This is a genomic window from Xenophilus sp. Marseille-Q4582 (assembly GCF_916700565.1).
Lineage (GTDB): Bacteria > Pseudomonadota > Gammaproteobacteria > Burkholderiales > Burkholderiaceae_C > Xenophilus.
In genome coordinates, this window is record NZ_CAKAKO010000001.1 from 731889 (window position 1) to 957673 (window position 225785).

The 225785-nt window shown below is 70.3% G+C and carries 199 protein-coding genes, 2 tRNA genes, 1 pseudogene, 1 riboswitch and 1 other annotated feature (2 of these 204 cut by a window edge); of the genes and pseudogenes, 100 read left to right on the forward strand and 102 right to left on the reverse strand.

Features of this window, described 5'->3' with window-relative positions; genetic code table 11:
* The 13 genes from LG388_RS03420 to LG388_RS03480 form a co-directional block, all read left to right on the forward strand.
* Positions 1 to 326 carry the 3' portion of a glycerate kinase gene (locus tag LG388_RS03420; RefSeq protein ID WP_225781426.1) on the forward strand. Its footprint begins 1012 nt before the window's first position, so the window shows 326 of its 1338 coding nt (coding positions 1013-1338); its start codon lies beyond the left edge, outside the window; the stop codon is at positions 324 to 326.
* On the forward strand, positions 323 to 820 hold the full coding sequence (locus tag LG388_RS03425; protein WP_225781427.1) for a low molecular weight protein-tyrosine-phosphatase: 498 nt from the start codon (positions 323 to 325) through the stop codon (positions 818 to 820). The genes LG388_RS03420 and LG388_RS03425 overlap by 4 nt, the downstream gene beginning before the upstream one ends.
* A 232-nt stretch (positions 821 to 1052) precedes the next feature.
* Positions 1053 to 2681, forward strand: coding sequence for a xanthine dehydrogenase small subunit (xdhA, locus tag LG388_RS03430; RefSeq protein WP_225781428.1), 1629 nt, complete (start codon positions 1053 to 1055; stop codon positions 2679 to 2681).
* Between the two features lie 21 nt (positions 2682 to 2702).
* A complete protein-coding gene (gene xdhB, locus LG388_RS03435; protein ID WP_225781429.1) occupies positions 2703 to 5210 on the forward strand; it encodes a xanthine dehydrogenase molybdopterin binding subunit in 2508 nt (835 codons plus the stop codon).
* A gap of 43 nt (positions 5211 to 5253) precedes the next feature.
* Positions 5254 to 6216, forward strand: a complete 963-nt coding sequence (locus tag LG388_RS03440; RefSeq protein WP_370630104.1) for a LysR family transcriptional regulator — start codon at positions 5254 to 5256, stop codon at positions 6214 to 6216.
* Between the two features lie 65 nt (positions 6217 to 6281).
* Complete coding sequence (locus LG388_RS03445; protein WP_225781430.1) at positions 6282 to 7583, forward strand: NCS2 family permease; 1302 nt, start codon at positions 6282 to 6284, stop codon at positions 7581 to 7583.
* Positions 7584 to 7901: 318 nt separating this feature from the next.
* Positions 7902 to 9458, forward strand: a complete 1557-nt coding sequence (locus tag LG388_RS03450) for an ABC transporter ATP-binding protein (protein WP_225781431.1) — start codon at positions 7902 to 7904, stop codon at positions 9456 to 9458.
* The gene (locus tag LG388_RS03455; protein ID WP_225781432.1) at positions 9445 to 10590 is read left to right on the forward strand and encodes an ABC transporter permease; all 1146 of its coding nucleotides are present in this window, start codon (positions 9445 to 9447) and stop codon (positions 10588 to 10590) included. Before LG388_RS03450 ends, LG388_RS03455 begins: the two co-directional genes overlap by 14 nt.
* A gap of 85 nt (positions 10591 to 10675) precedes the next feature.
* A complete protein-coding gene (locus tag LG388_RS03460) occupies positions 10676 to 11596 on the forward strand; it encodes an ABC transporter permease (RefSeq protein ID WP_225781433.1) in 921 nt (306 codons plus the stop codon).
* Between the two features lie 50 nt (positions 11597 to 11646).
* Positions 11647 to 12810 carry a BMP family ABC transporter substrate-binding protein gene (locus LG388_RS03465; protein ID WP_225781434.1) on the forward strand — a complete coding sequence of 388 codons (1164 nt, stop codon included), beginning with the start codon at positions 11647 to 11649 and terminating at the stop codon, positions 12808 to 12810.
* 387 nt (positions 12811 to 13197) lie between these two features.
* On the forward strand, positions 13198 to 13545 hold the full coding sequence (locus LG388_RS03470; protein ID WP_225781435.1) for a DUF4375 domain-containing protein: 348 nt from the start codon (positions 13198 to 13200) through the stop codon (positions 13543 to 13545).
* 70 nt (positions 13546 to 13615) lie between these two features.
* The gene (locus LG388_RS03475) at positions 13616 to 14665 is read left to right on the forward strand and encodes an adenosine deaminase (RefSeq protein WP_225781436.1); all 1050 of its coding nucleotides are present in this window, start codon (positions 13616 to 13618) and stop codon (positions 14663 to 14665) included.
* A 93-nt stretch (positions 14666 to 14758) separates the two neighbouring features.
* A complete protein-coding gene (locus LG388_RS03480) occupies positions 14759 to 15055 on the forward strand; it encodes a hypothetical protein (protein ID WP_225781437.1) in 297 nt (98 codons plus the stop codon).
* Positions 15056 to 15100: 45 nt separating this feature from the next.
* On the opposite strand, the gene LG388_RS03485 is transcribed toward LG388_RS03480, so the two are convergent.
* Positions 15101 to 16351, reverse strand: a complete 1251-nt coding sequence (locus LG388_RS03485; RefSeq protein WP_225781438.1) for an MFS transporter — start codon at positions 16349 to 16351, stop codon at positions 15101 to 15103.
* A 189-nt stretch (positions 16352 to 16540) separates the two neighbouring features.
* Between LG388_RS03485 and LG388_RS03490 the strand changes: the two genes are divergently transcribed.
* From LG388_RS03490 to LG388_RS03510, 5 genes are all read left to right on the forward strand, one after another.
* Positions 16541 to 17641 carry a BMP family ABC transporter substrate-binding protein gene (locus LG388_RS03490; RefSeq protein ID WP_225781439.1) on the forward strand — a complete coding sequence of 367 codons (1101 nt, stop codon included), beginning with the start codon at positions 16541 to 16543 and terminating at the stop codon, positions 17639 to 17641.
* A gap of 131 nt (positions 17642 to 17772) precedes the next feature.
* Entirely contained in the window at positions 17773 to 19071 is a 1299-nt protein-coding gene (gene guaD, locus LG388_RS03495) for a guanine deaminase (protein ID WP_225781440.1), read from the forward strand.
* A 101-nt stretch (positions 19072 to 19172) separates the two neighbouring features.
* Entirely contained in the window at positions 19173 to 19742 is a 570-nt protein-coding gene (gene dcd, locus LG388_RS03500) for a dCTP deaminase (protein ID WP_225781441.1), read from the forward strand.
* A 143-nt stretch (positions 19743 to 19885) separates the two neighbouring features.
* On the forward strand, positions 19886 to 20761 hold the full coding sequence (locus LG388_RS03505; RefSeq protein ID WP_225781442.1) for a neutral zinc metallopeptidase: 876 nt from the start codon (positions 19886 to 19888) through the stop codon (positions 20759 to 20761).
* Positions 20762 to 20885: 124 nt separating this feature from the next.
* A complete protein-coding gene (locus LG388_RS03510) occupies positions 20886 to 22361 on the forward strand; it encodes a DEAD/DEAH box helicase (protein ID WP_225781443.1) in 1476 nt (491 codons plus the stop codon).
* A gap of 84 nt (positions 22362 to 22445) precedes the next feature.
* Here LG388_RS03510 and LG388_RS03515 read toward each other — a convergent pair whose 3' ends face one another.
* The gene (locus LG388_RS03515; RefSeq protein ID WP_225781444.1) at positions 22446 to 23288 is read right to left on the reverse strand and encodes a symmetrical bis(5'-nucleosyl)-tetraphosphatase; all 843 of its coding nucleotides are present in this window, start codon (positions 23286 to 23288) and stop codon (positions 22446 to 22448) included.
* 46 nt (positions 23289 to 23334) lie between these two features.
* On the opposite strand from LG388_RS03515, the gene LG388_RS03520 reads away from it, so the two are divergent.
* A complete protein-coding gene (locus LG388_RS03520) occupies positions 23335 to 24657 on the forward strand; it encodes a hemolysin family protein (protein ID WP_225781445.1) in 1323 nt (440 codons plus the stop codon).
* Here the strand turns inward: LG388_RS03520 and LG388_RS03525 are convergent.
* Positions 24649 to 25161, reverse strand: coding sequence for a thermonuclease family protein (locus LG388_RS03525; protein WP_225781446.1), 513 nt, complete (start codon positions 25159 to 25161; stop codon positions 24649 to 24651). The two genes, LG388_RS03520 and LG388_RS03525, sit on opposite strands and share 9 nt — an antisense overlap.
* A 158-nt stretch (positions 25162 to 25319) precedes the next feature.
* Here LG388_RS03525 and LG388_RS03530 point away from each other — a divergent pair, with 158 nt between their 5' ends.
* A complete protein-coding gene (locus tag LG388_RS03530; protein ID WP_225781447.1) occupies positions 25320 to 26537 on the forward strand; it encodes an aminotransferase class V-fold PLP-dependent enzyme in 1218 nt (405 codons plus the stop codon).
* Positions 26538 to 26586: 49 nt separating this feature from the next.
* A complete protein-coding gene (locus tag LG388_RS03535) occupies positions 26587 to 26934 on the forward strand; it encodes an antibiotic biosynthesis monooxygenase (RefSeq protein ID WP_225781448.1) in 348 nt (115 codons plus the stop codon).
* Here LG388_RS03535 and LG388_RS03540 read toward each other — a convergent pair whose 3' ends face one another.
* Positions 26935 to 27603 (reverse strand): Smr/MutS family protein, encoded by a 669-nt coding sequence (locus LG388_RS03540; RefSeq protein ID WP_225781449.1) that lies wholly within the window; start codon positions 27601 to 27603, stop codon positions 26935 to 26937.
* Positions 27604 to 27651: 48 nt separating this feature from the next.
* Positions 27652 to 28329 carry a DNA repair protein RadC gene (gene radC, locus LG388_RS03545; protein ID WP_225781450.1) on the reverse strand — a complete coding sequence of 226 codons (678 nt, stop codon included), beginning with the start codon at positions 28327 to 28329 and terminating at the stop codon, positions 27652 to 27654.
* A 96-nt stretch (positions 28330 to 28425) separates the two neighbouring features.
* On the opposite strand from radC, the gene LG388_RS03550 reads away from it, so the two are divergent.
* The 5 genes from LG388_RS03550 (at position 28426) to LG388_RS03570 (ending at position 32730) form a co-directional block, all read left to right on the forward strand.
* A complete protein-coding gene (locus LG388_RS03550) occupies positions 28426 to 28884 on the forward strand; it encodes a peptidylprolyl isomerase (protein ID WP_225781451.1) in 459 nt (152 codons plus the stop codon).
* 181 nt (positions 28885 to 29065) lie between these two features.
* Positions 29066 to 30031 (forward strand): 4-hydroxy-3-methylbut-2-enyl diphosphate reductase, encoded by a 966-nt coding sequence (ispH, locus tag LG388_RS03555; protein WP_225781452.1) that lies wholly within the window; start codon positions 29066 to 29068, stop codon positions 30029 to 30031.
* 136 nt (positions 30032 to 30167) lie between these two features.
* Positions 30168 to 31130 (forward strand): threonine/serine dehydratase, encoded by a 963-nt coding sequence (locus tag LG388_RS03560; protein ID WP_225781453.1) that lies wholly within the window; start codon positions 30168 to 30170, stop codon positions 31128 to 31130.
* Positions 31131 to 31176: 46 nt separating this feature from the next.
* Positions 31177 to 32508, forward strand: a complete 1332-nt coding sequence (serS, locus tag LG388_RS03565) for a serine--tRNA ligase (RefSeq protein WP_225781454.1) — start codon at positions 31177 to 31179, stop codon at positions 32506 to 32508.
* Between the two features lie 131 nt (positions 32509 to 32639).
* A tRNA-Ser gene (locus LG388_RS03570) sits at positions 32640 to 32730 on the forward strand.
* Between the two features lie 336 nt (positions 32731 to 33066).
* Here the strand turns inward: LG388_RS03570 and LG388_RS03575 are convergent.
* From LG388_RS03575 to LG388_RS03630, 12 genes are all read right to left on the reverse strand, one after another.
* On the reverse strand, positions 33067 to 34041 hold the full coding sequence (locus tag LG388_RS03575; RefSeq protein WP_225781455.1) for a tripartite tricarboxylate transporter substrate binding protein: 975 nt from the start codon (positions 34039 to 34041) through the stop codon (positions 33067 to 33069).
* A gap of 76 nt (positions 34042 to 34117) precedes the next feature.
* Positions 34118 to 35563: an MmgE/PrpD family protein gene (locus tag LG388_RS03580; RefSeq protein ID WP_225781456.1), complete on the reverse strand. Its 1446-nt coding sequence runs from the start codon at positions 35561 to 35563 to the stop codon at positions 34118 to 34120.
* The gene (locus tag LG388_RS03585) at positions 35560 to 37212 is read right to left on the reverse strand and encodes a 3-(methylthio)propionyl-CoA ligase (protein WP_225781811.1); all 1653 of its coding nucleotides are present in this window, start codon (positions 37210 to 37212) and stop codon (positions 35560 to 35562) included. Before LG388_RS03585 ends, LG388_RS03580 begins: the two co-directional genes overlap by 4 nt.
* 40 nt (positions 37213 to 37252) lie before the next feature.
* Positions 37253 to 38245 (reverse strand): tripartite tricarboxylate transporter substrate binding protein, encoded by a 993-nt coding sequence (locus tag LG388_RS03590; RefSeq protein WP_225781457.1) that lies wholly within the window; start codon positions 38243 to 38245, stop codon positions 37253 to 37255.
* 40 nt (positions 38246 to 38285) lie between these two features.
* Positions 38286 to 39647, reverse strand: coding sequence for an MmgE/PrpD family protein (locus tag LG388_RS03595; protein WP_225781458.1), 1362 nt, complete (start codon positions 39645 to 39647; stop codon positions 38286 to 38288).
* 11 nt (positions 39648 to 39658) lie between these two features.
* On the reverse strand, positions 39659 to 40654 hold the full coding sequence (locus LG388_RS03600) for a tripartite tricarboxylate transporter substrate binding protein (RefSeq protein ID WP_225781459.1): 996 nt from the start codon (positions 40652 to 40654) through the stop codon (positions 39659 to 39661).
* 43 nt (positions 40655 to 40697) lie between these two features.
* A complete protein-coding gene (locus tag LG388_RS03605; RefSeq protein ID WP_225781460.1) occupies positions 40698 to 41864 on the reverse strand; it encodes a 2-methylaconitate cis-trans isomerase PrpF family protein in 1167 nt (388 codons plus the stop codon).
* 28 nt (positions 41865 to 41892) lie between these two features.
* On the reverse strand, positions 41893 to 42762 hold the full coding sequence (locus LG388_RS03610) for a tripartite tricarboxylate transporter substrate binding protein (RefSeq protein WP_225781461.1): 870 nt from the start codon (positions 42760 to 42762) through the stop codon (positions 41893 to 41895).
* Between the two features lie 177 nt (positions 42763 to 42939).
* A complete protein-coding gene (locus LG388_RS03615; protein WP_225781462.1) occupies positions 42940 to 43557 on the reverse strand; it encodes a YbhB/YbcL family Raf kinase inhibitor-like protein in 618 nt (205 codons plus the stop codon).
* Positions 43554 to 44192, reverse strand: a complete 639-nt coding sequence (gene leuD, locus LG388_RS03620) for a 3-isopropylmalate dehydratase small subunit (RefSeq protein WP_225781463.1) — start codon at positions 44190 to 44192, stop codon at positions 43554 to 43556. The genes LG388_RS03615 and leuD overlap by 4 nt, the downstream gene beginning before the upstream one ends.
* Positions 44189 to 45592, reverse strand: a complete 1404-nt coding sequence (gene leuC / locus LG388_RS03625; protein ID WP_225781464.1) for a 3-isopropylmalate dehydratase large subunit — start codon at positions 45590 to 45592, stop codon at positions 44189 to 44191. The genes leuD and leuC overlap by 4 nt, the downstream gene beginning before the upstream one ends.
* Position 45593: 1 nt before the next feature.
* A complete protein-coding gene (locus tag LG388_RS03630) occupies positions 45594 to 46484 on the reverse strand; it encodes an oxaloacetate decarboxylase (protein ID WP_225781465.1) in 891 nt (296 codons plus the stop codon).
* A 135-nt stretch (positions 46485 to 46619) separates the two neighbouring features.
* Here LG388_RS03630 and LG388_RS03635 point away from each other — a divergent pair, with 135 nt between their 5' ends.
* The gene (locus LG388_RS03635) at positions 46620 to 47438 is read left to right on the forward strand and encodes a GntR family transcriptional regulator (RefSeq protein ID WP_225781466.1); all 819 of its coding nucleotides are present in this window, start codon (positions 46620 to 46622) and stop codon (positions 47436 to 47438) included.
* A gap of 14 nt (positions 47439 to 47452) precedes the next feature.
* On the opposite strand, the gene LG388_RS26625 is transcribed toward LG388_RS03635, so the two are convergent.
* Entirely contained in the window at positions 47453 to 47638 is a 186-nt protein-coding gene (locus tag LG388_RS26625; protein WP_255632134.1) for a 5'-nucleotidase, read from the reverse strand.
* Between the two features lie 274 nt (positions 47639 to 47912).
* On the opposite strand from LG388_RS26625, the pseudogene LG388_RS03645 reads away from it, so the two are divergent.
* A pseudogene (locus LG388_RS03645) lies at positions 47913 to 48524 on the forward strand (acetoacetate--CoA ligase); the annotation flags it as partial.
* Between the two features lie 34 nt (positions 48525 to 48558).
* Here the strand turns inward: LG388_RS03645 and LG388_RS03650 are convergent.
* The 3 genes from LG388_RS03650 to LG388_RS03660 all read right to left on the reverse strand — a co-directional run bounded on the left by LG388_RS03650 (position 48559) and on the right by LG388_RS03660 (position 51926).
* The gene (locus tag LG388_RS03650) at positions 48559 to 49002 is read right to left on the reverse strand and encodes a lysozyme inhibitor LprI family protein (RefSeq protein ID WP_225781467.1); all 444 of its coding nucleotides are present in this window, start codon (positions 49000 to 49002) and stop codon (positions 48559 to 48561) included.
* 70 nt (positions 49003 to 49072) lie between these two features.
* Complete coding sequence (locus tag LG388_RS03655; RefSeq protein ID WP_225781468.1) at positions 49073 to 50602, reverse strand: CYTH and CHAD domain-containing protein; 1530 nt, start codon at positions 50600 to 50602, stop codon at positions 49073 to 49075.
* Positions 50603 to 50726: 124 nt separating this feature from the next.
* Complete coding sequence (locus LG388_RS03660) at positions 50727 to 51926, reverse strand: Rieske 2Fe-2S domain-containing protein (RefSeq protein ID WP_225781469.1); 1200 nt, start codon at positions 51924 to 51926, stop codon at positions 50727 to 50729.
* Between the two features lie 245 nt (positions 51927 to 52171).
* On the opposite strand from LG388_RS03660, the gene LG388_RS03665 reads away from it, so the two are divergent.
* From LG388_RS03665 to LG388_RS03700, 8 genes are all read left to right on the forward strand, one after another.
* Positions 52172 to 53182 (forward strand): ABC transporter substrate-binding protein, encoded by a 1011-nt coding sequence (locus LG388_RS03665; RefSeq protein WP_225781470.1) that lies wholly within the window; start codon positions 52172 to 52174, stop codon positions 53180 to 53182.
* Between the two features lie 22 nt (positions 53183 to 53204).
* On the forward strand, positions 53205 to 54863 hold the full coding sequence (locus tag LG388_RS03670; RefSeq protein WP_225781471.1) for a carboxylesterase family protein: 1659 nt from the start codon (positions 53205 to 53207) through the stop codon (positions 54861 to 54863).
* A gap of 193 nt (positions 54864 to 55056) precedes the next feature.
* The gene (locus LG388_RS03675) at positions 55057 to 55869 is read left to right on the forward strand and encodes an ABC transporter ATP-binding protein (RefSeq protein WP_225781472.1); all 813 of its coding nucleotides are present in this window, start codon (positions 55057 to 55059) and stop codon (positions 55867 to 55869) included.
* Between the two features lie 13 nt (positions 55870 to 55882).
* Complete coding sequence (locus tag LG388_RS03680) at positions 55883 to 56704, forward strand: ABC transporter permease (protein WP_225781473.1); 822 nt, start codon at positions 55883 to 55885, stop codon at positions 56702 to 56704.
* A gap of 54 nt (positions 56705 to 56758) precedes the next feature.
* Complete coding sequence (locus LG388_RS03685; RefSeq protein ID WP_370630105.1) at positions 56759 to 58156, forward strand: FAD-binding oxidoreductase; 1398 nt, start codon at positions 56759 to 56761, stop codon at positions 58154 to 58156.
* Between the two features lie 54 nt (positions 58157 to 58210).
* The gene (locus tag LG388_RS03690) at positions 58211 to 59230 is read left to right on the forward strand and encodes an ABC transporter substrate-binding protein (RefSeq protein ID WP_225781475.1); all 1020 of its coding nucleotides are present in this window, start codon (positions 58211 to 58213) and stop codon (positions 59228 to 59230) included.
* A gap of 56 nt (positions 59231 to 59286) precedes the next feature.
* Complete coding sequence (locus LG388_RS03695) at positions 59287 to 60252, forward strand: PDR/VanB family oxidoreductase (protein WP_225781476.1); 966 nt, start codon at positions 59287 to 59289, stop codon at positions 60250 to 60252.
* Positions 60253 to 60339: 87 nt separating this feature from the next.
* Complete coding sequence (locus LG388_RS03700; RefSeq protein WP_225781477.1) at positions 60340 to 61062, forward strand: TetR family transcriptional regulator C-terminal domain-containing protein; 723 nt, start codon at positions 60340 to 60342, stop codon at positions 61060 to 61062.
* Between the two features lie 27 nt (positions 61063 to 61089).
* On the opposite strand, the gene LG388_RS03705 is transcribed toward LG388_RS03700, so the two are convergent.
* From LG388_RS03705 to LG388_RS03715, 3 genes are read right to left on the reverse strand one after another with little or no spacing between them, the layout of a single operon-like run.
* Positions 61090 to 61548 carry a RidA family protein gene (locus LG388_RS03705; protein WP_225781478.1) on the reverse strand — a complete coding sequence of 153 codons (459 nt, stop codon included), beginning with the start codon at positions 61546 to 61548 and terminating at the stop codon, positions 61090 to 61092.
* On the reverse strand, positions 61545 to 62738 hold the full coding sequence (locus tag LG388_RS03710) for an amidohydrolase family protein (RefSeq protein WP_225781479.1): 1194 nt from the start codon (positions 62736 to 62738) through the stop codon (positions 61545 to 61547). The genes LG388_RS03705 and LG388_RS03710 overlap by 4 nt, the downstream gene beginning before the upstream one ends.
* A 31-nt stretch (positions 62739 to 62769) precedes the next feature.
* Positions 62770 to 63591 carry a creatininase family protein gene (locus tag LG388_RS03715; protein ID WP_225781813.1) on the reverse strand — a complete coding sequence of 274 codons (822 nt, stop codon included), beginning with the start codon at positions 63589 to 63591 and terminating at the stop codon, positions 62770 to 62772.
* Between the two features lie 220 nt (positions 63592 to 63811).
* Between LG388_RS03715 and LG388_RS03720 the strand changes: the two genes are divergently transcribed.
* Positions 63812 to 64084, forward strand: a complete 273-nt coding sequence (locus tag LG388_RS03720) for a hypothetical protein (RefSeq protein ID WP_225781480.1) — start codon at positions 63812 to 63814, stop codon at positions 64082 to 64084.
* Between the two features lie 41 nt (positions 64085 to 64125).
* On the opposite strand, the gene LG388_RS03725 is transcribed toward LG388_RS03720, so the two are convergent.
* Entirely contained in the window at positions 64126 to 64959 is an 834-nt protein-coding gene (locus LG388_RS03725) for a metallophosphoesterase (protein WP_225781481.1), read from the reverse strand.
* Between the two features lie 164 nt (positions 64960 to 65123).
* Here LG388_RS03725 and LG388_RS03730 point away from each other — a divergent pair, with 164 nt between their 5' ends.
* Complete coding sequence (locus LG388_RS03730; RefSeq protein ID WP_225781482.1) at positions 65124 to 66074, forward strand: nucleotidyltransferase; 951 nt, start codon at positions 65124 to 65126, stop codon at positions 66072 to 66074.
* 69 nt (positions 66075 to 66143) lie between these two features.
* Here the strand turns inward: LG388_RS03730 and LG388_RS03735 are convergent, their stop codons facing one another.
* Positions 66144 to 67055 carry a LysR family transcriptional regulator gene (locus LG388_RS03735; protein WP_225781483.1) on the reverse strand — a complete coding sequence of 304 codons (912 nt, stop codon included), beginning with the start codon at positions 67053 to 67055 and terminating at the stop codon, positions 66144 to 66146.
* Positions 67056 to 67156: 101 nt separating this feature from the next.
* Here LG388_RS03735 and LG388_RS03740 point away from each other — a divergent pair, with 101 nt between their 5' ends.
* Positions 67157 to 68707, forward strand: a complete 1551-nt coding sequence (locus tag LG388_RS03740) for an MFS transporter (RefSeq protein WP_225781814.1) — start codon at positions 67157 to 67159, stop codon at positions 68705 to 68707.
* 182 nt (positions 68708 to 68889) lie between these two features.
* Positions 68890 to 69147, forward strand: coding sequence for a DUF2789 domain-containing protein (locus LG388_RS03745; protein WP_225781484.1), 258 nt, complete (start codon positions 68890 to 68892; stop codon positions 69145 to 69147).
* A 127-nt stretch (positions 69148 to 69274) separates the two neighbouring features.
* Here LG388_RS03745 and LG388_RS03750 read toward each other — a convergent pair whose 3' ends face one another.
* Together LG388_RS03750 and pobA are read right to left on the reverse strand one after the other, a co-directional pair.
* Complete coding sequence (locus LG388_RS03750) at positions 69275 to 69625, reverse strand: alpha/beta hydrolase (RefSeq protein WP_225781485.1); 351 nt, start codon at positions 69623 to 69625, stop codon at positions 69275 to 69277.
* A gap of 268 nt (positions 69626 to 69893) precedes the next feature.
* On the reverse strand, positions 69894 to 71072 hold the full coding sequence (gene pobA / locus LG388_RS03755; protein WP_225781486.1) for a 4-hydroxybenzoate 3-monooxygenase: 1179 nt from the start codon (positions 71070 to 71072) through the stop codon (positions 69894 to 69896).
* 202 nt (positions 71073 to 71274) lie between these two features.
* Between pobA and LG388_RS03760 the strand changes: the two genes are divergently transcribed.
* A complete protein-coding gene (locus tag LG388_RS03760; protein ID WP_225781487.1) occupies positions 71275 to 72033 on the forward strand; it encodes an IclR family transcriptional regulator C-terminal domain-containing protein in 759 nt (252 codons plus the stop codon).
* 1 nt (position 72034) lies between these two features.
* Here LG388_RS03760 and pbpC read toward each other — a convergent pair whose 3' ends face one another.
* Positions 72035 to 74380 carry a penicillin-binding protein 1C gene (gene pbpC / locus LG388_RS03765; RefSeq protein ID WP_370630093.1) on the reverse strand — a complete coding sequence of 782 codons (2346 nt, stop codon included), beginning with the start codon at positions 74378 to 74380 and terminating at the stop codon, positions 72035 to 72037.
* 147 nt (positions 74381 to 74527) lie between these two features.
* Entirely contained in the window at positions 74528 to 75370 is an 843-nt protein-coding gene (locus tag LG388_RS03770; protein WP_225781816.1) for a TonB-dependent receptor domain-containing protein, read from the reverse strand.
* Between the two features lie 65 nt (positions 75371 to 75435).
* On the opposite strand from LG388_RS03770, the gene LG388_RS03775 reads away from it, so the two are divergent.
* A protein-coding gene (locus LG388_RS03775) for an IS5 family transposase (protein WP_225781488.1) occupies positions 75436 to 76247 on the forward strand; the annotation gives its coding sequence in 2 pieces (ribosomal slippage) (positions 75436 to 75772 and positions 75772 to 76247; 813 coding nt in all).
* Positions 76248 to 76310: 63 nt separating this feature from the next.
* Entirely contained in the window at positions 76311 to 77345 is a 1035-nt protein-coding gene (locus LG388_RS03780) for an IS630 family transposase (protein WP_225781489.1), read from the forward strand.
* Here LG388_RS03780 and LG388_RS03785 read toward each other — a convergent pair.
* Positions 77333 to 79024, reverse strand: coding sequence for a TonB-dependent receptor (locus LG388_RS03785; protein WP_225781490.1), 1692 nt, complete (start codon positions 79022 to 79024; stop codon positions 77333 to 77335). The genes LG388_RS03780 and LG388_RS03785 overlap by 13 nt on opposite strands.
* 291 nt (positions 79025 to 79315) lie before the next feature.
* Between LG388_RS03785 and LG388_RS03790 the strand changes: the two genes are divergently transcribed.
* Complete coding sequence (locus LG388_RS03790) at positions 79316 to 79564, forward strand: hypothetical protein (RefSeq protein WP_225781491.1); 249 nt, start codon at positions 79316 to 79318, stop codon at positions 79562 to 79564.
* Positions 79565 to 79625: 61 nt separating this feature from the next.
* On the opposite strand, the gene LG388_RS03795 is transcribed toward LG388_RS03790, so the two are convergent.
* Entirely contained in the window at positions 79626 to 80309 is a 684-nt protein-coding gene (locus tag LG388_RS03795; RefSeq protein ID WP_225781492.1) for an HAD family phosphatase, read from the reverse strand.
* 158 nt (positions 80310 to 80467) lie between these two features.
* Positions 80468 to 86497, reverse strand: a complete 6030-nt coding sequence (locus tag LG388_RS03800; protein WP_225781493.1) for an alpha-2-macroglobulin — start codon at positions 86495 to 86497, stop codon at positions 80468 to 80470.
* A gap of 260 nt (positions 86498 to 86757) precedes the next feature.
* On the opposite strand from LG388_RS03800, the gene opgC reads away from it, so the two are divergent.
* Complete coding sequence (opgC, locus tag LG388_RS03805; RefSeq protein WP_225781494.1) at positions 86758 to 87942, forward strand: OpgC domain-containing protein; 1185 nt, start codon at positions 86758 to 86760, stop codon at positions 87940 to 87942.
* A gap of 54 nt (positions 87943 to 87996) precedes the next feature.
* On the opposite strand, the gene LG388_RS03810 is transcribed toward opgC, so the two are convergent.
* The 11 genes from LG388_RS03810 to LG388_RS03865 all read right to left on the reverse strand — a co-directional run bounded on the left by LG388_RS03810 (position 87997) and on the right by LG388_RS03865 (position 99823).
* Positions 87997 to 88872 (reverse strand): SGNH/GDSL hydrolase family protein, encoded by an 876-nt coding sequence (locus LG388_RS03810; RefSeq protein WP_225781495.1) that lies wholly within the window; start codon positions 88870 to 88872, stop codon positions 87997 to 87999.
* Positions 88873 to 89107: 235 nt separating this feature from the next.
* Entirely contained in the window at positions 89108 to 90241 is a 1134-nt protein-coding gene (gene ribD / locus LG388_RS03815; RefSeq protein WP_225781496.1) for a bifunctional diaminohydroxyphosphoribosylaminopyrimidine deaminase/5-amino-6-(5-phosphoribosylamino)uracil reductase RibD, read from the reverse strand.
* Between the two features lie 22 nt (positions 90242 to 90263).
* Positions 90264 to 90716, reverse strand: a complete 453-nt coding sequence (locus tag LG388_RS03820) for a type IV pilin protein (RefSeq protein WP_225781497.1) — start codon at positions 90714 to 90716, stop codon at positions 90264 to 90266.
* Positions 90717 to 90726: 10 nt separating this feature from the next.
* Positions 90727 to 94041 (reverse strand): pilus assembly protein, encoded by a 3315-nt coding sequence (locus LG388_RS03825; RefSeq protein ID WP_225781498.1) that lies wholly within the window; start codon positions 94039 to 94041, stop codon positions 90727 to 90729.
* Between the two features lie 3 nt (positions 94042 to 94044).
* The gene (locus LG388_RS03830) at positions 94045 to 94800 is read right to left on the reverse strand and encodes a PilX N-terminal domain-containing pilus assembly protein (protein WP_225781499.1); all 756 of its coding nucleotides are present in this window, start codon (positions 94798 to 94800) and stop codon (positions 94045 to 94047) included.
* Entirely contained in the window at positions 94797 to 95660 is an 864-nt protein-coding gene (locus tag LG388_RS03835; RefSeq protein WP_225781500.1) for a prepilin-type N-terminal cleavage/methylation domain-containing protein, read from the reverse strand. Before LG388_RS03835 ends, LG388_RS03830 begins: the two co-directional genes overlap by 4 nt.
* The gene (gene pilV / locus LG388_RS03840; protein ID WP_225781501.1) at positions 95657 to 96304 is read right to left on the reverse strand and encodes a type IV pilus modification protein PilV; all 648 of its coding nucleotides are present in this window, start codon (positions 96302 to 96304) and stop codon (positions 95657 to 95659) included. The genes LG388_RS03835 and pilV overlap by 4 nt, the downstream gene beginning before the upstream one ends.
* Entirely contained in the window at positions 96298 to 96858 is a 561-nt protein-coding gene (locus tag LG388_RS03845; protein WP_304956838.1) for a GspH/FimT family pseudopilin, read from the reverse strand. The genes pilV and LG388_RS03845 overlap by 7 nt, the downstream gene beginning before the upstream one ends.
* 171 nt (positions 96859 to 97029) lie before the next feature.
* Positions 97030 to 97473: a transcriptional regulator NrdR gene (nrdR, locus tag LG388_RS03855; protein WP_225781502.1), complete on the reverse strand. Its 444-nt coding sequence runs from the start codon at positions 97471 to 97473 to the stop codon at positions 97030 to 97032.
* A 43-nt stretch (positions 97474 to 97516) separates the two neighbouring features.
* Complete coding sequence (gene glyA, locus LG388_RS03860; RefSeq protein ID WP_225781503.1) at positions 97517 to 98761, reverse strand: serine hydroxymethyltransferase; 1245 nt, start codon at positions 98759 to 98761, stop codon at positions 97517 to 97519.
* Between the two features lie 43 nt (positions 98762 to 98804).
* Positions 98805 to 98960: riboswitch (ZMP/ZTP riboswitch) on the reverse strand.
* Positions 98961 to 98992: 32 nt separating this feature from the next.
* Positions 98993 to 99823 (reverse strand): lytic transglycosylase domain-containing protein, encoded by an 831-nt coding sequence (locus LG388_RS03865; protein WP_225781504.1) that lies wholly within the window; start codon positions 99821 to 99823, stop codon positions 98993 to 98995.
* Positions 99824 to 100492: 669 nt separating this feature from the next.
* Here LG388_RS03865 and LG388_RS03870 point away from each other — a divergent pair.
* Together LG388_RS03870 and LG388_RS03875 are read left to right on the forward strand one after the other, a co-directional pair.
* The gene (locus LG388_RS03870; protein WP_225781505.1) at positions 100493 to 104182 is read left to right on the forward strand and encodes a DUF748 domain-containing protein; all 3690 of its coding nucleotides are present in this window, start codon (positions 100493 to 100495) and stop codon (positions 104180 to 104182) included.
* Between the two features lie 161 nt (positions 104183 to 104343).
* Positions 104344 to 107034, forward strand: a complete 2691-nt coding sequence (locus LG388_RS03875; RefSeq protein WP_225781506.1) for a DUF349 domain-containing protein — start codon at positions 104344 to 104346, stop codon at positions 107032 to 107034.
* 202 nt (positions 107035 to 107236) lie between these two features.
* On the opposite strand, the gene LG388_RS03880 is transcribed toward LG388_RS03875, so the two are convergent.
* The 5 genes from LG388_RS03880 to LG388_RS03900 form a co-directional block, all read right to left on the reverse strand.
* Positions 107237 to 108037, reverse strand: coding sequence for a zinc-dependent peptidase (locus tag LG388_RS03880; RefSeq protein WP_225781507.1), 801 nt, complete (start codon positions 108035 to 108037; stop codon positions 107237 to 107239).
* 4 nt (positions 108038 to 108041) lie between these two features.
* Positions 108042 to 108863 carry a UDP-2,3-diacylglucosamine diphosphatase gene (locus tag LG388_RS03885; protein WP_225781508.1) on the reverse strand — a complete coding sequence of 274 codons (822 nt, stop codon included), beginning with the start codon at positions 108861 to 108863 and terminating at the stop codon, positions 108042 to 108044.
* A gap of 38 nt (positions 108864 to 108901) precedes the next feature.
* Positions 108902 to 109414, reverse strand: coding sequence for a peptidylprolyl isomerase (locus LG388_RS03890; protein WP_225781509.1), 513 nt, complete (start codon positions 109412 to 109414; stop codon positions 108902 to 108904).
* 39 nt (positions 109415 to 109453) lie between these two features.
* A complete protein-coding gene (locus tag LG388_RS03895; RefSeq protein ID WP_370630106.1) occupies positions 109454 to 109990 on the reverse strand; it encodes a peptidylprolyl isomerase in 537 nt (178 codons plus the stop codon).
* Between the two features lie 105 nt (positions 109991 to 110095).
* Positions 110096 to 110731, reverse strand: a complete 636-nt coding sequence (locus LG388_RS03900) for a tetratricopeptide repeat protein (protein WP_225781510.1) — start codon at positions 110729 to 110731, stop codon at positions 110096 to 110098.
* A 247-nt stretch (positions 110732 to 110978) separates the two neighbouring features.
* On the opposite strand from LG388_RS03900, the gene cysS reads away from it, so the two are divergent.
* Genes cysS through LG388_RS03915 form a run of 3 tightly spaced genes read left to right on the forward strand, consistent with a single transcriptional unit; the run spans position 110979 to position 114060 of the window.
* On the forward strand, positions 110979 to 112361 hold the full coding sequence (cysS, locus tag LG388_RS03905; RefSeq protein WP_225781511.1) for a cysteine--tRNA ligase: 1383 nt from the start codon (positions 110979 to 110981) through the stop codon (positions 112359 to 112361).
* A gap of 47 nt (positions 112362 to 112408) precedes the next feature.
* Positions 112409 to 113059, forward strand: coding sequence for a DNA-3-methyladenine glycosylase (locus LG388_RS03910; RefSeq protein ID WP_225781512.1), 651 nt, complete (start codon positions 112409 to 112411; stop codon positions 113057 to 113059).
* 23 nt (positions 113060 to 113082) lie between these two features.
* Entirely contained in the window at positions 113083 to 114060 is a 978-nt protein-coding gene (locus LG388_RS03915) for an acetyl-CoA carboxylase carboxyltransferase subunit alpha (RefSeq protein WP_225781513.1), read from the forward strand.
* Between the two features lie 52 nt (positions 114061 to 114112).
* On the opposite strand, the gene LG388_RS03920 is transcribed toward LG388_RS03915, so the two are convergent.
* Positions 114113 to 114403 (reverse strand): YkvA family protein, encoded by a 291-nt coding sequence (locus tag LG388_RS03920; protein WP_225781514.1) that lies wholly within the window; start codon positions 114401 to 114403, stop codon positions 114113 to 114115.
* Positions 114404 to 114549: 146 nt separating this feature from the next.
* Between LG388_RS03920 and tilS the strand changes: the two genes are divergently transcribed.
* The 3 genes from tilS (at position 114550) to LG388_RS03935 (ending at position 117011) form a co-directional block, all read left to right on the forward strand.
* On the forward strand, positions 114550 to 115551 hold the full coding sequence (tilS, locus tag LG388_RS03925; protein WP_225781515.1) for a tRNA lysidine(34) synthetase TilS: 1002 nt from the start codon (positions 114550 to 114552) through the stop codon (positions 115549 to 115551).
* 50 nt (positions 115552 to 115601) lie between these two features.
* The gene (locus LG388_RS03930) at positions 115602 to 116870 is read left to right on the forward strand and encodes an aspartate kinase (RefSeq protein ID WP_225781516.1); all 1269 of its coding nucleotides are present in this window, start codon (positions 115602 to 115604) and stop codon (positions 116868 to 116870) included.
* 48 nt (positions 116871 to 116918) lie between these two features.
* A tRNA-Ser gene (locus LG388_RS03935) sits at positions 116919 to 117011 on the forward strand.
* A 425-nt stretch (positions 117012 to 117436) separates the two neighbouring features.
* On the opposite strand, the gene argH is transcribed toward LG388_RS03935, so the two are convergent.
* Complete coding sequence (gene argH / locus LG388_RS03940; protein WP_225781517.1) at positions 117437 to 118834, reverse strand: argininosuccinate lyase; 1398 nt, start codon at positions 118832 to 118834, stop codon at positions 117437 to 117439.
* Between the two features lie 103 nt (positions 118835 to 118937).
* Here argH and LG388_RS03945 point away from each other — a divergent pair, with 103 nt between their 5' ends.
* From LG388_RS03945 to LG388_RS03955, 3 genes are all read left to right on the forward strand, one after another.
* A complete protein-coding gene (locus LG388_RS03945; RefSeq protein WP_225781518.1) occupies positions 118938 to 120065 on the forward strand; it encodes a sensor histidine kinase in 1128 nt (375 codons plus the stop codon).
* Positions 120066 to 120145: 80 nt separating this feature from the next.
* A complete protein-coding gene (locus LG388_RS03950) occupies positions 120146 to 120937 on the forward strand; it encodes a LytTR family DNA-binding domain-containing protein (protein WP_225781519.1) in 792 nt (263 codons plus the stop codon).
* A gap of 73 nt (positions 120938 to 121010) precedes the next feature.
* On the forward strand, positions 121011 to 122300 hold the full coding sequence (locus LG388_RS03955; protein ID WP_225781520.1) for an AI-2E family transporter: 1290 nt from the start codon (positions 121011 to 121013) through the stop codon (positions 122298 to 122300).
* A gap of 19 nt (positions 122301 to 122319) precedes the next feature.
* Here the strand turns inward: LG388_RS03955 and LG388_RS03960 are convergent, their stop codons facing one another.
* A complete protein-coding gene (locus tag LG388_RS03960) occupies positions 122320 to 123732 on the reverse strand; it encodes a PLP-dependent aminotransferase family protein (RefSeq protein WP_225781521.1) in 1413 nt (470 codons plus the stop codon).
* 138 nt (positions 123733 to 123870) lie between these two features.
* Here LG388_RS03960 and LG388_RS03965 point away from each other — a divergent pair, with 138 nt between their 5' ends.
* The 4 genes from LG388_RS03965 to LG388_RS03980 all read left to right on the forward strand — a co-directional run bounded on the left by LG388_RS03965 (position 123871) and on the right by LG388_RS03980 (position 128003).
* Entirely contained in the window at positions 123871 to 125154 is a 1284-nt protein-coding gene (locus tag LG388_RS03965; protein WP_225781522.1) for a hydroxymethylglutaryl-CoA reductase, degradative, read from the forward strand.
* Positions 125155 to 125257: 103 nt separating this feature from the next.
* Entirely contained in the window at positions 125258 to 125707 is a 450-nt protein-coding gene (locus LG388_RS03970; RefSeq protein ID WP_225781523.1) for a hypothetical protein, read from the forward strand.
* Positions 125704 to 127089, forward strand: coding sequence for a tripartite tricarboxylate transporter permease (locus LG388_RS03975; protein WP_225781524.1), 1386 nt, complete (start codon positions 125704 to 125706; stop codon positions 127087 to 127089). The genes LG388_RS03970 and LG388_RS03975 overlap by 4 nt, the downstream gene beginning before the upstream one ends.
* Positions 127086 to 128003, forward strand: a complete 918-nt coding sequence (locus LG388_RS03980; RefSeq protein WP_225781525.1) for a hydroxymethylglutaryl-CoA lyase — start codon at positions 127086 to 127088, stop codon at positions 128001 to 128003. The genes LG388_RS03975 and LG388_RS03980 overlap by 4 nt, the downstream gene beginning before the upstream one ends.
* Before the next feature lie 130 nt (positions 128004 to 128133).
* Here the strand turns inward: LG388_RS03980 and ppc are convergent, their stop codons facing one another.
* Positions 128134 to 130998, reverse strand: coding sequence for a phosphoenolpyruvate carboxylase (ppc, locus tag LG388_RS03985; protein WP_225781526.1), 2865 nt, complete (start codon positions 130996 to 130998; stop codon positions 128134 to 128136).
* A 117-nt stretch (positions 130999 to 131115) separates the two neighbouring features.
* On the opposite strand from ppc, the gene hemC reads away from it, so the two are divergent.
* The 4 genes from hemC to LG388_RS04005 all read left to right on the forward strand — a co-directional run bounded on the left by hemC (position 131116) and on the right by LG388_RS04005 (position 135566).
* Positions 131116 to 132072, forward strand: coding sequence for a hydroxymethylbilane synthase (gene hemC / locus LG388_RS03990; protein ID WP_225781527.1), 957 nt, complete (start codon positions 131116 to 131118; stop codon positions 132070 to 132072).
* 37 nt (positions 132073 to 132109) lie between these two features.
* The gene (locus LG388_RS03995) at positions 132110 to 132889 is read left to right on the forward strand and encodes a uroporphyrinogen-III synthase (protein WP_225781528.1); all 780 of its coding nucleotides are present in this window, start codon (positions 132110 to 132112) and stop codon (positions 132887 to 132889) included.
* 43 nt (positions 132890 to 132932) lie between these two features.
* Positions 132933 to 134006, forward strand: a complete 1074-nt coding sequence (locus LG388_RS04000; protein ID WP_225781529.1) for a uroporphyrinogen-III C-methyltransferase — start codon at positions 132933 to 132935, stop codon at positions 134004 to 134006.
* Between the two features lie 276 nt (positions 134007 to 134282).
* On the forward strand, positions 134283 to 135566 hold the full coding sequence (locus LG388_RS04005) for a heme biosynthesis HemY N-terminal domain-containing protein (RefSeq protein ID WP_225781530.1): 1284 nt from the start codon (positions 134283 to 134285) through the stop codon (positions 135564 to 135566).
* Here the strand turns inward: LG388_RS04005 and LG388_RS04010 are convergent, their stop codons facing one another.
* From LG388_RS04010 to metG, 6 genes are all read right to left on the reverse strand, one after another.
* Positions 135567 to 136424 (reverse strand): transporter substrate-binding domain-containing protein, encoded by an 858-nt coding sequence (locus tag LG388_RS04010; protein WP_225781531.1) that lies wholly within the window; start codon positions 136422 to 136424, stop codon positions 135567 to 135569.
* Positions 136425 to 136677: 253 nt separating this feature from the next.
* Positions 136678 to 137736, reverse strand: a complete 1059-nt coding sequence (mnmH, locus tag LG388_RS04015; protein WP_225781532.1) for a tRNA 2-selenouridine(34) synthase MnmH — start codon at positions 137734 to 137736, stop codon at positions 136678 to 136680.
* A gap of 31 nt (positions 137737 to 137767) precedes the next feature.
* A complete protein-coding gene (locus LG388_RS04020) occupies positions 137768 to 138130 on the reverse strand; it encodes a 5-carboxymethyl-2-hydroxymuconate Delta-isomerase (RefSeq protein WP_225781533.1) in 363 nt (120 codons plus the stop codon).
* Between the two features lie 55 nt (positions 138131 to 138185).
* Positions 138186 to 138605, reverse strand: a complete 420-nt coding sequence (locus LG388_RS04025; RefSeq protein ID WP_225781534.1) for a hypothetical protein — start codon at positions 138603 to 138605, stop codon at positions 138186 to 138188.
* On the reverse strand, positions 138602 to 138895 hold the full coding sequence (locus tag LG388_RS04030) for a hypothetical protein (protein WP_225781535.1): 294 nt from the start codon (positions 138893 to 138895) through the stop codon (positions 138602 to 138604). The genes LG388_RS04025 and LG388_RS04030 overlap by 4 nt, the downstream gene beginning before the upstream one ends.
* Positions 138895 to 141090, reverse strand: coding sequence for a methionine--tRNA ligase (metG, locus tag LG388_RS04035; protein WP_225781536.1), 2196 nt, complete (start codon positions 141088 to 141090; stop codon positions 138895 to 138897). The genes LG388_RS04030 and metG overlap by 1 nt, the downstream gene beginning before the upstream one ends.
* Before the next feature lie 216 nt (positions 141091 to 141306).
* Here metG and LG388_RS04040 point away from each other — a divergent pair, with 216 nt between their 5' ends.
* The gene (locus LG388_RS04040) at positions 141307 to 142350 is read left to right on the forward strand and encodes an isocitrate/isopropylmalate dehydrogenase family protein (RefSeq protein WP_225781537.1); all 1044 of its coding nucleotides are present in this window, start codon (positions 141307 to 141309) and stop codon (positions 142348 to 142350) included.
* Positions 142351 to 142357: 7 nt separating this feature from the next.
* Positions 142358 to 143050, forward strand: a complete 693-nt coding sequence (locus LG388_RS04045; RefSeq protein ID WP_225781538.1) for a YceH family protein — start codon at positions 142358 to 142360, stop codon at positions 143048 to 143050.
* Positions 143051 to 143702: 652 nt separating this feature from the next.
* Here the strand turns inward: LG388_RS04045 and LG388_RS04050 are convergent.
* The 3 genes from LG388_RS04050 to LG388_RS04060 form a co-directional block, all read right to left on the reverse strand.
* A protein-coding gene (locus LG388_RS04050) for an IS3 family transposase (protein ID WP_225781539.1) occupies positions 143703 to 144928 on the reverse strand; the annotation gives its coding sequence in 2 pieces (ribosomal slippage) (positions 143703 to 144640 and positions 144640 to 144928; 1227 coding nt in all).
* Positions 144534 to 144650: a sequence feature (AL1L pseudoknot), on the reverse strand. It overlaps the preceding gene by 117 nt.
* A gap of 351 nt (positions 144929 to 145279) precedes the next feature.
* The gene (locus LG388_RS04055; protein ID WP_370630095.1) at positions 145280 to 145711 is read right to left on the reverse strand and encodes a DUF934 domain-containing protein; all 432 of its coding nucleotides are present in this window, start codon (positions 145709 to 145711) and stop codon (positions 145280 to 145282) included.
* Positions 145708 to 147504: a nitrite/sulfite reductase gene (locus tag LG388_RS04060; RefSeq protein ID WP_225781540.1), complete on the reverse strand. Its 1797-nt coding sequence runs from the start codon at positions 147502 to 147504 to the stop codon at positions 145708 to 145710. The genes LG388_RS04055 and LG388_RS04060 overlap by 4 nt, the downstream gene beginning before the upstream one ends.
* A 490-nt stretch (positions 147505 to 147994) precedes the next feature.
* Between LG388_RS04060 and LG388_RS04065 the strand changes: the two genes are divergently transcribed.
* The 3 genes from LG388_RS04065 (at position 147995) to LG388_RS04075 (ending at position 152396) form a co-directional block, all read left to right on the forward strand.
* The gene (locus tag LG388_RS04065; protein WP_225781541.1) at positions 147995 to 149356 is read left to right on the forward strand and encodes an IS5 family transposase; all 1362 of its coding nucleotides are present in this window, start codon (positions 147995 to 147997) and stop codon (positions 149354 to 149356) included.
* Between the two features lie 70 nt (positions 149357 to 149426).
* Positions 149427 to 150848 carry a glycerophosphodiester phosphodiesterase family protein gene (locus LG388_RS04070; RefSeq protein WP_225781542.1) on the forward strand — a complete coding sequence of 474 codons (1422 nt, stop codon included), beginning with the start codon at positions 149427 to 149429 and terminating at the stop codon, positions 150846 to 150848.
* A gap of 192 nt (positions 150849 to 151040) precedes the next feature.
* Positions 151041 to 152396, forward strand: a complete 1356-nt coding sequence (locus tag LG388_RS04075) for a lytic murein transglycosylase (protein ID WP_225781543.1) — start codon at positions 151041 to 151043, stop codon at positions 152394 to 152396.
* 60 nt (positions 152397 to 152456) lie between these two features.
* Here the strand turns inward: LG388_RS04075 and glgX are convergent, their stop codons facing one another.
* The 3 genes from glgX to LG388_RS04090 form a co-directional block, all read right to left on the reverse strand.
* Positions 152457 to 154586, reverse strand: coding sequence for a glycogen debranching protein GlgX (gene glgX / locus LG388_RS04080; protein ID WP_225781544.1), 2130 nt, complete (start codon positions 154584 to 154586; stop codon positions 152457 to 152459).
* Positions 154587 to 154781: 195 nt separating this feature from the next.
* The gene (locus LG388_RS04085) at positions 154782 to 155075 is read right to left on the reverse strand and encodes a hypothetical protein (RefSeq protein ID WP_225781545.1); all 294 of its coding nucleotides are present in this window, start codon (positions 155073 to 155075) and stop codon (positions 154782 to 154784) included.
* A gap of 69 nt (positions 155076 to 155144) precedes the next feature.
* Positions 155145 to 157598: a catalase gene (locus LG388_RS04090; protein WP_225781546.1), complete on the reverse strand. Its 2454-nt coding sequence runs from the start codon at positions 157596 to 157598 to the stop codon at positions 155145 to 155147.
* Between the two features lie 248 nt (positions 157599 to 157846).
* Here LG388_RS04090 and LG388_RS04095 point away from each other — a divergent pair, with 248 nt between their 5' ends.
* The 3 genes from LG388_RS04095 (at position 157847) to LG388_RS04105 (ending at position 160291) form a co-directional block, all read left to right on the forward strand.
* On the forward strand, positions 157847 to 158443 hold the full coding sequence (locus LG388_RS04095) for a CinA family protein (protein ID WP_225781547.1): 597 nt from the start codon (positions 157847 to 157849) through the stop codon (positions 158441 to 158443).
* Positions 158440 to 159264, forward strand: coding sequence for an ammonia-dependent NAD(+) synthetase (nadE, locus tag LG388_RS04100; RefSeq protein ID WP_225781548.1), 825 nt, complete (start codon positions 158440 to 158442; stop codon positions 159262 to 159264). Before LG388_RS04095 ends, nadE begins: the two co-directional genes overlap by 4 nt.
* A gap of 91 nt (positions 159265 to 159355) precedes the next feature.
* Positions 159356 to 160291 (forward strand): MBL fold metallo-hydrolase, encoded by a 936-nt coding sequence (locus tag LG388_RS04105; RefSeq protein WP_225781549.1) that lies wholly within the window; start codon positions 159356 to 159358, stop codon positions 160289 to 160291.
* Between the two features lie 36 nt (positions 160292 to 160327).
* On the opposite strand, the gene LG388_RS04110 is transcribed toward LG388_RS04105, so the two are convergent.
* The gene (locus LG388_RS04110) at positions 160328 to 160525 is read right to left on the reverse strand and encodes a hypothetical protein (RefSeq protein ID WP_225781550.1); all 198 of its coding nucleotides are present in this window, start codon (positions 160523 to 160525) and stop codon (positions 160328 to 160330) included.
* Positions 160522 to 160713, reverse strand: coding sequence for a hypothetical protein (locus LG388_RS04115; protein WP_225781551.1), 192 nt, complete (start codon positions 160711 to 160713; stop codon positions 160522 to 160524). The genes LG388_RS04110 and LG388_RS04115 overlap by 4 nt, the downstream gene beginning before the upstream one ends.
* A 196-nt stretch (positions 160714 to 160909) precedes the next feature.
* Here LG388_RS04115 and LG388_RS04120 point away from each other — a divergent pair, with 196 nt between their 5' ends.
* Positions 160910 to 161401, forward strand: coding sequence for a BLUF domain-containing protein (locus LG388_RS04120; RefSeq protein ID WP_225781552.1), 492 nt, complete (start codon positions 160910 to 160912; stop codon positions 161399 to 161401).
* 110 nt (positions 161402 to 161511) lie between these two features.
* On the opposite strand, the gene LG388_RS04125 is transcribed toward LG388_RS04120, so the two are convergent.
* Positions 161512 to 162282: a helix-turn-helix transcriptional regulator gene (locus LG388_RS04125; protein WP_225781553.1), complete on the reverse strand. Its 771-nt coding sequence runs from the start codon at positions 162280 to 162282 to the stop codon at positions 161512 to 161514.
* On the opposite strand from LG388_RS04125, the gene LG388_RS04130 reads away from it, so the two are divergent.
* On the forward strand, positions 162281 to 163459 hold the full coding sequence (locus LG388_RS04130) for an MFS transporter (protein ID WP_225781554.1): 1179 nt from the start codon (positions 162281 to 162283) through the stop codon (positions 163457 to 163459). The two genes, LG388_RS04125 and LG388_RS04130, sit on opposite strands and share 2 nt — an antisense overlap.
* Positions 163460 to 163552: 93 nt before the next feature.
* Here the strand turns inward: LG388_RS04130 and LG388_RS04135 are convergent, their stop codons facing one another.
* On the reverse strand, positions 163553 to 165145 hold the full coding sequence (locus tag LG388_RS04135) for a glucan biosynthesis protein G (protein ID WP_225781555.1): 1593 nt from the start codon (positions 165143 to 165145) through the stop codon (positions 163553 to 163555).
* 224 nt (positions 165146 to 165369) lie between these two features.
* On the opposite strand from LG388_RS04135, the gene bglX reads away from it, so the two are divergent.
* Complete coding sequence (bglX, locus tag LG388_RS04140) at positions 165370 to 167691, forward strand: beta-glucosidase BglX (RefSeq protein ID WP_225781556.1); 2322 nt, start codon at positions 165370 to 165372, stop codon at positions 167689 to 167691.
* A 105-nt stretch (positions 167692 to 167796) separates the two neighbouring features.
* On the opposite strand, the gene LG388_RS04145 is transcribed toward bglX, so the two are convergent.
* The 5 genes from LG388_RS04145 to LG388_RS04160 form a co-directional block, all read right to left on the reverse strand.
* Positions 167797 to 168117, reverse strand: a complete 321-nt coding sequence (locus LG388_RS04145) for a chaperone modulator CbpM (RefSeq protein WP_225781557.1) — start codon at positions 168115 to 168117, stop codon at positions 167797 to 167799.
* A complete protein-coding gene (locus LG388_RS04150; protein WP_225781558.1) occupies positions 168114 to 169103 on the reverse strand; it encodes a DnaJ C-terminal domain-containing protein in 990 nt (329 codons plus the stop codon). The genes LG388_RS04145 and LG388_RS04150 overlap by 4 nt, the downstream gene beginning before the upstream one ends.
* Positions 169104 to 169217: 114 nt before the next feature.
* Complete coding sequence (locus LG388_RS04155; protein ID WP_225781559.1) at positions 169218 to 169991, reverse strand: extensin family protein; 774 nt, start codon at positions 169989 to 169991, stop codon at positions 169218 to 169220.
* Positions 169978 to 170103, reverse strand: a complete 126-nt coding sequence (locus LG388_RS26630; RefSeq protein ID WP_255632135.1) for a hypothetical protein — start codon at positions 170101 to 170103, stop codon at positions 169978 to 169980. Before LG388_RS26630 ends, LG388_RS04155 begins: the two co-directional genes overlap by 14 nt.
* A gap of 84 nt (positions 170104 to 170187) precedes the next feature.
* Positions 170188 to 170658: a winged helix-turn-helix transcriptional regulator gene (locus LG388_RS04160; RefSeq protein WP_225781560.1), complete on the reverse strand. Its 471-nt coding sequence runs from the start codon at positions 170656 to 170658 to the stop codon at positions 170188 to 170190.
* Between the two features lie 150 nt (positions 170659 to 170808).
* Between LG388_RS04160 and LG388_RS04165 the strand changes: the two genes are divergently transcribed.
* Complete coding sequence (locus tag LG388_RS04165; protein ID WP_370630096.1) at positions 170809 to 172116, forward strand: D-amino acid dehydrogenase; 1308 nt, start codon at positions 170809 to 170811, stop codon at positions 172114 to 172116.
* Between the two features lie 129 nt (positions 172117 to 172245).
* Here the strand turns inward: LG388_RS04165 and LG388_RS04170 are convergent, their stop codons facing one another.
* From LG388_RS04170 to LG388_RS04190, 5 genes are all read right to left on the reverse strand, one after another.
* Positions 172246 to 173517 (reverse strand): acyl-CoA dehydrogenase family protein, encoded by a 1272-nt coding sequence (locus LG388_RS04170; RefSeq protein WP_225781561.1) that lies wholly within the window; start codon positions 173515 to 173517, stop codon positions 172246 to 172248.
* A 33-nt stretch (positions 173518 to 173550) separates the two neighbouring features.
* A complete protein-coding gene (locus LG388_RS04175; RefSeq protein ID WP_225781562.1) occupies positions 173551 to 174657 on the reverse strand; it encodes a phosphotransferase in 1107 nt (368 codons plus the stop codon).
* 141 nt (positions 174658 to 174798) lie between these two features.
* Complete coding sequence (locus LG388_RS04180; protein WP_225781563.1) at positions 174799 to 175518, reverse strand: Crp/Fnr family transcriptional regulator; 720 nt, start codon at positions 175516 to 175518, stop codon at positions 174799 to 174801.
* An 87-nt stretch (positions 175519 to 175605) separates the two neighbouring features.
* Positions 175606 to 176385, reverse strand: a complete 780-nt coding sequence (locus tag LG388_RS04185; protein ID WP_225781564.1) for an oxepin-CoA hydrolase, alternative type — start codon at positions 176383 to 176385, stop codon at positions 175606 to 175608.
* A gap of 125 nt (positions 176386 to 176510) precedes the next feature.
* Positions 176511 to 178034, reverse strand: a complete 1524-nt coding sequence (locus LG388_RS04190) for a 3-hydroxyacyl-CoA dehydrogenase (RefSeq protein WP_225781565.1) — start codon at positions 178032 to 178034, stop codon at positions 176511 to 176513.
* A 79-nt stretch (positions 178035 to 178113) separates the two neighbouring features.
* On the opposite strand from LG388_RS04190, the gene LG388_RS04195 reads away from it, so the two are divergent.
* The gene (locus LG388_RS04195) at positions 178114 to 180174 is read left to right on the forward strand and encodes a FimV family protein (protein ID WP_225781566.1); all 2061 of its coding nucleotides are present in this window, start codon (positions 178114 to 178116) and stop codon (positions 180172 to 180174) included.
* On the opposite strand, the gene LG388_RS04200 is transcribed toward LG388_RS04195, so the two are convergent.
* The 4 genes from LG388_RS04200 to lexA form a co-directional block, all read right to left on the reverse strand.
* Entirely contained in the window at positions 180171 to 181373 is a 1203-nt protein-coding gene (locus LG388_RS04200) for an MFS transporter (protein WP_225781567.1), read from the reverse strand. The two genes, LG388_RS04195 and LG388_RS04200, sit on opposite strands and share 4 nt — an antisense overlap.
* Positions 181370 to 182377: a D-2-hydroxyacid dehydrogenase family protein gene (locus tag LG388_RS04205; RefSeq protein ID WP_225781568.1), complete on the reverse strand. Its 1008-nt coding sequence runs from the start codon at positions 182375 to 182377 to the stop codon at positions 181370 to 181372. The genes LG388_RS04200 and LG388_RS04205 overlap by 4 nt, the downstream gene beginning before the upstream one ends.
* 308 nt (positions 182378 to 182685) lie before the next feature.
* Entirely contained in the window at positions 182686 to 183060 is a 375-nt protein-coding gene (locus LG388_RS04210; RefSeq protein WP_225781569.1) for a hypothetical protein, read from the reverse strand.
* A gap of 114 nt (positions 183061 to 183174) precedes the next feature.
* Complete coding sequence (gene lexA / locus LG388_RS04215; RefSeq protein WP_225781570.1) at positions 183175 to 183855, reverse strand: transcriptional repressor LexA; 681 nt, start codon at positions 183853 to 183855, stop codon at positions 183175 to 183177.
* 178 nt (positions 183856 to 184033) lie between these two features.
* Between lexA and LG388_RS04220 the strand changes: the two genes are divergently transcribed.
* Complete coding sequence (locus LG388_RS04220; protein ID WP_225781821.1) at positions 184034 to 185017, forward strand: asparaginase; 984 nt, start codon at positions 184034 to 184036, stop codon at positions 185015 to 185017.
* A 112-nt stretch (positions 185018 to 185129) separates the two neighbouring features.
* Here the strand turns inward: LG388_RS04220 and adk are convergent, their stop codons facing one another.
* From adk to LG388_RS04250, 6 genes are all read right to left on the reverse strand, one after another.
* A complete protein-coding gene (gene adk, locus LG388_RS04225; RefSeq protein WP_225781571.1) occupies positions 185130 to 185786 on the reverse strand; it encodes an adenylate kinase in 657 nt (218 codons plus the stop codon).
* 175 nt (positions 185787 to 185961) lie between these two features.
* A complete protein-coding gene (gene kdsB / locus LG388_RS04230; RefSeq protein WP_225781572.1) occupies positions 185962 to 186723 on the reverse strand; it encodes a 3-deoxy-manno-octulosonate cytidylyltransferase in 762 nt (253 codons plus the stop codon).
* A 79-nt stretch (positions 186724 to 186802) separates the two neighbouring features.
* Positions 186803 to 186985, reverse strand: coding sequence for a Trm112 family protein (locus LG388_RS04235; protein WP_225781573.1), 183 nt, complete (start codon positions 186983 to 186985; stop codon positions 186803 to 186805).
* Entirely contained in the window at positions 186966 to 187991 is a 1026-nt protein-coding gene (gene lpxK / locus LG388_RS04240; RefSeq protein ID WP_225781574.1) for a tetraacyldisaccharide 4'-kinase, read from the reverse strand. Before lpxK ends, LG388_RS04235 begins: the two co-directional genes overlap by 20 nt.
* 76 nt (positions 187992 to 188067) lie before the next feature.
* On the reverse strand, positions 188068 to 188493 hold the full coding sequence (locus LG388_RS04245; protein ID WP_225781822.1) for a biopolymer transporter ExbD: 426 nt from the start codon (positions 188491 to 188493) through the stop codon (positions 188068 to 188070).
* A gap of 22 nt (positions 188494 to 188515) precedes the next feature.
* Positions 188516 to 189148, reverse strand: a complete 633-nt coding sequence (locus LG388_RS04250) for a MotA/TolQ/ExbB proton channel family protein (RefSeq protein WP_225781575.1) — start codon at positions 189146 to 189148, stop codon at positions 188516 to 188518.
* A 327-nt stretch (positions 189149 to 189475) separates the two neighbouring features.
* Here LG388_RS04250 and xseA point away from each other — a divergent pair, with 327 nt between their 5' ends.
* The 3 genes from xseA (at position 189476) to LG388_RS04265 (ending at position 193959) form a co-directional block, all read left to right on the forward strand.
* Positions 189476 to 190798 (forward strand): exodeoxyribonuclease VII large subunit, encoded by a 1323-nt coding sequence (gene xseA, locus LG388_RS04255; protein ID WP_225781576.1) that lies wholly within the window; start codon positions 189476 to 189478, stop codon positions 190796 to 190798.
* Between the two features lie 43 nt (positions 190799 to 190841).
* Positions 190842 to 191423 (forward strand): superoxide dismutase, encoded by a 582-nt coding sequence (locus LG388_RS04260; RefSeq protein WP_225781577.1) that lies wholly within the window; start codon positions 190842 to 190844, stop codon positions 191421 to 191423.
* 298 nt (positions 191424 to 191721) lie between these two features.
* On the forward strand, positions 191722 to 193959 hold the full coding sequence (locus tag LG388_RS04265; protein WP_225781578.1) for an NADP-dependent isocitrate dehydrogenase: 2238 nt from the start codon (positions 191722 to 191724) through the stop codon (positions 193957 to 193959).
* A gap of 98 nt (positions 193960 to 194057) precedes the next feature.
* Here the strand turns inward: LG388_RS04265 and LG388_RS04270 are convergent, their stop codons facing one another.
* On the reverse strand, positions 194058 to 194519 hold the full coding sequence (locus LG388_RS04270) for a DUF192 domain-containing protein (RefSeq protein WP_225781579.1): 462 nt from the start codon (positions 194517 to 194519) through the stop codon (positions 194058 to 194060).
* Between the two features lie 209 nt (positions 194520 to 194728).
* Here LG388_RS04270 and icd point away from each other — a divergent pair, with 209 nt between their 5' ends.
* The 4 genes from icd (at position 194729) to cls (ending at position 200604) form a co-directional block, all read left to right on the forward strand.
* Positions 194729 to 195991 carry an NADP-dependent isocitrate dehydrogenase gene (gene icd / locus LG388_RS04275; protein ID WP_225781580.1) on the forward strand — a complete coding sequence of 421 codons (1263 nt, stop codon included), beginning with the start codon at positions 194729 to 194731 and terminating at the stop codon, positions 195989 to 195991.
* 285 nt (positions 195992 to 196276) lie between these two features.
* A complete protein-coding gene (gene clpS, locus LG388_RS04280; RefSeq protein ID WP_225781581.1) occupies positions 196277 to 196633 on the forward strand; it encodes an ATP-dependent Clp protease adapter ClpS in 357 nt (118 codons plus the stop codon).
* Between the two features lie 60 nt (positions 196634 to 196693).
* Positions 196694 to 199015: an ATP-dependent Clp protease ATP-binding subunit ClpA gene (clpA, locus tag LG388_RS04285; protein ID WP_225781582.1), complete on the forward strand. Its 2322-nt coding sequence runs from the start codon at positions 196694 to 196696 to the stop codon at positions 199013 to 199015.
* Between the two features lie 143 nt (positions 199016 to 199158).
* Positions 199159 to 200604 carry a cardiolipin synthase gene (cls, locus tag LG388_RS04290; RefSeq protein ID WP_225781583.1) on the forward strand — a complete coding sequence of 482 codons (1446 nt, stop codon included), beginning with the start codon at positions 199159 to 199161 and terminating at the stop codon, positions 200602 to 200604.
* Positions 200605 to 200620: 16 nt separating this feature from the next.
* Here the strand turns inward: cls and LG388_RS04295 are convergent, their stop codons facing one another.
* From LG388_RS04295 to LG388_RS04330, 8 genes are all read right to left on the reverse strand, one after another.
* Positions 200621 to 202288, reverse strand: coding sequence for a Na/Pi cotransporter family protein (locus LG388_RS04295; protein WP_225781584.1), 1668 nt, complete (start codon positions 202286 to 202288; stop codon positions 200621 to 200623).
* Between the two features lie 144 nt (positions 202289 to 202432).
* Positions 202433 to 203257, reverse strand: coding sequence for a phosphodiesterase (locus LG388_RS04300; protein WP_225781585.1), 825 nt, complete (start codon positions 203255 to 203257; stop codon positions 202433 to 202435).
* Positions 203254 to 204321 (reverse strand): ABC transporter ATP-binding protein, encoded by a 1068-nt coding sequence (locus tag LG388_RS04305; RefSeq protein WP_225781586.1) that lies wholly within the window; start codon positions 204319 to 204321, stop codon positions 203254 to 203256. The genes LG388_RS04300 and LG388_RS04305 overlap by 4 nt, the downstream gene beginning before the upstream one ends.
* Positions 204311 to 205108 (reverse strand): ABC transporter permease, encoded by a 798-nt coding sequence (locus tag LG388_RS04310; protein ID WP_225781587.1) that lies wholly within the window; start codon positions 205106 to 205108, stop codon positions 204311 to 204313. Before LG388_RS04310 ends, LG388_RS04305 begins: the two co-directional genes overlap by 11 nt.
* Positions 205109 to 205121: 13 nt before the next feature.
* Entirely contained in the window at positions 205122 to 205931 is an 810-nt protein-coding gene (locus LG388_RS04315) for an ABC transporter permease (RefSeq protein WP_225781588.1), read from the reverse strand.
* Complete coding sequence (locus LG388_RS04320; RefSeq protein ID WP_225781589.1) at positions 205928 to 206938, reverse strand: ABC transporter substrate-binding protein; 1011 nt, start codon at positions 206936 to 206938, stop codon at positions 205928 to 205930. The genes LG388_RS04315 and LG388_RS04320 overlap by 4 nt, the downstream gene beginning before the upstream one ends.
* A 41-nt stretch (positions 206939 to 206979) precedes the next feature.
* Complete coding sequence (locus tag LG388_RS04325; RefSeq protein ID WP_225781590.1) at positions 206980 to 207987, reverse strand: LacI family DNA-binding transcriptional regulator; 1008 nt, start codon at positions 207985 to 207987, stop codon at positions 206980 to 206982.
* Positions 207988 to 208126: 139 nt separating this feature from the next.
* Positions 208127 to 208483, reverse strand: a complete 357-nt coding sequence (locus LG388_RS04330; protein WP_225781591.1) for a DUF962 domain-containing protein — start codon at positions 208481 to 208483, stop codon at positions 208127 to 208129.
* A 91-nt stretch (positions 208484 to 208574) separates the two neighbouring features.
* On the opposite strand from LG388_RS04330, the gene LG388_RS04335 reads away from it, so the two are divergent.
* From LG388_RS04335 to LG388_RS04350, 4 genes are all read left to right on the forward strand, one after another.
* Positions 208575 to 208946, forward strand: a complete 372-nt coding sequence (locus LG388_RS04335) for a thioredoxin family protein (protein ID WP_225781592.1) — start codon at positions 208575 to 208577, stop codon at positions 208944 to 208946.
* Positions 208947 to 208989: 43 nt separating this feature from the next.
* A complete protein-coding gene (locus LG388_RS04340; RefSeq protein ID WP_225781593.1) occupies positions 208990 to 209658 on the forward strand; it encodes a response regulator transcription factor in 669 nt (222 codons plus the stop codon).
* Positions 209655 to 211046: an ATP-binding protein gene (locus LG388_RS04345; protein WP_225781594.1), complete on the forward strand. Its 1392-nt coding sequence runs from the start codon at positions 209655 to 209657 to the stop codon at positions 211044 to 211046. Before LG388_RS04340 ends, LG388_RS04345 begins: the two co-directional genes overlap by 4 nt.
* Positions 211047 to 211208: 162 nt before the next feature.
* On the forward strand, positions 211209 to 211631 hold the full coding sequence (locus LG388_RS04350) for a NirD/YgiW/YdeI family stress tolerance protein (RefSeq protein ID WP_225781595.1): 423 nt from the start codon (positions 211209 to 211211) through the stop codon (positions 211629 to 211631).
* A 70-nt stretch (positions 211632 to 211701) separates the two neighbouring features.
* Here LG388_RS04350 and LG388_RS04355 read toward each other — a convergent pair whose 3' ends face one another.
* On the reverse strand, positions 211702 to 212514 hold the full coding sequence (locus LG388_RS04355) for an alpha/beta fold hydrolase (RefSeq protein ID WP_225781596.1): 813 nt from the start codon (positions 212512 to 212514) through the stop codon (positions 211702 to 211704).
* Between the two features lie 5 nt (positions 212515 to 212519).
* The gene (locus LG388_RS04360; RefSeq protein WP_225781597.1) at positions 212520 to 213839 is read right to left on the reverse strand and encodes an O-acetylhomoserine aminocarboxypropyltransferase; all 1320 of its coding nucleotides are present in this window, start codon (positions 213837 to 213839) and stop codon (positions 212520 to 212522) included.
* A 221-nt stretch (positions 213840 to 214060) separates the two neighbouring features.
* On the opposite strand from LG388_RS04360, the gene LG388_RS04365 reads away from it, so the two are divergent.
* The gene (locus tag LG388_RS04365) at positions 214061 to 214513 is read left to right on the forward strand and encodes a CBS domain-containing protein (RefSeq protein ID WP_225781598.1); all 453 of its coding nucleotides are present in this window, start codon (positions 214061 to 214063) and stop codon (positions 214511 to 214513) included.
* Positions 214514 to 214612: 99 nt separating this feature from the next.
* Here the strand turns inward: LG388_RS04365 and mog are convergent, their stop codons facing one another.
* Complete coding sequence (mog, locus tag LG388_RS04370) at positions 214613 to 215221, reverse strand: molybdopterin adenylyltransferase (protein ID WP_225781599.1); 609 nt, start codon at positions 215219 to 215221, stop codon at positions 214613 to 214615.
* A gap of 94 nt (positions 215222 to 215315) precedes the next feature.
* Positions 215316 to 215972: a ribosome biogenesis factor YjgA gene (gene yjgA, locus LG388_RS04375; protein WP_225781600.1), complete on the reverse strand. Its 657-nt coding sequence runs from the start codon at positions 215970 to 215972 to the stop codon at positions 215316 to 215318.
* 132 nt (positions 215973 to 216104) lie between these two features.
* On the opposite strand from yjgA, the gene pmbA reads away from it, so the two are divergent.
* From pmbA to LG388_RS04425, 10 genes are all read left to right on the forward strand, one after another.
* Complete coding sequence (gene pmbA / locus LG388_RS04380) at positions 216105 to 217487, forward strand: metalloprotease PmbA (RefSeq protein ID WP_225781601.1); 1383 nt, start codon at positions 216105 to 216107, stop codon at positions 217485 to 217487.
* A 31-nt stretch (positions 217488 to 217518) separates the two neighbouring features.
* A complete protein-coding gene (locus tag LG388_RS04385) occupies positions 217519 to 218286 on the forward strand; it encodes an AraC family transcriptional regulator (protein WP_225781602.1) in 768 nt (255 codons plus the stop codon).
* A gap of 58 nt (positions 218287 to 218344) precedes the next feature.
* Entirely contained in the window at positions 218345 to 220021 is a 1677-nt protein-coding gene (locus LG388_RS04390; RefSeq protein WP_225781603.1) for an FAD-dependent oxidoreductase, read from the forward strand.
* A 79-nt stretch (positions 220022 to 220100) separates the two neighbouring features.
* Positions 220101 to 221057 (forward strand): tripartite tricarboxylate transporter substrate binding protein, encoded by a 957-nt coding sequence (locus tag LG388_RS04395; protein WP_225781604.1) that lies wholly within the window; start codon positions 220101 to 220103, stop codon positions 221055 to 221057.
* A 9-nt stretch (positions 221058 to 221066) separates the two neighbouring features.
* Complete coding sequence (locus LG388_RS04400) at positions 221067 to 221597, forward strand: carboxymuconolactone decarboxylase family protein (protein ID WP_225781605.1); 531 nt, start codon at positions 221067 to 221069, stop codon at positions 221595 to 221597.
* Entirely contained in the window at positions 221594 to 222313 is a 720-nt protein-coding gene (locus LG388_RS04405) for an EthD domain-containing protein (protein WP_225781606.1), read from the forward strand. The genes LG388_RS04400 and LG388_RS04405 overlap by 4 nt, the downstream gene beginning before the upstream one ends.
* 104 nt (positions 222314 to 222417) lie before the next feature.
* Positions 222418 to 223278, forward strand: coding sequence for an SDR family oxidoreductase (locus tag LG388_RS04410; RefSeq protein WP_225781607.1), 861 nt, complete (start codon positions 222418 to 222420; stop codon positions 223276 to 223278).
* Positions 223256 to 224575: an NAD(P)/FAD-dependent oxidoreductase gene (locus LG388_RS04415; protein ID WP_225781608.1), complete on the forward strand. Its 1320-nt coding sequence runs from the start codon at positions 223256 to 223258 to the stop codon at positions 224573 to 224575. Before LG388_RS04410 ends, LG388_RS04415 begins: the two co-directional genes overlap by 23 nt.
* Before the next feature lie 15 nt (positions 224576 to 224590).
* The gene (locus tag LG388_RS04420) at positions 224591 to 225508 is read left to right on the forward strand and encodes a bile acid:sodium symporter family protein (RefSeq protein WP_225781609.1); all 918 of its coding nucleotides are present in this window, start codon (positions 224591 to 224593) and stop codon (positions 225506 to 225508) included.
* On the forward strand, positions 225505 to 225785 hold the beginning of the coding sequence (locus LG388_RS04425) for an SDR family oxidoreductase (protein ID WP_225781610.1). It continues 739 nt past the right edge of the window; the window shows 281 of its 1020 coding nt (coding positions 1-281); it begins with the start codon at positions 225505 to 225507; its stop codon lies beyond the right edge, outside the window. The genes LG388_RS04420 and LG388_RS04425 overlap by 4 nt, the downstream gene beginning before the upstream one ends.

Below are 225785 nucleotides of genomic sequence, written 5' to 3' on the forward strand. Positions count from 1 at the left end.
CGGTGCGCCCGCGTCCCGTGGGCTCGCCCAAGGGGCGGGGCGGCCGCGCGGGCGAGTTCTGCCTGGGCCTGGCCGGTGCGCTGGCGGGCCAGCCCAACGTGTGGGCGCTGGCCGCCGACACCGACGGCATCGACGGCGTGGAGGACAACGCGGGCGCGCGCGTCGCGCCCGACACGCTGGCACGCGCCGAGGCGGCCGGCCGCAAGCTCGCCGACCACCTGGACCGCAACGACGCCTACGGCTACTTCGAGGCCCTCGGTGATCTGGTGGTCACGGGCCCCACGCATACCAACGTCAACGACTTCCGGGCGTTGCTGATCCTGTGACTGCAGCGAGTGCGGGCAGCGGCCCGGTGCCGCGCGTCCTGTTCATCTGCACGGGGAATATTTGCCGTTCTCCGACCGCGCATGCGCTGCTGGTGCACCGCGCGGCCGAAGCCGGCCTGGCGGTGCAGGTGGACAGCGCCGCCATCTCCGACGAGGAGCGCGGCAATCCCTTCGACACGCGCGCGGCGGCGGAGCTGCGACGGCGCGGCGTGCCCCTGCATGCCCACTGCGCGAGGCAGGTGACGCGAGCGGACTTCGGCCAGTTCGACTGGGTCCTCGGCATGACGCGCGCGCACGAGGCCGCCTTGCACCGGCTCGCACCCGCGGGCCATGCGGCGCGCATCGCCTTGCTGCTCGACCTGGTGCCCGGCCGCGAAGGCCAGGACGTGCCCGACCCCTGGTACGGCGACGCGCGCGCCTTCGTGCAGGCCTTCGACCTGATCGAGGGGGGCGTGCAGGGCCTGCTGGCGCAGCTGCGCGGCACTGGCCGCTGAGCACGCAGCGGTTGCGCATGCGCGGGGGCCGCGGCTGGCGCAACAATTGCTCGACGCCAGGGCCTGGCAGGCGCGAACGCCGGTTTCCCGGGAAAACCCGGGGCATCCATACCCGGGCCTGCATAGGCACTATGACGGCGGCGGTATGCCGGGCCCGGCCAAAGCCTGGACCATCGCTGAATGGCCGGCCGGCCCGCGAGGCCGCCGGCGTCACCCACGAGCCCCGCAGAACATGACGAGCCCCGTTTCTTCCCAGTCCCGCCCCGACGCCGAACCGACGGCCTCGCAACCGGTGCGCTTCTTCCACCGTGGCCAGGTGGTCGAAGTGCGCGACGTGCATCCCACGCGTTCCGTGCTGGACTGGCTGCGCGAAGACGCGCGCTGCGCCGGCACCAAGGAAGGCTGCAACGAAGGCGACTGCGGGGCCTGCACCGTGGTGATCGGCACGCTGGACGGCGAGGGCGCGGCGCCCGGCCTGTCGCTGCAGACGGTCAATGCCTGCATCCAGTTCCTGCCCACGCTGCAGGGCAAGGCACTGTTCACGGTCGAGGACCTGCAGCCGCTGGCGAACGCCGCCCCGGCACCGGCGTGCGCCGGGGCCTGCCGTGCGGGCGACGCGGCCGCCGCGCCCGCGCTGCACCCGGTGCAGCAGGCGCTGGTGGAGTGCCACGGCTCGCAATGCGGCTTTTGCACGCCGGGCTTCGCCATGTCGCTGTGGTCCACCTACGAGCGGCACCAGGCGGCCGGCACGCAGCCCACGCGCCAGCAGCTGGCCGACGACCTGTCGGGCAACCTGTGCCGCTGCACGGGCTACCGTCCCATCCTCGACGCGGGCCAGCGCATGTTCGACCTGCCGGCCGCGCGTCTGGACACGCGGCCGGTGATCGCCGCGCTGCAGGGCCTGCGCCAGACCGGCACCTTCGGCTACGCGGCCAGCACACGCGGCACCGGGGCCGCGGCGCGCACCGACCGCTTCTGGGCCCCGACCACCCTCGACGAGCTGGCCGCGCTGCGCGAGCAGCACCCGCAGGCGCGTCTGCTGGCCGGCTCCACCGACATCGGCCTGTGGGTCACCAAGCAGTTCCGCGACGTGGGCGACCTGATCCACGTGGGCGAGGTGGCCGAACTGCGCCGCATCGAGGACGCAGGCGAGTTCCTGCGCATCGGCGCCGGCGCTTCGCTCGAGGACGCCTGGCGCGCCCTGGTGCGGCGCGCGCCCAGCCTCACCGACGTGTGGCTGCGTTTCGCCTCGCCGCCGATCCGCAACGCGGGCACCATGGGCGGCAACGTGGCCAATGGCTCGCCCATCGGCGATTCGCCCCCGATCCTGATGGCGCTGGACGCGCAGATCGAACTGCGCCGCGGCCGCGCCGTGCGCCGCCTGCCGCTGACCGAGTTCTACCTGGACTACATGAAGAACGCGCTGCAGCCCGGCGAGTTCGTGCAGGCCCTGCTGGTGCCGCGGGCGGCCTTCGCGCGCCAGGTGCGCGGCTACAAGATCAGCAAGCGCTTCGACTGCGACATTTCGGCCCTGTGCGCGGGCCTGGCCATCGAACTGGACGGCGACACCGTGACGAGCGTGCGCCTGGCCTACGGCGGCATGGCCGCGATCGTGAAGCGCGCGGCGCAGGCCGAAGCCGCCGTGCGGGGAAAGCCCTGGACCGAGGCCACCGTGCGTGCCGCCCAGCAGGCGCTGGCGCAGGACTTCAAGCCCCTGAGCGACATGCGCGCCTCGGCCGCCTACCGCCTGCAGGTGGCGCAGAACCTGCTGCAGCGTTTCTGGCTGGAAACGCGCCCCGCCGACGCCCTGGATGCACAGCGCACCAGCGTGTTCAGCGTGATGCCGCACGAAGCCCTCTGAAGCCGCCTGAAGGAGCGCCCCATGAACAAGCCCCTGTCCCCGACGCTGCTGCAGCCCGAACAGCCCTTCGCCGGCTACCGCGAGAACCAGGCGCGCCGCGTGAATGATGCCGCCGAAGCGCAGGCCCATGCGGGCGGCGCGCGCGTGGGCATCAGCCGTGCGCATGAATCGGCCGCGCTGCACGTGGCCGGGGCCGCGCCGTACATCGACGACCTGCCCGAGCTGGCCGGCACGCTGCATGCGGCGCTGGGCCTCTCGCCCGCCGCCGCCGGCCGCCTGCTGGCGGTGGACGTGGCGGCGCTGCGCGCGCTGCCCGAAGTCGTGGACGTCCTCGTGGCCGGCGACGTGCCGGGCGCCAACGATTGCGGCTCCATCGTCCATGACGATCCGTTGCTGTGCCCCGTCGGCCCCCAGGCCGACGGATCGGCAGGCGGCGAGATCCGCTTCCTGGGCCAGCCGCTGTTCGCCGTGATCGCGCGCACCCGGCAGGCCGCGCGCCGCGCCGCCGCCCGCGCGAAGGAGTTCGTGCGCATCGAAGCCGGCACGCCGGTGCTCACGCAGCGCGAGGCGCATGCCAAGGGCCAGTACGTGGTGCCGCCCATGCACCTGGTGCGCAGTGCCGGCACCGGCACGCACGGGCCTGCGGCCGAGCCGGCCGTGGAGGCGGCGATCGCGGCCGCGCCGCACCGGCTCAAGGGCCGTTTCGAAGTCGGCGGCCAGGAGCAGTTCTACCTGGAAGGGCAGATCAGCTACGCCATCCCGCGCGAAGGCGGCGGCATGCAGGTGCATTGCTCCACGCAGCACCCCAGCGAGATGCAACACCTGGTGGCGCATGCGCTGGGCGTGCGTTCGCACGCGGTGCAGGTCGAATGTCGGCGCATGGGCGGCGGCTTCGGCGGCAAGGAATCTCAGTCGGCGCTCTTCGCCTGCGTGGCCGCTATCGCCGCGCGGCGGCTGAACCGGCCCGTCAAGCTGCGGCTGGACCGCGACGACGACTTCATGATCACGGGCCGGCGCCACTGCTTCAGCTACGACTACGAAGTCGGCTACGACGACGCCGGCCGCGTGCTGGGCGCGAAGATCGACATGATCTCGCGCGCCGGCCACTCGGCCGACCTGTCGGGGCCGGTGATGACGCGCGCGCTGTGCCACTTCGACAACGCCTACTGGCTGCCCGAGGTGGCCATGCACGGCTACTCCGGCCGCACGAACACGCAGAGCAACACGGCCTTCCGCGGCTTCGGAGGCCCGCAGGGTGCGATCGCCATCGAGAACATCATGGACAGCATCGCGCGCGAGCGCGGGCTGGACGCGCTGGACGTGCGCACGGCCAACTTCTACGGCGTGGACACGCGCAACGTCACGCCCTACCTGCAGACCGTGCAGGACAACATCGCCGCGCCGCTGGTCGAGCAGCTGGCCGCCAGCAGCGGCTACCGCGCGCGCCGCGAAGCCGTGGCGGCCTTCAACGCCGGCAGCCCGGTGCTCAAGCGCGGCATCGCGCTCACGCCGGTCAAGTTCGGCATCAGCTTCAACGTCAAGCATTTCAACCAGGCGGGTGCGCTGGTGCACGTGTACACCGACGGCTCCATCCTCGTGAACCACGGCGGCACGGAGATGGGGCAGGGCCTGAACACCAAGGTGGCGCAGGTGGTGGCGCACGAACTGGGCGTGGCCTTCGACCGCGTGCGCGTGACGGCCACCGACACCACCAAGGTGGCCAACACCTCGGCCACCGCGGCGTCCACGGGCGCCGACCTCAACGGCAAGGCCGCGCAGGACGCCGCCCGTCAGATCAAGGAGCGGCTGGCCGCCTGCGCGGCCGCGCGCCATGGCGGCACGGCCGACCAGGTGCGCTTCGCCAACGACAAGGTGTTCGTCAACGGCCGCGAACTGGGCTTCGACGTGGTGGTGGGCGAGGCCTACCTGGACCGCGTGCAGCTGTGGTCCGACGGTTTCTACGCCACGCCGGGCCTGTCGTGGGACCGCGAGACCATGACCGGCCGGCCCTTCTACTACTTCGCCTATGGCGCCGCCGTGAGCGAGGTGGTCATCGACACCCTGACCGGCGAATGGAAGCTGCTGCGCGCCGACGTGCTGCATGACGTGGGCCGCTCGCTGAATCCGGCGGTGGACATCGGCCAGGTGGAGGGCGCCTTCATCCAGGGCATGGGCTGGCTCACGACCGAGGAGCTGGTGTGGCACCCGCAAAGCGGCAAGCTCATGACGCACGCGCCCAGCACCTACAAGATCCCGACGGCCAACGACTGCCCGCCGGTCTTCCACGTGCGGCTGTACGAAGGCGAGAACGTCGAGGATTCCATCCACCGCAGCAAGGCCGTGGGCGAGCCGCCGCTGCTGCTGCCTTTCTCGGTCTTCTTCGCGATCCGCGATGCCGTATCGGCGGCGGGCGGGCACCGCGTCGATCCGCCGCTGTCGGCGCCGGCGACCAGCGAATCCATCCTGCGCGCGCTCAACGCGGTGCAGGCCGGCGTGGCCGGGCAGGGCGCGGGGGCGCGCGGTGCCTGATCCGGTGGGGGCGCAGCCGCCCAGGGCCGAGGGGGCGGCGCGGCTGCCGTCGCGCGGGCCGGCGCCGCTGGAGCGCATCGACCTGCACCTCATCCGCGTGCTGCACACCGTGCTCACCGAGCGCAGCGTCTCGCGCGCGGCCATCCGCCTGGGCACGCACCAGCCGGCGGTGTCGGCCGCGCTCAAGCGCCTGCGCACGCTCACGGGCGATGCGCTGCTGGTGCGATCGGGCGCCGGCATGGTCCCCACCGAGGTGGCGCTGGCCATGGTCGAGCCGGCGGCCAGCATCCTGCGCGCGGCGCAGATGCTGTTCACCGACGCGCGCGGCTTCGACCCACAGACCGCCGAGCACACCTTCCGCATCGCCGCCAGCGACTACCTGGACCCGCTCTTCCTGCCCACGCTGGTGGCCGAGATCAAGCGGCAGGCGCCGCTGTCGCGCATCGAGATCCACCCGCTGTCGGCGGAATCGGACTACCACGCGCACCTGGCGCAGGGCCAGGTCGACCTGGTGATTGGCAACTGGCTGCAGCCGCCGGGCGACCTGCACATGGCGCGCCTGTTCGGCGACGAGGTGGTTTCGCTGGTCAGCCGCGACCACCCCGCCGTGCGCCGCGGCTGGGACGTGCCCACCTGGCTGGCGTCCGAGCACATCGCGCCCATGCCCACGCACCCGGGCGCGCGCGGCGTGATCGAACAGATGCTCGATGCGCAGGGTCTGCAGCGCAACGTGACGGCGCGCTGCGCGCATTTCGGCCTGATCCCGGGCATGGTCGCCTCCAGCCTGCTGGTGCTGACCACCGGCCGCCAGTACTGCGAGCGCGTGGCGCAGCACCTGCCGCTGATGATCCTGGACTGCCCGGTGGAGCTGCCGCGGCTCATGTACTACCAGCTGTGGCATGCGCGCAGCCATGCCTCCAGCGCGGCGCAGTGGCTGCGCGCGCGCACCAAGGACGTGGCCGCCTCGCTGCGGCCGCCGCCGCGCGAGCCACCGAGCCCGGGCTGAGGCCCGCCCCCCGCGCCGGCCTTGACTTTCCCTTCCCGACAACAACAGCAGAGAGAGACAAACCCATGAACTGGACCGAACGCGTGTTCAAGCTGCAGGAACACGGCACCACGGTGCGCACCGAACTGGTGGCCGGGCTCACCACCTTCCTGACGATGGCCTACATCATCTTCGTCAACCCCTCGATTCTGGGCGACGCGGGGATGCCGAAGGACGCTGTCTTCGTCGCCACCTGCCTGATCGCGGCGCTGGGCACCACCATCATGGGCCTGTACGCCAACTACCCGATCGCGCTGGCGCCGGGCATGGGGCTGAACGCCTACTTCGCCTACGTGGTGGTGCTGCAGATGGGCTTCACCTGGCAGGCCGCGCTGGGCGCCGTGTTCGTCTCCGGCTGCCTGTTCCTGCTGGTCACGGTGTTCGGGCTGCGCGGGCTCATCATCCGCGGCATTCCGCATTCGCTGCGCTATGCGATCACGGTGGGCATCGGGCTTTTCCTGGCGCTGATCGCGCTCAAGAGCGCGGGCATCGTCGCCGCCTCGCCCGCCACCTACGTCACCCTGGGCGACCTGCACACGCCACCCGTGGTGCTGGCCGTGCTGGGCTTCGTGCTGATCGTGGTGCTGGACAAGCTCAAGGTGCCGGGCGCGATCCTGATCGGCATCGTGGCCGTCACGGTGGCTTCCTTCTTCTTCGCGGGCAACGAATTCCGCGGCGTGTTCTCGGCGCCGCCGTCCATCGCGCCCACCTTCCTGCAACTGGACATCCAGACCGCCCTGTCGCGGGGCCTCTTGAGCGTGATCCTGGTCTTCTTCCTGGTCGAACTCTTCGACGCCACCGGCACGCTGATGGGCGTGGCCAAGCGCGCGGGGCTGCTGGTGCCGGGCAAGATGGACCGGCTCAACAAGTCGCTGATGGCCGATTCGGGCGCCATCTTCGCGGGTGCGCTGCTGGGCACCTCGAGCACCACGGCCTACGTGGAAAGCGCGGCGGGCGTGCAGGCCGGCGGCCGCACGGGCCTGACGGCCATCACCGTGGCCGTGCTGTTCCTGGCCTGCCTGTTCATCGCGCCGCTGGCCGGCGTGGTGCCGGCCTATGCGACGGCGCCGGCGCTGCTCTTCGTGGCCTGCCTGATGCTGCGCGACCTGACCGAGCTGGACTGGGACGACACGACCGAAGTGATCCCGGCCGCCGTGACGGCGCTGACCATGCCCTTCACCTATTCGATCGCCAACGGCCTGGCCTTCGGCTTCATCACCTACGCAGTGCTCAAGCTGCTGACCGGCAAGGCCAAGGAGGTGCACTGGATGGTGTGGTTCATCGGCGGCCTGTTCCTGTTCAAGTTCATCTACATCGGCGGGCACTGAAAGAGGCACCCCCCAGGCCGCTTCGCGGCTCCCCCCTCTCTCGCCTTCGGCGGGAGGGGGGCTGAGCCCGTACAGGGAAGGTCCAGTGGACCTTCCGTGACTGGCGAAGGGCGAGGCCACTGGCCTCGCGCGGTCTGCAAGACCTCCCCAGCGGCCGGGCAGAGCCCGTTCCGCGGGTGCCCTGAGGGCTTCGCTGCGCTCCCCGGCAGCGAGGGGAACTGGCCCGGTGATTGCTTGGTGTTTCACATGAGGGAGGGCGGCGAGAATGCCGCCCCAGAAATCAACCAGAACCAGAGCGACGACCGAAGGCCACCATTCATGTCACACCCCCGACTCCAGCTCACGGGCATCACCAAGCGCTACCCCTCCGTGGTGGCCAACAGCGGCGTGTCGCTGGCGGTGCAGCCCGGCGAGGCCCATGCCGTGCTCGGCGAGAACGGCGCCGGCAAGTCCACGCTGATGAAGATCATCTACGGCTCGGTCAAGCCCGATGAAGGCAGCGTGCAGGTCGATGGCCGCGCCGTGACCATCCGCAACCCGCAGGAGGCGCGGGCACTGGGCATCGCGATGGTGTTCCAGCATTTCAGCCTGTTCGACACCCTCACGGTGGCCGAGAACGTGTGGCTGGGCCTGGAAAAGAGCCTCTCCCTGGCCGAAGTGACACGCCGCATCACGGTCAAGGCGGAGGAATACGGCCTGCCCATCGACCCCGCGCGGCCCGTGCACACGCTGTCGGTGGGCGAGATGCAGCGCGTGGAGATCATCCGTGCGCTGCTGACCGACCCCAAGCTGCTGATCCTGGACGAACCCACCTCGGTGCTCACGCCGCAGGCGGTGGACAAGCTCTTCGTCGTGCTGCGCAAGCTGGTGGCCGAAGGCTGCTCCATCCTCTACATCAGCCACAAGCTGCACGAGATCCGCGCCCTGTGCTCGGCCTGCACCGTGCTGCGCGGCGGCAAGGTGACGGGCGTGTGCGACCCGCGCCAGGAGAGCAATGAATCGCTGTCGCGCCTGATGATCGGCGCCGAGCCGCCGCCGCTCACGCACCGGCCGCAGCGGCTGGGTGCCGTGGCGCTGCAGGTGCAGGGCCTGTCGCTGACGCGCGAAGACCAGTTCGGGGTCGACCTGGAGGACCTGGCGCTGAATGTGCAGGCCGGCGAGGTGGTGGGCATTGCCGGCGTGTCGGGCAATGGCCAGAAGGAGCTGATGCTGGCCCTGTCGGGCGAAGACGTGCGGGCCGCGGCCACCAGCATCCGCATCTTCGACCAGCCCGCGGGCCGGCTGCGACCGCGCGCGCGGCGCCGGCTGGGCCTGCACTTCGTGCCCGAAGAGCGGCTGGGCCGCGGGGCCGTGCCCACGCTGGGCCTGGCGCACAACCTGCTGCTCACGCGCGACGACGCGGTGGGCCGCGGCGGCTGGCTGCGCATGGGCGCGCTCGAAAGGCAGGCGGCTGCCATCATCGAGCGCTTCAAGGTCAAGGCCGGCGGGCCGATGGCCGCGGCCAAGTCGCTGTCGGGCGGCAACCTGCAGAAGTTCATCGTCGGGCGCGAGATCGACGCCAAGCCCAAGCTCTTCATCGTCGCGCAGCCGACCTGGGGCGTGGACGTGGGCGCGGCGGCGCTGATCCGCGCCGAGATCCTCGCGCTGCGCGACGCCGGGTGCGCGGTGCTGGTCGTGAGCGAGGAGCTGGACGAACTGTTCGAGATCAGCGACCGGCTGCATGTGCTGGCCAAGGGCCGCCTGTCGCCTTCCATCGCCCGTGCAGATGCCACGGTGCCCTTGATCGGCGAATGGATGAGCGGGCTGTGGCCCGGCTCGGAGGCCGGCGCGGCGGCCGGCACGCCGCACCTGGAGGTCGCCCATGCTGCGGCTTGAACCCCGTCCCCAGCTCTCGCGTTTCTGGAGCTACGCCTCGCCCCTCCTGGCGCTGCTGATCACGGTGGTGATCGGCGTGATCCTGTTCGCCGCGCTGGGCAAGGACCCGGTGCGCGGCCTGCAGGTCTTCTTCTGGGAGCCGATCAAGAGCGGCTATGCGATTGGCGAACTGCTGGTCAAGGCCACGCCGCTGCTCATCATCGCGCTGGGGCTGGCCGTGTGCTTCCGCTCCAACGTGTGGAACATCGGCGCCGAAGGGCAGTTCGTGGTCGGCGCCATCGCGGCGGGCAGCGTGGCGCTGCTGGCCGACAAGAGCACCGGGCCGTGGATCGTGCCCGTGATCCTGATGGCCGGCGTGCTGGGCGGCATGGTGTGGGCGGGCCTCGTGGCCTGGCTGCGCGATGTGTGCAACGCCAACGAGATTCTGGTGAGCCTGATGCTGGTCTACGTGGCCACGCTCACGCTGGTCTACCTGGTCACCGGGCCGCTCAAGGACCCGATGGGCTACAACTTCCCGCAGAGCAAGACCTTCGAGGCCGTGACGCAGATCCCGCGGCTGATGAAGGGCTCGCGCGTCACGATCGGCGCGCTCATCGCGCTGGTAGGCGTGGCGGCGCTGTGGGTCTTCCTGTTCCGCACGCGCGCGGGCTTCGCGCAGCAGGTGGGCGGCTTGGCACCGGCCGCGGCGCGCTATGCGGGCTTCTCGGCCCGGCGCGCGCTGTGGACGGCGCTGCTGGTCTCGGGCGGCGCGGCCGGCCTGGCCGGTGCGCTGGAAGTGGCCGGCCCCATCGGCCAGCTCACGCCCTACGTGCCGGCCGGCTACGGCTTCGCGGCCATCATCGTGGCCTTCGTGGGCCGCCTGCATCCGGTGGGCATGGTGTTCTCGGCCCTGCTCATGAGCATGTTCTACATCGGCGGCGAACTCGCGCAGTCGCGCCTGGGCCTGCCCAAGTCGCTCACGGCCGTGTTCCAGGGCCTGCTGCTGTTCTCGCTGCTGGCCTGCGACACGCTGGTGGCCTACCGCGTGCGGCGCCAGGCGGCGCGCGCGCAGGCGGCGGCGCCAGCTTCGCGCGCGGCCCTGCAAACCTCCACCCCCGACGTGGCCGGCAGCACCGGCCAGGGAGCCGCATAAATGAAACCCCCTCGCTCATCGCTTCGCGTATCGCTGCCCCCCAAGGGGGCGCGTCAATGCCTTCGGGCGGCCGGGCGGCACTGACATGGATCAATACGCGCTCTTGCTGGCTTCCATGCTCAGCGCCGGCACCGTGCTGGCCATTGCCGCGCTGGGCCTGCTGATCAACGAGAAGGCCGGCATCGTGAACCTGGGGGCCGAGGGCATGATGCTGTGCGCCGCCATCGCGGGCTTTGCGGCCTACGTGCACACGCACAACCCCTGGCTCGGCTTCCTGGCCGGGGCCGTGGCGGGCGCGGTGCTGGCGGCACTCTTCGGCGTGCTGGTGATCTGGCTCAACACCAACCAGTACGCGACCGGGCTCGCGCTGTCGCTGTTCGGCGTCGGCTTCTCGGCGTTCGTGGGCATCAATTACGTGCAGGCCAAGGTGCCCGGCGGCTTCAGCTATGCGCTGCCGGTGTTGGGCGACATCCCCTGGCTGGGCGTGGCGCTGTTCCGCCACCACCCGCTCGTGTATGGCGCCATGGCGCTCACCGTGGGGCTGATCTGGTTCCTCTACCGCACGCGCACCGGCCTGGTGCTGCGCTCGGTGGGCGAATCGCCCGAGTCGGCCCATGCGCTGGGCTACCCGGTGCGGCGCATCCGCCTGCTGGCCGTGGTGGCCGGCGGCGCGCTGTGCGGCGTGGCCGGCGCCTTCCTGTCGGTGAGCTACACCGGCCTGTGGGTGGAGAACATGGTCGCCGGCCGCGGCTGGATCGCGCTGGCGCTGACCACCTTCGCCACCTGGCGGCCGGCGCGCGTGCTGCTGGGCGCCTACCTGTTCGGCGGCGTCACGCAACTGGCCTTCCACCTGCAGAGCGTGGGCGTGCACGTGCCCAGCCAGGTGCTGGCCATGATGCCCTATCTGGCCACGATCGTGGTGCTCGCGCTCATTTCGCGCAATCCGGCCTTCATTCGCGTCAACATGCCGGCGTCCATCGGGAAGCCGTTCTACCCCGGCTCATAATTGCGGTCGTTTTTTCTGCCCACCTTCACCGTCCTTCAAGGAATTCGCCGATGACCGAATTGAACAAGCGCTCCCTGCTCAAGCTCGCCGCCCTGACCGCGGTAGCCTCTGCCGCCCTGATCGGCTGCGGCAAGAAGGAAGAGGTGGCCGCGCCCGCCGCCGCGCCGGCCCCGGCGCCCACGGCCGCCGCGCCGGCACCCGCGGCCGCCCCGCTGGAAATCGCCTTCGCCTACGTCGGCCCGGTGGGCGACGGCGGCTGGACCTTCGCGCACGACAACGGCCGCAAGGCGCTGGAGGCCGAGTTCGGCGACAAGATCAAGACCACCTTCGTGGAAAGCGTGCCCGAGTCCGCCGACGCCGAGCGCGTGTTCCGCGACTTCGCCAGCCAGGGCAAGAAGCTGATCTTCGGCACCACCTTCGGCTACATGGAGCCCATGCTGAAAGTGGCCGGCGACCACAAGGACATCAAGTTCGAGCATGCCACCGGCTACAAGACGGCCGAGAACATGCGCACCTACGACAGCCGCACCTACGAAGGCGCGTACATGGCCGGCATCATCGCGGGTGCGATGACCAAGTCCAACAAGCTGGGCGTGGTCGGCTCGGTGCCGATCCCCGAAGTGCTGCGCAACATCAACAGCTTCACGCTGGGCGCGCAGTCGGTGAACCCCAAGATCACGACCAACGTGGTGTGGGTCAACGAATGGTTCAGCCCGCCCAAGGAAACCGAAGCCGCCACCGCGCTGCTCAACGGCGGCGCCGACGTGCTGTTCCAGAACACCGATTCGCCGGCCGTGCTCAAGACCGCCCAGGAGCGCGGCGCGCGCGCCTTCGGCTGGGACAGCGACATGACCGCCTACGGCCCCAAGGCCCACCTGGGTTCGGCCATCATCAACTGGGGCCCGTACTACATCAAGGCCACCAAGGAAGCCCTGGACGGCACCTGGACCACGGGCCAGACCTGGTGGGGCGTGAAGGAAGGCGCGATCGACATCGTCTCCATCGCCGAAGACGTGCCGGCCGACATCAAGGCCAAGGTGGAAGAGGTGAAGGCCGGCCTGAAGGCCGGTACCTACCACATCTGGAAGGGCCCGCTGGTCGGCCAGGACGGCAAGGAGATCCTGGCCGCCGGCGCCGTGGCCGACGACAAGTTCCTGTCGGGCGTGAACTTCTACGTCAAGGGCGTGGAAGGCAAGGTGCCGGGCAAGAACTGATCGTTGCCCTGCATCGCTGAAAAGGCCGCGCAAGCGGCCTTTTTCCATGGCGCCAGCCTGTTGCCGGCCGAGCGCCAGGCATGATCGGCGCATGGACCTGGATCGTTTGCGCATCCGCGCGGTGTCTTTCACCGACACCGACCTCGAACTGCATCTGGCCGGTGGCCGCACCGTGCGCGGCGGCCTGCGGCGCCACAACCTGCTCGACGCGAGCGCCGAGCAGCGCGCCGCCTGGCGCCTGGTCGACGACGGCCTGCAACTGAACTGGCCCGCGCTGGGCCGGGCGGGTGGTGCGGGCATCACCGTGGCCGCCGCCGATCTGGCCTGGAGCAGACCTGCGAAGCCGCGCTGGCGCGACTGGCGCAGGCCGACTGGAAGCTGGATGCCGTGCCCGCGCGCCTGCAGCAAATCGTGGCGCTGTGGCGGCTGGAGGCCGACGGCTACAACGGCGGCTTCCTGCAGTTCTTCTGCAACTGGGGCGAGGCCAACTGCGCGATCGCTTTGCAGGCGCTGCAGGCCATCGGCGCCGAGGCCACGCATGCGGTGGTGAGTGAGCAGCGCGCGATGCTCGACCGCCTGGAAGACCACCCGGAACTGAAGTCCTACGGCGACATTCCGCGCCTGCTCAGCGAGGCCGAGCGCACGCGCATCGGTGACGAGCTCGACCCCGCCTTCTGGGAGGCCGCCGAAGAGCTGCCCTTGCGCGCGGCCTGCCACTATTTCGACGAAAGCTGATGCCGCGCGCGGACGTGCATGCGCACCCATCGCCTTATGCTTGTGCCCCAGTATCCCCACGCCTGACACCATGAGCCTGCCTTTCAACCCCGCCGCCATTTCCGCCGACCGCCTGCCCGAACTGCTGCGCAGCATGCCCAAGGCCGAGCTGCACATGCACATCGAAGGCTCGCTGGAGCCCGAGCTGATCTTCGCGCTCGCGCAGCGCAACGGCGTCGCCATTCCCTACGCCAACGTCGAAGCGCTGCGCCAGGCCTACGCCTTCACCAACCTGCAGAGCTTCCTCGACATCTACTACGCGGGCGCCAGTGTGCTGCTCAAGGAGCAGGACTTCTACGACATGGCCTGGGCCTACCTGCAGCGCGCCGCCGCCGACCAGGTGCTGCGCACCGAGATGTTCTTCGACCCGCAGACGCACACCGAGCGCGGCGTGGCCATGGAGACCGTCGTGAACGGCCTGCACCGCGCCTGCGTGGATGCGAAGGCGAAGCTGGGCGTGGATGCGCAGCTGATCCTGTGCTTCCTGCGCCACCTGAGCGAGGCATCGGCCTTCGAGACGCTGGAGCAGGCACTGCCGTTTCGCGACAAGTTCATCGGCGTGGGCCTGGACTCCAGCGAACTGGGCCATCCGCCCGAGAAGTTCGCGCGCGTGTTCGCCCGCTGCCGCGAGCTGGGCTTCCACCTGGTCGCGCACGCGGGCGAGGAGGGGCCGCCGGCCTATGTGTGGAGCGCGCTCGACGTGCTCAAGGTCGAGCGCATCGACCACGGTGTGCAGTCCGCCAAGGACCCGGCGCTCATGAAGCGCCTGGCGGCCGACCGCATTCCGCTCACCGTGTGCCCGCTGTCGAACCTGAAGCTGTGCGTGTTCCCCGATCTGCGCCAGCACAACCTGGGCGCGCTGCTGGACGCCGGCCTGGTCGCCACCGTGAACTCGGACGATCCGGCCTACTTCGGCGGGTACCTCAACACCAACTTCACCGAAACCTTCGCCGCCACCGGCCTCACGGCCCGGCACGCGTGGCAGCTGGCGCGCAACGGCTTCGAAGGCAGCTTTGCGGGCGCCGAGGCCAAACGCGCCTGGCTGGACCGGGTGGATGCGCATTTCGCAGCTTTTGCCTGACGGGCGCGGGGCTGTGCCTGGGGTGGCGTGGCTCAGGCCCGAAGCGATGGGCTTGACGGGCAACAGGCGGCCCCTCTATGGAGTGGGGCCGTTTTGGATGGCAGCCAGGCCATGCGCGCGTTAAAAGTACTCGGCTGGATTGCCCTGAACCTCATCAGTTTTGTCGTGCCGATCTGGGTGGCGTCGCAAGTCGTCAAGGAGGAGCAGGCGTGGTTTGCCGCCCAGCCATACTTCCCTGATCTTCACGATACGCCTCCGGGACTGTTCTTCGGCGCCGCGCTCATCGCTTGGCTGGCCGTGCTGCTTGTCGTGAATTTGGTGCTGCTGGCTGTGTGCTGGTGGCGTCGCAAACGGGCCAAAGCGCTGCAGATTGTTGGCGGCGGCGCCTAGTCTGCTCCTCCTCCTGCTGGCAGGCGCCGGATCGGCTGCCCGTCGTCATGACGCTGCGATGGCCCTGAACCTGCGCCGCCGCTGCACCCAGGCATTGCCCAGCGCCCCCGCCGCCATGAGCACGCAGGTGCCGACGAACACGGCCCGCATGCCGATGTGCCCGCCCACGTAGCCGCCCAGCAGCGGCCCCGCCACCTGGCCCACGTACTGGGCCGACACCGAGTAGCCGAGCATCTGGCCGGCCGCGTTCTCGGGCACGCTGTGGCGGATCACGGCCGCGATGCAGGGCAGCAGCCCGCCCAGCGACAGGCCCATGAGGAAGCGCAGCAGCACCAACTGCCAGCCGGCAGTCACAAAGGCCTGCGGCACCAGCAGCAGGGTCGACACGGCGAGGCAGGCGACGATGACGTTCCAGTGCCCGATGCGGTCGGCCAGTTTGCCGAGCTGCGCGGCTGACAGGATACTGCCGAGGGCCGCCGCCGACATCACGAGGCCCGCGACCCAGGTGACCTGCGCGGCGTCGCGCACCAGCGTGGCGACATACACGGTGATGATGGGTTCGATGGACATGTTGGCCAGCATCAGCAGCATGCCGGTGGCGAACATGGCCGTGACCGGGCCCTTGTCGGGAATGCTGGCCCAGCCCGCACCCACGGGCTTGCCCTGGGCATTGCGCGGCCGGGGCGCCTCGCGGATGAGGAAGGTGGTGGCCAGGAAGGCGACGAAGATCACCGCCCCGGCCGCAAAGAAGGTGGCGCGGATGCCGATCAGCGGCGGCAGCGCGCCGCCCACCAGGGGCCCCACGAGGTTGCCTGCCATGATGGCCGAGGACATCGTGCCGAGCGCCCAGCCCGAGCGCGCCTTGGGCGTCTGCGTGGCGACCAGCAGCATCGAGCCGGAGGCATAGCCGCCCAGAAAGCCCGCGAGCAGCCGCAGGCCGACGAGCTGGTAAACGTCCTGCGCCACGCCGATCAGCGCCATCGCCACGGCCATGCCGAGGCTGGCGCGGATCAGCATCAGCTTGCGGCCGTACCGATCGGCCAGGCGCCCCCACAGTGGCGCGACCAGCGCGGCCGTGAGGAAGGTGGCGCCGTAGGCCGCGCCCGACCACTGCACGATGGCCGCGTGCTCGGACACGCCCAACTGCTCCACGTACAGCGGCAGGAAGGGCAGCAGCAGCGTCATCGCCACGATGGTGGTGAAGGCGCCGAACATGCACACCGCGAGGTTGCGGCGCCAGGGCCCTTCGTCGGGGGAGGGGGTCGAGATGGGGGCTTCGGTGGCCGCGAGAGTCATGCAGGGCATTCTGCGGCGATCCGCGCCATCGTGCCCCTGCCGATGTGCGGCGGCGGGCATCGCGGAGCCCGAAGCCCGGAGATCGGCTTGGGCGTGGGCTTTCAAGGCCTTCTACAATTGCGGCCTCGCGCTGCAGGCGTCCCGGCTGCAGCGCATTTCTTTTTCACCGGGGCCATGTAGAGGAACACCATGTACAAAAACCTCGCCGCCGCATTCGCGGCCGCTTGTTTTTTCTCCCCCGTTTTTTCACAACAGCCCGCGCCGGCAGCCGCTGTGGCGGCGCCACCGCTGAAGGTCGGCTTCGTCCAGGTGGCGCCGGTCGGCGATGCGGGCTGGGTGCGCCAGCATGACGAGGGCCGCAAGGCCATGGAGGCCGCGCTCGGCGCGCGCGTGCGCACCACCACGGTCGAGAACGTGCCCGAAGGCGCGGATGCCGAACGCGTGATCCGCGACCTGGCCCAGCAGGGGCATGGCCTGATCTTCACGCCCAGCTTCGGCTACATGGAGCCCACGCTGCGCGTGGCCCAGGACTTCCCGAATGTGAAGTTCGAGTCGGTCACGGGTCTGAAGACGGCGCCCAACGTGGCGACGGCCAATGCGCGCTATTACGAAGGCCGCTACCTGGCCGGCATCGCGGCCGGGCGCATGACGAAGACGAACGTGGCCGGCTATGTGGCCGGCTTCCCGATCCCCGAGGTGCTGCAGGGCATCAACGCCTTCACATTGGGCATGCGCTCGGTGAACCCGAAGGCGCAGGTCAAGGTGATCTGGCTCGACGTCTGGTTCGACCCGCCCAAGGAGCGCGACGCGGCCATGACGCTGTTCAACCAGGACGCGGACGTGATCGCCTTCCACACCGGCTCCACGGCCGTGATGCAGGCGGCGCAGGAGCGCGGCAAGCTGGCCATCGCCTACCACTCCGACATGCGCAAGGTGGCGCCGCAGGCGCAGGTGCTCGCCGTCACGCACCAGTGGGGCGGCTATTACACGCAGCGCGCGCGCGAGGTGCTGGCCGGTCAATGGAAGCCGGGCAATGTCTGGGGCGGCGTGCGCGAGGGCATGATCCGCGTCGGCGATTTTGGCCCGCAGGTGCCCGAAGCGGTGCAGCGCGAGGTGCTGGCACGCCAGAAAGAGATCGGCGAAGGCAAGCTGCAACCCTTCCGTGCCGCGGCCGACGTGCGCGACAACGAAGGCAAGGTGGTGATCCCCAAGGGGCAGGCCTTGAGCGACGCACAGATCCTGCAGATGAACTGGCTGGCCGAAGGCGTGCAGGGCCGCATCCACCGGTGAGCGCCGACGGGGGGCCCCTGACATCCGGCGCGCAGGGCGCCGTCCATATGAACCCCATACGCAGGTCGGCATGGCGCAGACCTCCGGCCTGCGTCAAGATCGCATGACGTTCTCCTGACTTCCTTTCCATGATGAAAAAAGCCTACCGTGCGGCCCTGCTGCGCTTCGACGACGCCGGCGCGCCCCAGTTCGACCAGGACGGCCTGCTCGTCACCGGCGCGGATGCGCAGGGCCGCGTGCGTGTGCTCGATGCTGGCAGCCATGCGGCGGTGGCGCCGCGGCACCCCGATGCCGAAATCACGCACTGGCCCGGTCGCATCCTGGCGCCCGGCTTCGTGGACATGCACATCCACTTCCCGCAGCTGGACATCATCGGCGCACCGGCCGACGGCCTGCTGCCTTGGCTGGAGAACTACACCTTCCCCGAGGAATCCCGCTTCGCCGACGCCGCGCATGCGCAGGCGGCGGCCAGCTTCTTCTTCGACGAACTGCTGCGCCAGGGCGTGACCACGGCGCTGACCTTCTGCACCTCGCACCCGGCCTCGGTCGAGGCCTTCTTCGGCGAGGCGCAGCGCCGCCAGCTGCGCATGATCGGCGGCAAGGTGCTGCAGGACCGCCATTCGCCCGACGGCGTGCGCGACCAGACCGAGCAGAGCCTGATCGACACCGAAGCGCTGATCCGGCGCTGGCACGGCACCGACCGGCTGGGCTATGCGATCACGCCGCGCTTCGCGCCCACCAGCACCGACGCCCAGCTGCGCGGCGCGGGCGAACTGGCCGCGAAGTACGCCGACACCTGGATCCATTCGCACGTGGCCGAGAACAAGGACGAGGTGCAGTGGGCGCGCGAGCTGTTCCCCCGGGCGCGCTCCTACCTGGACGTCTACACCGGCTTCGGTCTGATGCGCGAACGCGCGGTGTACGCGCACTGCATCCATTTCGACGATGCCGATCGGCAGCTGATGCACGAGACCAGGACCGCCGCCGCGGTGAGCCCGACCAGCAACCTGTTCCTGGGCAGCGGCTTCTTCGACTTCGAGGGCGCGCAGCGCACGCACATGCTGCACGGCCTGGCCAGCGACGTGGGGGGTGGCACCAGCTTCAGCCCCTTCCACACCATGCTGGCGGCCTACTACATCGGCCGTGAAGGGCAGACCAAGCCGGGTCTGAGCCTGAAGCCTTCGCGCCTGTGGTGGCTGCACACGGCTGGCGCGGCGCAGGCGCTGGGCCTGGCCGGCACCCTCGGCAACCTGCAGCCAGGCTGCGAGGCGGACTTCCTGGTGCTCAACCCCGTCGCCACGCCGCTGCTGGCGCGCAAGACCGCGCGTTCGGAATCGCTGGAAGAGCTGCTGTTCGCGCTGATCGTGCTGGGCGACGACCGGCTGATCGAGCGCACGGTCATCGGTCAGCAGGGCGCTGCGGCCGCCTGAGTTCGCGAGCGGGCCGGGGCGCCGGGCGTGCGGCTGGGGCGCCGTGCCAAAATCCTGGCCCTTTTCCGATTCCGGAAGCGAACCCCCTTGAGCGAGCGGCGATGACCATCAAGAGCGACAAATGGATCCGGCGCATGGCCGAGCAGCACGGCATGATCGAGCCCTTCGAGCCGGGCCAGGTGCGCCATGCCGCCAACGGCAACAAGATCGTGAGCTACGGCACCAGCAGCTACGGCTACGACATCCGCTGCGCGCCGGAATTCAAGGTCTTCACCAACATCCACAGCACGGTGGTGGACCCGAAGAACTTCGACGAGAAGAGCTTCGTGGACATCAATGCCGACGTCTGCATCATCCCGCCCAACAGCTTCGCGCTGGCGCGCACGGTGGAGTACTTTCGCATCCCGCGCAATGTGCTGACCATCTGCCTGGGCAAGAGCACCTACGCGCGCTGCGGCATCATCGTCAACGTCACGCCCTTCGAGCCCGAATGGGAAGGCTACGTGACGCTGGAGTTCTCCAACACCACGCCGCTGCCGGCCAAGATCTACGCGGGCGAGGGTTGCGCCCAGGTGCTGTTCTTCGAGAGCGACGAGGTCTGCGAGACCAGCTACAAGGACCGCGGGGGCAAGTACCAGGGCCAGCACGGCGTGACGCTGCCCAAGACCTGAGCCATCCGCTGGTGCGATGCGGCCGGCGCTGTAGGCGGGACGCCAAATCGTTCACGGCCGCCCCGTTCCGTCTGCCAGAAGCCCTTCGGCGCAGCGTACCATTCGCGGGCGAAGGCGCAGGCACGCGCCCATGGAGCAAAAGCATGCGCTGGGAAGGCAACGATCAATCGGACAACGTCGAAGACCGCCGCAGCAGCGGCGGGGGCGGTGGTTTTCCCATCGGCGGGCGCGGCATCGGGCTGGGCACGGTGGCCATCGCGGTGGTGGCCGGCCTGATCTTCGGCGTCAACCCGCTCACGATCCTCGGCCTGCTCAGCGGCGGCGCCCCCACCGAGGTGGTGCAGCAGCAGGGCCCGGCGCAGGCGCCGCCCGCCGACGACCGCGAGGCGGCCTTCGTCTCCACCGTGCTGCGCAACACGGAAGAGGTCTGGGGCAAGGTGTTCCAGGCCAACCGCGCCACCTACCAGCAGCCGCGCCTGGTGCTCTACCGGGGTGTCACGCCCACGGCCTGCGGCACCGGCCAGAGCGCGATGGGCCCGTTCTACTGCCCCGGCGACAAGAAGATCTACATCGATCTGGGCTTCTTCGACACGCTCAAGCAGCAGCTGGGCGCGCCGGGCGAGTTCGCGCGCGCCTACGTGATCGCGCACGAGGTGGCGCACCACGTGCAGGACCAGCTGGGCGTGACCGGCCGCGTGGACGCCATGCGCGGGCGCATCAGCCAGAGCCAGCAGAACGAGCTGAGCGTGCGCGTGGAACTGCAGGCCGATTGCTTCTCGGGCGTGTGGGCGCACCATTCGCAGCAGTCCAAGCAGTGGCTGGAGCCGGGCGACATCGAGTCGGCGATGAACGCTGCCGCCAAGATCGGCGATGACGCGCTGCAGCGCTCGGCCGGCCGCGCCGTGGTGCCCGACAGCTTCACCCACGGCAGCAGCGCGCAGCGCCAGCGCTGGTTCGCCACCGGCTACAAGACCGGCAGTGTGCAGGCCTGCGACACCTTCTCGGCCGACCGGCTCTGAGGCACCGCCGGTGGCTGTCCGGCGGCGTTCCCCTGCTGAGAGTGGGGTTTTGTGACAGGCGGGTGAAAGCCTGTGGCCCTGCCGCCACTGCCGCTTTTTGCGGCAGTGCGACAATGGCGGGTTCATGAGCACTCTCTATTCCGACCTCGCGCTGGCGGACACCCTCAAGCGCGCCGTGGCCGACATGGGCTACGAGAACATGACGCCGATCCAGGCGCAGGCCATTCCGGTGGTGTTGACGGGCCAGGACGTGATGGGCGCCGCACAGACCGGTACGGGCAAGACGGCGGCCTTCTCGCTGCCGCTGCTGCAGCGCCTGCTCAAGCACGAGAACGCCTCGACTTCGCCGGCCCGCCACCCCGTGCGCGCGCTGGTGCTGCTGCCCACGCGCGAACTGGCCGACCAGGTGGCCCAGCAGATCAAGGCCTACGCCAAATACACGCAATTGCGCAGCACGGTGGTCTTCGGCGGCATCGACATGAAGCCGCAGACGGCCGAGCTCAAGAAGGGCGTCGAGGTGCTGGTGGCCACGCCCGGGCGCCTGCTGGACCACATCGAAGCCAAGAACGCGGTGCTGAACCAGGTCGAGTACGTGGTGCTGGACGAGGCCGACCGCATGCTGGACATCGGCTTCCTGCCCGACCTGCAGCGCATCCTCTCCTACCTGCCCAAGCAGCGCACCACGCTGCTGTTTTCCGCCACCTTCTCGCCCGAGATCAAGCGCCTGGCCGGCAGCTACCTGCAGAACCCGATCACCATCGAGGTCGCGCGGCCCAACGAGACGGCTTCCACGGTGGAGCAGCGCTTCTACCGCGTGGCCGACGACGACAAGCGCCGCGCGCTCAAGCAGATCGTGCGCCAGCGCGGCATCACGCAGGCTTTCGTCTTCGTCAACAGCAAGCTGGGCTGCGCGCGGCTGGCGCGTTCGCTGGAGCGCGAAGGCCTTCGCTGCACGGCGCTGCACGGTGACAAGAGCCAGGACGAGCGCCTGAAGGCCTTGGCCGCTTTCAAGGCCGGCGAGGTGGACCTGCTGGTGTGCACCGACGTGGCCGCGCGCGGCCTGGACATCAAGGACGTGCCCGCGGTGTTCAATTTCGACATCCCGTTCAATGCCGAGGATTACGTGCACCGCATCGGCCGCACGGGCCGCGCCGGGGCCTCGGGCCTGGCGGTGAGCTTCTCGGCCGGCGGCAACGATGCCCGGCTGGTGGCCGACATCGAGAAGCTGATCAAGAAGCCGATCGAGCTGGAGGCGCTGGAGTACGAGGAAGACCGGCCCAACTTCCGCCGGGATGGCCGCATCAACGACGGCCGCCGCCACTGGCGCGAGGAAGGCGAGACCGGCGATGCGCGCGACGCGCTGGACCGCCCGCGCGACAGCCGCGAGGCCTACCGCTCGCCGCGCCCGCAACGCGCCCCGGCCGCGCCGCGGGATCCGTTCTTCGACCGCCCTTACGAGCCGAGCGAACGCGACGCGGCCCCCGCCTGGGAATCGGCGTCCGCCAAGGCCGTGCCGGTCAGCCGCTCGCCGGCCAGCCACATCCGCAGCAAGCGCAAGGTGCCGGCGCTGTTCAAGGCCGCCGAGCCGTCCGGCAGCTGAGGCGGGCGCGGCGCAGCCGCTGGCGCTGCTGTGCAAGGCGCCCGCGTGGCGCCTTTTCTTCTTCTTCTTCTTCTTCTTCTCGCGTCAGCCCGGCTTTTGCGCCTGTTCGCAGCGCACCTCGATGCGCTCGCGCTCGTCCAGGGTGGCGCCGATGCGCACGGCCGTGAGGCAGCCGCCCCAGACGCAGCCGGTGTCGGTGGCCAGCAGGTCGGGCCGCGACACATAGCCCAGCGTGGACCAGTGGCCGAAGGCGACCGTGGCCTCGGCCGTGCGCCGGCCCGGCACGTCGAACCAGGGCAGGAAGCCGGGCGGGGCGTCCTCCAGCCCTTCCTTGGCGTCGAAGTCCATCACGCCCTCGGCGGTGCAAAAGCGCAAACGCGTGAGCGCGTTGACGATCACGCGCAGGCGCGCCGTGCCCTGCAGGCCGGCGTCCCAGCGGTCGGGCTCGTTGCCGTACATGGCGTGCAGGAAGTCGCCCAGACCGGGCCCGCGCAGCACCGCTTGCAGCTCGGCCGCGCAGGCCAGGCTGGTGGCCACGTCCCATTGCGGCAGCACGCCCGCATGCACCATCAGCAGGTCGCGCCCGGCGATGCGCCGGTGCAGCGCCATGGCTTGCTGGCGCAGCCAGTCCAGCAGGGCGTCACGGTCGGGCGCGGCCAGCAGCTCGGCCAGGGTGTCGCGCCGGCCCGCCTTGCGCACGCCGTGCGCCACGCCCAGCAGGTGCAGGTCGTGGTTGCCCAGCAGGCTCTGCGCGGCGCCGCCCAGGCGCTGCAGGCGCCGCAGCACGGCGGCCGACGCGGGGCCGCGGTTGACCAGGTCGCCCAGCAGCACGAGCTGGTCGCGGCTGGGCGAGAAGTCCAGGGTGTCGAGCAGGCGGCCCAGCGCCGCATCGCAGCCCTGCACGTCGCCGATGAGATAGAGTGCCATCTCCGCATTCTCCCCAGAAGGCGCGCCTGCGCCTTCGCTCCCTTCGATGGACGTTTTCCTGCTGGCGTTGCTGACCACCTGCAACGCGATCTTCGCCATGTCCGAAATGGCCCTGGCGACCAGCCGCCGCGCGCGCCTGGCGGCCCTGGCCGAAACCGGCGATGCCGGCGCCGCGACGGCGCTCAAGCTCATGGACGAGCCCACGCAGTTCCTGTCCACCGTGCAGATCGGCATCACCTCCATCGGCATGCTCAGCGGCATCGTGGGCGAAGCGGCTTTCGCCGGTCCGCTGGCCGTGTGGATGGAAGGCATGGGCATGGGCGCCGGCGTGGCCAGCGTGGTGTCCACGGCGGTGGTGGTCACGGGCATCACCTTCTTCACCATCATCTTCGGCGAGCTGGTGCCCAAGCGCATCGGCCAGCTGTACCCCGAGGTGGTGGCGCGCTGGATCTCGCGCCCCATGCGCGGGCTGGCCAAGGGCGCCAAGCCCTTCGTGGTGCTGCTGTCGGGCGCGACGGCGGGTGTGCTCAAGCTGCTGCGCATCGACGCCACGGGCGCGCGCGCCGTGACCGAGGAAGAGATCTCGGCCAGCCTGGAAGAGGGCGTGGACGCGGGGGTGATCGAGCAGCACGAACACCAGATGGTGCGCAACGTGTTCCACCTCGACGACCGCCGCCTGTCGTCGCTGATGATCCCGCGCTCGGACATCGAATGGATGGACGCCGGCCTGGACGTGGCGCAGGCGTTGCAGCAGGTGGCCGACGCGGCCAAGCTCAACCTCGTGCATTCCTGGTACCCGGTCTGCCGCGGCTCGCTCGACGACGTGGTGGGCGTGGTCAGCGTGGCGCAGCTGCTGCAGCTGGGCCGCGACCATGCGGGCACCCTGGGCGAGATGGCGCAGGCTGCCTCCTTCGTGCCCGAGACGCTGTCGGGCATGGAACTGCTGGAGCAGTTCCGCGCGCGCGCCGGCCGCATGGTCTTCGTGGTGGACGAATACGGCGTGGTGCAGGGCCTGATGACACCGCGCGACCTGCTGGAAGCCATCACGGGCGAGCTGCAGCCCGGCGTGCCGGCCGACGCCTGGGCCACGCCGCACGAGGACGGCAGCTGGGACCTGGACGGCCTGATGCCGGTGTCGGAGCTGCGCGCGCGGCTCGCGATCCGCGAGCTGCCCGACGAGGACCGCGGCCTCTACAACACGGTGGCCGGCCTGCTCATGGCCGTGTCGGGCCAGTTGCCCGCCGTGGGCCAGCGCGTGGAGTGCGCGGGCTGGCAGTTCGAGGTGCTGGCGCTGGAAGGCCGCCGCATCGACCGCGTGCGCGCCCGGCCCGAGGCCGTGGCGGCCGAGGCCTTCGACCCTTCACTCTGACGCGGCGCGGGGGGCGCTGGCGGCATCCCGCGGCTGCGCATGCCGCCAGCGCCAGGGCGGCACGGCGCGCTCGCCCTCGCGCCACAGGCCGAGGCGCGCGTGGCGTGCGGCAGCTTCCGCGGCTTCGTAACGTGCCCGGTCTCCGGGGCTCTGCGCTGCGCTGAAGGCGCGGTACCACCAGGCCAGGCCGCTTTCGACCAGGGCCAGGCCCACGTCCTGCGGCGGCTCACCGGCGCCCGCGGGCTTGAAGACCTGGCACACGCGGCGGCCGTAGGGATCGCGGTCCACGCAATGCAGCGCGACGGTCTGCCGGTCCACCAGCTTGCGCAGCGCCTGCCGCGCACGCCGGCCGTAGGCCTGGCCGTACTCGGGCGCGTCGATGGCGTGGATGCGCACCGTGACGGGCGCGCCGCGCGGTGGGGTGTCCTCGCAGCGCACCTGCAGGCTGTCGCCGTCCTGCACGGCGAGCACCAGACAGACAAGGGCGGCGGCGGTGGCGGGCATGGGAAGAAGGGCCAGGGCGGAAGGGACGGTGACGGCCGGCGGCGCGGGCGCTGGCTACACTTTCGCGATTGTTCGCGAAGCGGCCGCCGAGCCGTTGTGCGAAAAGGCGCGGATTCCGATCTGCCCATCCTCCCCCATTCTTGCTCCTGGAGACCTCCATGCCCGGCCTGCTTCCCGACATCGATCCCGATGGCCTGCTCGAATTCTCGGTGGTCTACACCGACCGTGCGCTCAACCACATGTCCAAGCGCTTCACGGGCGTGATGCAGGACATCCTTTCCATGCTCAAGGAGGTGTACCACGCCCATACCGCCGTGCTGGTGCCGGGCAGCGGCACCTTCGGCATGGAAGCGGTGGCGCGCCAGTTCGCCAACCGCGAGAAGGTGCTGATCGTGCGCAACGGCTGGTTCAGCTACCGCTGGAGCCAGATCTTCGACGCCGGCGGACTCGGTCTGCCCCCAGGGCAGGGCGACGCCCTGCCCGGCCCCCAAGGGGATCAAGGAAGCCCGGGGCGGCCCAGCGCTTCCTTGGGCGGCGGCGCCGTGGTCTGCAAGGCGCGCAAGCAGGGCGACGGGCCGCAGGCCCCCTGGGCCCCGTGCCCGGCCCAAGAGGTGGCCGCCACCATTCGCGCCGAGAAGCCCAAGGTGGTGTTCGCGCCGCACGTGGAAACGGCCAGCGGCATCATCCTGCCCGACGACTACCTGCGCACCGTGGCCGACGCGGCGCATGAGGTGGGCGCACTCTTCGTGCTCGACTGCGTGGCCTCCGGCGCCATGTGGGTGGACATGCAGGCCACCGGCGTCGACGTGCTCATCAGCGCGCCGCAGAAGGGCTGGAGCGGTTCGCCCTGCTGCGCCATGGTGATGCTGAGCGAGCGCGCGCGCCAGGCCATCGAGGGCACCACCAGCAGCAGCTTCTCGTGCGACCTCAAGAAGTGGATGCAGATCGCCGAAGGCTACGAGAAGGGCCAGCATGCGTACCACACCACCATGCCCACCGACGCGCTGGTGCGCCTGCGCGACGTGATGCGCGAGACGCGCGAATGGGGCTTCGCGCCCGTGAAGGCGGCGCAGGTGGAACTGGGCGCCAAGGTGCGGGCCCTGCTCGAGTCGCGCGGCTTTCCCAGCGTGGCGGCGGCGGGCTTCCAGGCCCCGGGCGTGGTGGTCAGCTACACCACCGACCCCGGCATCCAGAGCGCCAAGAAATTCATCGAGGCCGGCCTGCAGACCGCTTCGGGCGTGCCGCTGCAATGCGACGAAGGCCCGGACTTCATGAGTTTCCGCATCGGCCTGTTCGGCCTGGAGAAGTGGCGCAACGTGGACCGCAGCGTGGGCCACCTGGCGGCGGCGCTGGACCAGGTGGCGCCGCGCGGCTGAGGCCTCCCAACGCCGCGTCGATCAGCCCTCGGCACGGACCCGGAAGCCCATGGCCCGCATCCTGCGAACCTGGACCTTCTGGATCCGCACCGTCTGCGAGGACGAATGCCGGGCCTACCTGGAGCTGCACAACCTGCCGCTGATCCGCGCGCAACCCGGCTGCATCCACGCGCGCGCCATCTTCCGGCCTTTCGGCGACAGCGCCACCGAGGTGGTCGTGGCATCGGTGTGGCGCTCGATGGCGGACATCCGGGCCTACACGGGGCTGGGCGACCCGATGCGGCCGCGCGGCGATCCGCTGGCCGTGCTGCGCACCATGGACCGGGAGCCCTTCGTGCGGCACAGCCTCATCCGCGCGGACGAGGAGACCGACGCGTGGCTCGGCAGCCTGCGCTGATCAGCTGCCGGCCGGCGCCAGCAGCACCACCAGCGCGCCCGCGCCGCCGTCCGAGGGGCGGGCCTGCACGAAGGCCAGCACCTCCTTCTTCTGGATCAGCCAGCGCTGCGCCTTGAGCTTGAGCACCGGCTGCTTGCCGGGCGAGCCCAGCCCCTTGCCGTGCACCACGCGCACGCAGCGCAGGCCCTGCCTGTGTGCCTGGCGCACGAACTGCGCCAGCGCCTCGCGCGCCTCGTCGCTGCGCAGGCCGTGCAGGTCCACCTGGCCCTGAAGCGACCAGTGGCCCGAGCGCAGCTTGCGCGTCACCTCGGTGCTCACGCCGGGGCGGCGGAAGCTCATCTGGTCGTCGGCGTCGAGCAGGGTCGTGACGTCGAATTCGTCGCTCAGCGCCTCGCGCAACGCTTCGGCCTCGTCGCGCAGGTGCTGGCGCGCGATGGGTTCGGGCGGTGTGGGCGCGAGCACCACCACCGGCTTGTGGCGCAGCGGGCGCGTGGCGCCCGTGTCGGCGCCGATGGCGCGGGCAAAGAGGTCCTGGTCGGCCTGGCGCTTCTTCTGTTGGGCCGCAGCCGCCGCGGCGGCCGCGGCCTCGCGTGCGCGCCGCTCGGCCAGCTCCTTCTGCACTTGCTTGAGGTCGGCCAGGGTCTTCAGGGGCGGTTTGGAGGCAGGCATGGCCGAACGAGCATACCCCGTGCGTTCCACCCCCGCGGCCCAGCGGGTTCAGATCAATCCGCGTTCCGCCATCGACAGCGCACGCCCGGGCCCGACCACGACATGGTCCAGCACGCGCACGTCGACCAGCGCGAGCGCGGCCTTCAGGTTCTGCGTCAGCGCCTCGTCGGCGCGCGAGGGCTCGACCTCGCCGCTGGGATGGTTGTGGGCCAGCACGACGGCGGCGGCATGGTGGTGCAGGGCACGCTGCACCACTTCGCGCGGGTACACGCTGGTCTGGTTCAGCGTGCCGCGGAACAGCTCCTCCAGCGCCAGCAGGCGGTGCTGGCTGTCCAGGAAGAGCACGGCGAACACCTCGTGCGCATGCCCTGCCAGGTGCAGTTGCAGGTAGTCCTTGACGGCCTGGGGCGCATCGAAGACCGGGCGCTGCGCCAGTTGCTGGGCCAGGGCGCGGCGCGAAAGCTCCAGCACGGCCAGCAGTTCGGCGCGCTTGGCGGTGCCGCCCAGGCCCTTGATGCGCTTCAGGTCTTCGGCGCTGGCCTGCAGCAGGCCGGCGATGCCGCCGAACTGCTGGAGCAGCTGCTGCGCCAGTTGCAGCACGTGCGTGCCGGCCACGCCCGTGCGCAGCAGCAGCGCCAGCAATTCGCTGTCGCTGAGCGCCGCGGCCCCGCGCGCGATCAGCTTCTCGCGCGGGCGCGCGTCGGCCGGCAGATCCTTCAAGCCCATGACTTGTCCCTCCTGGCGGGGGCGCTGTCCTGGCCTTCGCGGCCGGCGGCACGGGCCCCTCTTCTAAAATCCGGCTCCAGTTTATCGGGGCCCGACTTGTCCTTGCCTAATCCTGCGGCCGTGGTTCAGCCCGGCTCCTTCCTCACGCTGCACTACCGCCTGGCCGGCCCGGCCGGCGACATCATCAACACCTTCGCCGACAAGCCCGCCACGCTGTCGCTGGGCACGGGCGAGCTGTCGCCGGCCATGGAGCAGCGCCTGCTGGGCCTGGAAGAGGGCACGCACACCACTTTCGAGCTGCCTGCGGGCGAGGCTTTCGGCGAGCGCAACCCCGAGATGCAGCAGTGGGTGGCGCGTGCGCTGCTGCGCCAGCTGGGCGATCCCGACGAGCAGTACAGCGTGGGCGACGTGGTGCAGTTCCCCACGCCCGACGGCGCGGGCAGCTACGCCGGCGCGGTGATCGCGCTCGGCGACACGGCCGTGCAGTTCGACTTCAACCATCCGCTGGCCGGTCAGCCCGTCACCTTCGAGGTGAAGCTCATCGGCGTGCTCTGAGAAGGTGTGAACGAACCCGCCATGTCCGCTCATCCCACCAGAACGGTGCAACTCCGGCGCGCCCTCATCGTTGCAGATGCTCGCCATCGCCCGGGCTATGGCTGCGCTTTGCACCTCGATGGCGCACCTTTCGGCGGGCTGCTCGGCCACGCCGGATTCATTCACACCTGCTGAGGCAAGCATGGCCGTCAACGAAATCCTGCTGGCCGAACCGCGCGGCTTCTGCGCGGGGGTGGACCGCGCCATCGAGATCGTGGAACGCGCCATCGCCAAGTTCGGCGCACCCATCTACGTGCGCCACGAGATCGTGCACAACACCTATGTGGTGGAAACGCTCAAGGCCAAGGGGGCGGTCTTCATCGAGGAGCTGTCCGAGGTGCCGCCCGGCGCCACGCTGGTCTTCAGCGCCCACGGCGTGAGCAAGGCGGTGGAAAAGGAAGCGCACGACCGAGGTTTCTCGGTCTTCGACGCCACCTGCCCGCTGGTGACCAAGGTGCACGTGGAAGTCGCCAAGCTGGCCAAGGCGGGCTATGAGTTCATCATGATCGGCCACAAGGGGCATCCCGAGGTCGAGGGCACGATGGGCCAGCTCTCGAGCGGCATTCATCTGGTCGAGGACGTGGAGGACGTGCACAGGGTGCAGCCCGCGCAGACCGAGAAGCTGGCCGTGGTCACGCAGACCACGCTTTCCGTGGACGACGCGGCCGAGATCGCCGCCGCGGTGCGCGCGCGCTTCCCGGCCGTGCGCGAGCCCAAGCAGCAGGACATCTGCTACGCCACGCAGAACCGCCAGGACGCCGTGAAGCTCATGAGCCCGCAGGTGGACCTCGTGATCGTGGTGGGCAGCCCCACCAGTTCCAACAGCAACCGCCTGCGCGAGTTGGCCGAGCGCCTGGGCACCCCGGCCTACATGGTCGATTCGGCCGCCGAGCTGCGGTCCGAATGGTTCACGGGCAAGACGCGCGTGGGCCTGACGGCTGGTGCCTCGGCCCCCGAGGTGCTGGTGCGCGAGGTGATCGAGCGCATCAAGGCCCTGGGCGCGGTGGCCGTGCGCACCATGCCGGGCATCGAGGAAACCATCAAGTTCCCGCTGCCCAAGGGCCTCAAGCTGCCCGACGCGGCCGCCACGCCGCCGCACATTTCCTGAACCTCACTCCCCGTGCGGCCCTGCGGCCGTGGCGCGCGGCAGAGCTGGGCGCACGCACCCCGCCACAGGCGGCGCGGCGTCCCGGATCGAAACCCGGCGCAGGGCGAGCCGGCACACACCTGCAAGAAGACCTTCCATGACCGCTGCACTTGCTCCCTGGCGCGAAGCCGTCGAATCCGCCGCCCGGCGCCTGGCGCCCCACACGGGCCCCTTCCTGCGGCAGACGCCGCTGTGGAAACTGCCGGCCACGCAGCTCGGGCTGGACCTGGACGGCGTGGAATGCTGGCTCAAGCTGGAGCACCTGCAGGTCAGCGGCAGCTTCAAGGCGCGCGGCATGATGAACCGGCTGCTGGCGCATCCCATCCCCGAAAGCGGCGTCGTGGTGGCCTCCGGCGGCAATGCCGGCATTGCCACCGCGGCGGCGGCGCGCGCGCTCGGCGTGCGCTGCGAGGTCTACCTGCCCGGCGTCTCGCCCGAGGCCAAGCGTGCCAAGCTGCGCGCGCTGGGCGCCGACGTGCGCGTGGTGGGCGAGCTGTACGTCGATGCGCTGAACGCCTGCCTGGAACGCCAGCGCGAGACCGGCGCGCTGCTGACCCATGCCTACGACCAGCCCGAAGTGGTGGCCGGCGCCGGCACGCTGGGCCGCGAAATCGAAGCGCAAGGGGGCCTGCCCGACCACGTGCTGGTCAGCGTGGGCGGCGGCGGGCTGATCGGTGGCCTGGCCGCCTGGTTCGGCACGCGCAGCAACGTCGTGGCGCTGGAGCCCGAGGCCGCGCCCACGCTGTTCCGCGCCCGCGAGGCCGGCGCGCCGGTGGACGTGCCGGTGGGCGGCATCGCGGCCGATTCGCTGGGCGCCAGGCGCATCGGCGAACTGGCCTGGGAAGTGACCCAGCTGGCCGTGCGCGAGGCCCGCCTGCTGGGGGACGACGCCATCCGCCGCGCGCAGCAGTGGCTGTGGTCGCAGATGCGCCTGGCGGTCGAGCCTGCGGCCGCGCTGCCGCTGGCTGCGCTGCAAAGCGGCGCCTGGCGGCCCGCCGCGGGCCAGAAGGTCTGCCTGGTCATTTGCGGCGCCAACGTGGACGCGGCCATGCTGGCCTGATCGGCGGCGCGGCCTGCGTGCCGGCAGCGGCTTCTAGAATCGGCCGATGCTCGACATCAACCTGCTTCGCAAGGACCTGCCTTCGGTCGTTGCCCGTCTCGAAACCCGCAAGAAGAACCAGCCTTACCTGGACGTGGAGCGCTTCACGTCCCTGGAAGCCGAGCGCAAGAAGCTGCAGACGCGCAGCGAAGAGATCCAGGCCCGCCGCAACGCGCTGAACAAGCAGATCGGTCCGCTGAAGGCCAAGGGCGAATCGGTGGACGAGCTGATGGCCGAAGTGGGCGCGCTCAAGGCCGAGCAGGAAAGCTCCGCCACGCGGCTGCAGGCGCTGCAGCCCGAGCTGCAGGCGCTGCTGCTGGGCGTGCCCAACCTGCCGCATGCCAGCGTGCCCGTGGGCGACAGCGAGGACCACAACGTCGAAGTGCGCCGCTGGGCGCCCGTGGGCGGCGAGGGCGCCGACGCCCCCGCGCTGGCCTTCGAGCCGCGTGACCATGTGACGCTGGGCGAACCCCTGGGCCTGGACTTCGAGATGGGCGTCAAGCTCGCGGGTTCGCGCTTCACCGTCATGAAAGGCACCATCGCGCGCCTGCACCGCGCGCTGGCGCAGTTCATGATCGACCTGCAGACGCAGCAGCACGGCTACACCGAATGCTACGTGCCCTACATTGTCAATGCCGACTCGCTGCGCGGCACGGGCCAGCTGCCCAAGTTCGAGGGCGACATGTTCGCCGCCAAGAAGGGCGGGCAGGACGCGGAGCCGGTACCGGACAACGCGGCGCTCTACCTCATTTCGACCAGCGAGATCCCGCTCACGAACTTCATGCGCGACGAGGTCGTCGCCGAGGCGCAGCTGCCGATTCGCCTGACGGCCCACACGCCCTGCTTCCGTTCCGAAGCGGGCAGCGCCGGCCGCGACACGCGCGGCATGATCCGCCAGCACCAGTTCGACAAGGTGGAGATGGTGCAGATCACGCACCCGGACCGCAGCTACGAGGCGCTCGACCAGATGGTGGGCCATGCCGAGGCCGTGCTGCGGGCGCTCGAACTGCCTTACCGCGTGGTGCTGCTGTGCACCGGCGACATGGGCGCCGGCGCGGCCAAGACCTTCGACCTGGAAGTGTGGCTGCCGGCGCAGAACACGTACCGTGAAATCAGCTCCGTCAGCAACTGCGAGGCCTTCCAGGCGCGCCGCATGCAGGCGCGCTTCAAGAACGCGCAGGGCAAGAACGAACTGGTCCACACCCTCAACGGTTCCGGCCTGGCCGTGGGCCGCACGCTGGTCGCCCTGCTGGAGAACCACCAGCGCGCCGACGGCTCCATCGGCATCCCGGCCGCGCTGCAGCCCTACCTGGGCGGCGTGACCGAGCTGCGTGCCTGAGGACGGAAGCGGGCCCGGCGGCCGGTCCGCCGCCAGCCCGCACGCGGCGGAGGCGCCGCTTTTTGCGCATGGCGCGAGAAAACCCGCCGAAGTCCGCTATACTCTAGGGCTTCGACAAATTTGCGTCTTGTGGAGAGGTGGCAGAGTGGTCGAATGTACCTGACTCGAAATCAGGCGTACGGTTTCCCCGTACCGTGGGTTCGAATCCCACCCTCTCCGCCAGCATTTCAACCTAACGTGTTGATTTCAATGAAAAAAGCCACCCATGAGGTGGCTTTTTCTCGTCTATTCATGATCTGGCCCAGACTCGCGCTTGCGCTGTGGCGAGTACGGTTACGACCAGTTGAGACTATATGTTGATCGCAGGCTCTTCCGGTCAGCGGCGTCGGTGGAGCTATCTCGCCTTGGGTCGTGCCTTGCGACAGCGGTGCACCCCGATCGAGGTGATGAAGCACGACGGCACTTCAAGACCGTTGACGTGAGATAGCCCCCTGATTCTCCGGCCCCGTCCTCTCGCCTATCGGGTGGCAGCGGGCGCTCGCGGGCAGATCGTGGCTGTCATTCGGCCACGATCTTCAGCTCCTGCGCCAGCTTGCCCAGGCGCCGGTTCTCGTCGTCGATGAAGCGCGTGAAGGCGGCGCGGTCGCCCAGCATCGGCTCGCTGTTGCGCTGCGCGATGAACTGCCGCTGCGCGGGCGTGGAGATGAACTTCTGCACCGCGGCGTTGATGCGGTCCAGCACCGCCGGCGGCGTGCCCTTGGGGGCCATCAGGCCGAGCCAGTGCGTCATGCGGATGGTGGGAAAGCCCGCCTCCACCGTCGTCGGCACCTCGGGCAGGGCGGCCAGGCGGTGGTCCGACGCCACAGCCAGCGCGCGCATCTTGCCGGCCTTGACCAGCGCGATGAGCGAGGCCGAGGGCACTTCCGACAGCATCTGCACCTGGCCAGAATGCAGCGCGGCGCTGCTCTCGCCCCCGCTTTTGTACTGCACGAAGGTCAAGGGAACGCCGAGCGCCGCCTTGATCAGCTCGCCCGAGAAATGGCTGGTGCTGCCGATGCCGGTGGTCGCGAAGAAGATGCCACGCGGCTCGGCGCGTGCCAGGGCCTGCAGGCCCGCGAGGTCCCTGGGCGGCAGGGCTGGATCGACCACCAGCAGCGAGGGCGACGCCGACACGCCGGTCACGGGCACCAGGTCGCCGGCGGCGTACGGCATCTTGCTGCGGATCAGGCTGTTGATCAGCGTGCCGTTGGCGGCCGCCAGCAAGGTGTAGCCGTCGGCCGGCGCCTTGGCCACCAGGTCGGCACCGATGATGCCGCCCGCGCCGGGCTTGTTGTCCACGATGACCGGCTGGCCCAGCGCCTTGGCCAGGCCATCGGCCACCATGCGGGCCGTGTCGTCGCCCGGGCCGCCGGCGGCGTAGGGCGTGACGATGCGGATCGGCTTGGTGGGCCAGGCGGGCGATTGGGCCCGGGCGGTGCCGGCGCCCAGCGCCACGGCGAGTGCGAGCAGTGCCGTGCGTACAAGCGGCTTCATGGGGATCTCCTTGCGGTTCAATGCAGCTGCGCGCGCCGTGTGGGGGTGCTGCAGCCCGGTCTGGCTCGGCGCGATCTCAGTCGAAGGCGGCGCGTGCGGGCGGCGCCAGCAACGTGAGCAGCGCGCGCATGTCCTGCACCGCGTCCAGCCCGCGCACCAGGCGCTCGATCGCCTGCTGGCGCGGCGCGTCGATCAGCGCGTCGGTCAGGGTGCGGTACTTGGCGGCGATCTCCTCGCTCGTCTGCGGCGATTCGATGGCGCGCGAGGCGTTGCGCTCCACCACCAGCCGCTGCCCGTCGGTGAAGCGCACGGCCACGCGCGTGCGGCCGCGGCGCGCCATGCCGCCGGCGTCGAAATCCGGGTCGTGCCGCACGGCGATGCGCGGCAGCAGCGCCCACACGTCGTCGGCATCGATGCGCGCGGGCGCGAACTGCGCCACCATCGCCGCGCCGTCGAGCACCGCCACCGCCAGCGCGTAGCCGATGTGCATCTGCGCGCCAATCGGCGTCAGCGGCCGCTCGAGTGTCCACCAGCCGTGGTGGTAGACCGCGTGCGACACGTCGCATTCGATGCGCGCGATCTCGGCGGCGCGCAGCGGGCGCTGGCGGCCGATGTCGAACAGCGCGTCCAGCGGCGAATGGATGCCGCCCATCGCCGCGTAGGGCTTGATGACGATGCGCTCCACCTCCCAGCGCGTGCCCAGGCCGTCGGTGATCTGCGAGGCGTCGGGGTCGTGGCCTTCGCCGAAGGTGGACAGGAAGCCACCGTACTCGCGCTCGAACACGCGCTTGATGCCGGTGTAGCCGCCCTCGGCCAGCACGGCGGCGTACAGGCCGTTGCGTGCCGAAAAACCGTGGTGCATGCGCTTGCACATGGCCTCGTACTGCGCTGCCATGAGTCCGGCGGACTGCGTGCCGGCCAGGCCCAGCGCGTCCTCGAAGCGCCCGGCATCCAGGCCCAGCAGCTTGCCCACGGCGGCCGCGGCCGCATGCGTGCCGAAGACCGAGCCCGAATGCCAACCGCGCGAGAGCATTTGCGCGCCGTGCAGCGCCATGCCCACACGCGGGCCGACCTCGTAGCCCACCAGCGCCGCCTCGAGGAAGCGGCGCCCCGAGACCGGGGCCGGCGCACGCTCCACGGCCGCCCACAGCGCGGGCAGCACGATGGAGGCGCTGTGCAGCGGTCCGAGCGGGTGGTAGTCGTCCAGCTCGAAACCCTGGATGAAGCTGCCATTGAGCAGCGCCGCCCCCGGCGCACTGGTCGCCGCGCCCCAGCCGACGATGGTGTGCGCGCCGGCGCCTTCGAGGCGCCGCACGATGTCCACCGCCGTGCGCGACCACGGCAGTTGCGCGCCCACGATCGCGCAGGCGATGCCATCGAGCGTGAGCATGCGGGCGCGCTCGCGGGCCGCTTCGGGTGCATCGTCGAGCGAGAAGCCGGCGAGCCAGTCGCACAGCAGGCCCGTGGGTGCGGCCGGGTCGGTGGGGCGTGCCGGGTCGGCAGCGGGTCGTGAACCGGTCATGCGTTGTCTCCTCGGGCCCGCGCCGTCTCGGGCAATTGGTGGCCACGCAGGTCCTCCCGCAGACGGGTCTTGAGGATCTTGCCGGTGGCGCCGAGCGGAATGCTGTCCACGAAGACGACGTCGTCGGGCACCTGCCACCGCGCCGTCTTGCCTTCGTAGAAGGCCAGCAGCTCCTCGCGTTCGAGCCGGGCGCCGGGCTTGCGCGCGACGACGACGATCGGCCGCTCGTCCCATTTCGGATGCGGGACGCCGATGCAGGCCGCCATCGCCACCGCGGGATGCGACATGGCGATGTTCTCGATGTCGATCGAGCTGATCCATTCGCCGCCGGACTTGATGACGTCCTTGCTGCGGTCGGTGATCTGCAGGTAGCCCTCGGTGTCGATGGTGGCCACGTCGCCGGTGGGGAACCAGCCGTCCACCAGCGGGTCGCCGCCATCGCCCTTGAAGTAGGCCCGCACGATCCACGGGCCACGCACCAGCAGGTCGCCGGCGGCGCGGCCATCCCAGGGCAGGGCCTGGCCATTCGCGTCGACGATCTTCATGTCGACGCCGTAGACCGCGCGGCCCTGCTTCTCGAGCACGCGAAGCTGCGCCTCGCGCGGCAGCGCGTCGTGCACCTTCTTGAGCGAGCACACGGTGCCCAGCGGGCTCATCTCGGTCATGCCCCAGCCGTGCAGCACGCGCACGTCGTGCCGCTCTTCGAATTCGCGCAGCATCGCCGGCGGGCAGGCGGCGCCGCCGATCACCGTCCGTCGCAGCGTGGAGAACGTCAGGTCGCCGGCCTGCATGTGGCCCAGCAGCATCTGCCACACGGTGGGCACGCCGGCCGCGAAGCTCACCTTCTCGGCTTCGATGAGTTCGTAGACCGACTTGCCGTCCAGCGCCGGGCCGGGAAAGACCAGCTTGCAGCCCACCAGCGCCGCCGAGTACGGAATGCCCCAGGCGTTGACGTGGAACATCGGCACCACCGGCAGCACCGAATCGCGCGCCGACAGGGCCATCATGTCCGGCAGCACCGAGCCGTAGGCATGCAGCACCGTGGAGCGGTGGCTGTACAGCGCGCCCTTGGGGTTGCCGGTGGTGCCGCTCGTGTAGCACAGGCTCGAGGCCGCGTTCTCGTCGAACACCGGCCAGTCGTAGCTGTCGGACTGATCGCCGATCCACGCTTCGTAGCTCACCAGGTCGGGAATGCCGCTGTCGACCGGCAGCCGGTCGCTGTCGCACAGGGCGATCCATTTCTTGACGGTGGTGCACCGGGCGTGCACGGCCTGCACCAGCGGCAGGAAGCTCAGGTCGAAGCACAGCACCTGGTCTTCGGCATGGTTGGCGATCCAGGCGATCTGGTCCGGGTGCAGGCGCGGGTTGATGGTGTGCAGCACGCGGCCCGAGCCGCTCACGCCGTAGTACAGCTCGAGGTGGCGGTAGCCGTTCCAGGCCAGGGTGGCGACGCGGTCGGAAAAGAGGAGCTTCTCGCCGTCCAGCGCGTTGGCCACCTGGCGCGCGCGTGCGGCGCAGTCGCGCCAGGTGTAGCGGTGGATGTCGCCCTCCACGCGACGAGAGACGATCTCGGCATCGCCGTTGTGGCGCTCGACGAACTCGATCAGGTGGGAGATCAGCAGGGGGCGGTCCTGCATCAGGCCGGTCATGGGCGCAGTCATCGTGGTCGTACGAAGAAATGGAAGGAGATCAGTCGAGACGGATGTCGGCCGCCCTGACCAGCGCTTCCCATTTGACGCGGTCGTTGCGAATCTGGAGGGCCATGTCACCGACCTTTTCTGGTGGCACGAGCGCGCTGTTGCGCTTGAGCATGTCGGCGCGGAAGGCGGGTTCGGCGATCAGGTCGCGCATCGCCGCGCGCAAGGTGGCGACGGTCTCGGGCGGCGTGCCGGCCGGCGCCAGCAGCCCGGTCCAGCCGACCACGTCGAAATCTTTGAGCGCCGCGACGCCTTGCTGCGCGATCGGCATGAACTGCGGTGCAACGGCGTCAGCCTGCGCCGAACTGATGCCGAAGGCCTTCAAGCGGCCAGCCTTGACCATCTCGGCGCCGGTCGTTACCGAGTCGAACATCAGCGTCACTTGGCCTCCGATGACGTCCGTCTCGGCCTGCGCCGGGCCCTTGTAGGCGATGTGCACCAGGTCCACACCTGCCATCTGCTTGAACAGTTCCATGGCCATGTGCGAATAGCTCCCGTTGCCGTTGGACGCGAAGCTGTACTTGCCCGGGTTTTTCCTGAGCAGCGCCACGAGCTCGGGCAGCGTGTTGGCCGGCAGGTTTGGATGCGCCACCAGCAACAGGCCGCCGCTGGCGATCATCGCGACGGGCGTGAGGTCTTTCTCGACCTGGTAGTTCACTGTGCGGTCAATCAGCGGATTGATGACCAGCGGCGATGACGTGGTCAGTACCAGCGTGTAGCCGTCGGCCGGCGCATGAGCAACGGCCGAGACCCCCAACGTGCCGCCCGCACCCGCCTTGTTGTCGATCACGAAGGGTTGCTTGAAGCGCTGGCCCAGCCGGTCGGTGAAGCTGCGCGCCACGTTGTCCGCCGTGCTGGCGGCACTGAAGGGCACCACGATCTTCACGCTGCGGTTCGGATAGGCGTTGCCTTGCGCGAAGGCGCCGCCTGTGGCGAGAGAGAAGGCGAGCAGGACGCCCGCATGGCGTCGGGTCAGAAGGGTCACGGGATGTCTCCGGGTTTGTTGTGGAAGAAGGGGAAGGAGCTCAGGCATCGGTGCGCAGGCTGCGCACGAGTGCGGCGGCCGACGGCGCGTCGCGCAGGCTGAGCAGGCGCTCGGCCAGGCCATGCGCGCGCGCTTCGCCATAGACGGGTGTGGCCAGCGACAGGTACTTCTGCGTAAGCCGTGCGCGGCCCAGCGGCGTCGAAGGCTCGCCCGCAGGCACTGGCACGTCGACCTGGACGCCGGGCAGGCCGACTACGCGCAGGCGCGCCGCCGGGCCCTTGAGCTGCGCATCGGCATCGACCCGGATGCGGCGTGCCAGAGCCTCCACGGCGGGGTCGCCCAGGCGCTCGTAGCTCTGCCAGTCGGCCCGACCATCGAGCCACGCACACGCCACCTGGAAATACACGCTGAACTGGCCGTCGACGATGTTGCGTGGCGCGATCTTGGCGGCCAGCGGTTCGCCCACGATGTCGAAGCCCTTGGGGCTGAGCGTGACCGCGAGCGATACCGCCGCGCGCTCGGCATCGGGTACCTGGGCGCGCAGCGCCAGCGCGGCGTCCACCGCGCCGTGCGTGAGCCGGCACGAGGGGTAGGGCTTGATGCCGGTCTGGCGCGCCACCCAGTCGCGGCCCAGGCCGTCAGTCAGGCGTTCGGGCCGGGGCTGGTTCGAATGGCCAGCGAGCAGCCCGAAGCGGCCCGCGACTGCATCGCGCGCGCCGGCCACCCCGGCCTGCGCGAAGCCGAGCGCCATGAGCGCCGCCTGCGCCGCGAAGCCGGGGTGCAGGCGCTTGTTCCAGGCACCGTTCTCCAGGTACTGCATCGAACCGCCGGCGAGGCTGCCTGCCAAGCCGAAGGCGGCGTCGAGCCGGGTACCATCCAGTCCACGCAGTCGTCCGGCCGCCGCCACGGCGCCGAAGATGCCGGCCACGCCGGTAACGTGGAAACCGCGGTCGTAGGCACTCTCGCCGAGCGCCGCGCCGATGCGGCTCGCCACCTCGTAGCCCACCGCCACGGCCTCCAGCAGTGCGCGGCCGCGCGTGTCTACGGCTTCGGCCGCAGCGAGCGCCGCGGCGATCACCGGTGCGCCGGGATGAAGCACGCCGTAGACGTTGGTGTCGTCGAAATCCATCGTGTGCGCGAAGGCGCCGTTGAGCAGCGCGGCTTGGCCCTGCGCGTAGCTGCCGGCCTCGCCGATCACGGTGAAGCCACCGCCGGTCGGGTCGATGGCGCGCACGCCATCGCGAAAGGCCGGGCTGCTTTCGGCGAAGCGCGCGGCGAAGGCGCTGTGGCCCGCGAGGTCGAGCACGCATTCCTCGATGAGGCCGATCAGGTCGTCGGGCATCGTCAGCGGCCCGGCGGCGAAGTCCGCGAGTGCGCGGGTCGGGTCGGTGGTGTTGGTCATCGCCTGCGCCTTCAGTCGACCTGCACGCCGGCATCGTTCACCGCTTGGCCCCACTTGCGGATCTCGCTCGCCAGGAAGCGGCTGAATTCGGCCGGCGGGGTGACGGCCAGTTCGCTGCCCGTGGCGCGGATGGATTCCTGGATCTCGGGGCTGACCGACGCACGCTGGATGGCCGCATGCAGCGCGTTCACCGTCGCGGGCGGCGTGCCGGCCGGCGCCAGGAAGCCCACCCAGGAGCTGATGTCGAAGCCCTTGAGCCCCTGCTCGTCGGCGGTGGGCACCTCGGGCAGCTGCGGGTTGCGCTTGGGGCTGGAGATGGCGAGCGCCTTCAGCTTGCCGGCCTTGACCTGCGGCAGGGTGGAGGCGAGCGCGTCGAACATGATCGGCACCTGCCCGGCCATCACGTCGTTGATGGCGGCCGGCGAGCCCTTGTAGGGGATGTGGTTGAGCTGCAGGCCGGCCTGGCGCTCGAGCACCACCATCGCGAGGTGGGCCGTGATGCCGTTGCCGCCGGAGGCGAAGTCCACCTTGCCCGGCCGCTGCTTCGCATAGGCGATCAGTTCCCTGAGGTTGTTGGGCCCGAAGGAGGGCGTCGCCACCAGCAGCAGCGCGCCGGTGCTGACCTGCGCAATCGGCGCGAAGTCCTTGAGCGTGTCGTAGGGCAGCTTCTTGTACAGCGTCGGGTTGATGGTCATCTGCCCCAGCGTGCCGAGCAGGATCGTGGTGCCGTCGGGCGCGCTCTTCTTCACCTCCTGCGCGCCCAGGCTGCCGTTGGCGCCGGGGCGGTTGTCGACGATCACCGGCTGGCCGATCTCCTTGGTGAGCGCAGCGGCGAAGTTGCGCGCGACGATGTCCACCGTCTGGCCGGCCGGGTAGCCGACGACGATGCGCAGCGGCTTGGCAGGCAGGCCTTGCGCGGGTGCGGTGCCGGCGAGCGCCTGGCCGGCCAAGCCGGCCAGGCCGGCCAGGGCGGCCAGCGCGTGTCGGCGCGAAAGGGGAATCGGCATGTCTGTCTCCGTGGTTCTGAATACGGGAAAGTCGAAGCGCGCCTCAGAGCGCGTCGCGCGGCACGTACACCGTGCCGGCCATGAGGCGGCGCGCCGTGCGCTGCAGGCCCAGCGCAGCGAAGCGCGTGTCGGCCGGTGTGGCACCCGGGCGGGCGATGACCTTCAGGGTCATCACGCCCAGCGGGTGGCCGATGCGCAGGGTGTCGGTACCGGCGCGCTCACCCACCGCCGCGTTCACCAGCGAACCCTGCACGCGCGAGGCGGCGGCCGTGCACACCGAGCCGGTGCCCGCCATGCTGTCGTGGCATTTGCCCAGGAACACCAGGCGCGCGCGCAGGTCGCAGTCGGCCGCTTGCACCGTGGCATGGTTGGTGTCGATGTAGTCGGCCGGCGGCGCCACCAGCACGGCCAGCGGCAGGCCGGGCAGATGCACGTCCTTCCAGTCCTTGTAGAGCCCGATGCGTTCGCCGGCCTTGGACTGCAGTTCGCCGATGGCCTCGATCAGCGCGCGGTCGGCGCTGATGCCGGGCGGTAGTTCGCTGCCCGTGAGGCCCAGCGAACTGGCGGCGATGAACACGCAGGGTGTGGCTGCGTCCACGATCGAGACCTCGATGCGTCGGCCGTCCTCCAGCGCGATGGTGTCCACCGCTTGGCCCGTGGGCAGCAGCCGGCCGGTCTTGGCGCCCAGCGTGTCGGTGTAGTCCATCAGGATCTCGGCGCCCGTGCCGGGCACGCCGGCGATCGCGCAGTCGCCTTGTACGCGCGCCTTGCCGTTCCTCACCTGCACCTTCGACACGAACACCGTGCCGGTGTTGGTGTTGTGGATGCGCACGGTGGTGACGGGCTCCACGGCCTCGACCAGGCCCTCGTCGATCGCGAAGGGCGCCACGGCCGAGGAGATGTTGCCGCAGTTGGCGTCATAGCCGATCAGGTCGCGCTCGACGTCGGCCTGCGCGAAGGTGTAGTCCACGTCGGCGTCGAGCCGCTCGGACTTCTTGATGATCGCGATCTTGGACGTGACCAGGCGCGAGCCGCCCAGGCCATCGATCTGCAGCACGTCGGGTGTGCCCATGGCGCGCTTGAGCAGCCGGTCGCGCGCCGGGCCGGGCGGCGGCACATCGGCTTCGTGGAAGAACAACGCCTTGCTGGTGCCGCCGCGCATCAGCACGCAGCGGACTTCGACCTGTTCGTCGTCGGTGGTGGGGTTCATGCGAATCTCCGGGGTGTTCGTCGCGCCGTCACTCGAGTGGGTAGCGTTTGACCAGCGCGCCCAGGCGCTCGCTTTCCTCGCGCACCTGCGTGGCGAAGGCGGTGGGGTCGTTCACCACCGGCTCGGCGCCGGCGGCGGCGATGGTCTGGCGCACGTCGTTGTCCTTCACCGCCTCGCGCAGTGCGGCGACGATGCCCTGTTGCACCGGCGCCGGCGTGCCCTTGGGTGCGAAGAGGCCGAACCAGGTCACCGACTGGAACTGCGGAAAGCCCGCCTCGGCGGTGGTCGGCACGCCGGGCAGCGCGGCGGCGCGCGTGCGCCCCTGTGTGGCCAGGATGCGCAGCGTGCCGGCCTTGTGGTGCGGCAGCGCGGCCGTGATGCCAGTGAAGGCGAAGTTCACGTTGTTGGCGATCATGTCGGTCACGATCGCGCCCGTGCCGCGGTAGTTGACGGTGATGAGCCCCGGTAGCGGCACCTCCGCCGCGATCTGCTTGGCGCTCACCCGCGCCAGCGTCTCGCCGCTCGCGATCGAGCACGGTTGCGGCGCCTTCTGGCAGTACTGGAAGAGCTCGGGCAGGGTCTTCACCGGCAGCCTGGCGCTGGCCACGATGGCGGCCGGCGATTGCGATACCGCCGTCACCGGCGCGAGCTGCGCCAGCGGATCGATGCCCTTGAGCCCCGGCGTGTATTTGGTGAGCACGATGGCCGGCACCTGCAGCAGCAGGGTGTGGCCGTCGGGCTTGGCTTCCATCACGCGGCGCGTGCCGATCAGCCCGTCGGCGCCGGGCAGGTTCTCGACCACCACCGGCTGCTTCCACAGCACGCCGAGCTGCTTGGCCACGGCGCGTGCGGTCGCGTCGGTGCCGCCACCGGCGGCATAGGGAACGATCAGCGTCACCGGCCGCTCGGGGTGCCAGGGCGCAGGCTGCGCCGGCGCGCCAGTTGCTATCAAAAGCGTAGCTGCTACCGCAAGCAGCGCGGGCGCTGCAGGCCGATTCGGCTTGAAAAATGGGAAAGGCATCTTTTGTCTCCGTGGGCGTGGCCCGTGTTCGTTGTCGTGGCAGCGGCGCCGTGCTCAGGCCTGCCGCAGCGCCGGTGGCCGCGGCGGCACTGGGCGGGCGCGCCAGTCGCGCGCGAACAGGCCGTCGAGCCGGCCGCGCGCCAGGGCGTGGCGCTGCAGGAAGGCGGGCAGGGCGTGGCGGTCCAGGCCGGGCGCGGGCAGCGCGTCGGTCGCGAAGAGCTGGAACACATAGCGGTGCGTGCCGTGGCCTGGCAGCGGGCGTGGGCCGTCGTAGCCCGGTGTGCCCAGGCCATTGGGCGCCAGCGTCACGCCGGCCGGCGCCTGGCCGGCATCGAGCGCGCCCTCGGCCAGGCGATCGATCGATGCGTCGCCCCAGGCCAGCAGGTGGACGATGGCATGGCGCAGCGGCACGTCGGGGTCTTCCATGAGCAGCACCCAGTGGTGTGCCCCGGCGGGCAGGCCCGTCCATTGCAGCGCCGGCGAGCGGTTGTCACCCACGCCCTCGCCCGCATGGCGCAACGGCAGGGCGGCGCCGTGCGCGAAGCCGGGGCTGTGCAGGGCCAGCGTGGCGGGCAGGGTCTGCAGGCGCGGGTCGTGCCAGGCCAGGACGGCATCGCCCGCATGCCGGCCGCGCAGCAGCAGGCCGGCCCAACGGCGGACGAAAGCGTTCATGCGCGTGACGTCCCCGGGCGTTGCGCGGCAGGCCAGGCCCAGGGGCGCCGCTGCCGGTCGGCGGCCTGCCATGCGCGGATCAGCGCATCGTCCTTGAGCGTGAGGCCGATGTCGTCCAGCCCGTGCAGCAGCGCTTCGCGGCGCAGCGGGTCGATCGTGAAGGGGATCGCCTGGCCGTCGGGCGCCGCCACGGTGCAGGCCTGCAGGTCGACGGTCACGGGCGCACCGCCCTCGCATTGCGCGGCCAGCGCCTGCACCTGCGCGATCGGCAGCGTGATCGGCAGCACGCCGTTCTGGAAGCAGTTGCTCCAGAAGATGTCGCCGTAGCTCGGCGCGATCACGCAGCGCACGCCGATGCCCTGCAGCGCCCACACCGCGCCCTCGCGCGAGGAACCGCAGCCGAAGTTCTCGGCCGCCAGCAGCACCGGCGCGCCCTGAAAGCGCGGCGCGTTCAGCACGCAGTCGGCGTCCTCGCTGCCGTCGGGCCGGCGGCGCAGTGCCTCGAAGGCATAGGGGCCCAGCTCGGCCTTGCCCAGGGTGGTCAGGCGCTCGATGCGGATGATGAGGTCGGTGTCGACGTTGGGCCGCATCAGCGGCACGGCCGGGCCGGTGACGGTGGTGAAAGGCTGATTCACACCAGGCTCCTGACGTCGGTGATGCGGCCGGTGACCGCCGCGGCAGCGGCCATCGCGGGGCTGGCCAGGTGCGTGCGCGCACCCGGCCCCTGGCGGCCGACGAAATTGCGGTTGGAGGTGGAGACCGAGCGCTGCTGCGGCGGCACCTGCTCGCCATTGGCGGCCACGCACATGCTGCAGCCGGGCTCGCGCCACTCGAAGCCCGCCGCGGCGAAGACCTCGTGCAGGCCCTCGGCTTCGGCGGCGCGCTTGACGTTCTCGGAGCCCGGCACGACCCAGGCGCGCACGCCCTCGGCCACGTGGCGGCCGCGCGCCACCTCGGCGGCGGCGCGCAGGTCCGCCAGGCGCGAGTTGGCGCAGGAGCCGATGAACACCCAGTCCACCGCCGTGCCGGCGATGGGGGCATTGGCCCGCAGGCCCATGTAGTCGAGCGCCGCGCCCCAGGCCTCGCGGTCGGTGGCCGTGGCGGCACGCGCCGGGTCGGGCACGGCGCCGTCGATGGCGATCGCATGCTCGGGGCTGGTGCCCCAGGTGATCGTCGGCGCCACGGCACCCGCGTCGATGGTCTCTTCGCGGTCGAACACCGCATCGGCATCGCTGGCCAGCGTGCGCCAGTGGGCAGCTGCCGCTTCGAAGGCCTCGCCCTGCGGCGCGTACGGGCGGCCGCGCAGCCAGTCGATGGTCGTCTCGTCGGGCGCGACCATGCCGAAGCGTGCGCCCAGCTCCACGCTGAGATTGCACAGCGTCAGGCGGCCCTCGACGTCCAGCGCCTCGACGGCCGGGCCGGCGAACTCGATCGCGTAGCCCACGCCCGCGGCGGCGCCCAGGCGGCCGATGAGATGCAGCGCGAGGTCCTTGGCCGTCACACCGGCCGGCAGGCGGCCTTCGCAGCGGATGCGCATGCGCCGCGGCTTCTGCTGGCGCAGCGTCTGCGTGGTCAGCGCATGCGTGCTCTCCGACGAGCCCACGCCGAAGGCCATTGCGCCGAGGCCGCCGTTGGTGCAGGTGTGGCTGTCGCCGCAGATCACCGTGAGGCCGGGCAGCACGATGCCCATCTCGGGGCCCATCACGTGCACGATGCCCTGGCCGGGCTCGCCCAGGTCGAACAGCTGCACGCCCATCGCGCCCGTGAGCTGCTTCAGGCCCGCGTGCAGCTTGCCGCCCAGCGGGAAGGTGGTGGCCACGCGGCCGGGCTGGCTCGACACCGCGTGGTCGGGCGTGGCGAAGACGAGCTCGGGGTCGTGCAGCGCCATGCCGCGCGTGCGCACCTCGTTCAGCGCCGGCGGGCCCGACAGGTCGTGCAGCAGGTGCCGGTCGATGTGCAGCAGCGCCCAGCCGTCACCCAGCTCGCGGATGACGTGGGCGTCCCACAGCTTGTCGAAGAGGGTGCGGGCGGGCATGTCAGGCGCCCATGGTCGCGCCGGCGTTGAAGCGCGTGCGCAGCGCGTCCCACTCGTCGGCACCGAAGCGGCGGAAGGTCTGCGCCACGGTGGCGCTGGTGGTGGGCGCCTGCATCGTGGCCTGGACCTCGGCGAGCGCGGCGTCGCCGGCCTCGATGGCGGCCTTGAGCATCAGGCCGGGCAGGATCGCGAGCTTGTAGCCCATCTCCTCGGCCTGGCGCAGGTCGTGCACCGGCGTGCGGCCGCCGGGCACCACGTTGAGCAGGCAGGCGCCCTTCACGCGGCGCGGGACGAGCGCGGCCTCCTCGAGCGACTGCGTGGCCTCGACGAAGACCATGTCGGCGCCCGCATCGAGCGCGGCCTCGGCCCGCCACAAGGCTTCTTCCAGGCCCAGCATGGCGCGTGCGTCGGTGCGCGCGATGAGGAAGAAATCGGGCGTGCGACGCGCCTCCACGGCGGCGCGGATCTTCGAGACGAAGTCGTCGCGCGAGACGACCTCCTTGCCGTCGAGGTGGCCGCAGCGCTTGGGCGACACCTGGTCCTCGATGTGGATGGCGGCCACGCCGCGCGCCTCGTACTCGCGCACGGTGCGCGTCATGTTCAGCTCGTTGCCGTAGCCGGTGTCGGCGTCGGCGATCAGCGGGATCTGCACCGAGCGCGCCATCACGGCGGCGTTCTCCACCATCTCGCTCATGGTGAGCAGGCCGAAGTCGGGAAAGCCGTGCGCCGCGGAGGTGCCCGCGCCGGTCATGTAGCAGGCGCCGAAGCCGGCCTGCTCGATCAGGCGCGCGCCGATGCCGTCGTAGGCACCGGGCGCGATGCGCATGCCGGGGGCCGCGAGCTGCTGGCGCAGGCGGGCGCCAGCGGTGGCGGGAGAAGAGGGGGTGCTCATGGGGTGTCTCCAGGTGAGGCGGCGGACCCGGCCCGAACGGTCCGGCGCGGTGCAGTTGTTCTATTATTATTACAACATCAACTCAAGTCAACCGACTATGCTCGGGCGCCTGTTCTCCTCCGGTTCCCGACCTGCATGAAGCCTGCGAACGCCCTGCTCGACCCCGATGCCGCGCCCGTCGGGCGCACGCCCGGCACAGCGCTGCACCGGCAGCTCTTCGTGGTGCTGCGCGACGAGATCGTGCGCGGCGTGTACGCCTCGGGCCTGCTGCCCAAGGAAGAGGCGCTGTGCGAGCGCTTCGGCGTCTCGCGCATCACGGTGCGGCGCGCGCTGGCCGACCTGGCGGCGCAGGGCCTGGTGGAGCGACGCCACGGACGCGGCACCTTCGTGCGCGAGGACCGCCTGCCGCTGGCCCGCGCGCGGCCCAGCCTGAGCCTGATCGACAGCCTGCGCCAGGCCGCGATCGACACGCAGGTGCAGGTGTTGCGGGTGGAGCAGACCGAGCCGCCGCTGGACGTGGCCGCGATGCTGCAGCTCGCGCCCGGCGAGAAGGCCGTGCATGCGCTGCGCCTGCGCAGCATCGACGGCACGCCGGTGATGCTGACCGACGCCTGGGTGCCCGCGCGGCTGGGCAAGCAGGTGACGGCCGCCACGCTGCGCAAGCAGGCGCTCTACGAGATCCTGCTGGCGCAGGGCGTGAAGTTCGGCCGCGTGATCCAGGAGATCACGGCGGAGGTGAGCGACCCCGTGCGCGCCCGTCTCATGCAGACCGAGGTCGGCATGCCGCTGTTGAAGATCGTGCGCGTGATCCACGACCCAGAGGCGCGGCCGGTGCAGTACATCACCGTGACGATGACGCCCGAACGCAGCCGCATCCTGATGGACATCCCGGGCGAGACCGTCAACACGCTCAGCGCCGGGCACTTTGTGCACGAGGTTTTGCCGGCACGTTGAGACCGGCGCGGCCGTTACGAGATCGGCTCAGCCCGCATGCTGATCTCGCTGACCACGCGCCCGGCCGACACATGCCGCGCGGCTGAACGCACATGGTCCGTCTGGTCGTCGAAGAAGCCGGGCCCGAACTCGCGCACGAAGCCGCTTTCGTCGGGGCTGGCGAGAAACATCGCCTCGTCGACGCGGCTGTTCCAGCTCATGAGGTCTGGATCGCATGACGATGCGCTGAGGTGCCGTGCGCGGTGACCGGCGCCGTGCGGATGCGCATGTCGGTGCTGTGGCCGCTGCAGGTAGGGCAGCGCCCGTGCCCAGGCGCCCAGCGGCACCGCGGCCTTTGACGGGCTCGTGCGCTTGGAAGGCCGACAGACCCCCGAGCCTGATCGGTGTCCTCGATCTCCTCGGAAAAAAGCACTACGACGGCGTCGAAAGCCATGCCCACTTCGTCGTACGCAGACTGCTTGCAGCGCAGCTTCGATGGGTGAGTTGGTGATCACCCAGCCCATGCCTTCCATGCCGGTGCGCTTCTGGAACGACGCGGGCGACCGCCGCTACCGCGACAGCTACTTCGACACCTTCCCGGGCGTGTGGCGGCACGGCGACTGGATCCGCTTCACCGAACGCGGCACCTCGGTGATCTACGGCCGCTCCGACAGCACCATCAACCGCTTCGGCATCCGCATGGGCACGGCCGAGATCTACCGCGTGGTGGAGGAACTGCCCGAGGTGCGCGACAGCCTGGTGGTGGACCTCGAATACCTGGGCCGGCCGTCCTTCATGCCACTGTTCGTGGTGCTGCAGGAAGGCGCGACGCTGGACGACGCGCTGCGCGAGCGCATCAGCGACCAGATCCGCCAGCGGGCCTCGGCCCGCCATGTGCCCAACGAAGTGGTGCAGGTGCAGGAAGTGCCGCGCACGCTGAGCGGCAAGAAGATGGAAGTGCCGGTGCGCAAACTGCTGCTGGGCGCGGCACCCGAGAAGGTGGCCAGTCCCGACGCGATGGCGAACCCGGGCAGCTTCGACTTCTTCGTGGCCTACGCGCGGCGGCTGGCTGCGTTGCTGCAGCCGGCGCCGTCCATGGGCGCCTGAGCGCACACCCGTGGGCGCCGCCGCCGCCCGGGGCTTACGGTTCGCGCGGCACGGCGCAGCTGGCCGCTTCCTGTTCGCCGGCCTGGTGCGCGCAGTCCAGATGCGCCCGCAGCGCCTGCACGCGTGCCTGCGTCACGGCCGCCAGGCAGCTGCGCAGGTCCAGCGCATGCAGGCTGCCGCCGCTGGAGCGCATGGTCTGGAAGGCGCATTCGGCATCGCGGAAGGCCAGCCACTTGCGCTGCGCGTCCAGCAACTGTTGGCGCGCCGCGGCGTCGCCCTGCAGCCGGCCCTGCACCTGCTGGTAGACCTGGTTGAGCCGGTCGTCGGCCTGCTTCAGGTCGGCGGCGGCGCACGCGTTCATCTGCGCCTGGGTCTGGGCCTTGTCCAGGCAGGCGGTATCCGCGTGCGCGGCGGAAAGGGCCAGCAGCCCGAACCCGGCGCTGGCGGCGCGCAGGCGCATGAGGGACGACAGGGTCATGAAGTGATCTCCATATTGAAGGGGCGGTGTGCGCCGCGGCCCGCCGGGCTGTGGCGCGCGCGCCCAGGAATCAGGACTTCCAGAAGCGATCGGCCTTGCGGATGCGGCCCAGGGCTTTGCGGCATTCCGCGGCCTCGCGCGGCAGGGTGGCGCTGAGCCAGCCGACGGCGAACAGTGCCCGCGGGTCCTCGGCGGCGCGCTGGCGGTAGAGGGCCAGCGCGACCTGGTGGTCGTTGTACACGCCCAATGTGTCTTGCGCCGGCGTCAGGCCGCGGAGGTAGCGGCGCGCGGCCTTGCGCTCGAACAGCGGCGCGGCGAATTCGGCGAGGTAGCGCAGCCGCTTGAGCTGCTTGCGCACGCGGTGCTGCGCTCGGGGCGACAGCGCCGTGAAGTGCCGGCCGCCGGTGCGCACCTTCTTGTGCAGCGCGCTGAGGCGCCTGGCCAGCAGCGCGCGCGCATCCGCGGCGCCGAGCGCGGCCGGCTCGGCGCTGGCGGCCGGCGCCTCCTGCGGGGTTGCGCCGCTGCCGAAGGCGATCAGCGTGATGAGCACGGCCTGGAAGGCCGGGTCGGCCACGTGCGGCGCCAGGGCCGCGGCATCGTCGTCGGCGGCGGCCAGGGCAAGCGCCGGCGCGCCGGCGGCCTCCAGTTGCGGCTGGAGGCGGGTGCGCAGCAGTTCCTCGTCGCGCCGGTCTCCCAGCGCACGGAACACCGCCGTGAGCGGCGCTTGCCACTCATCGCGGAAGTGGCCCGGGTGCAGCGCATCCAGCATGCGCAAGGCCGTGCGCAGGCGCCGCAGTCCCACGCGCAGCTGGTGCACCACGGCCACGCCGGCGTTGCCTTGGGCGACTTCGGAAGCGTTGGGCAGGATCTGGGCGAGGCAGTTCGCGACCACGGCCCGCTGGATCGCCGTGCCGTCCGGCGCCGCTCCTGCGTCGGGGCAGGCGATGGGCTGCGCCTTGACCGCTTCACCGGCCTCCTGGCCCTTGAGCAGCCGCAAGCCGCGCTCGGCCTTGGTGATGGTGCTGAGCACCAGGCCATGGCGTTGCGCCCATCGCAGCGCCAGGTCGCGCAGGTCTTCCAGCCGGCCTTCGACCAGTTCCAGTTCCAGCTCGCACACCGGCGCGCTGCGCGCCCGGCCCTGCGCGTCGCGCGCCGTGACCTCGCCCACGTCGAGCGCGAGCTCGATGCGGCTGGCGCCCTGCGCCTGCAGGCTGCGCAGCCGCGTCATCTGCGTGCCCTGCACCGAAAGCAGCGCGGCTGCCGGGTCGGGCAGGGCGCTGCGCAGCAGCGCGAAGGCGGGCGAGCCTTCGTGGCGTTCGATCCTGGGCAAGGGGGCGGCGCCGTCTTCCGGCCTCAGTTCCACCTCGTGCTCCAGGCGCTCGATGGGGCCGCGGCCCGGTCCCTTGACGGTCTGCACCCAGCGCGCGTTCTCCTGGCGCAGGCGCAGGCCGATCCGTGCGGCCGCGAGCCGGCCATCCTCGGTGTCGTAGTAGTGGGCGCGCATCTCGATGCGCTCGGCGCCCTGGGCCTGCAGCGCGGCCTCGACGTCGGCCAGGCGCGCGCGCGGGACCAGGAACTTGTATTCGACTTCGGTGCTCATCAGCGGCTTTGCTCCAATCACCCGCCGCCGCACGGTGCCCGCAGGATGCCGCCACGGCCGGGGCGGCCATTGTCGGAGAAGCAAGCGCGCAGGGCGCCGCGGGTGCGCCGGCGCCGGCCGCGGCTCAGCCCCCGTCGCGGAACCAGTTGCCCGCCTCGACGCGGATGATCACCTTCTCGGGATCGAAGTTCACGCCGGCCGGGTCGCGCCCTTCCTGCACGGCCTTGATCTGCTGGCGCAGGCTGCGGCGCAGCATGCCCACGCCCTTGTCGCTGGTGGCCAGGTGCTCCTCGTTGTGGAAGGTGATGGGCCCCTGGCCCACCTGCGCTTCCCAGTCGCCGGGGTAGCGCTGCCGCTCCTCCTCGGTCATCTTCGACCACGGGCGCAGGTTGGGGCTGCGCGGCAGCGCGTTCTGGTCCTCGGGGATCTTCATCGCGAAGCACAGGCGGAAATGCGTGTCGTCCACCGGCACGACGAAGCCCACGCCCCCGGCCGCGCCGTGGCGCAGCTGCACGTTGGGCACCATGCGCACGTAGGGGAAGCTGGCGGCGGTGATGCGGTCCAGCTCGCGCCCGTCCTCGAGCTTGCGGTAGGCGGTGTAGCGGATGCCGTCCTCGGTGTACTCCCATTCCACCTCGGGCATCACGCCCATCTCCAGCACGAACTGCACGCCGCTGAAGGTGGTGTGCAGCACGGGGATGTGGAAGGGGTCCATCACGTTCTCCCATTCCTGCAGCCAGTTGCAGGGCACGATCTCCACGTCGTCGTCCCCGCCGGCGTAGAGGCTGGAGTGCGAGACATGCAGCTTCAGGCCGGGCTCGATGGTCTCCAGGATGTCCCAGCGCGGCAGCAGGGGCATGCGCTCGGGCGGGCCCATGTAGGCCCACAGAATGCCGTAGCGCTCCTGCACCGGGTACCAGGGCTGGCGGATGCGCTCGCGGTTCGCGCCGCCGCCTTTCTCGCAGGGCTGGTCCAGGCAGCGGCCTTCGACGCTGAACAGCCAGCCGTGGTAGCAGCAGCGGATGCCCTCGGGCTCCACGCGGCCGTAGAACAGGTCGGTGCCACGGTGCGCGCAGCGGTTGTGCAGCAGGCCGGGGCGGCCGCTGCGGTCGCGGAAGACGATCAGGTCCTCGCCCAGGATGCGGATGCGCGCCGGCGTGGCGGTCACGCGCTCGGACAGCGTGACCGGGTGCCAGTAGCGGCGCATGAATTCGCCGCAGGGCGTGCCGGGGCCGACCTCGGTCAAGAAGGCGTCGTGCCGGCCGGCCGGCCGGCCGTAGGCCACGCCGGTCAGGTCGGACGGAGGGGCGTCGTGGGATTGCATGGGCGTCTCCTGCGGGGGCGCAACTGCAGGGCAGGGCGCGCCGCCCGGATCATGGGTGTTCTATTTTTACCAATCGGTCAGAAATTATCGAGGTTCGTCGCGTGGCGCTGCAAGGGCATAGGGAGGCTTTCGCCTCGGGGTTATCTCTGATTTGACCGATTGGTTAAACATTGAAGAATCCAGGCGCCCCCTCCCGAATACAGCCGGTCCTGGCGCTCGTCCATGACCCTCGACAAGGAAAATCCATGATGAATCTGCCGCGGCTCTCCCGCTGTGTGCGCCTGCTCGCCGCCTCCGCCCTGCTGGTGGGCGGCGTGGCCCAGGCGCAGGACAAGGTGACCTTCGCGACCAACTGGCGCGCGCAGGCCACGCACGGCGGCTTCTTCCAGGCGGTGGCGGACGGCACGTACAAGAAGTACGGGCTCGAGGTCGAGATCCAGCAGGGCGGCCCGCAGGTCAACAACCGCGCCATGCTGCCGGCCGGGCGCATCGACTTCCTGATGACGGGCGGCCTGCTCACCGCGCTGGAGAACACGCGCAGCAAGGTGCCCACCGTGATCGTCGCGGCCTATTTCCAGAAGGACCCGACGGCGCTGATCGCGCACAAGGGCGCCTACAAGAACTTCGCCGACCTGAAGAACGCCAAGACGGTGTTCATCGCCAAGAGCAACCAGTTCGGCTTCTGGCAGTGGCTCAAGGCCGAGCACGGCTTCAGCGACGAGCAGCTCAAGCCCTACACCTTCAACATCGGCCCCTTCATGGCCGACAAGAAGTCCGTGCAGCAGGCCTTCGCGACCTCCGAGGTGCTCTACGCGCGCGAGCAGGGCGCCGACGTGGACGTCTTCCTGCTGGCCGACCAGGGCTACAACACCTATGGCAACCTGATCGAGACGCGCACGGACCTGGTCAAGAACAAGCCCGACCTGGTGCAGCGCTTCGTCGATGCATCCACCATCGGCTGGGTCAACTTCCTGCATGGCGATCCGAAGCCGGGCCTGGACCTGATCAAGAAGTTCAATCCCGATGTGAACGACGCCAAGCTGGCCGCCGAGCGCGAGCAGATGATCCAGCTGGACCTGGTCGATTCGGGCGATGCCAGGACCAAGGGCATCGGCGCCATCGACATGCCCCGCGTGCGCGACTTCGCCGCGCGCATGGTCAAGGCCGGCATCTACAAGCCGGGCGAGGTGGACGCCGACCTGGCCGTGACCGACCGCTTCGTCAACAAGGGCGTGGGCCTCAAGGGCGGCAAGTAAAGGGCGGCCGGGGCACGGCGCGATGTTCGCGAACGCCATCGCTGGTGTCTGCGCCGGCCGGCCGGCCGCGCGGCGCGTGGCGGCGGGCTTGCTGATGGCGCTGGGCCTGGGTGCGGCGCATGCGGCCGAGCCGCAGGCAACGCCCGCTGCCCCCGTCGTGCGGACGGCGCTGGGCGCGCTGCAGGGCGTGTCGCTCGAAGGGGGCCGTGTGGCCGCCTACCTGGGCGTGCCCTTCGCCCAGCCACCCGTGGGCGAAGGGCGCTTCGCGAAGGCTCGGCCCGCCGCCGCCTGGGCGCCGCAGACCCTGCAGGCCACTCGCTTCCAGCGCGCCTGCATGCAGCAAGGCCAGGTGCCGGCCGACATCGGCATGGGCGAAGACTGCCTGTACCTCAATCTCTATGTGCCGCAGGGCGCCGACCGCGCCGAGGCGACGGGACCACGCGCTGCGCGGCCCGTGCTGGTCTTCCTGCACGGCGGCCGCTACTGGACCGGTCGTGCCTCCGAGAACGCCGTGCAGAAGCTGGCGGCCGAGGCCGACGCCATCGTCGTCACCGTCGCCTACCGCCTCAACGCCTTCGGCTTCCTGGCCGATGCCGAGCGCGCGCGCCGTGGCGACACCAACCTGGGCCTGCAGGACCAGCAGCTCGCGCTGCGCTGGCTGCAGCGCCACATCGGCGACTTCGGCGGTGACCCGCAGCGCGTGACGCTCTTCGGCGAAAGCGCCGGTGCCGGCAGCACGCTGCTGCAACTGCTGGACCCGGCCGCCGCGGGCCTGTTCCAGCGCGCGATCCTGCAGTCGACCTGGCAATGGCGCCTGCCCACGCTGGCGCAGGCCGCGGCGGGCACGCAGGCGCTGGCGCAGCGCCTGAACTGCCCCGCCAGCCCCAGCGCCGCGATGCTGGCCTGCCTGCGGCAGCTGCCGGCCGAGAAGATCACGCCCCCCTTGGCCGACAGCCACGCCTTCCAGCCCACCGTGGACGGGCAGCGCCTGCCGGCGCAGCCGCTGGCGCTGCTGGAGGCGGGGCGCTTTCACCGCCAGGTGCCGGTGCTCATCGGCCTGAACCGGGACGAGGGTCATTTCATGGCCATGTCGCGCACCGGCTGGAAGCGGCCGGACCAGCCCGTGGACGACACCGCCTACCTGCGCGCCGCGCGCGACGCGCTCGGCCCCTTCTACGCGCCGGAACAGGTGGAAGACATCCTGTCCTGGTACGCGCCCCGGCGCACCGCGCAGGGCAACTGGCAGGCGCTGAGCGCGCTGCTCGGCGACTTCTACCTGAACTGCGGCAGCTACGCCGGCGCGCAGGCGCTCGCGGCCCACGGCCGCCGGCCCGTGCAGGCCTACTGGTTCACGCACGTGAGCCGCAACCACACCAAACCTTTCCTGGGCGCCGCCCATGGCGACGAGCTGGATTTGCTGTTCGCCGCGCCGGTCTACCCGCCCGGCTACGTGCTCACGCCCGAAGACCAGGCCCTGTCGCGCCGCATGATGCGGGCCTGGGGCCAGTTCGCGCGCACGGGGCGCGCGAGCGCATCGCCTGGCATCGCGCCCTGGCCCGCCTTCAGCGCTGCTTCGCCGCAGGCGCAGATCTGGTCCGAGCCGGGCCCGGGAGATGCCGCGCTCCACCGCTTCACCGATGCCAGCGGCACCTGCGCGCGCTGGCAGGCGCTGCTGCACTGAGAAGAACCCCACATGCCCGCTCATCCCGCCCAGGTGCACGCCCTCATCGTTGCAAATGCTCGCCATAGCCCGAGCTATGGCTGCGCTTTGCGCCTCGATGGCGCACCCCTGGACGGTCTGCTCGGCCACGCGGGATTCATTCACACCTTCTGAGCGCCTTCTTCTTTCTCTGTTTGTCCCACGCTTGCCCGCCATGTCCACGACCCTGTCGCCCCCCGCCGCCGCGTCATCGCCGCCCCTGTTCCAGATGCGCAACGTGTCCAAGCGCTTCCCGAACGGCACGCTGGCGCTGGAAGGCATGTCGCTGGACTGCGGCGACCACGAGTTCATCAGCTTCCTGGGCCCCTCGGGCTGCGGCAAGAGCACGGCGCTGCGCCTGGTGGCCGGCCTCACGCGCATCAGCAGCGGCACGCTCGACTGGCCGCAGCGCCCGCCGCCGGCGGCCGGCCAGCGCGCGCTGGGCTTCGTGTTCCAGGAGCCCACGCTGATGCCCTGGGCCAAGGTCTTCGACAACGTCTGGCTGCCGCTCAAGCTGGCCGGCGTGAGCCGCGACGCCGCCGCGCCCGTGATCCAGCAGGTGCTGGAGATGGTGGGCCTGTCGCGCTTCGCCGACGTGTACCCGCGCGAGCTCTCGGGCGGCATGAAGATGCGCGTGTCCATCGCCCGCGCGCTGGTCACGCAGCCGCGCCTGCTGCTGATGGACGAGCCCTTCGCCGCGCTCGACGAGATGACGCGCATCAAGCTCAACAACGACCTGCTGGCCATCTGGCGCGAGCACCGCTTCTCGGTGATCTTCGTCACCCACAGCGTCTACGAGTCGGTCTACCTGTCCAGTCGCATCGTCGTGATGGCCGCGCGCCCGGGCCGCGTGATCGAGCAGATCGTGGTGGACGAGCCCTATCCGCGCGGCGAGGAATTCCGCACCTCCAGCCGCTACAACCAGCACTGCATGGCTGTGCAGCAATCGCTGCACGGCGCGCTGGGCGGCCAGGACATCGACCACTGAGCGGGCCGTCATCATGAGCAACCTCGACGCCCACCAACGCAAGATGCGCAGCCGCGAGACCACGGCGCGCATCGTCATCCCTGCCCTCATCATCGGCGCCCTGCTCATCGGCTGGGAGCTGCTGGTGCGGCTGCAGGAGATTCCGCACTACATCCTGCCCGCGCCCTCGCTGATCTGGCGCACGCTGGTCGACAACTGGGCCACGCTGTGGCCCGCGCTGTGGTTCACCATCAAGCTCACCCTGCTGGCGCTGATCGCCGCCATCGTGGGCGGCGTGCTGCTGGCCATCGCCTTCGCGCTGTTCCGCTGGGTGGAGATCGGCTTCTTCCCCATCGCCGTGGTGCTGCAGGTCACGCCCATCGTGGCCATCGCGCCGCTGATCCTGATCTATGTGTCCAACACCACGGCCGCGCTGCTGCTGTGCGCCTGGCTGGTGGCCTTCTTCCCCATCCTGTCGAACACGGTGATCGGGCTCAAGAGCGCGGACAGCAACCTGCGCGACCTGTTCCAGCTCTACGAGGCTTCGCCCTGGCAACGCTTTCGCTACCTGCTGGTGCCCAGCGCCACGCCCTACTTCATGGCGGGCCTGAAGATCGCCGGCGGCCTGGCGCTGATCGGCGCGGTGGTGGCCGAGTTCACGGCCGGCACGGCGGGCCGCGAAACCGGGCTGGCTTCGCGCATCCTCGAATCGAGCTTCCGCACCGAGATCCCGATGATGTTCGCGGCCCTGTTCCTGGTGTCCATCCTGGGCGTGGTGATCTTCCTGGTGTTCGCGGTGCTCTCCAAGATGGTGCTGGGCCACTGGCACGAGAGCGAGATGCGGCGCGAGGGCTGAGCCATGAACGAGCAAGTCATTGATTCCGCCGCGGCGGGTGCCGCCATTCCCGCCATGCCGCCCACCGGCCATGCCGGCTTCGCGCATCCGCTGGCGCATGTGGACTGGGCCCAGGTGCAGGCCGAGCTGCAGGGCCTGGACGTCATCACGCGGCTGCCGCAGCGCCGGCAGCTGTCGAAGGACTTCTTCTGGTACAGCCCGGTGCTCTCGCAGTACCTGGCCGACTGCGTGGCCGACCTGGTCGTGCGCGTGGGCACCGAGGAGGACGTGCGCCAGGTGGCGCAGGTCGTGGCGCGGCACCGGCTGCCGCTCACGGTGCGCGCGGGCGGCACCGGCAACTACGGCCAGTGCGTGCCGCTCAACGGCGGCATCGTGATGGACGTGAGCGGTTTGGCGCGCGTGCTCGACATTCAGCCCGGCCGCGTGCGCGCCCAGGCCGGCGCGCGCATGTACGACATCGAGATGGCCGCGCGCGAAACGGGGCAGGGCCTGCGCATGTGGCCCTCGACCTGGCATGTCGCCTCCATCGGCGGTTTCATTTCGGGCGGCTTCGGCGGCATCGGCTCGATGCGCAACGGCATCCTGCGCGACCCCGGCAACATGCTGCGCGCGCGCGTGATGACGGTTGAAAAGGAGCCGCGCATCATCGAGCTGGTGGGCGACGAGATCCAGCAGGTGCAGCACGCCTTCGGCACCAACGGCGTGATCCTGGACGTGGAAGTGGCGCTGAACCCGCACGTGGAATGGCTGCACACCACCGTGCTCTTCCCCACCTACCGCGGCGCGCTGGACTTCGGCTGCGCGGGCAGCACGCCCGATCTGGACCTGTTCCTGCTCTCCACCGTGGAGGCGCGCTTTGCGCCCTACTACACGAGCATGGGCGACAAGTTCCCGCCGGACCGTCATGCGGTGTTCACCATGGTGGCGCCCGGGTCGATGCCGGCGCTGCGGGAACTGGCCGCGCGCATGGGCGGCGAGATCTCGGTCTGCGGCACCGAGCAGGAATTGATCGATGCTGGCCTGCCGCCGGCCTACGAGTGCGCCTACAACCACACCACGCTGCAGGCGCTGAAGGTGGACCGCAGCTGGACCTACCTGCAGGTGGCTTATGCGCAACCCTTCGACCCGGCCGTGGTGCAGCGGCACCTGGACATCTTTGGCGACGACGTGCTGCAGCACCAGGACTTCGCGCGCGCCGGGGGCGAGTTCGGCACCTTCGGTATCCTGCTGGTGCGCTGGAAAGGCATCGAGCACCAGTACGAAGTGATCCGCGAGATCGAATCGCAGGGCGGCTGCCAGATCTTCAACCCGCATGTGGTGACCATCGAAGAAGGCGGCATGAAGGCGATCGACGACCAGCAGATCGAATTCAAGAAGCGCAGCGACCCGATGGGCCTGATGAACCCGGGTAAGACGCGCGGCTGGCGGCCCGAGATGGCGCGCCTCGATTGAGAGAGGAACCTCCTCTTTTTCTGTTTCCTCACCCCTTGATCAACTGGAGTGGACATGAGCAAGAAGCTGTTTCTGGGCCTGGGCATCGGTGTTGCCATGGCCGCGCTCGCGGGCCTCGCGTCGGCGCAGGACAAGGTGACTTTCGCCACCAACTGGCGGGCGCAGCCGGGCCACGGCGGCTTCTACCAGGCGCTGGCCGACGGCACCTACAAGAAGTACGGGCTGGACGTCACCATCCAGCAGGGCGGCCCGCAGGTCAACAACCGGCCCATGCTGCCGGCCGGCCGCGTGGACTTCCTCATGAGCGGCAACCTGCTGCTGCCCTTCGACAACCTGAAGGCCGGCGTGCCCACGGTGGTGGTGGCGGCCTACTTCCAGAAAGACCCGCAGATCCTGATCGCGCATCCGGGGCAGGGCTACGAGAAGTTCTCCGACCTGACCAAGGCACCGACCATCCTGATGGCCAAGGACGGCCAGATCAGCTACTTCCAGTGGATGAAGAAGGCGCACGGCTTCCGCGACGAGCAGGTGCGGCCCTACAACTTCAGCCTGTCGCAGTTCCTGGCCGACAAGAAGGCGGTGCAGCAGGGCTACGCGACCTCGGAGCCGATCTCGGTCGAGGCGCAGGCCGGCTTCAAGCCGCTGAGCTTCTCGCTGGCCGATGCGGGCTGGTCCACCTACGGCATGCTGATCGAGACCCGCAAGGACCTGGTGGAAAAGAAGCCCGAGGTCGTTCGCCGCTTCATCGAGGCCAGCAACATCGGCTGGTACAACTACCTGTACGGCGACCGCTCGGCGGCCGACAAGCTGATCCGCGAGGCCAACCCCGACATCACGCCCGAGTACACGGCCAAGTCCATCCCCATCCTGCGCGAGCACATCGACAGCGGCGATGCGCTCACCCAGGGCATCGGCGCACTCAATGCCGAGCGCATCAAGGACTTCCACAGGAAGACCGTGGACGCCGGCCTGTTCACGGCCGGCCAGATCAACCCCGAGGCGAGCTTCACGACGCAGTTCGTCAACAAGGGCGCCGGCCTGGACCTGCGCAAGCAGCTGACCGGCGGCAAGTGAAAGAGTGAGAGTGACGCAGGGCCCGCGCCCTGCGATGACGTAGCGGTGAAGAGCCCATGACCCAGACGCGCATCCTGACCCTGCGCGTCTCGCGCCTCACGCGCGAGACGCCCGAAATCCTCGGCGTGGAGCTGACCCACCCCTGGGGCCGCGCGCTGCCGGCCTACGAAGCCGGCGCGCACATCGACCTGCACCTGCCGGGGGGCTTTTCGCGCCAGTACTCGCTGGCACAGGCGCCGCACGTGGCGGGCAATCGCTATGTGATCGGCGTCAAGCGCGAGAGCGCGAGCCGCGGCGGCTCGGCCTCCGTGCACGGCCGCCTGCGCGAAGGCGACCTGCTGCCCGTGGGCGAGCCGCGCAACACCTTCGCGCTGGCCGAAGGCGCGGCGCATCACCTGCTGCTGGCAGGCGGCATCGGCATGACGCCGCTGCTGGCCATGGCCCAGACCCTGGCCGCGCGCGGCGAGCGCTTCACGCTGTGCGTGTTCGCGCGCAGTCCCGAGCACCTGGCCTTCGCCGGATCGCTGCGCGACAGCGCGCTGGCGCCGCATGTGCGCCTGCATTTCGACGAGGGCGGCACGCCCGCGCAGAAACTGTCGCTGCCCGAACTGCTGGCCGCGCCCGCCCCGGGCACGCACCTGTACCTGTGCGGTCCGGCCGGCTTCATGCAGGCCGTGCGCGACGCGGCCAAGGGCTGGCCGGAAGACAACATCCATGCCGAGTACTTCGCCGCGCCCGACGGTGGGGTGGCCACCTCCGGCAAGCCTTTCATGCTGAACCTGCTGCAGCGGGGCATCCGCGTGCCGGTGGCGGGCGAGCAGACGGCCGTGGAGGCGTTGCACGACGTGGGCATCGACATTCCTGTGTCCTGCCAGCAGGGCCTGTGCGGCACCTGCGTGGTGCCGGCAGAAGGCGAAACGGCCGAGCACCGCGATTTCTGCCTGAGCGGCAGCGAGCGCCGGCACAAGGTGGCGCTGTGCTGCTCGCGCGCGCGGGGCGAGGAGCTGGCCCTTCACATCTAGCATGCCGGGGCTGCGGCGCCGCGGCCTTCCTTCGCCTTCCTCCTTCTTCTCCCGCCTGTTGTTCTTCCGCCTTCCGACCCACCCCGCATGACCCGCGCGAAGCGCCCACCCGCCGCCGAGGAGGCTGCGCCCTCCAGCCCCGCATTGGCCGCCGAGGCGCAGCCATCGCAGCGCGGCCGCGCGCGCAAGTACGCGCTGGTGATGGAGCAGATCCACGCGGCGGCCATCGAGGTCTTCGCGGCCGAAGGCGCGGCAGGCGCGACCACGCAGGCCATCGCCGACCGCGCCGGCCTGTCGAAGGCGCAGCTGCACTACTACATCGACACCAAGGACGCGCTGTACCGCGAGGTGCTGCAGAACATCCTCGACGACTGGGTCGCGGTCTTCGGCTACGAGGACGAGGCCCAGGGCCCGCGCAAGGTGCTGGGCGACTACATCCGGCGCAAGATGAACTTCTCCTTCGAGGAGCCGCTGCGCTCGCGCATCTTCGCGGCCGAGATGATGCGCGGCGGACCGGTGGCGCTCGCGCTCATGGGCGGCAACAGCGGCCGGCGCACCTGGCAGGCCGATTCGGTGATCCGCCACTGGATCCAGCGCGGGCTCATGGCGCCGGTGGAGCCGCTGCTCTTTCTGTTCCACCTCTGGGCCATCACCCAGTTCTATGCCGACCAGGCGCAGCAGGTGCACCTGTTCATGCCCGGCGAGCTGGACAGCGCCGAGGGCCGCGAGCGGCTGATCCAGGAAGTGACGCTGCAGATCTTCCGCGCCGCGGGCCTGGAGCCGGCCGTGCCGGTCCGCGCGCCGGACTGAACCCCGCTGCGGTCCCGGCCGCCGCCTTCAGCGCTGCGGCAGGTACATCGTGGCCTCGACCTCGACCAGCACCTCGTCGCCGGGCAGGAAGCGCGACACCTCCACCACTGTGCTCACGGGCGGCTCGCCGGGGTAGAACAGGCCGCGCACGCGGTTGTAGGGCGCGTAGTCGCGCAGGTGGCGGAAGTACTGCACCAGCTTGAACACGTCGTCCATCGTGCCGCCATGGGCGGCGGCCAGTTCGCGGATGCGCTCGAGCACGCACCAGCTCTGCGCCACGATGGCCGACTCGAACACGTCGACCGACATCTGGCCCGTGGCATAGCCCAGGCCCTGGAGGGCGCTGCGGGCGTGTTCGGGCAGCTCGTCGTAGTGGCGCACGGCGCTGCGGGTGGCCGGGTTGGTGGCGACCACGCCGCTCATGAAGACGAAATCGCCCACGCGTTTCGCGGCGGCGTAGCGGGCCATGGGGGCGCCGGTGCTCATGGGTGCATCTCCTCCAGCAGGCGCCCGGCACGGATCACCCGGCGCGCGCGGCCACGCGGGCCGATCAGTTCGTATTCGTGGCGGGCCTGCAGCCACAGCAGGTCGGCCGGCGCGCCTTCGTGCAGGCGGCCGTCCCAGTCCAGGCCCAGCGCTTGCGCGGGGCCCATGGTGACGGTGTCGATCCAGTCCAGCGCCGGCGCCAGGTGCGCGGCCTGCACGCCCAGCGCGAAGGTGTCGAGCAGGTCGTAGCCGCCGTAGGGGTAGAAGGCGTCCTGCACGTTGTCGGTGGCCAGGCTCAGGCCCAGGCCCGCGGCGCGCGCCTCGTGAAGGCGCGTGAGGCCGCGCTGCACCGGCGTGCGGTCCCAGGCGCCCTGCAGGTATAGGTTGGTGCTGGGCAGCGCGATCAGGTGCAGGCCGGCACGTGCGCAGAGCGCGAGCGTCTCCAGCGCTTCGTCGTCGGGCTGCACCGAGAGCGAGCAGGCATGGCCGCAGACCACGCGGCCCTGCAGGCCATGCTCCAGCGTCAGTTCGGCGATCTGCCGCAGGCCGCGCGCTTCCACGTCCAGGCCTTCGTCCACGTGGAAGTCCAGCCGCAGCCCGTGCTGCACGGCCAGCGCGAAGACGCGCCGCAGCTTGGGCGCCAGATCGGCATTGCGGTACACGAAGGCGCCCAGCACCCCCTGGGCGCGCTGCACCTCGCGCGCGATGCGCGCGCCCGCGTCCTCGTCGGCGTACACATCCAGCGGCGTGAGCGCGACGAACTGCAGCTCGATGCGGCCCCGCCAGGCGTCGCGCAGCGCTTCCAGCACGGCCAGCGAGGCGGGCGCCTCGGGCCGGCCCCAGTCCAGGTGCGTGCGCAGCGCGCGCGTGCCGAAACGCCAGGCTTCCTGCAGCGCACGCTCCATGCGTGGCTGCAGGGTGGCACCGTTCCAGCTTGCGCGGTGCACTTCCATGCGGCGGATGGCGCTGAACAGGTCGCCCTGTGCGCCGCCCGTCTCTTCGACTGTGTAGTTCTTGTCGATGTGCGCATGCGCCTCGACCGGCGCGCTCAGCAGCAGGCCCCGCGCGGCTTCGGCGCTGGGGCGGATGGATGCGATGCGGCCGTCCTGCAGTCGGAGGTCGAAAACCTGGTCCGCGCCCGCGTCAAAGCCGCGCAGCACGCGCGGAATGTGCAGCGCCTTCAGTTCCATGCGCGGGCCCTCTGGCGCTGGAAGCACACGCTCATTTCCACGCGGGCTCGTTGGCCAGGCGCGCGAGCGGGAAGCGGTCCACCTCCTGCAGCAGCTGCACGAAGCGGCGGCCCACATGGTCGAGCACAGCGGCCCCCTTGTCGGCGCTGGCGCGCGAGGCATCGCCGGCCGCGCCCCAGGGGTTGATGTCGTGCATCTGCCAGCCCAGCTTGCCACTGGGCGTGATCGACAGGAACTGGTTCTCGGCCGCGAGCTGCTGCGTCATCGACGGGAAGTTGCGCAGCTGGTCGCGCTGCACGTCGTCGGGCGTCACGTGCATCATGATCGAGGACTCCAGGTCGCCCGCATGGATGCCGTGGCGGCCCTCCTCCTCGGTGAACAGGCCGCTCGGCAGGCCCAGCGTGTACCAGTTGGCCGCCACCACCATCATCTGCTGCTGCTCGCGCAGGTCGCGCGCCACGATGTCCATGGGCGCCATCTGGCCGCCATGGCTGTTGTAGAGCACCAGCTTGCGCACGCCCGCGCGGGCCACGCAGGCGCCAATCTCCATCCACAGCGCGATCAGCGTGCTGGCCGACACCGTGAGCGTGCCCGGGTAGCGCGAATGCTCGTTGCTCTTGCCGTAGGGCACGGTGGGCAGGAAGAGCACAGGCAGGTCGTCGGGCAGATGCGGCAGGCTGGCCTGCACCATGGCGTCGATGGTGGCCGTGTCGGTGGACATGGGCAGGTGCGGGCCGTGCTGCTCGGTGGCGCCGACGGGCAGCACGGCGATGAGGCGTTCCCGGTCGAGCCGCGAGAACTCCTCGCTCGTCAGGTCGGACCAGTAGCGTGTGCGCAGTTTCATGGGGAACAGGGCCTTGGGGTGGGGACGGTCTAAATTTATCCAAACGGTCAAGAATTGGGATCGGGACCAACCCACATCCGACTGCGCCGCTGGGCGATCGCGTCGGGCGACCCGCCTTCCTCGGACAGTTCCGGGTGCATTCCTACACCTTGCGCGGGCCGGATGCATAGGGTGGTGTTTTCGGGCGAGCGCGCTTGCCCGGGCCGACCCTCTTTTCAAGGAGCTTTCCATGTCCGAGTCCAACATTCTGAGCAGCGGCGACGGATCCCGCCCGACCACCGACGGCACCGTGGGCAACATCGGCGCGGCCGAGAAGTTCTCGACCCAGCGCAACGCCGTGGGCGAGGAGGTGTCCGAACCGGCGAATCCCGAAGCGATGTCGCACAAGCGCCAGGATGCCGAATCGGCGCGGCACGACGACTCCGACTCGTTCAACCTGCACGAGAACCTCGACCCGGCGCCGAGCACCGACCCCACGAACCAGAGCCACCGCGACCGCTGAGCCCGCGCGCCTCAGCGCCTCGGCGGTGCCCGGCCCTCCGCTCAGTGCGGCATGTCGGGCGGGCCCGCGTGTGACGCTGAAGCAGCCGGGCGGCCACCGTCTGGCGGCCCGCCCGCCTGATCGGCCGGCGCCTCGCGCGGCACCTCGTACAGGAAAAAGGGCGGCTGCTCGGGCCGCGTGCGCTGCAGCAGTGGCTTGGCCACGTTGAAGACAGGCACGCCGTTCATCGTGCGCCCCTCGAGGGTGCCCCGATGCGCATGGCCGTGGAACACCGCGTCGATGGGGTAGCGCAGCAGCGGCTCCTCCAGCCGGCTGCTGCCCAGAAAGGGAAAGATCTCCATCGGCTCGCCTTCCACCGTGCCCACCACCGGCGCGTAATGCAGCAGCGCGATGCGCCGGCGCGTGCGCAATTTGGCCAGGGCCGATTCCAGCTTCATCGCCTCGTTGAGCGCCTCCTGCACGAAGTGCTTGATCGCCGGCTCGCCCCAGGCGCCCAGCGAGGCGCGGCCGAAGCCGCCCGCGAAGCCTTTCACGCCCGCGATGCCCACGCCCTCGATCTCGCAGGCCTCGCCGTCGAGCACCTGCACGCCCGACTGCTTCAGCGCCCGAACCACCACTTCGGGCGTGCCCGACTCGAAATCGTGGTTGCCCAGCACCGCCACCGTCGGGATGGCCTCCGTGCCCAGCTCGCCCGACAGCACCTGCGCCTCCTCGGCCGTGCCGTAATCGGTCAGGTCGCCGCACAGCAGCAGCACGTCGGCCTCGTCGGCGATCTGGGCGAAAAAGCTGCGCAAGGTGCCGGCCGAATCCTTGTGGACGTGGATGTCGCCGACCGCGGCGAAGCGCACATGGGTGGAGGACTTGGGGGCGGGCATGGAGCGAAGGCGGGCAGCCGTGGCGATGGACGATGCGGCAAGCCTGCACCGGTGCGCCGGGGCGGCTGATCGGCCCGGCCCCGCCCTGCCTGTAGGTGCCGGCCGACCGCCGGTGCAGCGCTTGACGCCGGGCCGGGCCGTGCGCCGCGCCTTAGCGTGCCGCCATGCCAGCCCTTCCCGTCCCAGCTTCCTGTCCGGCGCCCGCCTCGCTCGACGCGATGGTTGAGCCGTGGATGGCGCCCTTCTACGGCCCGGCCCTGCGCACGCTGCACGAGGCCGGCGTGCCCTTCGTGCTCGGCGGCACCTTCGCGCTGGCCTACCTCACGGGCATTTGCCGCGCCACGGCGGACCTGGACCTGTTCATCCGCCGCACCGATTTCGATCGCATCGCGCAGCTGCTGCACGAACGGCAAGGCTGGCGCTGCATGCTGACGCACCCCCACTGGCTGGCCAAGGTGCATGGCTCGGACCAGGACGGCGACGGCGCGGCCTTCATTGACCTGATTTTCAATTCCGGCAACGGCCTCGCGCCCGTGGACGAGGACTGGTTCCGCGGCAATGGCCAGGCGCAGTTGCTGGGCGTGCCGGTGCGCGTGATGAAGGCCGAGGACGCGCTCATGTCCAAGGCCTTCATCATGGAGCGCGAGCGCTACGACGGCGGCGACGTCGCGCATCTGCTGCAGGCCTGCGCCGAGCGGATGGACTGGGAGCGCGTGCTCGCGCGCTTCGGCCCGCACTGGCGCGTGCTGCTCGCGCACCTGACCCTGTTCGGCTACATCTACCCCGGCGAGCGGCACCATGTGCCGGGCTGGGTGATGGCGCAGCTGCTGGGCCGGCTGCACGAGGAGCAGGGCGCGCCGCCGCGCGCCGACATGGCAGTGTGCGCCGGCACGCTGCTGTCGCGCGAACAGTACCTGCATGACGTTTCCCAGGGTTATGTGGACGCCCGCCTGGCCTCCACCAGCACCATGACGGCGGACGACGTCCAGGCCTGGACGCAGGCCATCGGGGACAGGAAGGCCGCCGAGCCGCCGGTGCCGCCCGCCGGCGCGCCCCCCGCGCCGCAGGTGGCGCGGCTGCTGCTGGCGGACCGCCCGACAGGCCGGGGCGCGTGAAAGAGAAAAGAGAGAAAAGCCGGCGCGGGCATGCCCCGCTTTCGCCGGCCAGGGCGGCGTTCACCACGCTCAGGTGGCCGCCGCGGCCGCCGCGCGGCCAGGCGCCCGCGTCGCCTGGTGCTCCTGCGGCCAGGCCGCCTGTTCGATGAGCCGCCCCAGTTCGCGCACGGCCGGCGCCTGCCGGCCCGCGGTGTCCTCGCCGTAGACCAGCGTGAAGTCCAGGTGGGGCAGCGGCGGCATGCCGTGCTGTTCGCCCAGCACCACCATGCCCGGTCGCAGGTTGTCGCGCGTGAGCGGAGCCACCGCCAGGCCGCTCAGCGCGACTGCGCGCAGGTCGTGCAGGCTGTGCGAACTGAAGGCCGCATGCCAGGCGAGGCCGGCCTGGTGCAGCGCATCGACGGCGATCTGGCGACACACGCAGGGCGGCGGCGAATAGGCCAGCGGCAGCGAGTCCGCGCGCGACCAGGCGAAGCCCTCCGCCGCGGCCCACACCAGGGGCTGGCGCTGCAGCAGCCGGCCCGGCACGGCGCCCGGCGGCGCCACCACCACGGCCAGGTCGAGTTCGCGCTCGCGCACCAGGCTGCCCAGGTCCAGCGTGAGGCCCACGCTGACCTCCAGCCGCACCTTGGGGCAGCGGCGTGCGAACTGGCGCAGCAACTGCGGCAGGCCCTCGCGCATGAAGCTCTCGGGCACGCCGAAGCGCACGGTGCCTTCGATCGGCGAGCAGCGGAAATGCCGCGCCAGCGCCTCCTGCGCCTGCAGGATTCGCTGCGCTAGGCGCAGGAAGTCCTCGCCGTCGGCCGTCAGGCGCAGGCTGCGCGTGGTGCGCAGGAACAGCGGGCGGCCCACGAGTTCCTCCAGCCGCCGGATCTGGTGGCTCACGGCCGACTGCGTGAGGTTCAGCTGCTGCGCCGCGCGCGTGAAGCCCTGGGCCTGGTGCACGGCCATGAAGGCCTGCAGCAGGCCGGTGTCGTAGCTCATGGCCGCGAGATTAATGAACAAGGTTGCTGAATGGAAGTGAAATTCATCATTTGCATCATGGTTCAACGGTCTTGAGAATGGCCGTCCCGCTGCTGCTCCACCTGTCCATGTCCACCCGCCATCCCGCCCTCGCGCTGTCCGCCATCTGCCTCGCCGCCCTCCTGTTCGGCCTGGAGATTTCCAGCGTGCCCATCATCCTGCCGGTGCTGGAGGCGCAGCTGCAGGCCGGCTTCCAGGACCTGCAATGGACCATGAACGCCTACACCATCGCCTGCACCACGGTGCTGATGGCCACCGGCACGCTGGCCGACCGCTACGGGCGCCGGCGCGTGTTCGAGATCAGCGTGCTGGCCTTCGGCGTCGCCTCGCTGCTGTGCGGGCTGGCGCCGCAGATGCCGGCGCTGATCGTGGCGCGCTTCGCGCAAGGCATGGCCGGCGGCGCGATGTTCATCTGCTCCATCGCCATCCTGTCGCACCAGTTTCCCGAGGGCCGGGCACGGGCGCGGGCCTTCGCGGTCTGGGGCGTGGTGGCCGGCATCGGCCTGGGTTTCGGGCCCGTCGTGGGCGGCGCCATCGTGGCGCTGGCCAGCTGGCACTGGGTCTTTCTGGTGCATGCGCCGTTGGCGCTGCTGACCCTGGGGCTGATCCGCATCGGCGTGGCCGAGTCGCGCGATCCGCGGGCGCAGACGCAACGGCTGGACATGGCTGGCATCGCGACGCTGACGCTGGCCGTACTGGGCCTCAGCTGGCTCATCACGCAGGGCGAAAGCCTGGGCTGGGCGAGCCCGGCCGCGCTGGGCCTGCTCGCGCTCACGGCGCTGAGCCTGGCCGTCTTCGTCGCGGTGGAGCGCCGGCACCCGCACCCGATGTTCGATTTCTCGGTGTTCCGCATCCGCGACTTCTCGGGCGCCATCCTGGGCTGCGTGGGCATGAACTGCAGCTACTGGCCCTTCATGGTCTACCTGCCGCTGTATTTCACGGCCGGGCTGGGCTGGGACACCCCGGCCACCGGGCTGGCGCTGCTGGTCTACACCGTGCCCTTCCTCGTGATGCCGCCGATCGCGCAGTGGCTGCTGCTGCGCTGGCAGGCGCGCACCGTGATCCCGGCCGGGCTGTTCACCATCGGCCTGGGCTTCGCGCTCATGAAGGTAGGCAGCAGCTTCGCCGGGCTGGGCGGCTGGACCGTGCTGCCCGGCGCGCTGGTGGCCGGCATCGGCCTGGGCCTGACCACCACGCCGGCGACGAACATGACGACCTCGTCGGTGCCGGCCGAGCGCGCAGGCATGGCCTCGGGCATGGATGTGAGCGCGCGCCTGATCACGCTGGCGCTCCACATCGCCCTGATGGGCGGGGTGCTGGTGGCCGGCATTGCGGCGGCGCTGCAGGAAGCACTGGCCGGAGGCCTTCATGCGCCGCAGCTGCGGGCCCTGGCCGAGCGGCTGGCCAGCGGCGACCTGGCGGGCGCCCAGCCGCTGGCGCACTCGCTGAGCGGTTCGGAAGTGTCGGCGTCCGTGCTGCAAGCCGCCGTCATCGACGGCTTCGGCACCGTGATGCTGTTCGGTGCCGTCGCCGTCTGGCTGACGGCTGCCGCCAGCTGGGCGGTGCTGCGCCGGCCCCGGGGCGCGCGGGCGGCCGAGCCCTGCAAGGCCTGAGCGCCGCCGGCGCGGCGTTGGCCGACGTGCGCCCGGGATGTGCAGGCCGGCGCCGGCCAGGCGCGGGCGCGCACAATGCACAGTTGCGGTTTCCGCGCGCTGCGGCTGCGTCCTCCCCGGGTGGAACGCAGGCAGCGCCGGCCCGCTTTCCCCTTTCACGCCAATCGCAAGGATCCGATTCGATGAACACCGCCGAGCCGAGGATGAGCAACCTCTTTCTGCAACTGGGGCTGGACGCCGGAGATGCGGCCATCGCCGATTTCATCCGCACCCACCAGTTGCCGGCCGAGGTGCACATCGCCGAGGCGCCGTACTGGAACGACGCGCAGCGCCAGTTCCTGGCCGAGCAGATCAAGGCCGACGCGGCCTGGGCCATCGTGGTGGACCAGCTCAACGAATCCCTGCACGAGGACGCGGTGAAGAAGCAGACCGGCCTGTGAGCGGCGGCCTCAACCCGCCCTGAGAAAAGAAAAAGAACCCGGCCGCGCTGGTGCGCGGGCCGGGTTCTTTTCTTCCGGGCGGGCGGTCGGACGCCGCCCGGGCCCCATGGGCAGGGCGGTTGCGCGGTCAGCGCGCGGCCTGCTGGGCGGCCTGGCCCTGCGGCTGCAGGTGGGCCGGGATCTGGCTGCCGGCGAAGGATTCGCGGCGCAGGTTCTGCGTGCTGTCATGGGCGGCGGCGACGGCTTCGGCCTGCACCAGCGCACGGTCGCGCGATTGGGCCAGCGAGCCCATCGGGATGGCCGACGAGGGCACGTTCTGGTTCGCGGCATGCGCGGCCGCGACGGCCTGCTGCTGCACTTCTGCGCGGCTCAGGGCCGACACGGATTCGGTGACGCCCTGGTATTCCTCGGCTTGCGCCACGCCGGCAAAGGCGGCGAAAGAAAGGGCAGCAACGGCAAAAATCTTCGAGGTCTTCATGGTTCTACTCCTGGCTTCTTGGTCGCGGTCTGGACGGGAGCGAGGCCGGCGCCATGCCGGGTGCTTCGCTTCGGGTCGGCGTTCAAACGGATCGCTGGCCCGTGGGATGAATTGTGGGCCGAAGCGCTAGGTAGAAACCCTTGCTTTCGCAGACAGGGTGTTTCGGCGGCGTGAACAATCCGTCGGCGCCGTCCGACAAACCGCAGCGGGCCTCCAGGATTCCGCCCCGGTTCCGGCGGGGCAGGGCAGGGCCCGCCGGCGTGCCGCCCTACCACTGCACCGGCAGCCCGACGTAGTTCTCCGCCAGTGAAGTCGAAGCCGCGTGTGACTTCACGAGGTAGTCCAACTCGGCCTCCTGGATCTTCTGCCCGAAAGTCCCGGTGTCCGGGAACTTGTGCATCAGCGAGGTGAACCACCAGGAGAAGCGCTCGGCCTTCCACACGCGGCGCAGGCAGGTGGCCGAGTAGTGGTCGATGCCCGCGCTGGATTTCTCGCCGTAGTACTCGCGCAGCGCATGCCAGAGGTAGCCGACGTCGGACGCCGCCAGGTTCAGGCCCTTGGCGCCCGTGGGCGGCACGATGTGGGCCGCATCGCCGGCCAGGAACAGGCGGCCGAAGCGCATGGGCTCGGCCACGAAGCTGCGCAGCGGTGCGATGCTCTTTTCCAGCGAGGGGCCGGTCACCAGCCGCTCGGCCGCTTCCGGGTCCAGGCGCAGGCGCAACTCGTTCCAGAAGGCCTCGTCGCTCCAGTCCTCCACCTTTTCGTCGAGTCGGCACTGCACGTAGTAGCGGCTGCGCGTGGCGCTGCGCTGGCTGCACAGCGCGAAGCCGCGTTCGGTGTTCGCGTAGATCAGTTCGTGCGAAACCGGCGGCACATCGGCCAGGATGCCCAGCCAGCCGAAGGGGTAGACCTTCTCGTACTCGGTGATCGCGCCCGCGGGCACGCTCTGGCGGCTGATGCCGTGGTAGCCGTCGCAGCCGGCGATGAAGTCGCACTGGAGCGTGTGGGCCTGGCCGTCCTTCACGTAGGTCACGCGCGGCTGGCTGCCGTCGAAGTCGTGCAGCGCCACGTCCTTGGCTTCGTAGACGGTGACAAGGCCCGCGGCGGCGCGCGCTTCCATCAGGTCGCGCGTCACTTCCGTCTGGCCGTACACCGTCACGCGCTTGCCGCCCGACAGGCCGTGCAGGTCGATGCGGTGGCGCTGGCCCTTGAACAGCAGCTCGATGCCGTCGTGCGGCAGGCCCTCGGCGCGCGCGCGCTGGTCCACGCCGGCGGCGGCCAGCAGGTCCATGGTGATCTGTTCCAGCACGCCCGCGCGGATGCGGCCCAGCACGTAGTCGCCGCTCTGGCGCTCGAGGATGATGTTGTCGATGCCGGCCTGGTGCAGCAGCTGGCCGAGCAGCAGGCCCGAGGGGCCGGCGCCGATGATGGCGACTTGGGTACGCATGGGATGTCTCCGCGAGGGCGCGCCAGGGGCTGGTGCGCGGTGAACGAGTGCGATGGAAAAGCGCGACAAAAGGGGCGGTGAAGCCGTGGCGCTAGCCTACGGGCAGGGCCCCCTGCGCACATCACCCGCTGCGAGACCGTGTGCGATCATCGGCGTGACTGCGCGATGATCGCGCAATAGCTTCAATCGCCGGAGACCTCGCATGACCATCGCCAAGGCGGACCTGATCGAAGGCATGGCCAAGGGCCTGGCCGTGCTGGAGAGCTTCGACACCGAACGCCAGCGCCTGAACGCCACCCTGGCGGCGCAGCGCGCCGGCATCACGCGCGCGGCGGCGCGGCGCCATCTGCTCACGCTCGCGCACCTGGGTTACCTGGAGTCGGATGGCGGCTACTTCTGGCTGGCGCCCAAGGTGCTGCGCTTTTCGGGCAGCTACCTGGCCTCGGCGCGGCTGCCGCGCACGATCCAGCCCACCTTGAACCGGCTGGCGGCGCAGACCGGCGAGTCCTTCTCGGCCGTGGTGCGGGACCAGGACGAGGTGGTGATCGTCGCGCGCAGCGGCACCCTGCGCATGCTGGCCTACGGCCTGCACCTGGGCGCGCGGCTGCCGCTGCACGCCACCTCCACCGGCCGCGTGCTGCTGGCCAGCGAGCCGCGCGCCGCCTTCAGCGCATGGATGAAGGGCCGTGCGCTCGCGCGCCTGACCCTGCACACGATCACCGAGCCCAAGCGCTTCCGCCAGGTGATCGACGAGGTGCGTCGGCTCGATTACTGCGTGGCCATCGAGGAGCACGAGCTGGGCGTGCATGCGCTGGCCGTGCCGTTGCGCAACATGCAGGGCCGCACCGTGGCGGCGCTGAACGTGGTCGCCTCGCCCGCGCGCACCGGCCGCGAAGCGATGGAGCGCGAGCTGCTGCCCGTGATGCTGGAAGCCGCGCGCGAGCTGCGCGGGCTGCTGTAGCTCAGCCCGGTTGCTTTGCGCCGCGCGGGCTCGTCGCACCGGCCGTGCCGGGCGGCGGCGGTGCCGCCACGCCCGCGCCGCGCACCTCCAGCCGGATGCGGTGCAGCACCTGGCCGCGCGCGTCGGCCAGCTCCACCGTGTGGCGGCCCGGCCAGGGCAGCCACTGCGCCTGCGTGCCGCGCGCGAAGGTCTTGCCGTCGATGCGCCATTGCAGGCGCGCCGCTTCGGCGCCCGCGTTCACGCCGTCGGCCTCGAAGCGCACACGCTGGTGGCGCGGCGGAATGTCGGGGTCCAGCGCGAGGATGGTGCCGTCGGCGGGGGCGGCGATGCGCGCCACGGAGCCAGCGGGTGCGCCCGCGTCGTCGCTGCCTGCGGTGGCATTGGCACGCAGCCCGGCCTGCAGGCGCGAGGGCGTGAACAGCGCCTGCTCGGTTCCGCGCAGGAACCATTCCTCGCGCGCGGCTTCCAGCGGCGCTGCGCCGGCGCCGGCCGCGCCCGGCGCGGGGCCGAAGCGCACGGCCTGCCGCTGCACGCCCGCGGGCGGCGCGGGCGCGCGGCTGGGTTCGTGCGCATGCAGGAAGGCCATCAGCTCGGCCCAGACCGGCGCCGCGCCGCTGGTGCCGCTCACGTCCCACATGGGCGCGCCGCTGGCATTGCCCACCCACACGCCCACGGTGTAGCGCTCGCTCCAGCCCACGGCCCAGTTGTCGCGCATGTCCTTGCTGGTGCCGGTCTTCACGGCGGTCCAGAAGCGCGTGGCCAGCACGCTGTCGGTGCCGAAGGTGCGGGCGCGCGCGTTCGGATCCGACAGGATGTCGCCCACGATGAAGGCCGCGCCGGCATCGAGGACGGGCGTGAATGCAGGCGCCGCGGCAGTGGCGCCGGGCGCCGGCAGCAGCAGCCGCGTGTCGCTGAAGCGCCCGCCATTGGCCAGCGTGCGGAAGCTGTTGGTCAGACCCAGCAGCGTGACTTCGGCGCTGCCCAGCGCGAGGCTGAAGCCGTAGTAGTCGCCGCTTTCGCGCAGCGCGATGCCGGCATTGCGCAACTGCCGCGCGAAGGCCTCGGGCGTGACCATCACCAGCGTGCGCACCGCGGGCACGTTGAGCGAGGCGGCCAGCGCCGTGCGCACCGACACCGTGCCCTTGAAGCTGCGGTCGTAGTTCTGCGGGATGTAGAGGCCGCCCGAGGTCGGGATCTGCGCCGAGGAGTCTTCCAGCAGCGAGGCCGCCGTGAGCCGCCGCTCGGCAATCGCCTGCGCGTAGAGCAGCGGCTTGAGCGTGGAGCCGGGCTGGCGCGGCGCGAGCACCGCATCGACCTCGCGCGCACGGCTCAGCGCGCCCGAGGAGCCGACCCAGGCCAGCACCTCGCCGCTGGCGTTGTCCAGCACCACCAGCGCACCGTCTTCCACGTGGCGGTCGCGCAGTTCGCGCAGGTGGCGCTGCAGCGTCTGCACGGCCATGCGTTGCAGCGGCGCGCGCAGCGTGGTGCGGACGGTGTCGCTGGCAGGGTCGGTCCCTTGGGCTTGATGCTGGCGCAGGGCCTGGCGCGCCAGGTGCGGGGCAATGCCTTCGCTGGCGTCGAAGGCCCGGCGCGCCAGCGCGGCCTGCGTGAACAGGTCCAGCGCGGCGCAGTCGGGCCGCTCCCGGGGCTCGACCGTGCGCATCACTTCGCACGCGCGTTCGGCCACGCGCTTCGGGGAGGCATTGGGCGCGCGCACCAGCGCCGCGGCCACGGCGGCTTCGCGGTCGTCCAGCCCGTGCGCGGCCTTGCCGAAAAGGGTGCGCGACAGCGCGTCGATGCCCACCAGCTCGCCCCGGAAGGGCACGCTGTTGAGGTAGGCCTCCAGGATCTGGTCCTTGCGCCAGCGCCGCTCCAGCTGCGTGGCCGTCAGCGCCTGGCCGATCTTCTGGCCGAAGCTGCGGCCGTCGCGACCACGCCGCAGGTCTTCGTCGAGCAGGCCCGCGAGCTGCATGGTGAGGGTGGAGGCGCCGCGCGTGCGCGTGTGCCACAGGTTGCCCCAGGCGGCGGCCGAGACGGCGCGCCAGTCCACGCCGCTGTGTTCGTGGAAGCGCTTGTCCTCGCTGAGCACCAACGCCGTGCGCAGCGCGGGCGACACATCGGCCAGCGCCACCCATTCGCCGCGCCGCACGGTGGCGTCGGTGCGCACGCGCTGCAGCAGCGCGCCCTGGCGGTCGACGATGCGCACATCCGAGGGATGGTGGGCCGTGCGCACGTCGTCGAAGGCCGGCAGCGCCCCGGCCGCGGCGCATGCGGCCAGGCCCAGGGCGGCCACGGACGCACGACGCAGGAAGGGCATGCCGGGGCGGGGCAGGGCGAGGCGGAGCATGCGCGTACTTTAAGCGGGGGCCGCGCGCGGCCGGTCGCAGTGGCCGGCGCTGCATTGCAAATGGCGAAGCCGGCGCGGGCCGGCTTCGCGCTGAGCGCGGACGAACCGGGCGTGGCCTCGTTCGGTCGGACCCGGCCGCCGAACCGATCAGAAGTCCACGGTGGCCGACAGCAGGAAGGTGCGCGGCGCGCCCAGGATCGCCAGGCCGTCGCGCCAGCTGGCGTCCCAGTAGCCGCGGTTGGTGGCGTTCTGCAGCGTGGCGCGCAGCGTGAGCGGGTAGCCCGCGGCCTGCGTGGCGTAGCGCGCGCCCAGGTCAAGGCGCGTCCACGCGGGCGCGCGCTGCGTGTTGGCGCTGTTGAGCCACGCCGCGCTGTTGTAGATCACGGTGCCTGTGAGTGTCAGGCCCTGCACGGCCGGCACATCCCATTCGCCGCCGAGGTTGATCTTCCACTTGGGCGCGGCCGGGGGCGTGTTGCCCTGGTTCACGCCGCGCGCGGTGCGCGTCAGCTCGGCATCGGTGAAGGCTACGCCGCCCAGCACGCGCACGCCCTTGGCCACCTGGCCGAAGGTGCTCCATTCCACGCGGCGGTTGGTCTGCTCGCCCTCGGCATCGACGGAGTAGCGTGTGGGGGTGGTGTAGACGTTGATCGTGCTGGGCCGCTTGATCTGGTAGACCGCCAGGGTGTTCGTCCAGGTGCCCAGGTCCCACTTGGCGCCCAGTTCGATCTGCTTGGTGGGCAGCGGCGGAATGGTCTGGCCGTAGTTGGTGGCGGCGGTGTCGGTGACCTGCGAGCCGCTGGTCAGGCCTTCGATGTAGTTGCCATACACCGACAGCTGCGGCGTGATCTTGAACAGCGCGCCGACGGCGGGCGTGGTCTTGCTCGCGCGGTAGCTGCTGCTGCGGGTGACGAAGTTGCTCTGCAGGCTGGCGAGGTTGCTCGACAGCGGCGTGAAGCCTTCCAGGAACACGCGCTGTTCGCGCAGGCCCAGCGTGAGCTTAGAGCTACTAACAAAACCATGTCATCATCGAGCGCTTGATTGGTGTTTGATGAGGCATGGGTCGAAACAGGAATAGAGAAATCAGCGCCGCGCTGTTCAAGAAGGTTGCCCCGCTGTTGCCGGTAGTCGTTGCCTCGGCCAAAGGCGGTCGCCCACGAGTGAGCGACGAGATGGCCCTGAACGGCATTCTGTTCGTGCTGCGCACCGGCATTCCCTGGGAGGGGTTGCCCCAGGAACTGGGCTTTGGCAGTGGCATGACCTGTTGGCGGCGTCTGCGTGATTGGCAGGCTGCGGGCGTGTGGCATCGCCTGCATCTGTTGTTGCTCGGTGAATTGCGCGGCGCCGGCAAACTGGACTTCAGCCGTGCGAGCATGGACGCGGCCAGTGTGGCCAGCCCCCGGGGGGCCACTACACCGGCCCCAACCCCACGGACAGGGGCAAACTCGCAAGCAAGCGCCACATCATCACGGACCGCCAAGGCATCCCACTGATCTTCTGCGTCACGGGCGCCAACCGGCATGACTCGGTGGTTTTCGAGCAACTGGTCGACGCGTTGCCAGCGGTACGTGGCTGTCGCGGTCGGCCCAGGCGCTGGCCGCACAAACTGCATGCCGACAAGGGCTATGACTATGCTCGCTGCCGCTTTCACCTGCGCAAGCTGGGGATCACCGCGCGTATTGCCCGGCGCGGCATCGAACGCAACGACCGGCTCGGGCGTCATCGCTGGGTGGTCGAGCGCACGCACGCCTGGCTGGCCGCCTTCGGCAAGCTGCGTACTCGTTTCGAGCGCCGCATCGACATTCATGTCGCGTTGCTCTCGCTGGCCTGCTGCGTTATCTGCATTCGCCATCTCCCACCGTTTTGTTAGCCGCTCTTATTGATTCGGCCCTTGTGCACTTGAATTTATCTGCACCGCCCCCAACTCGGATTCATGCAAGCAACTGACATGAGATCGTTGAGCCACGAAGCGCGGCATGAGCGCCGGGTTCAGGTCATCCGGCTACGCAAGGCCGGCAACACCTACGACAAGATCGCCGCGCTCACCGGCCTGAGTCGCACAGGCGTCTTCAACATCTGCAAACGCCATGAGGCGCTCGGTGCCAAGGCGCTGCACGACGCCATTGGCGGGCGCAAGCTCGGCGAAAACCGCTTGCTCGACCCCGCCCAGGAGGCCCTGGTGCGCAAGCTCATCGCCGACAAGACGCCCGATCAGCTCAAGATGCCCTACGCGCTGTGGACCCGCGCCGCTGTGGCCCAACTCATCGAACAGCGCTTTGGGCTGCGACTGCAAGTGCGCACCATGGGCAAGTCCCTGGCGCGCTGGGGCTTCACGCCGCAAAAGCCGATGAAGAAGGCCTACGAGCAGTCACCGGCGGCGGTCAAGAAGTGGCTCGACGAGGACTACCCCGCCATTGCCGCGCGGGCCAAGGCCGAGGGAGCCGAAATTCACTGGGGCGACGAGAGTGGACTGCGCAGCGACGATGTACGCGGCCGTGGTTTTGCGCCCAAGGGCCAGACGCCGGTGGTGCGGGTCAACACCAAGCGCCACAACCTGTCGGTCATCTCCACCGTGACCAACAAAGGGCAGATGCGCTGGCGCATCTTTGACGGGGCGCTCAACACCACAATCCTGATCGACTTCCTGCGCCGGCTGATCAAGGGACAGACCAAGAAGGTGTTCCTGATCCTGGACAACCTGCGGGTGCATCATGCCAAACCGGTCAAGGCCTGGCTGGCCGAGCATGCCGATGCCATCGAGGTGTTCTACCTACCGAGCTATAGCCCGGAGTTGAACCCGGATGAGATGGCCAATGCGGATATCAAGCAGGCGGTCACGAAGCTGGCACCGGCGCGAACGAAGCTGCAACTGGCCAAAGCCACAGCCAAGCACCTTCGCAGCGTGCAACGCCAGCCCGAGCGCATCCGCAAGTACTTCGAGCACGCCACGGTACGCTATGCGGCTTGAGTCAAGTTCATTGAGGCCGGATCAATAAGCCGGTCGTCGAACATCGACAGCGTGTCGGTCAGCGCCACGCTCTGCAGCGAGGTGTGCGAACGCTGCAGCGGCGTGTAGTCGGCCGTGGTCAGCGGGATGCGCGCCGGGTTGTAGATGTTGGAACTGTAGGCCGGCGTCAGGCGCGTGGTGGACTGGCCGGCGTCGATGGTCAACTGCTGGCCGGCCAGGTTCCAGTCGTGCTTGACGGCGCCGGTGCGCAGGCTGCCGCGCAGGCCGGCTTCGGTGGCGCGCGTGTCGTTGTAGCCGGTGCCCGGCGGCAAGGTGGTGGCGTTGGTGCAAATGCCCGGGCGTACGCCGCCGCAGAAGTTGCCCAGTGCGTCGACGTTGCGCGCCGCGGTGGACAGGTAGCCCGTGTAGTAGTGGTGGCGCTGGCCGTAGCCCAGGTAGGCGGTCAGGTTGTCGAGGAGGTCCACCTCGCCGCGGAACATGGCGCCGCTGTCCGAGGCGTCCATGTAGGTGCCGGGGAAGAGGTTGGTGCTGGCCTTCGGCGCCTTGGGCACGGTGGTGCCGCTGAACTGGGCGAAGGCGCCGATGCCGTCGTCGGTGCGGTAGCGCTGGTCGTACAGGTCCAGCGAGAAGCGCGCGCGGTCGCTACGGTAGTCCAGGCCCACGCCGGCCACGCGCCGGCGGGTGCTCATGTCGTCGGTGGCGGTGTCGCCGCTGGTCGAGGCGGCGTTGATGCGCACGCCCCACTGCTGGCGGTCGCCGAAGCGGCGGCCCAGGTCGATGGCGCCGCCCAGCTGGCGGTCCGACGCGTAGCTGGCGGTGAGGCGCGTGATCGGGTCGTTCTCGGCCCGCTTGGGCACCAGGTTGATGCTGCCGCCCACCGCGCCGTTGGGCGACTGGCCGTAGAGCAGGGCGCCCGGGCCGCGCAGCACTTCCACGCGGTCGGCCAGCTCCACCGGCACGCGGCCGTAGGGCGTGACGCCGTACATGCCCGACCAGGTGATGTCATCGCCATAGGCCAGGAAGCCGCGCAGCTGGTAGAACTCCAGCCCGTAGGCCGAGGGGCTGGCCTGGCGCACGGCCGGGTCGGCGATCAGCACGTCGGCGATGCTGCGCGCCTGCTGGTCCTCGAGGGTCTTGGCCGTGTACGCGGTGACGCTGAAGGGCGCGTCCATCACGTCCACATTGCCCAGCACGCCCAGGCGTGCGCCGCGCGCGACCTGACCGCCCGCGTACACGGGCGGGGCGCCGGCGACGGATGTCGCCTCGACAGTGACGGTGGACAGGGTCTGGCCGTCGGCGCCCGCGGTGGCCGCGGCTGCATGCGCCTGGGCCAGCGCATAGCGGCCATCGGCCAGCCGGCGGGCCTGCCAGCCGCTGCCGGCCAGCAGGCGGCCCAGGGCCTCATCGGCGTTCAGCGTGCCCTGCACGGTGGGTGCCTGCAGCGATTGCAGGGCCGCGGCCGGGAAGGTGAGCGCCTGGCCGGTCTGCTGCGTCCAGGCCGTGAGGGCGCTGGACAGCGGCTGCGCGGGAATGTCAATGGCGCGCGCCGCGTCGGCTGGTGCGCCCTGTTGGGCGTGCAGGGCACCGCACAGCGACAGCGCGGCGAGCAGGGTGGCGGTGGGGCGCCGCAGCGAGGCGGCGCCGCGCAGGCGGCGGCCCGCGGGACGGGAAGAATTCATGGACCAGCTCCGAAGGCCAGGGTGGTGGACGGGCGGTGCTGGTGATTTGGCTTGCGGCTACGTGGGGCCTCTGCCCAGCTGGCTGGAGCAAAAGGCCGGACGCAGCACCGTGATGAGAATTATTCCATATTCCCTTTCGACCCATAAGGTCTGGAAAAGGGCGACAAGGCTTCCTTGATTTCTCTCAAGTTGCCGCGTGACGGCGGACGGCGCGCAGGCGGGCCGACGTCCTGCACCGCACGGTTGCGGGCGCGCGTCAGCATGGCGGCCTTCTCGTTTCAAGGAGCGCCGATGCACAAGAGATCCCTGGCTCCCCTGGTGGCGGCGGGTGCCGCCGCTTTCCTGCTGGCGGGCTGTGTGGTGACGCCACCGCCGCCGCATCCCCATCCGCCGCCGGGCTATGGCGCCGGACCCGGACCGGGCAGTGCCTACGGCGACCGCGACCGGGACGGCGTGCCCAACCGCTACGACCGGGACCGTGACAACGACGGCGTGCCGAACCGCTACGACCGCCGGCCGAATGATCCCTATCGCCGCTGAACGATTGGCGGGGCGCAGCACGGGCTGAACGCGCTGCGCCGTCCCGCCTGCGTTTTTTGCCTCAGCGCACCGGCCGGGCCTGCGGCAGCAGCCAATCGGCCACCTGCGCCAGATTGTCGAAGCGCCGATGCGCGCGCGACAGATCCTGGTGTGCCGACAGGGCGTGCGGCACGGCCAGCGCGCGCAGGCCGGCCTCGGCGGCGGCACGCAGGCCGGTTTCCGTGTCCTCCACCGCCACGCAGGCCTCGGGCGGCAATCCCAGTCGGGCCAGCGCGAGCTGGTAGCCCTCGGGCGCCGGCTTGCTCCGCTGCACGTCGTCGCCTGAGACGACGGTGTCGAACCAGCCTTCGAGGCCGTGGCCTTGCAAGGTGCGCTGCGCGCCCGCGCCTTCTGCGCCGGTGACGATGGCCAGGCGCACGCCGGCCTCGCGCAGGCGGCGCAACACCTCGCGCGTGTGGCGCATCAGCGGGAAGGGCTGTTGTGCCAGCCAGCGCACGGTCGCCTCATGCTTCGCTTCTGACAGCTCGGCGGCCGTCACGGCCATGCCGTAGCGCTGCACCAGCGCGTGTGCGTTGGCCGGCGTCGGCATGCCGGCGTGGTGAACGCGGTAGGTGTCGGTGTCCAGGTGCACGCCCAGCGGTTCCAGCACCTCCTGCCACAGCAGCAGATGCACGGGTTCGGAATCGACCAGGGTGCCGTCGTGGTCGAACAGCACGGCTTGCAGGACGGAGGAAGAAGCAGACATGGCGCGGACCGAATCGCAGAGAAAGGGTGAGGGCAGAGGCTGCTGCAGCCCATCCACAGCAGCATGAGACGCCGATGAAGCGGCTGCCCGCGGCTGCCCGGGTGCGGGCAGCCGCGAGGCCGTTCATAAGGGCGTCGTGATCGGCGCGGCGTTCGCGCTCAAGGCGCCTGCACCTTCATGCGCGCATTGGGCGTCTCGCCGAAGATCTCGGGCGCGTACAGCGCCTCGGCGCGCGTGGGCGGCAGGGCGAAGTCGCCCACGTTGTTCAGGCGCACCGTGTACTCGACCTTGGTCACGCCCTTGGGCAGGTACTCGTAGTAGGCGCGGAAGGCCTCGAAGCTGCGCTCCTCATAGGCCAGCCAGCCGGCGCCCTGCGCCTGCCGCTCGCCCTGGGTGGCGATCTGCGAATCGCGGCCCAGCCCGCTGCCGAGGATGGTGGCACCACCGGGCACCGGGTCGGTCAGGGCGACCCAGGTCATGTCAGTGCTGGCGTTGATCTCCAGCGCCACGCGCAGCACGTCGCCGCGCGTGTACTTGCCGGCCTGCGCCTGCTCGACCGGCGTCACCGTCTTCTTGACCGCGTAGCCGGCCGCGAAGGGCTGCGTGAGCGGCACGGCGGCCAGCGACTGCAGCGTGAGCCAGGGCTTGCCACTGCCGTTCTGCACCACTTCCAGCGTGTTCTTGCCGGTGCCTGCGGGCCAGGGCAGGAACATGCCGTTGTTGCGGAACTGGCCCGGCGAGGCCGGCGCGCCGAACAGGCTGCGGCCATGCTGTGTGCCTTCGGGGTCGGTGGCCTGGATGCGCTCCACGCGGCTCCAGTCCACGACGGCGCTGGCGGGCTTGTCGCTGCCGGCGGCTGCCGTGGCCGCGGCGGCGTTGCGCAGCGTGGCCGTGGTGAAGCCCGCCACCGGCGTGCTTTCGTGCACGCGGCTGAAGCGCTCCAGCGCCAGGCCGCCCCACAGGTTGGCCGTGGTCGTGTGCCAGGCGCCGTTCTGCTGGCGCGCGATGAAGCCGCTGGCCAGGCGGCCGATGTCGTCCTTCCAGGCCGGGTCTTCCATCACCGTGAGCAGCAGGCGCGCGGTGTTCACGTCGCCGCTGGCCATCAGCCACCACCAGTAGTCGCCCTGCTCGGTGCTGAAGATCAGCTTGGTGCCCTGGTAGGACAGGCGGGCCTTGAGCACGCTGTCGGCCTCGGCCAGGCGCTGTTCGCGCTGCGGCACGTCCTTCACGCGGCGCAGGATGTTGATCCAGTCGATCACCGCGCTGGTGGGCCACTGGTTGGGCGCGACGGTGAGGCTGGTCGTCATGCGGCCGGTGGCCTTGCCGTAGCGCGACAGCGCTTCGAGCGCGGCCAGCTTGCGCGCGTCCAGGTCCTGGCGCGGGCTCCAGAACTTGCGCTGGATGCGGCCTTCGACGAAGGCGATCAGCCCGCTTTCCATGGGCGCGCGCACGGCGTCGGGCAGCGCGAAGGCGGGGTGGATGCCCGCGGCTTCGTGGCTCGCGGCCAGCAGGTAGGCCGTGAGCGTGTCGCTGCCCCGGCTCTCGTCGCCGCCGCGCGGCGGGAAGTAGGAGGCCAGGCCGTCGCTGTCGAGGTAGGCGGGCATGCGCGCGACCACGCCCTGCCACATCTTCTCGTCGCGCAGGCCGATGGCCTTGCTGGTTTGCTGTTCCAGGCAGCTGTAGGGGTAGTTGGCGAACCAGTCGCGCACGCCGGGCAGGCCTTCGGCCAGGCGCGGCTGCAGGCTCATGCGCAGGCCGCCGCGCGGCGCGGCGCCGGGCTCGCCCGCGGGCAGCAGGGCGCCGGCCGGCGGCGCCACGTCCAGCGAGAAAGGCGCATCGCCACCCACCTGCACCAGTGTGGCCTGCTGCACCGTCAGCGGCACGGCCGGCACGACGCGCTGCGTGACCTTGAGCGCGTCCTGCGCGCCGCCCAATGTGTCCTTGGCTTCGATCTCCCACATCAGCGCCTGGCTGCGGGTCTGCGCCATGTTCGCGGGCGCCGTCAGGTCCCAGAACACGTCCCTGGCCTCACCGGCCGGAATGTCCACCGTCTGCGCCGGGATCTGCATCAGCGTGGCGCGCGGCGTGACCGCCACCTTCATCGCCTGGCCGGTGGTGTTGCGCAGCGTGATCTGGGCGCGGAACTGGTCGTCCTCGCGCACCAGCGGCGGCAGGCCGCTGATGATCTGCAGGTCCTGCGTGGTGGCGATGGTGGCCTGCCCGGTGCCGAAGAAGCCGGTGCCGATGTCGGCCACCGCCACGATGCGGAAGGTGGTCAGCGCATCGTTGAGCGGCACTTCCACCGTCGCGCGGCCCTGCGCGTCCAGCACGATGTCGGGGTTCCACAGCAGCAGCGTGTCGAGCAGTTCGCGCGCGGGCGCCTTGCCGCCGCCGCCGCCCGCCGGCACCGCTTTCTTGCCGTAGTGGCGCCGGCCCACGATTTCCATCTGCGCGGTCGACGTCGACACGCCCCAGCTGCGCCGCTGCAGCATGGCGTCGAGCAGGTTCCAGCTGGTGTTGGGCATCAGCTCCAGCAGCGCCTGGTCCACTGCGGCCAGCGCCACCTCGGCGCCCGCGGCGGGCTTGCCGTCGGGCAGCAGGCCGGTGATCGTCACCTTCGCCTTGCCGCGCACGGTGTAGCTGGGCTGGTCGGTGCTGACCTTCACGTCCAGCTTGTGTGCCGCTGCGCCGACGCGGATCTCGGCCATGCCGAAGCGGTAGGCCGGCTTGCTCAGGTCCACCATCGCCGTGGGCGCCACGTACTCGCGGCCCTCGACCCAGAAGGCCTGCCACCATTCGCGCGGCGCCTTCCAGCCCCAGGTGAAGAAGGAATACCAGGGCACCTCGCGCAGCCGGCCACGCAGGGCCAGCACGCTCACGTACACGTTCGGGCCCCATTCGGGCTTGACCGTGAGGCGCACCGTCGGGTCTTGTCCGTTGAGCTGCACCACCTGCGTGTCGATGATGCCCTCACGTTCCACGGCCACCAGTGCGGTGGCAAAGCGGAAGGGGCTGCGCACCTGGAACTGCGCCATTTCGCCGGGCTCGTAGCTCTTCTTTTCGGGCAGCACGTCGATGCGGTCATGGTCCTCGCCGCCGAACCACAGTTCGCCCTGCCTGGTCACCCACACGGTGCTGGCCGACTGGCTGCTGCGGCCTTCGCCATCGGTGGCGGTGGCCACCAGTTCCACCTGGCCGGCTTCCTTGAGCTGCGCCTCGCACAGCAGCAGGCCGCGCGAATCACTCTGGCCCGCACACAGGCTGCCCAGCTCGCGCGTCTCGGTCTTGTTGTCGTAGGTGTAGAAGCCGCCCACCATGCGCTTGCGGCTGGTGGTGGTGATGCGCGCGATGGCCTTCACCTCCAGCTTGGCGCCGGGCAGCGCCTTGCCGGCGAGGTCCAGCGCCAGGGCCTGGAACTTGAGCTTGCGGTCCGTGGACACCCAGCCTTCGGTCTTCAGGCCGGCGATCACCGACGCCGGCCACAGCGTCTGCACACTGCGCAGGGTCTGGATCTCGCCATTGGGGTCGGAGTAACTCGCTTCCAGCAGCAGCTCGCGCGGCGTCTGCGTGGCCAGCGGCACGTCCTTGATCTCGATCTGGCCGGCGCCGTTGCGGTCCAGCGTCAGGGGCAGCTTGTCGGCGACCACGCGCGTGTCCTGCGCGGCGCTCGCCGTTTCCTCGCCGTCGCCGGTGGCCACGTCGCTGTCGCCGTCACGCCGGGGCGCGCCGAAGCTGAAGCTGTCGAAGTCGGCAAACTCCAGCGACTTGGGCCGCACCAAGGCCGACACGCGCACCGGCAGGTTGGCGGCCCCGCCGCCCGACACGTAGTTGACCTGCACGTCGGTGGGCACGCTGCGCACCGCGACCAGGCCCTGCTTCTCGCGCGGCGCGATGCGGCCTTCGAGCACCGGCAGGCGGAATTCCTCGACGCGGAACTGGCCGGTGCTGAAGCTGCGGGTGCTTTCGCGGTCGGCGCCGCGGCCCGCGCTGGCACGCCGCAGCTCGACCTGGTAGACGCCGAGCTTGGCCGCCGCAGGGATGGCGAAGCTGCTGATCGCGTTCTCGATGCCGCTGGGGTTGGCGCGCCAGACGAGCGGCTGCTTGAACTCCTGTCCGCTGCCCACATGGGTGATGACCAGCTCGTCCGGTGCCTGGCGGGGCACGCCGAAGCCTTCGCCCGTGAGCGTGCGCACGTAGTGCTTCATCGACACCGTCTCGCCCGCGCGCAGCAGCATGCGGTCGAACACGGTGTGGGCCACTTCGTCGGGATTGCGCTCCAGGCTGGTGGGCACGTTGAAGCGCCAGGGCTCGATGCCGCGCTGCCAGTGGCTCCAGGTGAAGGCGAGGTCTTCGACGCCCTGGGCATCGGTGGCGCGCGCGCTCACGAAGTAGGCCGGCTCGCTGTAGTCGCCTTCGGCCTGCGGGCAGCGCGGCGGCTCGGGGTTCACGCCCGGCAGGGCGGCGATGCCGCGCGCGTCGGTGGTGGCCGTGACGATCTCGCGCCCGTCGCAGGCCGACAGGCGCACCTTGGCGCCGGTCACGGGCAGGCCCTTGTCCAGCGTCGTGACCCAGGCCATCGCGTTCTCGCGGCCCAGCTTGAAATGCACGGCCAGGTTGGTGGCCAGCGCGGTGGTTCGCACGTACATCGTGCGGCCGTCGCCATAGCGCTCGTCGAGCAGCGCGTCGCCCAGCTTGCGCGAGGCGATCTCCAGCACGTGGAAGCCCGGCGTGAGCGGAATGCCCACCACTTCGAAGGGGCGCGGGTCGGTGCCGGTCTGGGGCATGTCCAGCACCCTGGCGCCGGGCTGCTGGCCCAGCAACGTCACCATGCGCGACTGCACGTAGTCACGCTCGCTGCGCTCGATCACGGGCGGCAACTGCACGTGGCTGTCGCGCCGGGCTTCGTCGCGGCGCACGGTGTAGCGGTCTTCGTAGCGCTGCACCTTGCGCATCCAGTCGATGATCTCGGCGTCGGTCTTGGGCTGCAGATCCTTCACCTGGCCGGGCACCAGGGCGTGCACCTGCAGCTGCGGCTCCACGCGGCGCACGGTCACGTGCATCAGCGCCACGCCATCGGGTTCGGCCAGGCGTTCGATCACGCCGAAGGGCGCGGCCGCGAACTTGGCCAGCGGCGGCATCTGGCCGGTGCCGGTTTTGAGGGGGAAGGTGTCGGGTTCGCCCAGCATGCGGCCCGAGGCATCGGTGAAGTTGCGTGGCAGTTCGATGCTGAATTCGGTCTGCTCCGGGAAGGGCGCCGGCAGCATCAGGCCATTGACGACGGTGTCGTCGTCGGCGTTGTCGTCGTCGAAGCGGGGCTGGATGCTCTTGCCGCCGCCCTTGGCCACGATCTGCGCCGCCATCTTGCGTGTGACCGGCGCGTTGAAGGACAGGCGCATCGGCTTGAGCGGCAGGCAGGCGGCCTGCGCGTTCTCGCGCTCGCAGCTGAATTCGATGGCAAAGGGCTGACGCACCTCGAAGTCCAGCCGCCGCTCCACGGTGTTCGCCACGCCCGAGGGGGTGGCCACGCCCTTGCCGTAGACCAGCTGCAGGCGCCCGCCGGCGGTCAGCGTGCGGTTGCATTGCAGCGTGACGAAGCTCAGCGGCTCCTTCTTGCTGGCCGCTTCGTAGCCGCGCGACTTGAGCAGCGCCGCGCGTTCCTCGCCTTCCACCAGCTTGACCGGGATGCGCTCGCCCGCGCCATCGGCCGCGCACCAGACGTTCTGGCGCACGCTGTCCGGCGTGGCGGGGCCGTTGAGGCGCAGCACGAACATCTGCTGTTCGTCGATGGCACCGTAGCTGGGCCAGTGGCTGCGGATGAAGGGCCCGCCGGTGTGGAAGTCGAAGCGCTGCCGGCCTTCGATGGCCGCGCCGGTGGTCGACTTGAAGCCGGGCAGCACGCTGGCCGTGCAGCGCACACCGGGCGGCAGGTCGTTGGCGAAGTCCCACACCCAGCGCTTCTCGCCGGTCCAGCGGCCCGTGCCCTGGCCGGCCTGTGCGTCGTCGCAGCGCAGCGTCAGCGGGGCGGGCGCCTTGGGATCACCGAAGTTGACGGCCGCCTGGTCGAAGCTGGCCACCACCTGACGCACGCGCGACACCTCGCCCTGGGGCGTGAAGCTGCTGATCTGCAGGGCCTGCGCGGGGCCGGCGGCGACAAGGGCGAGGGCGAGGGAGACGAAAGAAGCTTTCACGGCGGGCAAGCTCGAACGGAAGACAGCGCCGGAGCGTAGCCGATCCGTGTGCCGCTGGACCCCCGCCGAATGGCCGGCCGACCGTTCGGCCTTGCGCGGGCCGTGCGCCGGCGCCGCGCGATGGCCCACTTCTACAATGCGCCGTGGCTGGCCGGCGTCCTGCGGTCGGTTCCTCACTCTTCGTCCGCCTGGCCCTTTGCTTGCCGGCCGCCGACTCTGCGGCCGGCGCTGCCCGGCCTTCACCTGCCCTCGCGCCCGCCATGAAACGCCATTGGGAAATCGACGCGCTGCGCGGGCTGATGCTGGTGCTGATGACGCTCACGCACCTGCCCACGCGCCTGTCCGATCCGCTGGGCCAGCCCTTCGGGTGGGTGTCGGCGGCCGAGGGCTTCGTGCTGCTGTCGGCCTTCATGGCGGGCCTGGTCTACAGCCGCTACGCGCGCCGCGACGGGGTGGACGTGATGCGCCGCGCCTTCTGGCGGCGCGCGCTGGTCATCTACCTGTGCCATGCGGCGCTGCTGCTGTTCCTGCTCACCGTGATCGCCGTGCTGGGCGTGCGCGGCCAGCAGACGGCCGTGACGGACCTGCTGTCCTGGTACCTCGCGCAGCCCTGGCAGGGCTTCCTCTATGGCCTGGCGCTGATCTACGAGCCCGCGCTGCTGGACATCCTGCCCATGTACATCTTCTTCATGCTGCTGAGTCCGTGGGTGCTGGCTTTCGCCATGCGCCATGGCTGGTCGGGGGTGATGGTGGTCAGCGCCACCTTCTGGATGCTGGCGCAGCAGGGCTTCAGCGAATGGTTCTTCGGCTGGACGGTGGCGCTCACCGGGCTGCCCGTGCCCTTCCAGGAGATGGGCGCCTTCAACGCCTTCGCCTGGCAGTTCCTGTGGTTCTGCGGCCTGTGGCTGGGCGCCTCGCGCAGCGCGCCCGGGGCAGCGCCGCTGCGCTTTCCCTGGCCGGTCCTGGCGCTGGCCCTCGGGGTGGCGCTGGGCGGTTTCTGCTGGCGCCATTTCGGCCTGCACGGCCAGGCGCCCTTCGGCGCCGACGTGCAGCGCAACCTGTGGGTGGACAAGTGGCAGCTCGGGCCGCTGCGCCTGCTGAACCTGGCCGCGCTGGGCGTGGTCGCCGTGCGCTTCGGGCCCGGCTGGGCCGCCCGCCTGCCGCGGCTGCGGGTGCTGGAGGTGCTGGGACGGGCGTCGCTGCCGGCCTTCTGTGCGCACCTGGTGGCGGTGCTGATCGTGCTGGCGGTGTTCGGGGGCGACCCGCTGGCCCGAGCCTGGTGGGGCGATGCGCTGCTGATCGCGGCCGTCTTTGCGTTCATGGTGGCGGTGGCACGCTTCACGCAACGCGCCGATGCGGCGCCGCCGGAGGAAGAGGTGCCGGTGCCCGACGAGGAGGCGCCGCCGCTGGAAAGGATGGCTCCGCCGGGCGGCACGGGCCCCTGACTGCGCCCGGCCTTTCGGGATGGGCGCGCGGCAGCCGGGGCCGCTGCCCGCGGATCAGCGCGCGCTGGCGACCGGCGCGCCCTGGGCAGCGCCGGGGGCGGCCGTTGCGGGCACGCCGGCCGGCACGGTGGGCGCCCCGGGCGGGGCGCTGACGGCGCCGGGTTGCAGCTGCGCGGTGATCACGTCATGCCACAACCGGTAGCCCTCGGCATTCATGTGCAGCTGGTCCTTGAGGAACAGCTCGGCGCGCGGGCGGCCCTGCGCGTCCATCATGGCCGAGAAGGTGTCGATGTAGTCGACGTTGGCCTGCGTGCGCAGGTAGGCCGCCACCATCTCGTTGGCCAGCTGCACCTGGGGCAGCAGCTGCGCGCGCGAGGGGCTGGGCTTGATCGAGATGAAGCTGATGCGCGCCTGCGGCAGGGCGTTGCGCACGGTGCCGGCGAAGGCGGCGAAATCCTCCATCACCTGCAAGGGCGTGCGGCCCATGGCCAGGTCGTTGTCGCCCGCGTAGACCAGCACGTGGCGCGGCTTGTAGCGCAGCACCAGCTCGCGCACCAGCAGGCGGCATTCCGCCATGGTGGAGCCGCCGAAGCCGCGGTTGATCACCACCGGCCATTCGCTGAAGTCCTGCGCCAGGCTGGACCACATGCGCACCGTGGAACTGCCGACGAACAGCACGCCGTTCTCGGCCGGCAGGCGGGTCTTGTCGGCCTCCTCGAAGGCGCTGATGGCGCTTTTCCAGCGCGCCTGGGCGGCCAGGTACTCGGGCGAGGGCGCTTCGGCCCGTGGCGCCGGCGCGGCCGGTGGCACGCCCAGCGGGCCTTCCGCCTGCGCAGCGCCGGCGAACAGGGCCAGGGCGCAGAGGGCGGCCCGCAGGACCGGACGGCGCGGCGAGGGGAAGGAAGACAGAGCGCGAAACGGGGCAGGCATGGCGCGGCGAGGGTGGGGCAGGGGCAGGAAAGCCGAATCCGGCTGGTCCCACAACTCGGCAGGGCGGCTGTCGGTTGACAGCGATGGACCCGAGGGGGATGGGCCGCCATGGTAGGGGCGCCGCTGCGTTGGCGGTTGCGAGGCCGGTCCCGGAACGGCGGCGCCAGCGGCAGCTGTCGGCCGGGCACAACGGTTGACCGGCGCCATCGCGTCCCCCGGCGGCGCCCGTCCGATTTCAAAAACGGTCGCGGCCGGCCATCCGGGCGACGATCCGCAGGTCCGGGCCCAGGGCTTCGACGCTGCGGAACTCGAGCGCGGCGGCACCGGCCAGGGTGTGCAACGGGCCCTGGGCGAACGGTTCGTGCGCCAGCCCGGCGCCTGCGCCCAGCAGCTTGGGCGCCAGGTACAGCAGCCATTCGTCGACCAGCCCGGCGCGCATCAACGCGCCGTTGAGCAGCGGGCCAGCTTCGACATGCAGTTCGTTCACTTCGCGGCGGCCCAGGTCGGCCATGAGCGCGCGCAGGTCCACCCGGCCTTCGGCGTCGGGCAGGCACTGCACCTGTGCGCCGCGGGCCTCCAGCGCGGCGATGCGCGCGGCATCGGTGCTCGCCGTGTAGAGCCAGACCGGCCGTTCGGCCACGTCGAACAGCCGCGCCTGCGGAGGCGTGCGCAGCGTGCTGTCCACGATCACCAGCGCGGGCTGGCGCGGCAGGTCGGCCGCCTGGGGGGCGAGGCGCACGTCCAGGCGCGGATCGTCGGCCCGCACCGTGCCCACACCCGTCAGCACCGCGCCGGCCCGCGCGCGCCAGGCGTGGCCGTCGGCGCGCGCGGCTTCACCGGTGATCCACTGGCTGTCGCCATTGGGCAAGGCGGTGTGGCCATCGAGCGAGGCCGCGGCCTTGACGCGCACCCAGGGCTGCTGGCGCACCATGCGGCTGAAGAAGCCCAGGTTGAGTTCGCGCGACTCGGCGCCGCCAGGGCCGATCTCCACGTCGATGCCTGCGGCACGCATGCGCGCGAAGCCCTGGCCGGCCACGCGGGGGTTGGGGTCGGAAATGGCGGCCACCACGCGGCCGATACCGGCTTCGATCAGCGCGTCGCAGCAGGGGCCGGTGCGGCCGTGGTGCGAACAGGGCTCCAGCGTGACCCAGGCCGTGGCGCCCTTCACCGACACGCCGCGGCTGTGCGCGTCACGCAGCGCCATGATTTCGGCATGTGGGCCGCCGGCGCGCTGCGTGTGGCCTTCGCCCAGCACGTGGCCCTCGGCATCGGTGAGCACGCAGCCCACGCGCGGGTTGGGGCTCGAAATGACAAGCGCCTTCTGGGCCTGCGCCAGCGCGCGGGCCATGAAGGCGGGCAGGGAAGACATCGGCGAAGAAAGGGCAGGCGGATCAGCGATCCCAGCATTCTTGCACGGTGGTCCCGCTGGCATTGTTCACGAGGTCGCGCAGGCCCGTGTTCGTCAGCGTGTAGTCCCCGCATTTGTCGGCGGCCTGGGCCGAGCCCGCGGCGCGCGAGGCCGTCAGGGTCCAGCTGGCGCCGTCGGTGGAGTTGAGCGCGATGGTGTAGCGGCCCGAGGGCACCGATTGCAGGCTGGCCGGAAAGGCGGCCGTCAGCGGGTAGGTCCCTTGCGCCGTGGCCGCGCGCTCCATCCAGGTTGCGGCCTGCTGCAGGCCCGAGCGCGCCTCGGCGCGGTGGCCGCGGCGCACGTATTCCTGGTAGCTGGGCAGCGCGATGGCGGCGAGGATGGCGACGATCGCGACGACGATCATGGCTTCGATCAGGGTGAAGCCGCCTGTCAGGCGCCGAGCCCGGCGCGAGGAGGAGATGTGCAGGTTGGACATCGGTGCGTCCTCACTGCAGCTGCCGCCAGCTCGGGCGCAGCGACAGGACCGGGGGCTTCTGCAGGTCGTCGCCGCCATGGTTGTTCACTTTCTCATCGCATTCGGCCTTGCCCTGGGCGCAGACGTTTTCGTACTTCTGTCCGGGGTTCTTGCCCTTGCCGACCTCCAGCCGCGAGACCCCCAGGTCCTCCCCGTTGAACCAGCCGTCGCCATTGGAATCGACGACCTGGAAGCTCGGAGGCCTGCCGTCCATGATGTTGATGAAGGTGCGGTAATAGACCGCCTTCCTGGACTGCGGGTCGCAGGTTTCGCCGACGGTGTCGCCTCCGGTGGCGGGGATTTCGGACACCACTTCCAGCAGATGGGTGTTGTTGTAGAAGGTGATGGGGTCCAGCACGCGTTCCCTGGACTTGGGCAGGTGAAGGTACCAGCCCTTTTTGGCGCTGCTGCCGGTGGCCTGGTAGTCCACGCTGTGGTCGCTCAGCACATTGAATTCGCGCTGGCTGACGTCATAAGTGGCCGTGATCTGCTGTTGCACCAGCCGGCTCACGCCTGTGCCCACCGCCTCGGGGGTGACGGCATCATCGATGGCGAGCACGCCCTGGGTGGAGGTGTACTGCGTGTTGTCGAACACCGAATACAGCGACTGAACCGCGGTGCTTTCCCGGTCTCCCAAGGTGAGGTTGCGGCCGGTGCCGAAGGCCACCATCAGGCCCGTCACGCCACGGGTGTTGGCGCGCACGATCGGGGGGGCGGTGATCGGCTGCCGCGTCCCCGTGGCGGCGCCGGTCGGCGTGTAGCTCGCCGTGTAGAGCGGCGCATTGTTGAAGGCCACATGCCAGTTGGCCGCGTTGTCGCCGAGCAGGTCGAATTTCCACAGGTTGCCCTGCAGGTCGCCGGCATAGACCACATCGGTCTTGCCGTCGCCGTCCAGGTCGACCAGGCGCGGTGCGGACAGGCCATTGCCATTGCCGGCGGCGCTGGCGGGCACGGGGATGACCTTGAGCGACTTGTCGTTCCCGTCGATGTACTGGATCAGCAGCGCGGGTTGTTCCTTGGTGCTGTTGTAGCCGTTGCCCATGACCAGCGCCCACTTGCCATCGTTCAGGCGCGTGATCTGGGTGGCCTTGTAGGCGTTGGTGTCGCTCACCACCGGCGGGGCGGTGATCTGGCCGATGTACGCCTCGGGTGCGGTGTCGGCGAAGACGGTGCCACTGGCCGAGGTCTTGTCCATCACGACCAGCGAAGCGGCCTGGTTTTCGGTGAAGTTGGACGCCGGGGTGGACACCGACCCCGTGTTGCCGGGCCGGGTGACGTCGAGCACGAAGTAGCCCTTGCCGCCCGCGCCCAAGGTGCCCACCAGCAGGGTCCGCCAGTCCGGGGCGGTGCTGCTGCCCCAGTTCACGTCGCCGCTGAAGGGCGAGCCGTCCACGAAATAGCGGTGGGCCTGGTTGTAGCCGGTCTGCGTCAGTTGCCGCAGGCCGGGGATCACGCCCTTGGGCACGTAGGCGATCTTCTCCGTGCCATCGACGCCCGAGAAGCCGTGCAGCATGCCGTCGTTGCCGCCCACGTAGAGCATGGGCAGGCGGTCCTTGTGCGTGGTGTAGAAGCTCGAGTAGCCGTCGAAGCCGTAAGCGGCGGCGGGTTGCGCGACGTACCAGACCTTGGAGTTCACGATGTCACCCTGCCGCGAGGCACGTTCGCGGAACAAGGGGTTGCCCGCGGTCTCGCGGCTGCGGTCGCCACGCAGGTAGTTCAGGCGGGCCTCGCCTTCGGACTCGGCCTCGGTGGCGGCGAAGAAGTGCGCCTTCTGCGCCGTGCTCAGGTAGGTTTCTCCGCTGGCCCAGCGAAAGGCGGTCGGGCCATCGACGCCGCCTGCGGCGCTGCCTTCTCGCCAGCTCAGGACCAGGCGCTCGTCAACTTGCGCGGGCGTCAGCGCGTCGAGCTTGTCGGCAGTGGTCTGCCCCCCCCAGCCTGCGCTGGAGGCACCGGTGCCTCGCGCGATGTTGCTGGCGCTGACGTAGCCCTTCCACTTTTCGGCCAGGTAGCCGGCCGTGTAGCCCATGGTGTCGGTGCGGGCCAGCGACATGGACGCCTGCGCCGTGGAAGTGACCGGCGCGGTGTTGTCGTTGATGATCTCGTTGAGGATGTCCTGGAAGGCCGGGGCGAGCGAGGCGGCGGTGGGCGCGGGAATGAACTTGCCGCGTCCGTTCAAGGCCATGTGCCACAGTTCCGGCATGCGGGTGGTCTCATTGCCCGCGATGGGGTCGGTCCAGGCATCCAGTCCCAGCAGCAGCCGTGCGTAGGTGGCGCCCGACCACGTGTCCGGGCCGTCGAATTTGGGCGTGGTGTGGGCGTTCCAGTTGGCAGCGGCGTTGAAGCCCACGGTGTACGTGGTCATGTGCTGCCAGGTGGCCGGGTTGTTTCGCGGATTCCAGAAGGGCTGCAGGGTGAGGCTGTGCGCGTCCGCGCTGACGACGATCGGTGAGGTCTCTTTCATGAGCGGCTTGACGCCGTTGGCCATCGTGGGCTGCAGGTCGGTGGCCCAGAACTGGAACGCCAGGTCGGCCATCGTCGGCAGGGTGGCCGAGCCGTAGCTGTCGCTGTAGATCCGGGTCTGCGCGTCGGTGGGGTCGTAGGCCGTGGTGCCGTCGCCCAGCGTGCGCGGCGTGCCATCGGCATTGCCCACGGCCGCGCCCGCGGCGGTGTCGCTGCTGCTCCAGCTGGTCGTGCTGTTCCAGCCGCCGTCCGTCATGAACAGGTTGTAGGAGCGGCGGCAGGTGAGCATGGGTTCCTGCTTCGTGCCGGGCACGCTGGCCCAGGGGCTGTTCACGCTCGGCGCCTGCCGGTAGTACTGGCCGGCGTTGAAATACATGCGATGCGAGGGCGTGCTGCCTTGCGTTTTCAGCGTTTTTACCCAGGCCATGAAATTGGCCCGATGCGTGGCGTCCAGCACGCGCACCTCGTTGCGGCCTGCGCAGTCGCCGGCCGCCGGAATCGTGGCGCAACCGGTCATGGCCTGCCAGCCGAGCCGGATGGCGCCGTCCGGCACCTTGGCCTCGGCGAAGGTGTCTTCCAGGGCCGCCCGCAGGGTGGCCATGCCGTTCGGGCCCATGCTGCCGGAATCGTCGACGGACACGATCACGTTGGGGGCCGGCAGCCTGGCAGCCGTGCCGGCGGGGTACTGTGCCAGCTCGAACAGCGTCGGCGCGGCCGTACCGGGCGTCGTGGTGGGTTGCGCCTGCGGTGCTTGCGGCAGGGCCAGGCCGCCGATCAGCAGGCTCAAGGTGGTGCGGCGCATCAGGCCGCAAGGACGGTGTTTCATGGCTCAGTCCGTGGTGGTTTGGCGCGCGTAGGTGGATTGCAGAACGACCTGTGTGTTCGGCTTGCGCCCGCGCGCAATGGCCGTAATGCGGTAGACCAGGTTCGGATGGAGCCGAAGCGCCAGCTTGTCGATCTGGTCGCTCTTGACCACGCCGCCGCCCACGCCTTCACCGTCGTACTGCAGGATCTCCACCCAGTACCAGCCCCCTTCGCCCGCGTTGCGATTGGCGAGGATGGGGTTGCTGGCATCGCCGGTCGTCGCGCCCGTGAACTGGCCGTAGCGGGCGGCGACGCCGTCGGCCGTCATGGCGTCCAGCATTGCCTTGTCGTTCCAGAAGTCCTGAACACCGGTGCGCTTGAGGCAGATGCCCTGTTCGCAGGGCGGGTTCTTCGCCGAGAGCCGGTTGATGAGCGGCCCCAGCAGTTGCTGTTCGTCGATGAACCAGACACCGTCCTTGTCGGTGCGGCAGATGGCTGCGTCGGTCGGGCTGGGGAGGCAATCCTTGCCGTCGGGCCGCTTGCCGCTGATGTCCAGCTCGGCGTCCTGGATCAGCGCTTGCGCAGCCTCGAAGGCGCGCAGGTAGTCCGCATCGTTGCCCACCAGGGCTTCGTTGAGCGCCGAAGAGCGGAAGCCCCAGAGCGCCAGCAGCGCCGAGACCAGCACGAGCACCAGCACGATCATGAGCGCGATGCCCCGCTGGCGGCTTCTGTGAAGCGCCTGCGCCGGATGCACGGGGGTGCGCGTGAGAAGGAGGGTCATTCCAGGGCTCCCTGGGTGCGAAGCTGGAAGGTGCTGCGGTACACCAGCCGAAGCCGGTTGCCGCGCGGCGTTTCCGCATTTCCCGGCGTCCACCCGCAGGGCCGGTAGGTGGTGTTCCCGGTGTCGATGACGTCGGTGCCCACCATCTCGAGGCAGACTTCCACGGCCTGGACCGAGGGCCAGCTGGCGGCCGCCGTGCTGGCGTCGACCCGATCCACGACGGGTTCGCCGAGGACGCTGCGTTCGCGCAGCCAGCTCACCTGGAAGTCCGCCACGTCGGCGATCAGCGCCTGGGCACCTTCCCTGCTCTTGGACCCTGCGCATCGCAGTTCGCCGCTGGGTGCGCCGGCCGGCCGATGCAGGAAAAAGGCGCTTTGCACCAGGGTGCCACTGGGCGTGGAGCCCAGGCAATCCCGCATCTGCCCGGCCGGCACCGAACTGTTGCTGGTCAGCTGTTCCAGGTAGAAGGCATAGCCGGTCTGCAAGGGGCGGGCGGTGCTGCTGGCGAGTGTCTGGGTGGCGCGCAGGAAGGTGGCGTCGAAGGCCACCGGCTCGGCCGGGTCCAGCGTCAGGAATCCGGTGGCAGGCGGCGTGCGCCCGTTGGCCAGATCCAGCCGCAGCGCGCCGGCCTGCCGCACCTGCTGGCCGATGATGCGCAAGGCGTAGGCGGCCTGCTGCTGCAATCGGGCGGCCTCGCTGGTGCTGCTGGACAGCTGGCGGGAGACCAGTACGGCGCCCAGTGCGACGGCAATGATCAGCAGGCCGATGGTCAGGCCCACCAGGATCTCGATCAGCGTGATGCCGCGCTGCCGGCCCGGACGCGCGCGCGGGGGCGCCCGGCGTGAGAAGGCGTGCTTCATGGTGTGAGGGGCGTGGGACAGTGCAGGGTGTGGCTGGTCGGGCCGCTGAGCAGGCCGACCGTGCAGCGCGCGGTCGGCTGGATGTACTGCAGGTGGCAGATGCGGCCCGTGGGGCATTCCACGGCGGCCGAACCGGTGCTGGCGCTCAGGAACGGGGCGCGATAGGCCTCGTGCTGCGCATCGCTTTCGTCCTTGAGCCGGCGTTCGCTTTCGCGCCAGCTGAGCATCACGCCCAGTTGCCGCCGGCCGCGGGTGTCGGATTCGTCCGCGACCAGGAAGGTGGCAGCGTCCCCCAGGGGCAAGGTGTCGGCCACCGTGGCCCACCAGCGGGCGATGTCCTGCTTGGCCAGATCGCTGGAAGAGCAGCCGGAGGCGCAGCTGGGTGGCGTGCCGCTCGGGCCCCCCCAGTCCTGCGCGTAGTCGCCGAGCGTGGCCAGGGCATTGGGGTTGGCCTTCATGCGCTCGCTGAGGTCTTCGATGAGCCGCACGGCCTGTGCGCGGCGCACGGCGGTCTGCGTGTCGGCCAAGCTGCGCACCTGCACGCCGATGACGCCCAGGATCGCTACCGCCGTGATGACCAGGGCTACGAGCGACTCGAGCAAGGTGATGCCGCGTTGCGAGCGTACAGACGAAGTTCTCAACATTCGGACACTCCCTGGCGGATGTCGATGCGGCCCCCCGAACTCACGCAGATGGCCATGGAAATGCCGGAGCCGTCACGAAGCGGTTTGATGCCGAAACCATAGGCACCCAGTCCGTCTTCGCCCCAGCGGTTGAGACGAATGAACGAGACATCGTCGGAGCGTTTGACCTGCAACTGGCGCGGGGCGTGGCTGATGCGCAGCAGTTCCTCGCCGGCCTGCCGGACGCCATCGCCATTGCTGTCGACGAAGACCATCCATCCGCAGCCCCACTGCTCGGCGCCCGAGGTCGTACCGGGGCAGTCGGTGTCGTTGGGGGTGTTGCGCCGCAGGACGACGCCGCCGCCGCGCCGGATCGCTTCGCTGCGCGCGAAGGTCAGCGTGCTGGCCAGGTCTTCCGCGGCCTGGCGCACGCGCCAGCGCTCAATGAGGGCGGTGAAGCTGGGGGCTGCGAGGGCAGCCAAAAGGCCGAGGATGGCCACGACCACCATGACTTCGATGGCGGTGAATCCTCGCTGCTCCCTGACTGCGCGCGGCCATGGGTGGCTCTTCGGCATGCCCAAATGCTAGGCAGCCCATTCGCAAAAGGGAGGGGTCGGTCGACAAACGGTCGACTCGAATGGACGGTCGGCGCAGCCTTTCTGCAGATTGACCGAAGTTGACGTTTTATCCGTCTCTTTTAACCATTTTTGCCGCCGAACACGCCCGGGCCGGTGCCAACGAAAGGCTCAGATGTCCTGCAGCAGCTGCCTGAACTCTTCCACATCCTCGAAGCTGCGGTAGACCGAGGCGAAGCGCACGTAGGCCACCTTGTCCAGCTTCTTGAGCTCGCGCATCACCAGTTCGCCCAGCTTGCTGCTTTCGATCTCGCGCTGTGCGCTGGCCAGCAGTTTTTGCTCGATGCGCAGCAATGCCGCTTCGATGAGCTGGATGCTCACCGGGCGCTTGCGCAGCGCCAGCTTCATCGAGGCACGGATCTTGTCCAGGTCGAAGTCGGCGCGGCTGCCGTCCTTCTTGACCACGACCGGGAAGCTCAGGTCCGGCCGCTCATAGGTGGTGAAGCGCTTGTCGCAGCCGCCGCACTGGCGGCGGCGGCGTACGAAATCGCCGTCTTCCGAGACGCGGGTCTCCACCACCTGCGTCTCGGCATGGCTGCAGAACGGGCACTTCATGCGTGGGTGTCGGCAGCCGCGGCGTTCATCGGATCGGCCCGTCTCAGCGGTAGACCGGGAAGCGGCTGGTCAGCGCATGCACCTTGGCCCGCACGGCTTCGATGTGGGCGGCGTCGCGCGGGTTGTCCAGCACGTCGGCGATCAGGTGGGCCGTGGCGCGCGCTTCTTCGTCCTTGAAGCCGCGCGTGGTCATGGCCGGCGTGCCGATGCGCACGCCGCTGGTGACCATCGGCTTTTCCGGGTCGTTGGGGATCGCGTTCTTGTTGATGGTCATGTGGGCGCTGCCCAGCACGGCCTCGGCTTCCTTGCCGGTGATGCCCTTGGCGCGCAGGTCGACCAGCATGACGTGGCTCTCGGTGCCGCCGCTGACGATGCGCAGGCCGCGCTCGGTCAGGGTCTGGGCCACGATCTGCGCGTTCTTCGCCACCTGCTGCTGGTAGGCCTTGAACTCGGGTGCCAGCGCTTCCTTGAAGGCCACGGCCTTGGCGGCGATCACGTGCATCAGCGGGCCGCCCTGCAGGCCGGGGAAGATGGCGCTGTTGATGGCCTTCTCGTGCTCGGCCTTCATCAGGATGATGCCGCCGCGCGGGCCGCGCAGGCTCTTGTGCGTGGTGGAGGTGACCACGTCTGCGTGCGGCACGGGGTTGGGGTACACGCCGGCGGCGATCAGGCCCGCGTAGTGGGCCATGTCCACCATGAAGATGGCGCCCACGTCCTTCGCCACCTTGGCGAAGCGCGCGAAGTCGATGCGCAGCGAGTAGGCCGAGGCACCCGCGATGATCAGCTTGGGCCGGGTCTCGTGCGCCTTGCGCTCCATGGCGTCGTAGTCGAGCACTTCATTGGCGTCCAGGCCATAGCTCACCACGTTGAACCACTTGCCGCTCATGTTCAGCGGCATGCCGTGCGTGAGGTGGCCGCCTTCGGCCAGGCTCATGCCCATGATGGTGTCGCCGGGCTTGAGGAAGGCCAGCATCACGGCTTCGTTGGCCGAAGCGCCGCAGTGCGGCTGCACATTGGCGGCATCGGCGCCGAACAGCTGCTTGGCGCGGTCGATGGCCAGTTGCTCGGCGACGTCGACGAATTCGCAGCCGCCGTAGTAGCGCTTGCCGGGATAGCCCTCGGCGTACTTGTTGGTCAGCTGGGTGCCCTGCGCGGCCATGACGGCGGGCGAGGCGTAGTTCTCGCTGGCGATCAGCTCGATGTGCTGTTCCTGGCGCTCGTGCTCGGCCTGGATGGCGGCCCAGAGTTCAGGGTCGGTCTGTTCGACCAGGATGTTGCGGTGGTACATGGCAGTCCTTCGATGACAAGGGTTCTTGCGGTTCAAACCCGACAAGAACTGCCCAGGCGAACGGCTGATCGCCGGCCCGTCTCTGATCAGAACAGAAGGACGCAGCGGCGGTGCGCTTCCCAGTGGTCATTCCACGTCAGCAGCCGGCTTCGCCCGTGATGGACAGAAGCGGCGCCTATCGCCAGTCGCGCACGCGCCCGAGTTTAGCCGAGCGGCGCGCCGGTTTCAGGATCAGGAAGCCGCCAGCAGCGCCACGCTTTCAGCCGGCGCCGGCGCCGGGCTTGCGGCAGGCGCCACCACCGGGATGGTCTGCGGCGCCGCGGCCGGCGGGAGCACGGGCACGGGCTGGCCGCCGGCCACGCGCTGCAGGCGGTCGCGCTCGGCCAGCACCTTGGCGGCGTACCCTCCGTCGCTCGGGAGGTTGGCGGCTCCCACGTAGTGGCGCAGGCCTCCTTCCACCGAGCCGGCGCGGCGGATGCATTCCTGCAGCACCTTCACGCCCACCCGCATGTTGGTGATGGGGTCGAAGGCCGTGAGCACGCCGCCTGCGCTCTCATATTTGTCGCCATGCACGCGCGTCATCACCTGCATGAGCCCCTGCGCGCCCACATGGCTTTGCGCGAAGGGATTGAAGCTGGATTCCACCGCCATGATGGCGAGGATCAGCGTCGGATCCAGCTGGGTCTTGGCGCCGATCTGGTAGGCCTCGGCCACCAGCACGCTCAGCGGCTCGGCCGCCACGCGGTACTTGCGGCTGAGCCAGTAGGCCACGGCGGCCTGCGGGCGCGGCAGCTCGTGGGGGCTGGCGGCCGTGGTCCGGTCGATCGCCGTGGGCGACAACTCGGTGGGCTCGGGCGCCGGCTTGCGCGATTCGAGCCAGGCCATCAGGCGTTGCTCGCCGGCCTGTTGGAGGTCGGGGCGGGCCAGCAGCGCCACCACGGCAAAAACAAGGGCCAGCCCGATCAGGGCGAAGCCGTTATGGGTGATTTCGAAGAAGCCTTCGATCACGTCACCCGCGAAGGTCTTGAGCCCCTGGCCGGCGGCGGTCAGTGCAGCTTTCATTCGCGCGTCCTTTCGATGCGCTCTCCTTGCCGTGGCTGCCGGACGGAACCGGGGCAGCCAGTGGATTCGATCGCGCGTGGATTGGCAGGAACCGGGCCAGCCCTCGCAAGATGCGTGAAGAGGGGGAGGGCTGATCTGCGCCGGTTGCGCCGGGACCTTGTCCCGGCAACGTCGTCTGGGGACCCGCGCAGGCATCAGGGAGGCGGGCCGGCGCGCATTTTAAGTTCTCCATATATCGAGTCAACAATAACAAATCGAAACTTAATTCTTGGAGGTTGTTTTTTGCTGGTTTTGGATGGAGCGCGCGATCGATTGCTTTTTTGCATTTGCGTCACTGCGTCCGGGGGTCTAACCTGCACTGGCCTGCTCGTTCAGGCGCTCCGCCCGAACCGGACTCCACGCGTTGACGAGTGATACGGTGACGGCAACCCTGGTGGCAATCTCTTGCCACCCGACCGGAGGAACCTCCTTCTTCCTGCCGGCGAAAAGATGGCAGCGACCTGGTGTCGGCCATCGGGCCCGGTGACAGGACTGTGCGTCATGTCACCGGGCTTTCTTGTTTCCGGAACAGCTTTTCACAGGTGCGGCATCCACTTGGGGCACACTCCCCGAGTCATGAATGCCGCCGTGCCAAGAAACCGGAAATGGGTGCGACGTGGGATCGTCGCGTTGGGAACGCTGCTCGGCCTGTGGCTGCTCCTGTGGCTGGCCGTGCCACCGCTGGCCAAGAGCCAGATCCAGAAAATCGCGAGTGCGCAGCTGGGCCGCCAGGTCACGCTGGAGCGCGTGGACTTCCGGCCCTGGTCGCTGGAGCTGGCATTGGAGGGGTTGCGCGTGGCAGGCACGCAGCCTGACGAGCCGCTGCTGCAAGTGCGCCGCATCTATGCGGATGCCGAGCTGCAGTCGGTGCTGCGCCTGGCGCCGGTCATCGACGCCCTGCGCATCGAGGCGCCGGTGCTGCGCATCGCGCGGCTGGCCGACGGCCGCTACGACATCGACGACCTGCTGGCCCGCTGGACGCGCCCGGCCGACCCGCCTGCGCCCGCGAGCGAGCCGGCGGGTTTCGCGGTCTACAACATCGCGGTGTCCGACGGGGCGGCCTACTTCCAGGACCAGCCAGCCGGCCGCGACCACGTGCTGCGCGACCTGAAGCTCGCCGTGCCCTTCGTGAGCAGCCTGAAGTCGCAGCGCGAGGTCAAGGTCGAGCCGCATCTGTCCTTCGTGCTCAACGACAGTCCCTTCGATTCCAGCGCCTTCACCACGCCCTTCGTCGACAGCCGCAAGACCGAGGCGCGGCTCGACTTCTCCGGTTTCGACCTCGCCCCCTATCTGGGCTATGTGCCCAAGGGGCTGCCCGTGCAGCTGCAATCCGGCGTGCTGGGCGCCCGGCTCAAGCTGGAATTCGAGCAGGCGCAGCCGCCGGTGCTGCGCATCCAGGGCGAGGTGACGGCCGAGCGCGTGGCCGCGCGCGACGCCCAGGGCCGCGAACTGCTCGATTTCGAGGCGCTGCGCCTGGCGCTCGCCGATGTGCAGCCGCTGGCGCGCCGTGTGCACCTGGCGGAAGTGACGCTCACCCAGCCGCGCATGACGGTGGCCCGCGATGCGCAGGGGCGCCTGAACGTGGTGCCGCAAGGCGAGCCCGCGGCTGCGGCGCCTGCGCCTGCCGCGCCCGAGCCTGCGTCACCCGCCGCCCCCTGGCAGGCGCAGGTGGACCGCCTCGTGCTGCAGGATGGCCGGATCGGCTGGCGCGACGCCGCGGTGAAGAAGGGCGCCACGGTCGACCTGGAGGCGCTGCAGCTGGAGGTGCAGGCCGTGCACTGGCCCATGACGCAGCCCGCGCGCTTCACCGGCGGCTTCCGGATCGACGGCGCGCCGTTCCAGCTGGAAGGCGAAGGCACCGACAAGGCCGCCACCGTGCGCGCGCAGGTCCAGGGCCTGCCGCTGAGCCTGGCGGGCGCCTACCTGGCCGAGACGCTGGCGCCCGCGGTCGCCGGCAAGCTCGATGCGCAGATCGAGGCGCAATGGGCGGCGCCGGCGCTCAAGCTGCTGGCCAGGCAGGCCAGCATCGACGATCTCGCGCTCACGCAGGGCAAGACGGCGCTGGCCAGCGTGGGCCGCTTCGAACTCGGCGACGTGGCGGTGGACCTGCCAGCGCGCGACGTGCGCATCGGCCGGCTGTCGGTGCGCAACCCCAAACTGCGCGTGGAGCGCGACAGCGAGCAGCGGTGGATGTACGAGCGCTGGCTGCTGGCGCCGCAGGGCGCCGGGGCGGTGAAGACCGCCGCCCCTTCGGCGCAGCCGCCCGCCCCGCCGTGGAAGATGCGCATCGACGCGCTGACCATGGACAACGGCACGGTGGCTTATGCCGACAAGGCCCAGCCGCAGGCCGTGGAAGTGGAAGTCAGTGCCCTGCAGATCAAGGCCGGCCCCATCGTGCCGGACAGCGCGACGGTGGCGTCGCTGGCGCTGTCGGGCCGGCTGGCGTCCGGGCGGCGCGCCGAGCCGGGGCGCTTCGATTACCAGGGGCAGCTGACGCTCCAGCCGCTCTCGACCCAGGGCCGGCTGCAGACGCAGTCCATGCCGGCCCACGCCTTCAAGGCCTACTACGCCGACGCGCTCAATGTGGACATCCGGCGCGCCTACACCAACTTCCGCGGCAGCTTCGCGCTGGCCCTGCCCCCCGAAGGCTTGCGGCTCAAGGTGGCGGGCGACTCGGCCATCGAGGACTTCCGCGCCAACAGTGCCACCCTGACGCAGTCCGCCACGCTGGGCGGGCGCGACGAACAGCTGCTGAGCTGGAAGGTGTTGAGCCTGCGCGGCCTGAAGGTGGACATGGCGCCCAAGGCCCCGCTGAAGGTGGACGTGAGCGAAACCACGCTCACCGATTTCTTCGCGCGCATCATCCTGGAGGAGTCGGGCCGCCTGAACCTGCAGAACCTGACGAAGAAGGGCCAGCAGGAGGGCGAGGCCGCCGCGGCGCAAAGAACGCAGGCCACCAGCCGCCGGGAGGCCGGTGGCACGACGGTCACGACCCGTGCCGCCCCGGCCCAGGCGGCTGCGCGCCCGGTGTCCGCCGAGGAGCAGGTGGGTGCGGACGCGCCGGCACCCGCGGCCGCACCGGTGGCGGCCGCAGCCCCCGGGGCGGCCGCGGGCGGCCCGGCGCCGATCATCCATTTCGGCCCCGTGAGCGTGGTCAACGGCCGGGTGGATTTCACCGATCTGTTCATCAAGCCCAACTACTCGGCCGACCTCAGCGAACTCACGGGCCGGCTCAGCGCCTTCTCGTCGCAGCCCCGCGAAGGCCAGCCGGCGCTGGCTGATCTGGAACTGCGCGGCAAGGCGCAGCAGACCGCGCCGCTGGAAATCACGGGCCGGATCAACCCGCTGGCCCAGCCGCTGGAGCTGGACATCACTGCCCGCATGCGTGACCTGGACCTGCCGCCGCTGTCGCCGTACTCGGTGCGCTACGCGGGCCACGGCATCGAGCGCGGCAAGCTCAGCATGGACGTGAACTACCAGGTCGCGCCGGACGGGCGCCTCACGGCCACCAACAAGCTGGTGCTCAACCAGCTGCGCTTCGGCGACGAGGTGAAGGACGCGCCCAACAGCCTGCCGGTGCGGCTGGCCGTGGCGCTGCTGGCCGATCGCAACGGCGTGATCGACGTGGAGCTGCCCCTGTGGGGCTCCCTCAACGATCCCCAGTTCCGCGTCGGTCCGCTGATCTGGAAGGCCGTGCTCAACCTGATCACCAAGGCCGTCACGGCGCCTTTCAGCCTGCTGACCGGCGGCCTGGGGGGCGGTTCGGGCGATTCGAGCACCGTGCCCTTTGCGGCGGGCAGCGCCGTGCTGTCGGACGAGGCGAAGAAAAGCCTGGACCAGGTCGTCAAGGCGTTGACCGACCGGCCCGAGCTGCGCCTGACGGTGGTTGGCGTGTCCAGCTTCGAGAAGGAGCGCGAGGCCTTCCGCCGCCAGCGGCTGCGCGAGATGGCGCTGTCCGAAAAGCGCCGGGCCGCCGTGCGCGCCGGGCAGGACCCGCGCCAGGTGGCGCCGGTGAGCGATGCGGAATACCCGGCGCTGGTAGAGGCGGTCTACAAGCGTGCCGACATCACCAAGCCGCGCAACATGGTCGGCCTGGCGCGCGACCTGCCCACCTCCGAAATGGAGGCGCTGCTGCTGGCCAGCATCCCGGTCGACGCCCAGGCCATCCGCGAACTGGCCGTGGCGCGCGGCGCCGCCGTGCGCGACTACCTGCTGGAGCGCCAGCTGCCCTCTGAGCGCCTCTTCCTGGGCAATGTGCGCACCGACGGGCAGGGCAGCGACTGGAAGCCCGGGGCCGAATTGCAGCTGGACGCACGCTGATCGGGGCCGCGCCCTGCGCGCGCGGCAAGCTCGGCGACAATAGCCTTTTTCGCACCGCCCGAAGCGGGCGTGCGCCTGCTCGCCGGCCGCGGCCTCGAGGGGGCCTGAACAGGCCCCGATGCGGCGGCGAGCTCCACCACCTTCCAGCCTTTTCGCGCGTTGTGACCCAAGCTGCCATTCCCCACGACATTCCGTCTCTCGACCAGCTCACGGGAGGCGCCTTCACGGCCCCCACCTCGGGCGAGCGCGCGCAGCGCGTGCGCGACTGGCTGGCCAGCGACCCGGCCCTGGAGCTGATGCAGGCCGTGTTCAAGGAACTGAGCGGCCGCGACAAGGGCGCCGCCCGCGCGCTGCGGGAGCGGCTGGACGAGATCAAGCGTGCCAAGGGCCAGGAGGCGATCGCCGCCGAATGGGCGCAGAAGGCCGAGGCCCTGCTGGCCCAGCCGCGCCTGAACATCGCCGATGCCATGGCCTGGCAGCGCGATGCGGCCAAGGCCGGGGCGCCCCTGTCGCGCGAGCCGCTGGCCGGCTTCAAGGGCCAGCTGGCCGAGCGCATCAAGAGCATCGAGGACCTGCAGCACCGCGCCCAGGTGCACCGCGAGGCGGCCGTGCTGCTGGCGCAGCGCTTCGAAGTGCTGTCCACCAAGCCCTGGCAGGACGCCCAGGCCGCCGAGGAAGGCCTGCGCGGCGACGTGCAGCACTGGCTGGCCCAGGCCGAGGAAATCGCCCAGTCGCCGAACTGGAGCAGCCTGGATGCGCGTTTCGCATCGCAGCTGGAGGCGTCCAAGACCCAGCTCGGCGTGGTGTCCGAAGCCTTCCACAGCGCCCTGGCGCAGACCCTGGCGGCCGCCGCGGACACGCAGGCTCCGCTGCCGCCCGTGCCCGTGTGGGCCGATGAAATCCGCGCCGCCCGCGGGCTGCCGCTGGAAGCCGCCGCCGCGCCGGCGCCCAAGCCGGCCGCGCCCAAGGTCGACCCGGCCCTGCGTGCTGCCGCCGAGGCGGCCGTCGAGGCCGCGCTCGCCAAGCTCGAGCAGGAAACCGCCGAAGGCCACGGCAAGGCCAGCCAGGGCGCGGCCGCTGCGCTGCGCGCCGTGCTCAAGGAACATGGCCGCCTGGTGGGCGGCGCACTGGAGGCGCGCGTGCATGCGGCCCTGGTGGCCGCGGGCGAGCTCGAAGGCTGGCAGCGCTGGGGCGCCGACAAGGTGCGCGAGGAACTGGTGGCCAAGGCCGAAGGGCTGCTCAAGCGCCCGGACGGCCAGGCCCTGGGCGGCCGCAAGATGCAGGAGCAGCTGCGCGCCCTGCGCGAGCAGTGGAAGCAGGTGGACCAGGGCGGCGCGCCCAACCACGCGCTGTGGAAGCGATTCGACGAGGCGTGCAACCAGGCGCACAAGGTGGTCGAGGCCTGGCTGGACAAGGTGCGCGCCGACGCCGCCGAGCACAAGGCGCAGCGCCTGGCGCTGATCGAGGAGCTGAAGGCCTGGACCGCCGCCCAGGCCGGGCAGGGGGCCGAGGACCTCAAGGGCCGCAACCGTGCGCTGCACCAGTTCTCCGACCGCTGGCGCGACGCCGGCCATGTGAGCGAAAAGACCTTTGCCGAGCTGCAGCCGCTGTGGAACGCCGCCATCGGCGCCGCGCGCGCCCCGCTGGAGGCCGCGCAGAAGGCCAGCATCGAGCGCCGCCAGCAGATGATTGCCGAGGCGGCCGAACTGGGCGCCGCGCCGCAGTTGCGCATCGACGCGGTCAAGGCGCTGCAGCAGCGCTGGCAGGCCGAAGCCCAGGCCGTGCCGCTGGAGCGCCGCCAGGAGCAGAAGCTGTGGGACGCGTTCCGCAAGCCCATCGACGAAGCCTTCCAGCGCAAGACCGCCGACCGCGAGCGCGCGGCCGCAGCGGTGAGCGAGCACGACCGTGCCGTGCTGGAGGCCTCCCAGGCGCTGGAAGCGGCCAACGCCAGCGGCGATGCGCAGCAGATCCGCGCGGCTGTCGCGCAGCTGGAAGCCGCCCTCAGGGGACAGCGGCCAATGGCCGGCGCACCGGTGGACGCCGCGCCAGCGGCAGCCGACGCATCCGCGCCCGCCGAAGGCGCTGCCGCCGAAGCCGCTGCCGCTCCGGCAGAAGGCGAGGCCGCAGCCGCGGCGCCCGCGGACGGCGAGGCCGCGGCGCCCGCAGCCGCGCCCAAGCCGGCCCCGCGTCCCGTCGTGGCCGTGCGTGGCGACGACCGCCCTGGCGCCCAGCGTCCGTCGGCGCCCGCTGCCACTGGCGGCCGCGCCGGCGACCGCCGCGAGGGCCGGGGGGCTCCCGGCACACGCGGCCAGGACCGCCGCGGCGACGACCGCCGCGGGGGCGATCGGCCCGCGCGCTTCGGCGACCGTCCGCCGCGCGAGGAGCGCGGTCCGCGCCTGGGCGATGCGGCTTTCCGCGCCCAGCGCGAAGCCATGGAGCACGCCCAACTGGCACTGCGCAAACTGGCCGCACAGGCGCAGGGCGAGGTGCTGACCCAGCTGGTGGGCGCCTGGGAGCGGCGCGATGCCGGCGCGCTGCCGCCGGCCGCCGAGCTGGGCCGCGGAGTGAGCGCCTCGGTGCGCAACCAGTGGGTCCAGGCCCTGGGCGCCGCGCCGGGCGGCGACGCCGCCGAAGCCTTGCTGCGCCTGGAAATGGCAGCGGATGTGCCCACGCCTGCCGACCAGATCGACGCCCGCCGTGCGTTGCAGTTGAAGCTGCTCACGCGCCGCAACGAGCCCGGCCCGGCCGATACCTGGGCGCAGGACGCCGGCCGCGTGCTGGCCAGCGCGCACGACGCGAACCAGGCGCGCCGCCTGCAAAGCGCCCTGCGCGTCCTGTTGCGCAAGGGCTGAGCGCGCGGCAGGCCGGGTGGGCCGTCGCCGTGGCGCCGCGGCGCTGCCTGGGGCGACGTTTGCGGCGCTGGCTGGCCTGTTCCGGCGGCGCATGGAACGAGGGGCGACGGCGCCGGCCGTGCGCCCCTTTCTCTTTCTTTTTGCAGGGCCGACCGCCTGGAGGCCGCGACTCGCGCCTGGGAAGGCGTGCGCGACGCCGGCTTCAAGCCGGATCGAGGCCGGGGCGGAAGAAGGCGTCGAACAGCGGCGCCAGCGTGCCGAACTCCCGCGCGAAGCGCCGCGGGTCGACGAAATAGGCCTCGCAGGCCACCGCGAAGAATTCGCCCAGCGAAGAAGCCGCGTAGCCGTCCAGCCAAGGGGGCTCGCCGCCGAAGCGTTCGGCGACGATGGCCTGTTCGCGAAAGGCGTCGTAGGCCGGCTCCAGCGTGCGCCGCCAGTGCGCACGCGCCTGGCTGCGGGTGGCCTGGCCTGCAAAGCCGGCCGGCAGCGGCGGGCACCCGTCCACCTCGCCATCGCGCATGTCGATCTTGTGCGCGAACTCGTGGATCACCACGTTGAGGATCGCGCCGTCCGCCGGCAGGCCGCCTTCCTGCACGTGCGGCCAGCTCAGCATCACCGGGCCGCGTTCACGCGCTTCGCCGATGATGGCCTCGTCGTACTCGTGCACCACACCCGCTTCGTCGATGGCCACGCGCGGCGTGCTCACTTCCTCGGGCGCGACCACGATGCCCACGAAGTCGTCGTACCAGGCCAGGTCACCCGGCAGGTGCAGCACGGGCAGCACCGCCTGCGCGGCAATGCTCAGCGCCACCTCGTCGGTGATGGCGAAGCCCAGCGCGCCGTGGAATTCCTTGTCCTGCAGGAAGCGCGCAGCGAGTTCGCGCAGGCGCTGCAGTTCTTCAGGCGGCCGAGCGGCCAGGAACGGATAGGCCGCGAGCGTGGCCTGCCACGCGGCTTCCGGGATCTGCGGAGCGGCCCGCAGGCCGCGCAGCCAGCGCAGCATGCCCTCAGTCCACCAACTCGATGCGCCGTGCGCCCTGCGGCGACAGGCGCAGCACCTGCGCCCGCGGCGGCGTGCCGTCGGCATGCCAGTCGCTGAGCACGATGCGCGACAGGCCTTCGCCGAGCGCGTGGTCGGCAGGGCGGTGCGTGTGGCCGTGGATCAGGACGTCCGCCCGCGCGTCCTGCAGCCAGTGGCGCGCGGCGGTGTCGTCCACGTCCGCCCAGACTGCGCGGGGATCGGCCTTGCGCGCCTCGCTGCGCGTGCGGATGTCGCGCGCCACGGCGCGGCGCTCGGCCAGCGGCCGCGCCAGGAAGGCCTGTTGCCATTGCGGTGTGCGCACCTGCGCCCGGAAGGCCAGGTAATCGGTGTCGTCCAGGCACAGCAGGTCGCCGTGGCTGAGCAGCCAGCGCCGGTGCTGCCAGTGCAGCACGGTCGGGTCTTGCAGCAGGCGCAGGCCCGCCTGTGCGGCAAAGGCCTCGCCCAGCAGGAAGTCGCGGTTGCCGTGCAAAAAGAAAAGCGCACGCGCGCCCGCCGGGCGCTCGATGCCGGCACCGCGCAAAAGCGCGGCGCAATCGGCCTCGAAGCCGGGCTCGCGCGCCGCATCGTCGCCCACCCAGACCTCGAACAGGTCGCCGAGGATGAAGATCGCATCCGCCGGCGTCTGCGCCAGGTAGCGGCGCCATAGCGCGAAGGTGGCGGGCTCGCCGGCTTCGAGGTGCAGGTCGGAGACGAAGTCCAGCGTCCGCCAGGCGGCATCGGCCTGCAGTTCGGCGAAGGCGGGGGAAGAGGAGGGCGAAAGGGCGGCAGGCGCCAGCGGCTCGGCCATCTCGCTTGCGCGCCCGAACGTGAGCAGGCCTTGCGGGCTTACTCGGAAACGACGACCGCCTTCTCGATCAGCACATCTTCGACCGGCACGTCGTCGTGGAAGCCCTTGCGGCCGGTCTTGACCTTGCGCAGCTTGTCCACGATTTCGGTGCCGCCCGTGACCTTGCCGAACACGGCGTAGCCCCAGCCCTGCGCCGTGGGCGCAGTGTGGTTGAGGAAGTCGTTCTTGGCGACGTTGATGAAGAACTGCGCCGTGGCCGAGTGGGGCGCATTGGTGCGCGCCATGGCGATGGTGTAGATGTCGTTCTTCAGGCCGTTGTTGGCCTCGTTGGTGATCTCTGCGCCGGTGGGGCGCTGCTTCATGCCGGGCTCGAAGCCGCCGCCCTGGATCATGAAGCCGTCGATGATGCGGTGGAAGATGGTGCCGTCGTAATGGCCCTTCTTGACATAGGCCAGGAAGTTCTCGACCGACTTGGGTGCTTTTTCGCGATCGAGTTCGATCACGAGGGTGCCGTGGTCCTTGATGCTCAGTTCGACTTGGGGATTGGCCATGGTGTGTGTGACTCCTGGGGAATGCGGCGAAAGGGAGGGTTATTTGACCAGCGTGGCGCTGCGGATCAGCACGGGCTCGACGGGCACGTCGCCCATGCCGTTGCGCACGCCGGTCGGCACGGCGCGGATCTTGTCCACCACCTCCATGCCCGACACCACCTTGCCGAACACGGCGTAGCCGTGCCCATCGGGGCGGGGCGCGTTGAGCATGTCGTTGTTCTTCACGTTGATGAAGAACTGCGCGGTGGCGGAGTCCGGCACGCCGGTGCGGGCCATGGCGATGGTGCCACGGTCATTCTTGAGGCCGTTGTTGGCCTCCAGCGGGATGGGCGCACGCGTGCTCTTTTGCTGCAGCGCGGGCGTGAAGCCGCCGCCCTGGATCATGAAGCCGTCGATCACGCGGTGGAAGACCGTGCCGTCGTAATGCTTGTCCTGCACGTACTGCAGGAAGTTGGCGACGGTCTTGGGCGCCTGGGCCGGGGCGAGTTCCAGCACGATGTCGCCGGCCGAGGTGGCGAGCTTGACCCGCGGCGCGTCTTGCGCCCAGGCGGGGGCCTGCGTCAGGCTCAGCAGCAGGGCGGCGCCCAGGCAGGCGCGGCGTGAAAAAGAGAGCACGTTCAAGAGATGACCTCGTGGGTGGGCAAAGGGCGGAAGGCAGCGGTGGAAGGCCGCCGCCGCGGATCAGCGAGGCTTCACCACCTTGGGGGCCGCGCCGCTCGGGTCGGGGCTGGCGCCCGTCGCGTTCGCATTGCCGGCGGCCGGTGCATTGTGGGCGGCCATGGCCTCGAACAGCTGGCGCACGTGGTTGAGCTTGAGCTGCACGCCCGGGCCGGCCGAGGCGAACTGCGTCGCGCGGGCGTACTGCTGGGCGGCCAGGCGCGCGTAGATGTCGCCCAGGTTCTCGTGCGCCGTCACGTAGTTGGGGTTCAGGCGCAGCGCGTTCTCGAGCGCTTCGCGCGCCTTGTCGTACTGGCCCTGGGCCGCGTAGATGGCCGCCAGGTTGTTGTAGGGCTCGGGCAGTTCGGGGTAGTCGCGCGTGAGCTGCGTGAAAGCCTCGGTGGCCTCGGCGGTCTTGCCCTGTTCGCTGAGGATCACGCCGCGCATGAAGCGCATCTGCGGATCGCGCGGGTTCTGCTGGATGTAGGCCTCGGCCTTGGCCAGCGCCTGCGGCACCTGGCCTTCCTGCACGAGCTGGCGCACCTCGCTGTAGCTGTCGGCCTGCGCCGTACCCAGCAGGCCGAGCAGGCAGGCGCTCACGGCGCTGGCGCGCAGCAGGCGCGACAGCAGGGGAAGGGGGGAGGAAGCGGCGTGCTGCATGGAGCCCTGATGATCGACGCCCGTGGCACCTGCGGGACAGGCGCGGCGCCCCGAGACGGCCGTTTATACTCTGGCGATTGTAGACGAGGGGCTGCCGCATCTCTTTGCGCGAACCCCTTGTTGCAGCCCGGCGCGTTCGCTGCACAATGCGGCCCCGGACTGTTCAGCGCAAGGGCCGCGACCGAGCCGCTGCGCCGGATGCGGCAGGCGTCCCGCCGGCCTGCCGCTCAGCCTCCACCGAATCCTCATGACCTTGCGCATCTACAACACGCTCACGCGTGCCATGGAAGAGTTTTTGCCCCTGGAAGCAGGCCATGTGCGCATGTACGTGTGTGGGGTGACCGTCTACGACCGGCCGCACATCGGCAACGCCCGCTCGGCCGTGGGCTTCGACGTCGTGCGCCGCTGGCTGGAAGCCAGCGGCTATGCCGTGACCTTCGTGCGCAACATCACCGACATCGACGACAAGATGATCCGCCGCGCCGTGGAGAACGGCGAAACGGTGCGCGCCCTGGCCGACCGCATGACGGCGCTGATGTACCAGGACTACGACGCGCTGGGCGTGCGCCGTCCCACGCACGATCCGCGCGCCACCGACTACCTGCCGCAGATGCTCGACATCGTCGGCACGCTGCAGCGCAAGGGGCTGGCCTATGCCACCGAGGACGGCGACGTGAACTTCGCGGTGCGCAAGATGCCGGGCTACGGCAAGCTGTCGGGCAAGTCGCTGGACGACCTGCAGGCCGGCGAGCGCGTGGCCGTGTCCGCCGCCAAGCACGATCCGCTGGACTTCGTTTTGTGGAAAGCGGCCAAGCCCGAAGAGCCCGAGGACGCCAAGTGGGACAGCCCCTGGGGGCGCGGGCGGCCGGGCTGGCACATCGAATGCTCGGCCATGGCCCGCGCGCTGCTGGGTGAGACCATCGACATCCATGGCGGCGGCATCGACCTGATCTTCCCGCACCACGAAAACGAGATCGCGCAGAGCGAAGGGGCGCATGGCGCGCCGCTCGCGAAGCTGTGGATGCACAACGGCTTCCTCAACATCGACGGCACGAAGATGTCGAAGTCGCTGGGCAACTTCTTCTCGGTGCCCGACGTGCTCGCGCATTACGACGCCGAGACGGTGCGCTTCTTCCTCGTGCGCGGCCACTACCGCAGCGAGCTGGGCTGGAGCGACCGTCACCTGGACGATGCGCGCGCCGGCCTCAAGCGCCTGTACACCGCGCTCGATGCCGTGCCGCCCGCCGCGGGCCAGGCGGCCATTGACTGGAGCGAGCCGCATGCGGCGCGCTTCAAGGCCGCGATGGACGAGGATTTCGGCACGCCCGAAGCCGTGGCCGTGCTCTTCGATCTGGCCGGCGAGGTGAACCGCACGCGCTCGCCCGAGGCCGCGCGCCTGCTCAAGGCGCTGGCGGGCACGCTGGGCCTGCTGCAGGGCGAGCCGAAGGCTTTCCTGCGCGCCGGTGCGACGCTGGACGAAGCCACCATCCGCGCCCGCATCGCCGAGCGCGCCGCTGCCAAGGCCGCGAGGAACTTCGCCGAAGCCGACGCCATCCGCGCCGAGCTGCTGGCGCAGGGCATCGTGCTCAAGGACGGGCCCGAGGGCACCACCTGGGCGTCGGCCCAGTGATGTTCGACACGCCCGCACCTTCCTCCGTCTGCTGCCAGCCCGTCCCCATGCCGCCCGCCCGCAAGCCCGAGATCACGCTGGTCACGCCCGACTACTGGGAAGAGGCATGCCGACACCTGGTCAAGAAAGACCGCGTGATGCGCCGGCTGATCCCGAAGTTCGGCGACGCGCGCCTGGAGTCGCGCGGCGACGCCTTCATCACGCTGGCGCGCAGCATCGTGGGCCAGCAGATTTCGGTGAAGGCCGCGCAGGCCGTGTGGGAGCGCTTCGAGAAGCTGCAGCGCCGCCTCACGCCCGCCAACGTGCTCAAGCTCAAGGTGGACGACATGCGCGCCGCGGGGCTGTCGGCGCGCAAGATCGAGTACCTGGTCGACCTGGCCCTGCATTTCGATTCCGGCACGGTGCATGTGGACGCCTGGCAGGACATGGCCGACGAGCTCATCATCGAGGAGCTGGTCGCCATCCGCGGCATCGGCCGCTGGACGGCCGAGATGTTCCTCATCTTCCACCTGCTGCGGCCCAACGTGCTGCCGCTCGACGACATCGGCCTGATCAACGGCATCAGCACCAACTACTTCTCGGGCGACCCGGTGAGCCGCAGCGATGCGCGCGAGGTGGCCGTCGCCTGGGCCCCCTATTGCAGCGTGGCCACTTGGTATATTTGGCGGTCGCTCGAACCGCTGCCCGTGGCTTATTGATTCAACAACAAGGAGAAGCGACGTTGGCCAAACGAACCTTCCTCGATTTCGAGCAGCCCATCGCCGAGCTCGAAGGCAAGATCGAAGAACTGCGCTATGTGCAGAGCGAATCGGCGGTCGACATCTCGGAAGAGATCGACCAGCTCGGCAAGAAGAGCCTGCAGCTGACCAAGGAGATCTACAGCGAGCTGACGCCCTGGCAGATCACCAAGATCGCCCGCCATGCCGAGCGCCCCTACACCCTGGACTACGTGAACGAGATCTTCACCGATTTCGTCGAGCTGCATGGCGACCGGCATTTCGCGGACGACCTGTCCATCGTGGGCGGCCTGGCGCGCTTCAACGGCGCACCGTGCATGGTGCTGGGCCATCAGAAGGGCCGCGACACCAAGGAGCGCGCTGCACGCAACTTCGGCATGAGCAAGCCCGAGGGCTACCGCAAGGCGCTGCGTCTGATGAAGACGGCCGAGAAGTTCCGCCTGCCGGTCTTCACCTTCGTCGACACGCCGGGCGCGTACCCCGGCATCGACGCCGAGGAGCGCAGCCAGTCCGAGGCCATCGGCCGCAACATCTACGAGATGGCACAGCTCGAGGTGCCCATCATCACCACCATCATCGGCGAAGGCGGCTCCGGCGGTGCATTGGCCATTTCGGTGGCCGACCAGGTGCTGATGCTGCAGTACTCGGTGTATTCGGTGATCAGCCCCGAGGGCTGCGCGTCCATCCTCTGGAAGACCAGCGAGAAGGCGCAGGACGCGGCCGACGCCCTGGGCATCACCGCCCACCGCCTCAAGGCCCTGGGCCTGATCGACAAGATCGTCAACGAACCCGTGGGCGGCGCGCACCGCGACCACCGCCAGATGGCCGCCTTCCTCAAGCGCGCCCTCAACGACGCCTTCCGCCAGGTGAGCGACCTCAAGCCGCGCGAACTGCTGGACCGCCGCTACGAGCGCCTGCAAAGCTACGGCCGCTTCGCGGACACCAAGGCCGACGCGCGCTGAAGCGCGTTGGCGCAGCGGCGGCGGGCCGGCCAAGGGGCCGCGGCCCGCGCCGTCAGCGCGCCGCTGGCTGGCGCCGGTCCACCTTGGCGCGCAGGGCGGCCGCCAGTTCGGGCGGCAGCAGTTTGCCGGCCAGCTTGAACAGCAGCAGCACCACCACGCCGTCGTCGATCCAGCCCAGCAAGGGCAGGGCGTCGGTCACGAAATCGACCGGGCTGACCAGATACAGCGCCGCCGCAATCACGGCGAGGCGGGCGCTCCACGGCGAGCGCGGATCGCGCAGCAAGGCCCAGGCCAGCGCCAGTTCCTTGCGCAGGGCAAACCACAGACGACCGAATTTCCACATGGCGAGCCTCCTTGGATGTGGCTCCCGACGGGGCGCACTGCGTCGGCAGATGCGGCCACCGCCAGCGAATCACAAGAGTGTGCCTGCTGCCGCAGCCCCGCGCGGCGCAAGTCCCCGCGGGCGGCGGCACAACTGCACAATGGCGCATGGCTTCTGATTTCGAAGCGGCACTGACGCGCTTCGCGCCCCCCCTGCCGCTGGCGGTGGCGCTCAGCGGGGGCGCCGATTCCACGGCCCTGCTGATCGCCTGCACCAGACGCTGGCCGGGCCAGGTGCAGGCCCTGCATGTGCACCACGGGCTGCAGGCGGTGGCGGACGATTTCGAGCGGCACTGCCGGGCGCTGTGCCATGGCCTGCAGGTACCGCTGCGCGTGGCCCGCGTGGATGCGCGCCATGCCGCCGGCCAGAGCCCCGAAGAGGCCGCGCGGCAGGCCCGCTATGCCGCCCTCGGGGCCCTGGCCCGCGGCGCGGGCGTCACTGCCGTCGCGCTGGGCCACCATGCCGATGACCAGGTCGAGACGATGCTGCTGGCTCTGTCGCGCGGCGCCGGCCTGCCCGGCCTGGCGGCGATGGCGGCGCAGACGCATCGCCAGGGGCTGATCTGGCTGCGGCCGCTGCTGCAGGTGCCGGGGGCGGAGATCCGCGACTGGCTGCGCGCGCAGGGCCAGGGCTGGGTCGAAGATCCGAGCAACATAGACCCGCGCTACACGCGCAATCGCATCCGACAGCAACTGATGCCGACGCTCGATGCGGCCTTTCCTGCGATGCGCCAGACTTTTGCGCGCAGTGCGGCCCATGCGGCGCAGGCGCAGGCCGTGCTCGACGAGGTGGCGGTGGAAGACCTGGCGCGCATCGGTGAGCCGCCGCGCATTGCGGCGCTGCAGACGCTGTCGCGCGCGCGCCAGGCGCATGTGTTGCGCCACTGGCTGGCGAGGCTGGACGCGACCGGCCGTGCCGCGCGGCCCAGCAGCGCGCAACTGCAGGCGCTGCTCGACCAGATTGCCGCCTGTCGCACGCGCGGGCACCGGATCGAGCTTAAGGTGGGAACCGGCCAGGTGCGCCGCGAGGCGGAAGTGCTGCGTTGGTACAATTGCGCGCCCTCGCCGCCGGCCCCGCGCACCGCGGGCGACAGCGGTCCCGAGGCCTGATGCGGCCCGCATCTCGCGTCCAGCCGCCTCTCACCTTTCAGCTTGCATCCATGGCATTGATTGTTCACAAGTACGGCGGCACGTCGATGGGCTCGACCGAGCGCATCGCCAACGTCGCCAAGCGCGTTGCCAAGTGGGCGCGCGCGGGCCACCGGATGGTGGTGGTTCCCAGCGCCATGAGTGGCGAAACCAACCGCCTGCTGGGCCTGGCTAAGGAACTGGCGCCCGCCAAGCCCGGTGACGCCTACCGCCGCGAGCTGGACATGCTGGCGGCCACCGGCGAGCAAGCCTCCTCGGCGCTGCTGGCCATCGCGCTGCAGACGCAGGGCGTGGAGGCCGTGAGCTACACCGGCTGGCAGGTGGGCGTGCGCACCGACAGCAACTACACCAAGGCCCGCATCGAGAGCATCGACGACAAGCGTGTGCAAGCCGACCTGGACGCCGGCCGCGTGGTGGTCATCACGGGCTTCCAGGGCATCGACGAGGAAGGCAACATCACCACGCTGGGCCGGGGCGGCAGCGACACCTCGGCCGTGGCCATCGCCGCTGCGCTCAAGGCCGACGAATGCCTGATCTACACCGACGTGGATGGCGTCTACACGACCGATCCGCGCGTGGAGCCCGACGCGCGCCGCATGGCCCGCATCAGCTTCGAGGAGATGCTGGAAATGGCCAGCCTCGGCTCCAAGGTGCTGCAGATCCGCTCGGTGGAATTCGCCGGCAAGTACCGCGTGCCGCTGCGCGTGCTGTCCAGCTTCACGCCCTGGGACATCGACATCAATGAAGAGGCCCAGTCCGGCACTCTGATCACTTTCGAGGAAGACGAAACCATGGAACAAGCCGTTGTCTCCGGCATCGCATTCAGCCGCGACGAAGCCAAGATCTCGGTGCTGGGCGTGCCTGACAAGCCGGGCATCGCGTATCACATCCTCGGCGCCGTGGCGGATGCCAACATCGAGGTCGACGTGATCATCCAGAACCTGTCCAAGGAGGGCAAGACCGACTTCAGCTTCACGGTCAACCGCAACGAATACGCGCGCACCGTGGACCTGCTCAAGGACAAGGTGCTGCCCAGCCTAGGCGCGACCGAGATCGCGGGCGACACCAAGATCTGCAAGGTCAGCATCGTGGGCATCGGCATGCGCAGCCATGTGGGCGTGGCGTCCAAGATGTTCCGCGTGCTGAGCGAAGAGGGCATCAACATCCAGATGATCTCCACCAGCGAGATCAAGACCTCCGTCGTGATCGACGAGAAGTACATGGAGCTGGCCGTGCGTGCGCTGCACAAGGCCTTCGATCTCGATCAAGCTGCGGCCTGATTGCGAGAACGAGGCATTTCACTGGCATAATGCTGGTTTTCCAGTTCAGGAAACGTGACCGAGTGGCCGAAGGTGCTCCCCTGCTAAGGGAGTATGGGGTGTAGAGCCTCATCGAGGGTTCGAATCCCTCCGTTTCCGCCAGACAACCCCGCCAGCCGAAAGGCGCGCGGGGTTTTCTGTTTTTGGGCGCTGCGCATTGGCCTCACGGCGACGGGGCAGGGTGCAGGGCACCCAACGCTCAGGAAAAAGCCCGCATGAGGCGGGCCTTTCCTTCATGAGCGCGGTACAGCACCAGTGAGCCATGCCAGGTCGTCACATCCGCCTGTCGAGCAGGCCCAGCACCGCCGCGCGCCGGCGGTGTCCTGCAAGGATGGCCGTCGTCGCGCAGCGGGGACGTGCTGCGCTCAGAAGGTGTGAATGAATCCGGCGTGGCCGAGCAGGCCGCGAAAACGCGACCGATCAAGGCGCAAAGCGCAGCCATAGCTCGGGCTATGGCGAGCATTTGCAACGCAGAGCGGGTGTGTTTTGGCGGAATGAGCGGGCATGTCGGGTTCGTTCACACCTTCTCAGCCCAGGCGCTTCAGGTGCCGCTCGATCTGCAACTGCACCTGCGCCGGCGCCGTGCCGCCCAGCGTGCTGCGCGCGTTCAGCGAGCCGCGCAGGCTCAGCACGTCGTACACGTCCTTCTCGATGTTCGGGTTGAAGCCCTGCAGCACTGTCAAGGGCAGCTCCGACAGGTCGACGTTGTGCGAGATGGCCGCCTTCACCGCATGCGCCACGGTCTCGTGCGCATCGCGGAAGGGCAGGCCCTTCTTCACCAGGTAGTCGGCCAGGTCGGTGGCGGTGGCGTAGCCCTTGAGCGCGGCGGCCTCCATCGCTTCCTTCTTCACGGTGATGCCCCCGACCATCTCGGCAAAGATGCGCAGCGTGTCCTTGAGCGTGTCCACCGTGTCGAACAGCGGCTCCTTGTCTTCCTGGTTGTCCTTGTTGTAGGCCAGCGGCTGGCCCTTCATGAGGGTGATCAGGCCCATCAGGTGGCCGACCACACGGCCGGTCTTGCCGCGCGCGAGCTCGGGCACGTCGGGGTTCTTCTTCTGCGGCATGATCGAGCTGCCGGTGGTGAAGCGGTCGGCGATCCGGATGAAGCCGAAGTTCTGGCTCATCCACAGGATCAGCTCCTCGCTGAAGCGGCTGATGTGGATCATCGCCAGGCTGGCGAAGGCCGTGAACTCGATGGCGAAGTCGCGGTCGCTCACGGCGTCCAGGCTGTTCTGGCACACCCCTTCCATGCCCAGCGTCTTGGCGACGCGCTCACGGTCCAGCGGGTAGGTGGTGCCGGCCAGCGCGGCCGCGCCCAGCGGCAGGCGGTTCACACGCTTGCGCACATCCTGCAGGCGCTCGGCATCGCGCGCGAACATCTCCACGTAGGCCAGCATGTGGTGGCCGAAGCTCACGGGCTGCGCCACCTGCAGGTGCGTGAAGCCGGGCAGGATCACGTCGACGTTCTCGGCGGCGATCTTCACCAGCGCCTTCTGCAGGTCGGTGAGCAGCCCGTCGATCAGGTCGATCTCGCCGCGCAGCCACAGGCGCACGTCGGTGGCCACCTGGTCGTTGCGGCTGCGGCCGGTGTGCAGGCGCTTGCCGGCATCGCCCACCAGCTGGGTCAGACGCGCCTCGATGTTCAGATGCACGTCTTCCAGCGCCAGCTTCCATTCGAAACGGCCGGCCTCGATCTCGCTTCGGATCTGTGCCATCCCACGCTGGATATCGGCCAGGTCCTGCGCCGAGATGATCTGCTGCGCCGCGAGCATCTCGGCATGAGCGAGCGAACCCTCGATGTCGGCCTGCGCCAGGCGCTTGTCGAAAAACACGCTGGAGGTGTAGCGTTGCACCAGCTCGCTCATGGGCTCGGAGAAAAGCGCCGACCACGCTTCGGATTTCTTGTCGAGTTGGTTCTGGGTCATGACGGGGGGATGCGGCACGGCGGGCCGGCGTTCAGGGGAAGGGCGCGGCAGGAAAAGCCCTGCGGCAATAATGGCCCGCTGCTCATTCTTCGTACGGCCAGCGATGCGCGAAGCCCCGATTTTATCGACGCCCTCCCGGCCCGAGGAGGCCGGCGCCGCCGTGCCGGCCGCGGCGCGGGCGGCACGCGCATCGGGGCCGTCGCGCGCGCCCGACAAGCCCGCCGACCTGCCGAGGCTGCCGCCGCGCGCGCATCTGTTCGACCTGTGCCAGATCGGCGTGGTGCTGCGCACCGTGCTGCTGGTCGAAGCCGTGGTCGCGGTGGCCACGCTGTACGTGGCGGCCGACCTGGGCTCATGGCTGCTGCTGGCCGCGACGGTGACCGGCGGCGCGTTGCCGGCCACGCTGCTGTGGCTGGTCACCGCCTGCGCCAGCGGGCGCCGGCTGGCGCGGCGGCCCCTGCGCCTGCAGTACCTGTCCGGCACGCTGCTGGGCCTGGGGGCCGGGCTGTATGGCTGCGCGCTGCTGCGCTGGGCGGGCGTGGTCGCCGATCCGCCCTGGCTGGCCAGTGCCCTCACGGGCGCGCTGTTCGCGGCCGTGGTGATGGTCGAACGCACGCTGCGCGCCAGCGGGCGCACGCCGGCGGCCACCACGGCGCGGCTGGAGGAACTGCAGCAGCGCATCCGCCCGCATTTCCTGTTCAACACGCTCAACAGCGCGATCGCGCTGGTGCGGCACGAGCCCGCGAAGGCCGAGACCCTGCTGGAGGACTTGAGCGAGCTGTTCCGCTCCGCGCTGGCCGACCCGGACGAGGCCGTCACGCTGGCCGACGAGATCGCGCTGGCCGAACGCTACCTGGCCATCGAGCAGGTGCGCTTCGGCGGGCGCCTGCGTGTGCGCTGGTCGCTGGACCCGGCCGCCGGCGAGGCGCGCCTGCCCAAGCTGCTGCTGCAGCCGCTCGTGGAAAACGCCGTCAAGCACGGCGTGGAGCCCAGCCCCAAGGGGGCGCGGCTGCGCATCCGTACCGAGCGGCGTGGCAGCCGCGTGGTGATCGAAGTGGTCAACACCCTGCCGCCGCTGCTGTGGGCCGACGAACCCCTGCCGCGCGGCCATGGCATCGCGCTGGCCAACGTGCGCGACCGGCTGCGCCTGCTGCACGACATGCAGGCCGGCTTCCGGGCCGGCGTGGAAGGCGACAGCTACCGGGTGCGCATCGACATTCCCGTGGCCTGAGAGCGGGGCGAGGAGGAAGCGCCCCCAGGCCGACCCTGCGGCGCGAGCGCGCCGCCACAACCCATGGAGGAGAGGCAACGATGATGGACAGCAAACCCGCGACAGCGCCCGCCGGCCTGCGCCCGGCCCTGCGCACGCTGATCGTGGACGACGAGGCCCTGGCGCGCCAGCGCCTGCGCACCTTGCTGGGCGATTGCCGCACGCCGCCCGCCGTGGTGGCGGGCGAGGCCGAGGCCGGTGAGGCTGCGCTGCGCCAGATCGACACCCTGCCGCTGGACCTGGTGCTGCTGGACATCCACATGCCCGGCATCGACGGCGTGGAGCTGGCGCGCGTGCTGCACCGGCGCGAGCAGGCCCCGGCCGTGATCTTCGTGACTGCGCACGCCACCCATGCCGTGACGGCCTTCGAGCTGGACGCGGTGGACTACCTGACCAAGCCCGTGCGCGGCGAGCGACTGCAGCAGGCGCTGCAGAAGGCCGAGCGCAGCCTCAAGGAGCGCCGTGCGGCGCGCGGCGAGGCACCACCGGTGGAAAGCCTGCTGATCCACGACCGCGGCCGCGCCGAGCGCATTCCGCTGTCGGAGGTGCTGTACCTGCGCTCCGAGCACAAGTACATCACCGTGCGCACCGCCACGCGCAGCCTGATCATGGACGGCTCGCTGAGCGACCTCGAGTCCCGCTACGCCGACCGGCTGGTGCGCGTGCACCGCAACACGCTGGTGGCGCGCGCGGCCATCCGCGCGCTGGACCGCCACGACGACGGCGAGGACAGCGAAGCCTGGGCCTTGCGCCTGGCGGGCCTGAGCGACCTGATCGTGGTCTCGCGCCGCATGTTGCCCGCCGTGCGCGAAGCCTTCCGCCAGCAGCCATGAGCCGCCTGCGCGCACCCGGGGACCGCCGGCACCCGCATCGGCATCCGCATCGCCCGGCCTGGAGGACTTGCCCTTGAGCACGAACGACGCGCCCCTCCCGCCCGCTGTCCCCGTGCCCGGCGGGGCCGGCGGCCCTGCGGCCGCCATGGACGCGGCCCCTGCCGCGGATGCCGACGCCACCGCCGCCCAGGTGATCCGCGAGGTGGAGGCGCAGCGCGAAGCGACCGGCGTCGGCGACGCCGCGCCGGCGGACCCGCCGCGCGTGCTGCTGCACATGCCGGTGGACGTGCGCAGCATCTCGCTGGTGGTGATGGCCGTGCTGGCCTGCGTGTTCGCCTTGCGCTGGGCCGCGCCGCTGTTCATTCCGCTCATGGGCAGCCTGCTCCTGACCTATGCACTGGCGCCCGCCGTGGACCGGCTGCAGCAGTGGCACCTGCCGCGCTGGGCCGCTGCCACCGTGCTGTTGCTGGGCTTGGCCGGCGGCATTGGCGCGACGGCCTGGACGCTGTCGGACAACGCGGCCGAACTGGTGGATTCACTGCCCGTGGCGGCGCAGAAGCTGCGCCAGGCGGTGCGCGAACGCAGTGGCCGCACCAGCACGCTGGACACGGTGCAGCAGGCCGCCGAGCACCTGGAGCGCGCCGCACAGGACAACAGCCACGCCTCGCCCCCGCCGCGCCGCGGCGTGCAGCGCGTGATCGTCGAGCGCCCGCCCTTCAACGTGCGCGACTACCTCTGGGTGGGCACCGTGGGCCTCATGAACGCCGCCGGCCAGTTCACGCTGGTGCTCTTCCTGACCTTCTTCGCGCTCTGCGCGGGCGACACCTTCCGCCGCAAGCTGGTGAAGATCACGGGGCCCAGCCTGCAGAAGAAGCGCATCACGGTGCATGTGCTGGACGACATCACGCAGCACATCCAGCGCTACCTGCTGGTGCAGATCGGCACCAGCGCGCTGGTGGGCGTGGGCACGGGCCTGGCCTTCTGGGCCATCGGCCTGCAGAACGCCGCCGTCTGGGCCATCGTGGCCGGCATCACCAACCTCATTCCCTATGTCGGCTCGCTGATCGTGCTGGTGGCCGCGAGCCTGGTCGCCTTCCTGCAGTTCAACGACATGGGCATGGCCGCGCTCGTGGGCGGCAGTTCGCTGCTGATCCACACGGGGGTGGGCCAGCTGCTGGTGCCCTGGCTGACCAGCCGCACCTCGCGCATGAACCCCGTGGCGGTGTTCGTGGGCGTGATCTTCTGGGGCTGGCTCTGGGGCGTGTGGGGGCTGTTGCTGGGCATTCCCATCCTCATGGTCATCAAGGCCGTGTGCGACCGCGTGGACGACCTGCGGCCGATCGGCGAACTGCTGGGCGAGTAGCGGCGCGGGAGCGTGACCGTCAGCGCGCAGGCGTTCTCGCCATTTCCGCGCGCAGCGCGCGGATGAAGCGCGGCGAGGACACAGCGCCCACGTTGAAGCGCGACCAGGGCGAGACCTCGGACTCCACCGTGAAGATGCGCCCGGGCGCCATCACGATGTTCTGCGCCAGGAGGCGCTGGGCGAACTGCATCGAATCGGCCACGCCGGGCAACGTGGCCCACAGGTACAGCGACTGCGCGTTGCGCGCGTAGATCTGCGCGCCCACCGACTCCAGCAGCCGCGTGGACTGGGCCGTGGCTTCTTCCAGCCGCGCGCGCAGCCGCGTGAGGTGGCGCTGGTAGTGGCCTTCGCTGAGCATCACGTCCACCGTGCGCTCGCAGTATTCGGAGGTGCTCACGTGCAGCAGCGCCTTGAGGTCGGCCAGGTCGCTGGCGAGGTCGGCACCGCAGGCGATGAAGCCCACGCGCAGCGCGGCCGAGAAGGACTTGGAGAAGCTGCCGATGTAGATCGTGCGCTCCAGTTGGTCCAGGGCCGCGAGGCGCGTCGAGGCCATGGGCTTGAAGTCGGCGAGCGGGTCGTCCTCGACGATCAGCAGGTTGTACTTCTGCGCCAGCTGCAGCACCTTGAAGGCCTTGGCGGCCGACAGGTCCGAGCCGGTCGGGTTGTGCGCCACCGACTGCGTGAAGAACAGGCGCGGCCGGTGCACGATGAGCAACTGCTCCAGCGCCTCGAGGTCGGGCCCGTCGGGGCCGCGCGGCACGCCGAACACCTCGGCGCTCGCCACCTTGAGCTTGCCGAACAGCGGGTAGTAGCCCGGGTCGTCCACCAGCACCTTGCCGCCGGGCGGCACGAAGTAGCGGATGACCAGGTCCATCGCCTCGTTCGCCCCTTGCGTCAGCACCACCTGTGCCGGCTCGGCACCGACGCCGATGTCGGCCAGCTTGCGCACGATGTGTTCGCGCAGCGGCGCATAGCCGTAGCGGCTGCCGTAGCGGAAGAGGGCGCCCAGGCCGGTGCGCACGACCTTGTGGTGGAACTTGTCCAGCCGCACGTCGGCCAGCCACTCGACGGGCGGGTAGCCGTCGCCCACGGCCAGCGCGTCGGGCCGCGTCTTGAGCTGCTCGCGCATGAGCCACACGATGTCCATCGCACGGCCCAGGCTGCCGCGCTCGTCCTCGGCCGGCGCGGGCGGCGCCGCGCGCTCCAGCACGTAGTAGCCGGAGCCGCGGCGCGGCTCGACCAGCCCGCGCGCCACCAACAGCTCGAAGGCGGCGACCACCGTGTTCTTGGCGTAGCGGTGCAGCTCGGCCAGCTCGCGCAGCGAGGGCAGCTTGTCGCCGGCCTTGTAGGCGCCGTCGGCGATCTGGCGCTCCAGGGCGTCGGCCAGCTGCTCGGTGCGGGAGGTGGGGCGTGGGGTCGCGCGCGGTGTCATGGCGGGTGACTATGACACATGGGGCGCGGGCGAGGGCTTGGTTGCCTCACTGTCCCAACAAACTGTACCTATGATGACTGGTACAGAGCGCCTACAGTCCGCCCACTCCAACCCTGCCCGTCAAGAGACTGTTCCACCATGGCTGATTCGCGCCTGCCCAATTTCCGCGCCCTCACTCCCGCCCAGCGCCTCGACCACATCGCCGAGGCCGTCGCACTCACCGTCGACGAGAAGGCCCTGCTGAGCCAGCCCGGCGCCCTGCCCCTGGCGCGCGCCGACGGCATGATCGAGAACGTCGTCGGCACCTTCGAGCTGCCCTTCGGCGTGGCTGGCAACTTCCAGATCAACGGCCAGGACGTGCTGGTGCCCATGGCTGTGGAAGAACCTTCCATCGTGGCGGCGGCCTCCTTCATGGCCAAGCTGGCCCGCGAAGGCGGCGGCTTCGAGACCTCCAGCACCGGCCCCCTCATGCGAGCCCAGGTGCAGGTGCTCGGCGTGACCGACCCCTACGGCGCCCGTATTGCGCTGCTCAAGCACCGCGAGGAAATCCTGTCGGTGGCCAACAGCCGCGACAAGGTGCTCATCGGCCTGGGCGGCGGCTGCCGCGACATCGAGGTCCATGTCTTCCCCGACACGCCGCGCGGCGCGATGGTGGTGATGCACCTGATCGTGGACGTGCGCGACGCCATGGGCGCCAACACCGTCAACACCATGGCCGAGTCGGTCTCGCCGCTGGTGGAGAAGCTCACCGGCGGCCAGGTGCGCCTGCGCATCCTGTCGAACCTGGCCGACCTGCGCTTGGCCCGCGCCCGCGTGCGGCTGACGCCGGAGACGCTCAAGACCAAGGAGCGCAGCGGCGAGGAGATCGTCGAAGGCGTGCTCGACGCCTACACCTTCGCGGCCGTCGACCCGTACCGCGCGGCCACGCACAACAAGGGGATCATGAACGGCATCGACCCGGTGATCGTGGCCACCGGCAACGACTGGCGCGCAGTCGAGGCCGGCGCGCACGCCTGGGCCTGCCGCAGCGGCCGCTACACCTCGCTCACCACCTGGGAGAAGGACACGGCCGGCGCGCTGGTCGGCACGATCGAGATGCCGATGCCCGTGGGTCTGGTCGGCGGTGCGACCAAGACGCACCCGCTGGCGCAGCTGTCGCTGAAGATCATGGGCGTGAAGACCGCGCAGGAACTGGGCGAAGTGGCCGTGGCCGTGGGCCTGGCGCAGAACCTGGGCGCGCTGCGTGCGCTCGCCACCGAAGGCATCCAGCGCGGCCACATGGCCCTGCATGCCCGCAACATCGCGCTGGTGGCCGGCGCCACGGGCGAGGAGATCGACGCCATCGCCAAACAGATGGCCGCCGAGCACGACGTGCGCACCGACCGCGCCGTCGCGCTGCTGGAGGCGCTGCGCAAGAAGTGAGCGCCGCGGCGCAAGCTTCTTCTGCCACGGCGGGCATGGGGCCCGGCCATGGCGCGGCGCGACCGAGGGCGCGCGCCTTTCGCATCCACCGGAGACAAACACCATGAGTTCCGACACCCCGCCCACCGGGCAGCCCCTGGTCGAGGTCTGGGGCGACACCGCGAACACGCGGCATCTCGCCTGGGCCATCGTGATCGGCATCGGCATCAGCCTGACCGGCTTCCTGATCGCCAGCCGCATCCTCGTCGCGCACGTGAGCAGCCCCGAGCTGGCACGCGCCTACGCCATGCTCGCCGGCCTGGCCGGCTGCGTGCTGTCGGGCGTGATCTGCGCCTTCATCTTCCAGCCCAAGCGCGAGGTGGTCGAAGGCGCCGCCTCGGACCCGGCATGGCGCGAGGAAGTCGTCGCCCAGCTCGCCGAGGAACATGGCGGCCTCGGCTCGATGGACGACCTGCCGCCGGTGGTGGCGCGCGAGATGAAGGAGTTGGAGATCTACGAGCTCTTCGCCCAGCACGACCCCGCCCACGCCACCCACTCGAAAGCCGCCCGATGAGCGCCGAACTCCTCCACCAGATCTGGGTTGCCGGGGCCATGGGCCTGGTCGGCGCCATCGTCTTCGCCGCCATCGGCCTCGTGTCGGGCACCGACGAGACCACCACGCTCGCGCCGCTCACGCTGCTCGTGGTGCTGCTGGGCGTGCCGGCCGCGGGCGTGTTCACCTTCTTCCTGGCCGGGGCCGTGGCCAAGCACATGACGCACGCCGTGCCCACGGCGCTGCTGGGCATTCCCGGCGACACGCTGGCCACACCGCTGCTGCAGGACGCCAACGCGCTGCGCAAGCTGGGCGTGCCGCACATCGCGCTGCGCAAGATGATCTCGGGCGCCATCGTCGCGGCCTTCGTGGCCGTGCCGCTGGCCGTGCTGTTCGCGGTGATGCTCGCGCCCTTCGGGCCCACCATCACCAAGGCGGCACCGTGGATCTTCCTGGCCGCCGCGATTTTGATCGCCTACTTCTCGCCCGGTCGCTGGGCCTCGGTGGCGCTGCTGCTGCCCTTCGTGGTGCTCATCATCGCGCTGCAGACGCTGACGGCGAAGTACAACGTCAAGCTCAGCGTGAGCTACTTCCTCGGCATCGCGATCGGCCCGCTGGTGGCCGACCTGTTCTCGGTCATCTCGCCGGCCGACCGCGGCCGCATGAAGCGCGACCAGCCGCGCACCTTCCAGCTCGCGCCGGACGTCAAGGGCTGGTCGGGCTACTTCCCCAACCCGCTGAAGGTGCTGGACCGCAAGCAGACGCAGTGGACGCTGGCGACAGCCACCATCTCGAGCGAGACCTTCGTGTTCAGCCCCGTCGCCATGACGGTGGTGCTGGGCGAGCTGGTCGGCTCGCGCATCAAGCACGCCTACCACCGCCTCACCACGGTGCTGGCCGCGCGCAACGGCGTGACCGAGGCGACCTACATCGCCGAGGCACTGATCCCGCTGATCGCCTTCGGCCTGCCGCTCAGCCCGGTGGCCGCGGGGCCGGCGGCGCCGCTTTTCAATGCGCCGCCGCGCTTCACGGTGGATGCGGCCACGGGCCAGACGCACAACCTGCACAACCTGATGAACCACTGGGAGTTCCTCGGCTACGGCATGCTGGCCGTGCTGCTGGCGGCGGTGGTGTCGTACCCCTTCGCGATGAACTTCGCGCGCCGCGCGGCGCTCTTCGTGTCGCGCAAGGTGAGCCACGAGGCCATCATCGCGACCTTCATCGGCCTGATCTTCGTCATCAGCGTGTGGGAAGGGCAGTTCCTGGGGCTGCTGGTCATCATGACCATGGGCCTGGTCGGCGGGCTGCTGTCGCGAATCCTGGGCTTCAACACCGGCGTGCAGTTCATGGGCTACTACACGGCCGTGCTGTCGGTGCCCGCGCTGCTGAAGATCTTCGGATGAGCGCGAGCGCCATGGCCGAGCGCGTGAAGATCGTCGAGGTCGGCCCGCGCGACGGGCTGCAGAACGAGAAGCAGCCGGTCGACGTCGCGACCAAGGTGGCGCTGATCGAGCGGCTCGTGGCCGCCGGCGTCACCCACATCGAGGCGGCGTCCTTCGTGTCGCCCAAGTGGGTGCCGCAGATGGCGGGCAGCGCCGAGGTCATGGCCGCGGTGCCGCGCCTGCCGGGCGTGCACTACAGCGCGCTGACGCCGAATCTGCAAGGGCTGGAGGCCGCGCTGGCCGCCGGCTGCGAGGAGGTCGCGGTGTTCGGCGCCGCGTCCGAGGCCTTTTCGCAGAAGAACATCAACTGCTCCATCGCCGAGAGCCTGGAGCGCTTCCGCAGCGTGGCCGAGGCGGCGCTGGCGGCCGGCGTGAAGCTGCGCGGCTACGTGTCCTGCGTGCTGGGCTGCCCTTACGAGGGGGCGGTGGCGCCGGCGCAGGTGGCGCGCGTGGCGGTGCAACTGCGCGAGATAGGCTGCCACGAGATCTCGCTGGGCGACACCATCGGCCGCGGCACGCCCGATGCCACGCGGCGCCTGCTGGAGGCCTGCCTGCGCGAGCTGCCGGCGGGTACGCTGGCCGGCCACTTCCACGACACCTACGGCATGGCCGTGGCCAACGTGGCGGCGTCGCTGGACATGGGCCTGCGCACCTTCGACAGCTCGGTGGCCGGGCTGGGCGGCTGCCCCTATGCGGCGGGCGCTTCGGGCAATGTGGCGACGGAAGACGTGGTCTACCTGCTGCAGAACATGGGCTACGAGACCGGCATCGAGCTCGACGCGCTGGTCGAGGCGGGCCTGTTCATCAGCCAGGCGCTGGGCCGCGCGCCGCAGTCGCGTGTGTCGCAGGCCCTGCGCGCGGCCTGCGCGGTCTGATCTGAATCACTGGGGCTTGTGTCGCCTCCATTCACCAGGGCACCCGCGGGACCGGCTTTGCCGGACCGCCGGGTGCGCCCCCTTGGGGGTATGGGGCTTCCATACGCAGTGAGGAAGCCCAAACGGGGGGTCAGCCCGTATTTCGCAACCCCGCTGCCACGCCGTTGATCGACAGGTGGATGCCGCGCTGCACGCGCTCGCCGCCTTCGCCGCTGCGAAAGCGCCGCATCAGCTCCACCTGCAGGTGATGCAGCGGGTCGATGTAGGGGAAGCGGTGGCGCACCGAGCGCTGCATCTCGGCATTGCCGGCCAGGCGCTGCTTCTCGCCCGTGATCAGGGTCAGCGCCTCGGACGTGCGGTGCCACTCGGCGTCGATCATGCCGAACACCTTCTGGCGCAGCTTGCGGTCGCCCACCAGCTCCGCATAGCGCGTGGCCAGCTGCAGGTCGCTCTTGGCCAGCACCATGTCCATGTTCGACAGCAGGGTGCGGAAGAAGGGCCACTGCGCGTACATGCGCTGCAGCAGCGCGATGCGCTCCTTGCGCTCGGTGGCCGGCACCTTGCCGTCGTCGCCTTCCAGAAAGCGGGCCACCGCGCTGCCGAAGCCGTACCAGCCATTGATGGTCAGGCGGCACTGGCCCCAGCTGAAGCTCCACGGCACGGCGCGCAGGTCTTCGATGTTGCGCTGCGGGTTGCGCGAGGCCGGGCGCGAACCGATGTTGAGCTCGGCGATCTCGCGGATCGGGGTGGAACCGAAGAAGTAGTCGACGAAGCCGGGCGTCTCGTACACCAGCGCGCGGTAGGCCGCCATGCTGGCGCGCGACAGCACCTCGGCCGTGTGCATGAAGGCGGCAGGCGGCGCCTTGGCCGGCGCGAGGAAGGTGGCTTCCAGCGTGGCGGCGACCAGCGTCTCGAGGTTGCGCCGGCCGATCTCGCGGTTGGCGTACTTGGAGCCGATGACTTCGCCCTGCTCGGTCAGGCGCAACTGGCCGCGCACGGTGCCGGGTGGCTGTGCGAGGATGGCCTGGTAGCTCGGCCCGCCGCCGCGGCCCACCGTGCCGCCGCGCCCATGGAACATCCGCAGCCGGATCCTGTCTTCTCGACCCGCGTTCATCTCGTCGAACAGCTTCACCAGTGCCATGCCGGCGCGGTAGAGCTCCCAGTTGCTGGTGAAGATGCCGCCATCCTTGTTGCTGTCGCTGTAGCCCAGCATCACGTCCTGCTCGGCGCCCGAGCGGCGCACCAGCGCGTCGATGCCGGGCAGGGCGTAGAAGGCGCGCACGATGGGCGCGGCGTTGCGCAGGTCCTCGATGGTTTCGAAAAGCGGCACGACGATCAGGTCGCACACCGCATCCTCGTTCAGCGTGCCGCGCATCAGGCCCACTTCCTTTTGCAGCAGCAGCGCTTCCAGCAGGTCGCTCACCGTCTCGGTGTGGCTGATGATGTAGTGGCGGATGGCGGCGCGGCCGTAGCGCGCATGCGAGAGGCGCGCCTGCGCGAAGATGGCCAGCTCGCTGGCCGTGAGCGGCTGGTAGGCGCCATCGGGCACGCGCAGCGGGCGGGCGTCCTCCAGCAGCCTGATCAGCAGGGTCTGCTTGGCGTCCTCGGCCAGGCTGGCATAGCTGGGCTCGATGCGCGCCACCTTCAGCAGGTCGGCGACCACGGCCTCGTGCTTGTCCGAGCTCTGGCGCAGGTCCACCGTGGCCAGGTGGAAGCCGAACACTTCCACCGCGCGGATCAGCGGCCGCAGGCGCTGGTCCAGCAGCGCCGCGCCATGCTTCTCGCGCAGTGAATCCTCGATCACGCGCAGGTCGGCCAGGAAGCTCTGCGCATCGGGATAGGGGTTCTGCGGCGCCACGGCATGGCGCGCGGCCACGCCGCCCGTCAGCTGCTGCAGCGTGGCGGCCAAGCGCGCATACACGCCGGTCAGCGCGCGGCGGTAGGGCTCGTCCAGGCGGTGCTCGTTGGGGTCGGGCGAGGCGTCGGCCAGCGCCTGCATCTCGGGCGACACGTCCACCAGCGCGGCCGACAGCGACAGCTCGCCGCCCAGGTAGTGCACCTCGGTCAGGTAGTGGCGCAGCGCCAGCTCGCACTGGCGGCGCAGCGCGTAGTCCAGCGTCTCGGCCGTCACGTTGGGGTTGCCGTCGCGGTCGCCGCCGATCCACTGGCCCATGCGGAAGAAGGGCGCGATGTCCTGCTGGCCCAGCGCCTGTTCCAGCGCCGCGTACACGCGCGGGATCTCGCGCAGGAAGGTGGCCTCGTAGTAGCTCAGCGCGTTCTCGATCTCGTCGGCCACCGTGAGCTTGGTGAAGCGCAGCAGGCGCGTCTGCCACAGCTGCGTGACGCGCGTGCGCATCTGGGCCTCGTTCTCGGCCAGCTCGCGCGGCGTCAGCGCGTCCTTGCGGCCGGCGAACAGGGCCTGGCGCGCGCGGATCTCGTCGCGCTGCGTGAGCAGCAGCGCGATGCCGCGCTCGGCGTCGAGGATGCTCTTGCGCTGCACCTCGGTCGGGTGCGCGGTGAGCACGGGCGACAGATAGCTGTGCGCCAGCGATTGCGCCACCTGCGCGGGCGTGACGCCGGCCTTGCGGATGCGCGCGAGCGCCACCTCGAGGCTGCCTTCGATGGCCTCGTCGGCGCGCTCGGCCTCGCTGCGGCGGCGGATCTGGTGCCGGTCCTCGGCCAGGTTGGCCAGGTGGCTGAAGTAGGTGAAGGCGCGGATCACGCGCACCGTCTCGGCGGCCGACAGGCCCTTGAGCAGCTGCTTGAGCGCGCGGTCGGCCGACGGGTCGGCATCGCGCCGGAAGGCCACCGACAGCGTGCGGATCTTCTCCACCAGCTCGAAGGTGGCGGTGCCCTCCTGTTCGCGGATCACGTCGCCGAGGATGCGGCCCAGCAGGCGGATGTCTTCGATCAGGGGCTGGTCTTCGGCCTGGCGGCGCGCCGGGCTGGACGGGGTCGACGGGCTGCTGGCGGCGCGGGGGCGGCGGGTGCTCATTGCGCGGGGCTCCTCAGTGGTGCGCGGGTCGCGGGGCGCCCTCCCTGCCGGCAGGCCTGCGGGCCGCGCGATTCATGAAGAGCACCCCTGGGAATCGTCGCGTTGCTGCGACGCAACATGCTAGCATCCTCTTCCTCCCGAAGACCCCGTGAAGCCCGCCCCGTGACCCACATCGTGATCGCCACGCGCGAAAGCCGCCTGGCCCTCTGGCAAGCCGAGCATGTGCGGGCGCTGCTGCAAGAACAGGGCCACACGGTGGAACTGCTGGGCATGACCACGCGCGGCGACCAGATCCTGGACCGCACGCTGTCCAAGGTGGGCGGCAAGGGCCTGTTCGTGAAGGAGCTGGAGACGGCGCTGGAAGAAGGCCGGGCCGACATCGCCGTGCATTCGCTCAAGGACGTGCCGATGGAGCTGCCCGAGGGCTTCGAGCTCGCCGCCGTGCTCGAGCGCGAGGACCCGCGCGATGCCTTCGTCTCGCCGCAGTTCGCCGCGCTCGACGCCCTGCCGCAGGGCGCCGTCGTCGGCACCTCCAGCCTGCGCCGCACGGTGCTGCTGCGTGCCCTGCGGCCCGACCTGCGCATCGAACCGCTGCGCGGCAATCTCGACACGCGCCTGCGCAAGCTCGACGAAGGGCATTACGCGGCCATCGTGCTCGCGGCCGCGGGCCTCAAGCGGCTGGGGCTGGCCTCGCGCATCCGCGCCGTCTTCGAACCCGCGCAGATGCTGCCCGCCGCGGGGCAGGGCGCGCTGGGCATCGAGATCCGCGCCGGCCGCGCCGATCTGCAGGCCGCGCTGGCGCCACTGGTGCATCGCCCGACCTGGCTGGGCACGGCGGCCGAACGCGCCGTGAGCCGCGCGATGGGCGGCAGCTGTTCCATGCCGCTGGCTGCGCATGCGCAATGGCAGGCCGATGGCGCCTTGGCCATGGCAGCCGCCTGGGGAGACCCGGAGGGCTCGGGCGCGCTCGTGCAGGCGCGCGCGCAGTCGATGGTGCGTGACCTGGCCGACGCCGAAACCCTGGGCCAGCGCGTGTCCGAGCAACTGCTGGCCGGCGGCGCGCGCCGCGCCTGACCCCTTTGCTTCCATGCCCGCGCCGGCGCCTGCGCTCTTGCCTTCTCATTCGTCGCGCCTGATCGTCACGCGCCCCGAGCCCGAGGCCTCGCGCTGGGTGCAGGCGCTGCAGGCGCAGGGGCAGGCGGCGCGCGCGCTGCCGCTGATCGTGATCCGGCCCGAGGTCCTGCCCGCGGCTTCGCGGCCCGCGCCTGGCGCGCATGCGGCCCTGATGTTCGTGAGCGGCGCTGCCGTGCGCGCCTTCTTCGGCCAGGTGCCTGCGGCGGCCATGTTGCAGGGCGCCACCCGCTGCTGGTGCACGGGCCCCGGCACGGCGGCCGCCTTGCGTGAGGCTGGCGTGCCCGCGGCGGCCATCGACAGTCCGCCCGAGGCCGCGCAGCAGTTCGATTCCGAGGCGCTGTGGGCGCAGGTGCGCGCCCAGGTGCGGTCCGGCACGCGCGTGTGCATCGTGCGCGGCGGCAATGCGCAGGGCCAGCCGGCCGGCCGCGACTGGCTGGCGCGCACGCTGGCCGACGCCGGTGCGCAGGTGGACACCCTCGTGGCCTACCGCCGCCTGCCGCCGCCCGCCGACGCCGCCTGGCAGGCTGACGTGCAGCAGGCCGTGGCCGCGCGCGACGTCTGGCTTTTCAGCAGCTCCGAGGCCGTGATCCACCTGCGCGAAGCCATGGCTGGCACGCCGGAGCTGGACTGGGCCGCCTGCCGGGCCCTGGCCACGCATGCGCGCATTGCCGACGCCGCGCGCCAGCTGGGCTTCGGCCAGGTGCAGACGGTGGCCCCGCTGCTGCCGTCCGTCCTGGCGGCGCTGCGCGCGGGCTGAGCGGGCCGGTGCCCTGGAAGCCGCCTCCTAGAATTCCCACGCTATGAGTGCTCCACAGATCGAGGACCTGACCCCGAAAGCCGTGCCCGCAGCCGGACCCGACCCGGCGCGGCAGGCGCTGGGCGCCGTGGTGCTGCAACGCATCGCGCTGGGCCTGGCGCTGCTGCTGGCGCTGGTCGGCCTGGTAATGGCCTTCATGCTGTGGCACAAGGTGGGCGGCATGCAGGAGCAACTGGCGCGCCAGAGCGCGGACGCCACCGCCCAGGCCGCCGAGGCGCGCGCGCTCGCGCGCCAGGCGCAGGACACCGTGCGCGAGGCCGCGGGCCGGCTGGCCCTCATGGAAACCCGTGTGGCCGAAGTCGCGCTGCAGCGCGCGCAGCTGGAAGAGCTGATGCAGACGCTGTCGCGCTCGCGCGACGAGAACCTCGTGGTCGACATCGACGCGGCCGTGCGCCTGGCGCTGGAACAGGCCCAGGCCACCGGCAACGTGCAGCCGCTGCTGGCCGCGCTGCGCGCCGGCGAGCAGCGCATCGCGCGCTCGGGCCTGCCGCACCTGCAGCCGCTGCAACGGGCGCTGCAGCGCGACGCCGACCGCATCCGCGCCACCGCCAGCGGCGACGGCGGGGAGGCGCTGGCCAAGCTGGAAGAACTGCTCAAGGGCGTGGACGACCTGCCCGTGCTCAACGCGCTGGCCCGCCGCGGCCGCACGTCCAGCGAAGACGGCTGGTACGGCGAGGCCATCCCGGCCGAGGCCGGCTGGTGGCAGCGCGTGGTGATGAGCGTGCGCAACGAGGTGCGCGCCCTGGTGCGCGTGTCGCGCATCGACCGGCCCGAAGCTGTGCTGCTCACGCCCGAACAGACCTTCTTCCTGCGCGAGAACCTCAAGCTCAAGCTGCTGGGCGCGCGCACCGCGCTGCTGTCGCGCCAGCCTGAGCAGGCCCGGGCGGAACTGGCCGCCGTGGCCACCTCGCTCAACCGCTATTTCGATCCGGCGTCGCGCCGCGTCCAAATTGCGGCCACGCAGTTGCAGCAGCTGCAGGGGCTGGTGCGTGCTGCCGCGCCGGCCCGCATCGACGAAACCCTGGCCGCGCTGGCCACCGCGGCTGCGGGGCGTTGAACCGAGATGAGACCCCCACGCTCCCCCGCTGCGCGAGGTCCGCTGCCCCCCGAGGGGGCGCTTCAATGCCTTCGGGCGGCCGGGCGGCATTGAGATGAAACGACCCCCACGCTCCCCCGCTTCGCGAGGTCCGCTGCCCCCCGAGGGGGCGCTTCAATGCCTTCGGGCGGCCGGGCGGCATTGAGATGAAACGACCCCCACGCTCCCCCGCTTCGCGAGGTCCGCTGCCCCCCGAGGGGGCGCCTCAATGCCTTCGGGCGGCCGGGCGGCATTGAAATGCGCGCCGCACTCTGGCTCCTGGCCCTCTTCGGCATCGCGTCGGCCGTGGCGCTGTTCGCGGGCAACAACGAGGGCACGATCACCGTGTTCTGGCCGCCCACGCGGGTGGACCTGTCGCTCAATCTCGTGCTGGCGCTGCTGGTGCTGCTCTTCGTGGGGCTGCACTTCGCGCTGCGCGCGCTGACGGCGCTGTTCTCGCTGCCGCGGCAGGCGCGCCAGTGGCGGCTGCAGCAGAAGGAGCGCAACCTGCACGTGGCCCTGCTCGACGCCATGGCCCAGCTGATGGCTGGCCGCTTCACGCGCGCACGCAAGTCGGCGCAGGCCGCGCTGGCGCAGGAGCGCACGCTGGCGGCCCTCGACGCCGAGCTGCCGCAGGCCCGCCAGCTGCGCGTGATGGCGCACCTGCTGGCCGCTGAAAGCGCACAGTCGCTGCAGGACCATCCGGCGCGCGACGCCCACCTGCAGCAGGCGCTGAACGACCGCGACGAGCGCGGCGGCCCGTCCCTGCTGCCCGAACTGCGCGAAGGCCTGCAATTGCGCTCGGCACGCTGGGCGCTCGAAGACCGCGATCCGGCCGCGGCGCTGGGCCGCCTGGCCGAGCTGCCGCAGGGCGCGCAGCGCCGCACGCTGGCGCTGCGCCTGCGGCTGAAGGCCGCGCGCCAGGCCCAGCGCACGCAGGAGGCGCTGGAAACGGCGCGCCTGCTGGCCAAGCACCGGGCCTTCTCCCCCGTGGCCGGCCCCACGATCGTGCGTGGCCTGGTCAGCGAATGGATCGCTGCGGCGCACGACCCCTTGCAACTGCAGCGCGTGTGGAGCGAACTCGACCCCGGCGAGCGCGCCATGCCCGAAATCGCCATTCAGGCCGCGCAGCGCATGGTGCAGCTGGGCGGCGAGGGCGCCATCGCGCGCGGCTGGCTGCTGCCGGTGTGGGAGCGCGTGGTGGCGGCGCCCGACGCGCTGGGCGACGCCTGGCGCATGAAGCTGGTGCAGGTGCTGGAAGCCGGGTTCGACGAAGTGGACGCCGACTGGCTGGCCCGCATCGAAAGCGCCCATCAGCAGCACCCGCGCGATCCGCTGCTGCAGTACCTGGCGGGCATCGCCTGCCTCAAGCGCCAGCTCTGGGGCAAGGCGCAGCAGCACCTGAGCCAGGCGGCGCGCAGCCTGGGCGGCGGACCGCTGGCACGCCGCGCCTGGGTGGCGCTGGCACGCATGGCCGACTCGCGCGGCGACACGGCTGCGGCCGCGCAGGCCTGGCGCGCGGCGGCCGAAGCCGATCTCTGATCAGTACAGCTGCGGTGCCGGGTCGCGCGAGGGACGGCGCCAGACCTCGCTGGTCAGCAGGTTGATCTTGCCGTCCAGCTGCGCGTCGGCGGCGATCTGGCGGATGCCGGGGCCGCCCAGCACCTTGACCAGCGCTTGGTCCACCTGGTCGCGCAAGGCCCGGTCACCCTTGCGCATCATCAGCGCGTAGGGCTCGATGGTCTCCATCACGCGGCGGCGCGAGATTTCCGGGTCGGTGGGCACCAGCACGCTGTCGGCGAACAGGGTGTCGATGTCCTTCTTCTTGAGCTTCTCGATGCCGTCCTCGTAGCTGGCCACCGGCACCACCGCGTCGATGACCGATGAGCCCTTGCTGGCGGCCCGCTTGGCCATGATCCCGGCCGCGGTGGAATTGGCCAGCACACCCACGCGGCCGAACTGCAGCGGGTTGGCGTAGCGCACCTCGTCCTTGCGGTAGGACACGACGATGCCCGACACGAAGAAGGTGTTCGAGAAATCGACTTTCTGTGCACGCTCCGCCGTGTGGGTGGTGCTGCCGCATTGCAGGTCGATGCGGCCGTCCTCCAGCATCTCGAAGGAGGCGGCCAGCGACACGGGCATCGCCTGAATGCGCAGCGGCCGCTTGAGTTCGCTTTCCATCTGCTGCACCACCGCCTGGCACACCGACCAGGAGAAGCCGGCCGGCCTGCCCTGGCCGTCGTAATAGGCGAAGGGCGGCGCGCTGTCGCGCACGCCGATGCGGATCACGCCTTCCGACTGGATCCGCGCCAGCGTGCCGCCAGCGCCGTTGGGCTGCGCGTGCCCCGGCGCCGCACCAAGGAATGCCAGCGCGAGACCCACGCCCCGTGCCCAGTTCATGACCTGCTTCATGTGACCCCCTCGACGTCTTGTGGTTGTGACGGGCGGAATGTAGAAGTCGGCCTGCGGGGCGCGAGAGTAAAAAATCAACAGTTCCTTTCGTGGCGCAGCGATGACAGCAGAACGTGTGAGGGACTGCACGGACGGCGGGGCTTGCGGCCCGCCTTCGATTGTCAGGAAATGTGCCGAAGCCCACTCAGGAGTGGGGTTGGCGGCAGATGAGGCCCTTGCCTGGCGCGCCTGCAGTCGGCGCTCAGCCAGCCTCGCCGGCTTGCAGCAGCCGCTGCGCCAGGCCTTCCAGCGCGGCATCCGAGAGGTCATCGGTGCTGCAACTGCGGCGCTGCGCCCAGCGGTGGAAATGCCGGGCGTGCGAGCGCGCATAGTGCGGGTCGTAGTGCAGCGCCATCAGTTCGGCGAACAGCGCGCGCAAATCGCCCGCGCGGGCCCAGGCCTGCCAGCGCGCCACGGTTTCCTTGCCGTGCGCTTCCTTGAAATGGCCCAGCAGCGCGGCGAAGGCCTCGGGGTCCTCGCCCAGGTCGGCATAGTCGCGCAGCAGGTAGGCCAGCCGGGCTTCGCGCGTCGCCTGCAGTTCGACGATGGGCGCCTCGCGCATGCGCGTCACCAGCCCGGGTGGCAGGGCCAGGCGGCCGATGCGCGGACTCTCGCCTTCGATGAAGACGGGCCGCGTCAAGTCGAAGCGGGCCAGCTCGGTGGCCAGCAGGGTCTCGAAGTGCTTCTGCGACGGCTGCGGCACCCCGCGCCGTGCCCCCAGCAGCGAGCCGCGGTGGCCGGCCAGCCCTTCCAGGTCCAGCACTTGCGCGCCCTGCTGCGCCATGTGCTGCAGCAGCCGCGTCTTGGCGCTGCCCGTGGCGCCGCACAGCACCACCAGCGGCAGCCGCGGGCTGCGCTGCGCGATCTCGTCGATCACGTGGCGGCGAAAACTCTTGTAGCCGCCTGCGAGCTGCTGCGCGTCCCAGCCGACCAGGCGCAGCCAGTTCACCATGGCGCCGCTGCGCAGGCCGCCGCGCCAGCAGTAGACCAGCGGCTTCCAGTGCGCGGGCTGTTCGTGGAAGCGTTCGCGCAGGTGCCGCGCCAGATTGGCCGCCACCATGGCGCCGCCCACGCGCCGGGCCTCGAAGGCGCCAGTCTGCTTGTAGATCGTGCCCACGATGCGGCGCTCTTCGTCGTCGAGCACGGGGCAGTTGATGGCACCGGGAATGTGGTCGAGCGCGAACTCGGCGGGCGAGCGCGCGTCGATGACCGTGTCGAAGCGAGCGATGTCGCCGACACGGACGGGGCCGCGTGTGCTCATGGCCTGGGCCTTCGACGCGCAGCGGCGGCGCTCAGGCCAGCCGCTCCTTCACATAGCTGGCGCGGTCCATGTCCACGATCTCCACGCTCAGCTGCAGCATCAGGCCGGCGGGGCGGGGCAGTTCGGCGCGCAGCACGGTGGCGATGCGCTCGGCCAGGTCCTTCTTGGCCTCGGGGCTGCGGCCAGCCATCAGGCGCAGCTGCGCATGCACGAAGGCGCGGCCCTCGGCTTGGTTGCCGACGCGGTAGTCGTCGAGCGCGAGCACGCGGGTCTTGAGATCGGCCTCGTCCAGGATCTCCGGGCTGGCCGTGACGCTGCGATTGAGCGCCGGCACGATGCGCTCGAAGGGGAAGTCGCCCAGGTTGCGGCTGTGTTCGATGACGAGATGGGGCATGGCGGATGGCGTGTGAGCGGAGTGCAGAAGGGGGCGGGCCGGCCGGTGCGGTGACTCAGGGCTCGGGGGCGGGCGCTGCGGGCCCAGGCCCGCGCGAAGGCGTGGACGTGGGTGGCGCCAACCCGGCATCGCGCAGCGCTTGCTGGGCTTCGGGCTGCGTCGGGTCGTAGTCGCGCGCCTGCTGCTCGGCGGCCTGGCGTTTGGCGCGGTCGGCGCTCGTGGGTTCGCGAAAGCGCACGTGCAGGCCGCTGCCGTCGTCCTCGTCGCTGAAGGCGTCGATGGCGGCCCCCACGCCCTTGCCGGTCAGCCGCGCGGTGCCGATGGCCGCTTCGGCCGCGAGGCCCACCGCGCCGGCGCCCACGCTGACGGCGGTGCCGGCCACGCTCACCACGGCACAGCCCGTGAGCACGGCGGCGCCGAGCAGGCCGGCCAGCAGTGCCCGCGCCGGGGGACGGGGCTGGCCGGGCGCTGTCATGGCTTGACCGCGGCGGGTGGGCTCGTCGTACCCGCTGGCGCAGCGGCCGGCTCCTGCTTCGCCGCCTTCAGCTCTTCGGGCGTCATCAGCTGGGGCGGCGGCAGGGCGGGCCACTTGTCACGCGAGTTGGGCTCGACATTCGGCGTGCCCACGCTCACCCCCACGGCCGCGCCGCGGTTGGAGGCGGCCACGCCCACGCCCGTGCTGCCGCAGCCGGCCACGAGCAGGGCCACGGCCAGGCCGAGGCCCGAAGCGACGCCAAGGCCGGCGCAAGCGGTGCGCGCAACCATCAGCGCACCCGCATGCCCGGCAGCGCGCCGGGGAAGGGCTCGAGCACGAAGATGCCCGGATGGGCCGCCTCGTCGGCATGGCTGGCGGCCAGCACCATGCCTTCGGAGAGGCCGAACTTCATCTTGCGCGGCGCCAGGTTGCCCACCAGCACGGTGAGCTTGCCCACCAGCTGCTCGGGCTGGTAGGCGCTCGCGATGCCGCTGAACACGTTGCGCGTCTTCGGCTGGCCGGCCTCGTCCTTCTCGCCCACATCCAGCGTCAGGCGCAGCAGCTTGGTCGAGCCTTCCACGGCCTCGCAGGCCAGGATCCTGGCGATGCGCAGGTCCACCTTGGCGAAGTCGTCGATGCCGATGGTCTCGGCCAGCGGCTCGCCGCCGGGGGCGTTCGGGTCGGCCACGGGTGCGGCCTTCTTGGCGGCCTTGGCGTCCTTCTTCGCAGCGGCGGCAGGGGCTGCAGCCGCGGCTTCGGCCGGCGGCTCGAACAGCGCGTCGAGCTGCTTCGCGTCCACGCGCTGCATCAGGTGCTGGTAGTCGCCGATGACATGGCCGGCGCCCAGCAGGCGGGCGGCGTCGTGCCATTGGAGGGGCTCGATCTGGAGGAAGGACTCGGCCTGCACGGCCAGCGCGGGCAGCACGGGCTTGAGGTACAGCGCCAGCAGGCGGAAGGCTTCGACGCAGGTGCTGCACACGGCCTGCAGGCGCGCGTCGGCGCCTTGCTGCTTGGCCAGCTCCCAGGGCTTGTTGGCGTCCACGTACTCGTTCACGCGGTCGGCCAGCAACATCACTTCGCGCATGGCGCGGGCGGTGTCGCGCTTTTCGTAGGCCTCGGCCACGGTGCCGGCCTGTGCCTGCAGCGCGGCCAGCAGCGCCTGCTCGGCCGCGCCGGCGGCGCCGAGCTGGCCGCCGAAGCGCTTGGACAAGAAGCCCGCCGCGCGGCTCGCGATGTTCACGAACTTGCCGATCAGGTCGCTGTTCACGCGCGCCATGAAGTCATCGCGGTTGAAGTCGATGTCCTCGTTGCGGCCGTTGAGCTTGGCCGCCAGGTAGTAGCGCAGCCATTCGGGGTTCATGCCCAGCTGCAGGTACTTGAGCGGGTCCAGGCCGGTGCCGCGGCTCTTGCTCATCTTCTCGCCGTTGTTCACGGTGAGGAAGCCGTGCACGCAGACCTTGTCGGGCGTCTTGCGGCCGCTGAACTTGAGCATGGCGGGCCAGAACAGCGTGTGGAAAGTCACGATGTCCTTGCCGATGAAGTGCACCTGCTCCAGTTCGGGCTGGGCCATGTACTGCTCGAAGGTCATGGCCGTGGGGTTCGGCGTGTCCTCGTCCACGTCGGCCTCGATGCGGGCCTTGTCCAGCAGGTTCTTGAGCGAGGCCAGGTAGCCCACGGGCGCATCGAGCCAGACGTAGAAGTACTTGCCCGGCGCGTCGGGGATCTCGATGCCGAAGTAGGGCGCGTCGCGGCTGATGTCCCAGTCGCCCAGGCCTTCGCTCTTGGTGCCGTCGGGGTTGTCGCGCACGCCGAACCATTCCTTGACCTTGTTGGCCACCTCGGGCTGCACGTGCACGCCGTTCTGCGTCCATTCCTGGAGGAACTGGACGCAGCGCTCGTCGGAGAGCTTGAAGAAGAAATGCTCCGAGTTCTTGAGCACCGGCTTGGCGCCCGACAGCGCCGAGTAGGGCTCGATCAGGTCCGTGGGCGCATAGACGGCACCGCACACCTCGCAGTTGTCGCCGTACTGGTCCTTGGCATGGCAGCGCGGGCACTCGCCCTTGATGTAACGGTCGGGCAGGAACATGTTCTTCTCGGGGTCGAAGAACTGTTCGATGGTGCGCGTCTCGATCAGGCCGGCGGCCTTCAGATCCTGGTAGATGGCCTGCGCCAGCTCGGTGTTTTCCGGGCTGTGCGTGGAATGCCAGTTGTCAAAGCGGATGTGGAAGCCGTCCAGGTACTGCTTGCGGCCCGCGGCGATGTCGGCCACGAACTGCTCGGGCGTCTTGCCGGCCTTTTCGGCCGCGATCATGATCGGCGCGCCATGCGCGTCGTCGGCCCCCACGAAGTTGACCTGCGCGCCCTGCATGCGCTGGAAGCGCACCCAGGTGTCGGCCTGGATGTACTCCAGCATGTGGCCGATGTGGAAGGGGCCGTTGGCATACGGCAGCGCGGTGGTGACGAAGATCTTGCGCGGGGCGGACATCGGGTGGGGCGCTCGCAGAACAGGAAGGGGAACACGGGGCCGGGCCGGCGCAGGCCGGTCGGCTGCGGCACGGGCGCACCGGGGTGCGCAAAGACGGCCAAAGGACGGGCATTTTAGGCAGCGTCACCGCGGTGCGCCGTGCGCGCGGCTATGCTCGACCGTGCCGCGGTGGGCTGTCGCCACCGCGACGCCTCCTCGCTGATCCAGGACTCCGCCATGACCACTTCTCCCTCTGCCATCCCTGCCACCCTGATTCCGGGCGACGGCATCGGCCCCGAGATCGTCGACGCCACGCTGGCCGCGCTCGACGCGCTGGGCGCCCCCTTCCAGTGGGACACGCAGGTGGCCGGCCTGGGCGGCGTGAAGGCCGCGGGCGACCCGCTGCCCGCCGCCACGCTCGACTCCATCCGGCGCACGCGGCTGGCGCTCAAGGGCCCGCTGGAAACGCCCTCGGGCGGCGGCTACCGTAGCTCCAACGTGCGCCTGCGCGAGGAATTCCAGCTCTATGCCAACGTGCGCCCCGCGCGCACCATCATCCCGGGCGGCCGCTTCGACGACATCGATCTGCTGGTCGTGCGCGAAAACCTCGAAGGCCTGTACATCGGCCACGAGCACTATGTGCCCATCGGCAACGACCCGCACGCCGTGGGCATGGCCACCGGCATCAACACGCGCGAGGGCTGCCGCCGCATCCTGCAGTACGCTTTCGACACCGCCGTCGCCACCGGCCGCAAGAAGGTCACGCTGGTGCACAAGGCCAACATCATGAAGGTGCTGACGGGCCTGTTCCTCGAAACCGGCCAGCAGCTCTACGCCGAGAAGTACCAGGGGAAGTTCGAGCTCGACGCCGTGATCGTCGACGCCTGCGCCATGAAGCTGGTGCTCAACCCCTGGCAGTTCGACATGCTGGTGACCACCAACCTGTTCGGCGACATCCTGTCGGACTTGGTGGCCGGCCTGGTCGGCGGCCTGGGCATGGCGCCCGGTGCCAACATCGGCACCGATGCGGCCATCTTCGAGGCCGTCCACGGCTCGGCCCCCGACATCGCCGGCAAGGGCATTGCCAACCCCATCGCCATCATGCTGGCGGCGGCGCTGATGCTGGAACACGTGAAGCGGCCCGAGCTGGCCCAGCGCCTGCGCACCGCCATCGACCAGACGCTGAACATCGACAACGTGCGCACGGGCGACCTGGGCGGCAGCGCCAACACGGCCGCCTTCACGAACGCGCTGGTGGCGCGCATCCGCAACGGCGGCTGAGCAACGTATGACCCTGCCCATCCTTTCCCCTGCCGAAGCCCGCGTGCTGGGCGTGCTGATCGAGAAGCAGCGCACCGTCCCCGACAGCTACCCGCTCACCCTGAACAGCCTGCTGGCCGGCTGCAACCAGAAGACCAGCCGCAACCCTGTGCTGGAGCTGAGCGAGGCGCAGGTGCAGGACGCCCTGGACAGCCTGCGCCGCCAGAGCCTGGTCGACGAAAGCAGCGGCGGCCGTGCCCTGCGCTACAGCCACAACGCCGACCGCGCGCTGCGCCTGCCCTCGCAGTCCGTGATCCTGCTGGCCGTGTTGATGCTGCGCGGCCCGCAGACCGCGGGCGAATTGCGCATCGCCAGCGACCGCATGCACAACTTCGCCGACATCTCGTCGGTGGAAGGTTTCCTGGACGAGATGGCCGAGCGCGCCGCCGGCGCGCTGGTCGTGAAGCTGCCGCGCCTGCCGGGTGCGCGCGAGGCACGGTGGGCGCATCTGCTGGCAGGTGCGGTGGAAGTGCCAGCCGCAGCCGCTTCTGCCGACGCAGCGCCGGGCGGGTACGGCCCCATCGCCGATGTGGCGGCCGGCGAAGTGGCCGCGCTGCGCGCGCAGGTGTCGCGGCTGGAGGGCGAGCTCGCGCACGTCAAGGGCCTGGTGGCGCGGGTGTATGCGGAGTTGGGGTTGCAGGAGTCAGAGGATGAAGCCTGACTGCATCGGATGACGAAAATCGCCAGAAACGTCGGTCGCATACCGGCCAGAAGCAGCCGGTCGGCTTGATAGAGCAGAGCGTCCGAATCTTGCGCATTGCTGCCGTCGAGATCGCATCGCACGACGAACCTGCTCCCGTAGAAGCCACATGCAGGCCTGATGGCATTTAACTGCGAGTGAAATCTATTGACAAGACTTTCGCTCTCGCTCTACATTAGTCCTCAAGGGTGAGCGATTCGCTCACGCGATCTTCAAGATTGAAGATTTCTCCAGCAGGAACGAAGGTTTGCTCTTCGCCAATCGCAAGTTTGGCGCTGGGTGTGACCATCACTCAGCTTTCGTCGGCTCAGGTCCCGGTATCCCCGGAACTCGATGTCCGGCGCGGACGACTAGGTCGCAGGGGCGGCTTGGCCAGTTCAGGAACGGTGGTGGGCTTCCGGGGCATCAGCAACTCCTTCCGGCTTTCGCTTTCTGCGGCTTGGGCGATGTCGCCCGGACTTGGAGATTTCCCATGCAGTCTTCTGACTTGAAGAAACTCGTGGTCGAGCTGGATGACTGGCTCGATGCGCGAGGTGGTTTGCTTGATGCCCCAGCTCGGGACGAGTTGAAGGCTTGAACCGCCCCGGCTTTCGCGGAGGCTGGTTGGCTTGAGTCAGGCCGAGCTGGCCTGCCGCTCAAGATTGCGATAGTAGGTGGTCTCGAACTCGGCGGGCGGCACGTAGCCCAGCGGGGCCATCAGCCGATGGTTGTTGAACCAGGACACCCACTCCAAGGTCGCTAACTCCACCGCCTCTCTGGTCTTCCAGGGCGCCCGGCGATGGATCAACTCGGCCTTGTACAGCCCGTTGATCGTCTCTGCCAGAGCGTTGTCGTAGGAGTCGCCCTTGCTGCCCACCGATGGCTCGATGCCGGCCTCGGTCAACCGCTCGGTGTAGCGAATGCTGACGTATTGCGACCCGCGGTCGCTGTGACACACGAGCGAGCCTTCCTGGCCGGGCTGGCGGGCGTACAGGGCCTGCTCCAGGGCATCGAGCACGAAGTCCGTGCGCATGCTCGTGCTCACCCTCCAGCCCACGATGCGCCGCGAGAACACGTCGATCACGAAGGCCACGTACAGCCAGCCCTGCCAGGTGGACACGTACGTGAAGTCGCTCACCCACAGCTGGTTCGGGCGCTGCGCGCTGAACTGCCGGTTGACCAGGTCCTGCGGGCATGGAGCTCGCGCATCGCCGATCGTTATGCGCACCACTTTGCCGCGCACGACCCCACGCAGCCCCATGCGGCGCATCAGGCGCTCGACGGTGCAGCGCGCCACCGTGTGGCCTTCGCGTTGCAGTTGCCGCCAGACCTTGTCAGCGCCGTAGACCCGCAGGTTGGCCTGCCACACCCGTTCGATGTGGGCCATCAGTTCCTGGTCTCGCTGGGCTCGGCCGCTGAGCAAGGCCGCATCGCGCTGCCGGGCAGCGTGCCGCCGGTAGGCCGATGGGGCGATCTGCAGCAGCCTGCAGATCGGCTCGACCCCATGCCGCTGGCGGTGCCGGTCCACGAAGGCGTACATCACTTCAGCCGGCGGTCGAGCTCCGCCTGGGCGAAAAACGCGCTGGCCAGCTTGAGGATCTCGTTGGCGCGGCGAAGCTCGCGCACTTCGCGCTCCAGTTCTTTGACGCGCTTGGCCTCGGCCGTGGTCACGCCTTCGCGTTGACCCGTGTCACGCTCGTGCTGACGCACCCAGTTCAGCAGCGTCTGCGGCGTGCTGCCGATCTTGCCGGCGATCGATACAACCGCCGCCCATTGCGATTCGTGCTCCTCTCGGTGCTCGAACACCATGCGCACCGCACGCTCGCGAACCTCCGGCGAAAACTTCACTGACTTCCTCATGATGGCTCCATCTTCTCAAACGAGGGAGCCTCCGCGAAAACCGGGGCGGTTCACAGAGCCGACGACGCCGAGCGTTGCGTCGACAGTTGGGCTCGATGTTCTGCCTTTCTAACCTTTGCGCCATCCAGTGCCGTCTTTCGCACCTCCATTTCTGACAGGCTGAAGTCCGCCAGCAGCGGTCACCCGCCGCGAAGCCGCGAGCGACAGCTCCGGGCACGTAGCCGTCCTTGCAGGTACAGCGACGCCGTCTTTCTCGCACGATTTCAGCTGCCATCGCAGCATGACCTGGAGAACAAAAAACGGCCACCCCTTCGGTGGCCGTTTTCGGAGTCGATGCAGTGGGTTGCAGCGTCAATCCGCCGCCGCAAAGTGCGGCGCCGGATGCACCGCATCCCCCTGGTAAAACGCCGCGAAGCGCTCGAACTGCCGCTGGGCATCGGCAGCATCCACGCCTTCCTTGAGCACGGCGCTGGTAAAGCCCGTGCGCTGCATCTGCACCAACTGGTCGATCAGCACGTCGCCGGTGGCGCGCAGTTCGCCGGCAAAGCCCAGGCGGCGGCGCAGCAGAAAGGCCTGGCTGTAGGCGCGGCCGTCGGTGAAGGCCGGGAAATGCAGGTCGATGCGGTCGATCTGCGCCAGCTGGTCCTTCAGCGTGTGCGGGTCCACGTCGTTGGCCAGCGCGATCTGGCGCGTGCCGTCGGCTTCGGTGTGCTCCCCGTGCGCGAGGATGCGCAGGGTCTGGGCGCTGCTGTTCGGCGCTGCCGTTGTGCTGGCGCTGCTCATGCCGCCACCTCTTCGTCGGCCTTGTGGCGTGCGGCGTTGGCGGCGGCCTTGAAGGGGTCGTGGCCCACGCGGCGCAGGGTGTCGATGAAGGTCTCCCAGCGGCCGCCCGGGGCGGGCTGGCGCTGGTCGCGGTAGGTGCCGAGCACGGCCTCGATCACATCCGGCACTTCCGCGGCCGAAAACGAGGGGCCGACCACCTTGCCGGCCTGGGCCGGGCCGCTGAGGTCCGAACCGTCGGAGCCCGCCAGCGTGACCTGGTACCACTCCTTGCCGTCCTTGTCGACGCCGAGGATGCCGATGTGGCCGCTGTGGTGGTGGCCGCAGCTGTTGATGCAGCCGCTGATGTGCAGGTCGATCTCGCCCAGGTCGTCGAGCTCGTCCAGGTCCTGGTAGCGCTCGGTGATGGCTTCGGCAATCGGGATCGAGCGTGCATTGGCCAGCGCGCAGAAGTCGCCGCCGGGGCAGGCGATCATGTCGGTCAGCAGGTGCACGTTGGCGCTGGCGAAGCCGGCGGCCCGCGCGGCCTGCCACAGCTCGAACAGGTCGTCGGCATGCACCCAGGGCAGCAGCACGTTCTGGTCGTGCGTCACGCGCACTTCGCCGGCCGAGAAGCGGTCGGCCAGGTCGGCGACGGTGTCGAGTTGGTCGGCATCGGCGTCGCCGGGCGCCTGGCCCCGGCGCTTGAAAGAGAGCGTCACGGCGCGCAGCGCCGGGTTCTTGTGCGGTGCCACGTTGCGCTGCAGCCAGCGGCCGAACATCGGCTCGGCGGCGGCATGCACGGCCAGCGCGGCTTCGGCCTGGGCCGGGTCGTGGGCACGCCCGGGCAGGGCAGGCGGCACGAAGCAGGCGGCCACGCGGTCGAATTCGGCCTGCGGGATGGTGTGCGGGGCGCCGTCGAGTTCCACGATCTCGCGGAATTCCTTCTCGACCTCGTCGATGTAGGTTTGGCCTTCGGCCTTCACCAGGATCTTGATGCGCGCCTTGTACTTGTTGTCGCGGCGGCCCCAGCGGTTGTACACGCGCACCACCGCTTCCAGGTAGTTCATGATCTGCTGCCAGGGCAGGAACTCGCGCAGCACCACGCCCACCATGGGCGTGCGGCCCATGCCGCCGCCCACGCGCACCTGGAAGCCGATCTCGCCGGCTTCGTTCTTCAGCAGGCGCAGGCCCACGTCATGCCAGCCGGTGGCGGCGCGGTCCTCGGCCGCGCCGGTGATGGCGATCTTGAACTTGCGCGGCAGGAAGGCGAATTCGGGGTGCAGCGTGCTCCACTGCCGCATGATCTCGGCGTAGGGGCGCGGGTCCACGGCCTCGTCCACGGCGATGCCGGCGCGCTCGTCGCTCGTGATGTTGCGGATGCAGTTGCCGCTGGTCTGGATGCCGTGCATGTCCACCGACGCCAGCAGGTCCATCACGTCGGCACTCTTGGCCAGCGGGATCCAGTTGTACTGGACGTTCTGGCGCGTGGTGAAGTGCGCGTAGTGCGTGGGCAGTTTCACGGTGCCCAGCAACCCCTGCGTTTCCAGGGCCTGCTTGTAGACGGCGGCTTCGGGCTCGTCGTACTCGCGCGCGATGCGGGCCAGCACACGCAGCTGGCGGCTGGCCAGCTCGCCGTACGGCACGGCCACGCGCAGCATGGGCGCGTAGCGCTGCACGTACCAGCCGTTCTGCAGGCGCAGGGGCAGGAACTCGTGGTCGGCCAGCTTGCCGGCCTGCCAGCGCTCGAGCTGGTCGCGGAACTGCGCGGCGCGCTGGCGCACGAACTGGCGGTCGAAATCGGTGTACTGATACATCGTGTGTGGGGACGGCTCGGCAGCGCAGGCACCGCCGATGGGACGGAGCCGGCACTGTACGGAAAGTGCTTATCCATCCCAACTATTTTTTGGTGCGGCGCTTATGCGGATAAGCATATGCGCCAGCATTCATGCGGCTTCCGGCGGCTTGGGAGCGGTGATCCGGATAAGGCGCCGGATCTCGAATTTTAGGTGCGCGGGGCGCCGGCGCCGGGGGCCGGCCCCAATGCCGCAGCGGCGCTGGGGGTTGAGCGGGCGGCCTGGAGCGCCCGCCGGAGCGGCGGCGCACGCAAAGCCTCGCGGCGCATCCCCGTCGGATCGGGCCGCACTCGCATGCCTGCCCGCGTCACGTATGGCGCCTACCTAGTCCGCCCTGAACAACTCGCAAGCCCTTGATCTGACTGGTTGTTCTTCGAGTTGATGGGCGCGGGATTTGCAAGGTATGGTCTTGCCAGTGCCTGTTTTCTTGCAAATTTCTCCGGGGAGTCCGATGGGTCCGAAGCCTTCGCAGCCGCAAACGGGCGAGTTGTTTCGTCCACGACTGGACGAGCAGATCAACATGAAGCATCCGCTGGTCAGGCTGGGCGCGCTGATCGACTGGGCCGAGATCGAGCGCACGTTCGCGGTGTCGTTCACTTCGGGGCGCGGGCGGCCCGCCTTGGCGCCGCGCCTGGTCGCCGGGCTGCTGTACCTGCAGCACACCTTCGATGCCTCCGACGAGGCGGTGGTCAACACCTGGGTGGAGAACCCATACTGGCAGTTCTTCTGCGGCGAGACCTACCTGCAGACCGAGCTGCCCATTGACCCGTCCAGCCTGACGCGCTGGAGAAAGCGCGTTGGGGAAGAAGGCGTGGAGATGCTGCTGGCGGCCAGCATCGATGCCGCCCGGCGTGGTGGCGTCATCAAGAAAGCCAGCGTGCAGCAAGTGATCGTGGACACCACGGTGATGCCCAAGGCTATCGCTCACCCCACCGACAGCCGCCTGCTGGAGCGAGGCCGCCAGCACCGGGTCAAGGTGGCCGAGGGCAATGGGCTGAAACTGCGCCAGAACTACAACCGCATCGCCCCACGGCTGGCCGCGCAGATCGGGCGCTACGCCCACGCCAAGCAGTTCAAGCGCATGAACAAGGCCGTTCGCACACTGCGCACCCGGGTTGGCCGCGTGCACCGCCACGTGGCCCGCCAACTGCACATGCGGCCCGAAGCGGCCCCGCCCAAGGTCCATGACCTGCTGCAGCCCACCGGCCGCATCCTCCGTCAACGCACGAAGGACAAGAACAAGCTGTACGCCCTGCACGCGCCCGAGGTCGAATGCATCAGCAAAGGCAAAGCCAGGACACCGTACGAGTTCGGCGTGAAGGTCAGCATCGCTACCACGTTGAAGGAAGGCCTGGTGGTGGGCATGCGCTCCATGCCGGGCAACCCCTACGACGGCCACACCCTGGCTGAGACACTGGAGCAGGTGGGCATCCTCACTGGCACGGACAGGCCGCCCGCCACGGCAATCGTGGACAAGGGCTACCGGGGTGTGAAAGTTGAAGGTGTGCGCATCCTGATGTCGGGCCAAAAGCGGGGCATCACCCGAACGCTCAGGGCCATGATCAAGCGGCGCAGCGCCATCGAACCGGCCATTGGGCACATGAAGATGGACGGGCGGCTGGGCCGCAACCCGCTCAAGGGTGCGCTGGGCGATGCGCTGCACGCGGTGATGTGCGGTGCCGGGCATAACCTGCGCCTGATCCTGGCCGCGCTGCGGCTTTATTGCGCCCGATTCGGGTTATCGATGCAGGCGGTCATCGCCGCACTGCTGGCCGCTCCTGGCGACGTCAGCCTATCTGTAGCTGACAACTGAATTGTTCAGGGCTGACTACCTAGCATCCGGGCGCGACTGCATTTCGACAAACCCTTTCTCCTTCCATCCCATGAAGCCTTGCGTCCTGCCCCTGCCGAGTCCTGCGCCGCGGCGCTTCGCCCTGGGCGCGCTGGCGGCCGCCACCCTGGCCCTGGCCGCCTGCGGCGGCGGCGATGGCGGCGTCTTCGTCGGCCTGCCGCCGGTGCCCGAAACCCCGGCGCCCGTGCGCTACCGGACGCTGGACGGCACGCCGCCCCAGGTGATCGCCCACCGCGGCCTGTCGGGCCTGTACCCCGAGCAGACGCGCATGGCCTACGAGAAGGCGGCCGACGCGGGCGCCGACATGCTCGAGATGGACATGCACCTGACGCGCGACTGCCAGCTGGTCGCGCGCCACAACGCCTGGCTCAGCGACAGCACCAACGTGGCCGAGGTGGCCAAGTCCAACGCCACAGTGGCCGCACGCAAGCGCACCACGCCCGGCGTGTGGGTGGACGTGAAGTATCCCGCCGTTCCCGCCAACGGCCCGGCGCAGTACCTGAGCGACCAGCTCGACCCGCGCGACCCGAAATCGGTGCTGCAGGCCCTGGTGGTCGACGGCGAGGACCACACCGACGACTGGTCGATCAGCGACTTCACGATGAAGGAGCTGAGCGAGTGGCTGCGCGGCACCACGCTGGACAACCGCGCCGAGCGCCCGACGGAATTCAACGGCCAACTGCCGCTGATCAGCGCGCAGGAGGTGATCGACATCGCCGTGGCCAAGGGCAAGGAGCACCAGCGCACCATCGCGGTGTACGCCGAGACCAAGAACCCCTACTGGAACAACCAGCAGGCCATTGCCAACGGCTGCGGCGCGCCGGGTTCGTCGCCCTTCGAAGACGCGGTGATGAAGCTGCTGGAACGCAACAAGCTCAACACCCCGGCGTCGCCGATCTACATCCAGAGCTTCGACCCGCAAAGCCTCAAGACCCTGCGCAAGGCGGGCATGAAGGCCAAGGCCGTGCAGCTGATCGACGGCAACGACTTCAACCTCAAAGACGGCTCGATGGTCTTCATCACCGACGACGCGTGGACCTTCATCAGCGGCCGGCCCTACAGCTGGACGCTGGCCGGCGACGCGCGCACCTTCGGCGCCATGCTCACGCCCGAGGGCCTGGCCGAGATCCGGACCTATGCCGACGGCATCGGCCCGTGGAAGCCGCAGATCCTCGCGCATTCGGTGGTGCCGTACAAGGAAGGCGCCGGGCTGAAGGACGTCAACACGCTCAAGGACACGGGCCTGATCGCCCGCGCGCACCAGGCCGGGCTGGTGGTGCACAGTTTCACCTTCCGCAACGAGCCGGGGCGCCTCGCGGGCTTGTACCAGGGCGACCCGGTGCAGGAATTCCTGGCCTACTACCGCCTGGGCATCGATGGCGTGTTCACGGACTTCCCGCAGACCGGTGTGAAGGCCCGGGAAGCCTACGAGCAGGAACTCAAGAAGAAGTAGGCGCAGGAAGAAGCCGGCCCGGCGTGCCGCACGGCCGCGCCGCGCCGCCTCACGGCAGGTCGGCCGGAACATCCGCAATCCGAAGAGCGCCGGCGCGGGTCATGGACGGGTGCTGTAGGCGAGGGGCGCGAATGCCGTGTGGCGGGGCCTTGCTGCCCCCAGGGCGGCACCAGGGCCGATCAGAATGCGGGCATGACTGACCGCTTCTTTTTTCCGCGCGCCTGGCCGGCCTGCGGCGCGCTGGTGCTGGGCCTGGCCGGCTGTGCGGCGCCCGGTGCCGGTTCGCCGACCGCGCCTGCGGCCGCGCCCGCCGCGCCGACCCTGCCTGCGCCGCCCGCGCCTTCGACAGCTCCGGCCCCCGTTCCTGCCCCCGCCGTGCCGGCCGCCCCCGCCGCGGCGCCCGACGTCGCCGCGCAGGCGCAGGCGCAGGCCTTTGCCCAATGGGTCGCGCAGTTCCGCGCCGAGGCGCGCGCGGCCGGCATCGCCGAAGGCACGCTGCATAGCGCCTTCGATGGCGTGCAACTGCGGCCCGACGTGATCGCGCGCGACCGCTCGCAGGCCGAGTTCACGCGCGCGGTGTGGGACTACCTGGACACCGCCGCCTCCGACGCGCGCGTGGCGCGGGGCCAGCAGCGCCTGCAGGAATGGCGCAGCGAACTGGACGCCGCCGCCGCGCGCCATGGCGTGCCGGCCGAGATCGTGGCGGCGATCTGGGGGATGGAGAGCAACTACGGCGCCAACTACGGCGACGTCCCGACCATCGATGCGCTCGCCACGCTGGGTTTCGACGGCCGCCGAGGCCCCTGGGCGCGCGGGCAGCTGATGGCCGCGCTGCGCATCCTGCAAAACGGCGACATCCCGCGCGAGCGCATGATCGGCTCGTGGGCCGGCGCCATGGGCCAGACGCAGTTCCTGCCCAGCGTGTTCCTCGCGCATGCGGTGGACGCCGACGGCGACGGCCGGCGCGACATCTGGGGCAGCATGCCCGACGTGATCGCGTCGACCGCCAACTTCCTGCGCCACGAGGGCTGGCAGCCCGGGCAGCCCTGGGGCGTGGAAGTGCAGCTGCCGCCGGGCTTCGATGTCGCACGCGCCGATGGCGAACTGCGCCAGTCCGCCGCGCAATGGGCGGCCGAGGGCGTGCGCCGCGTCGATGGCGCGGCGCTGCCGGACCTGCCCGACGCGGCGCTGCTGCTGCCGGCCGGCGCGCGCGGCCCGGCCTTCCTGGTCGGGGCCAACTTCCGCACCCTCCTTCGCTACAACAACGCCACCAGCTATGCGCTGGGCGTGGGGCTGCTGGCGCAGCGGCTGGCGGGCGGGCCCGGCGTGCAGGCGGCCTGGCCGCGCGAGCTCACGCCCTTGCGCCGCGAGGAGGTGCGCGCCTTGCAGCAGGCGCTGCATGCGCGCGGCTTCGACAGCGGCACGCCCGACGGCGTGGTGGGCCGCGCCACGCGCGCCGCGCTGCGCGCCTGGCAGCGAAGCGCCGGCCTGCCGCCGGACGGCTATCCGACGGTGCAGCTGCTGGAGCAATTGACCGCGCCGCGCTGAGCGCGCGCAGGGCCGGCCGTGCGCGGCCGCTCGCGCCCCGGCCGGCGCCGGCGCCGGCGCTCAGGCCGCCACGAAAAGCAGCAGCGAGCGCGCCGTCACGGTGTAGCTGCTTTCGGCCTCGAAACGCGCGGCCTCGTCGGGCGCGCCGTCCAGGGCGGTGTCGATGGCCAGTTGCCATTCGCGGCCTTCGCCGTGCGCGGGCAGCCGGAAGTCCAGCGCATCCTCCCAGGCGTTGAAGACGATGAGCACGCTGCGGTCCAGCCCGCGCCGCGCGATGGCCGTGGCGCGCGCATGGCCTTCCAGCAGCATGCCGAAGCAGCGCGTGCGCGGGTCGTCCCAGTGCGCCTGGTCCATGGCTTCGCCGCTGCAGGCCAGCCACTTCACGTCGTGCACCTCCAGTTCCTCGTCGTAGGCGCCGGTCAGGAAGCGGTTGCGCCGCAGCACGGGCAGGGCGTCGCGCAGATGCGTGAGGCGCTGCACGAACGCGCGCAGCGAACGGCCGGCGTCGTCGATGCCTTCCCAGTCGAACCACGACAGCGCGTTGTCCTGGCAGTAGGCGTTGTTGTTGCCCTGCTGCGTGCGCCCGAACTCGTCGCCGGCCAGCAGCATGGGCGTGCCCTGCGCCAGCAGCAGCGTGGCCAGCAGGTTGCGCTGCTGGCGCGCACGCAGGGCCCGCACGGCTTCGTCGTCGGTGGGGCCCTCGGCGCCGCAGTTCCAGCTCAGGTTGTCCGAATGGCCGTCGCGGTTGTCCTCGCCGTTGGCCTCGTTGTGCTTGTCGTTGTAGCTCACCAGGTCGGCCAGCGTGAAGCCGTCGTGCGCGGCGATGAAGTTGACGCTGGCCCAGGGCCGGCGGCCGCGCCGGTGGAAGCGGTCGGCGCTCGCGGTCATGCAGCCGGCCATCGCCGGCACCATCGATTCGTCGCCCTTCCAGAAGGCGCGCGCGGTGTCGCGGAAGCGGTCGTTCCATTCCGCCCAGCCGGGCGGAAAGCCGCCGACCTGGTAGCCGCCCGGGCCGCAGTCCCAGGGCTCGGCGATGAGCTTGACGCTGGACAGCACCGGATCCTGCCGGCAGCTCTTGAGGAAGCCGCCGTACTCGTCGAAGCCGTAGGGCTCGCGCGCGAGGATGGTGGCCAGGTCGAAGCGGAAGCCGTCCACGCGCATCTCGGTGACCCAGTAGCGCAGGCTGTCGGTCACCATCTGCAGCACGCGCGGGTGGCTCAGGTTCAGCGTGTTGCCGGTGCCCGTGTCGTTGATGTAGTAGCGCGGGCCGGGGCCGTCGCCGCCGTCGGCGCCGCCGGGCATCAGGCGGTAGTAGCTGGCGTTGTCGATGCCCTTGAACGAGATCGTCGGCCCCAGCTCGTTGCCTTCGGGCGTGTGGTTGTAGACCACGTCCAGGATCAGCTCCAGGCCATGCGCATGCACGCGGTCGACCAGGTGCTTGAACTCGTCGATGCTGGGCGCATGCAGGTACTTGGGCTCCAGCGCGAAGAAGCCGATGGTGTCGTAGCCCCAGTAGTTCTTCAGGCCCTTGTCGTGCAGGAAGGACTGGGTCACGAAGCGCTGGATGGGCAGCAGCTCGATGCTGGTCACGCCCAGCTCGCGGATCTCCTGGAGCACGGCGTCCTGCGCGAAACCCGCGAAGGTGCCGCGCAGGTGCTCGGGCACGGCGGGGTGGCGCATGGTGTGGCCGCGCACGTGGGTTTCGTAGAGCACGGTGCGCTCCCACGGCACGCGCGGATGGTCGGGCTGCGTCCATTCGAAGCGCGAGTCCACCACCACGCACTTGGGCACGAAGGGCGCGCTGTCGCGTTCGTCGAAGCTCAGGTCGCCGTCGGGGTGGCCGACGGTGTAGCCGAAGATCTCGGGGCCCCAATGCACTTCGCCGATGTGCGCCTTGGCATAGGGGTCCAGCAGCAGCTTGTTCGGGTTGAAGCGGTGGCCCTTCTCGGGCTCGTAGGGGCCGTGCACGCGCAGGCCGTAGCGCGCGCCGGGCTCCAGGCCGGGCACGAAGCCGTGCCAGACCTCGTCGGTGTATTCGGGCAGCGTGACGCGGCCGATCTCGGCCTGCCCCGCCTCGTCGTAGATGCACACGTCCACGCGCGTGGCGTGGGCGGAGAACACGGCGAAATTGACGCCGCGGCCGTTGTACGTGGCACCCAAGGGATGGGGCAACCCCTCCTCGACCTGCATGCGAACCCTCCAGAGGCTGAACGAGGCCGCAAGTTAGTGCAGCGCCGCACCGTGCCGTGTAGGAGGACCGAGCGAGGCGCGCGGCATCAAGGCGCCGTCGCGGGCGCCACCGCCCGGGGACGCCGCGCGCCGGGCGCCACCTGCGCCGCGGGTGGCCGGCAGTCGCCTGCAAGCGCCGCTGTTCAGGCCTCGCCCTCAGCGGTCCCGCTGATTCTTGGCCGGATGGTTCGGCTCCTCGTAAGGCGAACTGCCGTCGTTGGCCGATGCGCCCACGGGCTTGTCGCCCTCGGTGAGGCGCTGCTGCTGCCGCTCGGCCTGCTCGCGCCGGGCCGCGGGGTCGGGCGCGGGCGCGCCGGTGCGGTCCGAGTTCTTGGCGAACTGCTTCATGGCCTTCTGGGCAGGAAGATGGCTGCCCTTGTCGCTGGCGTCGAAGCCGGCCGCGTCGTCGGGCGCGGGGTCTGCAGCGGGGCGGGAGGGGTCACGGGTCATGGCAGGGGCTCTGGGAGAAGGGGCGAGGGCCGGGCGCGCGGCCCGACCGCCAGGAGGCAGCGAGGCGAGTCAGACCAGCGGCGGGTCCTGGTCGCGCTCGAAATGCCGGTGCCGGGCGATCGCGGCGATGAAAGCCGGCGTGAGCGCGGGCAGCTCCTGCGCGTCGCCCAGGATCAGCCCGGGGTCGTGCCGCCCGTCGGGCAAGGTCAGCGGCACCTCCGCCTGCGCCAGCAGCCCCTGCGACGCGCCCAGCACCAGCAGCGGCTTGCAGTGGCGGTACTGGTCCTTCACGAACTCCATGACCTGGCCCACGCGCGACAGCAGCGCCACGCCCTCGGGCCCGTCGGGCAGCACCAGCGCGTCGAAGAGGAAACCGGGCGCGTTCTCCAAACTCGCATCGGCCTGGAGCGTGAGCCCGTCGGCGGTGCGCACCGCGCCCAGCCGCGGCGCCACCACACGCGGCACGGCGCCTTCGGCGAACAGCGCCTGCACCAGCTGCTGCACCGGTGCGCCGGCCACGCCGTCGGCCACCACCAGCGCCACCTTGCGCGTGCGGATGCCGCCTTCGCCCGGGCGCGCCAGCAGCGACAGCGCCGGCGACTGCCGCACTTCGGGCTCGGCCGGCGTGGCGATGGCCAGCGGCAGCGGCGCGGGCAGTTCCATGCCCAGGCCGGCGGCCACCTGCGCCGCAAGCGCCTCCGAGGCGTTGCGCAGGCCGGCCACCACCCGTTCGCGCACCGCGGGCACCGTCACCTTCGACAGCTCGAAGCGGAAGGCCGCGGCGATGTGCGCCTGCTCCACCGGCGACTGGCTCTCGTAGAACAGCCGGGCCTGCGTGTAGTGGTCGGCGAACTTCTCGGGCTTGATGCGCACCTTGTGGTGCGCTTCCTGGGCCTCCTGGCGCGACTGCACGCTCATGAAACCCTGTGCCGCGCCCGCCTGGAAGGGGCAGCCGCCGCCCAGCGAGTTGGGCTCGTAGGCCACGCGGCCGCGGTGGATGGCCTGGCGGTGCATGCCGTCGCGCTGGTTGTTGTGGACCGGCGCGATGGGCGCGTTGATCGGGATCTCGTGGAAGTTCGGCCCGCCCAGGCGGCTGATCTGGGTGTCCACGTAGGAATGGATGCGCCCGGCCAGCAGCGGGTCGTTCGTGAAGTCGATGCCCGGAATGATGTGCGCGGTGCAGAAGGCGACCTGCTCGGTCTCGGCGAAGAAGTTGTCGGGGTTGCGGTTGAGCACCAGCCGCCCCACCAGCTGGATGGGCACCAGCTCCTCGGGCACGATCTTGGTCGCGTCGAGGATGTCGAAGCTGAAGCGCTCGGCCTCTTCCTCGGTGAACACCTGCAGGCCCAGCTCCCATTCCGGGTACTCGCCGGCCTCGATGGCCTCCCACAGGTCGCGGCGGTGGTAGTCCGGGTCGGCACCGGAGATCTTCACCGCCTCGTCCCACACCAGCGAATGGGTGCCCAGCTTGGGCTGCCAGTGGAACTTGACGAAGCGCGACTCGCCCTGCGCGTTCACGAGCCGGAAGGTGTGCACGCCGAAACCCTGCATGGTGCGGTAGCTGCGCGGGATCGCGCGGTCGCTCATCTGCCACATGAGCATGTGGGTGGACTCGGGCATGAGGCCCACGAAGTCCCAGAAAGTGTCGTGCGCCGACGCGGCCTGCGGCATGGCGTGGTGCGGCTCGGGCTTGACGGCATGCACCAGGTCCGGGAACTTCATCGCGTCCTGGATGAAGAAGACGGGCATGTTGTTGCCCACCAGGTCCCAGTTGCCCTCGTCGGTGTAGAACTTGACGGCGAAGCCGCGTACGTCGCGCGCCGTGTCTTTGGAGCCGCGCTCGCCGGCCACGGTGGAAAAGCGCACGAACACCGGCGTGATCTTGCCGGCCTCCTGGAAGGGCGCGGCGCGCGTCAAATCGGTGAGCGGCGCGTAGTTCTCGAAGAAGCCATGCGCGCCCGAGCCGCGCGCATGCACGATGCGCTCCGGGATGCGCTCATGGTCGAAGTGCGTGATCTTCTCGCGCAGGATGAAGTCTTCGAGCAGCGCGGGCCCGCGCGCGCCGGCCTTGAGCGAATGCTGGTTGTCGGCAATCGGCACACCCAGGTTGGTGGTCAGGCGCTGGCCCGTGGCGTCGACGCGCACGCGGTCCAGCGGCCCGACCAGCGGCTGCGCCCCCGGGGCGGCCACGGTGCCGGCCTTGGCATTGGCGTTCTGCTCCGACAGGGTGCTGGCCGTCGCCCGCGGCGAGGGAGGAGGTACCGCGGTGCCCGCCGGCGGCAGTTCGATGCCGTTGCCCTCGTATTCGGCCAGCTTGTTGGCGTTGTGGGGCTGGGCCGCGGCCAGCGCCTGGGCCTCGGCGGCCTTCTGCGCGGGCAGGTCGCCCTGCGCGGCCTGCGGCGGCGCGGGCTGGGCGGGCGCGCTGTCGGTGTTGCGGGCGGCGGCCCGTGCGGCCGCCACATCGGCCGGTTCCGCGGCCTGGGCGGGCGGCTTCGACACACCGGACTGCGACTTTTTCACCATGGGGAGACTCCTTCGGGGCGGGTTGCGGGGGAGGGGCTGCGTGCGGGCACGCGGCCATTTCCACCTTAGGCGCATCCCGCGCATGCGTGCGTAGGAGCGCGGTCGCCTGCCCCGTCGGCGCGGCGCTGTCAGACGAAGGCACTGCCGCAGCGACCGAGGGTGCCTCGCGGGCCTGGCCTACACGTGGGCGCTGGCCGGCCCGCCGAAGCTCATGGCCGTGCCAGCCCGCCCGAACCAAGGAGCCGCAGATGAGCGCAGGACCGCAGGACCCCGAAACGCCCGGGAGCGCGCACGAGCGCGCCGCCGACTATCTGCGCGCGCATGACCTCGTGGTGGTCACCGCCGAGTCCTGCACCGCGGGCCTGATCGCGGCGCGACTCGCATCGGTGCCGCATGCGGGGCAGGTGCTGGAGAGTGCCTTCGTGGTCTACGACCCCAAGGCCAAGATGCGCTGCCTGGGCGTGCCTGCCGAGGTGCTGGCGCGCCACAACCTCACCAGCGAGGCGGTGGTCCTGGCGATGGCGCAGGGCGCGCTGGCGCACAGCGATGCGAACGTGGCCATCGCGAACACCGGCGTGGCCGACGATTCGGACCCCGCCATCCCGCCCGGCACCCAGTGCTATGCCTGGGCCTTCCGCGATGCCGAAGGCCGCACCCAAGCCTACACCGCCACGCACCGTTTCAGCGGCGAGCGCAATACCATCCGCGAGGCCAGCGCCGACCATGCGCTGCACTGCCTGCCGCACTACCACCGGCTGTGGCGGCAGGCTCCCGCGTCGTCCCCCGCCACCGCGCCGGCCGCCGAAGGCGGCGTGGCCACGCCCATCCAGGAAGCGAATCCATGACCCTCGATGCCCCGCGTGAAAAGATCCTGCAGGAACTGCAGGTCGTCCGTTTCTTCGATGCCCCGGCCGAACTGGAGCGGCGCGTGGCCTTCCTGGCCCGCTACCTCGGCGCCAGCGGGCGGGGCAGCTATGTGCTGGGCATCAGCGGCGGCGTCGACTCGCTGGTGGCCGGCGCGCTGGCCCAGCGCGCCGTCTCGCGGCTGCGCGCCGAGGGCCGGCCGGCCTGCTTCATTGCCGTGCGCCTGCCCTACGGTGCGCAGCGCGACGAGGCCGAGGCCGCGCGCTGCATCGACTTCATCGCCCCCGACGAGGTGAAGACCGTCAACATCCGAAGCGCCGTGGACGCCCTGCATGCGCAGTTGCAAGACGCGGGCGTGGACCTGGGCGACGCAGGCAGCGCGGACTTCCACGTGGGCAACATCAAGGCGCGCCTGCGCATGGTGGCGCAGTACGCGATCGCGGGCGCGGCGCAAGGGCTGGTGATCGGCACCGACCACGCGGCCGAGGCGCTGATGGGCTTCTTCACCAAGCATGGCGATGGCGCGGCCGACATCCTGCCGCTGGCGGGCCTGTCCAAGCGGCGCGTGCGCGCCCTCGGGCTCGAAATGGGCGCGCCCGGCGACCTGGTGATGAAGACGCCGACGGCCGACCTGGAAAGCCTGTCGCCCCTCAAGCCCGACGAGGCCGCTTTCGGCGTGAGCTACGAGGTCATCGACGATTTCCTCGAAGGCCTGCCGGTGGACGCGGCGGCCGAGCGGATCCTGCTCGACACCTACGCCCGCACGGCGCACAAGCGCAGCCCGGCCGTGACGCCGGCCTGAGCGGCCGGCCGCAGGGCTGTCCCCGACATGGCAGCCTGAAACGGCCGAAGCCGCCACACTGCGGCGCGCAGCCCCGGCTGCCTGCCGTCGCATGAACCTTGTTGCCCCCACCCCTTCGCCTTCCCGCCACGCCGGCATCGAGCACGTGGACATCGGCCGCGTGCGCATCTACCTGGGCGCCAAGAACGGCAAGTACCCCGACGGCAACCAGGTGATGGTGCGCGGCACCGACACGCTGGCCGCCTTCGACACGCCGCTCGTCGCCAACCACATCGGACCGGACTTCGATGCCGCCGAACTCGTGGTGATGGGGCACGTGCATGAAGACCACATGGCCGGGCTGCACCGGCTGCCCCATGCGCCGGTGCATGTGCACCAGGGCGACCTGGCCGCCGTGCGCAGCTGGGAAGGCCTGTGCGCGGCCTTCGGGACCTCGGGCGCCGGCCAGGCGCAGATGCTGGCGCGGCTGCAGCAGGAGTTCTTCTACGCACCGCGGCCCGACGCGATCGGCTATGACGATGGCGCCGTGTGGGAGCTGGGCCAGGCGCGAGTGCGGGCCTTCCACATGCCGGGCCACACCACGGGCCACACCGTGCTGTTGGTGGAGCCCGAGGGCGTCGCCTTCATCGGCGACATTGACCTCACGGGCTTCGGCCCCTATTACGGCGACGCCTGTTCCAGCCTGCGTGATTTCCGCCGCAGCCTCGCGCGCCTGCCCGATGTGCCGGCGCGGGCCTGGGTCACCTCGCACCACCGCGGCGTGTACACCGACCGGCAGCGTTTCCTCGACGACCTGCAGGCCTACGCGGCGAAGATCGACGAGCGTCAGGCGCGGCTGCTGGCCCTGCTGCGCAACGCGCCGATGGACCTGGCGCAATTGGTGGCGCAACGGCTGCTGTATCCGCCGGGCTTCGACGCGCCCTGGGTGGAGGACGCGGAAAGGCGCACCATCGCGCAGCACCTGCAAGAGCTGCAGGCGGCCGGGCGCGTGCAGGTCGACGAGGCGGGCTGCTACCGTCTTGGCTGACCGAAGGACGGACCTTCGGCGGGGCCCTCGGCCCGCTCAGCCCGGGCCTGCTTCGACGCGCAGGATCTCGCCCGTCGCGACCACGCGGAAGCTGCCGTCCTCGGCCCGCTCGACCGGCGCGCCGTCCAGCAGGAACTCCTCGCGCGCTTCGGGCTGCGTGTGCCGCAGCACCTGCAGGGTGCGCAGTTCGCCCTGGGCCGTGCGCACCGTGAGGGTGGTGACATGCGTGGTCATGGCCGCACCTGCGCTGCCTGCGCTGCCTGCGCGCCGTGGACGGCGCAAGGGGACGGCATGGCCGAGAACGGCAGCCGCCCATCGTCTTTTTCGCCGCCCGGGCTGCGGCATCGGTCGCGCGCCGGATCCACCGGCCCGCGCGCGCGGCGTTTCTGCGCTTCGTCCGGCATGGGGTGGCCATCTGCCATCAGCGTGCTCCTTGTGTGAAGGCTCCGGTTATTGCGCGGGCGTGGGTGCAAGGGCGTAGGCCGGCATCGGGCGTGGGCTGTCGATGCAGCCCTGCCCGTGCGCAACAGGGCGCGCGTTGCATGGCCGCGCGGCCCGCATTGCGCCGTCGCGCCATCGCGGGGCCGGCCAGGCCGAACGTCACAGAAAGATTTACATATGTCCGACCCGGGTTTCGGGCCAAGCGCGAGTGCCGACAATCACGCGCTTTTTCCCGAACAAGAGGACGCTTTCAGCGCAATGCCCATCAAGACCGTGCTCTATGTCAGCAAGGCGGCCGGTTCCCGATCCCTGACGCATCTTCGGCTCCTCGTCCCACACGCCCGTGAAGCCAACCGGCGCCGCGAGATCACCGGCGTTCTGCTGTTCGACGGCCGCAACTACACCGAACTGCTGGAGGGCCCGGCCCAGGCCATCGACGCCGTGATGGCGCGCATCGCACTGGACAACCGGCATTCGAAGATGCGCGTGCTGTCCGATGAGCGACGCGCCGACCGGTCCTACGTGGGTTTCCCGCTGACCTACCTGTATGACGAGGGGCGCCGCGGACTGACCACCGAGCTGGTGGACGGCAAGCCCGTGTCGGGGCTGGAACTGCGCGACATCTTCCTGCGCGCGCCCGGCGACCTGCCGGCCGCCCGGCCCGGATGAACGGCACGCACGGCAACGCCAGGGACAAGGGACCGGGAGGCGCGGCACTGATCCCGCTGGGGCGGCGCCAGCGTGCAACGGGTGCTGGGCGCAGGCGAGCGCGGAGCGCTTCAGCGGTAGAAGGCCGAGGGCGGTACGCCGAAGTGCCGCCTGAACATGGCGGTGAAGGCACTGTGGCTGGCGTAGCCGCAGTCCAGCGCCACGCCGATCACTTTCTCGCCGCGCGCGATGGCGGTGAGCGCGGCCAGCAGCCGCGCCTGTTCCCGCCACTGCGAAAAGCGCATGCCGGTGCCTTGCGCGAACAGGCGCTGCAGCGTGCGCTCGCCCACACCGATGCGCGCGGCCCATTCGGCGGCGCTGGCGCGGTCCGCGGGATGGCGCATCAGGGCGTCGCAGATCGGCTGCAGCCGGGGCTCGGCGGGCATGGGCAGGTGCAGCGGCAGCGTGTGCGACACGCGCAGCTCGTCGACCACCAGCGCGATCAGGCGGCGCTCGCGCGGCGTGAGCCGGCCCTGCGGCGGGATGCGCACGGCCTCCACCAGCAGTTCGCGCAGCAGCGGCGAGATGTGCAGCACGCAGCTGTGCGGCGGCAGGCGCTTGATCTGCGCCGCATCGATGAACGCGGTGCGCATCAGCACGTCGCCCGACATGGTCACGCTGTGGCGCAGCCCGGCCACCAGCCACAGCCCGCGCTGGGGCGGCACCACCCAGGAGCCGCCTTCGGAATGGACCACCATCACGCCTTCGGTGGCGTAGAGCAGCTGGCCGCGCGGATGGCTGTGCCAGCCGGTCGAAGTGCCGCTGGGCCAGCGGGCCTCCATCACCAGGGCGCGCGGCAGGTCGTGGAAATCCAGGTGCTTCTGCGGAGAGGGCGCGGCCATGACCGAAACTCTGCAGTTCTTGGCGGATGTGCGAAAGACGGACGCGGACCACCCGCCTAGTCTCCAGGCCATCTTTCCGCTGCTCAAGTCCGAATACGCGCTGAGCTTCGGGCAGATCGGCATGATCGCGCTGGTCTACCAGGTCACGGCCTCGCTGCTGCAGCCCTGGGTCGGCCTGTACACCGACAAGCACCCCATGCCCTGGCTGCTGCCCGCCGGCATGGCCGTCACGCTGGCCGGCATCGCGCTGCTGGCGGGCGCGAACAGCTACCCCTGGCTGCTGGTGGCCTCGGCGGTCATCGGCGTGGGCTCGGCCACCTTTCACCCGGAAGCCTCGCGCGTGGCGCGGCTGGCCTCGGGCGGGCGTTTCGGCACGGCCCAGTCCACCTTCCAGGTGGGCGGCAACGCCGGTTCGGCCATCGGGCCGCTGCTCACGGCACTGGTCGTGATCCCGCACGGGCAGGCCGCGGTCGCATGGTTCATGCTGGCCGCGCTGCTGGCCATCGCCGTGCTGTGGCGGATCATGCAATGGAGCCGCCGGCACGGCCAGGCGCACCAGCAGGGGCTGGCGCGCCGGCAGGGCGAAGGACTGAGCCGCGGCGGCGTGCTGCAGGCCATGGCGGTCATCTCGCTGCTGATGTTCGCCAAGTTCGTCTACATCGCGGCCTTCACGAACTACTTCACCTTCTACCTGATCCAGCACTTCCGGCTGGACGTGCAGGACAGCCAGGTCTTCCTGTTCATCTTCCTGGCCGCGGTGGCGCTGGGCACCTTCGCCGGCGGCCCGGTGGGCGACCGGATCGGGCGCAAGGCGGTGATCTGGGTGTCCTTCCTCGGCGTGGCACCCTTCGCGCTGGCGCTGCCTCATGTGAACCTGTTCTGGACCGCGGTGCTGGCCGTGGCCGTTGGCCTGGTCATGTCCTCGGCCTTCGCGGCGCTGGTCGTGTATGCGCAGGAGGCGGTGCCGGGGCGCGTGGGCATGGTGTCCGGCCTCATGTTCGGTCTGATGTTCGGCTTGAGCGGCATCGGCGCCGCGGGCCTGGGCAAGCTGGCCGATGCCTACGGCATCGAGTGGGTTTACCAGGCCGTTTCCTTCCTTCCGCTGCTGGGGCTGTGCACGCTCTTCCTACCCGACACGCGCAAGGGGCGCACGCAGGCCGCGTCAGTCGCCCGCTAGGGAAGGGCGCGCTGCGCCGTCAGCCGGCGCGGCCGGGCGCGCCCCGGCGGGCAGCGGCGTACGGCTGCCGCGGCCCGGTTCCAGGGCGTCGGCTCAGGGGATCACCTTGAGCTGCTGCGCATTGGGCGGTAGCTGGTAGCTCCAGGTCTCGGTCAGCGGCCGGCCGTCGGGCTGGCGCAGCGCGGCGCGCAGCTCCACGGGCTGCGCCGGGTCCTTGACCCTGGCGCGGATCAGCAGCCGCCAGCCGCGGATGACGGGGTTGGGCTGCAGCTGCGTTTCGAGCAGCTCGCCGTTAGCGCTGATGCTGACGTCGGGCTGCAGCACCGTGCCGGCCGGCAGGTTGGCCAGCACCGGGCCTTCGAAATCGATGTTCCAGGCCATGCTGCCGTCGAGCTGGCGGACCAGGTTGCGCTGCAGCCGCTCGCCCGAGGTGTGGAAGGTCTGGCGCACCCAGCCGTTGTTGGCCGCATGCAGCGCGGGCTCGTTCATGGTCCAGTGCATGCGGTAGGCGAACTGCAGCATCTGGCCCTTGCGCGCCGGCTCGGCCGGCACCCAGTAGGCCACGATGTTGTCGTTGGTCTCGTCGATGGTGGGAATCTCCACCAGCTCGACGGAGCCCGCACCCCAGTGGTTGTGCGGCTCGATCCAGGCGCTGGGGCGCAGGTCGTAGCGGTCCTTGAGGTCTTCGTAGCGCGAGAACTCGCGCCCGCGCTGCAGCAGGCCGAAGCCGCGCGGGTTCTCCATCTGGAAGCTGCTGGCCTGCACCTGATGCGGGTTGTTCAGCGGGCGCCAGATCCATTCACCGGCACCGGTCAGCATGGCCAGGCCGTTGGAGTCGTGGATGGCCGGGCGGAAGTTGCGCCGGTCGCTGAGCTGGTTGGGCCCGTAGAGGAACATGCTCGTGAGCGGCGCGATGCCGATGCGCGCGATGTCGGCGCGCAGGAAGAGGTTGGACTGCACGTCCACCACGGTGTCGCTGCCGGGGCGCAGGATGAACTGGTAGGCGCCGGTGGCGCGCGGCGAGTCGAGCAGCGCGTAGATCACGAGCTCCTGGTCCTGCGCGGCCGGGCGGCGCACCCAGAACTCGCGGAAGTTCGGGAATTCCTCGCCGCCGGGCGGCACGGTGTCGATGGCCAGGCCGCGCGCCGACAGGCCGTACCACTGGCCCTGGCCGATGACGCGGAAGTAGCTCGCGCCCAGGAGGCTCATCACCTCGTCCCACTTGCCGGGCTGGTTGATGGGCGAGAGCACGCGAAAGCCGGCGTAGCCCAGCTGCGAGGTGGTCTCACGGTTGAAGCGCAGGTCGCCGAAGTCGAAGCGCTCGGGCTCGTAGCGCAGCTCCTGCACCTGGTCGCCCACGATCTCGTGGATGCGCACCGGGGCGTTGAACTGCATGCCCTGGTGGTAGAAGCTCAGGCGAAAGGGCGCCTGCAGGTCCGACCACAGGAAGCGGTCCGCGCGCGGCTGGATCTTCATGTAGTCGGCGAACTGCAGGCTGCTGAACTCGGGCGGCAGGTTGCTCTGCGGCGCGGCATAAGGCTGGTCGGCCAGGGCGCGGGCCTTGGCCGACACCTCGTCGAGCGAGAAGGCCCAGGCCTGCGCGGCCAGCAGCGTGCAGGCGGCCGCGGCGGCAATCTGGGGAAGCAGGCGCTGCGCGGCGCTGCGGCGGAAAGCGGACAGGGTCATCTTGGAAGGGGGAAGCGCCCTGCGCCGCCGCACCGCGTCCTCGCCGGCGAGGGCTCGCGTGGGCGTCGCAAACCGGGCAATGGAGCCGGAGCTTAGCAGCGGCCGGCCCGCGCCCCGGGTCGGACAAGGCCGGCGGCGCGCGCCGCGGCAGCGGCCTGGTCCCACAGAGGCCGCCCGGGGCATGGCCTAACATCGCGCGCACTTTTGTCTGCGCTTCCGATCCGATGACCTGCTCCTTTGTGCCGAAGACGCTCGCGCTGGCGGGCCTGGCCGTGGCCTGCGCCGCGGCCCTGGCCCAGCCCAAGCCCGCCCTGCTGAACGACAAGAAGGCCTTCGTGGCCGACCTGCTGCGGCAGATGACGGTGGAGGAGAAGGTCGGCCAGCTGCGGCTGATCAGCATCGGCCCCGAAATGCCCGCCGCCCAGCTGGCCGAGGAAGTGGCCGCGGGCCGCGTGGGCGGCACCTTCAATTCGGTCAACCGCAAGGAACAGCGCCCGCTGCAGCAGGCGGCCGTGCAACGCAGCCGCCTGAAGATCCCCATGCTCTTCGCCTACGACGTGCTGCATGGGCACCGCACCTCCTTCCCCATCGGCCTGGGCCTGGCCTCGAGCTGGGACATGGACGCGGTGCGCCGCACGGCCCGCTATTCGGCGCTGGAAGCCAGTGCCGACGGCATCGACGTGACCTTCGCGCCCACGGTGGACATCTCGCGCGACCCGCGCTGGGGCCGCACGTCGGAGGGCTTCGGCGAGGACCCGCACCTGGTTTCCCAGGTGGCGCGCGCGATGGTGCAGGGCTTCCAGAACGGCTCGTCCGCCAAGCCCGACAGCATCATGGCCTCGGTCAAGCATTTCGCGCTGTACGGCGCGGTGGAAGGCGGGCGCGACTACAACATCGTCGACATGAGCCCCATGCGCATGTACAACGACTACCTGCCGCCCTACAAGGCGGCCATCGACGCGGGCTCGGGCGGCGTGATGATCGCGCTCAACACCGTCAACGGCCAGCCCGCCACGTCCAACACCTGGCTGCTGCAGGACCTGCTGCGCAAGGACTGGGGCTTCAAGGGCGTGACCTTCTCCGACCACGGCGCCATCACCGAACTGCTGCGCCATGGCGTGGCCCAGGACGATGCCGAGGCGGCCGAGCTGGCGATCAAGGCCGGCGTGGACATGAGCATGGCCGACCAGGTCTACCTCAAGGAGCTGCCGGGGCTGGTGAAGTCGGGCCGCGTGAAGATGGCCGTGCTGGACAACGCCGTGCGCGAGGTGCTGGGCGCCAAGTACGACATGGGCCTGTTCCACGACGCCTTCCGCCGCATCGGCAAGGCCGAGGACGACCCGGCCGACCCCAAGGCCGACAGCCGCCTGCATCGCGAGCCCGCGCGCGACGTGGCGCGCCGCTCGCTGGTGCTGCTGGAAAACCGCAACGACACGCTGCCGCTGAAGAAGTCGGCCACCGTGGCGCTCGTCGGCCCGCTGGCCGATGCGCCCGTCGACATGATCGGCGTCTGGTCGGCGCAGGCCCTGCCGGCGCAAGCCGTGACCTTGCGTGCCGGCATGGCGAAGGCGCTGCAAGGGCAGGGCGGCAGGCTGCTCTACGCGCGCGGCGCCAACGTGACCGAAGACAAGGCCATCGTCGAATACCTGAACTTCCTGAACTGGGACGCGCCCGAGGTGGTGCAGGACAAGCGCACGCCGCAGCAGATGATCGACGAGGCGGTGGCCACCGCGAAGCAGGCCGACGTGATCGTGGCCGCCGTGGGCGAGGCGCGCGGCATGTCGCATGAATCGTCGAGCCGCACGCGGCTGGACCTGCCCGAAAGCCAGCAGGAACTGCTCAAGGCGCTCAAGGCCGTCTCGGTGGCCACGGGCAAGCCGCTGGTGCTGGTGCTGATGAACGGCCGGCCGCTGGCGCTCAATTGGGAGAAGGCGAACGCCGACGCGATGCTGGAAACCTGGTTCGCCGGCACCGAAGGCGGCCATGCCATCGCCGACGTGCTCTTCGGCGACTACAACCCCTCGGGCAAGCTGCCGATCTCCTTCCCGCGCTCGGTGGGCCAGGTGCCCACCTACTACAACCACCCGCGCCTGGGCCGGCCCTTCACGCCGGGCAAGCCGGGCAACTACACCTCGCAGTACTTCGACGAGCCGCAGGGCGCGCTGTACCCCTTCGGCTACGGCCTGAGCTACACCCGCTTCGAGCTCTCGCAGGTGCAACTGTCCAGCGCCACGATGGCGCGTGGCGGCCGAGTGGAGGCGAGCGTCACGGTGCGCAACGCCGGCGCGCGCGCCGGCGAGGCGGTGGTGCAGCTCTACATCCAGGACGTGGCCGCGTCGGTGGTGCGGCCCGTGAAGGAACTGAAGGACTTCCGCAAGCTGATGCTGCAGCCCGGCGAGCAGCAGGTGGTGCGCTTCCAGATCGATGAATCGCAGCTCAAGTTCTACAACGCACAGCTCCAGCACGTGGCTGAGCCGGGTGAATTCAGGGTGCAGATCGGCCTGGATTCGCAGGCGGTGAAGGAGCAGGGCTTCGTGCTGCGCTGAGCCTCGCGGCGCCAGCGCCTCGCTGCTGCACGCGCCGGGGTTCGAGGCCGCTGCGCGAACGGCCTCATCCGGCCCGGTCGGCGCGCAGGCGGCCGGCCCCGGCGCTCAGCCCCCCAGCAGCGCCCGCAGCCGCCGCACCTCGCGCTGCAGATCGATGATCAGCGCGGCGGCCTCGACGCCGACGTCGAAGTCGCGCTGCAGGCGCCGGGCCTGCAGCGCGCAGCGCAGCGCCTCGCCGTGGAAGACCCATTGCGCCTGCGGCGCATCGGGCCGGGTGGGGGCGATCAGCCCGGCGTCCACCAGGGCCAGCACCCATTCCTCGCGGTCGCCCGCGGCGCGTGCGAGTTCGGCGATGCGCAGCGGATGGTCGTCGTCCACGGGCACGCCATGCGTGATCGTCACGGTGGTCTGTCGCAGCGAGGTCATGCAAAGGCTCCCAGAGAACGGCGCGGATCGAAGGCCGTGCTGGCCCGGGCCAGCGCCTCATAGGCCGCGCGGGCGGCGTCGGAGTCGGCCGGCGGCAGCGCGAGCTCCAGTTCCAGGTAGAGGTGGCCCGGCACCTTGCCGGGAAAGCCGCGGTCCTTCAGGCGCAGCTTGCGTCCGGGGCGCGAGTGGGGCGGCACCGTGACTTCCACTTCGTCACCGTTGGGCAGGGGCACGCGCACCTGCGCGCCCAGCGCGGCTTCGCTGGGCGTGACCGGCAGCTTCATCGTCAGGTCGTGGCCCTCGACGCGGTAGCGGGCGTCGGGCGCCAGCTTCACTTCGAGGAAGAGGTCGCCTGCCGGTTCGCCGCCGTGGCCCGGCAGGCCCTGGCCGGCCAGCCGGATCAGCTGCCCCGGCCGCACGCCGGGCGGAATGCGCACCTGCAGCGTGCGCTGCACCACCTCCGGCTGGCCGTGCGCGTCGAGCTCCAGGGCCTGCAGCTGCAGCAGGCGCTCGCCGCCGCGCAGCGCGGTGGCGATGTCCACCTCGATGGTGGCGTGCTGGTCGTCGCCGCGCATGCGGGCCTGCCGCTGCTGGGCCTGGCGCCGCTGCGCCGCGCCGAACAGGGACGAGAAGAACTCGCTGAAGTCGGCATCGTCGGCCGGGCCGCCCGTGCCGCCGTGGCGCGCGCGGCTGAAGTCGAAGCCCTGGTCCCAGCCGGGCGGCGGCGTGAAGCCGTGCCCCGCGCCGTCGCCCGCCGGCGTGCCGCGGGCCACGCGCTCGGCCAGGGCATCGTAGGCGGCGCGTTTCTCACTGTCCTGCAGCACTTCGTAGGCCTCGTTGACCTCTTTCATGCGCCGCTCGGCGTCGGCCTCGTGGCTGACGTCGGGGTGGTATTTGCGGGCGAGCTTGCGGTAGGCCTTGCGGATCTCGTCGCTCGAGGCTTTCCGGTCCACGCCCAGGGCGGAGTAGTAGTCCTTGAAGTCCATGGCGCTCCCGTGAAGGAAGGATTTCCATCCATGGTGGGGGCCGGCGGGCCGCTCTGCAAGTCGGCCGGCGCCGCCAGGCTCGCGCGCAAGCCGCCCGGCGAGAGGGGCGCCGCCTCAGCGGCACAGCGGCCAGCCGCCGACTTCCAGGTGGAAATGGTCGCGGTGCGCGCGGTTGTAGCCGGGCCCGAGCGTGCCGTCGAAGCGCCGGCAGGCACCCGCATGCGCGCCGTGCAGGAAGCGCGCGACGGGGTCGCGCTGCAGGGCCTGCGCGTCGTCCCAGGGCTGCGGGGCCTCGCGCAGTACCTGGATGCGGCGGCCGTCGGCCAGCAGGAAGCCGCCCACGTCCAGCGCGTCGGCGGTGGCATGGCGGCTGCGACGGCCGGTGGCGCGGCCGTCGCCGGTGCTGATGTCGCGGCAGACATGGCTGCCCAGGTGCTCCACGCGCGTGACGCGCTGGCCCAGCGCGGCCTGCGCGGCGGCCTGCAGGTCGTGGCGCTCCCAGAGCGCGAAGGAGAGGGCGGCGCGGCAGCTGAGCACGGTCGGCCGGCTCAGCTGCACCGACTGGCCGGCTTCCAGCCGCACGGCGTTGTCCAGGCCGCAGCCCTGCGCCAGGGGGCGGTCGGGCACGCGCGAAAAGCGCAGCCCCGCCTCGCGCAGCGTGGCCAGGCATTGCGCCGGGTCGGCGCGCGCGCGGCGCATCTTGAAGGGCGTGAGCCAGTTCGGCGGCTCGGCCACGTCGAGGGCGGCCAGCGGGTCGATTCGCGGCGGCACCTGCAGCCAGCCGCTCAGGTAGCCGCCCACCGCCAGGCCGGCCAGCAGGCTGGCCAGCGCCACCGCCCCGAGCCGGCCCGGCCGACGCGGCGCCGTGCGGCCCTCAGCCCTGGGCATGGCGCCGCAGGCGCTCCTGCAGCGTGCCGGTGTGCAGCTCGCACAGCAGCCGCGCGGTGCGTGCCAGGTCGCTGCCGATGAAGGTGATGTGGCGGATGCCTTCGTTCTGCATGGGATGGAACGGATTCGCGTGGAGGGGCGTGGAGTGTGGCGCCCGACCGCCGGCCGCGCTGCCGGCCGGAAGCAGGCTTGCATGTCAGCGGTCCACGGGCAGCAGCAGGCTTTCCTTGACCTCCTCCATCACCACGTAGCTGTGCGATTCGGCGGGCACGGGCAGCTTCTTGAGGATGTCGCCCAGCAGGTGGCGGTACTCGCCCATGCCGCGCAGCCGGGCTTTGACCAGGTAGTCGAAGCCGCCCGAGACCAGGTGGCATTCCAGCACCTCGGGCATGTGCAGCAACTCCTTCTTCACCTTGTCGAAGACCTCGCCGGACTTGGACGAGAGCTTGATTTCCACGAACACCAGCAGCGTCTTGCCCAGGGCTTCGGGCGACACGCGGGCGTGGTAGCCGGTGATGACGCCGTTTTTCTCCAGCCGCTTCACGCGTTCCGAACAGGGCGAAGTGGACAGGCCCACGCGCTGGGCCAGCTCGGTGACCGGCAGCCGGCCTTCGCGCTGGAGGATGTCGAGGATCTTGCGGTCGATGCGGTCGAGCGAAGCAGTCATTTCAGCGGTCCGGCCAGGCACGGGCAAGGGTGGCGGCAGCTGATTTTGCGGCAGAACGGGCGAAGAACCGTCAAAGATGCCGGCCAGATAGGCCTAGATTCCGGCAATCGACCTTCTCGGGCCCTCATTCTTCAGGCAACGGAGCTTCCCATGCATGTGATCGTTCTCGGCGGTGGTGTCATCGGCACCACCACGGCCTACTACCTGGCCCGGGCCGGCGCGCGCGTGACGGTGCTGGAGCGCCAGGACGGCGTGGCGCAGGAAACCAGCTTCGCCAACGCGGGCCAGGTTTCGCCCGGCTATTCCACGCCCTGGGCCGCGCCGGGCATCCCGCTCAAGGCCCTGAAGTGGATGTTCCAGAAGCATGCGCCGCTGGCCATCCGCCCCGACGGTTCGCTGTTCCAGCTGCGCTGGATGGCGCAGATGCTGCGCAACTGCTCGCCCGAGCGCTACGCCGTCAACAAGGAACGCATGATGCGCGTGGCCGAGTACAGCCGCGACTGCCTGCGCGCGCTGCGCGCCGAAGCCGGCCTGCAGTACGAGCAGCGCACCGGCGGCACGCTGCAGGTCTTTCGCAGCGCGCAGCAGCTGGACGCGGTGCAGCGCGACATCGCGGTGCTGCAGGAATGCGGTGTGCCCTACGAGCTGCTGGACCGCGCGGGCCTGGCCCGCGTCGAACCCGCGCTGGCCCGCACCGGCGGCGCGCTGGTCGGTGGGCTGCGCCTGCCCGGCGACGAGACGGGCGACTGCCACCTGTTCACCAACCAATTGGCCCAGGCGGCGCGCGCGCTCGGCGTGGCGTTCCGCTTCGGCGCGCAGGTCGAGCAGGTGCAGGCCGAAGGCGGCCGCATCAGCGGCGTGCGCGTGCGCCAGAACGGCACCGAGGAGCTGCTCACGGCCGACCGCTACGTGATGGCCTTCGGCAGCTACTCGCGCGCCATGGCGGCCGCGCTCGGGCTGGACCTGCCGGTCTATCCGGTCAAGGGCTATTCGCTCACGGTGCCGCTGCGGGACGCCAGCCTGGCGCCGCAGTCCACCGTGCTCGACGAGACCTACAAGATCGCCGTCACGCGCTTCGACCAGCGCATCCGCGTGGGCGGCATGGCGGAGCTGGGCGGCTTCGACCTGCGTCTGAACCCCGTGCGCCGCGCCACGCTCGAGAAGGTGGTGGGCGAGCTGTTCCCGGGCGGCGACCTGCCCGCCGCGAGCTTCTGGACCGGCCTGCGCCCCATGACACCCGATGGCACGCCCATCGTGGGCGCCACGCCGCTGGCCAACCTGTTCCTCAACACCGGCCACGGCACGCTGGGCTGGACCATGGCCTGCGGCAGCGGCAAGCTGGTGGCCGACCTGGTGACGGGCCAGCGGCCCGAGATCCGCACCGACGGGCTGGACATGGGGCGCTACGGCGGCTCGACCCGGACTGCGCCGCAGTGGCGGCCGGTGCATGCCGCTTGATGCCCCCGGCGGCCGGAGTTCGGTGCCGGTCCCGCTGCCCGGCTGACACGAAAAAAAACCGGCGCCTGGGGCGCCGGCTTTCTCACAGCCACGGACCGGGCCGCTGCAGCGGCTTGCCCCTGGAGCGGATCAGAAACGCGTGACCGGCGCGGGTTCCTCGCGCTTGTCGGCCGCGTACTTGCCCAGCTCCCACTTGGCGATGGCGTTGCGGTGCACCTCGTCCGGGCCGTCGGCGAAGCGCAGCGTACGGGCCTGGGCGTAGGCGTAGGCGAGCGGGAAGTCGTCGCACATGCCGCCGCCGCCGTGCACCTGCATGGCCCAGTCGATCACCTGGCAGGCCATGCTGGGCGCCACCACCTTGATCATCGCGATCTCGCTCTTGGCGACCTTGTTGCCGGCCACGTCCATCAGCCAGGCGGCCTTCAGGGTCAGCAGGCGGGCCATGTCGATCTTGCAGCGCGCTTCGGCGATGCGTTCCTGCGTCACCGTCTGCTGCGCCACCGTCTTGCCGAAGGCCACGCGCGAAGAGGCACGCCGGCACATCAGCTCCAGTGCGCGCTCGGCCAGGCCGATCAGGCGCATGCAGTGGTGGATGCGGCCCGGGCCCAGGCGGCCCTGGGCGATCTCGAAGCCGCGCCCTTCGCCCAGCAGGATGTTGCTGGCCGGCACGCGCACGTTCTCGAAGTACATCTCGACATGGCCGTGCGGCGCATCGTCGTAGCCCATCACGTTGAGCGGGCGCACGATGCGGATGCCCTTGGCGTCGGCCGGCACCAGCACCATGCTCTGCTGCGAATGCTTGGGCGCTTCGGGGTCGCTCTTGCCCATGGTGATGAACACGGCGCAGCGCGGGTCGGCCGCGCCGGAGATCCACCACTTGTGGCCGTTGATGACGTACTCGTCGCCCTGGCGCTCGATGCGCGTGCAGATGTTCGTGGCGTCGCTGGAGGCCACTTCGGGCTCGGTCATCGCGAAGGCCGAGCGGATGTTGCCGTCCAGCAGCGGCTGCAGCCAGCGTTCGCGGTGCTCGTCGGTGCCGTAGCGGGCGATGGTCTCCATGTTGCCGGTGTCGGGCGCGGAGCAGTTGAAGACCTCCGAGGCCCATGGCACGCGGCCCATCAGCTCGGCCAGCGGCGCGTACTCCATGTTGGTCAGGCCGCCGCCCTTCTTCTTGGCGATCTCGGCCGTGTCGTTGGGCAGGAACAGGTTCCACAGGTCCTGCTCGCGGGCCTTCACCTTCAGTTTCTCGATGACGTTCAGCGCGCTCCAGCGCTTGCCGGCGGCGGTGTTCGCGGCCAGTTCGGCGGCGTACTCGGCCTCGGCCGGGAAGATGTGCGCGTCCATGAAGTCGCTCACGCGCTTCTGGAGGTCCTTGGTTTTGGCCGAATAGTCGAAGTCCATGGGGTTTCCTTGGGAAGAATCAGGGGATGAGGCTCATGCCTTTTGGGCAAAGGCCCAGGCCATCTCGGCCATCGGGCGGGCGCCGCGGGCCGAAGCCACGGCTTGCTCGCTCGAAGCGGTACCGGCCTCGACCCGTTTGGCAATGCCTTGCAGGATCGCGGCCATGCGGAACAGGTTGTAGGCCTGATAGAAGTTCCAGTCGGGCGCAAGCGCCTCGGGCGTGGAAATGCGGGTGCGCGCGCAGTAGCGGCGGATGTATTCGGCTTCGCTCGGAATGCCCAGCGCGGCCAGGTCCACGCCGCCGATGCCGCGGCCGGTGGTGGGCGGCATGTGCCAGGACATGCAGTGGTAGCTGAAGTCGGCCAGCGGATGGCCCAGCGTGGACAGTTCCCAGTCGAGCACGGCGATCACGCGCGGCTCGGTGGGATGGAACATCATGTTGTCCAGGCGGTAGTCGCCGTGGACGATGGAGACCTTGCTTTCGTCCTTCGCGCTGGCCGGCATGTGCGCGGGCAGCCAGTCGATCAGGCGCTCCATGGCCTCGATGGGCTGCGACAGTTCGCCCGCGCCGTCGGCCGAGGCCTTGTACTGCTTGCTCCAGCGGCCGATCTGGCGCTCGAAATAGTTGCCCGGCTTGCCATAGTCGGCCAGGCCCTGGGCCGCGAAGTCGACGGTGTGCAGCGCGGCGATCACGCGGTTCATCTCGTCGTAGTAGGCGTCGCGCTCGGCATTGCTGAAGCCGGGCAGCGACTGGTCCCACAGCACGCGGCCTTCCATGCACTCCATGACGTAGAAGGCGCGGCCGATGACGGATTCGTCCTCGCACAGGCAGTACATGGTGGGCACCGGCACCTCGGTGCCGGCCAGGCCCTTCATGACCTTGTACTCGCGCTCCACCGCATGGGCCGACGGCAGCAGCTTGGCCACCGGGCCCGGCTTGGCGCGCATCACGTAGCTGCGCGTGGGCGTGATCAGCTTGTAGGTGGGGTTGGACTGGCCGCCCTTGAACATCTGCACCGTGAGCGGGCCCTGGAAGCCGTCCAGGTGCTGGTCCAGCCAGGCGGCCAGGGCCTCGGTGTCGAAGGCGTGCTGGGCGGATACGGGGCGGGTGCCTTCAAAGGCGCTGAAATCCTGGCTCATGCGTGTCTCGGGCTGTGGGGCGCCGGGCGCGGGCATGCGGCAGCGCACCGCACAGGGCCCGGCGGGGTGAGAAGAAAGAGGTGAGGGAAAAGAGGCAGGCCGGTTCGCCGGCCCGGCCGCGGGCCGCGCGCGGGCTCAGCCTCAGCTGTCGGCCAGCGAGATGCGCTGCAGCGCATCCCGGTCGAGCACCGCCAGGCCGGCCGGCTCGATGCGGATCGCGCCCTCGCGCTCCATGGACTTGAGTTCCTGGTTCACGCGCTGGCGCGAGGCGCCCAGCAGCTGCGCCAGTTCTTCCTGCGCCAGCTGCAGGCCGATGCGTGTCTGCGAGGCGTCGGCCAGGTTGGGCGTGCCGTAGCTGCGCACCAGGTGCACCAGCTGCTTGGCCAGGCGCGCGCGCAGCGGCAGGGTGTTGAGGTCTTCCACCAGCCCGAAGAGCGTGCGGATGCGCCGCGCCTGCAGGCGCATCAGCGCCTCGTACAGCTCCACGTGCGCGGCCAGGATCTTCTGGAAGTCGGCGCGCGCCACGCACAGGATGGTGGTGTCGCCATGCGCATAGGCATCGTGCGTGCGGCGGTCCCCGTCGAACATCGCCACGTCGCCGAACCAGATGCCCGGCTCCACGTAGGTCAGCGTGATCTGCTTGCCCGACACCGCCGTGGAACTCACCCGCACCGCGCCCTTCGCGCAGGCGATCCACGAATCCGGTGGATCGCCGCGTGCGGCGATCAGGTCGCCGTCCTTGTAGCGTTTGACGAAGGCGCATCGGAGGATGTCGTGCCGCAGCGAGGGGGAAAGGGAAGTGAACCAGCGACCACTGTTGATCGCCTCTCGTTCGTCGATGGTAAGAATGGGGTCGTCCATGTTCTGTCTTATTTGCGACTGGAATATCAGAGCTTGTCGCACGAGAGACGACGCGCCCCGGCGGCGCCTCGGGCCCGCGCGGCAAGGCTAGTGCCGGCTCGGCTTGCTTCTGGCAAGAAAGGCTTCGATGGCAGCGCCTGCGTTCGGGTGGTGCAGGTTGCGCACGAAGTGGTCACGCTCCAGGGCCAATTGTGTGTCCAGAGTCGACTGGGGCGCTTCGGCCAGCAATTCCTTGATGCTGGCCAGGGCGTTGGGTGCGCGCGCGGCCAGCCCGTCCGCCAGCGTCAGCGCCTGGTCCAGCGCGCGGCCGCGCTCGCACAGCAGGTTGACCAGGCCGGCCTGGTGCAGCCGTTCGGCGCCCAGGCGCTCGCCCCGCATCAGCCATTCGCTGGCCAGCTGGCGCGGCAGGGCGCGCGCGAGTTGCCAGCTCAGGCCGCCATCGGGCGAGAGCCCGACCTGGCTGTAGGAGGCGGCGAAGATCGCATCGCGCGCCGCCACCACCAGGTCGCAGGCCAGCGCCAGCGAGAAGCCGGCACCCGCGGCCGCGCCCTCCACGGCCGCGATCACGGGCTTGGGGAAGGTGCGGATGGCCTCGATCCAGCTGTGCAGCGCCTCGATGCTCTCGATCTGCACGGCCGGCTCCTTGGCGCGGTTGGCCTGCAGCCGCTGCAGCGAGCCGCCGGCGCAGAAATGCCCGCCGCTGCCCGTGAGCACCACGGCGCGGATGTCGCGGCTGCCTTCGGCGCCGTTGAGCGCTTCGACGCCCGCGGCGTACATGTCGGGCGAGAGCGCATTGCGCTGCTCGGGGTTGTGCAGGGTCAGCACCAGCGTGCTGCCCGCGCTGTGGCTGCGCAGTTCACCGGGCATGATTCGTCGCCGCAGCGCCCCACGAAGAGAAGGCGATGTTTTTCCGCCGGGCCGCCCCAAGGAAAAACGCGCCCCCTCGGGGGGCAGCGGACCGCGCGAAGCGGGCAAGCGTGGGGGTCAACATGTCACTCCTCCTCGTGCTTGAGGCTCAGGCCCAGCGCGCCGCGGCGGCGCAGCCACGGGCTGGGGCGGTAGCGCGGGTCGCCGTACACGGTCTGCAGATTGAACAGGATCTCCAGCACGCTGGTGGGCCCGTACAGGTCACCCATGGCCAGCGGGCCCTGCGGGTAGCCCAGGCCCAGCGTGACCGCGGTTTCCAGGTCGGCGGGCGTGCAGATGCGCTGCTGGCACATGTCGGCCGCGATGTTGACGATGCTGGCCAGCACGCGCTGCGTGACGAAGCCGCCGCTGTCGCGGATCACACTCACGGCCTTGCCGTCGCGCGCGAAGAGCGCATGCGCCGCATCGCGGAAGTCGGGCCGCGTGGCCGGGTTGGTGGCCAGCACGCGGCGCTTGGTGGCGGCGTCGTCCACCATCATGTCGATGCCCACGGTGCGCGTGGCGTCCAGCCGCTCCACCGCCGCCACGGTGGTCACGTCGAAGCCCAGCGGCGCGACCACGATCAGCGCCTGGGCCGAGGGTGCGCTGCCGCTTTCGAGTTGTGCGCCCAGCGCATGCACCAGGCGCAGCAGCTCGGGCCGGCGGGTGGCGCGCGGCGGGATCCAGACCGGAGGCAGGGCGTCGACGGTGGGCGCGGGCGGCTCGTCGGCCGTGACGGCGCTGCCGTCGGCATAGCGGTAGAAACCCTCGCCGGTCTTGCGGCCCAGCACGCCGGCGGCCACGCGCTGCGCGGCGATCACGCTGGGACGGTAGCGCGGCTCCTCGTAGTACTGGCGGTAGATGGATTCCATCACCGGATGCGAGACGTCCAGCCCCGTCAGGTCCATCAGCTCGAAGGGGCCGAGCCGGAAGCCGGCCTGTTCGCGCAGGATGCGGTCGATGGTGGCGAAGTCGGCCACGCCCTCGCTCACGATGCGCAGCGCCTCGGTGCCGTAGGCGCGGCCGGCGTGGTTGACGATGAAACCCGGCGTGTCCTGCGCCTGCACGGCGCTGTGGCCCATCTGGCGGGCGTAGCCCCGCAGCCGCTCGCACACGCTGTCGTCGGTGCGGATGCCGGCGATGACCTCCACCACCTTCATCAGCGGCACCGGGTTGAAGAAGTGGTAGCCCGCGAAGCGCTGCGGATGCGCCAGGCCCGCCGCCAGGGCCGTGACGGACAGGGAAGAGGTGTTGGTGGCCAGCACCGCCCCGGGCGCCACCACGGCTTCCAGCCGGGCCAGCAGCTGGCGCTTGACGGCCAGGTCTTCGACGATGGCCTCGACCACCAGGTCGCAGCCGGCCAGGCCTTCCAGCGTGTCCACGGCTTGCAGGCGCGCGGCCTGGGCTTCGCGCTGGGCCGGATCGAGCCGGCCCTTGTCGACCAGCTTGTCCCACTGCGCGCGGATGGCCGCCACCGCCTGCCCCGCCTGGCCGGGCACGGCATCGAACACGCGCACCTGGCTGCCGGCCTGCGCGGCGATCTGGGCGATGCCGCGGCCCATGGCGCCCGCCCCGGTCACCCCCACTGCCAAAAAGTTCACACCAGCCATGTTTTCACTGTTTCCTGTACATCAAATTAGTTAACAAAAGTGTCAGAATGTGACCACTTTCGACTTCAGGGGCTGCACCGTGCGCTTACACCCGACCGCCGCCCTGTTTGTAACCGCGTTGGCCCCGCCCGTGCTCGCGCTGGGCGTGGGGGCGCCCCAGGGCAGTGCCTGGATCGGCCAGCCGCTGGACCTTCGCGTGCCCTTGATGCTGCATGGCCAGGCAGCCGGCGGCTCCCTGTGCACCCAGGTGGAATTGCGCCAGGGCGACGCCGCCCGGCCGGAAGGCGGCGTCCAGTTTTCGCTGGAGGCCGGGGTGGATACCGACCGGCCGAACTTGCGCGTGCGCAGCCGGCGCCCCGTTGAAGAGCCTCTCATCCACCTTCGCGTGAAAGTGGGCTGCCAGGGCGCTCGCCCCTACGACTTCGTGCTGCTGGCCGATCAGCCGCCCGCAATGCCCGCGGGACGAGCGGGGCCGGCGGCACCCATGCAGGCGCCGGGCGTCGTGCCGGCCGCGCTGGAGCGCCCGGTTGCGCCGGCCGCGCGCGGCCCGGGCGCCCCTGCGGCAGCGGCGTCGGCGCGCGTGCAGGCGGCCGCGCGCTCGGCCAGCCCGCCCGCGCAGCGCAAGTCATCGGCCGCCCACGCGCCGGTCGCCCGCGAACGCCTGCCGCTCGACACGCAGGCGCCGGGCACGCTTTCCTGGCGCCCGGCCCGCGAAGCCGCCGGCCTGTCGGCGTCCGAAGTCGCCCCGGCGCCCGCAGCCTCGGCGGCGCCGGGCGGCCGTCCCGCATTAGGGGGAGTCGAGCGCACCACGCCGTCGGAAGCTGCCCCGGCAGAACGGCGCGCCCAGGCAAGCCGCGGCCCGCAGGCGCCGGCCGGGCTGCGCGATGAGTTGGGCGCGGCGCGGGACGGTCTCTATCCCCCTCCGCGGGAGGTTCTGTGGGGCCTGCTGCTCCTGCTGGCCGCCATTGCGCTGTGGGCCCTGTGGCCTGCGCCGCAGCGCATGCCCCTGGCCTTGCGCGCAGCCGAGGCCAGGCCGCAGGCGCGGATCCGGCGCGGGCTGCGCAAGCGCCGCGCGGCGGGGCCGCCCGAAACCGGGGACGACGCGCAGGACAAGGAGGCGGGCGACGCACTCCTGTATTTCCCGGCCGCCGTGTCGCGCCGCGAGTGGCTGGCGGGCGACAGCGAAGAAGAGGGCGAGCGCTTTGGCACGCCCGCCGATTCCGGCGCGCCGACCGGCACCGACGGTGGGCCTTCAGCGCGGGGGAGCGGGCCTCAGCCCGCCACGGACCACGCGCTGGACGTGGACGAGCTCTACGACGTGCAGCAGCAGGCCGAGTTCTTCAGTTCGCTGGGCCAGCACGAGCAGGCCGTCGAGGTGCTGCGCCATTACGTGGACCAGCACCCGCAAGCCAGCGCGGTGGCCTACCTGGAGCTGCTGCACCTTTATCACCAGTTGCGGCGCGAAGCCGAGTACGAGGCGTTGCGGCAGCAATGCCAGCAGGCCCTCAACGTGCGCGTGCCTGCATTCCGCCACTTCGGCGCCGTGGGGGGCCGCACGCTGGAGCACTACCCCGCGGTGCGCGCACGGCTGCAGGCGCACTGGCCGCATCCGCAGACGCTGGACATCATCGAGGAACTGCTGTTCCGGCGCGACGACGCGCACGAGGCCTTCGAGCTGGCGGCCTACCGTGAACTGCTCATGCTGTACGGGCTGCTGCAGGAGCAGCGGCCCGGTGAGGGGCGGCGCTGGCCTTCGCTGGACGAGTTGCTGCGCCTGCCGCGGCTGGAAGCGCCGGCGCCTGCAGCCGCTCCGGTCGCGGCCAGGCCCGTTGCCGGCGCCGGCGCGCCACTGCCGCACCGTCTTTCACAGCGGCTGGATGCGCAGCACCACCTCGACTTCCAGTCCCCCTGGCCGCCCGCGATGGGCCTGGACCTGGCACTGGACATGGACCTCACGCGCATGGAAGCCCGGCAGATCGACACGATCCCGTTGTCGCTGCGCCGCGCGGCCCCGGCGCCGGACGGGTCCGCAGGCGCGGAAGGCGTGGCGGATGTGAACGGCATGGACGGCAGGAGCGGCGGCGCCACCGCCGATGCCCGGAGATCGAAACAGGCGCGCGTGGGCGCCCTTGCGCCCTAGGCGCCCGGGCTGGCTGCCGGCGCCGCGCCGCGCTGGCGCCGCTCGATCCACAGGCCCAGCCCGATGCCCAGCAACAGGGCCGCCAGGCCGGCGGCCGGTATCCAGGCCGTGGCGCCCTGCGCCAGCAGCCAGCCGCCGCTGCCGGCCCCCAGGGCCTGGCCGGTGTACATGGCCGAGCTGTTGAGCGCCACCGAACCGGCCGCGAGGGCCGGCGCCAGCCCGACCAGCCGCGCCTGCTGCGCCGAGTTGGTGGAAAAGCAGCCCAGCCCCCACGGCGTGAGCACCAGGCACACGGCCAGCCAGCTGTGGCCCAGTCCCAGCGGCCAGAGCAGCAGCCCCAGCGCGATCAGACTGCTGCACAGCGTGACCATGTGGCCGGCGCCGAGCCGGTCGATGTAGCGGCTGGCCAGCATGTTGCCGATCAGCCCGCACAGGCCGAACCAGGCCCAGACCAGCCCGATCTGGGTGGGCGTGGCGGCCAGATGGTCGCGCAGCAGCGGCGACAGGTAGCTGGTCAGCACGAACTGGCCCGAGGCCTGCAGCACGGTGACTCCCACCACGCCCATCAGCAGCGGGTTGCCCAACACCCGGCCCCACGCGGCGCGCGACAGCGCCTCGGGGCGGATGCCCGTGGGCAGCACGCGCCACACCCAGCCGGCGCACAGCAGCGAGGCCAGGGCGATGACGAGGAAGGCGGCGCGCCAGCCGAAATGCCCGCCGATCAGCGCGCCGAGCGGCATGCCCAGCACGGAGGCCAGCGACCAGCCGAGAAAGACGAAGGTGACGGCCCGCCCGCGCTGTTCGGGCGGCACCAGCAGGCCCACGCAGGCCGCGGCCTGCGGCGTGAACACGGCGGGCGCGATCACCGTGAGCATGCGCGCGACGAGCACGCTGCCGAAGTCGGGCATCGCGGCGGCCACGGCATGGCCCAATGCATACCAGAGCAGCGCCAGCGCCAGCAGGCGCCGCCGGTCCCAGCCCGCGACCACGCTGGCCAGCAGCGGCGCGCCGACGCACATCACGAGGGCGGCGGCCGTGATCAGCTGGCCGGCCGTCGCCACGCCCACGTTCAGCGACGCACTCAGTTCGTTGAGCGTGCCGGCGACCACCATCACGCCGGAGCCGATGACGAAGTTGCCCGCCAGCAGCGCCCACAGGCTCGACGGCGTGCGCGCGGCGCTACCGGCCGGGCGGCTCACCGGCGGACCTGCAGCGCGCCGGGATTCACGATGTTGGTGGGATTGCCCTTGATGAAGCTGACCACGTTGTCGAAGGCCTGGCTGAAGTACAGCTCGTAGCTGTCCTGCTCCACGTAGCCGATGTGCGGCGTGCAGATGCAGTTCTCCAGCCGCAGCAGCGCATGGCCCTGCAGGGGCGGCTCACTCTCGAACACGTCCACCGCGGCCAGGCCGGGGCGACCGCGGTTGAGGGCGGCCAGCAGCGCATCGGCCTCCACCAGTTCGGCGCGGGAGGTGTTCACGAACAGCGCGGTGGGCTTCATGCGCTGCAGGTCTTCCAGGCGCACCAGGCCGCGCGTCTCGCCGTTCAGGCGCAGGTGCAGCGACAGCACGTCGCTCTGTTCGAACAGCGCCTCGCGGCTGGCCGCGGTCTGGAAACCGTCGGAGCGCGCGCGCTCGCGGCTGCCTTCGCGGCCCCAAATCAGCACCTGCATGCCGAAGGCCTGGCCGTAGCGCGCCACGATCTGGCCGATGCGCCCGTAGCCCCAGATGCCCAGGGTCTTGCCCTTGAGCACCGAACCCAGGCCGAAATTGGCCGGCATCGCGGCCGACTTGAGGCCCGACTGCTGCCAGGCGCCGTGCTTGAGGTTGCTGATGTACTGCGGCAGCCGCCGCATCGCGGCCATGATCAGCGCCCAGGTCAGCTCGGCCGGCGCCTGCGGCGAGCCACTGCCCTCGGCCACGGCCACGCCGTATTCCGAGCAGGCGTTGATGTCGATGTGCGGGCCGGCGCGGCCGGTCTGCGAAATGAGCTTGAGCCGCGGCAGCTTCTCGATGAGCTGGCGCGAGATCTGCGTGCGCTCGCGGATCAGGACAATGACATCGGCATCCTTGAGCCGCACGGACAACTGGCCGATGCCCTTGACGGTGTTCGTGTAGACCTTGGCGGCGTAGGCGTCGAGCTTGGCAGCACACTGCAGCTTGCGCACCGCGTCCTGGTAGTCGTCGAGGATCACAATGTTCATGGCCGGCCATTGTGCCTCGCACACCCATGCCCTTCGGCGGCGCACACGCGTTGTTGCAGCCCGTTCAGCGACGCATGCCACGCCTTGGGGGGTGGATGGGCGCCGAGGGGCCGCAAGGCGGGCGGCTCGCCGCCGGCGGCGATTTCTGCGCAGCGCCCCGCCATGCTGGCACGGGGTGCGCGCCGGCGGCTCCGCGGCCCGAGCCGCCAGCGCGCGGCGCGGGCGGTCGGCTGCACAGCCCCCCGGTCAGACCCGCCCGGGCGGAGCGCTTGCGCGTTCGCGCCGTGGCGCTGCAGGCGGGCGCGGCCTCAATGCAGAGGCCGTGCTTGCCTCTTCGGCGCCTGGGCGGCCTCCAGCGCGGCCAGCCGGTCCAGTTCGGCGCACACGTCTTCCAGGCGGCCCGACAGCAGCACGCGGCCACCGGGGCGCGGTGCGCCTGCTTCAGCCACGCGCACCACGCGCAGGGGGCGGCTGGGCAACACGGCGCAGCGGCCGGTGCGCTCCGCCGGCGCGCCGGCGGCGCCGGCCGGGCTGGGGCGCACCCGCACATAGCGCAGGTCGGCTTCCAGCTCCACCGGTACGGCGCGGCGGCGGCGGCGCCTGCCGGCCGCAGGCATCCAGCGATGCGCCAGCGACTGCAAAGGTGTGAACAGATCGGACAGGGCGAGCAGAGCGATTCCCATGTGAACTCCTGGAGTGAGGGGTGGAACACAGGCAGGATTCAACGGAGAAGCCGCTGCGCCAGGGTGATGGCCCTTGCCGGCCATACGCCCGCCACCTGGCGCAGCGCCGATGCCTTACATCAGCATCGTGTTGCGGATCAGGCCGACGGCCAGGCCCTCGATCTCGAAGGGCTCGCCGGGCTCGACGATGATGGTGGGGTAGTCGGGGTTCTCGGCGTGCAGCTCGATCACGTCCTTGTTGCGCTTGAGGCGCTTGACGGTGACTTCCTCGCCCAGGCGCGCCACGATGATCTGGCCGTTGCGCGCTTCCTTGGTGGCCTGCACGGCGAGCAGGTCGCCGTCCATGATGCCGGCGTCGCGCATGGACATGCCGCGCACCTTGAGCAGGTAGTCCGGCTTGTGCTGGAACAGCGTGTTCTCCACGTAATAGGTCTGGTCCACATGCTCCTGCGCCAGGATGGGCGAGCCCGCGGCCACGCGACCGACCAGCGGCAGCGCCAGCTGCGCCAAACCCGGCAGCGTGAACTGGTGGCTGCGCGATTCCTGCAGGCTGCGCAGGGCCTGGCCGCGCAGGCGGATGCCGCGCGAGGTGCCGCTGACCAGTTCGATCACGCCCTTGCGCGCCAGCGCCTGAAGATGCTCTTCGGCCGCGTTGGCGGACTTGAAGCCCAGTTCGGCCGCGATCTCGGCCCGCGTGGGCGGCGCGCCGGTGCGTGCGATCGCGGCCTGGATCAACTCCAGGATCTGCTGCTGCCGGGCGGTAAGCTTGGCGGCGAAGGACGAAGCGTTGAGCACGTTGGAACTCCTGCGGCAACACGGCCGGTGGACGCTGAACGAAACGCTGATGGATCAGGAAACCTGTGTGTCCATTCAGTCACTGTATTTTTAACCAGGTTCTGGCCCGCTGGCAAGCAGGAGGATGGTGCCCATGACGAGCGATGTGCAACAGGCGCCCGAGCCCCCAGGGGCGGGGATGGCGCAGGCGCCGGGCCCGCGGCGCGTGAGGGTGCTGGGCACGGGCGGCACGATCGCCGGGGCGGCGGCCGAGGCCGGCGATGTGCTGGGCTACACCGCCGGCCAGATCGGCGTGCAGCAGTTGCTGGGCGGTATCGCGGTGCCGGGCGTGGCGTTGCAGGCCGAGCAGGTGGCCAACATCGACAGCAAGGACATGGACTGGGCCGTGTGGCAGGCCCTGGCCGGCCGCTGCGCGCACTGGCTGGCGCAGGACGCGGTCGACGGCCTGGTCATCACGCACGGCACCGACACGCTGGAAGAAACGGCCTTCTTCCTGCACCACGTGCTGGACGCGCGCAAGCCCGTGGTCCTGACCTGCGCCATGCGCCCCGCGACGGCGCCGGCGCCCGACGGCCCGCAGAACCTGCGCGATGCCATTGCGGTGGCGGCCACGCCGCAGGCGCGCGGCGTGCTGGCCGTGTGCGCGGCGCGCGTGCATGTGGGCGCGGAGCTGCGCAAGAGCCACACCTACCGGCTGGACGCCTTCAGTGCCGGCGACCATGGCCTGTTCGGCGACATGGAGGAAGGGCGTCTGCGCCGGCTGCGCGAGTGGCCGCGGTCCGCCGCCAGTGCCCGCCGGCTGCAGGCCGTGCTGGCCGCGCCGCAGCCGCCGCGCGTGGAGATCATCGGCAGCCATGCCGGCGCGAGCGGCCGGCTCGTCGACCTGCTGTTGCGCGAGCGGCAGGCGCAGGCCCCGGATGCCGTGCAGGGCCTGGTGCTGGCCGGCACGGGCAACGGCACGCTGCACCATGCCCTGGAAGCGGCCGCGCTGCGCGCGCAGGCCGCGGGCGTGACGGTGTGGCGCAGCACCCGCTGCGCCGCGGGGCGCGTGCTGCCCCATGCGGGCGATCGCTTGCCCGGCGCGGGGGACTGGACGCCCGTGCAGGCGCGCGTGGCCCTGCAACTGGCCCTGCTGGAAGGCCGGCGCGACGCGGCGCTGTAAGGAAGAAAGGCGCGCGCCTTTCCTGAAAGAAAAAAGCCCCCGCATACGGTACGGAGGCTCGGGCGGGAGCGTGCAGCCAGCCGGGCGAGGGCCGCTGCGGCGACGCGGGACCTCAGCTCGACAGGGCCTGCAGGGCGCGCTGCGTGATCTCGTCCACCGTGCCCACGCCGCTGATCGCGCGGTACTTGGGGGCGGCGGCCGGGTCCTGCCTCGCCCAGCTGGCGTAGTAGTCCACCAGCGGCCGCGTCTGCTGGCTGTAGACGTCCAGGCGCTTCCTGACGGTCTCTTCCTTGTCGTCCTCGCGCTGGATCAGGTCTTCGCCGGTCACGTCGTCCTTGCCTTCCACCTTGGGCGGGTTGAAGCGCACGTGGTAGGTGCGCCCCGAGGCCGGGTGCGAGCGGCGGCCGCTCATGCGCTCGATGATGTCGGCGAAGGGCACGTCGATCTCGAGCACGTAGTCCAGCTTCACGCCCGCGGCCTTCATGGCGTCGGCCTGCGGGATGGTGCGCGGGAAGCCGTCGAAGAGGAAGCCCTGCGCGCAGTCGGGCTGGGCGATGCGTTCCTTCACCAGATTGATGATCAGGTCGTCGCTGACCAGGGCGCCGGCGTCCATGACGGCCTTGGCCTGCAGGCCCAGCGGCGTACCGGCCTTGACGGCGGCGCGCAGCATGTCGCCGGTGGAAATCTGCGGGATGCCGTACTTCTGGCAGATGAAGGCCGCTTGCGTGCCTTTTCCGGCCCCAGGGGCTCCCAACAAAATCAGTCTCATGCTGTCCTCGAGGTTTTTTTGAAATCGTTCGCAGGCTTGGGAGCCGCGTGCGCCGTGCAGGGGCGCAGTTGCGCTTGAGGATAGCATGCACCCGTCGGGCGCCGCGTCGCGCAGGGCGTGACGCATGGAGGCGCGGTGCGCCAGGGCGGCCGCCCCGGGAGGCGCGCCGCGGCCCTCAGCCCGCAAAGAGCGCGCGCACGCGGGCCAGGTCTTCGGGCGTGTCCACGCCGGCGCCGGGCGCCGTCGCGCTCACGTGCACGGCGATGCGGTGGCCATGCCACAGCACGCGCAACTGCTCCAGCGATTCGGTCAGCTCCAGCGGCGACACCGGCAGCGCCGGAAAGCGCCGCACGAAGCCCGCACGGTAGCCGTACAGGCCGATGTGCCGCAGTGGCGCCGGCGTGGGCAGGGCGCGCGGCCCTTCCCCGGGGCGGCTGCCGTCGCGCCACCAGGCGATGGGCGCGCGGCTGAAGTAGAGCGCCAGCCCCTGCGCGTCCAGCACCACCTTCACCACGTTCGGGTTGGTGAAGTCCTCGAGCCGGTCGATGGGATGGGCGGCCGTGCTCATGGGCAGCGCGGGGTGCGCGGCCAGCAGGTGGGCGACGGCGTCGATCAGGGCCGGCTCGATCAGCGGCTCGTCGCCCTGCACGTTGACCACGACCGCGTCGTCGGGCAGCGCGAGCAGGGCGCAGGCTTCGGCCAGCCGGTCGCTGCCGGTGGCATGGTCGGTGCGCGTGAGCAGCGCCTGCACGCCGTGCGCCGCGCAGGCGTCGGCGATGCGCGCATCGTCGGCCGCGACCACCACGCGCGCGGCCTGCGACTGCGCCGCCCGCTGCGCGACACGCACCACCATCGGCAGGCCGCCGATGTCGGCCAGCGGCTTGTCGGGCAGGCGCGTGGAGGCCAGGCGCGCCGGAATCAGGACCGTGAAGCTCAAGACAGAGACTCCCCAATTGCCACTTCGTGTGCGGCGCGGCCTCTCGAGGGGGCGCGAGCCTGTTGCTCCGGCGCTGCGCTCAAAGCCCCAGTTCCTCGTCGCTCAGCGGGCGCGCTTCGTTTTCGAGCAGGATGGGGATGCCGTCGCGCACCGGGTAGGCCAGGCGCGCGCTGCGCGACGCCAGCTCCTGCTTCTCGGCGTTCCAGCTCAGCGGCCCCTTGGTCACGGGGCAGACCAGCAATTCAAGCAGCTTGGTGTCCATGGGCGGATGATAGTCGGCTGCCCTGGCCGAGCAGGGTCTCAAGGCGGGCATCGAGCGCGGCGAAGAAGGCGGCCTCGGGCGCGAAATGCAGCGGCACGGCCAGCGCTCCCGGCGCCACGCGCCACAGCTTGGCGGCGTCCTTCTCGGTGCACAGCAATTGCGCCCCTTCGGGCCAGGGTGCCGGCGCTTCGAAATCGTGGTGATCGGGCAGTGCGATGCACTGCGCCGGCTGCACGCCGCGCGCGCGCAGCATGTCGAAGAAGTTCTGCGGCTGGGCGATGCCGGCCACGGCCACCAGGTCCTGCCGCGACGCGAGTTCCGCCAGCGGAACGCGCTGGCCGTCCCGCCCCACGGCCGCATCGGCCAGCGCCCGCTGCGCCGTGAAGCCCGCGAAGGCCGGGCGCGCACCGGTGTGCAGCACCAGGTCGCAGGGGCGCGGCCAGCTCTCGCGCAACGGGCCGGCGGGCAGCCACCAGCCATTGCCGATGCCGCGGTCGTCGAAGACGCAGATCTCGAGGTCGCGCGCCAGCGCGAGGTGCTGCAGGCCGTCGTCGCTCACGATCAGCTGCAGTTCGGGGTGGGCGGCCAGCAAGCGGCGGCCGGCGGCCGCGCGGTCGCGGTCCACGGCCAGCGGCGCGCCCGTGGCGCGCGCGATGAGCAGCGGCTCGTCGCCGGTGTCGCGCGGGTCGCTGCCCGGCTGCACCAGCAGGCCTTCCGGGGTGCGGCGGCCATACCCGCGCGAAACCACGCCCACGCGCAGCCCGCGCCGCTGCAGGTGCTGCACGAGCGCGATCACCACCGGCGTCTTGCCCGCGCCGCCGGCCACCACGTTGCCGACCACCAGGACGGGCACGGGCAGGCGGTGCGTGGGCTTCCAGCCGCGCCGGTAGGCCAGCCGGCGGCCAGCCCCCAACGCGCCGAAGAGCAGGGCGAAGGGCGACAGCAGCCAGGCCAGCGGGCCGCGGCGCCGCCAGGCGCGGTGCAGCAGATCGGCCGCCGCGCTCATGGGAAGGGCGGCGGTGCCAGGGCCTGCGACGGGCCGGCCGCGCGCATGGGGATCCGTGAAGTCAGGGCGGCGGCGATCAGTTCGCCGCGCGCGCCGCCGACTGGGCGGCAAAGGTGATCTGCATGAGGCCGGCGCGGCGCGCGGCCTCCATCACGGTGATCACGGACTGGTGCGGCGCGGTGGCGTCGGCGCTGATGATGACCACGCTGTCCTTCGCGCTGCCCGCGGCGGCGCCCAGCGCAGCGGCCATGCCGTCCACGCCGCGGTCGGGCAGCACGGTCTTGTTGACCGCGTAGCGGCCGTCGGCGCCCACGGCCACGATCACTTCCTTGGGCCGGTCGCGCTGCTGCTCGGTGTCGGCCACGGGCAGGCGCACTTCCATTTCGGTGAACTTGCTGTAGGTGGTGGTCAGCATCAGGAAGATGAGGATCACCAGCAGCACGTCGATGAACGGGATCAGGTTGATCTCGGGCTCCGGCGTGGACCCGCGGTCGAAGCGCATGCGGCTCATGGCAGCGGCGGCTTCAGCGGCGCACGCGCGCCAGGTGGCGGGCGAATTGCTCGCCGGCCAGCTCCATCTTCAGCAGGTATTCGTCCACGCGGCCGCGGAAGTAGCGCCAGAAGATCAGCGCCGGAATGGCGACGATCAGGCCGAAAGCGGTGTTGTAGAGCGCGATGGAGATGCCGTGTGCCAGCTGGCCCGGATTGCCCGACACGCCGCCGCCCGCGGTCGGCGCCTGCGAGCCGAAGATCTCGATCATGCCGATCACCGTGCCCAGCAGGCCCAGCAGCGGGGCCGCCGAGGCAATGGTGCCCAGCGCGGGCAGGTAGCGCTCCAGCCGGTGCGCGACGCTGCGGCCGGCCGACTCCATGGCCTGGCGCACGTCGTCGTCGCTGCAGGCGGGGTTGGCATTCACGGCGCGAAAGCCGGCCGCCAGCACCGTGCCCAGCGCCGAGCCCTGTTCCATGCGCGTGACCACGTCCGGGCCCGGCACGCCGGCCTGCGAGGCCGTCATCGCTTCCTGGAGGAGTTGGGGAGGCAGCACCTTGGCCGGCTTGAGGCTGACGAAGCGCTCGATGATCAGCGCGAGGGCGACGACGGAGCAAATGAGCAGCGGCCAGATCGGCCAGCCAGCAGCAACTATGATCGAAAACAAGAGCTTCCTCCGGGCGCACGGCCCCGCGTTTTTGCGCGGCGATTATGACCGAGCCCCCCGGGCCGCCGCGCGTGGAGCGGCACGCGGCATCGGGCTGTGGATCACGCACATTTTCTGTGGACAACTTTGTGATTAACCCCGTTGGAAAGTGCTCCGGAGCCGCATGGGCCGGGGCCTGCAACAGATCGACGCAATTTTGAGCAGCATTTTTTTCAATGGTGACGGGCACTTGCACGGCAACCCGGGGCTTTGCGAGGGGCTTTTCCTCCTGGGCAGCAGCCTTCGCGCGGCCTGTGGAGCCCTGACGGCCCGTCCCCGGAGCGCGGCATGAGCGCCTGGCCGCCTTCCGACGGTCCGGGCACCCGCGTCTGGGCGGTGGGCGCGCTGTGCCGCGCCGTGGCCGATGCGCTGGACGCGCGCTTCAACCCGGTGGCCGTGCGCGGCGAACTCTCCGGCTTCATGCGGGCGGCCAGCGGCCACTGCTACTTCACCCTCAAGGACGGTGCGGGCCAGATGCGCTGCGCCATGTTCCGGCGCGCCGCGCAGCTGCTGGACTTTTCGCCGCGCGACGGCGACCAGGTCGAGCTGCGGGGCCGGCTGGGCGTGTACGAGGCGCGCGGCGAACTGCAGCTCGTGGTCGAGAGCCTGCGCCGCGCCGGGCAGGGCTCGCTGTTCGAGCAGTTCATGCAACGCAAGGCCCGGCTGGAGGCCGAAGGCCTGTTCGAGGCCGCGCGCAAGCGGCCGCTGCCGCCGTGGCCGCGGCGCATCGGGCTGGTCACGTCCGCCGGCGCGGCGGCCCTGCATGACGTGGTCACGGCGCTGCGCCGCCGCGCGCCGCATCTGCCGGTGGTCTTCGCGCCTGCGTCGGTGCAGGGCGCGCAGGCGCCGGCCGAACTGATCGCGGCGCTGGAAGCGCTGTGCCGGCTGCAGCCGGCGGTCGACGTGATCCTGCTGGTGCGCGGCGGCGGCGCCATCGAGGACCTCTGGGCCTTCAACGACGAGGCCCTGGCGCGCGCCATCGTGCGCAGCCCGGTGCCCGTCGTGGTGGGCGTGGGGCACGAGACCGACTTCAGCATCGCGGACTTCTGCGCCGACCTGCGCGCACCCACGCCCACGGCCGCGGCCGAACTGGTGGCCGCGCCGCGCGAGCAGCATCTGGCGCTGCTCGATCACCTGCAGGGCCGGCTGCGCGATGCGCTGCTGGCCCAGGTGGATCGGCAGGGGCAGCGGCTGGACCGCGTGGCGGCGCGCCTGGGCCGGCCTTCGGCGCTGGCGGCGCGCCAGCAGGGGGCGCTGCAGCACCGGGCGCAGCGCCTGCGCCATGCCGCGCGGGCCCAGTTGCAGGTGGCGCTGCGCCGCCATGAGGCGCAGCGGCAGGCCCTGCCCGCAGCGCTCGCGGCGGCCCTGCAGTCGCATCGCCACCACCTCGACCGCGCGGCACTGCGCCTGGGGCTGCTGGACCCGGCGCTGGTGCTGCAGCGCGGCTATGCCTGGCTGACCGACGCGCAGGGCCGGGCCCTCACGCGCGCGGCCCAGCTGGCGGCCGGCGATGCGGTGCAGGCCACGCTGGCCGACGGCCAGGCGCGCATGACAGTCACCGCCGTGGGGTCGGGCGTGCCTGCGGCGCCCACGGCCGCCAATCGTTCCTAGAATCCCGCTTCCCCCATTTCCAACCAACCCACGAGCTTCAAACATGGAACACGTTCTGCCTCCTCTGCCGTATGCCATCGATGCGCTGGCGCCCGAGTACTCCAAGGAAACGCTGGAGTACCACCATGGCAAGCACCACAACGCCTATGTGGTGAACCTGAACAACCTGCAGAAGGGCACCGAGTTCGAGAACATGACGCTCGAGGAGATCGTCAAGAAGTCCAGCGGCGGCATCTACAACAACGCGGCCCAGATCTGGAACCACACCTTCTTCTGGAACTGCATGAAGCCGCAGGGCGGCGGCGCGCCCAGCGGTGCGCTGGCCCAGGCCATCGACGCCAAGTGGGGCAGCTTCGATGCCTTCAAGGAAGCCTTCGTGAAGTCGGCCGTGGGCAACTTCGGCTCCGGCTGGACCTGGCTGGTGAAGAAGCCCGACGGCAGCGTGGACATCGTGAACACGGGCGCCGCCGGCACGCCGCTGACCACGAACGACAAGGCCCTGCTCACGGTCGACGTCTGGGAGCACGCCTACTACATCGACTACCGCAACCTGCGCCCCAAGTTCGTGGAAACCTTCCTGGCCAAGCTGGTCAACTGGGAATTCGCCGAGAAGAACTTCGCCTGAACGCCGGCGTCGCGCTGCGTCAAAAAGCCGGCCCTTGAGCCGGCTTTTTTCATGCGCGCCCGGCGCGCGTTTCACCGGTCCCCGGCGTGCGACTGCCGGGGCCAGGCGCCGTGCGGCGCGCCGGCCATCGGCCCCCGGCCGCAAAAAAAAGCCCTGTCATTCCGTATTGCGGTAAACGATTGCGAAAACGGCATGAACGCATGCCGCGCACGACGCACAATCCACGGGCCTGCAGGCGTGGGCGCGCAGCCGTGCGCGCGCGGCTGCCTTTCGCTGTGATTTCCTGGAGATAACCGAGATGAGCACTCAGAAGCCAACCATCATCTACACGCTGACCGACGAAGCCCCGCTGCTGGCCACCGGCGCGTTCCTGCCCGTGATCCGCACCTTCACCCAGCCGGCCGGCATCGAGGTGGCCACCAGCGACATCTCCGTGGCAGGCCGCATCCTGGGCCAGTTCCCCGAACTGCTGACCGAAGAACAGCGCGTGCCGGACAACCTCGCGGAACTGGGCAAGCTCACGCTCAAGCCCGAGGCCAACATCATCAAGCTGCCCAACATCAGCGCCTCGGTGGCCCAGCTCAAGGCCGCCATCAAGGAACTGCAGGACAAGGGCTACAAGATCCCCGACTATCCCGAGAACCCCAAGACGGAGGAGGAAAAGGCGATCCGTGCGCGCTACAACAAGTGCACGGGCTCGGCCGTGAACCCGGTGCTGCGCGAGGGCAACTCCGACCGCCGCGCACCCAAGGCCGTCAAGGAATACGCGCGCAAGAACCCGCACAGCATGGCCGAGTGGAGCCAGGCCTCGCGCTCGCACGTTTCGCACATGCACGGCGGCGACTTCTACCACGGCGAGAAGTCGATGACGCTGGACAAGGCGCGCGACGTGAAGATGGAGCTCATCACCAAGAGCGGCAAGACCATCGTGCTCAAGCCCAAGGTCTCGCTGCTGGAGCGCGAAGTCATCGATTCGATGTACATGAGCAAGAAGGCGCTGCTCGAGTTCTACGAAAAGGAGATCGAGGACGCGCACAAGACGGGCGTGATGTTCTCGCTGCACGTGAAGGCCACGATGATGAAGGTGTCGCACCCCATCGTGTTCGGCCACTGCGTGAAGATCTTCTACCGTGACGCGTTCGAGAAGCACGGCAAGCTCTTCGACGAGCTCGGCGTGAACGTGAACAACGGCATGATCGATCTGTACAACAAGATCGCCACGCTGCCGCAGAGCAAGCAGGACGAGATCAAGCGCGACCTGCACGCCTGCCACGAAGGCCGCCCCGAGCTGGCCATGGTTGACTCGGCCAAGGGCATCACCAACTTCCACTCGCCCAACGACATCATCGTCGACGCCTCGATGCCGGCCATGATCCGCAACGGCGGCAAGATGTGGGGCGCCGACGGCCGCCTGAAGGACGTGAAGGCCGTGATGCCCGAGTCCACCTTCGCCCGCATCTACCAGGAGATCATCAACTTCTGCAAGTGGCACGGCGCCTTCGATCCGAAGACCATGGGCACGGTGCCCAACGTGGGCCTGATGGCGCAGCAGGCCGAAGAATACGGCTCGCACGACAAGACCTTCGAGATCCCTGAGGACGGCGTGGCCAACATCACCGACCTGAACACCGGTGAAGTGCTGATGAGCCAGAACGTGGAAGCCGGCGACATCTGGCGCATGTGCCAGACCAAGGACGCCGCGATCCGCGACTGGGTCAAGCTGGCCGTCACGCGCGCCCGCAACTCGGGCATGCCGGTGGTGTTCTGGCTGGACAGCTACCGCCCGCACGAGGCACAGCTCATCACCAAGGTGAAGATGTACCTGCACGAGCACAACACCACGGGCCTGGACATCCAGATCATGAGCCAGGTGCGCGCGATGCGCTACACGCTCGAGCGCGTGATCCGCGGCCTGGACACCATCAGCGCCACGGGCAACATCCTGCGCGACTACCTCACCGACCTGTTCCCGATCATGGAACTGGGCACCTCGGCCAAGATGCTGTCCATCGTGCCGCTGATGGCCGGCGGCGGCATGTACGAGACCGGTGCCGGCGGCTCCGCGCCCAAGCACGTGCAGCAGCTGGTGGAAGAGAACCACCTGCGCTGGGACTCGCTGGGCGAGTTCCTCGCGCTGGCGGTGAGCCTGGAAGACCTCGGCATCAAGAACAACAATCCCAAGGCCAAGCTGCTGGCCAGGACGCTGGACGCCGCCACGGGCAAGCTGCTGGACAACAACAAGAACCCCAGCCCGAAGACCGGCCAGCTCGACAACCGCGGCAGCCAGTTCTACCTGGCGCTGTACTGGGCGCAGGAACTGGCCGCGCAGACCGAGGACGCCGAACTGGCGGCCAAGTTCGCGCCGCTGGCCAAGACCCTGTCCGAGAAAGAGGCGGTCATCGTTGCCGAGCTGAACGAAGTGCAGGGCAAGTCGGTGGACATCGGCGGCTACTACAAGCCCGATACCGCCAAGCTGGAAGCCGTGATGCGCCCGAGCAAGACCTTCAACGAGGCGCTGGCCGCGGTGAACGGCTGAGCAGGCGCGCCAGCGGTGAGCGGCCGCTGAGTGCCTTTCGTGCAAAAGACAAAGGCCCTTCGGGGCCTTTTGTCGTTGGGCACGCGGCGGGGCCCGGCTCAGCGGCGGGCCGCGTCGAAGGGGGCGCCGCCCAGCTTGCTGCCGGCCCGGATGGCACGCCGCTCGAACCAGCCCTGGTTCATTTCCAGCACGTAGCGCACCGGCTTCGTGGAGCAGTGCGAATCGAGCGTCTGCGGCTTCATGTCGGCCAGGTTCACGATGGTGCCGTCGTCGGCGACGAAGGCCGCCGTGAGCGGCAGCAGCGTGTTCTTCATCCAGAAGCACTGCACGCCGGGCTGCTCGAAGACGAAAAGCATGCCTTCGTGCTGCGGCATCTCCTTGCGGAACATCAGGCCGGTGCTGCGCTGCGCGTCGGTGGCGGCGACCTGCGCGTCGATGACATGCATGCCGGCCGAGATCTTCACGCGCGGCAGGTCCATCTGCGGCCGGTTCGCCGCGGGCTGGGCCAGGGCTGCGCCGACGCTCAGCGCGGCGGCGACGAGGGTGAGAAGCGCTTTCATGGCCGCATTGTGCGGCCTCGGCGCGCGCCGTGGTGGGCGTGGCGCGGCCAAGCGGCAGCAGCGGCCGTGCCGCCCGCGCGACTGTGCGGGAAGCCGCCGGCCGGCGCGCCGGGAAGGCGATGCATAGAATTCCCGGCTCGCGCGCGCATTCCTGCGCCTGTTCGCCTTTGCCGCGGCCTCTTTTTTCCGCGCTCCCGCTTCGCCCGCTCATGCCTTACCAGCACATCCAGTTGCCCGCCGATGGCCAGAAGATCACCGTCCAGGCCGATCAGACGCTGAACGTTCCCGACCGGCCGATCATTCCGTACATCGAAGGTGACGGCGTGGGTCGCGACGTGACGCCCGTGATGCTGAGGGTGGTGGACGCCGCCGTGGCCACCGCCTACGGCGAGCGGCGCAAGATCTGCTGGATGGAGGTGTTCGCGGGCGAGAAGGCCACGCGCCTGTACGGTGCCGACACCTGGCTGCCCGAGGAGACGCTGGACGCCGTGCGCGAGTACGGGGTGTCCATCAAGGGCCCGCTGACCACGCCCGTGGGCGGCGGCATCCGCTCGCTCAACGTGGCATTGCGGCAGGCGCTCGACCTGTATGTCTGCCTGCGCCCCGTGCGCTACTACCGGGGCGTGCCCTCGCCGCTGCGCGAGCCCGAGAAGACCGACATGACGGTGTTCCGCGAGAACTCGGAAGACATCTATGCGGGCATCGAGTTCGCGGCGCGGTCGGACAAGGCCCGGCAGCTGATCCAGTTCCTGCAGGACCAGATGGGCGAGCGCAAGATCCGCTTTCCCGAAACCTCGGCCATCGGCATCAAGCCGGTGTCCATCGAGGGCACCCAGCGCCTGATGCGCCGGGCGATCCAGTACGCCATCGACCACCACAAGCCCAGCGTGACCATCGTGCACAAGGGCAACATCATGAAGTTCACCGAAGGGGGGTTCCGCGACTGGGCCTACCAGGTGGCGGCGCAGGAATTCGGTGCGCAACTGCTGGACGATGGCCCCTGGATGCGCGTGAAGCATCCGCAGACGGGCAAGAACATCATCATCAAGGACGTGATCGCCGACGCCTTCCTGCAGCAGGTGCTGATGCGCCCGGCGGAGTACAGCGTGATCGCGACGCTGAACCTCAACGGCGACTACATCTCCGAGGCCGTGGCGGCGCAGGTGGGCGGCATCGGCATCGCGCCCGGGGCCAACCTCAACGACCGGGTGGCGATGTTCGAGGTCACGCACGGCACGGCGCCGAAGTACGCGGGCAAGGACTATGTGAACCCCGGCTCCAGCATCCTGTCGGCCGAGATGATGCTGCGCCACCTGGGCTGGACCGAAGCAGCCGACGTGATCGTGAAGGCCCTGGAGGCGGCGATCCAGCGCAAGAAGGTCACCTACGACTTCGCGCGCCTCATGGAGGGGGCGACGCAGGTCAGTTGCTCGGGCTTCGGGCAGGTGATGATCGACGCGATGGCCGAGTGAGGCCCCCCGCGCCGGGCTGAAGTGCCGGGCTTCAGCCGGCATGCCCCTGCCGGCTGTGGGCGGTTGCGCCGTTCGCCGCTGCGGCAGCGCCGGCCCGAACCGGCGGCCTCCTGCCGGCTCCCGCCCTGCGGCCGGCGCCGCTGGTGCAGGCCTGGGGGCCCGGCGGCCCGGCCGGCCGCCGCCCGGCGCGACGGCCCCTGTTGTGAAAACCGCAGCGCGCCCCCATCTCGGAAGGGGCAGCGCGGCGTGCGGCACGCCGTGGGCGCCCTCTATAGAATGAATTTCATGGCTACCAAAAATCCCTCCACGCCGCCCGCGGCGCCGGCCGTGCCCAGGCACGACGACGGCGGCTCGGTGGTGCTGGAGCGTCGTCCGCAGAAGACGGCACCGCCACGCATGTACCAGGTGGTGATGCTCAATGACGATTACACCCCGATGGAATTCGTGGTGGTGGTTCTGCAGGAGTTCTTCAACAAGGACCGCGAGACCGCCACGCAGATCATGCTCAAGATCCATCTGGATGGCCGCGGCGTCTGTGGGGTCTACCCCCGCGACGTGGCAGCCACCAAGGTGAACCAGGTGATGGAAGCCGCAGTGCAGGCCGGGCATCCGCTGCAGTGCGTGAGTGAACCGGTTGAATAAATCAGGGTCTCACCCATCTGAGGTCATCGCCCCATCACACAGCAAGGCAAAGGAAATCACATGATTGCCCAGGAACTGGAAGTCAGCTTGCACATGGCCTTCGTCGAGGCCCGCCAGCAGCGCCACGAGTTCATCACCGTGGAGCACCTGCTGCTCGCTTTGCTGGACAACCCGAGCGCCGCGGAGGTTCTGCGCGCATGCTCGGCCAACATCGATGATCTTCGTGCATCGCTGACCAATTTCATCAAGGACAACACGCCTCAGGTGGCGGGCACCGACGAGGTCGACACCCAGCCCACGCTGGGCTTCCAGCGCGTGATCCAGCGCGCCATCATGCACGTGCAGTCCACCGGCAACGGCAAGAAGGAAGTCACGGGTGCCAACGTGCTCGTGGCCATCTTCGGCGAGAAGGACTCGCACGCCGTCTACTACCTGCACCAGCAGGGCGTGACGCGCCTGGACGTGGTGAACTTCATCGCCCACGGCATCAAGAAGAGTGATCCGCCCGAGCCGGCGAAGGGCGGCGACGCACCCGCGTCCGAGGGCGAGGAAGGCGGCGCCTCGGAGAAGAACGAAAAGGCTTCGCCGCTGGAGCAGTTCACCGTCAACCTCAACCAGCAGGCCAAGGACGGCAAGATCGATCCGCTGATCGGCCGCGACTACGAGGTCGAGCGCGTGATCCAGATCCTGTGCCGCCGGCGCAAGAACAACCCGCTGCTGGTCGGCGAGGCCGGCGTGGGCAAGACCGCCATCGCCGAGGGCCTGGCCTGGCGCATCACGCAGGGCGACGTGCCCGAGATCCTGGCCGAGTCCAACGTGTACTCGCTGGACATGGGCGCGCTGCTGGCCGGCACCAAGTACCGCGGCGATTTCGAGCAGCGCCTGAAGGGCGTGCTCAAGTCGCTCAAGGACAAGCCCAACGCGGTGCTGTTCATCGACGAGATCCACACGCTGATCGGCGCCGGTGCGGCCTCGGGCGGCACGCTGGATGCGTCCAACCTGCTCAAGCCCGCGCTCTCGAGCGGCCAGCTCAAGTGCATCGGCGCGACCACCTTCACGGAGTACCGCGGCATCTTCGAGAAGGACGCCGCGCTGTCGCGGCGCTTCCAGAAGGTCGACGTGGTCGAGCCCACGGTGCCCGAGACCATCGAGATCCTCAAGGGGCTCAAGAGCCGCTTCGAGGAGCATCACAGCGTCAAGTACGCCGTGGCGGCGCTGCAGGCGGCAGCCGAACTGTCGGCCAAGTACATCAACGACCGGCACCTGCCTGACAAGGCCATCGACGTGATCGACGAGGCCGGCGCGGCGCAGCGCATCCTGGCGCCTTCCAAGCGCAAGAAGACCATCGGCAAGACCGAGGTCGAGGAGATCGTGGCGAAGATCGCGCGCATCCCGCCCGCGAACGTGAGCAACGACGACCGCAGCAAGCTGCAGACGCTGGAGCGCGACTTGAAGAGCGTGGTCTTCGGCCAGGACAAGGCGCTGGAAGTGCTGGCGTCGGCCGTGAAGATGTCGCGCTCGGGCCTGGGCAAGGGCGACAAGCCGATCGGCTCCTTCCTCTTCAGCGGCCCCACCGGCGTGGGCAAGACCGAGGCGGCGAAGCAGCTGGCCTTCATCATGGGCATCGAGCTGATCCGCTTCGACATGTCGGAGTACATGGAGCGCCATGCGGTGAGCCGCCTGATCGGCGCGCCCCCGGGCTACGTGGGCTTCGACCAGGGCGGCCTGCTGACCGAGGCCATCACGAAGAAGCCGCACGCGGTGCTGCTGCTCGACGAGATCGAGAAGGCGCATCCGGACATCTTCAACGTGCTGCTGCAGGTCATGGACCACGGCACGCTGACGGACAACAACGGACGCAAGGCCGACTTCCGCAACGTCATCATCATCATGACGACGAACGCGGGCGCCGAGACCATGAACAAGGCGACCATTGGCTTCACCAACCCGCGCCAGGCCGGCGACGAGATGGGGGACATCAAGCGCCTGTTCACGCCCGAGTTCCGCAACCGCCTGGACGCCATCGTGAGCTTCAAGGCGCTGGACGAGCAGATCATCCTGCGCGTGGTCGACAAGTTCCTGCTGCAGCTGGAAACGCAGCTGGCCGAGAAGAAGGTGGAAGTCACCTTCAGCGACAGCCTGCGCAAGCACCTGGCCAAGAAGGGCTTCGATCCGCTGATGGGCGCGCGCCCGATGCAGCGCCTGATCCAGGACACGATCCGTCGCGCGCTGGCCGACGAACTGCTCTTCGGCCGCCTGACCGAAGGCGGGCGCCTGGGCGTGGACCTGGACGACAAGGACGAAGTCCTGCTCGACATCCAGCCGCTGCCCAAGAAGGAAGGCCGCAACAAGCCCGAGGCGGAAGAGACGGCGGCCGGGTGATCCGCATCGCCGCCGTGGCTGCGGAACGCGCCGCCTGCGGCGCGTCCTGACAGAAAGGGCCGGTAGCATCGCTGCCGGCCCTTTTTTCGTCTGCTCGGAGGCGCCCCGCGGCGCCCGCCAGACCCACCCCTTCGATCTCACGCGTGACCCTGCCCGAACTCAGCGACGCCTGGAAAACCGGCCTTTCGCTGGCCTGGACCTTCTACATCGCCGTCCTGTCCGTCTGGATCGTGCTGCAAAAGCGCACGCCGGTCGCCACGCTGGGCTGGATCCTGTCGCTGTCGGCGCTGCCCTATGTGGGCTTCGGCGTCTACTACTTCTTCGGCCCGCAGCGGCTGCGCAAGCAGCGCCTCAAGCGCCTGCGCGTGCGCGCGAGCGCGTATGGCGCGCGCGACCTGGCGCTGATCAGCCGTGCCGCGCACGAGGCGCCGCCCGTGCTGCGCCAGCTCGCGGCCCTGGGCACCGCCAGCTGCGGCCTGCCGCTGTCGAGCGCGACCGCCGCCGACCTGCTTTCGGGCGGTGCCGCGACCTTCGACGCCATCCTCGAGGCCGTCGACGCGGCGCAGCACCACATCCACCTCGAGTACTACATCTACGAGCCCGACGGCATCGGCACGCAGCTGCGCGACCGGCTGGTGGCGCGTGCGCGGGCCGGCGTGCAGGTGCGGCTGCTGATCGACGCGCTGGGCTCCAAGCGCGTGGGCCGCCAGTTCCTGGCGCCGCTGCGCGAGGCGGGCGCGCAGATCGCGCTCTTCCACGACTCGCGCATCGGGCGCCGGCTGCGGCCAGTCATCAACTACCGCACCCACCGCAAGATCGTGGTCTGCGATGGCTGCATCGGCTTCACGGGCGGCGTGAACATCACCGACGAAGAAGACCGGCGGGCGCGTGCCGATGCGTACCACGACGTGCACCTGCGGCTGGAGGGCGCGGCCGTGCGCTGGCTGCAGACCACCTTCCTCGAGGACTGGGCCTACGCCACGGGCGAGCGGCCGCGCGGCCTGGGCGGCGAGCTGCTGTCGCAACTGCTGCCCCAGCTGGACGCGGGCCGCATCCCGGTGCAGATCGTCAGCAGCGGCCCCGACACGCCGCTGGAGCCCATCCATCGCCTGCAGGTGGCGGCCATCCACAGTGCCACGCAGCGCTGCTGGCTGACCACGCCGTACTTCGTGCCGACCGAGGCGGCGCTGATGGCCTTGACCAGCGCCGCGCTGCGCGGCGTGGACGTGCGCCTGCTGGTGCCCGAGCGCAGCGACTCGCGCATCGTCACGGCCGCCGCGCGCTCCTACTTCGCCGAGCTGATCGCCGCTGGCGTCAAGATCTGGGAATACCGCGAGCGCATGCTGCATTCCAAGACGCTGGTGGTGGACGAGCATTGCGCCATGATCGGCACGGCGAATTTCGACCAGCGCAGCTTCAGCCTCAACTTCGAGGTGATGGCGGTGGTGTACGGCCCCGCGCTGACGCAGCCGCTGACGGCCCAGTTCGAGGCTGATCTGGAGCACGCCTTGCCGGTGCGCCGCCGCCGGCCGCGCTTTGCCCGCCGGCTGGGCGAGGCCGGCGCGCGCCTGCTGTCCCCGCTCCTGTAGGGACAGCCGCGCGGCGTCAGGGGTGGTCGTCCATCGGCACCAGCTGCGAAGCGCGCAGCCGGCTCGGCGCGAGGGCGCCGGCCGAGTCGAGGATAGGATAGGCGATCGAGCAGATGTGCGAGTTGATGCGCTTCAGGTCGCTGATCAGGTCGATGTGCAGCGAGCTGGTCTCCATGCTCGGGGTCGCGCGGTCCATCAGCCGCGCCAGGTGCGTGTTCGCATAGGCGCGCTCCAGGTCGCGAAAGCGCGCCTTTTCTTCCAGCAGCTTCTGCGCGTCGCGCACGTTGCCGTTGAGGAACACGCTCATGCCCAGGCGCAGGTTGGCGACCAGGCGCTCGTGCAGTTCCACGATCTCGGCCATGCCGGCCTCGGAGAAGTTGCGCTGCGGCCGGATCTTCTTGTCCTCGATGTCGGTGATCACCCGCTCGATGATGTCGCCCACCTGCTCCATGTTGATGGTGAAGCTGATGATGTCGGTCCAGCGCTTGCTCTCTTCCTCGCCCAGCGCCTCGCGCGAGATCTTGGTCAGGTAGTACTTGATGTCCGAGTAGAGCTGGTCGACCGTGTCGTCCATCTTGCGCAGCTCCTCGGCCAGCCGCAGGTCGTTGGTGCGGATCACGGCGAGCGTGCCGATCAGCATGGTTTCCACCACGTCGGCCTGGTGCAGCGCCTCGCGCGCGGCGTTGGAGATGGCCAGCGACGGCGTGGACAGCGCCGATGGATCCAGATGCCGCGGCCGGCTGGTGGCGGGCGAGGCCGGCGGCGTGGGCAGCAGGCGCTGGGCCAGGCGGGCGACCGGCGTCGTGAGTCCGATGAAGAGCACGCTGGTGACGATGTTAAAGGTCAGGTGGAAGAACACCACCAGCTGCGTCGGCCCGCCCACATGCGGCTGCAGGTAGCGCAGCCACAGCCCCAGGAAGGGCGCGGCCAGGGCCACGCCCAGCATCTTGAACAGCAGGTTGCCCACCGTCACCTGGCGCACCGTCACGGCGGACTTGGCCGTGGTCAGCACGGCCAGGATGCCGCTGCCCAGGTTGGCCCCCAGCGTCAGGCCCAGCGCCACGTCCAGCGGCACCACGGCCGAGGCGGCCATGGCCGCCACCAGCAGCACCACGGCCAGGCTGGAATAGGCCAGCACCGAGAGCGCGGCGCCCAGCGTGATCTCCAGCAGCAGGTCGCTGGTGATGGACGCGATCACCGCGCGCATGGCCTCGCTTTCGAAAAGCGGGCCGGTGGCCTGCACCACGAGCTGCAGCGCGAGCAGCATCAGGCCCAGGCCGATGAGCACGCGGCCGAAGCGCCCGGTCGCGCTTTCGGGCCGCGTGATGGACAGCACCACGCCCGTGAAGATGAACAGCGGCGAGAGCCAGGACAGGTCGGTGGAGAACAGCACCGACATCAGCGCCGTGCCCACGTCCGCGCCGCGCATCACGGCCAGCGCGGCGGGCAGCGTGATCAGGCCCTGGCCGACGAAGGACGAAGTCATCAGCGACGTGGCCGTGCTCGATTGCACGAGGGCCGTGACGCCGATGCCCGCCAAGGCGGCCGAGAAGCGGTTGCCCAGGCTGCGCTGCAGGTAGCGCCGCAGATTGCCGCCGAACACGCGCAGCACGCCCGTGCGCACGAGGTGCGTTCCCCACACCAGCAGCGCGACTGCTGCGAGCAAGTTCAACAGGTGTTTCATTGCCGGGCTGTTTTCTCCTTTTTTCCGGGCGACGAGCATTGTGCGCCCTGGGCCCCGCCGTTGCCGAAGCCGGAGACGTGCGCTCCTGTCGGACGGAGGCGGCATGCCGACGGCGCCCCGCAGGCCCGCCGGGCGCCGCAGGCGTCAGTCGATCAGCGCGCCGTTGTCGTGGAAGGGGTAGGGCCCCTCGAAGGTGCCCGAGGCCGCCAGGTGCGTGACCAGGCGATGGCCATCCCACGCATGCACGCGAAAGCCCGGGGGCTCGAGCGTCCAGGCCGAAGGCGCCTGGGGCTGCAGGTCCAGGCAGACCTGGTGGCCTGGCGCGGGCGAGGTGGAGGCGATGGTGCCGCCGAAGCGCACGTCGATCGCGCGGTGCAGGTGGCCGCAGATGATGCGCTCCACGTTCGGGTGCCGGGCGATGATCGCTTCCATCTCGTCGGCGCCCTCCAGCAGACCGATGTCGTCCATGTGGCCGATCAGCGTCCTGAAGGGCGGATGGTGCATGGCCACGACCACGGGTTCGTGCCGGCAGCGGTCCAGTTCCGCCGCCAGCCAGTCCAGGCGCGTGCGGCACAGGCGGCCGTGCGGTTGGCCGGTCTCGGCCGTGTCCAGCGCGATCAGGCGCAGCGGGCCCACCTTCACGCTGTACTGCACGTAGCCTTCGCTGCCCAGGTAGCCGTGGTCCGGGAAGCTGCGGCGCAGTTGCTCGCGCTCGTCATGGTTGCCGGGCAGCAGGTACACGGGCATTCGCAGCGGCGCCAGCAGCGCCTTCAGGTGCGCGTACTCGGCGGCGCGGCCGAAGTCGCTCAGGTCGCCCGTCACCACCACGGCATCGGCGCTCTGGCGCAGCGCCAGCACGCTTTGCACGGCGCGTTCCAGGTAGGGCGCGGTGTTGATGCGGCCATAGGCCAGGCGGCCCGGCTCGCGGATGTGGAGATCGGTCAGCTGGACCAGGAAGGTGGGGTTCACGCGCGGGCTCCCTGCGCTTCTTGCGCACTCATGAATCGTTCGGCAGGAATGTGGATGCCGACCTCGTCGCCGGCCCGGAAGGGCGCGTCGCGGCCCAGGTCGGCCAGCAGGTCGGCCTGGTCGCTCAGGCTCAGGCGCAGCTGCACGCGGTCGCCCAGGAAGGTGCGCTGCGCCACGCGCGCGCGGCCCCAGCCGGACTGTAGGGCGCCGACCTGGATGTCTTCCGGGCGCACCAGCAGCCGCGTGTCGGCCAGCGCGCGCGGGCAGCCCAGCGCGGTGCCGCCCACCGGCACCGCGCCTGCTGCGGCAGCGTCGGCACTGCGCTCCAGGCGGTTCACGCGGCCCAGGAACTCGGCCACGAAGGGATGGGTGGGCGCGCGGTAGAGGTCTTCGCCGCGGCCCACCTGCACGATGCGGCCGGCCTGCATCACGGCCAGCCGGTCGGCGATGGCCATCGCTTCCTGCTGGTCGTGCGTCACGTGGATGGCCGTGATGTGCAGGCGGCGCAGCAGCTCCGCCAGCTCGTCGCGCAGCGACTCCTTGAGCTTGGCGTCCAGCGCGGCCAGCGGCTCGTCCAGCAGCAGCACGCGCGGGCGCACCGCCACGGCACGCGCCAGGGCCACGCGCTGGCGCTGCCCGCCCGACAGTTCGCCGGGCCGCTTGTGCTGCAACTGCGTGAGGCGCGTGAGTTCCAGCAGTTCGCCCACCACGCGCTGTTCCTCGGCCTTGGCGGTGCCGCGGATGCGCAGGCCGTAGCCGATGTTGGCGGCCACGCTCATCTGCGGGAACAGGGCGTAGCTCTGGAACACCATGCCGACATTGCGCTGTTCGACCGGGCGGTGCGTCACGTCCTGGTCGCCGAAGCGGATGCGCCCGCCCTCGTCCAGTGTTTCCAGGCCGGCGATCAGCCGCAGCAGCGTGGTCTTGCCGCAGCCCGAGGGGCCGAGCAGGGCCAGTACCTCACCCGCTTCCACGTGCAGGTCGGTGGGCTGCAGGCCGCGGGTGCCGTCGGCGTAGGTTTTGGAGCAGTGGTCCACGTGGACCGGGATGCGTTCAAGTTCCATGGCGTTTGCGGATCAGGTCGGCCAGCGACTGCAGGCCCCAGAGCACGGGAAGGATGACGATGAAGAAGACCAGCGTGTAGGCCGAGCCGATCTCGATGCGCATGGAGGCATAGCTGTCGGCCAGGCCCACGGGCAGCGTGCGCGTGACGGGCGTGTGCAGCATCCAGGTGAGGTTGAATTCCCCCACCGAGAGCGTGAACACCATCAGCGCGCCGGCCACGATGGCCGGGAACACGGCGGGCACCAGGATGCCCATGAAGCGCTGCACGAAGCTGGCGCCCAAGGTGCGGCCGGCCTCTTCCAGCGCCACGAGGTCGCCCTGCTGGAAGGCCGAGGCCACGGTGCGCACCATGAAGGGCAGCGTGAACACGATGTGGCCCACCAGGATGAAGCCGAAGCTCTGGCGGAACCAGGTGATCTGGCCGTAGGCCAGGATCAGCGCCAGCGCGGTGGCCAGCCCGGGCACGGCCACCGGCAGGGTCAGCAGTTCCTCGAAGGCGCGGGCCCAGCGCGAGCGGCTGCGTGCCAGCGCGTAGGCGCAGGGCACGCCGATGATCACCGTGCCGATCACGCAGGCCGTGGCGAGCACGAGGGACCAGCCCACGGTGCTGCCGTAGACCTCCCACACCTCGCCGAGCCAGCGCAGCGTGAGGCCGCTTTTCAAGCCCACGCTGTAGTTGTTGACCAGGCCGGCCATCACCGACAGCCCCATGGGCGCGATCATGAACACGCTGACGATCAGCGTGATCGTGAGCAGGAAGGGCGAGCGGGCGTTGTTGTTTCGCATGAGACGGCCCTCCTCAGCGCACGCTAGGGTTGCCACTGAAGTGGCGTGCCAGGAACAGCACGAACCAGGTCACGATGCCGAGCGCGATCGACAGCGAGGCCGCGAGCGCGAAGTTGGCGTAGTTGGTGAACTCGTTGTAGATGGTGATGGGCAGCACCTCGAATTTGGCTGAAAGCGTGAAGGCCGTGCCGAAGGCGCCCATGGAGGTGGCGAACACGATGGCGCCGCAGGCCAGCGTGGTGGGCGCCAGCTCGGGCAGCCAGACGTCGCGCACCACCTGCAGCCGCGAGGCGCCGAGCGAGCGCGCGGCCTCTTCGAGCTGCGTGTTCATCGATTCGGCCGCCGCCGCATAGGTCGCGATCGCGCGCGGCAGCGAGAAGTACAGGTAGGCCAGGAACAGGCCCAGCAGACCATAGGCGAAGGTCAGCCGTTCACCACCCAGGGCTTCGGAAATGTCGGCCACCAGCCCCTGCCGGCCGCCCAGCAGGATCACGAAAAAACCAATGATCACGCCGGGGAAAGAGAGCGGCAGCGTCAGCAGCGACAGCAGCACGCGCTTGCCCGCGAACTGCCGGCGCGCCAGGTAGATGCCCACCGCGGCACCCAGCGCCAGCGTGGCCAGCGTCACCCCCAGCGACAGGCCCAGCGTGTTGAGCATGCTTTCCAGGTAGCGGCTGTCCGTGAGCACCACGAAGTAGGTGCGCCAGCCTTCCTCGGCTGGCAGCGCCAGCAGACGCAGCACGGGCAGCAGCCAGAAGGCCAGGAAAAAGGCGGCCGCCGGGGCCGCACAAATCCACACCAGCCTGCGTTGCTGGGCGCTCAACGCACTTCCTTCAGGTAGCGGGCCGAGAAGTCGCGCTGCGCGTCGGCCATGCTGGCGTAGTCCACCGTCTTGGCGCGTGCGTATTCGCTGGCTGGCAGGAACTGGGCTTCCACGTCCTTGGGCATGGCGCTGGCGCGCACCGGGCGCAGGTAGGCCTTGGCCCAGATCGCCTGGCCCTCGTCGGACAGCACGAAGTCCAGCACCTTGGCGGCGTCGGCCTTGTGCGGCGCGTTCGCCACCAGGCTCATCACGTAGGGCACCACCACCGTGCCTTCGGCCGGGATCACGAACTGCACGTTCGCCTTGTCCTTGTACTTGGCGCGGTAGGCGTTGAAGTCGTAGTCCAGCAGGATCGCGATCTCACCCGACAGCACGCGCGCGTAGGAGGTCTGCTTGGGCACGATCGGGTCGTTCTTCTGCAGCGCCTTGAAGTAGTCGATGCCGGGGCCGAAGTTCTGCATGCTGCCGCCGCGCGCCTGGTTCACGGCCACCGCGCCCACGTAGCCCACGAAGGCCGAGGCCGGGTCCAGGTAGCCGACGAGGCCCTTGTACTCGGGCTTGAGCAGGTCGGCCCAGGACTTGGGCACCGGCTTGCCCTTGAGCGCGTCCACATTGACCATGAAGCCCAGCGTGCCCGAATGGATGGTGAACCAGTGGCCGGCCGGGTCCTTCAGGCCGTCGGGAATCTCGTTCCACGCGGCGGGCTTGTGCGGGGCCACCACGCCGTCCTTCTGCGCCTGGATGGCGAAGGTCACGCCCAGGTAGGTCACGTCGGCCACCGGGCTGCGCTTTTCCGCCACCAGCTGGGCCAGCGACTGGCCCGAGTTCTTGTTGTCGGCCGGCACCGTGACACCGGTCTTGGCCTTGATGGCGCGCAGTTGCGTACCCCAGTCGGCCCATTCGGTGGGGCAGTTGTAGCAGATGGCGGTCTGGGCGAAGGCGCTGCCGGTGGCGAGCGTCGCGGCGAGGGCGGCGATACGGCCCAGGCGTCGGAGGGTGGGGGACATGGGAACTCCTTGGATGAGGGGAGATGGAGAGGGCGGCCGACTCAGGCGACCGTTGAAGGCACCGGGCCGCAGGATTCGCCGGTCCGGAAGGCATGAGGCAGCAGCAGGCCTGCCTCGGGTGAAAGCGGGGTGCCGCTGGCCAGCGCCTGCACCAGCAGCTCGACGCTGCGGGCGCCGATCTCGCTGTTGGGCTGGGCCACGGTGCTGAGCATGGGCGTGAGGTCTTCGCCGAGCGCGATGCCGTCGAAGCCGACCACGGCCAGGTCGCGCGGCACCTGCAGGCCGGCCCGAGCGGCGGCGCGCAGGCTGCGGATGGCTAGCAGGTCGTTGGAGCAGAACAGGGCCGTGGGGCGCTGCGGCTGCCGCAGGTGGCGGCTCACGGCGTCCACGGCGCTTTCGACGAAGGGCACCTCCAGCAGCGGCGGCGCGGCCAGCCCGGCCGCGGCCATGCCCTGGAGGTAGCCGCGGTAGCGCTGCTGCGAGCGGTCCGAGGCGGCCAGCGTGCCGCTGACCATCGCGATCTCGCGGTGGCCCAGCGCCACCAGACGCGCCACCACGTCGGCCGAAGCGCCTTCGCTGTCCACCGACACGCAGGGGTGGGCCGGATGTCGGTTGTAGGCCAGCACGTAGGGGCTGCCGGCGGCCTGTAGCCGAGCCAGCGCGGCCGAGGTCGAGGGGCTGGACACCACCAGGATCATGCCGTCCACATTGGCGGCGATCAGGCGGCTCACGGCGTCTTCTTCCTGTGCGATCTCATAGGCCGTGGTCAAGGGCAGGATGGCATAGCCCGCCGCGTGGGCGGCGGCGGCGATGCCTTGCAGGCATTCGGCGAAGGTCGGGTTGAGCAGCGTCGGCAGCACCACGCCCAGCACGCGGCTGCGCTGCGTGCGCAGCGTGCGGGCGCTGGCGTTCGGCAGGTAGCCCAATTCGCGCGCCACGCTTTCCACCAGCGCGCGGGTGGCGGGCGTGACCTTGTCAGGGAAGTTGAAGGCACGGGAAACGGTGGCGACGGAGACGCCGGCCTTTCTCGCGACGGCCTGGATGCTCATCGTGATGGCTCAATGTAATCGTTTACATTTTGAGCCGCGGATTATTACGGCGTGATGACGGGTGACGGCCCGGGTTATCCCGGGGGCGGCGCGGGCGCCGCGCGGCCATTGGCGCTCGGCCCGCAGCGGGCCGGGGTGCTCAGAGCTTGATGCGGCCGAGCCAGATGTCGCGGTACATCGCCCAGTCGCCCAGGAAGCTGTAGAGGGGGCGCTTGAAGGAGGCGGGCTTGTTCTTCTCGAAGCCGAAATGCCCGATCCAGGCAAAGGCGTAGCCGGCCAGCAGGCCCGCGAGCACCCACCCGGCGTTGCGCGTCAGCACCGCCGTGGCCAGGCAGACCAGCCCCAGCGAGGAGCCCACGAAATGCAGGCGCCGGCAGGTGCGGTTGGCATGCTCGCTCAGGTAGAAGGGGTAGAACTCGGCAAAGCTCGTGAAGCGCTTCGGGTCCACGGCGGCGCCGGCCTGCCAGGGACTTGCACCGGGCGTGTGTTGGGGCATGGTCGTCTCCTGCGGCCCTCGCGCGGGGCCTGTGCCCATAATAGCGGCCGCCTCCCGTCGCCTCCACTGGCGCTCCTTTCCCGACGCTTCGATGAACCTCCCCCTGTCCGCCGACCTCCAGGTGATCTGCCTGTGCGCCGAATGGTGCGGCACCTGCCGCGACTACCGCACACCGTTCGCCCAGGTGGCGCAGCAGCACCCGGGCGCCGCCTTCGCCTGGGTGGACGTCGAAGACCATGCGGACCTGGCCGACGACTTCGACGTCGAGACCTTCCCCACGCTGCTGGTCGCCAGCGCGCAGGGCCTGCATTTCCTCGGGCCGATGCTGCCGCATGCGCAGACACTGTCGCGCCTGCTCGCGGCGCTGCCGGCCGCGGGGCCGGCACCGGCCGAAGTGGCCGCGCTGCTGCATGCGGTGCGCGACGACCCGGCCCCCTTCGCGCCGGCCGGCCCGCCCGGCTGAGCCGCCTCAGATTCCCTTCATCTTCGCCGTCCATGGTCGGGCGATGCGCATCCTGCTGATCGAAGACGACCCCTCGCTGGGCAGCTCGCTGCAATCGTGGCTGCAGCTGGACGGCCATGCCGTCGACTGGCTGCAGCGCGGCGACCAGGCCGCCACGGCCCTGGCCACCCACGACTACCAGTGCGTGCTGCTGGACCGCGGCCTGCCCGGGCTGGACGGCGACGCCGTGCTGCAGCGCCTGCGCGCGCACGGCGCGGGCCGCGCCCATCTGCCGGTGATCCTGATCACGGCCCGCGACACGCTGGCCGACCGCGTGCAGGGCCTGGACCTCGGCGCCGACGACTACCTGGTCAAGCCCTTTGACCTGGAGGAGCTGTCGGCCCGGGTGCGCGCCGCGCTGCGCCGCGGCGCGGCGCAGGCCACGCCCGAGCTGCGCCATGGCGAGGTGACGCTGGACCCGGCGGCCAAGCGCGTGACGCTGCGCGGCGAAGCCGTGGCCGTCACCGCGCGTGAACTCGCCGTGCTGCAGGCGCTGATGCGCCGGCCCGGCCACATCCTGAGCCGCGCGCAGCTCGAAGAAGCGCTGTACGGCTGGGGCGAGGAAGTGGAAAGCAACGCCATTGAGGTCCACATCTACAACCTGCGCCGCAAGCTGGGCAGCGCCTTCATCCGCACCGTGCGCAACCAGGGCTACGGCCTGGCACCGGCATGAGCGGCCTGGCCTGGCCGAGGGCACGGCGCGGGGCGCGGCCCGGGCATCCCGCTGGCGCCCGCGCGCGCGGCGGCTCGCTGCGCCGACGCCTCTTGCTCGCCGTGATGGGCGTGAGCATCAGCCTGTGGCTGGTCAGCCTGGCCATCGTGATCGCGGTGGCCTGGTCTGCCGCCAGCGAAGTCTTCGACGACTCGCTGGAAGAGGGCGCGCGGCTCGTGCTGCAGCTCGGGGCTTCGGGCAGTGGCGGGGCGGTGCCGCAGGCGCTGCAGGGGGGCCGTGGCGAGGCCCTGAAGCTGCGCATGGTCTGGCAGGTGGTGGCCGCCGACGGCCGCGTGCTGCTGCGCGGCGAGGATGCGCCGCAGGCGGCCTTCGTGCCCGATGCCTCGCGCACGAAGGGCGAGGCCACCGTGCGGGCCGATGGCGAGCTGTGGCGGGTGCACGTGCGCCATGGCGACCACGGGGTCAGCGCCCAGGTGGGCCAGCCCCTGGAGGAGCGGCTGGAGCTGCTCGAAGACATGGCCGAGAACCTGGCCTGGCCCGCGCTGGCGCTGCTGGCCGTGCTCACGGCGCTCAGCTGGGTGCTGATCCGCCGCCTGCTGCGGCCGCTGGAAGACACGGCCACGCGCATCGCCGTCAAGTCGCCGCAGGACCTGACCGCCATCGATGCGCAAGGCCTGCCGCGCGAACTGCAGCCCGTGGTGGACGCGCTCAACGCGCTGCTGGGGCGCCTGCGCCTGGCGCTGGACAGCGAACGCCGCTTCACGGCCGATGCCGCGCACGAGCTGCGCACGCCCCTGGCGGCGCTGCGCATGCGCGTGCAGCTCATCGAACGCGAGCGCCAGGTGCCCGACGTCCACCTGCAGCAGCTGCGCGCCGACGTGGACCGCTGCACCGCGCTGGTCGAAAGCCTGCTGGCCCTCACCCGGCTGGAGCCGCAGGCGCAGCCGCCGGCGCGCGAAGCCGTGCACCTGGACGCGCTGCTCGACACGCTGGAAGCTGCGCTGCCCCCCGGCGCCCGCCTGCAGCGCGCCCTGGCCGTGCCCACCGTGCAGGCCGCGCCGGCGCTGCTGGCCAGCGCGCTGCGCAACCTGATCGACAACGCCGTGCATTACGGGCCGCCGGGCGTGCGGCTGCAGGTCGAATCGCGGCCCCTGCCCGCGGGCGGCGTGCGCATCGCCGTGCGCGACGACGGCCCCGGCGTGCCCCCGGCCGAGCGGGCGCGCCTGGGCGAGCGCTTCTTCCGCGTGCTGGGCACGGGCCGACCGGGCAACGGGCTGGGCCTGTCCATCGTGGCGCGCATCGCGGCCCTGCATGGCGCCACGCTGCGGTTCGAGGACGGCCTGGGCGGGCGCGGACTGGGCGCGGTGCTGGACTTTCCTGCAGCCTGAAGCGCCGCGGCCCCGCGACGGCCGGGCTCGGCTGCCGCCGCCGCAGCCCGCGCCTCAGATTGCCTTCATCTTCCGGGCGCCCAATGGCGTCACGCGCACACAGCGCGTGTCCGCCACTACCCATCTACACCCATCTGCACCCATCTCAAGGAGTTCATCGCCATGCGCCAAACCGCCTCCGCCCTCGCCATCGCCGCCCTGCTGGGCCTCGGCTCCGCCACTGCCTTCGCGCAGCCCTCTGCCTACACCGGCCCGAGCAACGCCCCGAAGGCGGCGGCCGCGCCGGCAGCGCCCGGCGGCTACGCCGGCCCGAGCAGCGTGCCGCTCATGACCGTCAAGCAGTTGCTGGACGCCGGCAAGGACGACCAGCACGCGCGCCTGCAGGGCCGCATCGTGTCGCACGACGGGGGCGACCGCTACACCTTCGAGGACGCCACGGGCCGCATCACGGTGGAGATCGACGACGAGGACTTCCCCGCCGGCCAGACCGTGAGCGCGCAGCAGCGCGTGGAGCTGCTCGGCGAATTCGACAAGGGCCTGCGCAAGACCGAGTTCGAAGTGGACCGCATCACGCTGATCAACTGATCGGCCGCATCAAGCCAAGAAGGCCCCGGCATCCAGAAGATGTCGGAGCCTTCCTGCGAATGCGGAGCGCTCAGCGCGTGCCGAGCATGAAGTCGCGCAGCGCGAACAGCACGTCGTCGGGCGCTTCGCTCATCAGCGCATGGCCGGCCTTCACCGTCACCACCTTCGCCTGCGGCGCCTTCTTCGCCAGCGCCTGCGCGGCGCGCGGCGGCGTCATCTGGTCGGCTTCGCCCAGCAGGAACAGCACCGGGCACTGCACGGCGGCGATGGCGGCCTCGCCGTTCGCATAGTCGTTGCAGGCCTTGAAGCCGGTGTGGAACACGTTGACCTGCGGGTTGCTGGCCAGCACGCGGCGCATGAGCGCGCGCGAGCCGCCGTACAGCCAGGTGCCCGGGCCCAGCGAGGAGGGCGGCGGGGCCAGCATCGAATGCGAGAAGGTGTTGACCATCGCGATCGCCTGCTCGGGCGCCTCCAGCGCGCTTTGCAGCAGCGCGGGCGACACCGCCATCGGGTAGGCGGTGCCCACCAGGGCCAGGTGCGACACGCGCTGCGGCGCGCGCGCGGCGGTTTCCAGCGCGATCAGCGAGCCGAAGCTGTGGCCGACGAGCGCGGCCTTCTCGATGCCGGCGGCGTCCAGCAGCGCCAGCACGAAGCCGGCCGCCTCTTCCACGCTCGCGGGCGGCGGGCCTTCGCTCTTGCAATGGCCCGGCAGGTCGATGGCCAGCACGTTCCAGCCGTGGTGCGCGAACCAGCGGCTCTGCAGGATCCACACGCTGTGGTCGTTGAGCACGCCATGGATGAACACCACGCTGGGCTTGGCCGCGTCGAAAGGCTTGCCGCCGGTGTAGACGAAGGTCTTGTGGCCGTTGACTTGGAGTTCCATGGCGATCAGCTCCCTGCCTTTTCGGCCGCCTTCAGCGCGCGCTTGAGGTCGTCGATCAGATCATGAGGGTCTTCCAGGCCGATCGACAGGCGGATCGTGCCCTGGCCGATGCCGGCGCCGGCCAGGGCCTCGTCGGTCATGCGGAAGTGCGTGGTGCTGGCCGGGTGGATCACCAGCGAGCGGCAGTCGCCCACGTTGGCCAGGTGGCTGAAGAGCTTGAGCGTCTCGATGAACTTCTTGCCCTGCGCACGGTTGCCCTTCATGTCGAAGCTGAACACCGAGCCCGCCCCCTTGGCGCCGTGCCGCAGGAGCTTGCCGGCCAGCGCATGGCTCGGATGCGATTCGAGCAGCGGGTGGCTCACGCGCGACACGAACGGGTGGCTGGCCAGGAACTGCACCACCTTCTCGGTGTTGGCGATGTGGCGTTCCATGCGCAGCGGCAGCGTCTCGATGCCCTGCAGGATCAGCCAGGCCGAGTGCGGGCTCATGCAGGCACCGAAATCGCGCAGGCCTTCGCGGCGCGCGCGCAGCAGGAAGGCGCCCACGGTGGACTCCTCGCTGAATACCATGTTGTGGAAACCGTCATAGGCCTGGGTCAGTTCGGCGAACTTGCCCGCGGCGCGCGGTCCGTCCCAGTCGAAGCTGCCGCCATCGACCACGATGCCGCCGATCACGGTGCCATGGCCCGAGAGGAACTTGGTGGCCGAGTGGTAGACCAGGTCGGCGCCATGGTCGAAGGGCTTGATCAGGTAAGGCGAGGTGAGCGTGGAGTCGACCAGCAGCGGCACGCCAGCCTCATGCGCGATCTGGCTCACGGTGGGGATGTCCAGCACGTCCAGGCCCGGATTGCCCACGGTCTCGCCGAAGAACAGCTTGGTGTTGGGCCGCACGGCGGCCTTCCAGCCGTCGATGTCGCCGGGCTTGACGAAAGTCGTCTCGATGCCGAAGCGGCGCATCGTGTAGTGCAGCAGGTTCTGCGAGCCGCCGTACAGCGCCGTGCTGGCGACGATGTGCGAGCCCGCGCCCATCAGCGTGGCAATGGACAGGTGCAGCGCCGCCTGGCCGCTGGCCGTGGCGATGGCGCCGATGCCGCCTTCGAGCGCCGACACGCGCTGCTCCAGCACTGCGTTGGTCGGGTTGCTGATGCGGCTGTACACATGGCCCGAGCGTTCGAGGTTGAACAGCGCCGCGGCATGGTCGCTGGACTCGAAGACGAAGGAGGTGGACAGGTGGATGGGCACCGCGCGCGCGCCGGTGCTCGGGTCGGGCGCAGCGCCCGCGTGCAGGGCCAGGGTGTCGAACCCGGGGTCGGAATAGCCGCTCATGCAAAAGGCTCCATCGTCGAAGGCGGCGCGGGGGCGCCGCGGCAGGAAGGGAAGGCAGGCAGGAGTGGACCGGGGTGCGCAGCGCGCGCATGTCGCCCAGGTGCCTGCCCGTTCACAGGTGGTCACGTTGCGCCCCCGAAGGCGGGGCCCGCAAAGCGCCAAAGCGCCTGGATTGTGGGCTATATTCAAATCGACACACCGCCCTGCGAGGAGCACCCACCATGAAAGTCAGCGACATCCTGCGTGTGAAGGGCAACACGCTCTACACCATCACCCCCGACGATCCCCTGGCCGACGCGGTGGCCGTGATGGCCGAGAAGGACATCGGCTCGCTCGTGGTCATGGAGCATGGCGACCTGGTGGGCATGCTGACCTTCCGCGAAATCATCCTGACCTTGCAGGCCAACGGCGGCGCCGTGGGGACCACCACGGTGCGCAAGGCCATGGACGATGCTCCCCTGACCTGCACCGCCGAGACCGAGCTGGACGAGGTGCGCCGCATGATGCTGGACCGCCACGCGCGCTACATGCCCGTGATGGACAAGCGCATGCTCATGGGCGTGATCAGCTTCTACGACGTGGCCAAGGCCGTGGTGGACAGCCAAAACTTCGAGAACAAGATGCTCAAGGCCTACATCCGCGACTGGCCGGGCGAGGAAGACGAAGGGCGCTGAACCTTCACAACCCTTCACGTATATACGCGCACGCAGCGGGCCGCGCGCGTGGCAGCCGGCGCCTGCTGCGCCGGCCCAGGTGGCGGGGCCTGCGCCGCGTCAGCCGCGCGGCACGCGCTGCGCCGACTTCGGCCGGAAGGCCTTGCACACGGCCTCGTCGGTTTCCAGGTACGGGCCGCCGATCAGGTCGATGCAGTAGGGCACGGCCGCGAAGATGCCCGGCACCGCCTGGCTCCCATCCGCGTTTTTCAGGCCTTCCAGCGTCTCCGCGATGGCCTTGGGCTGGCCCGGCAGGTTCAGGATCAGCGCCTGGCCGCGGATCACGGCCACCTGTCGCGAGAGGATGGCCGTGGGCACGAAGCGCAGGCTGATCTGGCGCATCTGCTCGCCGAAGCCCGGCATTTCCTTGTGCGCCACGGCCAGCGTGGCCTCGGGCGTCACGTCGCGCGGGGCCGGGCCGGTGCCGCCCGTGGTCAGCACCAGCGAGCAGCCGGCATCCACCAGCTCGACCAGGGTGGCGCTGATGGTGGCCTGCTCGTCGGGGATCAGGCGCGGCTCGAAGGCGATCGGGTTGCGCAGCGCGCGCGTGAGCCAGTCCTGCAGCGCGGGCAGGCCCTTGTCTTCGTACACGCCGGTGGAGGCGCGGTCGCTGACCGAGACGATGCCGATGCGCACCGGGTCGAAAGGGGAGGCCACGGGAGTGTTCATCGCCGGGCCGCCCCAAGATGAACAGCGGTCCCTGGGGGCGCCGCGGACCGCGCGAAGCGGCGGCGCGCCGGAGCCGCCACGGTCTTCATGCCCTTCATGCGTCCTCCTCGCGCGACTGGTGGGCCGCCAGCGCGCCATGGTCGGCGTCGCCATGGGCCGACAGCTGCGCGCGCACCAGCTGGAACAGCTCGCGGAAAGCCTTGCCCTGGCGCGGCGCCTCGCCGGGCTTGCCGGCCTGCAGGTCCTTGCGGGCCTGGCGCACCAGTGCGCGCAACTGCTGCACGTCGGTGCCGGCATGGGTCTCGATCCAGGCGCCCACGGCCTCGTCGCCGGCGATCAGGCGCTCGCGCCAGCCTTCGGCCTCGTGCAGCAGGGCGGTCTCGTGCACCGAGCCACGCGCCTGCTCGTCCAGCGCCTGCTGGGCCGCGCGCACCGTGTCTTCGTCCAGCTTGCGCATGAGCTTGCCGATGTACTGCATCTGCCGCCGGCGGCCCTCGAAATTGGTGATGCGTCTGGCCTCGGCCAGCGCTTCGAGCAGCGTCTCGGGCAGGCCCAGGCGGCCCAGCAGGTCGGCGCGCAGCGTGAGCAGCGCTTCGCCCAGGGCCTGGCGCTCGTCGCTTTCGCGCTTGAGGTCGGTCTTGCTGGTCTCGATGCCGCCCTTGAGTTCGCGCTTGAGTTCCTGGTCCAGTTCGCTGCCTTCGGCCACGAAGTGGCCGCGGACGAAATAGCCTTTCTTGGGTTTGCGGGGCATGGCGGAGCGGTGCGTGAAATAGAAGCGAAGAAGGAAGCGAAGGCGCGGCTGCGCGGGGTGCCCTCCGGGCCGCTGCCGCGCGGGCGCCGTGCCGAGCCGCGGCCGGGGGGCGCCGCTATCATTGTCCTCCACATGACGACCTCCCACGCCCGTGCAGACAGCGGCTTCGCCTACAGCCGCGAATTCTTCGAGAACCTGGTGGACAGCGCCCTCGCGCATGCGAAGAAGCTGGGCGCCACCGATGCGGGGGCCGAGGCGTCCGAAGGCTGCGGGCTGTCGGTGTCGGTGCGCAAGGGTGAGCTGGAGAACGTCGAGCGCAACCGCGACAAGTCGTTGGGCGTGACGGTGTACGTGGGCCAGCGCCGGGGCAATGCCAGCACCTCCGACTTTTCCGAGGCGGCCGTCGCGCGCACCGTGCAGGCGGCCTACGACATTGCGCGCTTCACGGCCGAAGACCCGGTGGCCGGCCTGCCCGACGAGGCGGACATCGCCACCGAGCATCCCGACCTGGACCTGTTCCACCCCTGGGCCATCGACAGCGCCCGCGCCGCCGAACTGGCGCTGGAATGCGAGGCCGCGGCCTTCGCCACTGACAAGCGCGTGACCAACAGCGAGGGCGCGGGCGTGTCGGCCCAGCAGAGCCACTTCTTCAGCGCGCACACGCACGGCTTTCGCGGCGGCTATGCGAGTTCGCGCCATTCGATCTCGGTCGCGCCCATCGCTTCAGTCCCTGGCAAGGGCGGCGAGGACATGCAGCGCGATGCCTGGTACAGCTCCATGCGCTCGGCGGACGAACTGGCCAGCCCGCAGGCTGTGGGCCGCTATGCCGCCGAGCGTGCGCTGAGCCGCCTGCGCGCGCGCAAGATCAAGACGGTGGAATGCCCGGTGCTGTTCGAGTCGCCGCTGGCGGCCGGCCTGCTGGGCGCGCTGGTGCAGGCCACCAGCGGCGGCGCGCTGTACCGCCGCAGCAGCTTCCTGCTCGATTCGCTGGGCAAGCCGGTGCTGCCTTCGCACATCGACGTGGTCGAAGATCCCTTCATCCGGCGCGGCAAGGGCAGCTCGCCCTTCGACGACGAAGGCGTGGCCGTGCGCCGGCGCCAGGTGGTCGACGGCGGCCGGCTGCAGGGCTACTTCCTGTCGACCTATTCCGCGCGCAAGCTGGGCATGAAGACCACCGGCAACGCCGGCGGCTCGCACAACCTCACGCTGAGCTCGCGGCTCACGCAGCCGGGCGACGACCTCGAAGAGATGCTGCGCAAGCTGGGCACGGGCCTGTTCGTCATCGAGCTGATGGGACAGGGCGTGAACTACGTGACCGGCGACTACTCGCGCGGCGCGAGCGGCTTCTGGGTCGAGAAGGGCCGCATCGTGCATCCGGTGGAAGAGATCACCATCGCCGGCAACCTGAAGGACATGCTCATGGGCATCGAGGCCGTGGGCGCCGACGCCTACAACTACGGCGCCAAGACCACGGGCTCGATCCTGGTCAACCGCATGAAGGTGGCGGGGGCCTGAACCGCGGTACGCGGTCGAGCATGGACGACGCATGGCCGATGTCTTTTGGTGCTCGGTCAGCCGTCAGAAGGCGCGGCTGCAGCGCCACTACCACGACACCTACGCCTTTGGCTTCATCGACCATGGGCTGAGCCGCTACGACTGCGGCACGCACCAGTTCCAAACCGATCCGCAGACGCTGTTCCTGATCAACCCCGGCGACGTTCACACGGGCTTTCCGGCGTCCAGCGAGCCGATTTCGTACACCACCTTCCACGTGGATCCTGCCTATGTAAGGGCTCTCACGGGGCACAGCCATGACCGGCCTTTCGGGCAATACCTGTGCACCCAGCCCGGGCTGGGCGCTGCGCTGCGCGAGGCGGCGCGCGAGCGCGAGGGCGAGCTCGCTCGTCTGGCCATCGAGAACATGCTGGCCCTGGTGTTGCCTGCCATGCTGGGTGACGGTCGCTTGCGCGATTCAGCGGCGCTGCACCTGAGCGGCTTGCGCCGCGCCTGCGAGCTGTTGCTCTCGGACCTGCGCCAGACGGTTTCGCTGGCTGCCCTGGCGCAGGCGGCCAACCTGGAGCGCGCCTATTTCGCGCGCCAGTTCCGCCGCTTCTACGGGCTGCCGCCGCACCAGATGCTGAAGCAGGCTCGCGTGGTGGCCGCGCGCCGGCAGCTGTTCGCCGGCACGATGGGCGCGGAGGTGGCGCAGGACGTGGGCTTCTTCGACCAGAGCCACATGATCCGCTGCTGGAAGGACGTCTACGCCGTGCCGCCCAGCCAGATGAAGAAAGTCAATATCGTCCAATCGACCTGAAGCGCCGTTTTCTACATTGCCTCTTCCTGTTGGACATGGAAGAGAAGGCATGGGGAAGATGGAGAGTTTCGATGTGGTTGTGGTCGGATCCGGCGCGGCCGGGCTGACCGCGGCATTCACGGCGGCCCGTGCAGGCGCCAGCGTGTGCGTGCTGGAGCGGGATTCCGTGGTGGGTGGAACCACGGCCCTGTCGGGAGGCTGGATGTGGCTGCCCGGCAATGCGCTGGCTCGGGCCAAGGGTACCGGCGATTCCCTGGAGGAGGCGCGCATCTACCTCGCCTCGGAGACCGGGCCGCACTTCGACGCGGCGCGGGTCGATGCCTTTCTGTCCCATGCCCCGCGCATGCTGGATTCGCTGATGCAGGAGGCGGGCATGGCCTTCCTGCTGGGCGAGTTCCCTGAATACCATCCCGATGAACCGGGCAGCCGTTCGGGCTGCCGCAGCGTCTGCGCCATGCCCTTTGACGCCCGGGCGCTCGGTGGCAGCCGCCGGCTGCTGCGCCCGCCGCTGCCCGAGCTGACGCTGTTCGGCCTGCCGCTCATGGCGGGCAAGGACCTGCTGCACTTCTACAACGCCACGCGGTCACCGCGCTCAGCCGTCTATGTGCTTCGCCGGCTGCTGCGCTATGGCTGGGACCTGCTGCGCTACGGTGCCAACACGCAACTCATGAACGGCAGCGCGCTGGCGGCCCGGCTGCTGCACGCCGTCCTCGCCGAGGGCGTGCAGGTGCGGCCGTCCAGCCCGGTGCAGGCCCTGGTGGAGGAGCGCGGCGAGGTGGTGGGCGTCAGCCTGTCCGGTGGCCGGGTGCTGCGTGCGCAGCGAGCAGTCATCCTGGCGTGCGGGGGCTTTTCCCATGACCTGGAGCGCAGGCGGCGGCTTTTCCCGCATGACCGTCTGCGCGTCCAGCACCGCTCGCCCGTACCCGCCAGCGTCGATGGAGCCGGGTTGGCGCTGGCGCAGTCCGTAGGTGGAGCGCTGGAAGACGGCCTGCCGCACGCTGCCGCGTGGGTGCCAGTGTCGGAGGTGCCGCGCCGCGATGGCAGCACCGGGCTGTTTGTGCACTTTGTGGACCGGCCCAAGCCCGGCTTCATGGCGGTGCGCAGCGATGGCCGGCGCTTCGTCAACGAGGCCAACTCTTACCACGACTTCATCCGCGCGCTCCTGGCCCGGGATGCGGCCGATGATGCGCAGGCCTTCCTGCTGTGCGACCACCCGGCCCTTCGCACCTATGGGCTGGGCGCCGTCAAGCCCGCGCCATTCCCCATCGGGCGGTGGCTGCGCAACGGCTATCTGATGCGCGCCGACAGTTGGGAGGACCTGGCCCGCCAGGCGGGCATCGATCCCGCTCGGCTGCGCGACACGGTGGCCCGCTACAACGCGCATGCCGCGCGCGGCGAGGACCCCGATTTCGGCAAGGGCGCCAATGTCTACAACCGCTTTCTGGGCGACCCCGGCCACCGGCCGAACCCCAACGTGGCGCCGCTGGTCCAGCCGCCGTTCTACGCCGTTCGCGTGGTGCCCGGCGACATCGGCACCTACGCCGGCATCCGTACCGATGCGCGGGCGCGCGTCCTGCGGGCCGACGGCAGCACCGTGGCGGGCCTCTATGCAGTGGGCAATGACATGGCTTCGATCATGGGCGGGGGCTATCCCGGGCCGGGCATCACCCTGGGCCCCGGCATGACCTTCGGGTACATCGCCGCGCGCGACGCTCTGGCCGTGCCGGGAGGCTGAGCGCCTCGGATTTCGCCGCATCGGCGGAACGCCGATGCCTTCATGAAGGAACAGGCCCATGCGGCCGAGGAGACAAGACATGCGCAACACTCGACGTGCATTGATCGTGGGGTTGGGATGGACGCTGGCCGGCGGGGCCCTGGCACAGGGCTCGGGCAAGCCCTTGCGGTTCATCGTGCCCTATCCGCCGGGGGGATCGACCGACGGCATGGCCCGGCAACTGGCGCCCGTGCTCAGCGAGCGCCTGATGCGCCCCGTGGTGGTCGACAACAGGCCTGGCGGCGGCACTGTCGTGGCCGGCCAGGCCCTGGGCAGTGCGCTGGCCGACGGTGGGACCGTGGCCATCTTCGACCCCGTGACCGTGGCCATCAACCCCTGGCTGTTCGAACGCCTGAGCTACGACCCCACGCGCTTCGAGCCGATCTCCCTGGTGACGCGGATTCCCTTTGGAATCATGGTGCACCCGGACTTTCCGGCCAACAACCTCAAGGAGTTCGTGGCGCATGCGCGCACGCAGGCGCTGAGCTTCGGCATCGCTGGCACGGGCAATGCGCCCCACCTGGCGATGGAGCGCTTCCTGGTCCGCTCGGGCCTGAAGATGACGGCGGTGCCCTACCGGGGCGGTGCCCCCGCGTTGCAGGAACTGCTGGGGCGGCAAATTCCCGTCTACGTGAACGATGTGGCCGGCGCCATGCCCTACATCCAGTCGGGCAAGGTCAAGGTGATTGCGGTGATGTCCGCCCAACGTGTGCAGCAGTTGCCGCAGGTGCCCACCATCGCCGAGTCCGGCTACCCGGACTTCGCGGCAGGCAGCTGGTTCGCCATTTTCGCGCCCGCTGGCACGCCGGCCCCGGCCGTGGCGGCCTTGAATGCCGCTGTGCATGAGGCTCTGGCAGTGCCGAAGGTCCGAGCATGGGCCGAGGGCATGACGCTGGAGCCCGCCACCTCCACACCGCAGGAGCTGGCCCGCATCGTCCAGCAGGACGCCGCCAGCTACGCGACGGTGGTACGTGAGCTGGGGCTCAAGATCCAATGAACGCATGGCATGAAACGAAAGACGGATCGCACGATGGCAAGAATTGAAGGCGCCCCTGGCGCGGCAGGCACCCAGTTCCGGCGTGTGCTCGGGCATCGGCCGGAGGTGGCGCGGCAATGGGCTGCCTTGGACGAGGCCCTGCGCTTCGAGGGCACCCTTGCCCCAGAGCTCAAGGAGCAGGTGCGCCGGGCGTTGGCACAGCACAGCGGCTGTGCGTTCTGTGCATCGCTCGGTGAGCCCGATGAGCAGTCGCATGACGAAGTCACGCGTGCGGCCATCCGCTTTGCGCTGGCGGTGAACGACGGTGCGGCCGCTGTCGGCGACGACGCCTTCGATACCTTGCAACGCCATTTCTCGACGCCACAGCAAGTGGAGCTGATGGCGTGGATCTGCTTCATGCATGCAAGCGAGCAGATGGGGGCGCTCTTCAGGCTCGCGCCAGCCAGCGCGCAGGAGTTGCGTGGCTACGAAGCCTGGCTGACGGCGGGCTTCCGGCGTGCGCAACGCCAGGTACAGTCCGCTGCCCCGGCGTCGGCATGAGCAGCCCGTGCCTGCCGGCGCCATGTGCGGGAGAGGAGGGGACGCTGTTCCAACGGGTGGCCCTGCTCAGTGGCCGGGCCGATTGGACGCCGGATGCCTTCCACGCCCACTGGCGGGGCCCCCACGCAGAACTGGCGCTGCGCTTGCCCGCGCTGGCCGGCTATACGCAGAACCGTGTGCGGCGCACGCTGTGCAAGACTGCGCGGGCCTCGGTGCCGGATGGCATCGCGCAAGTCTGGACCTCGCGGGCCGCCTCGGCGTCTGCTGCGTCGGCCGCCACGGCTGCCGGGCAGGCCGTGCTGGAGGACGAGCTGCGCTTCCTTCGGGCCTTCGATCTGCTGGATGTGGGGGGTGGCAGCCTGCCGGACGACGATGACGGCCACCTCGGAGGCATCAAGCTCATGGGGGCTGGACGGATGGCATCGGGAGGTGATGGGCAGGCGTTTCTGAGTGCGCTGGCCCGCCTGGATGTTTTTGCCCATGGCCGCGCGCGCGTGCGGATGCATCAGGTCGTGAGCGTTCGCGGCCGGCCGCAGCTGGACCGGCACGCGGATCCGCCGGCACTGTGGCTGTGCCTTTGGCTCCAGCCGGGCGTGGATGCCGAAGCGTCGGGTGTGGTGCAGTGCTGGTCCCATGCGTTCTCGGCGGGCTGGCTGGCGCAGGTGCAGGCCTGCGCGATTCCCTTGCAGGGGCATGCGAAGTCCGGCATGCCTTGAGAGGGAAAGCCCGGACCGCCGGATGAAGCCGGCCGGCTAGAGTGGCGGGCGCCCGCCGCCGTGCCAGGCGCGGATTTCGCCCTTCCATGCCTGCTGCACCCTTCATGAACGTTGTCCTCTCCGGCGCCTGCGGGGGCCTGGGACAGGCGCTTGCGCGGCAGTTGGTGGCGCACGGCGCACAGGTCGCGTTGGTCGGGCTCGATGTGGACCGGCTGCAGGCCCTGGCCGACACGGCGCCCGGGCGCTGTGCCATCTATACGCCCGACGTGGCCGACGGCGATGCCGTGCAGGCCATGGCACATGACTGGATGGCCCGCGCCGGCACGCCCGACCTCGTGATCGCCAACGCCGGCGTGGCCGGCGGCTACGACACGGCGCAGGCCGAGGACCTGCAGGTGTTCCGCCGCATGCTGGAGATCAACCTGCTGGGCGCCGCCACGCTGTTCCAGCCCTTCGTCGCGCCCATGCGGGCGCAGCGCAAGGGGGCGCTGGTCGGCGTGGCCAGCATCGCGGGCTGGCGGGGCATGCCGGGCAACGGCGCCTACTGCGCGAGCAAGGCCGGGCTGATCCGCTACCTCGAAAGCCTGCGCGCCGAGCTGCGCGGCAGCGGCCTGACAGTCCACACCGTGAGCCCTGGCTACATCCGCACGCCGCTCACGGCCGGCAATCGTTTCGTGATGCCGGGGCTGCTGGAGGCCGACGAAGCCGCGCGCCAACTGCTGCAGGGCGTGGCGGCCCGCCGCGCGCACATCGTGCTGCCGCGTCGCATCGGCTGGCTGTCGCGCGCGCTGGCCTGCCTGCCCGCCTCCCTCCACGACCGCATCCTGCTGGCCCAGCCGCGCAAACCGCGCGCGGGCGAAGCCGGCGCCACGCCCATTCCGGGGCTGTCACCGGGCCACGCACCGGCCGCGTCGCCCGCTCCCTCCATTTCAGACCTTGCCCATGAGCGACCACCCCAGCGCTGACACTATCGCCCTCATCGGCGCCGGCCCCTCGGGCCTGGCCGGTGCCCGCAATCTCCAGCGTGAGGGCTTGCCCTTCCAGGGCTTCGAGGCGCATGCCGACGTGGGCGGGCTGTGGGACATCGCCAACCCGCGTTCCACGGTCTACCAATCGGCCCACCTGATCTCCAGCCGCACGACGACCGAGTTCACCGAGTTCCCCATGCCCCCCGGCGTGGCCGACTACCCGAGCCACCGCGAGCTGCGCCAGTACTTCAGCGATTTCGCCGACCACTTCGACCTGCGTCGCCACTACCGCTTCCACACCCGCGTGCTGCGCGTGGAGCCGGAGAGCGAGGCGCGTGACACGCGCTGGCGCCTGAGCTTCCGCACCGACGGCGGCCCCGTGCAGACCGAAAGCTTTCGCGGCGTGGTGATCGCCAACGGCACGCTGGCCGAGCCCAAGCGTCCGGCCTTCGAGGGCCACTTCGACGGCGAACTGCTGCACACGGCCGACTACAAGCACCCCGAGCTGTTCAAGGACAAGCGCGTGCTGATCGTGGGCGCCGGCAACTCGGGCTGCGACATCGCGGTGGACGCGGTGCACTACGCGGCCAGCGTGGACATCTCGGTGCGCCGCGGCTACTACTTCGTGCCCAAGTACGTGTTCGGCAAGCCGGCCGACACGCTGGGCGGCGCACTGAAGCTGCCGCCCTGGCTCAAGCAGCGCATCGACGCCACGGTCCTGAAGTGGTTCACGGGTGACCCGGTGCGCTTCGGCTTCCCCAAACCGGACTACCGCATGTACGAGTCGCACCCGGTGGTCAATTCGCTGGTGTTGCACCACATCGGTCATGGCGACATCGGCGTGCGCGCCGACATCGCCCGCTTCGAGGGCCGCACCGTGCATTTCAAGGACGGCAGCGCACGCGACTACGACCTGGTGCTGTGCGCCACGGGCTACGACCTGCACTACCCCTTCATCGAGCGCGCACATCTCAATTGGCAGGGCATGGCGCCGCAGTTGCACCTGAACATCTTCGCGCCGCGTTTCGACACGCTGGCCGTGCTGGGCATGATCGAGGCCAGCGGCATCGGCTGGCAGGGCCGCTACGAACAGGCCGAACTGGTGGCCCGCTACCTGCGGGCACAGCAGAAGGCCACGCCCGCGGCCGAGGCCCTGCGCGCGGCCATCCAGGGGCCGCCGCCGGACCTCAGCGGCGGCTACCGCTACCTGAAGCTGGACCGCATGGCCTACTACGTGCACAAGGACACCTACCGCGCCGCCGTGCGCGAGGCTTCGGCCAAGCTGGATGCCTGAACCCCAGGAGCCGCCATGCTGCCCGTCGACGAGATCCGCCTCAACTTCAACCCGGCCTCGCTGATCGCGCTCAACGTCGTGCTGGGCTTTTTGATGTTCGGCATTGCGCTGGACACGCGCATCGAGGACTTCAAGCGCGTGGCACGCATGCCGGGCGCGATGGCCGTGGGCATCGGCGCGCAGTTCCTCGTGCTGCCGGCCGTCACCTTCGGCCTCACGCTGCTGCTGCAGCCCGCGCCCAGCATCGCGCTGGGCATGATCCTCGTGGCCTGCTGCCCGCCGGGCAACATCTCCCAGATCCTCACGCACCGTGCGGGTGGCAACGTGGCGCTGTCGGTGTCGATGACGGCCATCTCCAACGCCCTGTCGGTGGTGCTGATGCCGCTGAACTTCGCCTTCTGGGGCGGGCTGCACCCCACGGCCTCGACGCTGCTCAAGGCCATCGCGCTCGACCCGCTGGAGATGCTGGGCCACATCGTCGCCATCATCGGCATTCCCTTCGTGCTGGGCGTGGCCTGCGCGCACCGCTTCCCGGGCCTCACGGCACGCATCAAGAAGCCCGCGCGCACGCTGAGCTTCCTCGCGCTGATCGCCTTCATCATCGGCGCCATCGCGGGCAACTGGCGCTACTTCCTCGACTACGTGGGCCTGGTGCTGCTGGCCGTGGTGCTGCACGACGCGCTGGCTTTCGGCACCGGCTGGCTGTGCGCGCGCGCCGCCGGCCTGGCCGATTACGACCGCCGCGCCGTCGCCATTGAGGTGGGCATCCGCAACGCCGGCCTGGGCCTGGTGCTGATCTTCAGCTTCTTCGGCGGCCTGGGCGGCATGGCCGTGGTGGCGGGCGTGTGGGGCTTCTGGGACATCATCGCGGGCTTGGCGCTGGCCAGTTGGTGGGGCCGGCGGCCCGCCCAGGCGCCGCAGGGGCCGGCATGAGCGGCGGGCCGATCACGCGTTCGCTGCCGGCGCGCCGTGTGCTCGTCACGGGCGCCGACGGTTTCCTGGGCCGCAGCCTGGTGGCGCGACTGTCGCAGCAGCAGGCGCAGGGCGTGCTGGACGCGGTGGTGGCGGCCGACGTGCGCGAGGTGCCTGCGGACCGCCAATGCCCCGGCGTGGCCTACGCGGTGCAGGACGTGCGCGATGCGGGCATCGCGGCGCTGATGCAGCAGCACGCGATCGACACCGTGGTGCACCTGGCTTCCATCGTCACACC

Excerpts from the sequence above, each read along its gene's own strand:
- LG388_RS26630 (WP_255632135.1), bottom strand. The coding sequence starts at position 170,103 with ATGCAGAACGAAGGCATCCGCCACATCACCTTCATCGGCAGCGACCTG.
- LG388_RS04125 (WP_225781553.1), bottom strand. The coding sequence starts at position 162,282 with ATGGCCGCGCCCTCTCCGCAGAAGCACCTGGATTTCCACGACCTGCCG.
- LG388_RS03505 (WP_225781442.1), top strand. The coding sequence starts at position 19,886 with ATGCGCTGGGAAGGCAACGATCAATCGGACAACGTCGAAGACCGCCGC.
- LG388_RS03945 (WP_225781518.1), top strand. The coding sequence starts at position 118,938 with ATGCGCGAAGCCCCGATTTTATCGACGCCCTCCCGGCCCGAGGAGGCC.
- LG388_RS04335 (WP_225781592.1), top strand. The coding sequence starts at position 208,575 with ATGAACCTCCCCCTGTCCGCCGACCTCCAGGTGATCTGCCTGTGCGCC.
- LG388_RS04310 (WP_225781587.1), bottom strand. The coding sequence starts at position 205,108 with ATGCGAAACAACAACGCCCGCTCGCCCTTCCTGCTCACGATCACGCTG.
- LG388_RS03450 (WP_225781431.1), top strand. The coding sequence starts at position 7,902 with ATGTCACACCCCCGACTCCAGCTCACGGGCATCACCAAGCGCTACCCC.
- LG388_RS04090 (WP_225781546.1), bottom strand. The coding sequence starts at position 157,598 with ATGGTGAAAAAGTCGCAGTCCGGTGTGTCGAAGCCGCCCGCCCAGGCC.
- LG388_RS04420 (WP_225781609.1), top strand. The coding sequence starts at position 224,591 with ATGCTGCCCGTCGACGAGATCCGCCTCAACTTCAACCCGGCCTCGCTG.
- LG388_RS03455 (WP_225781432.1), top strand. The coding sequence starts at position 9,445 with ATGCTGCGGCTTGAACCCCGTCCCCAGCTCTCGCGTTTCTGGAGCTAC.
- LG388_RS04020 (WP_225781533.1), bottom strand. The coding sequence starts at position 138,130 with ATGCCCCATCTCGTCATCGAACACAGCCGCAACCTGGGCGACTTCCCC.
- LG388_RS03660 (WP_225781469.1), bottom strand. The coding sequence starts at position 51,926 with ATGCAATCCCACGACGCCCCTCCGTCCGACCTGACCGGCGTGGCCTAC.
- xdhB (WP_225781429.1), top strand. The coding sequence starts at position 2,703 with ATGAACAAGCCCCTGTCCCCGACGCTGCTGCAGCCCGAACAGCCCTTC.
- LG388_RS03950 (WP_225781519.1), top strand. The coding sequence starts at position 120,146 with ATGATGGACAGCAAACCCGCGACAGCGCCCGCCGGCCTGCGCCCGGCC.
- LG388_RS26625 (WP_255632134.1), bottom strand. The coding sequence starts at position 47,638 with ATGAGCTGGAACAGCCGCGTCGACGAGGCGATGTTTCTCGCCAGCCCC.
- LG388_RS03600 (WP_225781459.1), bottom strand. The coding sequence starts at position 40,654 with ATGCCGATTCCCCTTTCGCGCCGACACGCGCTGGCCGCCCTGGCCGGC.
- LG388_RS04305 (WP_225781586.1), bottom strand. The coding sequence starts at position 204,321 with ATGGAACTTGAACGCATCCCGGTCCACGTGGACCACTGCTCCAAAACC.
- LG388_RS03540 (WP_225781449.1), bottom strand. The coding sequence starts at position 27,603 with ATGCCTGCCTCCAAACCGCCCCTGAAGACCCTGGCCGACCTCAAGCAA.
- LG388_RS03445 (WP_225781430.1), top strand. The coding sequence starts at position 6,282 with ATGAACTGGACCGAACGCGTGTTCAAGCTGCAGGAACACGGCACCACG.
- dcd (WP_225781441.1), top strand. The coding sequence starts at position 19,173 with ATGACCATCAAGAGCGACAAATGGATCCGGCGCATGGCCGAGCAGCAC.
- LG388_RS03700 (WP_225781477.1), top strand. The coding sequence starts at position 60,340 with ATGACCCGCGCGAAGCGCCCACCCGCCGCCGAGGAGGCTGCGCCCTCC.
- LG388_RS04415 (WP_225781608.1), top strand. The coding sequence starts at position 223,256 with ATGAGCGACCACCCCAGCGCTGACACTATCGCCCTCATCGGCGCCGGC.
- LG388_RS03980 (WP_225781525.1), top strand. The coding sequence starts at position 127,086 with ATGAGCGCGAGCGCCATGGCCGAGCGCGTGAAGATCGTCGAGGTCGGC.
- LG388_RS04385 (WP_225781602.1), top strand. The coding sequence starts at position 217,519 with ATGGCCGATGTCTTTTGGTGCTCGGTCAGCCGTCAGAAGGCGCGGCTG.
- LG388_RS03490 (WP_225781439.1), top strand. The coding sequence starts at position 16,541 with ATGTACAAAAACCTCGCCGCCGCATTCGCGGCCGCTTGTTTTTTCTCC.
- LG388_RS03900 (WP_225781510.1), bottom strand. The coding sequence starts at position 110,731 with ATGCAGCACGCCGCTTCCTCCCCCCTTCCCCTGCTGTCGCGCCTGCTG.
- LG388_RS03780 (WP_225781489.1), top strand. The coding sequence starts at position 76,311 with ATGCAAGCAACTGACATGAGATCGTTGAGCCACGAAGCGCGGCATGAG.
- LG388_RS03725 (WP_225781481.1), bottom strand. The coding sequence starts at position 64,959 with ATGCCCGCCCCCAAGTCCTCCACCCATGTGCGCTTCGCCGCGGTCGGC.
- LG388_RS03790 (WP_225781491.1), top strand. The coding sequence starts at position 79,316 with ATGCACAAGAGATCCCTGGCTCCCCTGGTGGCGGCGGGTGCCGCCGCT.
- mog (WP_225781599.1), bottom strand. The coding sequence starts at position 215,221 with ATGAACACTCCCGTGGCCTCCCCTTTCGACCCGGTGCGCATCGGCATC.
- LG388_RS04095 (WP_225781547.1), top strand. The coding sequence starts at position 157,847 with ATGAGCGCAGGACCGCAGGACCCCGAAACGCCCGGGAGCGCGCACGAG.
- LG388_RS03670 (WP_225781471.1), top strand. The coding sequence starts at position 53,205 with ATGTTCGCGAACGCCATCGCTGGTGTCTGCGCCGGCCGGCCGGCCGCG.
- LG388_RS04365 (WP_225781598.1), top strand. The coding sequence starts at position 214,061 with ATGAAAGTCAGCGACATCCTGCGTGTGAAGGGCAACACGCTCTACACC.
- LG388_RS03680 (WP_225781473.1), top strand. The coding sequence starts at position 55,883 with ATGAGCAACCTCGACGCCCACCAACGCAAGATGCGCAGCCGCGAGACC.
- LG388_RS04075 (WP_225781543.1), top strand. The coding sequence starts at position 151,041 with ATGACTGACCGCTTCTTTTTTCCGCGCGCCTGGCCGGCCTGCGGCGCG.
- LG388_RS04115 (WP_225781551.1), bottom strand. The coding sequence starts at position 160,713 with ATGGCAGATGGCCACCCCATGCCGGACGAAGCGCAGAAACGCCGCGCG.
- LG388_RS03665 (WP_225781470.1), top strand. The coding sequence starts at position 52,172 with ATGATGAATCTGCCGCGGCTCTCCCGCTGTGTGCGCCTGCTCGCCGCC.
- LG388_RS04155 (WP_225781559.1), bottom strand. The coding sequence starts at position 169,991 with ATGCCCAGGGCTGAGGGCCGCACGGCGCCGCGTCGGCCGGGCCGGCTC.
- LG388_RS03745 (WP_225781484.1), top strand. The coding sequence starts at position 68,890 with ATGAACACCGCCGAGCCGAGGATGAGCAACCTCTTTCTGCAACTGGGG.
- cysS (WP_225781511.1), top strand. The coding sequence starts at position 110,979 with ATGACCTTGCGCATCTACAACACGCTCACGCGTGCCATGGAAGAGTTT.
- LG388_RS04060 (WP_225781540.1), bottom strand. The coding sequence starts at position 147,504 with ATGTATCAGTACACCGATTTCGACCGCCAGTTCGTGCGCCAGCGCGCC.
- LG388_RS04260 (WP_225781577.1), top strand. The coding sequence starts at position 190,842 with ATGGAACACGTTCTGCCTCCTCTGCCGTATGCCATCGATGCGCTGGCG.
- LG388_RS03650 (WP_225781467.1), bottom strand. The coding sequence starts at position 49,002 with ATGACCCTGTCGTCCCTCATGCGCCTGCGCGCCGCCAGCGCCGGGTTC.
- LG388_RS04235 (WP_225781573.1), bottom strand. The coding sequence starts at position 186,985 with ATGGACACCAAGCTGCTTGAATTGCTGGTCTGCCCCGTGACCAAGGGG.
- clpS (WP_225781581.1), top strand. The coding sequence starts at position 196,277 with ATGGCTACCAAAAATCCCTCCACGCCGCCCGCGGCGCCGGCCGTGCCC.
- LG388_RS03930 (WP_225781516.1), top strand. The coding sequence starts at position 115,602 with ATGGCATTGATTGTTCACAAGTACGGCGGCACGTCGATGGGCTCGACC.
- LG388_RS04295 (WP_225781584.1), bottom strand. The coding sequence starts at position 202,288 with ATGAAACACCTGTTGAACTTGCTCGCAGCAGTCGCGCTGCTGGTGTGG.
- LG388_RS03615 (WP_225781462.1), bottom strand. The coding sequence starts at position 43,557 with ATGAACGCTTTCGTCCGCCGTTGGGCCGGCCTGCTGCTGCGCGGCCGG.
- tilS (WP_225781515.1), top strand. The coding sequence starts at position 114,550 with ATGGCTTCTGATTTCGAAGCGGCACTGACGCGCTTCGCGCCCCCCCTG.
- LG388_RS04320 (WP_225781589.1), bottom strand. The coding sequence starts at position 206,938 with ATGTCCCCCACCCTCCGACGCCTGGGCCGTATCGCCGCCCTCGCCGCG.
- LG388_RS04150 (WP_225781558.1), bottom strand. The coding sequence starts at position 169,103 with ATGGACTTCAAGGACTACTACTCCGCCCTGGGCGTGGACCGGAAAGCC.
- LG388_RS04330 (WP_225781591.1), bottom strand. The coding sequence starts at position 208,483 with ATGCCCCAACACACGCCCGGTGCAAGTCCCTGGCAGGCCGGCGCCGCC.
- LG388_RS03825 (WP_225781498.1), bottom strand. The coding sequence starts at position 94,041 with ATGAAACACCGTCCTTGCGGCCTGATGCGCCGCACCACCTTGAGCCTG.
- LG388_RS04205 (WP_225781568.1), bottom strand. The coding sequence starts at position 182,377 with ATGAACATTGTGATCCTCGACGACTACCAGGACGCGGTGCGCAAGCTG.
- LG388_RS04360 (WP_225781597.1), bottom strand. The coding sequence starts at position 213,839 with ATGAGCGGCTATTCCGACCCCGGGTTCGACACCCTGGCCCTGCACGCG.
- pbpC (WP_370630093.1), bottom strand. The coding sequence starts at position 74,380 with ATGCTCCGCCTCGCCCTGCCCCGCCCCGGCATGCCCTTCCTGCGTCGT.
- yjgA (WP_225781600.1), bottom strand. The coding sequence starts at position 215,972 with ATGCCCCGCAAACCCAAGAAAGGCTATTTCGTCCGCGGCCACTTCGTG.
- LG388_RS04410 (WP_225781607.1), top strand. The coding sequence starts at position 222,418 with ATGAACGTTGTCCTCTCCGGCGCCTGCGGGGGCCTGGGACAGGCGCTT.
- LG388_RS03705 (WP_225781478.1), bottom strand. The coding sequence starts at position 61,548 with ATGAGCACCGGCGCCCCCATGGCCCGCTACGCCGCCGCGAAACGCGTG.
- adk (WP_225781571.1), bottom strand. The coding sequence starts at position 185,786 with ATGAGACTGATTTTGTTGGGAGCCCCTGGGGCCGGAAAAGGCACGCAA.
- LG388_RS03520 (WP_225781445.1), top strand. The coding sequence starts at position 23,335 with ATGGACGTTTTCCTGCTGGCGTTGCTGACCACCTGCAACGCGATCTTC.
- LG388_RS03820 (WP_225781497.1), bottom strand. The coding sequence starts at position 90,716 with ATGTCCAACCTGCACATCTCCTCCTCGCGCCGGGCTCGGCGCCTGACA.
- ribD (WP_225781496.1), bottom strand. The coding sequence starts at position 90,241 with ATGTCTTCCCTGCCCGCCTTCATGGCCCGCGCGCTGGCGCAGGCCCAG.
- LG388_RS04040 (WP_225781537.1), top strand. The coding sequence starts at position 141,307 with ATGACCACTTCTCCCTCTGCCATCCCTGCCACCCTGATTCCGGGCGAC.
- LG388_RS03475 (WP_225781436.1), top strand. The coding sequence starts at position 13,616 with ATGAGCCTGCCTTTCAACCCCGCCGCCATTTCCGCCGACCGCCTGCCC.
- LG388_RS04220 (WP_225781821.1), top strand. The coding sequence starts at position 184,034 with ATGGCGCAGGCGCCGGGCCCGCGGCGCGTGAGGGTGCTGGGCACGGGC.
- clpA (WP_225781582.1), top strand. The coding sequence starts at position 196,694 with ATGATTGCCCAGGAACTGGAAGTCAGCTTGCACATGGCCTTCGTCGAG.
- LG388_RS03695 (WP_225781476.1), top strand. The coding sequence starts at position 59,287 with ATGACCCAGACGCGCATCCTGACCCTGCGCGTCTCGCGCCTCACGCGC.
- lpxK (WP_225781574.1), bottom strand. The coding sequence starts at position 187,991 with ATGAGCGCGGCGGCCGATCTGCTGCACCGCGCCTGGCGGCGCCGCGGC.
- LG388_RS04005 (WP_225781530.1), top strand. The coding sequence starts at position 134,283 with ATGCGCGCCGCACTCTGGCTCCTGGCCCTCTTCGGCATCGCGTCGGCC.
- LG388_RS04245 (WP_225781822.1), bottom strand. The coding sequence starts at position 188,493 with ATGCGCTTCGACCGCGGGTCCACGCCGGAGCCCGAGATCAACCTGATC.
- LG388_RS03760 (WP_225781487.1), top strand. The coding sequence starts at position 71,275 with ATGACCATCGCCAAGGCGGACCTGATCGAAGGCATGGCCAAGGGCCTG.
- LG388_RS03510 (WP_225781443.1), top strand. The coding sequence starts at position 20,886 with ATGAGCACTCTCTATTCCGACCTCGCGCTGGCGGACACCCTCAAGCGC.
- serS (WP_225781454.1), top strand. The coding sequence starts at position 31,177 with ATGCTCGACATCAACCTGCTTCGCAAGGACCTGCCTTCGGTCGTTGCC.
- LG388_RS04180 (WP_225781563.1), bottom strand. The coding sequence starts at position 175,518 with ATGGACGACCCCATTCTTACCATCGACGAACGAGAGGCGATCAACAGT.
- LG388_RS03690 (WP_225781475.1), top strand. The coding sequence starts at position 58,211 with ATGAGCAAGAAGCTGTTTCTGGGCCTGGGCATCGGTGTTGCCATGGCC.
- LG388_RS04070 (WP_225781542.1), top strand. The coding sequence starts at position 149,427 with ATGAAGCCTTGCGTCCTGCCCCTGCCGAGTCCTGCGCCGCGGCGCTTC.
- LG388_RS04395 (WP_225781604.1), top strand. The coding sequence starts at position 220,101 with ATGCGCAACACTCGACGTGCATTGATCGTGGGGTTGGGATGGACGCTG.
- LG388_RS04170 (WP_225781561.1), bottom strand. The coding sequence starts at position 173,517 with ATGGACTTCGACTATTCGGCCAAAACCAAGGACCTCCAGAAGCGCGTG.
- LG388_RS03970 (WP_225781523.1), top strand. The coding sequence starts at position 125,258 with ATGAGTTCCGACACCCCGCCCACCGGGCAGCCCCTGGTCGAGGTCTGG.
- ppc (WP_225781526.1), bottom strand. The coding sequence starts at position 130,998 with ATGAGCACCCGCCGCCCCCGCGCCGCCAGCAGCCCGTCGACCCCGTCC.
- argH (WP_225781517.1), bottom strand. The coding sequence starts at position 118,834 with ATGACCCAGAACCAACTCGACAAGAAATCCGAAGCGTGGTCGGCGCTT.
- LG388_RS04120 (WP_225781552.1), top strand. The coding sequence starts at position 160,910 with ATGTCCGACCCGGGTTTCGGGCCAAGCGCGAGTGCCGACAATCACGCG.
- LG388_RS03595 (WP_225781458.1), bottom strand. The coding sequence starts at position 39,647 with ATGACCAACACCACCGACCCGACCCGCGCACTCGCGGACTTCGCCGCC.
- LG388_RS04355 (WP_225781596.1), bottom strand. The coding sequence starts at position 212,514 with ATGGAACTCCAAGTCAACGGCCACAAGACCTTCGTCTACACCGGCGGC.
- LG388_RS04325 (WP_225781590.1), bottom strand. The coding sequence starts at position 207,987 with ATGAGCATCCAGGCCGTCGCGAGAAAGGCCGGCGTCTCCGTCGCCACC.
- LG388_RS04400 (WP_225781605.1), top strand. The coding sequence starts at position 221,067 with ATGAAACGAAAGACGGATCGCACGATGGCAAGAATTGAAGGCGCCCCT.
- radC (WP_225781450.1), bottom strand. The coding sequence starts at position 28,329 with ATGGGCTTGAAGGATCTGCCGGCCGACGCGCGCCCGCGCGAGAAGCTG.
- LG388_RS04340 (WP_225781593.1), top strand. The coding sequence starts at position 208,990 with ATGCGCATCCTGCTGATCGAAGACGACCCCTCGCTGGGCAGCTCGCTG.
- LG388_RS03560 (WP_225781453.1), top strand. The coding sequence starts at position 30,168 with ATGACCGCTGCACTTGCTCCCTGGCGCGAAGCCGTCGAATCCGCCGCC.
- LG388_RS04390 (WP_225781603.1), top strand. The coding sequence starts at position 218,345 with ATGGAGAGTTTCGATGTGGTTGTGGTCGGATCCGGCGCGGCCGGGCTG.
- xdhA (WP_225781428.1), top strand. The coding sequence starts at position 1,053 with ATGACGAGCCCCGTTTCTTCCCAGTCCCGCCCCGACGCCGAACCGACG.
- LG388_RS03885 (WP_225781508.1), bottom strand. The coding sequence starts at position 108,863 with ATGGCCGAGCCGCTGGCGCCTGCCGCCCTTTCGCCCTCCTCTTCCCCC.
- LG388_RS04190 (WP_225781565.1), bottom strand. The coding sequence starts at position 178,034 with ATGGCTGGTGTGAACTTTTTGGCAGTGGGGGTGACCGGGGCGGGCGCC.
- LG388_RS04185 (WP_225781564.1), bottom strand. The coding sequence starts at position 176,385 with ATGCCCGGTGAACTGCGCAGCCACAGCGCGGGCAGCACGCTGGTGCTG.
- LG388_RS03630 (WP_225781465.1), bottom strand. The coding sequence starts at position 46,484 with ATGAGCACCCCCTCTTCTCCCGCCACCGCTGGCGCCCGCCTGCGCCAG.
- LG388_RS03535 (WP_225781448.1), top strand. The coding sequence starts at position 26,587 with ATGGCCCGCATCCTGCGAACCTGGACCTTCTGGATCCGCACCGTCTGC.
- LG388_RS03785 (WP_225781490.1), bottom strand. The coding sequence starts at position 79,024 with ATGAATTCTTCCCGTCCCGCGGGCCGCCGCCTGCGCGGCGCCGCCTCG.
- LG388_RS04130 (WP_225781554.1), top strand. The coding sequence starts at position 162,281 with ATGACCGAAACTCTGCAGTTCTTGGCGGATGTGCGAAAGACGGACGCG.
- LG388_RS04265 (WP_225781578.1), top strand. The coding sequence starts at position 191,722 with ATGAGCACTCAGAAGCCAACCATCATCTACACGCTGACCGACGAAGCC.
- LG388_RS03720 (WP_225781480.1), top strand. The coding sequence starts at position 63,812 with ATGTCCGAGTCCAACATTCTGAGCAGCGGCGACGGATCCCGCCCGACC.
- LG388_RS03830 (WP_225781499.1), bottom strand. The coding sequence starts at position 94,800 with ATGACCCTCCTTCTCACGCGCACCCCCGTGCATCCGGCGCAGGCGCTT.
- LG388_RS03605 (WP_225781460.1), bottom strand. The coding sequence starts at position 41,864 with ATGAACCCCACCACCGACGACGAACAGGTCGAAGTCCGCTGCGTGCTG.
- LG388_RS03865 (WP_225781504.1), bottom strand. The coding sequence starts at position 99,823 with ATGAAAGCTGCACTGACCGCCGCCGGCCAGGGGCTCAAGACCTTCGCG.
- LG388_RS04000 (WP_225781529.1), top strand. The coding sequence starts at position 132,933 with ATGAGTGCTCCACAGATCGAGGACCTGACCCCGAAAGCCGTGCCCGCA.
- pobA (WP_225781486.1), bottom strand. The coding sequence starts at position 71,072 with ATGCGTACCCAAGTCGCCATCATCGGCGCCGGCCCCTCGGGCCTGCTG.
- LG388_RS03965 (WP_225781522.1), top strand. The coding sequence starts at position 123,871 with ATGGCTGATTCGCGCCTGCCCAATTTCCGCGCCCTCACTCCCGCCCAG.
- LG388_RS04270 (WP_225781579.1), bottom strand. The coding sequence starts at position 194,519 with ATGAAAGCGCTTCTCACCCTCGTCGCCGCCGCGCTGAGCGTCGGCGCA.
- nrdR (WP_225781502.1), bottom strand. The coding sequence starts at position 97,473 with ATGAAGTGCCCGTTCTGCAGCCATGCCGAGACGCAGGTGGTGGAGACC.
- LG388_RS03750 (WP_225781485.1), bottom strand. The coding sequence starts at position 69,625 with ATGAAGACCTCGAAGATTTTTGCCGTTGCTGCCCTTTCTTTCGCCGCC.
- nadE (WP_225781548.1), top strand. The coding sequence starts at position 158,440 with ATGACCCTCGATGCCCCGCGTGAAAAGATCCTGCAGGAACTGCAGGTC.
- LG388_RS04405 (WP_225781606.1), top strand. The coding sequence starts at position 221,594 with ATGAGCAGCCCGTGCCTGCCGGCGCCATGTGCGGGAGAGGAGGGGACG.
- LG388_RS03890 (WP_225781509.1), bottom strand. The coding sequence starts at position 109,414 with ATGGCCAATCCCCAAGTCGAACTGAGCATCAAGGACCACGGCACCCTC.
- LG388_RS04135 (WP_225781555.1), bottom strand. The coding sequence starts at position 165,145 with ATGACCCTGTCCGCTTTCCGCCGCAGCGCCGCGCAGCGCCTGCTTCCC.
- guaD (WP_225781440.1), top strand. The coding sequence starts at position 17,773 with ATGAAAAAAGCCTACCGTGCGGCCCTGCTGCGCTTCGACGACGCCGGC.
- metG (WP_225781536.1), bottom strand. The coding sequence starts at position 141,090 with ATGTCCGCCCCGCGCAAGATCTTCGTCACCACCGCGCTGCCGTATGCC.
- LG388_RS03460 (WP_225781433.1), top strand. The coding sequence starts at position 10,676 with ATGGATCAATACGCGCTCTTGCTGGCTTCCATGCTCAGCGCCGGCACC.
- LG388_RS03515 (WP_225781444.1), bottom strand. The coding sequence starts at position 23,288 with ATGGCACTCTATCTCATCGGCGACGTGCAGGGCTGCGATGCGGCGCTG.
- LG388_RS03845 (WP_304956838.1), bottom strand. The coding sequence starts at position 96,858 with ATGCCGAAGAGCCACCCATGGCCGCGCGCAGTCAGGGAGCAGCGAGGA.
- LG388_RS04110 (WP_225781550.1), bottom strand. The coding sequence starts at position 160,525 with ATGACCACGCATGTCACCACCCTCACGGTGCGCACGGCCCAGGGCGAA.
- LG388_RS03920 (WP_225781514.1), bottom strand. The coding sequence starts at position 114,403 with ATGTGGAAATTCGGTCGTCTGTGGTTTGCCCTGCGCAAGGAACTGGCG.
- ispH (WP_225781452.1), top strand. The coding sequence starts at position 29,066 with ATGGCCGTCAACGAAATCCTGCTGGCCGAACCGCGCGGCTTCTGCGCG.
- LG388_RS03530 (WP_225781447.1), top strand. The coding sequence starts at position 25,320 with ATGCCCGGCCTGCTTCCCGACATCGATCCCGATGGCCTGCTCGAATTC.
- LG388_RS04105 (WP_225781549.1), top strand. The coding sequence starts at position 159,356 with ATGAACCTTGTTGCCCCCACCCCTTCGCCTTCCCGCCACGCCGGCATC.
- LG388_RS04345 (WP_225781594.1), top strand. The coding sequence starts at position 209,655 with ATGAGCGGCCTGGCCTGGCCGAGGGCACGGCGCGGGGCGCGGCCCGGG.
- glyA (WP_225781503.1), bottom strand. The coding sequence starts at position 98,761 with ATGTACCACCGCAACATCCTGGTCGAACAGACCGACCCTGAACTCTGG.
- opgC (WP_225781494.1), top strand. The coding sequence starts at position 86,758 with ATGAAACGCCATTGGGAAATCGACGCGCTGCGCGGGCTGATGCTGGTG.
- LG388_RS04350 (WP_225781595.1), top strand. The coding sequence starts at position 211,209 with ATGCGCCAAACCGCCTCCGCCCTCGCCATCGCCGCCCTGCTGGGCCTC.
- LG388_RS03655 (WP_225781468.1), bottom strand. The coding sequence starts at position 50,602 with ATGAGCACCGAAGTCGAATACAAGTTCCTGGTCCCGCGCGCGCGCCTG.
- LG388_RS03685 (WP_370630105.1), top strand. The coding sequence starts at position 56,759 with ATGCCGCCCACCGGCCATGCCGGCTTCGCGCATCCGCTGGCGCATGTG.
- pmbA (WP_225781601.1), top strand. The coding sequence starts at position 216,105 with ATGACGACCTCCCACGCCCGTGCAGACAGCGGCTTCGCCTACAGCCGC.
- LG388_RS03710 (WP_225781479.1), bottom strand. The coding sequence starts at position 62,738 with ATGGAACTGAAGGCGCTGCACATTCCGCGCGTGCTGCGCGGCTTTGAC.
- LG388_RS04085 (WP_225781545.1), bottom strand. The coding sequence starts at position 155,075 with ATGACCCGTGACCCCTCCCGCCCCGCTGCAGACCCCGCGCCCGACGAC.
- LG388_RS03795 (WP_225781492.1), bottom strand. The coding sequence starts at position 80,309 with ATGTCTGCTTCTTCCTCCGTCCTGCAAGCCGTGCTGTTCGACCACGAC.
- LG388_RS03575 (WP_225781455.1), bottom strand. The coding sequence starts at position 34,041 with ATGAAGCCGCTTGTACGCACGGCACTGCTCGCACTCGCCGTGGCGCTG.
- LG388_RS03880 (WP_225781507.1), bottom strand. The coding sequence starts at position 108,037 with ATGCTGCGCTGGCTGCGCGGCCTGCGGGCCGCTCCGCAGATCCCGGAA.
- pilV (WP_225781501.1), bottom strand. The coding sequence starts at position 96,304 with ATGTTGAGAACTTCGTCTGTACGCTCGCAACGCGGCATCACCTTGCTC.
- LG388_RS04010 (WP_225781531.1), bottom strand. The coding sequence starts at position 136,424 with ATGAACTGGGCACGGGGCGTGGGTCTCGCGCTGGCATTCCTTGGTGCG.
- LG388_RS03580 (WP_225781456.1), bottom strand. The coding sequence starts at position 35,563 with ATGACCGGTTCACGACCCGCTGCCGACCCGGCACGCCCCACCGACCCG.
- LG388_RS04175 (WP_225781562.1), bottom strand. The coding sequence starts at position 174,657 with ATGAGCCAGGATTTCAGCGCCTTTGAAGGCACCCGCCCCGTATCCGCC.
- LG388_RS03485 (WP_225781438.1), bottom strand. The coding sequence starts at position 16,351 with ATGACTCTCGCGGCCACCGAAGCCCCCATCTCGACCCCCTCCCCCGAC.
- LG388_RS03910 (WP_225781512.1), top strand. The coding sequence starts at position 112,409 with ATGCCGCCCGCCCGCAAGCCCGAGATCACGCTGGTCACGCCCGACTAC.
- hemC (WP_225781527.1), top strand. The coding sequence starts at position 131,116 with ATGCTAGCATCCTCTTCCTCCCGAAGACCCCGTGAAGCCCGCCCCGTG.
- glgX (WP_225781544.1), bottom strand. The coding sequence starts at position 154,586 with ATGCAGGTCGAGGAGGGGTTGCCCCATCCCTTGGGTGCCACGTACAAC.
- LG388_RS04055 (WP_370630095.1), bottom strand. The coding sequence starts at position 145,711 with ATGAGCAGCGCCAGCACAACGGCAGCGCCGAACAGCAGCGCCCAGACC.
- LG388_RS03585 (WP_225781811.1), bottom strand. The coding sequence starts at position 37,212 with ATGACCGGCCTGATGCAGGACCGCCCCCTGCTGATCTCCCACCTGATC.
- mnmH (WP_225781532.1), bottom strand. The coding sequence starts at position 137,736 with ATGAGCACACGCGGCCCCGTCCGTGTCGGCGACATCGCTCGCTTCGAC.
- LG388_RS04025 (WP_225781534.1), bottom strand. The coding sequence starts at position 138,605 with ATGACAGCGCCCGGCCAGCCCCGTCCCCCGGCGCGGGCACTGCTGGCC.
- LG388_RS03835 (WP_225781500.1), bottom strand. The coding sequence starts at position 95,660 with ATGAAGCACGCCTTCTCACGCCGGGCGCCCCCGCGCGCGCGTCCGGGC.
- LG388_RS04045 (WP_225781538.1), top strand. The coding sequence starts at position 142,358 with ATGACCCTGCCCATCCTTTCCCCTGCCGAAGCCCGCGTGCTGGGCGTG.
- LG388_RS04165 (WP_370630096.1), top strand. The coding sequence starts at position 170,809 with ATGCATGTGATCGTTCTCGGCGGTGGTGTCATCGGCACCACCACGGCC.
- LG388_RS04065 (WP_225781541.1), top strand. The coding sequence starts at position 147,995 with ATGGGTCCGAAGCCTTCGCAGCCGCAAACGGGCGAGTTGTTTCGTCCA.
- LG388_RS04160 (WP_225781560.1), bottom strand. The coding sequence starts at position 170,658 with ATGACTGCTTCGCTCGACCGCATCGACCGCAAGATCCTCGACATCCTC.
- LG388_RS03635 (WP_225781466.1), top strand. The coding sequence starts at position 46,620 with ATGAAGCCTGCGAACGCCCTGCTCGACCCCGATGCCGCGCCCGTCGGG.
- LG388_RS03960 (WP_225781521.1), bottom strand. The coding sequence starts at position 123,732 with ATGACACCGCGCGCGACCCCACGCCCCACCTCCCGCACCGAGCAGCTG.
- LG388_RS03735 (WP_225781483.1), bottom strand. The coding sequence starts at position 67,055 with ATGAGCTACGACACCGGCCTGCTGCAGGCCTTCATGGCCGTGCACCAG.
- icd (WP_225781580.1), top strand. The coding sequence starts at position 194,729 with ATGCCTTACCAGCACATCCAGTTGCCCGCCGATGGCCAGAAGATCACC.
- LG388_RS03810 (WP_225781495.1), bottom strand. The coding sequence starts at position 88,872 with ATGCCTGCCCCGTTTCGCGCTCTGTCTTCCTTCCCCTCGCCGCGCCGT.
- LG388_RS03675 (WP_225781472.1), top strand. The coding sequence starts at position 55,057 with ATGTCCACGACCCTGTCGCCCCCCGCCGCCGCGTCATCGCCGCCCCTG.
- bglX (WP_225781556.1), top strand. The coding sequence starts at position 165,370 with ATGACCTGCTCCTTTGTGCCGAAGACGCTCGCGCTGGCGGGCCTGGCC.
- LG388_RS03730 (WP_225781482.1), top strand. The coding sequence starts at position 65,124 with ATGCCAGCCCTTCCCGTCCCAGCTTCCTGTCCGGCGCCCGCCTCGCTC.
- xseA (WP_225781576.1), top strand. The coding sequence starts at position 189,476 with ATGAGCGCCTGGCCGCCTTCCGACGGTCCGGGCACCCGCGTCTGGGCG.
- LG388_RS03525 (WP_225781446.1), bottom strand. The coding sequence starts at position 25,161 with ATGCCCGCCACCGCCGCCGCCCTTGTCTGTCTGGTGCTCGCCGTGCAG.
- LG388_RS04210 (WP_225781569.1), bottom strand. The coding sequence starts at position 183,060 with ATGGGAATCGCTCTGCTCGCCCTGTCCGATCTGTTCACACCTTTGCAG.
- LG388_RS03465 (WP_225781434.1), top strand. The coding sequence starts at position 11,647 with ATGACCGAATTGAACAAGCGCTCCCTGCTCAAGCTCGCCGCCCTGACC.
- LG388_RS04145 (WP_225781557.1), bottom strand. The coding sequence starts at position 168,117 with ATGACCTCGCTGCGACAGACCACCGTGACGATCACGCATGGCGTGCCC.
- leuC (WP_225781464.1), bottom strand. The coding sequence starts at position 45,592 with ATGCCCGCCCGCACCCTCTTCGACAAGCTGTGGGACGCCCACGTCATC.
- LG388_RS04030 (WP_225781535.1), bottom strand. The coding sequence starts at position 138,895 with ATGGTTGCGCGCACCGCTTGCGCCGGCCTTGGCGTCGCTTCGGGCCTC.
- LG388_RS03975 (WP_225781524.1), top strand. The coding sequence starts at position 125,704 with ATGAGCGCCGAACTCCTCCACCAGATCTGGGTTGCCGGGGCCATGGGC.